We start from the raw sequence: 228558 nt of genomic DNA, 5'->3' as shown, positions 1-228558 counted from the left end.
CCCATGCCGGCCGCTGATGCCAGCCAGGAAAGCGATGTCGGCGACGTAAGCGTTGCCGACGTTCTGGCCGCGCAGGCCCGCCTGCGCCGCTTCCTGCCGCCCACCCCGCTGCACCATGCCGAGCGCTTCGGCACCTGGCTGAAGCTGGAGAACCTGCAGCGCACCGGTTCCTACAAGGTGCGCGGCGCATTGAATGCGCTGCTGGCCGGCCGCGAACGCGGCGACACCCGTCCGGTGATCTGCGCCTCGGCCGGCAACCACGCCCAAGGCGTGGCCTGGGCCGCCTACCGTCTGGACGTACCGGCCATCACGGTGATGCCGCATGGCGCGCCGGCGACCAAGATCGCCGGCGTCGCCCATTGGGGCGCCACCGTGCGCCAGCACGGCAACAGCTACGACGAGGCCTACGCCTTCGCGGTCGAACTGGCGCGGCGCCACGGCTACCGCTTCCTGTCCGCGTTCGATGATGCCGACGTGATCGCCGGCCAGGGCACGGTCGGCATCGAACTGGCCGCGCATGCCCCTGACGTGGTGATCGTGCCGATCGGCGGCGGTGGACTGGCCTCCGGCGTGGCCCTGGCGCTGAAATCACAGGGCGTGCGCGTGGTTGGTGCACAGGTAGAAGGCGTTGACTCGATGGCGCGCGCGATCCGTGGCGATGTCCGTGAGATTGCCCCCGTCGCCTCGCTGGCCGATGGCGTGCGGGTGAAGATCCCCGGCTTCCTGACCCGCCGCCTGTGCACATCGCTGCTGGACGACGTGGTGATCGTGCGCGAAGCCGAGCTGCGCGAAACCCTGGTGCGGCTGGCGCTGGAAGAACACATCATCGCCGAGGGCGCCGGCGCGCTGGCGCTGGCTGCCGGCCGCCGCGTCGCCGGCCGCCGCAAGTGCGCGGTGGTGTCCGGCGGCAACATCGATGCCGGCGTACTGGCCGGCCTGCTCACCGACATCCGGCCGCGCCCGCCACGCAAGCCGCGGCGACGGCGCAGCGAAACACCCCGCTCGCCCGCCAGGGCCAGCGCGCCGTCCTCCCCCACCTCCCCCACCTCTCCCCCTTCCCACCTGCAAGCCGCAACGCCCGCTGTCGAGGAGATTTCCCTGTGACCACCATCGAACGAATTACCACCCCGCGCATCCGCATCTTCGACACCACCCTGCGTGACGGTGAGCAGTCCCCCGGCTGCAGCATGAGCCCGCCGCAGAAGTTGGTGATGGCGCGTGCGCTGGACGAACTGGGCGTGGACATCATCGAGACCGGCTTCCCGGCCAGCTCGCAGTCCGACCGCGAGGCAATGGCGCTGATCGGCCGCGAACTGCGCCGCCCGAGCCTGAGCCTGGCGGTGCTGTCGCGCTGCCTGCAGGCCGACATCGAAACTTCCGCACGGGCCCTGGAAGCGGCCGCCAATCCGCGCCTGCACGTGTTCCTGTCGACCAGCCCGCTGCATCGCGAGCACAAGCTGCGGATGACCCGCGAGCAGGTCCTGGAGTCGGTACGCAAGCACGTAGCGCTGGCGCGTTCCTACATCGACGATGTCGAATTCTCGGCCGAGGATGCCACCCGTACCGAGCTGGATTACCTGATCGAGGTCTCGCGCGTAGCGATTGCCGCCGGCGCCACCACCATCAACCTGCCCGACACCGTCGGCTTCACTACGCCGGAAGAAATCCGCGCGATGTTCCAGCAGGTCATCGCCGGCGTCGCCGATGTACCGAACGCTGCCAATGTGATCTTCAGCGCGCACTGCCACAATGATCTGGGCCTGGCCGTGGCCAACTCGCTGGCCGCCATCGAAGGCGGCGCGCGCCAGGTCGAGTGCACCGTCAACGGCATCGGCGAGCGCGCCGGCAACTGTTCGCTGGAAGAGATCGCGATGGTGCTGAAGGTACGCCAGGCCTTCTACGAGCAGGACAGTTCGATCAACACCCCGCGCATCGTCGGCACCTCGCAGTTGCTGCAGCGCCTGGTCGGCATGCCGGTACAGCGCAACAAGGCCATCGTCGGCGCCAACGCGTTCGCCCACGAATCGGGCATCCACCAGCACGGCATGCTGCGCCATCGCGGTACCTACGAAATCATGCGCCCGGAAGACGTGGGTTGGGAGGACTCGCAGATGGTGCTGGGCCGCCACAGTGGCCGCGCCGCTGTTGAAGCGCGCCTGCGTGCGCTGGGCTTCTGGCTGGACGAAGACGAACTGAAACTGGTGTTCGAGCAGTTCAAGGGCCTGTGCGAACAGCAGCGCGTGGTCACCGATGCCGACCTGCAGACGTTGATGCAGGGCGGCTCCAACGCGCAGGGCTACCGCCTGGCCTCGATGACCATCAGCGATGTCGGCAGCCGCGCCAACGCGCTGGTCGAACTGTCCGACCCGGACGGCAACCGCGTGGCCGAGACCGCGCAGGGCGATGGCCCGGTCGATGCGCTGTTCGGCGCGCTGTCGGCCGCCACCGGCGTGCAGCTGATGCTGGACAGCTACCACGTGCACAGCGTCGGCATCGGCGCCGATGCGCGCGGTGAGGCCAACCTGAGCGTGCGCCACGAAGGCGTGGAGTACGACGGCACCGGCACCAGCAAGGACATCATCGAAGCCTCCGCGCTGGCCTGGCTGGATGTGGCCAACCGCCTGCTGCGCCAGCGCCAGGCCACCGCCCACAACAGCACCGACGTTCCCACCCCTGCCACCGCCTGAGGAACCCGCCATGAGCGCCTTCGACACCTTCACCCCGGCCAGCGCCGCTGGCCAGCAGTGGAACGCCCAGGACTATGCGATCGACGCCGGCTTCGTCCCGCTGCTCGGCGGCGCGGTCTCGCGCCTGCTCGACCCGCGCGCCGGTGAGCGCATCCTCGACCTGGGCTGTGGCGATGGCGTGCTCAGCACCGAACTGGCCCTGAGCGGCGCACGCATCCACGGCGTGGATGCCTCGCCGGAACTGGTGATCGCCGCCCGCGCGCGCGGTGTCGATGCCCAGGTGATGGACGGCCACGCACTGTCGTTCGACAGCGAGTTCGATGCAGTGTTCAGCAACGCGGCACTGCATTGGATGGGCACCCCGGACCGCGTGCTGGAAGGCGTACGCCGCGCGCTGCGCCCCGGTGGCCGCTTCGTCGCCGAGTTCGGCGGCCATGGCAACGTGGCCACGATCATCGCGGCCGTGCAGGCCGCACGCGTGGCGCACGGCCATGGCGCCAGCGCCTTCCAGTGGTACTTCCCGACGGCCGATGCCTACGCCGACCGCCTGCGCCAGCATGGCTTCCAGGTGCAGCTGATCGAGTGCACGCCGCGCCCAACGGCATTGCCGACCGGCGTGGCCGGCTGGCTGCGCGTCTTCGCCGCGCCGCTGCTGGACGACCTGCCAGACGAGGCACGCGCTACGGTGCGCGAGGCCGCCACCGCGCTGCTGGCCGAGCTGCCGCGCAATGCCGCCGGCCAGCCGCTGGCGGACTACGTGCGGCTGCGCGTGCTCGCCCGCCGTCGCTGACTTGACCGTTCCGCTTTCTTTACTGATGTTCGCTATTTCGTACTTCTGCCAGGCATACGCATGACTTCCGCACCCCGCACCCTGTACGACAAACTGTGGGACGCCCACGTGGTGGTTCCCGAATCCGACAGCGCGCCCGCCGTGCTGTACATCGACCTGCACCTGATCCACGAGGTGACCTCGCCGCAGGCGTTCACCGAGCTGCGCGAGCGCGGCTTGTCGCCGCGCCGCCCGGACCGCACCAAGGCGACGATGGACCACTCCACGCCGACCCTGCCGGCCGCCGCTGACGGCACGCTGCCCTATGCCAGCGCCGCCTCCGAGGCACAGGTCGCCACGCTGGCGCGCAACTGCGCCGAGCATGGCATCGAGCTGTTCGACATGGCCTCGGACAACCGCGGCATCGTCCACGTGATCGCGCCGGAACAGGGCTTCACCCAGCCGGGCATGACCATCGTCTGCGGCGACAGTCACACCTCCACCCATGGTGCGTTCGGTTCGCTGGCCTTCGGCATCGGCACCAGCGAAGTCGGCCACGTGCTGGCCACGCAGTGCCTGCTGCAGCGCAAGGCCAAGACCTTCGCCATCACCGTTGATGGCCCATTGGCGCCAGGCGTCGGTGCCAAGGACGTGGTGCTGCACATCATCGGCGTGATCGGCGTCAACGGTGGCACCGGCCACGTCATCGAGTTCCGTGGCAGCACCATCGAAGCGATGGACATGGAACAGCGCATGACCCTGTGCAACATGTCGATCGAAGCCGGCGCGCGTGCCGGCATGGTGGCGCCGGACCAGGTCACCTTCGACTTCGTCGCCCGCACGCCGCGCGGCCCCAAGGGCGCCGACTTCGACGCTGCCGTGGCGCGCTGGCAGCAGCTGCGCGGCGATGACGGCGCACGCTTCGACAGCGAAGTGCACATCCACGCCGCCGACATCCGCCCGACCCTGACCTGGGGCACCCATCCGGGCACGGCCATCGCAGTGGACGCGCCGATTCCGGCGGCCAACGATGCCGCCGCACAGAAGGGCCTGGACTACATGCACTTCCAGGCGGGCAAGGCGCTGGCCGGTACGCCGGTGGACGTGGTGTTTGTCGGTTCGTGCACCAATGGCCGCCTGAGCGACATGCGCGAAGTCGCGCAGGTCCTGCGCGGCCGCCGCGTCGCTGACCGCGTGCGCATGCTGGTGGTGCCAGGCTCGGAGATCGTCAAGCGCGAGGCGGAGGCCGAAGGCATCCACGAAATCGTGCGCGCGGCCGGTGCCGAGTGGCGCGAGCCGGGCTGCTCGATGTGCATCGCCATGAACGGCGATCTGGTCGCACCCGGCCAGCTGGCCGTAAGCACCAGCAACCGCAATTTCGAAGGCCGCCAGGGCCCCGGTTCGCGCACGCTGCTGGCGTCGCCGATGAGCGCGGCGTGGGCCGCTGTGAACGGGCACGTTGCCGATACCCGCGAACTGTTCGCACAGGAGGTGGCGTGATGGCCGGTTTCCGTACCCTGATCTCGGCCAGTGTGGTGCTGCGCCAGACCAACATCGACACCGACCAGATCATCCCGGCGCGGTTCCTGTCCACCACCGAACGTGCCGGCCTGGGCCGCAACGCCTTCAATGACTGGCGCTGGCAGGCCGACGGTTCGCCGGTGGCTGACTTCGCCTTCAACCAGCCGCACAACGCCGGCCGCAGCATCCTGCTGGCGGGCCGCAACTTCGGCTGCGGTTCCTCGCGCGAGCATGCGCCGTGGGCACTGACCGACCTGGGCCTGCGTGCCATCGTCAGCAGCGAGATCGCAGATATTTTCCGCGGCAACTCGCTGAAGAACGGCCTGCTGCCGATCGTGCTGGACGAGGCCGACGTGCAGGCGCTGATGCAGCGCCCGGACGATGAGCTGACCATCGACGTGGCTGCGCGCGAACTGCACACGCCCGGTGGCCGCGTCTATTCCTTCCCGCTGGATGGCTTCTCGCAGACCTGCCTGCTGGAAGGCGTCGACCAGTTGGGGTATCTGTTGGGCCGTGTCCCTGAAATCGAACGTTACGAGAGTGAGCATGCACGCTGAGATTGTTGTCCTGCCCGGTGATGGCATCGGCCCGGAAGTGGCCGCCGCGGCAGTGGCCGTCCTGAAGGCCGTCGCCGGACGCTTCAACCACACCTTCACCTTCAGCGAGCACGACATCGGTGGCATCGCCATCGACCGTCATGGCGAACCGCTGCCCGCCTCCACGTTGACTGCCTGCCAGGCCGCCAACGCCGTGCTGCTGGGCGCGGTTGGCGGCCCGAAGTGGTCCGACCCGAACGCCAAGGTGCGCCCCGAACAGGGCCTGCTGGCGATCCGCAAGGCGCTGGGCCTGTACGCCAACCTGCGCCCGGTGCGCACCCACGAAGCCGCGCTGCATGCCTCGCCGATCAAGGCCGAGCTGCTGCAGGGCGTGGACTTCGTGGTGGTGCGCGAGCTGACCGGTGGCATCTACTTCGGCGACAAGACCCGCGACGCCGACAGCGCCAGCGACCTGTGCCGCTACACCGTGGCCGAGATCGAACGCGTGCTGCGCAGTGCCTTCCGCCTGGCGCAGCAGCGTCGCGGCAAGGTCACCTCGGTGGACAAGGCCAACGTGCTGGAAACCTCGCGCCTGTGGCGTGACGTGGCCGCGCGCATCGGCCGCGAGGAGTTCCCGGACGTTGCCCTGGAGCACCAGCTGGTCGATTCGATGGCCATGCACCTGCTGGCCAAGCCGCGCGAGTACGACGTGATCGTGACCGAGAACATGTTCGGCGACATCCTCACCGATGAAGCCTCGATGCTGGCCGGCTCGCTGGGCCTGCTGCCGTCGGCCTCGCTGGGTGAGCCGGGCGCGGTGGGCATCTACGAGCCCATCCACGGTTCGGCCCCGGACATCGCCGGCAAGGGCATCGCCAATCCGTACGCAACGATCTTCAGCGCGGCGATGCTGCTGCGCCATTCGCTGGGCCTGGAAGCCGAAGCCGCCGCGGTGGAAGCGGCCGTGCATGCGGTGCTGGACGATGGGGTGTTCACTGCCGACCTGGCCGCCAAGGGCCAGGCCGTGAGTACCGCCGCCGCCACGGATGCGGTGCTGGCCAAGCTGCGCTGACCCATCGGGCAACGCCTGTAGAGCCGAGCCATGCCCGGCTCATTCAACAGCCGTCGAGCATGGCTCGACGCTACAGGTAGCGGGCAGCCACGCCATGCGTGGCTGCCTTACTTGGTGGTGTACCCACCATTGACCAGAATCGTCTGCCCGGTCATCCACCAGCCATCGGTGACCAGGAAGCGGATCCACGGCACGATATCGGTGATATCGGTCAGGCCGGTGCGGGTGAATGCGGACAGCGCCGCCGCGGTCTTGTGATACGCCTGCGCATCGGCGCTCTCGGCCGGGTAGAAGAACGGCGTGTCCATCGGACCAGGGCCGATCGCGGTCACCGAAATGCCGCGCTCACCGAACTCCTTCGACGCCGCGCGGGTGAAGTGCTCGACTGGCGCCTTGGTACCGGCGTAGCTGGAATAGAACGGCGTGTAGGCACCCAGCAATGAGGTGACCAGGGTGCAGATGCGACCACCGTCGTTGACGTGGCGGCCGGCTTCCTTGAGGAAGAAGAACGCCGCCTTGGCGTTGACCGCGCTCATCTCGTCGTACTCCGCTTCGCTGATGTCCAGCAGCGGTTTCTTCAATACCTTGCCGACCGTATTGATGGCGATGTCGGGACGGCCGACTGCGGCCACGGCATCGGCGAACAAGCGCTCCATCACTGCCGCCGAGGTCAGGTCCCCCTGCAGGGCCACCGCCTTGCTGCCGGCGGCCTGCACGGCGGCGACGGTCGCCTCTGCATCGGCCTGGGTGGCGGCGCTGTTGTAGTGGATGACGATGGCTTTGGCGCCCTGTGCAGCGAAGTCGCGGGCGATCAGGCCGCCCAGGTTCTTGGCGCCACCAGCGATCAGCACGGTCTTGCCCTTGAGGGAATGGTCGGTCATGGCTTCGGTCTCGGGGAGGAGGCTGCCCGGGGTGGCAACCCTGCCCTGACGACGATATCGTGCAGAAAAAGCGGATAAAGCCCGCCACATTGACTTAACTTTCCAGAGCCAGCGAACAATGGACCGGATCGATCGCTTCCGCATCTTCACCCGGGTGGTGGAGTGCGCCAGCTTCACCCGCGCCGCCGACCAGCTCGGCCTACCCCGCTCCACCGTCTCGGCAGCCATTGCGGAGCTGGAGCAGCGGCTCGGCACCCGCCTGCTGCAGCGCTCGACCCGCCGGGTGTCCACCACCCATGATGGCGACGTGTTCCATGCCCGCTGCCTGCGCCTGATCGCCGAAGTCGAAGACGCTGAATCGCTGTTCCGGCAGGACGACGCGCAACCGGTCGGTTTGCTGAAGATCGACGTGCCCAGTCGCATCGGCCGTCGCATCATCGCTCCGGCGCTGCCCGGGTTCTTCGCGCAGTATCCGCAGGTGGAAGTCGACCTGGGCATGACCGACCGCGCGGTGAACCTGATCGAAGACGGTTGCGATGCGGTGCTGCGGGTCGGTCAGCTGGGTGACTCCAGCCTGGTGGCGCGCACACTGGGACAACTCGACTTCGTCAACGTTGCCGCGCCGGCCTACCTGCGCGAGCATGGTGTACCGCAGCATCCTGCCGACCTGCAGCAGCACCGCGCGGTGAACTATGCGTCGCCGACCACGGCACGGGTGGAACCGTGGGAGTGGCAGGACGGCGGCCAGCTGCGCACGCTGCCGATGCCCGGCTGGGTGCGGGTGAACAGCGCCGAGGCGTCGATCGCGTGCTGCGTAGCCGGGCTTGGCTTGCTGCAGATTCCGCGCTACGACGTGCAGGCGGAACTGCAATCCGGCGAACTGGTGGAAGTGATGCCGCAGTATGTGGCGCAGCCGTTGCCGGTGACTCTGTTGCAACCGCATCGGCACCACCGTGCGCTGCGCGTACAGGTGTTTATCGAATGGCTGCTGCCGGTGCTGCGGAGCGGCCTGCAGCTGCAGTAGCTCCACGCCATGCGTGGATGCATGCATCCGTGCCAACCAAGGTTGGCACCTACCAGAGGCGGTGGCCGTAGAACCCGGGGCGTTATGCCCCGGATTCGTCCGGCTTCACCCGGAACCACGCCGCGTACAGCGCCGGCAGGAATACCAGGGTCAGCACCGTGCCCACGATCAGGCCACCCATGATCGAAATCGCCATCGAGCCATAGAACGCACTGCGCGACAGCGGAATCATCGCCAGCACCGCCGCCAGCGCGGTCAGCACGATCGGGCGGAAACGGCGCACCGTGGCATCGATGATCGAATGCCAGCGATCATGCCCGGCATCGATATCCTGCTGGATCTGGTCGATCAGGATCACCGAGTTGCGCATGATCATCCCCGCCAGTGCAATCGTGCCCAGCAGCGCCACGAAGCCGAACGGCGCGCGGAACAGCAGCAGGAACAACGTCGCACCGATGATGCCCAGCGGCGCGGTTACCAGCACCATCGCCGCACGCGAGAAGCTGCGCAGCTGCAGCATCAGCAGCGTGGCCACCACCACCAGGAACAGCGGCATGCCGGCCTTGATCGAGTTCTGGCCACGGGCCGAATCCTCCACCGTACCGCCGGTCTCCAGCAGGTAGCCACTGGGCAGTTCAGCGCGGATCCCGTCCAGCGTCGGCAGGATCTGGTGCACCACGTCCAGCGGCTGCATGCCGTCGCTGATGTCGGCACGCACGGTCACCGTCGGCAACCGGTTGCGGTGCCAGATGATGCCGTCCTCAAAGCCATACTCCATCGTCGCCACCTGCGACAGCGTGATGCTGCCGCCGTTGGCGGTCGGCATCGACAGGCTGGACAGCAGCTCCAGCTGGTTGCGCTCATCGGCCGGGCCACGCAGCAGCATCTCGATCTGGCGGTTGCCTTCGCGGTACACGCTCACCGACTGCCCAGCCAGCGAACTGGACAGGAACTGGCTGACCTGGGCACTGCTCACGCCCAGCGCGCGGGCGCGCTCCTGGTCGATCACCAGCCGCACTACCTTGCTCGGCTCGCTCCAGTCCAGGTTCACGTTCATCACGTGTGGGTTCTCACGCACCTTGGCTTCGACCTGGCGCGCGATCGCCTGCACCTTCTCGATGTGCTCGCCGGAAATACGCATCTGCACCGGATAGCCGACCGGCGGGCCGTTCTCCAGGCGGGTCACGCGCATCTGCACGTCCGGGAACTTCGGAATCACTTCGTGCAGCAGCCAGTCACGGGTGCTTTCGCGCGATTTGATGTCCTTGGCCAGCACCACGAACTGGGCGAAGTTGGTGGCCGGCAACTGCTGGTCCAGCGGCAGGTAGAAGCGCGGCGAACCGGTGCCCACGTAGGAGACGTAGTTGGCAATGCCCTCGCGGCTGGACAGCAGCTTCTCCAGCTTCTCGGCCTGGGCCTGGGTCGAGCGCAGCGACGCGCCCTCGGCCAGCTCGATGTCCACCATCAATTCCGGCCGGGTCGAATCCGGGAAGAACTGCTGCGGCACGAAGCGGAACATCATCAGCGAGAACACGAACAGCGCGATGGTCGCGGCGATCACCCACCAGCGGTGACGCAGGCAGCCATCGAGGAAGCGACGGAAACTGCGGTAGAACCGGCGCTGGTACGGATCATGGTCATGCCCGTGCTGCGGCGGCGCGATCAGGTTGGCCAGCGCCGGGTAGCGGTCGGCCCACTGCTGGCGCCTGGCCAGCCAGCGCGCGGACAGGCTGCCCGGCTTCGGCGGCTGCGGATTGAACAGGTCCGGCAGCATCTTGTCGCCCAGGTACGGGATGAACAGCACCGCCGCGATCCACGACACCACCAGCGCGATGGTCACCACCTGGAACAGCGAGCGGGTGTACTCACCGGTGCTCGATGCCGCGGTAGCGATCGGCAGGAAGCCGGCCGCCGTGATCAGCGTACCGGTCAGCATCGGGAACGCAGTTGATTCCCAGGCAAAACTGGCCGCGCGCAGGCGGTCGTAACCCTGTTCCATCTTGGTGGCCATCATCTCCACCGCGATAATCGCATCGTCCACCAGCAGGCCCAGCGCCAGCACCAGCGCGCCCAGCGAGATCTTGTGCAGGCCGATGTCGAAGTAGTGCATGACGAAGAACGTCATCGCCAGCACCAGCGGGATGGTCACGCCCACCACCAGACCGGTGCGCAGGCCCAGCGAGAAGAAGCTGACCAGCAGCACGATCACCACCGCCTCGGTCAGTACCTGCACGAACTCGCCGACCGACTCTTCCACCGACTGCGGCTGGTCGGACACCTTGCGCAGCTGCATGCCGGCCGGCAGGGTCTTCTGCAGGCGTTCGAACTCGGCATCGAGGTTGGCGCCGAGCTTGAGGATGTCACCGCCATCCTTCATCGCCACCGCCAGCCCAATCGCCTCTTCACCCATGAAGCGCATCTTCGGCGACGCGGGATCGGCGAAGCCACGCTTGACCTCGGCGATGTCGCCCAGGTGCACGGTGCGGTCACCGGCGCGGATCGGGAACTGGCGGATCGCTTCGATGTCGTTGAACTGGCCGGTCACGCGCAGCTGCACGCGATCGGTGGCGGTCTCGAAGAAGCTGGTGCCGGTCACCGCATTCTGGTCGGCCAGTGCCTGCTGCACCTGCTGCATCGACACGCCCAGCGTGGCCAGCCGGGTATTGGACAGCTCGATCCACACCTTCTCGTCCTGCAGGCCGACCAGGTCGATCTTGCCGACGTCGGGCACGCGCTGCAGTTCCAGCTGGATGCGGTCGGCGTAGTCACGCATCACCGCGTAGTCGAAGCCCTTGCCGGTCAACGCATAGATGTTGCCGTAGGTATCGCCGAACTCATCGTTGAAGAACGGGCCGACGATCTCGCGCGGCAGCGTCGGGCGGATGTCACCCACGCGCTTGCGCACCTGGTACCAGAGGTCCGGAATCTGCCTGGAACGCAGGCTGTCGCGGGCCATGAAGATGACCTGCGATTCGCCCGGGCGCGAGTACGAGCGGATGAACTCGTACTCGCCGGTGTTCATCAACGCCTTCTCGATCGGCTCGGTCACCTGCCGCGAGACCTGCTCGGCGGTGGCGCCCGGCCATAGCGTGCGCACCACCATCGCCTTGAAGGTGAACGGCGGGTCTTCGGACTGGCCCAGATGCTTGTACGACCATGCGCCGATGAGGGCGAAGGCGAGCATCGCAAACAACACCAGCGGACGATTGGCCAGCGCCCACTCGGAAAGATTGAAGCGGCGCACCGGCTTACTCCTTGGCCTTGGCGGCAGCCGCCGGCGTAGCCGGCTTCAGCACCGGGCGGTTCTGACGATCCACCGCGATCACCGGCTGGCCGGCGCGCAGCAGGTGTCCGCCGGCAGCAACCACCCAGTCACCCGCGTTCACGCCGGACAGTACCGGCACCGTCTCGCTGCCAAACGCCCCAGTGGTGACCGCTGCGGCCTTCAGCGTACTGTTGGCCGGATCGACCACCCACACGCTGGCGGCACCGTTGGCACCGCGCTGCAGTGCGCCCAGCGGTAGCTGCAGGGTGCCGTGGCGGCCGGCGCTGCTGTAGACGCGCGCGCTCTGGCCCAGCTCGACATCGGCCAGCGCATCGGCGGCCAGGCTGACCCGCGTCGCGTAGGTGCGCGCCTGCGGATCGGCGGCGGCGGCAATCTCGCGGATCGTGCCCGGCAGGCGCTGCCCCGGGCGGTTCCACAACTCCACCTCGACCGGCTGACCCACCGCATAGTCGCGGATGGTGGCCTCGGGCAGGTCGATCAGCACTTCGCGGCCACCATCGGCGGCCAGGTTGAAGATGGTCTGTCCGGCGGACACCACCTGCCCAGCCTCGGCCTCGCGGCTGGCGATCACGCCGTCAGCCGGTGCGCGCAGCTGCGCGTAGTCGGCCTGGTTGCGCAGCACATCGAGGTTGGCGCGGGCAGCGTTGGCCTGGCCCTGCGCCGCTTTGAAGGCGGCGGACTGCTGGTCCAGCTGCGAACGGCTGACCAGTTGCTGGTCGGCCAGCACCTGGTAGCGCTTGAGGTCGTCGCGGGCACGCACCAGGTCGGCTTCAGCTGCGGCCAGCTGCGCCTGCGAAGCGCGGGCCTGCAATGCGAAATCGGCTGCATCCAGCTCGGCCAGCACGTCGCCCTTCTTTACCCGCTGCCCGGCATCGACATGGCGCTTGACCAGGTTGCCGCCGACGCGGAACGACAGCGGGCTTTCCTGGCGGGCACGCACCGTACCCGGGAACGCCGCCGGCGCCTGTCCGGCCTGTTCGCCGGGGTGAACCACCAGTACCGGCACGGCCGCCTGCGGCGCCTGTTCCTGTCCCGAACAGGCTGCCAGCGCAGCCACCCACACCATACCGCCCATCCAGCGCACGATCTTCATCGGTCAACGTCCTGAAAACGCAGGGTTGCAACAAGGGGGAGCCGCGACTGCCGGCCCAATTTAATAAACCGGCCGGTATAGTATAAATATCGAACCGCTTGGTCTAGTATTGTTGCGATGAGTTCTTCCACTTCCCGCAAGCCGTCGGCCAAGCCTGCTGCCAAGGCCGCCGGACCCGGGCGCCCCAAGGATCTGGGCAAGCGCGCGGCGATCCTTGAAGCAGCCAAGGTACTGTTCATCGAACAGGGCTATACCGGCGTGAGCATGGACGCCATTGCCGCCCAGGCCGGCGTCTCGAAGCTGACCGTGTACAGCCACTTCGGCGACAAGGAAACCCTGTTTTCCGAGGCCGTGCAGTCCAAGTGCATTGAAATGCTGCCCGATGCCCTGTTCGTGGCCGACGCGGATGGCCCGCTGCGCGACCAGTTGATCGGCATCGGCCTGGCCTTCTTCGAGCTGATCACCTCCGATGCGGCGATCTCGATCCAGCGCATGATGATGGCGCCGGAGACCGATGAACGCCTGCGCGAGCTGTTCTGGAAGGCAGGCCCGGAGCGCACCTGCGAGGCCCTGGCTGACTTCCTGCGGGCACGCGCCGAGCGCGGCGAACTGGACATCACCGACTATTCGCTGGCTGGCGAGCAGTTCCTGACCCTGGTCAAGGGCGAAGTGCACATGCATATGATGTGCGGCATGCCACTGTCACCGGTGGAGTGCGACCCTCTTGCCCATGTGACCGCCAGCATCGACTTCTTCCTGCGCGCTTATGCGCCGCGAGGGGCCGGGACGGCTGAATAACCAAAACTGAACGAACCGGAGGTCGCGATGACTTCCGGCACTGCGACCCCGGCCACCCGGCAGCTGATGCTCTGGGCGCGCCGCCGGCCTCCGGCACCGGTAAAATGGCCGGCCCACTGCGCTGGATTTGAACCTCATGACGATTGATTACGCCCACGCCCGCGAACTGATGGTGGAACAGCAGATCCGTCCCTGGGACGTGCTGGACATCAAGGTGCTCGACGTCCTGGCCCGCCTGCCGCGCGAGGCCTTTGTCGCCGATGCACACCGGGCGCTGGCCTACGCCGATGTCGAACTGCCGATCGGCCATGGCCAGAAGATGATGAAGCCGGTCATCGAGGGCCGTACCCTGCAGGCACTGGATCTGCAGCCGGGTGACGAAGTGCTGGAAATCGGCACCGGCAGCGGCTTCCTGGCAGCCTGCATCGGCGCGCTGGCGCGCGACGTGCTGAGCCTGGAGATCGACCCGGAACTGGCCGCCGCCGCGCGTGCCCGCCTGGATGCTTCCGGCCTCGGCACCAACGTCCGCGTGGAAGTGGCTGACGCCCTGTCCTGGCAGACCGAACGCCGCTTTGACGTGATCTGTGTCACTGGTGCGGTCGACGTGGTGCCGTCACAGTTCGCCTCGTGGCTGCGTCCGGGTGGTCGCCTGTTCGTGATCCACGGCCGCTCGCCGGCGATGGAGGCCCTGCTGGTCAAGGCCGACGGCAGCACCGAGTCCCTGTTCGAGACCGATATCGATTACCTGCGCGGTGCCGCCCCGGCACCCCAGTTCCACCTCTGAGTCCAAGGAAGCCGCAATGATCCGCCGATCCCTCGCTGTTGCGCTGGCCACTGCCCTGCTGCCGTTGTCCGCCCATGCCGCCGACCTGCTGCAGGTCTACGAAATGGCGCGCAACGGCGATCCGCAGCTGTCCGCCGCCGAATCGACCCGGCTGGTCGACAAGGAAGGCGCCGTGCAGGCGCGCGCCGCCCTGCTGCCGCAGATCAACGGCCAGGCCACGCTGAACCGCACGCGCAGCGAGCCGAACGCCGACATCAACTCCGGCTCGTTCACCAACAAGCGCCGCAATTACACGATCGATGGCAGCCAGACGCTGTTCAACTGGACCCAGATCAACAACCTGCGTTCGCAGCGTGAGCTGAGCAAGGCGGCGGACTTCACCCTCGATTCGGCCAACGACAGCCTGATCGTGCGCACCTCGGCGGCCTACTTCAACGTGCTGGTGGCGATCGAATCGCTGAACGCCGCACAGACCAACGAAGCGGCCGCGAAGAAGCAGTTCGACTTCGCCGACAAGCGCCTGGAAGTGGGCCTGGCGCCGATCACCGACGTGCACGAAGCCCGCGCCCAGTACGACCAGGCGCGCGCCAACACCATCGTTGCGCAGAACACCCTGGCCGATAACTACCAGGCCCTGACCGAACTGACCGGCCAGCCGGTGGTCAACCTGCGTGGCCTGCCGGCGGACTTCCGCCCGGAAGTGCCGGCCAACCGCGGCAACATCGACGAGCTGGTGCACCAGGCCACCACCCAGAATCCGGCGCTGAAGGCGCAGGAACTGAAGGTCAGCGCCGCCGAAGCCGGCGTGCAGGCCGCCCGTGGTGGCCACTACCCGACCCTGTCGCTGGGCGGCAGCTGGGGCAAGACCGCGACCTGGGGTGACAGCACCGGCGCCGGCTCGCTGTCGCCGGACGCGCGCACCAACAGCATCGGCCTGACCCTGAGCGTGCCGATCTTCGCTGGCGGAGCCACCCAGTCCAACGTGCGCCAGGCGCTGGCCCAGCGTGACATCGCCCAGGATGGCTACGAGCAGCAGAAGCGTGCCCTGGACCGCAACACCCGCAATGCCTACCAGACCCTGGTGCAGGGCATCAGCGAAGTGGAGGCCCGCCGCCTTGCGGTAGTCTCGGCGCAGAGTGCATACGACGCGTCGCAGGTTGGCCTGGAAGTCGGTACCCGTACCGTGCTGGACGTGATCCAGAACCAGCGCATCCTGTTCTCGGCGCAGCTGGACTACGCCCAGGCCCGCTACACCTTCCTGCAGAACCGTCTGCTGCTGAGCCAGTCGCTGGGTGCGCTGGACGTGGCCGAGCTGCAGGACGTGAACCGCCTGCTGACCCAGGACGCCGGCAACCCGGCAACGACCACGCACTGAGTCGTCGCCCTGCCGGCAACCAAGAAGCCACCCGCGAGGGTGGCTTTTTTGTGGGCGGCGCGTACGGCCCGACCCACGCATGGCGCAGATCTGCCGGCCGTCAGCCCGGCCACGCGCCTGCCCGTTCCACTGCGGCCAGCACGCACAACGCCGTGGCCAGGGGCGCAAGCACCATTGCAGCACCCGGCATCGGCGCACGGACACGCAGTGTTGCCGGGCACAAGGCCGCCATCACCAGCAGGGTTGCTGGACCCGGCAGCACCGGCAATGCGCCGACCGGCGCTCCCAAGGCCAGCAGCGCCGCCGCCAGCACCACGGTGACCGGTATCAGCCGCGTCCGCAACCCGGGCGCTTCATCACCGGCCACAGGCCGGAGCTGCGCTGCCAGGTGTGCGGCCAGCGACAACAGCACCAGCAGCAGTGCTGCCAGCCCGGCCATGCCCGCCAGCGGCAGCAACGGCAGCAGCCACTGCAACTGCGGATGGCCCTGCAATGCCACCGACAACGGCCGCGTACTGGCCAATACCGGGAACTCGACCAGGCCGGCCTGCAACGCGGCCAGCATGATCAGCAGCAGCATCGCCAGCAGCAGCGCGGCCGCCAGCAGCCAGGGGGATCGCGTACGCGCCTGCCGGCCACGTCCAGGAAATCCCAGTGCCAGCCCCACACTGGCAAACACCCCCAGCAAGGGCACGCTTGCCGCCAGCACCCCGCCGGGGCCGAATCGATAGGGCGCGGTGGCATCCGGCAGCCACGGAATCCAGTTGGCGTAGTGCACGTGGCGAACCGCCAGCGCCAACAGCAACAGCCCGACACCGATCTTCACCGTCAACAACACGCAGACCGTCAGCGCGATGCGACGCGGGGGCAGCAGCACGAACGCACCCAACACCAGCAGACTGGTGACGGCCATCACCGGATCCGGCAGCGCGCTGCCGGTTTCAATACCGCGACTGGCAAACACGGCACGCGCGTGGCCGGCCATGGACTGCGCCACGCCAGCGCTGGTCATCACCAGTTCCAGCAGCAGTGCAGCACCCAGCAGGCGCGCGGCTGCCGTGCCCCAAGCGGCCCGCAGCAGGCCGTGCAGGCCATCGGCTGCGGGCCGCTGCTGGTTCAGCACGTGCAGGCAATACAGCATCGGCGCCGTGCCCAATGCGGCCAGCAGCAGACTCAGTACGATGGCCGGCCCCGCCTGGGCGGCGGTGTACTGGCCAACCAGCGCGACCACGCTGCCACCCAGCAGCAGGGTCAACGCCACCATCGCGAAGTGATCCATTCCCAGCAGCGCGTGCCGGCCACGGCGGTTATCGCTGTCCATCGCAAGCCCTCTTGAATCCGCACAAGCGCGGTCGACAGGAGGCTGGCAGCGTGCGCCAAGTGGCGGTATCAGAATCCGTACTGTGCGCACCGCGATGTGACCACAAACACGTTCGCAGCCACGCATCCGGTCCTGCTGCGACAGGAATCCGGCTGCTAAGCAGAATTGATGCAGTCGATCACGTCAGTCGGTCCGCGTAGCATCCGCCCTGGCGGTGTTGCTGCCCGGCTCAGCTGCGCGGCGGCGGCAGATGTGGCGCGACCAGCGCCAGCGTGCGCTGCAGGGCACCGCGGCCATTGCTGACCAGCGTGCAACCGGCACGGGCCATGTCCTCGCGCGCCTGGGCGTCGTCCAGCAGGTGCTGCAGCAGGTCACCTACCGCCTGCACGTCCTCGCCGATCAGCAAGGCACCGGCCTCTCGCATGCGCCGTGATATCTCGGCGAAGTTGTGCAGGTGCGGACCGGTCACAGCGGCAGTGCCCATCGCCGCCGGTTCCAGCAGATTGTGGCCACCGATCGGCTGCAGGCTGCCGCCGACGAAGGCGACCTGTGCACAGGCATAGAACGGCATCAGCTCACCCAGGGTGTCGATGACGAAAACATCCGTGCCGGCCTCCGGCCATTGCTTCGCGCGACGGGTCGCCACGTTCCAGCCCTGCTCGCGCGCCAGCGCCTCCACCTTCGGGAAGCGCTCGGGGTGCCGCGGTGCCCACAGCAACAACAGGTCGGGGTGCTGCTGGCGCAGGCGCCGATGCAGGTCGATCACCGCCTGCTCCTCACCATCGTGGGTACTGGCCGCGATCCACACCGGGCGCCCGGCGGGCACGCAGGCATGGAACTGCTCGACGAAGCCCTGCACATCCGGCGTGGCGATATCGAACTTGAGGTTGCCCAGCGCCTGCACCTGTTCCCGCGCAGCCCCCAGCTGCACGAAGCGCTCGGCGTCGTCCTGCGACTGCGCGGCCACGCAGGTAACCGTGCGCAGCGCACGGCGGATCAGCGCCGCCAGCACCCGGTAACCGCGCAGCGAGCGCGCTGACAGGCGGGCGTTGAGGATGTAGACCGGAATGCGGCGGTCGCGGCAGCCGAACAGCATGTTCGGCCACAGCTCGGTTTCCAGGATCAGCGCCAGGCTGGGCTGGAAGTGGCCGAGGAAGCGGTTGACGCTGCCCGGTACGTCGTACGGCAGATAGACGTGGTCCAGCGCGTCTCCCCACAGCGCGCGCACGCGCTCCGAACCGGTCGGGGTGATGGTGGTGATGACCCAGCGGATGTCCGGACGCTGCTGGCGCAGGGCATTGACCAGTGGCGCGGCGGCGTTGACCTCGCCCACCGAGACCGCGTGCAGCCAGACCCGCGGCTGGCCGGTCGGCTGCGGATACGAGGCATAGCGCTCGTCCCAGCGCCGGAAGTATTCACGGACCCGGAAACCGCGCCAGACCAGGTGGTACACGGTGATCGGCAGCAGGATGTAGAGCACGGCCGAATACAGGCCGCGCAGGATCCATTCGACAGGGTCTTTACGCATGCGGCAAGGATACGGGAGCCCCCCGGGAAAGACACGCAGCCGGGTTGGTAGAATGGCGCCATGTCCGATGCCACCACCGCCATCCGCCCGTCGCTGCGCGATCCCCGCAACTGGCCGATGTTCACCGCCATGCTCGGCGCCTTCGCCATTGCCCGCCTGCCGTGGATGCTGCAGCGTGCGCTCGGCCGTGGCGTCGGCTGGATCAGCTGGCGCCTGCTCGGCAGCCGCCGTCGCGCCGCCGAGGTCAACCTGAAGTTGTGCTTCCCGGAGAAGGACGAAGCCTGGCGCCAGCGCCTGGTGCGCGACAGCTTCGACGCGCTGGGCGTGGGCGTGCTCGAGTGCATCCGCGCCTGGTGGGGCAGCATCGACCGCATCCGCCCACAGGTGAAGATCGAAGGCCTCGAGCATCTGCGGCAGATGCAGGCCGAAGGCCGCGGCGTGCTGCTGGTGTCCGGCCACTTCATGACCCTGGAGATGTGCGGCCGCCTGCTGTGCGACTACGTCGATCTTTCAGGCATGTACCGCAAGCACAAGAACCCGGTGTACGAGTGGGCGGTGAAGTTCGGCCGCCTGCGCTATGCCAAGGCGATGTTCGCCAATGAAGACATCCGCGCGACCGTGCGCCACCTGAAGAAGGGCGGCTTCCTCTGGTACGCGCCGGATCAGGACATGCGCGGCAAGGACACCGTGTTCGTGCCCTTCTTCGGCCATACCGCATCCACCATTACCGCCACCCACCAGCTGGCGCGGATGACCGGTTGTGCGGTGATTCCTTACTTCCACCGCCGCGAGGGCGGGAAGTACTTCCTGAAGATCGGCGCGCCGCTGGAGAACTTTCCCAGCGAGGATGTGGAAGCCGATACCACGCGGGTCAACCAGGCCATCGAGGAGATGGTGCGCGAGGCCCCCGACCAGTACCTGTGGATCCACCGCCGTTTCAAGCGCCAGCCGGGCGGGCGGAGCGATTTCTACAAATAACGGGATGCGGTGGAAGGGCCGGCGTGCTCATGGTAGTCGCCAACCTTGGCTGGCGCCGATGAACCGAGGCCGGTCCCGAGGCGCCAACCAAGGTTGGCAACTACTGCATCGGCGGAGATTCATCCGATTCGTGGGCCAACAGGCTGCCGGCGAACAACGCCGCCAGCAGCACGGTCAGGCCACCCCAGAACGCGGAATAGAACGCCAGATGCGTGTTGAGCGGGAACACGGTGACCGCCAGCGCCAGCATCGCCGGGCGGGCCCGCTCACGCGCGGCCATCGGTGCATAGCGCCAGGCCCGCCAGGCCTGGGCCACGGCTGCCAACCACAGCAGCAGGCCGAGCACGCCGGTTTCCGCCAGGATTTCCAGCACGATCTGATGGGCATGCAACGCCGGGGCATCGCCCCACACCGCCGGTTCGTCGCCAGACACGCAAGCCGGATAGGCATCGCGGAAGCCGCGTGCACCGACGCCATTGAGCGGATGTTCCTCGATCATGCAGGCCGCGGCGTCCCAGATCCGCGCACGCCCTGACAGTGCCTCGTCGACACCGCGCTCGCTTCCATCCCAGGCCAACGCCGTTCGCGCGAAGCGTTCGCGCAGCTGCGGCACGCTGGCGGTCAGCGCGCCCGCACCGAGGACAGCGACCAGCGCCAGCAGCACCAACCGTTTCCAGCCGAACTGGCGCACGCCGCTGTAGGCAAGCACCAGCGCGAAGGTGATCCACGATGCGCGCGAGCCGGCCAGCAGCAGCACGCAGCCCAGCGCCGCCGCGGCCAGTACCCAACCCGGATTGCCAAAGCGACGCGCCAGCGGCAACAACAGGAACGGTGAGAGACTGGCCAGGACCTGGCCGAACTTCAGGTTGCACGGCCCGAGTGCCCCACTGAGGCGATCGACCACGGCCGCCTCAGTGGCCGGGCACAACGCGTGACCACTCACCGCAAGCTTCAGCTGCTCAAGCGACCAGAACCACGGGCTGGTTCCGGCCACCGCCTGCACCAGCGCATCCAGGGTCCATGCGCCGGTGATCAGCGCCAAGCCACCGAAGGTCAGCCGCCTCCGTTCGGGCGTGGCCACCGCGATCGCCACCAGCCACATGAAGGGCAGGTAGCGCAGGCCGGCGGCCGCCTTCGTCCACGACGCTGCCGGATCGATCGCATCAAACGCCGAGAACGCCTGCGGCAGCCAATAGCCGAGGAACAGGATCGAGGTCAGCGCCCACGCTGCCGTGCTCAACAGGTGCGGACGACGCTGCAGTCGGCGCATGACCATGCGCGCGGCGGCGTAGACCGCGCCAAGACCGAGAATGGTTTCGGCGATGCCCGGCAACGGCCACATCGCCACGTACGCCAGCACCCACCAGGGCGCCCAGCGTCCGGCGCGGTCGTCGCGCACGGTGACGGCGGGGTCAGCCGGCGAGGTCGGCATAGAGGCGGAGGGTATCGCGCTGCATGGCCTGCAGGGTAAACGGGATGCGGGTCGGCAAGGACGGCGGCTGCGCCAGCAGGGCCAGCGCACGTTCACCCAGCGCGCGTGCATCGCCCAGCGGCACCGCGCCAGCGGGCTGCAGCTGCCGCAGCAGTTCGCCGACGCCACCATGATCCCAGCCCAGCACCGGGCGGCCCACCGACAGCGCCTCGACCACAGTACGGCCGAATGCTTCGGGCTTGTCCGACAGCTGCAGCACCAGATCGCTGGCCGCATAGGCCTGGGCGATGCGCGCGGTCGGTGTGCTGATCTGCACGGCATCCATCACGCCCAAAGCAGCGGCCTGCCGGCGCAGGTCGGCCACGTAGGCTTCGCGGCCCGGTTCATCGGTGCCCAGCATCCACAGCTGTGCCGGTACACCGGCCGCGCGCACATCCGCCAGCAACTGCAGCGCATGAGCATGTCCCTTCAGCCGAGTGCCCCGCCCCGGCAACAGCAGCAGCGGGCCCTCAACCTGCGTCAGCCACGGGTAGTCGGCTGCCAGCGCCAGTCGTGGCCGGCGGTCGGCGCGGGCCACGCGCGGAAACTGTGCGACATCGACGCCGCGCGGAATCACCTGCAGCTTCGCTTCGGGAACTGTCGGATAGTGCCGCTGCACGTAGTCGCGCACGCTGTTGGACACGCAGATCACGCGTTCACCGCTGGTCATCACCGCGCTGTAGCGACTGGGCGAATTCAATCCATGCACGGTGGTCACCCAGTGCGGGCGCTGTGCGGCGGGCATGGCATGGATCGCGTACAGGCCCAGCCAGGCCGGCAGCCGCGAGCGGGCATGCACGACGTCCGCGCCAACCTCGGCGAACAGTCGGCGCAGGGTCGGCAGGTGGCGCAGGGTCAGCAGCGACTTGCGGCCGATGTCGAGGGTGAGGTGCTCGGCACCGCTATCGAGCAGCGGCTGCACCAGGCGGCCGCCAGCCGACACTACCAACGCGCGATGGCCGGCGGCGACCAGGGCCGCAGCGATTTCCAGGGTCGAACGCTCGACGCCGCCGGAGTGCAGCGCCGGCAGCAACTGCACCACGGTCAATCGGCGCATCGAAGGGGCGGCCGCTTAGTCGGCCAGCACGAACACGGAACCGCAGTACGGGCACTGCGCTTCGCCGTTGGGCTCGTCTTCGATCGGCAGGTACACGCGCGGATGCGAGTTCCACAGCGCCATTTCCGGGGTCGGGCAGCTCAGCGGCAGATCGCTGCGGTGCACGGTGTAGCGCTTCTCGGCGTTGGCGGGCGCAGTGGCGGTATGGCTCATGGCGGATGTCGATGAACGGGTTGCGAGGCCTGTGATTCTAGCATCTGGGCCGCCCCGACATTGCGCCGCAACGGGTCTTTACGCGTACCGGGCCGATTCCCTGCGACCTTGCATGCCACCTCGGGATGGGGTGCCGGTGGAAATTCCCGACCGAACCAGCAGAATCACGCCGGGAAACCGCCGACAACGATATTTCCCGCATTTGGATCGAACTAAATGGCACTTGTCAGGTTGCCACGGCTGTTGCAGGATCGGGCCAGGTCGTGAACCGGCCTGCCCCAATCCGACCCGATCGCATGGCCCGCCCCCACCGGACCGGCATCGCTTCTTCCACTGCCATCCCGGCGGGCGGAGCGATGCTGTCCGTGGTGTCCGCCGATGCGGGTTCTGCCCGCCGCCTGCCCTTCCGGGAGACCCTTGCATGACCCTGTCCGATCCACGCCGCGCCCTGCTTCCGCTCGCCCTGGCCCTGGCCTGTGCGACTACCGCGATGCCGGTGCTGGCACAGGGACTGCAGACCTCGTTCGAGCCCGGCGAACCTGCCCCGTCGCAGGCCGCGGGTGCACTGCAGGTCACGATCGGCAACGGCCCTGCGGCGCCTTACGCCGCCAAGCGCAATGCGGGCTACAGCGGCCTGCATGCACTGCGCTACAGCAGCGAAGGCGGCAGCGCGCGGCGCGAGCTGTTCAAGGTGGACATGGCCATCGAGGCCGATACCACCCTGTCGTGGCTGGTGCTGCCGGAGATCGTCGGCAAGGACACCGTGGCCTCGACCTATGTGTCACTGGGCCTGCTGCTGGACGATGGCAGCCGCGTTTCGGCCGGCGCGGCACGCGACCAGCACGGTATAGCCCTTGGCGCACACGCGCAGGGCGTGTCGAAGACGCTGTATCCGCAGCAGTGGGCGCGCAAGGCGGTGCGGCTGGGCGACGTGCCCGCGCTGAACGGTCGCCGCGTGGTGGCGATCGAACTGGAGGTGGCGAGTGCCGACGGTGCACCGGTCGCCGGCTGGATCGACGACGTGCGCCTGGATGCTCAGCCGCGACAACAGCCGCAACGCGTCTCCGACTGGGTGCTGACCACCCGTGGCACCCAGGCCAACGGCACCTTCTCGCGCGGCAACAATTTCCCGGCCACGGCGGTACCCCACGGCTTCAACTTCTGGACTCCGGTGACCGATGCCGGCGCACTGAACTGGCTGTACCGCTGGAACGAACAGAACGACGCACAGAACCGCCCGCAACTGCAGGCGCTTGCGCTGAGCCATCAGCCCAGCCCGTGGATGGGCGACCGCCAGACCTTCCAGGTGATGCCCTCGGCCAGCCGTGGCGTGCCGGAGGCCGACCGCCGCAAGCGCGCGCTGTCGTTCGATCGCAGCCACGAGAGCGCCCGCCCTTACCGCTACGACGTGCGCTTCGACAACGGCATCGCCGCCGCCATCGCGCCGACCGATCATGCGGCGCTGTTCCGCTTCGATTTCCCCGAGGGCGGCGACGCCAACCTGCTGTTCGACAATGTCGATGCACGCGGTGGCCTGACTCTGGACGCCGCCACGCAGACGCTGTCCGGCTATACCGACACGCGCAGTGGCCTGTCCAACGGCGCCAGCCGCATGTACGTGGTGGCCCGCTTCGACAAGCCCTGGCGCAGCAGTGGGCGCCTCGACACCGGCCGCCCGACCGGTTACATCAAGTTCGATGCGGGCAGCGACCGGCGGGTGACCATGCGCATCGCCACCTCGTTGATCTCGGTGGAGCAGGCGCGGCACAACCTGGCACTGGAAATCGCTGCGGCCGACACGCTGGAAAGCGTGTCCGGCCGTGCGCAGGATGCATGGGACGCACGCCTGGCCCGCTTCGACATCGGCGATGCCAGCGACGACCAAAAGACCACGCTGTATTCCAGCCTGTACCGGCTGTTCCTGTACCCGAATTCCGGCCATGAGAACGTGGGCAGCGCCGCCGCACCGGAGTGGCGCTACGCCAACCAGGCCAGCGCCAGCGATGACAACACCGAGGGCAGCGCGACCCGCAGCTACGCCGCCGTGCGCGACGGCAAGGTATTCGTCAACAACGGCTTCTGGGACACCTTCCGCACCACCTGGCCGGCCTATGCGCTGTTCACGCCCGACGATGCCGGCCAGCTGGTGCAGGGCTTCATCGAGCAGTACCGCGCCGGCGGCTGGATCGCGCGCTGGTCGTCGCCGGGTTACGCCGACCTGATGGTCGGTACCAGCTCGGACGTGGCATTTGCAGACGCGTGGCTGAAAGGCGTCGGCGGCTTCGATCCGGCAGAGGCCTACGCGGCCGCGCTGAAGAACGCGACCGTGGTCCCGCCTGACCGCCACGTCGGCCGCAAGGGCATGGACCGCTCGACCTTCCGTGGCTATGCCAGCGCCGACGTGCACGAAGGCATGTCGTGGACGATGGAAGGTGCACTCAATGACTTCGGCATCGCCAACATGGCCGACGCCCTGGCCAAGCGCGCGACCTCGCCCGCCGCACGCGAACGCTACAGCACCGAGGCCGACTACTTCCGCCACCGCGCCGCCAGCTACGCGACGATGTTCGACCCGGACGCAGGCTTCTTCCAGGGCCGCAAGGCCGATGGGCGCTGGCGCGTGGACGCCAAGGCCTACGACCCGCGCGTGTGGGGTCACGACTACACCGAATCCAACGGCTGGACGTTCGCGTTCACCGCCGCGCACGACGGCGAGGGCCTGGCGGCGCTGTACGGAGGCCGCGAAAAGCTGGCGGCGAAGCTGGATACCTTCTTCGCCACACCGGAAACCGCGGACCCGGCACTGGCCGGTTCCTACGGCGGCACCATCCACGAGATGACCGAAGCGCGCGACGTGCGCATGGGCATGTATGCGCACAGCAACCAGCCGGCACACCACATCCCGTGGATGTACCTGTACGCCGGGCAGCCGTGGAAGACCCAGCAGCATGTGCGCGAGATCCTGTCGCGGCTGTACGTCGGCAGCGAGATCGGCCAGGGCTACCCGGGCGATGAGGACAATGGCGAGACCTCGGCGTGGTACGTGCTGGCCTCGCTGGGCCTGTACCCGCTGCGCATGGGCGCCCCGGAGTACGTGATCGGTTCGCCGGCATTCCGTCACGCGCGGGTGGAACTGCAGGGTGGCGCGGTGCTGACCGTGAACGCGGCCAACAACTCGCGTGAGAACGTCTACGTGCAGTCGCTGAAGATCAACGGTACGCCGTGGACGAAGACCTGGGTGCCGCACGACCTGATCGCCAAGGGCGCGACCCTCGACTTCGTGATGGGCCCCCGTCCCTCGCGCTGGGGCAGTGGCGTGGACGATGTGCCGCGCTCGTTGACCCCGCGCGGCCAGCGCCCCCAGCTGCTGCACGACCTGCTCGGCAGCGGCACCAAGGCGACGCTGGCCGATGGCCGTGCCCTGCCCGCGCTGCTCGATGACGATGCCGGCACGACGGTGGGCCTGGGTAGCGGCGCAACCATCGCGCTGACCGGCCTGGCCGAGGGCACCCCGACGATGTACACGCTGACCAGCGGCGACGGCCGCATCCAGGGCGGTGAGTGGACGCTGGAAGCGCGCAACGGCAGCGGCAGCTGGGCCGTGCTCGACCAGCGCAGCGGCGAAGACTTCGAATCCGCCCGCCAGACCCGTCCATTCCGGATCGCCAAACCCGGTCGTTACAGCGAGTACCGCCTGCGCCTGGCGGCACCGGCACGGCTGCCGCTGGCGGAGATCGAACTGCTGGCGGCCGGCACCGTACAATGAGCGGCATGCGCTTCCGTCTTCTGCCCTTGGCCCTTGTTGCCCTGTCCTTCTCCAGTTTCGGCCAGACCCAGGCGTTCGATACGCAGCTGACCCGCGACGGCGTGACGCTGAACTACCAGGACGCCCGTGGCGCGCTGGCCGCGCCGCAGCGCAAGCGGGTGATCGATACGTTCTTCTTCGCCTATCTGCGCGAACGTGCGGACTTCCATCCGGCGGCGCCGTCGATGGTGCGCATCGTGATCGATCCGGCCTACACCGGCATCGCCTTCGTCGGCGACAAGGACCACGCAGCGACGATCACCATCAACCCGGGGTGGCTGGCGCAACACCCGAACGACATCGACCTGGTCACCCATGAGGCCATGCACATCGTGCAGGGCTATCCGGGCTACGGCGACGCGCGGGTGCCGGGCTGGCTGGTGGAAGGCATCGCCGACTACGCACGCGACCGCTATGGCATGGACAATGCCGCCGCGGGCTGGGCACTGCCGGGCAAGGTCGAGAAGGGACAGAACTTCGACAGTGGCTACCGGGTGACCGGTGCGTTCCTGAAGTGGGCCGACGCCGAACACCCGGGACTGGTGCTCGCACTGGACAAGGCCCTGCGCGACGGCCGCTATGCACCGACGGTGTGGCAGAAGCACACCGGCAAGGCACTGCCAGCGCTGTGGGCGCAGTACGCCAAGCCGCGTTCGGATGCACCGCCGCCAGCCCCTGCACGCCGCGGCAAGCGGCACTGAGCCCCCACGCACTTTGCGTTCGCCGGGCAGTGCCCGGCGCTACCGCATCGCGGCCTCAGCGCGACTGCACGAAGCCGGCGTACAGCGCGAACAACTGCTGGAAGTACCGCCGCGTCACTCGATTGCGCATGACACCCTCGCCCATGGAAAGTTGGTCGGGCCCAGGGTGGGAAGGCCGGTCCGGTCCCTTCCCACGGCCAGGCCGCGTGGGCGTATTGGGCCGCAGCGGCGTTGCAGGGAAATGACCGCCGGACTGCAATTCATCGGGTAGCGCCGGGCCATGCCCGGCGGAATGCGAGAAGCGCCGCGCTGCGCGCTCGCCGGGCACGGCCCGGCGCTACCCGATCCGGTTTCCGCTGGGCGGAAACGAAACGCGCCCCGAAGGGCGCGTTTCTGCAGATCGCAGCGGAACGAAGGCTTACGCCTTCTTTTCCGCTTCGATCTGCTTGCGGATCTGCGCATCGACCGCCGCAATGGCGGTCATGTTCAGGATCCGGCGCGAGGTCGCGCTGGTGGTCAGGATGTGCACCGGCTTGTTGACGCCCATCAGGATCGGACCGATCGCCACGCCGTCGGTGAACACGCGTACCAGGTTGTAGGCGATGTTGGCCGCTTCCAGGTTCGGCAGCACGAACAGGTTGGCGCGGCCCTGCAGGGTCGAGCCCGGCAGCAGCTTCTGCCGCAGCGCTTCATCCCATGCGGTGTCGCCCTGCATTTCGCCGTCCACGTTCAGACGCGGGTTGCGCTTGAGCAGCAGCTCGCGCACCTGGCGCATCTTCAGCGCATCCTTCGAATCATGGCTGCCGAAGTTGGAGTGCGACAGCAGCGCCACCTTCGGCTCGATGCCGAACAGCTTCATGCGGTAGGCCGCCTGCAGGGTCGCTTCGCACAGCTGCTCGGCGGTCGGGTCTTCCTGCACGTGGGTGTCCACGAAGAAGAACACGCCCTGCTGGTTGATCACGCCGGTCATCGCCGAGGTCGAGGTGACCTTCGGCTCCAGCGGCAGCACGCTGCGCACGTAGCCCAGCTTCTTGTGGAAGCGGCCGACGATGCCGGTCAGCATCGCATCGGCTTCGCCACGGGCCACCATCACCGCCGCGATCAGGGTCGGGCGCGAACGCATCAGGTTCTTCGCCGCGGCCACAGTCACGCCACGGCGGCCGGTCAGGCCGTGGTAGTACTGCCAGTATTCGTTGAAGCGCGGGTCGTCGTTGATGTTGGTGACTTCAACGTTCTCGCCGATCTTCAGGCGCAGGCCGAGGCGCTCGATGCGCGATTCGATCACTTCCGGGCGGCCGATCAGGATCGGGTGCGCCAGGCCGTCATCGACCACGTTCTGCACCGCCTGCAGCACCACTTCCTCTTCGCCCTCGGCATACACCACGCGCTGCTTGTCGCTGCGCGCGCGGTCGTAGACCGGCTTCATCATCAGGCTGGTGCGGTAGACGAACTGGGCCAGCTTGTCGCGGTAGGCGCCCATGTCGGCGATCGGGCGCGAGGCCACGCCCGAATCCATCGCGGCCTGGGCCACGGCGGCCGACAGCTCCACCAGCAGGCGGCGGTCGAACGGGCGCGGGATCAGGTATTCACGGCCGAAGCTCGGCGTCTCGCCACCATAGGCCGAACCCATGTCGGTGGCCGCACGGCGCGCCAGCGCAGCGATGGCGCGCACGCAGGCGATCTTCATTTCTTCGTTGATCGCGGTCGCGCCCACGTCCAGCGCACCACGGAACAGGTACGGGAAGCACAGCACGTTGTTGACCTGGTTCGGGTAGTCCGAACGGCCGGTGCCGATGATCGCGTCCGGACGCGCGGCGCGCGCCAGTTCCGGCATGATTTCCGGGGTCGGGTTGGCCAGCGCGAAGATCACCGGATCCGGCGCCATGGTCTTGACCATGTCGGCGGTCAGGATGCCCGGTGCCGACAGGCCCAGGAAGATGTCCGCGCCGTCGACGATCTCTGCCAGGGTGCGCTTGTCGGTGTCGCGCGCATAGCGCTGCTTTTCCGGGTCCAGGTCGGTACGGCCGGTATGGATCACGCCCTCGCGGTCGAAGGCCAGGATGTTCTCCGGCTTCAGGCCCAGCTGCACCAGCATGTTCACGCAGGAAATGCCGGCTGCGCCCATGCCCGTGGTCGCCAGCTTCACTTCCTCGATCTTCTTGCCGGTGATCGCCATGGCGTTGAGCACGGCCGCGCCGACGATGATCGCCGTGCCGTGCTGGTCGTCATGGAACACCGGAATCTTCATGCGCTCGCGGAGCTTGCGCTCGACCACGAAGCATTCCGGCGCCTTGATGTCTTCCAGGTTGATGCCACCGAAGGTCGGCTCCAGCGAGGCGATGATGTCGACCAGCTTGTCCGGGTCGGTTTCATCCACTTCGATGTCGAACACATCGATGCCGGCGAACTTCTGGAACAGCACGCCCTTGCCTTCCATCACCGGCTTGCCGGCCAGCGCGCCGATGTTGCCCAGGCCCAGCACCGCGGTGCCGTTGGAGATCACCGCCACCAGGTTGCCGCGGGCGGTCAGCTCGCTGGCCTGCTGCGGGTCGGCCTTGATCGCTTCACAGGCGTACGCCACGCCCGGCGAATACGCCAGCGACAGGTCTCGCTGGGTCAGCATGGGCTTGGTAGCGGAAACCTTGATCTTTCCCGGCGGGGACATCCGGTGGTAATCGAGGGCGGCCTGTTTGAAATCTTCGTTGGACATCGATGTGGGTTACATGAATGGGCAGAAGGGACAGGGGATGATACCCCCGTTGGAGCGTCTGGACCTGTCGCTATCCTGTCGCAGGCATGCTGCGACCGCACAATTCCGTGCCGTATGCGACGGTACCGGGATACCAGCTTCGGCGTCTGCCATGACAGCCATGGGACGCCCTGAAACGCCGCGGGGCCGTACCACTGTCGTGATCGGCCCCGCGGTACCACACACCTGGATCAGCCCCTGGCCGGCAGCGCCTCGGGCACGGCATCGATCAGCGGCGGCAGTTCGCTTTCGCGGCCATCCAGCGCCAGCTGCAGGCGGTTGCGGTCCAGCGCACCCTCCCAGCGCGAGACCACTACCGTGGCCACGGCGTTGCCGATGAAGTTGGTCAGCGAGCGGCATTCGCTCATGAAGCGGTCCACGCCCAGGATCAGCGCCATGCCAGCCACCGGCACTTCCGGCACCACCGCCAGGGTCGCGGCCAGGGTGATGAAGCCGGCGCCGGTAACGCCAGCGGCACCCTTGGAGCTGAGCATGGCGACCAGCAGCAGGGCGATCTGGTGGCCCAGGGTCAGTTCGGTGTTGGTGGCCTGGGCGATGAACAGCGCGGCCAGGGTCATGTAGATGTTGGTTCCGTCCAGGTTGAACGAATAGCCGGTCGGGACCACCAGGCCCACCACCGACTTGCTGCACCCGGCGCGTTCCATCTTTTCCATCAGCGACGGCAGCGCCGACTCCGACGAGGAGGTACCCAGCACCAGCAGCAGTTCGGCCTTCAGGTAACGCGCAAGCTTGAACACCGAGAAGCCACACAGGCGGCAGACCAGGCCCAGGATCACCGCCACGAACAGGAACGCGGTGAGGTAGAACGAGCCCACCAGCCAGGCCAGGTTGATCAGCGAGCCGACGCCGTACTTGCCGATGGTGAAGGCGATTGCGCCGAAGGCACCGATCGGGGCGGCCTTCATCAGGATGTGCACCAGCTTGAACACCGGGGCGACCAGCGCCTCCAGGAAGTTCACGATCGGCTTGCCCTTCTCGCCCACCGATGCCAGCGCGATGCCGAACAGCACGGCCACGAACAGCACCTGCAGGATGTTGCCATCGACGAACGCGCTGAGCAGCGTCTTCGGGATGATGTCCATCAGGAAGCCGACCAGGGTCAGGTCATGCGACTTCTCGACGTAGCTGTGCACCGCGGTCTGATCCAGCTCGGCCGGGTTGATGTTCATGCCGGCGCCGGGCTGCACCACGTGCGCCACGATCATGCCGACGATCAGTGCCAGCGTGGAGAAGAACAGGAAGTACGCCATCGCCTTGGCGAACACGCGGCCCACCGTGCGCAGGTGGGTCATGCCGGCGATGCCGGTGACGATGGTCAGGAAGATCACCGGCGCGATGATCATCTTCACCAGGTTGATGAAGGCATCGCCTAGCGGTTTCATCTTCTCGCCGATCAACGGCTCGTAGTGGCCGAGGATGGCGCCCAGGACGATCGCCACGATCACCTGGAAGTACAGCTGGCGATAGATCGGCAACGGCTTTGCAGGCACCGGTGCTGCGGTCGGGATGTGCATGGCGGACTCCGGAAGGGGCGTTTTCAGGCACGTACGGCCCCGGGACTGCACGGGAACCGTAACCGTGGAAACTGATCGCAGGCCCTGTGCTGCACGCGCAGGGGGTGCGACCAATGGACGCCTTTGTACGCGCCGGGCACGCTGGCGCAGATAACCTATTGGTACTAGCCCCCCGGTTCAGGTGGCCGCGATGCCTACACTGGCGCCGCACCGCCCGATCACGGGGAGGCCGGTGGCCCGGGCTGAACGGCCGGGCGCGTCATTGCGAAAGTTCCGGCCCTTGCGGCCGTTGTTGTCCTGTCCACACGCAATCTGAGAGAGCCGCACCTAATGCGCCCGATTCCCACCTTGCTGGCCCTGTCGCTGGCCGCGCTTCCCGCCTTCGCTTCGGCTGCCGATTTCGACAACTGGCCGACCAGGTACGCCTTCGGCGACGGCACCGAATTGGCCGCGACCGCCAACATCGCCTACGACTACAACGATTTTTCCTCGGGCAGCGGCCTTGAGGACGATGACGCCGTGCGCCGCAAGGAATTCGGTGCGACGCTGAAGAAGAAAGGCGTCTATGACGCGATGGTCTACTACGACTTCCAGTCCGACACCTGGCTGGACGTGTTCGTGCGCTTCGAAAGCAAGGCCTTCTTCGGCCGCGACATCGGCCGCTTCCGCTTCGGCTACATGAAGACCCCGGTTGGCCTGGACGCGAACACGTCTTCGCGCGCCGGCAGCTTCCTGGAAACCGCACTGCCCGTGCAGGCCTTCTACGCCGGCCGCCGCACGGGTGTGGAATGGGTGCTGGAGCGCCCGCAGTACCTGCTGCAGGCTGGCGCCTATGGCGGCAAAGACCTGCAGGGTGACAACCCCGGCACCACCCAGGCCGTGCGTGCGGTGTGGACCCCGGTGAAGGCGCCGGGTGATGTAATCCACCTGGGCCTGGCCTACTCGCAGGAAAATCCGCGTGGCTACAGCGATGGCCGCGACGTGCACCACGAGGCCAGCGCGCGCCTGCGCGCACGCCCGGAGGCCGGCCTGACCGACATCCGCTATGTCGATTCCGGCGCGCTGGTCACCGCCGACCAGATCCGCCGCACCGGCCTGGAAGGCATCTGGATCCGCGGCCCGTTCTCGCTGCAGGCCGAAGCCCTGCGCGCCACGGTCACCCGCCATGATGGCAAGCCCGACTACACCGGCAGCGGCCAGTACGCGATGGCCAGCTGGGTGTTGACCGGCGAATCGCGCCCGTACAACGCAGGTGCCGTGGCCAACATCAAGCCGGCGCACGACTACGGCGCGGTGGAACTGGTGGCCCGCTACAGCCGCATGGACCTCGACGATGACAGCATCCTCGGCGGACGCCAGCACGACCTGACCCTGGGTGCGAACTGGTACCTGACCAGCCACTTCAAGTTCCAGGCCAACTACGTCAAGGTCGACGCCAGCCGTCGTGGCGTGCACAGCACGCCGGAGATCTTCGAACTGCGCGCGCAGATGCACTTCTGACCCCTTCCACGTCAGATCCCGGCGGGCGTGCACGCCACGCCCGCCGGCCCTGCGTAGACTGCCGCCATGTACTGGCTCAGCCGCCACCGCATGCTGTTGCTGACCATCCTGGTGATGGTCGGTGGCACCGTGCTGTGCGCCGTCGCCGCCGGCCACTACGCCTGGCGGCGCGCCCTCGGCGAGGAAAGCAGCCAGGTGCAACGCCAGCTGCAGCTGTATGGACAGGGCCTGCAGCAGCGCATCGACCGCTTCGGCACGTTGCCGCAGGTGCTGGCACTGGATCCGGATCTCCTGCACGCCCTGCGCGTACCGCCCTCGCCTGCCGAACGGCAGCGGCTGAACCTCAAGCTGCAACGCGCCAATGAAGTTACCCGCGCCTCGACCCTGACCCTGGTGGGCCACGACGGCGTGGCAGTGGCAGCCAGCAACTGGGACCAGCCGACCACCAATGTCGGCGAGAACTACAGCTACCGCCCTTACTACCGCCAGGCACTGGCGCAGGGCCGCGGCCGCTTCTACGGCATCGGCATGACCACCGGCGTGCCCGGTTACTACCTGTCGCAGGCCATCGAGGAAGACGGCCAGCGGCTGGGCGTGGTGGTGATCAAGGTCGAGCTGTCGGCGCTGGAACAGGAATGGTTGAGCAGCCCCGATGTGGTGCTGGCCAGCGACGACCACGACGTGGTGTTCCTGGCCAACCGTGACAGCTGGCGCTACCGGCTGCTGCGCCCGCTGGGCGCCGACGAGCGCCGCGAGATGCTCGATGCCCGCCAGTACGCCGACCGCGCATTGCAACCACTGCGTGCGCGTACCGAAGACGTGCTGGCCGATGGCGGCCGCATGGTGCGCCTGCTGGATCCGGCGCTGCCGCAGCCGATGCTGTGGCAGAGCCTGCCACTGCCCGCCGAAGGCTGGAACCTGCACCTGCTGCACGATGCCAGTGCCGCCACCGGCGCCGGCCGCGCCGCGGCACTCACCGGTGGCGCTGCATGGCTGGCGCTGGGCTTCCTGGTGCTGTTCGTGCAGCAGCGCCGGCGCCTGGCCAAACACCGCCTGCGCAGCCGCCGCGAACTCGAAACCCTGCTCAAGCAGCATGCACAGGAACTGCGCACCGCACAGGATGGCCTGCTGCAGGCCGCAACTGACGCTGACAGCGGCCTCAGCCGCAGCCTGGCGCATCTGCCGCAGGGCGTGGTGGTGATCGACCGCGAGCTGCGGCTGGTGGCATGGAATGCGCGCTATCTGGAACTGTTCCGGTTCCCGGCAGACCTGGTTCGCGTCGGCCGGCCGATCGAGGAACTGTTCCGTTTCAATGCACGCCGTGGCCTGCTCGGTCCCGGCCCGGTGGACGAGGCCATCGAGCGTCGCCTGAACCACCTGCGCAGCGGTCGCCCGCACATGCGCGAAAGCGAGAAGGACGACGGCACGGTGCTGGAGATCCGCGGCAATCCGCTGCCCGACGGCGGTTTCGTCACCAGCTATGCCGACATCACCAGCTACAAGAACGCCGCGCGCGAACTGCGTTCGCTGGCCGATGCGCTGGAGCACCGCATCGCCGAGCGCACCCGTGACCTGGACGAAGCACGCCGCGAAGCCGAACAGGCCAACCGCTACAAGACCCGCTTCGTCGCCTCGGCCGTGCACGACCTGCTGCAGCCACTCAACGCTGCACGCATGTTCGTCTCGGTGCTGCGCGGCAAACTGAGTGATCCGGCGCAGCAGCAGACCAGCGACCACATTGATGCCGCGCTGGCCGCGCAGGACGCGATTCTCAACAGCCTGCTGGATATCGCGCGACTGGAATCGGGCAGCCTGCCCACGCGTGTGCAGGCGTTCCGGCTCGGGCCGCTGCTGCAGACGCTGGCGCGCGAGTTCGGCATCGCCGCACAGTCACGCGGGCTGGTGGTCGACTGGGTCGATACCGATGCGGTGGTGGTCAGCGATGAAGCCCTGCTGCGCCGCATCCTGCAGAACTTCCTGTCCAACGCGCTGCGCTACAGCGAACGCGGCCGCGTGCTGCTGGGTTGCCGCCGCCGCGAAGGCCTGCTGTGGATCGAAGTGCACGACCAGGGCCCGGGTATTCCGGATGCGCTGCAGGACGAGATCTTCGAGGAGTTCCGCCGCCTTCACGACGGCCAGCAGCGCGGCGCTGGCCTTGGCCTGGCGATCGTCGATCGCATCGGTCGTCTGCTCGGCCATCCGATCCGCCTGCGCTCGCAGCTGGGCCAGGGCAGCGTGTTCGCGGTGGGCGTACCGTTCGGCGACGCCAGTGCGATTCCTGCTACGGCACCTGCGCCGGTGCTGGTGCAGGAACCGGCCGCGGACAATCCGCTGCGCGGGCGCCGGGTGTGGGTGATCGATGATGATCCGCACGTCTGCGCCGCCAGCCGCGCGCTGCTGGAACGCTGGGGCTGCGAGGTGATGCTGGCCGATGGCCCGCAGGCCGCGTTGCAGCTGGCAGCGACAGGCGCGGTACCGGAGCTGGTGCTGCTGGATGTGCGCATGGGCGATCACCACGGACCGGTGCTGTACGAGACGCTGGCGGAACTGTGGCAGGCTCGCCCTCCGGTGGTGCTGGTCACTGCCGAGCGCGATGCGGGATTGCGTGAGATGGCCGCCGAGCGAGGCTGGGGGATGATGGCCAAGCCGGTGAAGCCGCCGGCGCTGCGGGCGCTGATGAGTCAGTTGCTGATCCGGCATCGCGGGTAGTTTCCAGCCAACGGCGCAGCCCCTCGTGGGTGGTCGCGCAAAGCAGTTCATCGGTGGGGCCGGGTAGATGGGCTGCACAGGGGGCGCTGCAAGTACGTCCCTGTAAGCTCGGTCGCCGCATCCATGCGGCTCACGCCCCTGTGCAGCCCATCTACCCGGCCACGGACCCGTTCCGTGCGCGTCCACCCTCGGAGAAGAAAAAAGATCAAAAGCGGGTCGCCCGCTGCGCTTGCTCGTGTAGAGCCGAGCCCATGCTCGGCTGCTTTCCGGCCGGTCCGCGAAGCCGAGCGTGGGCTCGGCTCTACAAAAGGCGGCCTGACAGCCTGCTTTTGCTTCTGATCTTTTTTCTTCTCCGTGGGTGGCAGGCCACCGAAATCTGTCAGAGGCCGGTCGCAGCGTCTGCTTTCAGCAACCAACCCAAACCCACCCACGAGGGGCTGCGCCGTTGGCCGGAAACTACAACCCGATGCCGGCGTCGCCCTCGGGCTCCAGTGCCTTCACCAGCACCGCTGCCTGCGTTCGGCTATGGCACTCGAGTTTCTTCAGGATCGCGGTGACATGCACCTTCACCGTGTTCTCGGCCAGGCCCAACGTATAGGCGATCTGCTTGTTCAGCAGGCCATCGGCCAGGCACAGCAGCACGCGGAACTGCTGCGGGGTCAGCTGCGCCAGGCGGCTGGCCAGCAGTGCATCGGCCTCCGAACGCTCGGCGGCCATCGCCGGGAACCACAGGCCACCATCGAGCACCGCCTGCACGGCCTCGCCGATGGTCTCGGCCGGGGCCGACTTCGGGATGAACCCGGCCGCGCCGAACTGCTGGGCACGGCGGATCACCCGCGGATGGTCGTTGGACGAGAGGATCACCACCGGGATGTCCGGATGCGAGCCACGCACGTGCAGCAGCGCGGAAAAACCGTGCGCGCCTGGCATGGTCAGGTCGAGCAGCACCAGGTCCACATCCGGATGTGCGTCGAGTGCTTCGGCCAATGCCTCGGCGCTGGCGACCTCGCGCACCTGCGCCAGCGGCAGGCTCTGCCGCAATGACTGCACCACCGCCGAACGCAGCAGCGGGTGGTCATCGGCGATCAGGATGGTGTATTCGCTCATGCGGCCATTGTACGGGCAGGCCGGAGCCTCAGCGCCCTGCCGACTCCACGCTGCTGCGCCAGGCATCGAGGAACTGGCGGCGCTTGAGCGCGTCCAGATACACCAGCAGGCCCGGACCCAGCTGGATCGGGCGGCGGCTGCGGCCCGGCGCATCATCGCCGCGCGCGTTGCCGGTCACGATCGGCATCAGCCGTGCCTCGCGCGACAGCACCTGCTGGCCGCGTGGCGACAGCAGGTAGTCGAGGAAGCGCCGGGCTTCTTCCGGGTGCGGGCCGGTGCGCGGAATCACTGCGGTGCGCAGCACCACCAGCGTGTAGTCCTCGGGCTCCACAATGCCCAGCGGCGCGCCGGCATCAACGCGCGCCTGCGCGTAGGAGCCGAGCACGTTGTAGACCAGCGACAGCTGTCCGCTGGCCACCTTGTCCAGCAGCACGCCGGTGCGCTCCTCGCGCACCACGTCGTTGTCGCCCAGCGCGCCCAGCAACGCACCGGCGATGCTGCCACGCTGCGCATCCTGGGTAGACAGCAGGTAGCCGACGCTGCTGCGCTCGATGTCATAGGTGCCGACCCTGCCGCGCAGCGGAGCTCCCTCGGCGCGCAGCCGGTCCAGCAGCTGCCGACGCGTGTGCGGCACCTTCGCGGCCGGCAGCATGCGGGTGTTGTAGACCATCACCACCGGCTCGTAGCTGATGCCGAAGGCCTCGTTGCGCCACTGTGCCCAGGCCGGCAGTGCAGCGGTCTGCGCCGAACGGTGTGGCAGCGCGTGGCCATCGTTGACCAGCTTGGTCTGCAGATCCATGCCGCTGGAGATCAGCAGGTCCGGCGATGCCGGCCCGCCGCGGTCGTGCAGGTAACGCGCGTACAGGTCCTGGGTGATGATGTCCTCGTACACCACCTCGGTGCCGGGATGCAGGCGCTGGTAATCGGCGATCACCACCGCGAACACTTCGATGTCGGTGGTGCCGTGAATGCGCAGCTGCGCAGTGGCCTTTGCCTGGGCCGGGAAACGGCGTACGTCGCCGGGCGCGGCCAGTACCGGCAGGGCCAGCAGCAAGGCAACGGCAGCAGCGAACAGGCGGATCATGGACTGCTCCGTGGCAGGCGGATGGTGGCGACCAGCCCGCCCTGCGGGCGGTTGCTGAGGTCGATGCGGCCGCCATGGCTGTCGACCACGCGCTTGACGATGGCCAGGCCCAGCCCGGCGCCGCCGGACGGCGCGCCTTCGCCACGGGCGAAGCGCTCGAACACGCGTTCGGCATCAGCGGGGGCGATGCCTGCGCCATGGTCGGCAATGGTCAGCACCGCCTGACCGCCTTCCACGGTCAGCGCGATCTGCAACGGGCCCTCGCCGCCGTACTTCAGTGCGTTGTCGACCAGGTTCTTGATCGCCTCGCGCAGCAGCAGCGCGTCGCCGTGCACCTGCACCGGCTCGGCGGTCATCGCAAGTTGCACGCGCGGTGCCGGGCCGGCCTGCGGCAGGGCTTCATGCAGGGCCTGGTGCACGGTCTCGGCCAGGTCCACCGCCGCAAAGCGCTGCAGGTGCGAGCGATGGATCACGCTGGCATCGCTGAGCAGCTGGTTCAGCAACCGGCTCATGTGGGTGGCATTGCGCTCGATCGCCTGCAGGCTGCGCCGCATGTCTTCGGGGTCGTCGTCGTCCAGCGCAAGCTGTGCCTGCGCGCGCAGGGCAGCCAACGGCGTGCGCATCTGGTGCGCGGCCTCGGCCATGAATGCGCGCAGTGTCTCGTTGCTGCTGGACAGGCGTTCCATGAAGCGGTTCAACGCCGCCACCATCTGGTCCATCTCGCGCGGCACGCGCGCGTCGAGGGGCTTCAGGTCGGACGGTTCGCGGCGCGACAGCTCGCGTTCCACCCGCACCAGTGGGCGGAACGCGCGGTGCACGCCAAACGCCACCAGCGCCAGCAGCAGGCCGGACAGCACGCCGATCGCCAGCAGTGCGCGATTGACCATGTCCTGCGCGACGGCTTCGCGCGCACGCCGGGTCTGGCCCACCTGCACCTGCACCTCGCCCTGCGCCGAGGCCGCGGCGAAACTGCGGCTGACCACTACGAAGCGTACGGTCTCGCCGCTGTACGCCGCATCAAACAGCTGCGGCTGCGTGCCCGGACGGCGCGGCGGCGACGGCAGATCGCCATAACCTGTGATCAGGTTGCCGCGGCTGTCGGCCACCCGATAGAACACGCGGTCTTCCGGGGCCATCGCCAGCAGGTCCAGCGCCGCATAGGGAAGATCGACCTGCCACTGGCCATCGACCAGCGCCACCGAATCGGCGATGGACAGCGCCGAAGACACCAGCAGGTGATCGTAGGAACGGTTCGCCGCGCGCTGGCCATAGTCGCGCGCGGCGAACAGCAGCGCCACCGCGAACACCGCCAGCAGCGCGCCGAGGTAGAGCAGCAGCGTTCGCCGCAGCGAACCTGGCGCCGCGTTCGCAGCGCGTGCGTCAGCCATCGGCGTCGGCGCTGCCATCGCTGGCTTCCAGCAGGTAGCCGACACCGCGCACCGTGGTGATGCGCAGCGGTGCGCCGGCCAGCTTTCTCCGCAGGCGACCGACGTACAGCTCGATCGCATTCGGGCCGGCTTCGTCGTCGAAGCCGAACAGGCCGTTGCCGATCTCGTCCTTGCCGACCACCTGACCGAGGCGGCCGACCAGAATCTCCAGCAGCCGGTACTCGCGGTTGGGTAGCTCGATAGGCTCGCCGTCGAGACTGACCCGATGCGCGGCATTATCGAACTGGAAGCCGCCGATCTGCACCACTTCGCTGGCCTGGCCTCGTGCACGACGCAGCAGCACGCGGCAGCGCGCTTCGAATTCGCGGAAATCGAACGGCTTGCCCAGGTAGTCGTCGGCGCCGACATCCAGCGCCTGCACGCGGTCTTCGATGCCATCGCGTGCGGTCAGCATCAGCACCGGCGTGCTGTCGCCACGCTCGCGCATGCCGGCCAGCACGCGCAGGCCATCGAGCTTGGGCAGGCCGATGTCCAGCACCACCAGGTCGAAGCTCTGGTAGCGCAGCACGCTGGCGGCGGCCAGGCCATCGGCCTGCCAGTCCACGGCGTGCCCACTGCGGCGCATGCGGCGGATGATCGCATCGGCCAGATCCGGGTTGTCTTCGACCAGCAGCAGGCGCATGGGCAGGAGGGTGGGAGGGGAAACGAATGCTACCGCATGCCGCTGCCGCGCTCGCCGGGCCCTGCCAGGAAGCAGCGAGCCGCTTTACGCTGCACCGCACAATCCGTTGACAGGACCATGACAGCTTGCCCGACCCAGACTGCGGCCGCGCACCGTCCGGTGCCCACGATTGCCGCGCGCCTGGCGCGCACCTGGGAGGGTTTGTGGAATTCACGTTTGCCTGGCGGCGTCCTGCCGCCATGATGGCGCTGGCTGTCCTGTCGGCGCCGGGCTTCGCTGCCGAAGACGACCGTCCGGTCACCGCCACCCTGGGTGGCCGCCTGCATCTGGACTTCGCCACCTTCGACAACGACAACCGCGGCACCCCGAACAAGGACGACACCGAAATCCGCCGCGCGTGGGTTGACGTATCCGGCAAGTTCTTCGTGGTCGACTACAAGCTGGAGGCCGATTTCTCCGGCGACCGCGTCGAGGCCAAGGACGTGTACCTGGCGCGCAGCTTCGGCAAGGCCGGCAAGCTGACCGTCGGCCAGTTCAAGCAGTACTTCTCGCTGGATGACCGCACCAGTTCCAACTACGGCAGCTTCCTGGAGCGCGGCAACGCCGGCACCACGCTGGCGCCGCTGTACCGGCTGGGCGCGTCGTGGCAGGCCAATCCGGGTGACTTCACCTGGGCCGCCAGCATCTACAGCCTGGAAAGCATCGACGCCTGGCAGGTGAAGGGGCGTGCTGCCGGTGGCCGTGTCACCTGGGCGCCCTCGCCCGCCGATGGCGACGTGCTGCACCTGGGCCTGTCGCTGGCCCGCGAGGCCTATGACAACCCCGGCGCGAACGGCGTTCCGGGCCTGAAGATCCGACCACGCCCGGCCGGCCACCTGTCCGATGAAAGCCGCCTGACCCTGGTCGACTTCTCCGCCGGCCGCGATACCGACGTCAACAAGTGGTCGCTGGAATACGCGCAGGTGCGCGGCCCGCTGTCGTGGCAGGGCGAGTTCAGTGGCGCTACCTTCGATGACGGTGCGCAGCGTGGCGACGTGATGGCCGCCTACGGCATGGTCAGCTGGTTCATTACCGGCGAAAGCCGCGCCTACGACCGCAAGACCGGCCGCTTTGCGCGGGTGAAGGACATCCGCCACAAGGCCGGTGCCTTCGAAGTAGCGCTGCGCTACGACCAGATGTGGGGTGCGCAGCATCTCGATGGTGCGCCGGACCTGCGCCGTGGCAGCACCGAAGCCTGGACGCTGGGTGGCAACTGGTACCTGCGCGACAACCTGCGCTTCATGCTCAACGTGATCGAAAGCCGCAACCGCGACCGCTTGGCCGGGGTGACGGTGGACCGCACGCGCGCGGTCACCGGACGCCTGCAGTACGACTTCTAAGCCCGAATTCCCGGGTATGCCGCCCGGGCCCCTTCCACTCCCCCACGTCCTGTATTCGCAAGGAGTCCGCAGATGATGCTGAGCATCCTCGGCTTTGGCATGGTCATTACGTTCATGTACTTGATCATGAGCAAACGCCTATCGCCGCTCGTCGCCCTGATCACCATTCCCATCCTGTTCGCGCTGATCGGCGGCTTCGGCGCCGGCATCGACGAGATGATGCTGGAAGGCATCAAGAAGATCGCACCGACCGGCGTGATGCTGATGTTCGCGATCCTCTACTTCGGGGTGATGATCGATGCCGGCCTGTTCGACCCGCTGGTGCGGGTGATCCTGCGCTTCGTCAAGGGCGATCCGATGAAGATCGTGCTCGGCACCGCGGTGCTGGCGATGCTGATCTCGCTTGATGGCGATGGCTCGACCACCTACATGATCACCGTCTCGGCGATGCTGCCGCTGTACCAGCGTCTCGGCATGAACGCGCTGAACATGACCTGCGTGACCATCCTGGCCGGCGGCGTGATGAACCTGACCCCGTGGGGCGGCCCGACCGCACGCGCGGCCACCGCGCTGCACGTGGACCCGGCCGATGTGTTCGTGCCGCTGATCCCGTCGATGGTGATCGCCTGCGCCGGCGTGCTGCTGCTGGCCTGGTACCTGGGCCTGAAGGAACGCCGTCGCCTGGGTGTTGTGACCCTGCCCAAGAGCGGCAGCTGGATGGACAACAGCGTGTCCGACGACAGCAACGCGCTGCCGACCGTGGAAGATGCCGAAGACATCAAGCGGCCGAAGCTGCTGTGGGTGAACCTGGCACTGACCGTGGCGCTGATGACCGCGCTGATCATCGGCGTGCTGCCGATGCCGGTGCTGTTCATGGTCGGCTTCGCCATCGCCCTGGTGATCAACTACCCGAACCTGGCCGAGCAGCGCCGCCGTGTGGTCAACCACGCCGGCAACGTGCTGTCGGTGGTGTCGCTGATCTTCGCCGCGGGCATCTTCACCGGCATCCTCAACAACACCGGCATGGTCGAAGCGATGTCGCACAGCTTCCTGGCGGTGATTCCGGAGTCGTGGGGCCCGTACCTGGCGGTGATCACGGCGGTGGCGTCGATGCCGTTCACCTTCTTCATGTCCAACGACGCGTTCTACTTCGGCGTGCTGCCGATCCTGTCCGAGGCGGCCAGCAACTACGGCATCACCCCGGTGGAAATGGCGCGCGCCTCGCTGGCCGGCCAGCCGGTGCACCTGCTCAGCCCGCTGGTGCCCTCCACCTACCTGCTGGTGGGCCTGGCCAAGGTCGAGTTCGCCGACCACCAGAAGTTCACCCTGAAGTGGGCCATCGCCATCTCGATGCTGCTGATGATCGGCAGCCTGCTGTTCGGCCTGTATCCCCTCGCCGCCTGACCCTTTGCCAAGGAGCCTTCTGCAATGACGCTTCGAATCGCTTACGTCACCAGTGGAATGGGCAGTGTCGGCACTGCCATCTGCCAGAGCCTGGCCCGCAGTGGCCACACCGTGGTCGCCGGTTGCGCGCCGAACTCGCCGCGCAAGGCCAACTGGCTGCGCGAGCAGCGCGAACAGGGCTTCGATTTCATCGCCTCGGAAGGCAACGCCACCGACTGGGCTTCGACCAGCGCCGCGTTCGCCAAGGTGCGAGCGGAAGTGGGCGAGGTCGATGTGCTGGTCAACAACTCCGGCGGCAGCCGTGATCTGCTGTTCCGGCAGATGACGGTGGAAGACTGGAACGCGGTGATCGCCTCCAACCTCAATGCGCTGTTCAACCTCACCAAGCAGGTGGTGGACGGCATGGCCACGCGTGGCTGGGGCCGCATCATCAACATCGGTTCGGTCAGCGCCCACAAGGGCCAGATCGGGCAGGTGAACTACGCCACCGCCAAGGCCGCGATGCACGGTTTCAGCCGTGCACTGGCTGCCGAAGTGGCCTCGCGCGGCGTCACCGTCAACACGCTGTCGCCGGGCTACATCGCCAGCCAGGCGATCAGCAGCTTCCCGCCGGATGTGCTGGACCGGCTGGCGGCGTCGGTACCGGTGCGTCGCCTGGGCCGCCCCGAGGAAGTGGCCGGCCTGTGCGCCTGGCTGGCCTCGGATGAAGCCTCGTATGTGACCGGTGCCGACTATCCGGTCAACGGCGGTCTGTACATGGGTTGAGCCCGTCTCCACGCAAGGCGTGGACCGCCTCCCCCACGGAGTGCGCGGGGCCGGTGAACCTTCGCTTGCGAGGGGGATCCGGCCCCTTTTTGTTTCTGCATTTTCGGGACGTATTGCCCGATACATCGGCAGAACCGGTGCTATACCTGCCAACGCTCGCCGAGCCCGATGGATGAACGGCCGGAATCGCGGATCAAGGAGGTTGGCATGCGTGCATTGCTGATTGCGCTTCTCGTGGTCGCCACCCCGCCACTGGCGGCCACCCCACCTGCTGCCACTGCGGATGAGGCGGATGCAACCTGGCGGCTCGTGGAGCGCTGGTCCTTGCAGCTGTCACGCTCTGACCTTGTCGCGCAGCTATCACCCCTGGCTCCGGCCGGCTCGCGTTCGGAAGCAAGAATGGGCCGGGGCGACAGCGCCACCATCGATCTGGCGCCATTCGTGGTCGCTGGGAGGATCAAGGGGCCCTCTGGCCAGATCTACACCGACGCGTCGGGGCGAATCATCAAAGGCATTACGCTGCGGCTGAGCGGCGCCTGCATCTCGCGAAAGCAGATGGGTCGTCGCTACCCCGACTTCAATGTCCTTTCCGTGCCGTCAGGGCATAGCCTGGACGAGTCGACGGTGTTCGGCACAGTAGTGAACGGCATCCAGATCGGGTTCTCATTCTCCGAACATGACCGTGACTGCATGGACCAGCTCAAATTGAGCTGGCCTGGGGAGCGCTTCTGATTCCCACCGGCCTACCACCATGACGAACATGTTGCAGGACACGCACCACTGCCCTGCATCGTTCGTTGGTTTTTCGTAAAGAAGGTTTCATGTTCCGTTCGCATAGTGGCCATGCACCGGCACGCGTGCCGGTGACCACCCCCAATGCAACGGACCACCATGCAGACCCGACACCTGACGATCGCCGTGGCGATCGCGCTCTCCGCCGCCGCCAGCGCCCATGCCGCCACCGCCGCCGATACCGGCGCCAGCACCGATGCCGCGCTGAGCGCGCAGACGCTGGATACCGTCTCCGTGATCGGCCAGGGCGAGACCCGCCAGGTGCAGCGCATCACCACCGTCGACAAGCAGGTGCTGCCGCCGGGCACCAGCGGCCAGAAGATCCTCGACCGCCTGCCGGGCGTGTCGGTGCAGTCCAACGACGCCTTCGGTGCCAACGAAGAATCGCAGACCATCAGCCTGCGCGGCTTCGACAAGAGCCGCCTCGGCTATACGCTGGACGGCATCCCGCTGGGTGACAACAGCTACGGCAACTACAACGGCCTGAGCATTGCCCGCGCGATCATCGCCGAGAACCTGGCCGGCGCAGAGTTGTCGCAGGGCATCGGCTCGCTGGGCGTGGCGTCGACGAGCAACCTGGGCGGCACCATCCAGTACTTCTCGATGGACCCGTCCACCGAATTCGGTGGACGCGCCAGCGTCACCGTAGGTGACAACAACCAGCGTCGCGGCTACCTGCGCGTGGATACAGGCGACATCAATGGTTTCTCGGCCTACGTGTCCGGCGTGCACCAGGACCAGGACATGTGGGCCGCGCCGTACCAGAACCAGACCACCCGCCAGTTCAACGCCAAGGCCGTGTGGAATGTCGGCGACCACCGCTTCGGTGCGTTCGTGGCGACCTCGCGCGCCAGCCAGGCCAACTACGCCTACCTGTCCAAGGACATGCTGGCACGTGGCCTGGGCTACGACTGGAACATCTATGCGCCGGACTGGGATCGCGCTGTCGCTGCCGCGTACTGCGCACCGGGCACCTACAACAAGGCACGCTGCAAGTTCAGCGGCGGCGTCAACAGCATCGACGATGCCTACTACCAGAGCCGCGCGCTGCGCGACGACAACCTCTATTCGGTCGATGCCGACCTGCGCCTGGGCGAGCAGGGCCGCCTGAAGCTGCTGGCCTACCACCACGACAACCGTGGCCAGGGCCACTGGTGGGCGCCGGGCCAGCCGTCCTACCCGGGTACCGACAAGATGCTGCCGATCTCGATCCGCAGCACCAACTACACGATCAACCGCGATGGCCTGACCGCCGCGCTGTCGTGGACGGTGGGCATCCACGAACTGGAAGCCGGCCTGTGGTACGAGCAGAACGACCATAACGTGTCGCGCAACTTCTACTACATCAGCGGCCCGTTCCTGGACGACCTGTACCTGAAGAACCCGGACCGCCTGCTGTTCAACCAGGACTTCGACATCCGCACGCGCCAGTTCTACGTGCAGGACCGCATGCGCTTCCTGGACCAGCGCCTGACCGTGGATGTCGGTATCAAGAGCCCGAACACCCGCATGCGCGCCACCGCCCAGCCGGGCGTGGAAACCCGCATCGCCTCGGGCACGCTGACCGCCAAGAAGTCGGTGCTGCCGCAGGTGGGCCTGGGCTTCAAGCTCAACGACAACAACGAGCTGTTCGCTTCGTACGCAGAGAACATCGCCGCCTTCGTCGGTGGCGGCAGCGGTGGCCCGTTGCAGGTGTCGCCGGAATCGTTCGCGGCCAGCGCCGGCCTGGAGCCGGAGAAGTCCAAGAGCCTTGAAGCCGGCTTCCGTACCTTCGGCGAGAAGTACCAGGCCTCGATCGCCGCCTACAACGTGAAGTTCGACAACCGCCTGCTGTCGCTGAACCCGTGCTCGAGCATCGAAGTCGGCACGCGTCCGGAGTGCGTGACGCGCTTCATCAACGTCGGTTCGGTGAAGAGCCACGGTGCGGAGCTGACCTTCATCCTCAAGCCGATCGACGGCCTGCAGTGGTACAACGCGCTGTCCTGGAACAAGACCACCTACGAGGATGACTACACCTCGGGCGGCGCGATCGTGCCGGTGGCCGGCAAGATCACGGTGGATACGCCGCAGCGCATGGCCTCCAGCGAGATCAGCTGGAACCGCGATGGCTTCTTCGCCAGCCTGCGTGCCAAGTACACCGGCAAGCGCTACTACACCTACACCAACGACCAGTCGGTGCCGGGCGTGACCACCTTCGACGCCGGTGCGGGCTACGACTTCGGCCCGGGCCTTGGCCTGCGCAACGTGCGGGTGTCGTTGAACGCGACCAACCTGACCAACAAGCGCTATGCCGGCCAGCTGAGTTCGTTCGCGCCGACCGATCCGAAGGGCACGCGGTATGCGATCCATGCGAGCGCGCCGCGGCAGCTGTTCATGACGGTGGCGGCGGAGTTCTAAATCGAAAGCGGGCGCTGCGGCGCGTTGATTGTTCCTGCATGGCGTGGGTAGGCAGGCCCATGCAGGACACGCCGTAAACCCGTCCTTGGGGGCTCGATCGGCGCATCCATGCGCCTCACGGTCCTGCATGGGCCTGCCTACCCCCGCTGGACAGTTCCCCGCGCCCGCGCGGAGGCAATGGAAAGCAAGAGCAAAAAGCGAAGAGCCGGGCATTGCCCGGCTCTTCGCTTTTCAAGATTTTCAAGCGCAATCCCTTCGGCGCGGTGATGTGCTGCCGCCCGCGCGGGAAACTGTCTGGCGGCGGTGGCGCACCCTGGCCAGGACCGTGAGGCGCATGGATGCGCCGATCGAGCCCCCATGGATGGGTTTACGGCGTGTCCTGGCCAGGGTGCGCCACCGCCGCCCAGCGATATCAATCGAGGCGCCAGCGCATCATCCCGCCAACGCCTTTCATTCCGGCGCCAGCTGGTCCATCCGTATACGGTTGGCGAACAGCGAGAACGCCAGCATGCCGGCCAGGCCGTTCGCCCGGCTCACCCAGTGCGGCAGCCAGCGCGGCGGCTTCAGCACACCCGCTTCGAACAGCGGCGCGAACGCGATCGCATCGGCCAGGCTCATCTTGCCGGCGAACAACCAGCGGCAGACCTGCAGGCGGTCCTCGGCCAGCATGTGGCGGAAGAAGGTATGCACCGACACCAGGCCGCGCAGGTACACCGTGTCCTTGGTGAAGGCCAGGCCGCCACTCGGCGGCACCCCACGGAACACGCGCTGTGCCGACGCAAAGCTCTCTTCGGCGTTCTGCCCGGCATCGCAGAAGTAGCGGAACACTTCGATGAAGTCGGCGCCTTCGCGGGCCATCGCGATCGCTTCGGTGCGCAGACTGATGCGCTTCAGGCGCTCGATGTCGATGCTGCCGGTGATCTGTTCGGCGAAGGTAGCCAGCCCTTCCTGGGTGGCCGTCACCCGCGGCGAGGACAACGCCAGGCTGGGCAGCACCGGTTGTTCGCGGCCATTCAAGGCCGTCAGCGAATGCACCAGCGCTTCGTGGTGGAACAGCTGCGCGCGGTCGTAGGCACTGAAGCGCGCACTGGTGCGCAGGCGGATGCGGGTCGGTCCGGCAGCGGCCTTGGACACCAGCTCTGGATCGAGCTGCACCTGGATGATGCGCGATTCGAAGAACGCATCCAGGTCATTCTGCAGCTGCAGCTGCAGGGCAATGGCCGAGACCGGCACCTGCTCTTCCGGCGCCAGCAGTTCGTGATCGAGTTCGGCAGCAATCTGGATGAAGTGACGCGCCGCTTCGCGCGTGCTCGGGCCATTGCCTGGCAACGGCTGCTCGGGCGCGCCGAACAACTGCACCGAACAGGTATCGACCGCCGCCGTGCCCAACCCTTCCAGCAGCTGCGCGGCCAGGTCCCAGCTCTGCGCCGACTGGCGCACGTAGTGGCCCAGCGGATGAGTATCATCGCAGTCGGCGGCGATCGCAGCCAGTGCGCGGCGCTCCTCGCTGAAATCCAGCCTCGGGTAATCCACCTTCGGCAGCACCGGCTGTCCACGTGCCACGCTGTCCAGGAACGGTGCCTGCAGCGTGGCCGGCCAGCTGGTCAGCCCCAGCAGGCGGATGCCCCCCACGGCCTCGACCAGGCGCGCATCGAGCGCTGCATGGTGGGCCACGTCACTGTCCAGCGTCGCAGTCGGTTCCATGGGCGGACTATAGCGCCCTGCTGTGTCCGGCGCTGCGCGCCGCCGCCCGAGCATCGGCTCGGGCGCTACAGGAAATGACTCCGCCGCGGACCCACTGTAAAGCCAAGCCCACGCCCGGCTGCTGTGCTACCGCCGGCGGTTCTTGCTCGCCGGGCGGAACTGCTGGCCCTTGCCCTTCCTGCCACCACGCTCCTGCGCGGTCTCGGCCTGGCGAACCGCCAGCTTGGCGGCGGCGGCGGCCACTTCTTCCTTCAACTTGAAGTAGTTCAGCAGGCGGCTCTCTTCGATCTCGCCGGCCTCGATCGCGGCACGTACCGCACAGCCCGGTTCCTGCTGGTGCTTGCAGTCATTGAAACGGCACTGTGCGGCCAGCGCTTCGATATCGGCGAAGCCGCCTTCCGACAGCGTCTCTTCACCGGTCGGCTTCAGCTCGCGCATGCCGGGGGTGTCGATCAGGCAGGCGCCCGTCGGCAGCGGCATCAGCGCGCGATGGGTGGTGGTGTGTCGTCCGCGCGAATCGTTGGCACGCACCGCGTTGGTCTTCATCCGCTGCTCGCCGAGCAGCGTGTTGGTCAACGTGGACTTGCCGGCACCGGACGAGCCCACCAGCACCACGGTGCGGCCCGGGCCCAGCCACGGTTGCAGCACGGCAACGCTGTCGGCATCCAGGCCATTGATCGCATGCAGCGCGATGCCCTGCATCTCCAGCTCTTCCAGCACCGCCAGCGCATCCTCGCTGTATTCGGTCTGGTCGGCCTTGGTCAGCACCACCACCGGTTCGGCACCGCCACCGCCGACCAGCAGCAGGTAGCGCTCGATGCGGCGCGGATTGAAGTCAGCGTCCAGGCCACAGACGATGAACACCGTATCGATGTTGGCCGCGATCACCTGCTGGTGGTAGTGCTCACCTGCGGCACCACGCTTGATCGCGGTGCGCCGTGGCAGCAGGGCGACGATGCGGATGCCATCGAGCAGCACCCAGTCGCCCACCGCCGGCCGCTCATGGCTGGGGAAGCGCGGGCGCTGCCATTCGGGCAGCGACTCGGCCTTGATCGATGCATCCGGGCCATCGGCCACCACGTAGTGGGTGCGGTGCTGTTCGATCACCCGTGCCGGGCGGGCCTGCGGGTGCGCGGCCATCGCGGCCTGCCAGTCGGCCTGCTGTGGCGGGCCCGGCCAGGGCCAGCCGATGGTCTGCAGGGCGATGAAATCGGGGGTCTGGGTCATCGCCGCCATTCTACCTGTGCCAGCGCCCTGCCAGCCCAGCAGTGACGGGCCCGGAGCCCTTGCCATGCAGTGCAGCAATTCCGGTAGGATGGAAGCCCCATGCCTTTTGACGGCCCAGCTCCCATGTCCACCACCTCGCCCAAGCCCCTGGCCATCCGCGAGCGCCTTTCCGAAGTGCGCTACGAAATCCGCGGAGAACTGGCGCGGCGAGCCCGGGAGCTGGAGGCGCAGGGCCGCAAGCTGATCAAGCTCAACATCGGCAACCCGGGCGCTTTCGGCTTCCGCGCGCCGGAGCACCTGCAACGCGCGATTGCCGACGACATGGGCCGCACCGACCCATACACCCACCAGCAGGGCCTGCCGGTGGCGCGCGAAGCCATCGCCAGCTACTACGCCCGCCGTGGCGCGCCCGATGCGCACCCGGACCGCGTCTTCCTCGGCAACGGCGTCAGCGAGCTGATCGACCTGTCACTGCGTGCGCTGCTCAACCCGGGCGACGAAGTGCTGGTGCCCTCGCCCGACTACCCGCTGTGGTCGGCTTCGACCATCCTCAACGATGGCCGGCCGGTGTACTACCGCTGCGCGCCGGAGAACGGATTCCAGCCGGACCCGAGCGAGATCGAGACGCTGGTCTCTTCGCGCACCCGCGCCATCGTGCTGATCAATCCGAACAATCCCAGCGGCGCCAGCTACCCGCGCGAACTGCTGGAGCGCGTGGTGGAAATCGCGCGCCGCCACAACCTGCTGCTGCTGGTCGATGAGATCTACGACCAGATCCTGTACGACGACGCGGTGTTCCAGCCGGTCGCGCCGCTGGCCGGTGATCATCCATGCCTGACCTTCAGTGGCCTGAGCAAGGTGCACCGCGCCTGCGGCTGGCGTGTGGGCTGGGCCCACCTCAGCGGTGACGATGCCCGCCTGGGCGACTTCCGCGCCGCGCTGGACCTGTTGGGCGCACTGCGCCTGTGCGCCAACGTGCCGGGCCAGTACGCCATCGAGGCGGCGGTGAACGGTCCGGACACCATCTCCGAGCTGTGCACGCCGGGCGGCCGCCTGTATGAAACCCGCCGCGCGGTGATCGAGGCCTGCGAAGCCAGCGAGCACCTGTCACTGGTCGCGCCGGCCGGCGCGCTGTATGCGTTCCCGGCCGTGGTCGGTGCCGCTGCGAAGGGCTTCGACGACCACGATTTCGCGCTGGACCTGATGAACAACGAAGGCGTGCTGGTGGTGCCGGGCTCAAGCTTCAACGTGCCCTACCGCCATCATTTCCGCGTGACCCTGATGCCGGAAGCTTCGGTGATGCGCGATGTGTTCGCCCGCATCGACCGCGTGCTGGCGCGCCGCGCCGAGGATGCGACCAAGGTCGTGCCGCTGAAGCCTCGCCGCTCGGTGGCCTGAGCCGTGGCGCTGTCCTACCTGGCGCTGGGCGATTCGTACACCATCGGTGAAGCGGTTGCAGTCGAAGGCCGTTGGCCACACCAGCTGGCCGCCGCGCTGCGCGCGCAGGACGTGGCGCTGGCCGACCCGCAGACCATTGCGACCACCGGCTGGACGACCGACGAGCTCGATGCGGGTATCGACGCGGCTGCACCGCAGGGCCCGTTCGATTTCGTCAGCCTGCTGATCGGCGTCAACAACCAGTACCGCGGGCGTCCGCTGGACGAGTACCGCAGCCAGTTCCAGGCCCTGCTGCAGCGGGCGATCGGCTTCGCCGGCGGTGATGCCGGCCGCGTGCTGGTGCTGTCCTTCCCCGATTGGGGCGCCACCCCGTTCGGTGTCGGCAGTGGCCGCGACCTGGCCGCGATCGAGATCGAGACCGACGAATTCAATGCCGCCGCCGAGGTGATCAGTACCCGGCACGGCGTAGCCTTCGTCGACATCACCGACATCAGCCGCGCGCAGGGCGAAGACCCGACGATGATCGCCGAGGACGGCCTGCATCCTTCAGCGCGGATGTACGCGCTGTGGAGCGCGCGCGCGCTGCCGGTTGCCGCGCATCTGCTTGGCGGCACGGACTGAGGCGATGGACGGCACGCCACGGAACGGCCCGCCCCTGCCCTGTACTCCCCTGACGGCCCCGCAGGCCCGCTTGATCGCCGAAGCGTTCCGCCCGGCGCAGGCCTGGGGCAGCCGCCGCGACTACTACTACACCCGCGGCAAGCTCGGCAGCGATCCGCTGTACGACGGCGTGCTGCAGCATCTGCCTGACGACGGACAGCCGGTGCTGGACCTCGGCTGCGGGCTGGGCCTGTTCGCCCATGTACTGCGCCAGCGCGGCGGCACCCAGCGCTACCTGGGCGTGGACGTGGATGCGGGCAAGATCGCCCGCGCGCAACGTGCCGCCGTCGAGCTGCATGACGTGCGCTTCGACTGCGTGGACGTGCAGGCGCCACTGCCGGCACAGGCCGGGCACGTCCTGCTGCTGGACGTGCTGCAGTACCTGGACGCGGACCCACAGCAGGCACTGCTGCGCGCGGCCAGTGCACGGGTGGCCCCCGGCGGCTGCCTGCTGCTGCGCACGCCGCTGGCCACCGGCGATGGCCGCGACCGCACCACGCGGGTGGCGGACCGGCTGGCCTGGCTGGTCGGCTGGATGGGCACACGCCCGCGCCACTATCCCGATCCACGGGTACTGCAGACAACGCTTGCCGAAGCGGGATTGCAGGTGGCCGCCCCCCGGCCACTGCATGGGCGTACGCCGTTCAACAGCTGGCTGCTGGTAGCGCGGCGGAACCGGTAGCGCCGGGCCATGCCCGGCGAGCGCAGCGGCGCCCGTGGAACCCACCGGGCATCGCCCGGCGCTACTGCATCCGTGTCAGCTGACCGGCAGCCGCGCCTTCAGGCCGCGCTCGTCCAGCGCCTGCAGCACGCGCGCGATGATCACCAGGTTGTGGCCGTGGGCGGCGCCTTCATGCAGCAGCACGATGGCGCCCGGACGCAGGTCCGGCAGCAGCCGGTCGAGCACGCCCTGCGCCGTGCAGCCGATACCGTCGAAGCCGCGCGCGCTCCAGCCGACCCGGACCAGGCCCAGCCGCTTCAACACCGGCGCCACGAACGGGTTGGTCATGCCCACCACCGAGCGATACCAGCGCACCGGATGCCCGCTCAGCGCCTGCAGCGCATGCTGGCAGCCTTCGATCTCGGCCCGCATCGCCGCTGGGCCCAGGCGCCAGAAGCGGGCCTGCGGGTGGCTGAGACTGTGATTGCCGAGATCGTGGCCACGGCGCAGGATCTCGGCCACCAGTTCCGGCTGCGCCAGCGCACGGTCCCCCACCAGGAAGAAGGTCGCACGCGCCTGGTGGCGGTCCAGGAGGTCGAGCACGGCACGGGTTTCCGGGCCGGGGCCGTCATCGATCGTCAGCCAGACACTGTTGCCAGCGTCCGGCACCCGGCTCAATACCGGCGCGTAGAAACGGCTGTTGGGCAGGAATATCGGCACCATGAACAGCGCGTGGCTGGCCACCATCAGCGGCAGGGCCCAGTGCCAGCCTGCCAGTACCCATACCAGGATCACGGCCAACTGCGACGCCACCAGCCAGGGCAGCCAGCGCCAGGGCCGGGTCGGGATGCGATGCAATGTTCCTGCGTTGCTCATCCCCCATGATGCCATGGGGGGTAGAATTGATGATTCGAATTCCCGGAACCCCGACGTCCATGTCCCTCGATCCCGCCCTGCGTTCGCGCATCGAATCCATCCTCAACGCCAACCGCGTCGTGCTGTTCATGAAGGGCCAGCCGTCGATGCCGCAGTGTGGTTTCTCGGCCAAGGCCGTGGGCGCCCTGCAGGACCTCGGTGTCGAGTTCGCCCACGTCAACGTGCTGGCCGACCAGGAAATCCGTGAAGGCATCAAGGCCTACGGCGACTGGCCGACCATCCCGCAGCTGTACATCGACGGCGAACTGGTCGGCGGCAGCGACATCGTGCTGCAGATGGCTGCCAGCGGTGAGCTGAGCAGCGTGCTGGGCCTGGCCGCACCGGACCGCACCCCGCCGAGCATCACCGTCACCCCGGCCGCCGTGGAAATGCTCAAGGGCGCGCTGGCCGACGCTCCGGGCGCTGCCCTGCAGCTGACCATCGACGCCGGCTTCCAGCCGAACTTCCAGCTGGCCCCGCATGACGAAGGCGCGATCGCTGCCGAATCCAACGGCCTGCGCGTGCAGTTCGACCTGTCCAGCGCCCGTCGCGCCAACGGCATCACCATCGACTGGGTGGACGACATCCGCGGCAAGGGCCTGGCCATCGACAACCCGAACGCGCCGAAGCCGGTACAGGAAATCAGCGTGCGTGATGCCGACGACCTGGTGCGCGCCGGCAACATCACCCTGGTGGACGTGCGCCCGGCCGACGAGCGCGCCATCGCAGCCGTCGGCGTGCCGTTCAGGAGCTTCGACGGCAACGGCCGTGCGGAGCTGGAAGCCCTGCCGAAGGACACCGCTCTGGCCTTCATGTGCCACCACGGCGGCCGCAGCGCACAGGCTGCCGAGCAGTTCCGTGCACTGGGCTTCACCAAGGTGTTCAACGTCACCGGCGGCATCAATGCCTGGTCCGAAGACGTGGACAACGGCGTGCCGAAGTACTGATCGGCCCCGGCATGGGGTCGACTTGGGGTCGGATCCCTTTCCGCAGGAAAGGGCTCTGGCCCCAGCACAGAAAACGCCGGCATTCGCCGGCGTTTTCTGCATCCACGCATGGCGTGGACCTACCCGGCGAAGCCGCCTTCGGCCAGGTAATCCAGCTCTTCCGCCGTGGGCAAGCGACCGAGCACGGCATTGCGATGCGGGAAGCGCCCGAAGCGGCGGATGATGTCGCGGTGCAGTTCGGCGTACTGCAGGTATTCCTTGTCACCCAGCACGTCGAACATCGCCACCGAGCGGTCCTGGTCCAGCGGATCCTCGGAGTGCTCGAACGGCAGGTAGATGAAGGCGCGCAGCTTCGGCACCAGCTGCAGGTCCAGGCCTTCCTCGATGGCGCGCATGGCGTAATGCCGGGCCAGGCCATCGGTGGCGTAGGAGTGGGCGGTACCGCGGAAGCAGTTGCGCGGGAACTGGTCCAGCAGCAGCATCAGGGCCAGCGCCCCTTCGGCACTGCCCAGCCAATGCTCGCGCGCGCGCGAAGCGGCGGCGAAATGCTCATCCAGGAACAACTGGCGGAACTGCGCGTCGAACGCATCATCGCGGGCGAACCACTTTGCAGGGCCCGCCTCGTTCCAGAATTCCACCACTTGCGCGGCAACGTCCATTACCTACTCCCAGGCCCGGACGCCCCGCGCCCGGCCTTCATCATCATTCGTCGAAGCGCAGGTGGCGTACCGACTTGCCGTTGCGCCGGATAAGCTTAAGCGCCTCGATACCGATCTGGATATGGTTTTCCACGAACTGGGAGCTGACCTTGGCATCGGAGGCCTCGGTCTTGACCCCATCGGGGATCATCGGCTGGTCCGAGACCAGCAGCAGCGCGCCACTGGGGATGTGGTTGGCGAAGCCGGCGGCGAACACCGTGGCTGTTTCCATGTCGATGGCCATGCAGCGCATCGCCCGCAGCCGCTCCTTGAAGGCCTCGTCGTGCTCCCAGACCCGGCGATTGGTGGTGTAGACCGTGCCGGTCCAGTAGTCGTGGCCGAGGTCGCGGATCATGGTCGAAACCGCACGCTGCAGGGCAAAGGCCGGCAGGGCCGGGACTTCCGGCGGCAGGTAATCGCCCGAGGTACCCTCGCCACGGATCGCGGCGATCGGCAGCACCAGGTCACCCAGCTGGTTCTTGCGCTTGAGGCCACCGCACTTACCGAGGAACAGCACCGCCTTGGGCATCACCGCCGACAGCAGGTCCATGATGATCGCGGCATTGGGGCTGCCCATGCCGAAGTTGATCATGGTGATGCCATCGATGGTGGCACTGGCCATCGGCCGGTCCAGGCCGATGACCGGCGCGCCGGTCAGCTCGGAGAACGTATGCAGGTAGCCCCCGAAGTTGGTCAGCAGGATGTGCTGGCCGAACTGGTCCAAGGGCACACCGGTATACCGGGGCAGCCAGTTGTCGACGATTTCCTGCTTGCTCTTCATGGGCGGTCCGGTACGGCGGGGGACCGGGTATTTTCAGCCACCCGGCCGGTGCCGTCGAGCTACCGTCGGCAGGCCTGTGAAGAAGGTCACTTGGCAAGCCCGCCGCCTCCGGGCTAGCGTCGACGGTTGGACCAGGCTGCAAGGGGAACTGCATGGCATCGACGTTGTTGCGCGCTGGGGTAGCCCTGGCACTGCTTTCATTGAGCACGGCTCCGGCGGTGGGCGCCTCGCGCTTCGTCGCCGATCCCTACCCCAGCACCTACCAGGCCCATCCTGATGCGCCGGTACTGATCCAGAACGCCACGGTGCTGACCGGTACCGGCCAGCGCCTGGACAACGCCGACGTGCTGCTGCGCGACGGCCGCATCGCCGCCGTCGGTCGCCAACTGCAGGCCGATGCCGGTGTCACCCGCATCGATGCGCAGGGCAAGTGGGTCACCCCCGGGCTGATCGACGTGCATTCGCATCTGGGTGTATACCCCAGCCCCGGCGTCGGCGCGCACAGCGACGGCAACGAGATGACCGCACCGGTCACCGCCAACGTCTGGGCCGAACACTCGGTGTGGCCTCAGGACCCAGGCTTCGCCACGGCACTGGCCGGCGGCGTGACCAGCATGCAGGTGCTGCCCGGCTCGGCCAACCTGGTGGGTGGCCGCGGCGTGACCCTGAAGAACGTCCCGGCCATCACCTACCAGGCGATGAAGTTCCCCGGCGCTCCATGGGGCCTGAAGATGGCCTGCGGCGAGAACCCCAAGCGGGTCTATGGCGAAGGCAAGGGCGTGACCCCGGCCACGCGCATGGGCAACGTGGCCGGCTACCGTGCCGCCTTCATCGACGCCGCCGACTACATCGCCAAGAACAAACCCAAGCCGGCCAAGCGCAAGGGATGGTTCGGCAGCGACAAGGGCGACAGCGCCGGGGATGCAGGCGGCAAGCGCGATCTCAAGCTGGACACGCTGGCCGGCGCCATCGAAGGCGACATCCGCGTGCACATCCACTGCTACCGCGCCGACGAGATGGCCACCATGCTCGACCTGGCCAAGGAATTCGGCTTCAAGGTGGCCGCTTTCCACCACGGTGTGGAGGCCTACAAGCTGGCCGACCGGCTGGCCGCCGACGGCGTCTGCGGCGCACTCTGGGCCGACTGGTGGGGCTTCAAGATGGAAGCCTTCGACGGCATTCCCGAGAACATCGCGCTGGTCGACCGGCCGAAGAACAGCTGCGCCATCGTCCATTCCGATTCACCCGAGGGCATCCAGCGCCTGAACCAGGAAGCGGCCAAGGTGATGGCGTCCGCGCGCCGCGCGCGCATGCCGGAGATCACGCCCGAGCACGCCATCACCTGGATGACCGCCAACGCCGCCAAGGCGCTGGGCATCGAGGGCCAGACCGGCACCCTGGAAGCCGGCAAGATGGCCGATGTGGTGGTGTGGAACGGCAACCCCTTCAGTTCGTACGCACTGGCTGAGCAGGTCTTCATCGACGGCCGGCGGCTGTATGACCGCGGCGCGCCAGCGAGCACGCCGCGTTCTGATTTCCAGCTCGGCCAGGAGGTGCGCTGATGGTGGTGCTCAAGCAGTTGGCGCAGTCTGCCGCGAAGGGCAGCCGGGCATGGCTCGGTTCTACTGTCATGGTGCTGGCCTGCATTTCCGCATCCGCATCGGCACAGGACCTGCTGGTGCGCAACGCGACGGTGCATACCGCCAGCGCGCGCGGCAGCCTGCAGAACGCCGATGTGCTGGTGCAGGGCGGCATCATCCGTGCGGTGGGCAACGGCCTGTCAGCGCCTGCCGGCGCCACCGTGATCGAGGCCAATGGCCGCCCCCTGACGCCGGCGCTGTTCGGCGGTATCACCGAAACCGGCATCGAAGAGGTCTCGGGTGAATCGAGCACGGTGGACAGTTCGTTGAAGCTCGGCGAGCAACCACTGCGTCCGGAATTCGACGTCACCCTCGCCTACAACCCGGCCTCGGTGCTGATTCCGGTCACGCGCCTGGAAGGCATCGGCTTCACTGCGTTGGGCGCTGCCACCGGCGGTGGTTTCGTGGCTGGCCAGGGCGGCGTGATGCGGTTGGACGGCAGCGCCGACCCGATCGGCCCGCGCGCCCTGTTCCTGCGCATTGGCGCAGCCGCATCCGAGCTGACCGGGCATTCGCGCGCCGCGCAATGGATGCTGCTGCAGCAGATGGTCGACGAAGCACGCGGACAGGTGGCTGCGGACTCGCCGCATGCGCTGCTGACCCCGGCCGGGCGCCGCACGCTCAGCCGCTATCTGGCCGGCCAGGCCCGCATCGTGGTGGAGGTCGATCGTGCCTCGGACATCCGCCAGCTGCTGCGCTGGGCCGCGCGCGAGAAGGTGAAGATCGCCATCGCCGGTGCCAGCGAAGCGTGGCAGGTCGCGCCGGAGCTGGCCGCCGCACAGGTGCCGGTGTTCGTCGACGTGCTGGCCAACCTGCCGGCCAGCTTCGACCAGATCGGCGCCACCCTGGAAAATGCCGCACGCCTGCAACGCGCCGGCGTGCCGGTGTCGTTCGTGCAGCGCGGCGACGCCACCCACAACGCGCGCAAGATGCGCCAGCTGGCCGGCAACGCGGTGGCCAACGGTTTGCCGTGGGCCGATGGCCTGGCTGGGCTGACCCGGGTGCCGGCGCAGGCGTTCGGGGTGGCCGACCAGATCGGCAGCATCGAGCCGGGCAAGCGCGCCGACCTGGTGCTGTGGGAAGGCGACCCGCTGGACGTGGCGCACTATGCCGAGCAGGTCTGGCTGGGCGGCCGTGCGATGCCGATGCGCTCGCGCCAGACCGACCTGCGCGACCGCTACCTTCAGCGCAACGCGCAGCCCTGACCGCACACGAGGACACACCGATGGCGACACTGCGCTGGTACTTCGACTTCGTTTCGCCCTACTCCTACCTGCACTGGCAGAAGCTGAAGCAGCTGCCGCAGTTCGCGCAGATCCAGACCGTGCCGATCGCCTTCGGTGCGGTGCTGCATCACCTGGGCAACCTCGGGCCGGCCGAGATTCCGGCCAAGCGCCGCTTCATCTACCGCCAGCTGCTGTGGACCGCACAGGCCGAGGGCACACCACTGCGGTTCCCGCCCGGCCATCCGTTCAACCCGCTGTCCGCCCTGCGCCTGTGCCTGGCCGCCGGCGCCAGCGTGCAGGCCGTGGACGTGCTGTTCGACTGGATCTGGCGCGACGGCAACGCGGCCGACAGCGCCGAAGCCCTGCGCGAACCCGGCGCACGGCTGGGCATCGAGGATGTCGCATCCGCCATCGCCGACCCGGCGGTGAAGGAGCAGCTGCGGCGCAACACGGAGGCCGCGATCGCGGCCGGCGTGTTCGGGGTACCCACCCTGGCCATCGGCGACGAGCTGTTCTGGGGCAACGACGCGCACCCGCTGATGGCCGCGGTGCTGGCCGATCCGGGCCTGCTGCGGCAGCCCGAATGGCAGCGCTTGGCCAACCTGCCGGTGGCGGTGCAGCGCAGTCGCTGAACAGGGCGTGGCGCGTTTCCCTCGCGCGCCGCGCTGGAATTTGAGATAGATTTCACGTTTCCGAACCTACAACCGCCCTGGAGGGGGAGCCGCGGATGCGCATCGGAATCGTCGTCGACTCGGCCTGCGACCTGCCGCCGGACTTCATCGCCACACACAACATCGTGCTGCTGCCGATCACCGTACGGATCGGCGAAGCCGTGCTGGCCGATCATCGCGATGAGCAGGCCACCCTGAGTTTCCTGCACGCGCATGTGGCCGAACATGGCGCCGAGGCGGAGACCATCCCCTTCAGCGTCAACCAGATCCGCGACCTGTTCCTGCAGCAGCTGGTGATCGATTACGACCACGTGTTCTGCATGACCATCACCAAGACCCGCAGCCCGATCCACGACAACGCGCTGCAGGCCAGCTTCGCCATCCTCAACGACTACAAACCGGTGCGTCAGGCAGCGGGCTACAACTCGCCGTTCGCGCTGCGCGTGCTCGACACCCAGAACCTGTTCGCTGCCCAGGCGGTAACGGCGGTGGAAGCGGTGCGCCTGCGCGACAGCAACGCCAGCGTGCAGCAGATCCGCGAACGATTGGAGGAACTGGCGGGCAACGTGCATGGCTACATGGTTACCCGCGACCTGTACTACATGCGCGCACGTGCGCGGCACAAGGGTGACCGCAGTGTCGGCCTGCTCAGTGCAGCGCTGGGCAGCGCACTGGACATCAAGCCGGTGCTGCATGGCTACCGCGGCGAGACCGGGCCGGTGGCCAAGATCAAGGGCTTCGACAACGCCGTGCAGAAGCTTTTCGCGGTGGTCGGCCAACGTGTGCGTGCCGGGCTGATGACACCGACGGTGTGCGTCAGCTACGGCGGCGAACTGGACGAGCTGCGCACCCTGCCCGGCTATGCACAGATGAAGGAGGTCTGCGCCGGCCACGGCGTGACCGTGTACGAATCGGTGATGAGCCTGACCGGCATGGTCAACGTCGGCAAGGGCGCGGTCACCGTGGGCTTCGCCGATGGGCCACATCGGTTTGAATGAAGGCCAGCCGTGGCTGGAATCTGCACATCGATTCCACCACGACTGTGCCAGCCTTGCCGCACTTCAAGGAGAACTCCATGCCTGCGCAGTACCACATCAGCCTGCCCGACCCGTCCAAGGCCCGCGGCAACGATCCTGACCTGTCCTTCCATTCGCAGGGCGCCGCCGGTTTCGCCGAGGAGCTGCAGGACGCGCTGCGCAGCGGCGCGCTGTTCGAGCGCTGGAAGGCCAAGCAACCCGACCCGGATGCGGTGGAACCGCAATGGGGCGTGACCGATCCGGATGCCACCGTGACCGGCGAACAGAAGGATCTGCGCATCAACCTGGTCGCCACCACCCGCATCGACAGCGACGTGTTCAAGCAGCGCCTGCGCCTGCTGGCCGGCAGCCACTGGGAACTGCGCGACGTGCGTTGAGGCACCCGCCCGCCGGGCATGGCCCGGCGTTTCCATTTCCCTACCAGCCACCGCCCAGCGCGCGATACAGCTCCACCCGCGCGATTGCCGCCGTAGCCTGGCTGTTGGCCAGTGCGGCCTGGTTGTCCAGTGCGATGCGCTGGGTGGTCAGCACGTCCAGCATGTCGACCACGCCGGCCTGGTACTGCCGGCGCGCCGCACCGAGCGCGGTCTCGCTTTCATCCACCGCCACGTGCAGCTGCACGGTGCGCTGCTGTTCGGCGGCGTAGCCATCGATGGCGTCGTCCACTTCATGCCAGGCCTGCAGCACCGTGCGCTGGAACTGCAGCGACGACTGTTGCTGCTGCAGCTTGCTCAACGCAAGGTTGGCCTTGAGCCTGCCGCCCTGGAAGATCGGCAGGCTGATCGACGGCCCGATGCTGAAACGGTGTGCGTTCCAGCCATCCAGATCATCCAGCTGCTTGGCCTGGAAGCCAGCGTCGCCATTCAAGGTGATACGCGGCAGGAAACTGGCCTTGGCCACGCCGATGCCGGCCGTTGCGGCATGCAATGCCGCTTCGGCACGACGGATGTCCGGGCGACGCTCAGCCAGTTCACTCGGCAACCCCACCGCTACGGCCGGCAACGCCGGCCAGTCACGGCGTGCATCCTGCAGCTGCGCGTCCAGCGCCTGCGGCGGCTGCGCCAGCAGGAACGCCAGCGCATTGCGCAGCTGCGATTCGCGATGCCGCAACGGCGCGATGCGTGCCTGCAGCGATGCTACCTGCGCTGACGCGCTGGACACCTGCAGCGTGCTGGCCACGCCCTGGCGTTGGCGTGCTTCGGTCAGGCGCTTGATGTCGTGGGCAATGCTGAGGTTGTCTTCAGTGATCGCCAACAACTGCCGCGTTGCACGCAATTGCAGGTAATCACGCGCGGTTTCCGCCAGCAGCGCGATGCGCACTGCGTGTGCATCCTCCTCGGCCATCTGCACGCGTGCATCGGCGGCTTCCACCTGGCGGCGCACCCGTCCCCACAGATCCAGTTCCCAGCTCAGGCCGATGCCGGCCTGGAACAGCCCATAGTCATCACGACCGCCGTTGCCGGACGGATCGTTCAAGCCCACCTCGCTGTTGCGTGCGCGTGCGCCGCTGGCGGTTGCGCTGACGCTGGGCAGACGGTCGGCGGCGCTGATGCCACGCGCGGCGCGGCTCTGCTGCACGCGGTTGGCCGCCAGCTGCAGGTCCAGGTTGGCCTCCAGCACCTGGCTGGCCAGCTGTCCCAGCAGCGGGTCGTCGAAGCCGGCCCACCAGGCGGCGTCCTGATCGATCGCGTTGCCCGCGACGGCCTCGCCCTGCCAGTGACTGGGCAGTTCCGCCTGAGGACGTACGAAGTCCGGACCCATCGTGCAGGCAGCCAGGGCCGTGCACAGGCTGGCCGCAACCAAGGTGCTGCGGAACAAGGCAACTGCGCTCATGCGCCCTCCCCGGCCGAATGGCCCGGACTGTGCTTCACGCTCTGCGCGCGCGCGCGGCTGCCCAGGTCGACACTGGCTTCCACCGACATGCCGGCACGTAGCTGGTCCAGCAGCGGCTGGCCCGGCTCCAGCACGATCTTCACCGGAATACGCTGCACCACCTTGGTGAAGTTGCCGGTGGCATTCTCCGGTGCGACAGCGGCGAAGGTGACGCCGGTGGCCGGCGCGATGCTGTCGATGTGCCCGCGCAGCGGCTTGCCCGGGAACACGTCCACCTTCAGTTCGACCTGCTGGCCGGCCTGCATGCGGGTCATCTGTGTTTCCTGGAAGTTGGCGACCACGAAGGCACGCTTCAGCGGCACCACCGCGGCCACCGGTGTACCCGGGGTCAGGTAGGCACCTACGCGCACTGCACGACGACCGACCATGCCGTCGATCGGTGCACGCAGCACGGTGTGCGACAGATCCAGTTCTGCGCGGGCCTGCGCCGCTTCCGCGCGTTGCACCGCGGCCTGCGCAGCCTGCACACCGGCGGTCAGGATGTCGGTGCGCTGGCGCGCGGTCGACAGCGCCGCCTGGCCCTGCTGCAGGTGGGCACTGGCCACGGCCTGCTTCGACTGCGCCTGCTGCGCGTTCTGCACGGTTCCGGCGCCGTCACGGGCCAGTTCGCGGTAGCGCTGCTGGTCGGCACTGGCCAGGGTCAGTTCGGAACGGCTGACATCGACACTGGCCTTGGCCTGCGCGATCAGCGAGTCCTGCTGGGCCAGTGCCGCCTGCGCATTGGCCAGCTGTGCACGGGCATTGGCGAGGTCGGCACGGGCCGCCTGCAGGGCGACCTGGTAGTCACGGTCGTCGATGCGGGCAAGCACGTCGCCGGCCTTCACCGACTGGTTGTCCTCCACCTCCACGGCACTGACGAAGCCGGGAATTTTCGGAGCCACCAGAGTGTAGTCGGCCACCACGTACGCATTGTTGGTGCTCTGGTGGCCAGAGTCGCGCAGCAGCAGCCAGGCGCCGATGGCCAGGGCCAGTACGCCCAGGCCCAGGCCGGTGTTGAGAGTGGTTCGATTGATCGTCATGAGGGGTTCCTGCGAAAGGTTCAGGCCACGGCACGTGGCGGGTGGATCCGGGTAGGCATCCAGGCAATGAGGGGAATGAAGGCCAGCGCCACCAGTGCGACCACCCAGTACAGGTCGGCCGAGGTCAGCGCCTGCACCTGTGCATGCAGGCGCGCGCCGAGCTGCGGGCCATCGGCCAGCCACGGTTGCTCGCCCAGGCGGTCGACCAGCACGGTGGAATGGAAATGACGGCGGCCCTGGGCGACGGCATCCAGTACGCCGCTGGCAAGCACCGCGGCGAAACCCTTGACCGTGTTGAACCACGCCGAGGCAAATGGGCCGTCCTGCGGCGCCAGGCCGCCGGTGGCCAGCATCAGCAGCGGCAGCACCGCCATCGGTTGTGCGAACACCTGCAGCAGCTGCACCCACAGGAAGTTGTCGCGGATCCAGGCCACGTCCAGGTGCGAGCCCAGCCAGCAGGCCAGGGCCAGTATCGCCAGGCCGGTGGCCTGCACCCAGCGGCAATCCACCGCGCGGATGTTCAGCAGCGCCGCCACCAGCGGCAGCGCGATCACCTGCGGCAACGCCACCCACAGCAGCATCGGTGCGGTCTGCAACGGCCGGTAGCCCTGCACGCTGGCCAGGAAACCGGACGGGATCGAGATCACCGCCAGCAACACGAACAGCACGCCGCCCAGCGTCACCAGTGAGTAGCTGAGATTGCGGTTGGCCAGCAGTTGCAGCTTGAAGAACGGCAAGGGGTGGAACCATTCATTGATCATGAACAGCACCATCAGGCCGGCGCCCCCCCCGATCATCAGCGTGATCATCGACGAGTCGAACCAGTTCAGGCGCGGGCCCTGCACCAGGCCCAGTACCAGCAGCACCAGCGCTGGCAGGCCGAGCAGCAGGCCGACCGTATCGAACTGGGCGAAGCGTTCCAGCCGCAGCGGGTCCTGCGGCAGGCCCCAGCCGACCATCGCCATTGCCGCCAGGCAATACGGCACGATCTGCCAGAACGCCCAGTGCCAGCCCACCTGCTCGACCCAGAACGCGGCCAACGGCGTGCCCATGCTCGGGCCGAACGTTGCCGTCAGCGCGTAGCCGGCCAGGCCGTACAGCTTGATGCCCGGGGGCAGGAAGCGCAGCGCCACGCTCATCAGCAGCGGCGGCAGCGCGCCACCGCACAGGCCATGCAGCGCGCGCAGCAGCAGGAACACCTGCAGGTTCGGGGCCAGCGGGCAGAGCACGCCCAGCACCATGAAGCCACCGATCATCGCCAGTGCGAAGCGGCGCAGCGAGAAGGTGGCGGCGCACCACGGCGCGAAGGCCATCGCGCTGACCGACATCGCGCTGTAGAGGGCGACGATCCAGCTGCCGTCATCGACGCTGAAACCCATCGCGCCGCGGATGTCGGCCAAGGCGACCTTGGTGACGTTCTCGTTGAAGCCCGACACCAGCACCGCCAGCAACACACCGCACAGGCCGACCAGCACGCGGCGGTCGAGCCCGGGGGCGGCGGCGGGACGGGGCGCTGCGGCGGCCGGGACAGCGGCGGCCGGCGTACTCATCGCCGGGCGCCGATCCGTGCAGTGCACGGCATGTTGAGGGTCATTGGAATGCGCTCAGTGAAACTCCGGGGAGCGCAGTCTAGGGAGCCGGTACCTTGCGAAAAATGGCGTCACCGGCATCCCAGGTGTGCGCCGGGCGCACGCCTGCGGGCGTCAGCGGTGGGCGTCCTCGACGCGCTCGCACATGGTCTTGATCGCGCGCCGCAGCCACTGGTGCGCGGCATCGTTGTCCAGCCGCGGGTGCCAGGCCTGCACGATGGCCGCGGTACGCACCGGGATCGGCAGCGGGAACAAGCGCAACGGCAGGCGCATGCTGACGATCCGCTCCAGCATCACGCTCGGCATCTGCGGCAGGATCAGGTCCGACTCGGCCGCCGCGAAGATCGCGCCGTGGAAGGTCGGGCTGATCAGCGCCACGCGGCGCTGCAGGCCGAGCGTGGCCAGGTCATCATCGATCGGCCCACGCGGCAGGCCACGGCGCGACACTGCGATGTGGTCGCACGCGGCAAAGCGCTCGGCGCTGATTTCCTCGTCGAACAGGGGATGGTCCTCGCGCGCGGCGCCCATGAACGAGGTGCTGAACAGGTTCTGCACCTTGGTGTCGGGCGCGTGCTTGCCGGCGGTGCTGATGTACAGGTCGATCCGACCCTGCGCCATCGCATCGTCGTCGGTATCCCCCTCGGGCACGAAGCGCAGCACTGCGCGCGGCGCCTGCTGGCGGAACAGTTCACGCAGGCGTCCGCCGAATCCACCGATGAACACATCATTGGCACGCACGCTGAAGGTTCGCTCGAGTACGCGCATGTCTACTTCGCGACCGGCGTTGAAGACGCGGTGGGCCTGCTCGATCACATCGCGGACCTGCTCGCGCAGCTGCAGGGCGCGGGGTGTGGGCGCCAGACCGCGGCCTGCACGCACCAGCACCGGGTCGCCCAGCGCAGTGCGGATCCGGCCCAGGGTGCGGCTCATTGCCGGCGCGCTCAGGTTCATCCGGCGCGCAGCGGCGGCCACGCTGCATTCGTCAATCAGCACGTCCAGTGCCAGCAACAGGTTCAGGTCCGGCAGGGGCATGACAGTCTCCGGTAAATCAGATGACTCTACGGCACCTGTAACCACCATGGATTGCGTTCTACGCATTCATTGACTGCCGCGCACGGCATGGGTGCGCGCGATGACATCGGCGACCATCCCCGGCCTGCCAAGGAGACATCCATGTTCAATACCCTGCTGGTCGCCCTGGACGGTGGCCCCCAGCACGCGCGCGTGCTGGACCTGGCCGCGGCCATTGCCGGCCCCCGCAGCCGCCTGCACCTGCTGTGCGTGCTCGACCCCGAATTCGCGCTGGCGGCCGATGCCAGCGAAGCCGACCGTATCGAGTACCCGGAAGCCGCCCGCCAGCGCTCCCGCGCCGAGGCGGTGCTGGCCGAAGCCCTGGCCGAGCTGCGCGAGCGCGGCGTCGATGCCATCGCGCAGATCCCCTCCGGCGACCCCGGCGAAGTCATCAGCGACCAGGCCAGGCGCCTGAAGTGCGACCTGATCGTGATCGGCCACCGCCACCTGTCCCGGCTGGAGCGCCTGTTCGAACCCTCGATCGGGCAATGGACCATCGATCACGCCCCCTGCCCCGTGCTGGTGGAAACCCGCGACCCACAACCCTAGCTGCCATGGCCTCCCGTTCCCCCTTGTTTCCCACCCGGGTCAGCTACCGTGCCTTCGGCCGCCAGTTCGGCCGTGGCGAGCAGGCGCTGCTGGCGGCGATACGCCAGCTGCGTGACCCCGATCTCGTAGCCGATGGACTCGCACAGCTGAGCGGCCTCGGCGTTGATCCTGAAGGCTGCGACGCGTTCATCAACCTGCTGCCACTGCTGGCCGCGCCGACGGCACCGATCGACCTGTTGCCCGCCGGCTCTCCGTTCATTGCCGCCAGCGAACTGGACCTGCTGGTCTGCCTGCTGCGCATCGCACAATGGCGGCATGCGTGCCCGCGCGAAGACGACACGCTGGCACCGTTGCGCCAGCAGCTGGCGCGCTGTGCGATAGCCGTGCAGGCGGCAAAACTGCCGTTGCGACAGCGCTCGTTGTCACCAGTCGGGCTGAGGCTGCTCGATCCCACCGGCTGGCTGCGGCAGCGATGACCCGGCCGCGCCGACCGTACGCAATCGCGCACAGGGAGCGGCTACCTGGCGCGCTCAGCAATCCATCCTGCCGTGCGCACTGCCTTCGTCGTCGAGCACGTGCGCATGCAGGATCACCTGGTTGCGACCGGCGCGCTTGGCGGCATACAGGCCGGCATCGGCGTCCGCCAGCAACTGATCGGCACTGGCCAGGGCCGGCGGATGCAGGTAGCCCACTCCGATGCTGATACTGACCGACCCTTCCGGCAGCGGCAGCGCTGCCACCGCCTCGCGCAGGCGCTCGGCCAGCGCCAGCACGCCCGAGAGCGGGCTTCCCGGCACGATCACGGCGAATTCCTCGCCGCCATAGCGAGCAACGCTGTCACCACCGCGACCGGCTATGGCCTTCAGCACCCCGGCCACCGCCTGCAGGCAACGATCACCAGCCGGATGGCCGTGCTGGTCGTTGAAGGCCTTGAAGTGGTCGATATCCACCAGCAGCAGGCCCAGCTCGGTGCCGCTGCGCCGTGCGCGATTCCACTCGGACATCAGCCGTGCGTCGAATTCGCGACGGTTGGCCACGCCGGTCAGGCCATCCTGCCGCGCAAGTTGATCCAGTGCTGCCTGGCGTTCCAGAAGATCCGCCTGGAGCAACACGCTGCGCAGGCCGAAACCAAGGGTAGCTACGACGAAGCCCGCGACCGCCAACGGCCGCGCATGATCGACCACCAACGTGCCGACCACCAGCAGCAGCAATGGCAGGATGATCGGACCGGCGGCCTGCACCGTCCGCGCCAGCCTCGGGTGTGCCGTGGTGCCTGTGTCCGGCGCCGTGTCCAGCGCCAGGCAGGCAATCAGCAGGAACGGTACGTCGATCAGCAGATCGTTGAACGCACCGAATGCATCATCGGATGTGTAATGGTTGATGTAGTAGGCCACCAGCAGATAGGCCAGAGCGTACAGCGCCAGTGCGCGGAAGAATCTACGCCGTTCGGGCACGTCGCCGGCCAGCCATCGCACCACGGCGAACCCGGCGATACACAGATTCTGGATGTCGAACATGCGCTGCATGTTGGACATCGCATGGGCGTCGACCTCGACACGGGCGGCAAACGATGCGGTGTGCACGAAGAACAGCACCCCCAGCAACGCCGCCATCGCCGCGTCGATCAGGCTGATGCTCAAGCGCTCGCGGCGTGCCCGGGCCAGGATGAACACCAGCGGCACGCCATACAGCACGTACAACAACAGGCTGACGCGCGGGGTGAAGTCAGCCCGGCCGGCGCCCAGCGCATCCACCATGTTGAACGTCATGCCGCCGGCCCACAGCAGCAGTGCCATCGCGGTAGCACGCCAGCCCAGAGCGGCGCGGTCACGTTGCGCCCGCACCAGGCACGCGGCAGCGGCCAGCAGCGGCGCACCGGTCAGGAATACGAAAGAGCCTACGCCCGCCGGGCTCGGCCAGAACGCCACGACCAGCCCATGGCAAAGCACGTACAGCATCGCCAGCACTACCGGCATGCATCCCCCCCGATCCGCAAGGCCGTATGGCCGCACCATAGCGCGCCTGCACGCCACAGCGGCGTGATCCACTGCGGCAAAACGACACTCCGCGTGCACCACCAGGGTAGTGCCGGCTGCTGCCGGCAATCCCAGGGAATCACAGGGCGGCAGGTAGCCGGCCAGCAGCCGGCACCACCGGAACGCCCTCAGCCGTGCAGGGCGCGGGCGTGGTGGGCGATGTGCTCCCCGATGAAACTGGCGATGAAGTAGTAGCTGTGGTCGTAGCCGGGCTGCAGGCGAAGGGTCAGCGGATGGCCGGCGGCATCGCAGGCCTGCTGCAGGCGCTGCGGCTGCAGCTGGGTCTGCAGGAACTCGTCCGCCTCGCCCTGGTCGACCAGCAACGGCAGGCGCTCACGGGCCACGGCGACCAGCTCGCTGGCGTCCCATTGCGCCCAGTCCGCCGGGTTGTCGCCCAGGTAGGCGTGGAAGGCCTTCTGCCCCCACGGCACGTGGCTGGGTGCAACGATCGGCGAGAACGCCGACACGCTGCGGTAGCGCCCCGGGTTGCGCAGCGCGATCACCAGCGCACCGTGACCGCCCATCGAGTGGCCGCTGATGCCACGCGCATCGGTGACCGGGAAATTCGCCTCGATCAGTGCCGGCAGTTCCTGTGCCACGTAGTCGTGCATGCGGTAGTGCTTCGCCCACGGCGCACGGGTGGCATTGAGGTAGAACCCCGCCCCCTTGCCCAGGTCATAGCCTTCGGCATCGGCCACGTCATCGCCGCGCGGGCTGGTATCAGGCGCAACGATGATCACACCGTGCTCGGCCGCATAGCGCTGCGCGCCGGCCTTGGTGATGACGTTCTGCTCGGTGCAGGTCAGGCCGCTCAACCAGTACAGCACCGGCAGCGCCTGCGCTTCCGCCTGCGGCGGCAGGTACACGGCGAACTGCATGTCGCAGCCCAGCGTGGTGGAATGATGGCGGTAGACGTCCTGCCAGCCGCCGAAACAGGCGCGGTGTTCAATGCGTTCCATGGTGCTCTCCTGCGCGGCGCGCCAGCGCACGCGTACTTCTGGTAGATGCCGACCTTGGTCGGCTTATCCACGCGCGGCGTGGATGCCTTTGTTGATCAGCTCATCCAGCTGCGCCAGCAGGCGCAGCAATGGTTCGACGCCAGGCTGGCCATCAAGATTGCGAGAGGCCGCCACCGCCACATCGCTGCGCGGTGGCCACTGCCCGGCCGCGCGCGCCTCGTAGAGGCGCGGCAGGAATACCTGCGCAAGCCATTGCTCGAATGGCATGCCATCGTCGCTGCCGAAGGCCGAGGTCACCGTACGCGCTGGCCCCACCTCGCCCACTACCCAGCCCAGCGCACGCAACGCCTGCTCGATCGGGGCCACCAGCGCCGCGCGCGGGTCTTCCGCACGCGGCCGGCGCAGGGCATCCAGCCAGCCCATGACGCGGCTCAGTAGTGGACCACCGAACGGATCGACTTGCCTTCGTGCATCAGGTCGAAGGCTTCGTTGATCTTGTCCAGGTCCATGGTGTGGGTGACGAACGGTGCCAGTTCGATATCGCCCTTCATCGCGTCCTCGACCATGCCGGGCAGCTGGCTGCGGCCCTTCACGCCGCCGAAGGCCGTGCCCATCCACTTGCGGCCGGTCACCAGCTGGAACGGACGGGTGGAGATCTCCTGGCCCGAACCGGCCACGCCGATCACCACGCTCTGGCCCCAGCCACGGTGCGCGCATTCCAGCGCCGCACGCATCACGTTGACGTTGCCGATGCACTCGAAGCTGTGGTCCACGCCCCAGGTGGTCATTTCAACGATGACCTGCTGGATCGGCTTGTCGAAGTCCTTCGGGTTGATGCAGTCAGTGGCACCGAATTCGCGCGCCAGTTCGAACTTGGACGGGTTGGTGTCCACCGCGATGATGCGGCCGGCCTTGGCCTGGCGCGCGCCCTGGATCACCGCCAGGCCGATGCCACCGAGGCCGAACACGGCCACGCTGTCGCCTTCCTGCACCTTGGCGGTGTTGTGCACCGCGCCGATGCCGGTGGTGACACCGCAGCCGAGCAGGCAGACGTGTTCCGGGTTCGCTTCCGGGTTGATCTTCGCCAGCGACACCTCGGCCACCACGGTGTACTCGCTGAAGGTCGAGCAGCCCATGTAGTGGTACAGCGGCTCGCCGTTGTAGCTGAAGCGGCTGGTGCCGTCGGGCATCACGCCCTTGCCCTGGGTGGCGCGCACCGACACGCACAGGTTGGTCTTGCCGCTCTTGCAGAACAGGCATTCGCCGCACTCGGCGGTGTACAGCGGAATCACGTGGTCGCCGGGCTTGACGCTGGTCACGCCCTCGCCCACGTCCACCACGATGCCGGCGCCTTCATGGCCCAGCACCACCGGGAACAGGCCTTCCGGGTCATCGCCGGACAGGGTGAACGCATCGGTGTGGCAGACACCGGTGTGGGTGATCTTGACCAGCACTTCGCCCTTCTTCGGCGGGGCGACGTCGATCTCGACGATCTGCAGCGGCTGGCCGGGACCAAAGGCGACGGCGGCACGGGACTTCATGGTGGCTTCTCCAGGATCAGGCGGGAATGGAATGGCAGGACGATCGACGCGATGTGGCGCCGATGCTTATTTCAGGTACGAGCGGATCAACGCGCTCATGTCGCGCACGCGTTCGGCGCGTTGTTCGTCGGAGGCTGCGGGTTGCCCGAACTCCTCGCGCAGATGGGCCTCCATCACTTCGGACATCAGGCCGTTGACCGCGCCACGGATGGCCGCGATCTGCTGCAGCACCGGCCCGCAGTCGGCACCGGCTTCCAGCGCGCGGTCCAGCGCATCGCACTGGCCGCGGATGCGGCGCACGCGGGCCAGGACCTTCTTCTTCTCCTCGGGGGAGTGCGGCATGACGGGGCCACCTCGGAACTATACTGGGGGATAGTATACATGCGCGGACGGATGAAGCCACATCATGCATGCCGGGGCATGCGCTACGGACAGATCAGCCTGCAAATATGAATGAATAGTAAATAGATTCAATTGTTACTTTTTCATGGCCTAGGGTGTCGCATTCGCCCTTGCGTTTATCCCTGAGTCACATTGGCGTGACCAGGGAGAGATCATGTACCGACCGTTGTTCGCCCGCAGTCGCTTGTCTGTCGCGTTGGGTTCGGCATTGGTGCTGGTGGCCGCCGCACCGGCCATGGCGCAGCAGGCCGCCACGCAGGAACAGGAGGCCGAGCCCGCCAGCAGCAAGACCCCCGTGCAGCTGGACCGGATGACCGTCACCGGCTCACGCATCTACCGCGCCGGCTTCGACACGCTGGAACCCGCTGCGGTGGTCAGCCGTGAATCGATCGAGAACTATGGCGACACCAACCTCATCGACGCGGTGACCCGGATTCCCGGGGTCAGTGCCGGCGTCAGTTCGCGCGGCGACCAGGCCGGTTTCGGTGCGGGCGTCAACTTCGCCAGCAAGTTCGGCCTGGGCAGCAATCGCCTGCTGACCCTGGTCAATGGACGCCGCTTCGTGACCTCTACCCCGCCCACCATCTTCGGTGCCGGCGGCGGCTCGGGTATCCAGGTGGACATGAACGCCATTCCCAGCGTCATGGTGCAACGCATTGAAAGTCTGAGCGTTGGCGGTGCCCCCACCTATGGCTCGGATGCGATCTCCGGCGTCAACAACATCATCCTGCGCGACAAGTTCGATGGCGCCGAAGTCGAACTGGGCTATGGCAGAACCAGCAAGAACGACAACGAGCGCTACTCCTGGTCGGCCATCTTCGGTACCGGATTCGCCGATGGGCGGGGCCACATCGTGGTGGCGGCGGAACTGGACAATGCCGACGGCGTGAACGCGCTGCAACGTGATTTCTACCGCCAGGGCTACAGCCTGCAGGCCAACCCCACTGCAGCCAACGCTGGCAACTTCCAGCCCCTGCGCCGGCCAACCAATGATGGCCGCATCGACGGCAGCATTCCCTTCAATACCGGACCGGCCGACGGCATCCCCGACCAGGTCTGGATCCGCAACCGGCGCATCGCCAGCATGACCTTCGGTGGCCTGGTGATGCCGGCGACCGGCAGCTACACGCGCAACGGCCTGGGCGACATCCTTGGCTTCGGTCCGAACAAAGACAAACTGTGGCAGTTCAACAACGAGGGCAAGCTGGTCGAGTTCAATCCCGGTACCAGCTATGCGGGCGGCAACGCCTCCGGCGGTGACGGCCTGAACCTGTTCGAGACGGTGCCGCTGATCGCCGACCTTGAACGACGCTCGGTGTTCTCCACCGGCAGCTTCGACTTCACCGACAACGTGCGCGGCTTCTTCGAGCTATCGCGATACGAAGCGACCGCCCGCGAAACCCTGGACCAGAACGTCTACAACGCCGTGTCCTTCGGCAATGCACGCCTGGATGGCGGCGGTACCGCCAGCGGTGCGCTGACCTTCAGCGCCAGCAATCCGTTCCTGAGTGCGGAAACCCGCAGGATCCTCGCCGACAACGGCATCACCTCGTTCCGCCTGTCGCGCTCTTCGCGCGACCTGTCGATGAACAACGCCAGCACCGAAACCCGCCTGACCCGCGCGGTGCTTGGGCTGAACGGCTTCTTCGAGGTTGGAAAGCGCAGCTTCAACTGGGAAGCCAGCGTCACCCATGGCCGCGGTGACTTCGACTACCTCGGCACCGGCCTGATCCAGCAGAACTTCATCAATGCGATCAACGTCACCACCGACGCCAGCGGGCGCATCATCTGTGATGCCACCCGCCCGGGCACCACGGCCGATGCGAACTGCCGCCCGCTGAATCTGTTCGGCGAGAACCAGGCGTCGCGCGAAGCCCTGGACTACGTCTCCACCCGGACCGTGGCCAAGGCGCAGACCCGCCAGACCGTCATCAACGCGTCGGTATCCGGCGGCCTGTTCGATCTTCCCGGCGGCGAGCTGTCCGCCGCGGCCGGCTTCGAACACCGCCGCGAAGAAGGCTCCTTCACCCCCAGCGAGTACCAGCGCCTGGGCCAGGGTCGTTCGGTGCCGACCCAGGCGGCGGAAGGCAAATACCACACCAATGAAGTGTTCGCCGAAGTGCTGGCACCGCTGTTCAATCCCGACTGGGACATCCCGGGCCTGCATCGCCTGGACCTGACCGCCAAGTTCCGCCGCGTCGACAATTCCGTCGCCGGCGCGTTCAATGCGTTCACCTACGGCATCCAGTACGAACCGATCGCCGGCCTGCAGCTGCGCGGCAACAAGACCCAGTCACTGCGTGCGCCCTCCATCGCCGAGCTCTACACCACCCAGCAGCCGGCCTACTACAACATCCCGGAAGTGTGCTCGCTGGACAACATCAGCGGCGGCTCCAATCCGGCGGTGCGTCGCCGCAACTGCCAAGCGTTCTTCGCCGCCTACCCGGGCGCCGATCCGAACACCTTCCGCCAGCAGCCGACCAATACGCTGGGCTCGACCAACGGCAGCACCCGCCTGCAGAACGAGACGGCGAAGTCGTGGACGGCCGGCATCGTGTTCGCGCCGGAGTGGATCCCGGGCCTGCGCGTCGCCGCCGACTGGTATGACATCAAGATCAACAACGTGATCACGTCGCTGAGCGCCAACGACATCATCACCGGTTGCTTCGACACTGCCGACTTCAACGCCGCCAACGTGCCCAACGCCAACCGCTTCTGCGGCCTGGTGACGCGTGATCCGAACACCGGCGTGGCTACCAGCATCAAAACCGAGTATGGCAACGGCCCGGTGCTGATGTTCCGCGGCTGGACCGCCGAAGTCGGCTACCGTTGGGACCTGTCGCGCTTGGGCGTGCTGGACCTGGACTTCTACGGCTACATGCCGAAGAACCGTGGCCAGGCCGCGAACCGGGACGTGCCGTTCGTCGAACAGGCGGGCAGCTTCAACGAGCCCAAGCGCCAGTTCCGCTGGACCGCCCAGCATCGCATCGGCAACTGGAACTACGGTGTGGCCTCCAACTACACCAGCCGCGCCCAGTACACGATGACCGACACCCCGGAAAGCCGTCAGTACTTCTACCGCGACAGCTGGACCACCTGGGACGCCAACGTCACCTACCGCATCACCGATGCCGCACGCGTGACGCTGTCGGTGATCAACGTGGGCGACGACATCGGTCCGTTCCCTTATGTATTGGATGCACTGGGCCGTCGCTACATGGCCAGCCTGCGCTACAACTTCAAGTAGGCCAGCCACAGCGGTTTCACAGGCGGGGCCCGCTATACGGGCCCCGCTCAATCAAACAGACCTTGTTCCGCCAACCGGGTCAGCTCGTCCACCACATAGCGTACCTTGGGCCGCAGGTGGCGCGTCGGTGGCCACAGCGCATGGATGTCGATGTGCCGCTGCATGTGCGCGTCAAGCACCAGTTGCAACGCGCCGGAATCCAGATGGCGGCGCACCAGTGAAATGGGCATCTGGCAGATGCCGAGGCCAGCGATGGCCGCTTCGATCACCGCATCGCCATCATTGAGTTGATAGGGCGCGCCGGGAATGAATGTTCCCTCGTCCTGCTCGCTGCCGATCCGCCACCAGACCGGCTGGCCATGACGGAAGCCGACGATGCTGCGGTGCTGCGCCAGTTCCTCCACCGTGCGCGGCACGCCGTATGCCTGCAGGTATTCCGGCGATGCGCAGGTGACCAGCCGCTGGCGCCCCAGCCGCCGCGCCACCAGATGCTCGGCCTGGTGCAGCCCACCGAAACGGATCAGCAGGTCGATGCCTTCCTCGACCGGATCGACGAAGTGATCGGTGAAGGTCATCGTCAACTGCAGGTCCGGGTACTGCCGGCACAGTCGCAACAGCACCGGCAGCACCACCAGCCGCCCGAACGAGGACGGCATGTCGATGCGCAGCCGCCCGCTGGGCAGGCCGGCCGACCCCAGGCAGGCCTCGGCCGCGGAGATCTCTTCCAGCGCCGCCGCACAGGAGGCGTAGTACGCCTCGCCATCGGTGGTCAGCGCGATGCGCCGCGTGGTGCGGTGGAACAGGCGCACCCCCAGCCGTGTTTCCAGCCGGGCGATGGCCTTGCCCACCGCCGAACGCGAGATGCCCAGCGCGTCGGCGGCTTCGGTGAAGCTGCCCGAGCGGGCCGTGGTGACGAAGGTCACCAGGCCATTCAACGATTCCAGCGGCAGCATCCTCTACTCCACATTGGGGACAAATAGTCCCGCACACAGGGAGATCGAAGCGCTTTATGTGCCCGCATGTCAACTCCATCCTGTGTGCATCGCGCCGCTGGCGCCCCTCCCCCGCACTGAGATGACCGACATGACCGCCGCCCTGTTCCACCCCTTCGACCTGGCAGGCACCGCCCTGCGCAACCGCATCGCGATGGCCCCGATGACCCGCGCCCGCAACCCCGGCGCGGTCGCCAACGCACTCACCGCGCAGTACTACCGGCAGCGGGCCAGCGCCGGCCTGATCATCAGTGAAGGCACGCCGGTCTCGCCGCAGGGCCAGGGCTACATCGACGTGCCGGGTATCTGGTCGGCCGAACAGGTGGCGGGCTGGAAGCAGGTGACTGACGCCGTGCACGCCGAACAGGGCACGATCTTCGCCCAGCTCTGGCACGTCGGCCGCATGTCGCATTCCTCGCTGCAGCCCGATGGTGGGCAACCGGTCAGCGCCGGCACGCGCCCGGTGGCCAGCGCACCGAAGAACACCTCGTTCGTGTATCTGGCCGATGGTAGCCGCGGCCATGCCGATCCCACCCCGGCACGTGCACTGGAGACCGCCGAGATCCCCGGCATCATTGCCGACTTCGCACGGGGCGCCGACAACGCTATCAGCGCCGGCTTCGATGGCATCGAGCTGCATGCGGCCAACGGCTACCTGTTCGAGCAGTTCCTCAACCCGCTCATCAACCAGCGCGAAGACCACTACGGCGGCTCGCTGCCCAACCGTGCGCGCTTGATCCTGGACACCGTCGATGCGATGGCCCAGCGCATCGGCGCGCACCGCATCGGCGTACGCCTGGCGCCGAACAATCTCACCTTCGACATGCCGTTCTACCCCGACAACGAAGCCACCTATCTGTATCTGGCCGAGGAACTGGGCACGCGCGGGCTGGCCTATGTGCACCTCAACGACAACCTGCAGGCGGGCCAGTCGGTGCTGGGCGAGGCCTTCCTGCAGCAGTTCAAGCAGGCCTACGGTGGCACCGTGATCCTGGCCGGCGGCATGACCCGCGAACGCGCCCTGCAGCTGGTCGAGGCCGGCACCATCGACCTGGCCGCGTTCGGCCAGCCGTTCATCGCCAACCCGGATCTGGTCGAACGCCTGCAGCGCAACATCGCGTTGGCCACGCCCGACCGCAGCACCTATTACGGTGGCGGCGAAGCAGGCTACCTCGACTACCCGCGCGCACAATAGAGCCACGCCATGCGTGGATGCGGGCGTACACTGCCCGCCCGCATCCACCGGATCTGCCCATGGATACGCCCACCGCGTCATTCATCGTCAATCTCGATGTCCCCGATCTCGCCGCTGCCGAAGACTTCTACATCCGGGCCTTCGGCCTGCGCATCGGCCGCCGTCTCGGCCCGGGCGCGGTGGAGCTGCTCGGTGGGCCAGCGCCGCTCTACCTGCTGCACAACGACGCCGGCAGCGCCGCCACCGAAGACGGCGACGTGCGCGACTACGAGCGCCATTGGACGCCGCTGCACCTGGATTGGGTGGTGGATGACATCGACGCCGCGCTGGCGCGTGCGGTTGCAGCCGGGGCGACACTCGAGCAGTCCGTGCGCGAGCGTCGCTGGGGCCGCATCGCCGTGCTGGCCGACCCGTTCGGCCACGGCTTCTGCCTGATCCAGTTCAGTGCTGAAGGCTACGACGCGCTGGTCGAATGACCGGCGCGCGGTTCACCACGGCAACGGTACCGCCTCGCCATTCGCGCGTTCGCCGTAGTACAGCGACGGCAGCAGCCGCGAGAGGAAACTGAACTCCGTGTAGCAGTGCTTGAGCAGGCCCAGGCCGACCGCATCGCCGGCATCGCGGTGCGGATCAGCGCTGTCCAGGCCCAGCACGAAGCGGCTGCGCAGCACACAGCCGAACGGCGTATCGCGTGCCACGTGCAGCATCTGCCCGTCGCAGGGATCACCGTTTGCATCCAGGCGGACGTGGTCGCCGAAGCCGATGCGCGCGGCGATCACCGCCGATACATCGCCGGCATCCTGTGCCGCCTGCAGGCGCTCTGGCACCAACAACGTACGCGGATCATGGAACTTCAGGCGCGCCGCCACCGGCGGAATGTCGGCCAGCGATTCCACCGCATGGATGCTGGCACCGTGGTAGCTGCGCCCGCGCTGCCACGCCGCGTCCCAGCCGCGATGCTCGACATGATCAACCGGATGCCACCAGCGGATGTGCTGGGTGGTCTCGAAGAAGGTGAACCACCAGTCCAGCATGCGGCCCTTGCAGCCGTGCAGATCGGTACGCACCGCGACAAGCAGGGTGCCGTCTTCGCGGCGCTGGATGCCGGTCTCCAGGTGCATCGGCGCCGGGTCGAGCAGATCGTGGTGGTCCAGCCAGGCGCGTGCGTTCACAGCGGTATCCATCGGGGTCTCCTGCGGTGTTGGGAGACCCGACAATACGGAAACGTTATTCGTTTCTCAATTAGCCGGATGCGGTAAGATGGGGGCAATGAACAGCCCCCCCCTGCCCGAGCCCACAACACCGAGCCGCCGCCGCGGCCGCCCCGCTCGACCGGAAGCCGAGGTCCGCCACGCCGTGCTGCAGGCCACGCTGGAGCTGCTGCTGGCACAGGGTTACGAGGCGACCACGATCGAAGCGGTGGCGACCCATGCCGGGGTGGCGAAGAAGACCGTGTACCGCCACGCCAGCAACCGCGAGGAACTGGTCGGGTTGGCGGTGCGCGAATGGACCGACGGCTTCGCGCCGCAGCTGCAGCGCGATGCGCACGGTGCCGACGAGGTGCTGCCGTTGCTGCAGGACATCCTGCAGGCGGTGTGCACGCAGGCACTGTCGGCGCAGGCGGTGCAGGTGTTCCGGCTGCTGGCTACCGATTTCCCTGGCAAGGATGCGCTGCTGCAGGCCTATCTGGACAACGGCATCGAACGCGGCCGTGCGCTGCTGGCTGACTGGCTGGAACGGCAGCAGCAGCGTGGGCTGCTGCGTGAGGGGGATTCCGCACGCACGGCGCGACTGATCCTGGCAATGGCCGTGGCCGAGCCGCTGCGCGAACGCGTGATCGGCGTGGTGGCCGAGGATGCGCCGGTGGAGGTGCACCTGCGTGAGTGCCTGGCGTTGTTGGCGCCGGTGTTGCGGGTGCCGTAGGGTTGCCCCATCCGCGCATGGACGACAGTGGGTGGTGGGTGCCGTCCGTTGGTCGGCACCACATCATCCATCGCAACTCATTCGCGCAGCATATCCACGAACGCGCGCAGCGCACCGGGCATCTGCCGCTGCTTCGGGTAGTACAGCGCGAAGCCGGCGAACGGTTCGCTCCAGTCTTCCAGCACCGCCACCATCTGCCCCGAATCAATGTAGGGCCTTGCCGTGTCTTCCAGTACGTAGGCCAGGCCGATGCCATCAAGCACTGCACCCACGACGGTGCCCTGCTCACTCAACGTGAGCCGGCCCGGCACATCGATCTCCAGCGCTTGCCCGCTACGCTCGAACTGCCACTTGTAGAGATGCCCGCTGGCGAAGCGGAAGCGGATGCATTCGTGTGCCGCCAGGTCCCGCGGATGCTGTGGTGCCGGGTGTCGCCGCAGGTAGTCCGGCGAGCCGACAATCAGCCCGCGCAGCGGTGGCCCCATCGGCACCGCCACCATGTCCTCGGGCACGAACTCGTGCAGGCGCACGCCGGCGTCGTAGCCCTCGGCGACGATGTCGACCAGGCCATCGTTCTCGGTCAGCTCCACCCGCACGTCGGGGTGAGCGTGCAGGAAGCGCGCCAGTCGCGGCCCCAACTGGGTCGGTACCGCCGCGCGGGTGGCGTTGATGCGCAGCAGGCCGGCCGGGGCGGCACGGAACTGGTTCATCTCTTCCAGCGCGTCATGCACCTGGCCCAGCGCCGGCTGCAGGCGCTCCAGCAGGCGCTGCCCGGCCTCAGTCAGGGCCACGCTGCGGGTGGTGCGATGGAACAGGCCCACCCCCAACCGCTCTTCCAGCGCGCGGATCGCATAGCTCACCGCCGAGGTCGACAGCGCCAGCTCGGCACCGGCGCGGCGGAAGCTGCGGTGGCGGGCGACCGCGGCAAACGCGGCCAGGTGGGTGAGGTTGTCAGTGGCCATGATTGTGCAGTTCCACTTGATGAATCATGCCGATATCCGCGATTCCTGCCGCTGGGAACGGGGCGTATTGTAAAACGCCTTTCGATAAACCCTGCCAAGGATTCCCCATGTCCCTCGCCCGTGGTTACGCCGCCCATTCACATACCGACCCGCTGATTCCGTACGAGTTCGAACGCCGCGCGGTCGGCCCGGACGATGTGCGCATCGAGATCCTCTACAGCGGCATCTGCCACTCCGACCTGCACCAGGCCCGCGACGACTGGGGTGGCTCGATCTACCCGATGGTGCCGGGCCACGAGATCATCGGCCGCGTGACCGAGGTCGGCAGCAACGTCACCTGCTTCAAGGTCGGCGACCACGCCGGCGTGGGCTGCATGGTCGACTCGTGCCGCCACTGCGACGCCTGCGAGCACGACCTGGAGCAGTACTGCGCCGAAGGCGCGACCTGGACCTACAACGGCCGTGAACGCGAAAGCGGCGCACCGACCTACGGCGGCTATTCCGACCACGTGGTGGTCGAGCAGCGCTTCGTGGTGAAGGTATCCGACACCCTCGACCTGAAGGCGGCCGCCCCGCTGCTGTGCGCCGGCATCACCACCTGGTCGCCGCTGCGCCACTGGAAGGTCGGCCCGGGCCAGAAGGTTGGCGTGATCGGTCTGGGTGGCCTCGGCCACATGGGCGTGAAGTTCGCCAAGGCGCTCGGCGCGCACGTGGTGATGATCACCACCACCCCGGAAAAGGGTGCCGACGCCAAGCGCCTGGGCGCCGACGAAGTGCTGGTCTCGCGCGATGCCGCACAGATGAAGGCGCACGCCGGCAGCTTCGACTTCCTGCTCAACACCATCCCGGTTGGCCATGACACCAACCCGTACATGGGCCTGCTCAAGCGCGAGGCCACCATGTGCCTGGTGGGCGTGCTGACCGAACTGGACCCGCCGCTGACCGGCGGCAGTGTGATCTTCGGCCGCAAGCACCTGACCGGCTCGGCGATCGGCGGCATGGCCGAGACCCAGGAAATGATGGACTTCTGTGCCGAGCACGGCATCGTCAGCGATGTGGAGATGATCGACATCAAGAACGTCAACGAAGCCTGGGAACGCATGGCGAAGAACGATGTGCGCTACCGCTTCGTGATCGACATGGCGACGATGAAGAACGCGGCCTGATCCAAGGCAGGTGTGAAAAAGAAAAACCCCGGCAGTGCCGGGGTTTTTTCATCGCGTGCCGACCAAGGTCGGCACCCACCCAACATCATCAATACGCGAACTCGCGGAACACCGGATCGACGTCACCGTGCCAGCGGCCATGGAACAGCGCCAGCTTGCGCTCGGCCGGGGTCAGGCCGGATTCGACGATCTCCTGCAGCACGTCCAGGAACTTGCTCTCGTCCTGGCCGTCGGCATTGCGCGCCGCGCGGCGCTTGAGGCCTTCGACGGAAATCTTCACCGCTTCGCGGGCCAGGTCGCGCACGCTGCCACTGCGGAACGGCAGGTTCATTGCATGCTTCGGCACGCCGTCGCGCAGTGCATGGCGCTCGGCCAGGGTGAAGTCACGCACCAGGTCCCAGGCCGCATCCAGTGCGGTGTCGTCGTACAGCAGGCCGACCCAGAACGCCGGCAGCGCGCACAGGCGGCTCCACGGGCCACCGTCGGCGCCGCGCATTTCCAGGTACTTCTTCAGGCGCACTTCCGGGAACGCGGTGGTCATGTGATCCGACCAGTCGCGCAGGGTCGGCAGCGCACCCGGCAGCACCGGCAGCCTACCCTGCATGAAGTCGCGGAAGCTCTGTCCGCTGGCGTCGTGATAGATGCCATCGCGGTAGGAGAAGTACATCGGCACGTCGAGCAGGTAATCGACATAGCGCTCGTAACCGAAGCCATCCTCGAACACGAAGTCGAGCATGCCGGTACGGTCGGCGTCGGTGTCGGTCCAGATGTGCGAGCGGTAGCTCAGGTAGCCATTCGGCTTGCCTTCGGTGAACGGCGAATCGGCGAACAGCGCGGTGGCGATCGGCTGCAGCGCCAGCGACACGCGGAACTTCTTCACCATGTCCGCTTCGGTGGCGTAGTCCAGGTTCACCTGCACCGTGCAGGTGCGGGTCATCATGTCCAGGCCGAGCGAGCCGACCTTGGGCATATACGAGCGCATGATCTTGTAGCGGCCCTTCGGCATCCACGGCATCTCATCGCGCTTCCACTTCGGCTGGAAGCCCATGCCGAGGAAACCCAGCTGCAGTTCGCCGGCCACCTGCGCCACTTCATTGAGGTGGGTGCCGGTTTCCACGCAGGTCTGGTGGATGGTCTCCAGCGCCGCTCCGGACAGTTCCAACTGACCGGCCGGTTCCAGCGTCACCGAGGCACCATCGCGCAGCAGGGCGATCGTGTTGCCGTTTTCCTGCACCGGCTCCCAGCCGAAGCGGACCAGGCCGTTGAGCAGGGCTTCGATGCCGCGCTCGCCCTCGAACGTCGGTGGGCGCAGGTCATCCAGGCGGAACCCGAACTTCTCGTGCTCGGTGCCAATGCGCCACTGCGCGCGGGGCTTCTCGCCGGAGGCGATCACCTCCACCAGCTGCGAGCGGTCGGTAATGGGTGTATCGGCGACGTGGCTGGGGCTCGACAAGGGGAAGGCTCGCTGGACGGTGGCGGGGGATGTGGGGCTCGGAGCCTTCCATCGCAAGGGCGCACTATAGCGTGGCGACCCGTTGCGTCATGCGACGGAGACGGTTTTCAGCATCCTACCGACGCCCTCTTGACCCTCGTACACTCGGGGGCATGAGCCGCCATTCACGACACCCCGAACTGCACCGCTCCGAGCGCGTCGGCTGGCTGCGTGCCGCCGTGCTGGGGGCCAACGATGGCATCGTCTCGGTGGCCGGCCTGGTGGTCGGCGTAGCCGCCAGCGGCGCCTCCGCTGCGACCATCCTGGCCACCGGCGTGGCCGGCACCGTGGCCGGCGCGATGTCGATGGCGGCCGGCGAGTATGTCTCGGTGCAGACCCAGGCCGACACCGAAGACGCCGACCTGGCGATGGAAAAACGCGAACTGCACGAAGATCCGCACAGCGAGCTGGAAGAGCTGGCCGCGATCTACCGCCACCGTGGCCTGGAGCCGGCGCTGGCACGGCAGGTGGCCGAACAGCTCACCGCCCACGACGCACTGGGCGCCCACGCCCGCGACGAGCTGGGCATTACCGATACCCTGCGCGCCCGCCCGCTGCAGGCAGCGCTGGCCTCGGCCGGCGCCTTCACCTGCGGTGCGGCACTGCCGGTGCTGACCGCGCTGCTGGCGCCGGTCGACAAGGTCGCGATGATGACCACCGCCAGCACCCTGCTCGGCCTGTGCCTGACCGGCGCAATGGCAGCCCAGGCCGGCGGCGCACCGCCGGTACGCGGCGCGATCCGGGTGATGTTCTGGGGCGCGCTGGCGATGGCCGCAGCCGCCGGCGTCGGTCGCCTGCTCGGCGCACACGTGACATGACCGCCATGCTGCCCGCGGCCACCGCACTGCTGGCTGAGATGGCCAGTCTGGCCGGCTGCGAGCGCGCCGACGGCTATGCCTGCATCACCGCACGTCGCGAGCATGGCGCCAGCTCGGTGGAGATTCCGCAACCGCAGTTCGCGATCCTGCTGGAAGGCCGCAAGCAGGTGCGTACCGCTCATCAGTCTCTGGCGTTCGTTCCCAGCGACATCCTGCTGCTGACCCAGCGCTGCCGCATCGATGTGGTCAACACCCCCGACCCGCGCAGTGGCCGTTACCTCAGCGCCATCGTGCCGCTGTGTGCCGAAGTGCTGGCGGCCGCTCGCACGCTGTGGATCGAGGGGCTTCCCGCGCCTGGCCAGGCGATGGCGCGGTTGCCGTTGATCGAACATGGCGCGGTACTGCGCCAATGGCGGCAATCGCTGCAGGACGGGCGTTACAGCGAAGCACGATTGGCCCTGGCCTCGCTGGTACTGACCCTGTGCCGGCAGGGCCATGGCAACCTGCTGCTGCCGCAGGCGCCGAGCCTGGGTGAACAGATCCGCGACCGCATCGCCGCCGAACCGGCACGCGACTGGCAGTCGCGCGATGTGGAAGAACAGTTCGCGCTGAGCGGCGCGACCCTGCGCCGCCGGCTCGCTGCCGAGGACACCAGCCTGCGCCAGCTGCTCACCGAGGCACGGCTGGCGCATGGCATGCAGCTGCTCTACACCACGGACCTGCCGTTGAAGACCGTGGCCGCACGCGCGGGCTATCGGTCTGCGGCGAGTTTCAGCAAGCGCTTCGCCGAGCAGTACGGGCTGGCTCCCACAGACATTTGAGGGGGTTCGGCAGGGCTGCGCCCTGCACCCGCAGAGGCAACGGCAACAGCCGTAGCAACAGCAACAGCATGCATTCCGTGGGATGGCGGGGCACTGTAGGTTTGCGGGGACGCCGTAAACCCCCAGACCGGCCCAGCCGCTGGCGGCTGTGCGTTCGGGCGCTTGCGAAGCAGTGCTTCGCAAGCAAAGCGCCCTCACCCATGGGGGCTTGGTCGCCGCATCCATGCGGCTCACACCCCGCAAACCCACAGTGCCCCGCCTTCGACAGATTCCGGCGGCTGTAGGTAGGTGTCGACCTTGGTCGACACATCTGTCAGATATCGAATGAGTCATCCACGCATGGCGTGGATCTACTGTGTCGACCAAGGTCGACACCCACCAAGGCAATACGTCGTTCCGACAGATCGCGGCCAACTGTCGAAGGCGGGGTGGGTCCGGTTGCGGGAGTGTCCGCGGCATGGATGCCGCGGCCAAGCCCCCATGGAAGGGTTCACGGCGTCTCCCGCAACCGGACCCACCCCGCCATCCCACAGGAAACCAGCTTTTGCTTCGGCCGTTGCCGTTGCCGTTGCCTCTGCGGGTGCAGGGCGCAGCCCTGCAGCCCCCCCTTCCCTGAGCATTCCACGTAGTGGTTTGAGCGCCGCGCACACGCCAGCCACGGCACGCTAGGCCAACGGAACCACCCGTCATCCACCGAGAACCACCATGACCCTGCGCCACCTGCCCCTGCGCTCCGCCCTGCTGCTGGTCCTGTCGTCCCTGCCGCTGGCCGCGCTGGCCGAGGCTACTTCACCCGCCCCCACCCAGCAGGTGCCTGGCGTCTATCACCAGCGCGTCGGCGCACTGCAGGTCACCGCCCTGTTCGACGGCGTGGTCGCGCTGGGCCGGCAGGAAGTGGTGGACGTGCCGCCGACGCTGGTCAGCCGCCTGCTGGAAGGCCGCTACGTACCTGAGGACAAGAAAGGCCTGCAGACAGCGATCAACGCGTTCCTGATCCGCCAAGGCAACCACCTGACCCTGGTCGATACCGGCACCGCGCAGTGCTTTGGCCCCGGCCTGGGCCAGGTGCTGGGCAATCTGCGCGCCTCCGGCGTGGACCCGGCCGAGGTGGACGAGGTGCTGCTGACCCACGCCCATCCGGACCATCTGTGCGGGGTGCTCGACGCGCAGGGCAAGCCGGCCTATCCCAATGCCACGGTGTGGCTGTCCAAGGCCGATGCCGATTACTGGCTCAACCCGGCCAGCGAGGCCACCGCACCGAAGGGCGTGCGCTTCGCCTTCCCGTTGGCGCGCAACGCGGTGGCGCCGTACCAGGCCAGCGGCCACCTGCGCACCTTCAGCCCCGGCGATGCCCTGCCCGGTGGCGCGGTGGCGATGGACACCCATGGCCATACGCCCGGCCATGTCTCCTACCGGTTCGACAGCAAGGGCGAGTCACTGCTGGTATGGGGCGATGTGCTGCACTTCCATGCGGTGCAGTTCGCGCACCCGGAGGCGGCATTCGAGGCCGATTCGGACCGCAAGGCGGCCATCGCCAGCCGTCGCGGGCTGCTGCAGCAGGCCACCGTCAACGGTTGGTGGGTGGCCGGTGCGCACCTGCCGTTCCCCGGCCTGGGCCATGTGCGTGGCGAGGGCAAGGCCTATGCGTGGGTGCCGGCGGAGTATTCGCCGTTGAAATGAGCCGATGAGCCCTTGTAGAGCCGAGCCCATGCTCGGCAACCTGGGCCTGGCCGCGCTGCGCGCGGCAGCCGAGCGTAGGCTCGGCTCTACAGGAAAACCGGAAGCCTTACTCCAGCCCCAACCAGCCGCCGATCACGCCGCGGGCTTCGTCCACACCGGTACGGTCTTCGCCGGAGAACACCTGCACGCTCACGCTGTCGCCATAGGCCGATTGCAGCTCCTTGCGCACCTTCTGCAGGGACTGCATCTGCTGGCTGCGGCTGAGCTTGTCGGCCTTGGTCAGCAGCGCGTGCGCCGGCAGGCCACGCTGCACGGCATAGGACAGCATCTGCCGGTCGTAGTCCTTCAGCGGATGGCGGATATCCATCACCACCACCAGGCCCTTCAAGGCTTCGCGGGTACGGAAATACCTGTCGATGAAGGCCTGCCAGTGCGCCTGCAGGTCCAGCGGCACCTTGGCGTAGCCGTAACCGGGCAGGTCGACCAGATGCGCTTCAGGCGTGACCTGGAAGAACACCAGCTGCTGGGTGCGGCCGGGGGTCTTGGAGACACGGGCCAGGGCGTTCTGGCGGGTCAGCGCGTTGAGCGCACTGGACTTGCCGGCGTTGGAGCGGCCGGCGAAGGCCACTTCGGCCCCTTCGTCGGGGGGCAGCTGCCGCACGTTGTGGGCCGAAAGGTGGTAACGGGCGCGTTCGATGAGCAATGACATGTGCCTAGGATCGCATGTTGCGGCGCCGCGCGCCCGTGCCGGCGGCCGTTGCGGGCATTTTGCTGCACTGCTGCGTTGACCGTGCGCGGAAACGGCGTTGATAATCCGGGCGATGCCGGCGGCCACCGCCCGGCCCGGTCCATACGGAGCTTCAGCATGCGCCACGCTCGCGTTCTTGCCGTATCCGCCCTTGCCACTGCTGTAGTCGTTGCCGCTGCTGCGTTCGCGCAGACCACGTTGACCCCGCTGCCCGACAACGGGCCGATCCGCACCGCCTCGCTGGAAGTGGATTTCAGCAAGACCACCTGGGGCGACGCCAAGGCCGGCCAGACCAAGGCCTCGGCCTGCGCGGCCTGCCACGGCGCCGACGGCAATTCCACAGTGGAGATGTACCCGTCCATCGCCGGCCAGAGCGAACGCTACGTCGCCCAGCAGATGGCCCTGATCGCCAACGGCCAGCGCAGCTCCGGTGCGGCGGTGGCGATGGTGCCGTTCGTGCAGAACCTCACCCCGCAGGACATGCGCGACATCGGCGCGTTCTTCGCCACCCAGAAGGCCACCGCCGGCATCGCCGATGACACGGCGGTCACCGACGGCCCCTACAAGGGCATGAAGTTCTACGAGATCGGCCAGCAGCTGTACCGCGGCGGCGACGCCAAGCGCGGCCTGCCGGCCTGCATGGCCTGCCACGGCCCCAGCGGCGCCGGTAATCCCGGCCCGGCCTATCCGCACATTGGTGGCCAGCACGCCAGCTATGTCGCGCGCCGCCTGCAGGAATACCAGGCCGGCCAGACCAACGAAACCGACAAGGCGCACTTCCAGATCATGGCCACGGTCGCGCAGAAGCTGAGCGAGCAGGAGGTGCAGGCACTGTCGAGCTACCTGCAGGGTCTGCACAACAAGGCCGACGACGTGGCCGTTGCCACCACGCCGGCACAACCGGCTGCCGCCCCCTGACCACCATTGGTCGGCCGGGGCCGCCACCGCGGCCCTCGCCTGCGGTATGTTTCCTTCACGCCGGCGACCGCGCCGGCGTTGCTTTTTTCAACGGAGATGCGTGTCGATGAGGTTGATTTCCCGCCTGCTGTTGTCTGTGCTGGTGCTGCTGCCGCTGGTGGCCTGCGCCGCAACCCCTGCCAATGCCCCGCTGGTCGAGGGCAAAGACTACGAGCGCATCGCCCAGCCGGGCCCGTTCCAGCCGCTGGCCGGCAAGATCGAGGTGGTCGAAGTCTTCGGCTACACCTGCCCGCACTGCGCCCGTTTCGAGCCGCAGCTGGAAGCCTGGGCAGCCAAGCTGCCGGCCGACGTACGCTTCACCCCGGTTCCGGCGGCCTTCGGCGGCGCCTGGGACGCCTGGGCCCTGGCCTACTACGCCGCCGACGAAGTCGGCGTGGCCAAGCGCAGCCACGGCGCCGTGTTCAAGGCCCTGCACCATGATGGCTCGCTGCCGATGCAGAACGTTTCGGCCGATGAGCTCGCCACCTTCTACAAGGCCTACGGCGTGACCCCGGACCGTTACCTGCAGGCCCTGCGCGGCGATGCCGTACAGAAGAAGGTCGATGCCGCCCGCGCGTTCGCCCAGCGCACCAGGATCCCGGGGACCCCGGCGCTGATCATCAACGGCCAGTACCTGGTGCGTGGCGACAGCTTCGACGACCAGCTGCGCATCGCCTCGGCGCTGATCGCTCAGGTCCGCGCCGCCCGCGGCCGCTGAACCAACACCCACCACCGACACGGCGCTGTCGCCGCCGCGTGTCATCATTTCCCCTTGGCCGGCGCATGACGCCGGCCCCACCTTTCCAGATGCTGGAGACGTTTCCATGAAGATCCGTTACGCCCTCGCCCTCGCAGCGCTGCTGCCAATCCTGGCTGCCTGCAAGGCCGACGACGGCAGCACCAACACCACCGCGGCCCCGGCCGAACCGGCTGCAGCTCCGGCGACCACCGAACCGGCTGCGCCGGCCGCGGGTACCGAAGGCGCCGCACCGGCCGCTGCCGAAGGCGAGAAGGCCGCGGCTGAAGCCGCCCCGGCCGCTGCACCAGCCCCGAACACCGCCGCGCTGACCGGCCCGGCCCCGGTGGAAGGCGCCGACTACCAGGTGATCCCGAACGGCCAGCCGTTCCAGCCGGCCGCCGGCAAGATCGAAGTGACCGAGATCTTCGGCTACGTCTGCCCGGCCTGCGCCGCGTTCCAGCCGCTGGTCGGCCCGTGGAAGGCCGGCCTGCCGAGCGATGTGAACTTCGTCTACGTGCCGGCCATGTTCGGCGGCACCTGGGACAACTACGCCCGTGCCTTCTACGCCGCGCAGACCCTGGGTGTGCAGGAGAAGACCCACGAAGCCCTGTACGCTGCCATCCATTCGCAGAAGACCCTGAAGGGTGAGCGCGGCACCGATTCGGTTGACGACATCGCCAAGTTCTACGGTGCCTACGGCGTGGATCCGAAGCAGTTCGCCGCCACCATGGGCAGCTTCGCAGTGAATGCCAAGACCAACTCGGCCAAGCAGTTCGCCCAGCGCAGCCAGATCAGCGGCACCCCGTCGATCATCGTCAACGGCAAGTACCTGGTGAAGGGCAAGAGCTTCCCGGACATGCTGCGCATTGCCGACCACCTGATCGCCCGCGAACGCGGTGCGGCCCAGGCTCACTGATCCAAGAGAAGCGTTTCCCGGCCGTGAATTCCCCCCGTACACGGACCCTGCGCTTGCTGACGGCCAACATCCAGGCCGGCTCAAGTACCCGCCGCTACAGCGACTATGTGACCCGCAGCTGGTCACATGCGCTGCCGGCGGGTCGCAAGCGCAGCAGCCTGGACGCGATCGCCACCCTGGCGCGCGAACATGACATCGTCGGCCTGCAGGAGGCCGACCCGGGCAGCCTGCGCTCGGGCTTCACCAACCAGACCCACTACCTGGCCCAGCGTGCCGGCTTCAACTACTGGAGCCACCAGCCGAACCGGCGCATGGGTGGGGTCGCCTCCAGCGCAAACGGCCTGCTGAGCAAGCTGGAACCGGTGGAAGTGCAGGACCACGCCCTGCCCGGCCGTATCGGCGGGCGCGGCGTGCTGCTGGCCAAGTTCGGCGATGGCGCCGACGGCCTGGCGGTGGCGGTGGCCCATCTGTCGCTGGGTGCAGGCTCGCGGATGTCACAGCTGGGCTTCATCGCCGAGCTGTTGTCCGACCACCCGAACGCCGTGTTGATGGGTGACTTCAACTGCCTGGCCGAGCGCCCGGAAATGCAGGTGCTGTACCAGAAGACCCGGCTGCAGCCCCCGGGCTGCATCGTGCCGACCTTCCCCAGCTGGCGCCCCGACCGCGCCATCGACCACATCCTGGTCAGCAGTGGCCTGCAGACCCGCACCGTGGAAGCCGTACCGGCCGCGTTCTCCGATCACCTCGCCCTGGCGATGGCAATCGACGTCCCGGCTGACGCCCTGCGCTGAACGCTCCTGGCAGGTGCCAACCTTGGTTGGCACGCCGCTCTGGTGGGTGCGGACCGTTGGTCCGCACGCTCTCTGCCGCTACCCGGCCTGCACCACCGGCACCTTCAACCGCCGCGCGGTCATCGTGCTGCCCACCGAGGCCAGCACCGTGCAGCCGATCGCCAGCCACTGCAATCCATGCAGGTGCTCGTGCAGCAGCAGCATCGCCCACAACGCGGCCACCGCCGGTTCCATGCTGATCAGGATGCCGAACGTTTCCTTCGGCAGGCGCTTGAGCGCCATCATCTCAAGCGACATCGGAATCGCGCTGGAGACCAGCGCCACCAGCAGGCCGGCCGCCAGGATCTTCGGCTCGAGCAGCGCGGCGCCGGCATGCACCACGCCCACCGGCACCACCACCAGCGACGCGGCCAGCAGCCCCAGCGAGACCGAGTGCCCAGCGTGCAGATGACCGGCACGCTTGCCGAACACAATGTACAGGCCCCAGCACGCCGCTGCGCCCATCGCATACAGCACGCCAGCCGGATCCAGCGCCGGGCCACCGCCCAGCGGCAGCAGCAGCAACAAACCCACCACCGCGCAGCCCACCCAGACGAAGTCGATGGGGCGTCGTGACGACAGCATCGCCACCGTCAGCGGCCCGGTGAACTCGATGGCCACCGCGATGCCGAAGGGAATCGTGCGCAGGGCCATGTAGAACAGCAGGTTCATCAGGCCCAGGGTGAGCCCGTAGCGCAGGATGGTGATCGCGTCCACGCGGCTGGTCTTCCAGCGCCATGGCCGCCAGAACATCAGCAGCAACAGGGCCGAGAAGCCCACACGCAGCGCGCTGGTGCCCTGGGCGCCGATCAGCGGGAACAGGTGTTTTGCGTAGGAGGTGCCGATGGCCAGCGAGGTGACCGAGCCGAGCACCGCCAGCGCCGGCAACATCGGCGCGAGTCGTGAGGTCTGCATGCGCAAAGTCTATTGCGCCGGCGCCGAGCACTTGGCTCAATTGACAGCCTGTTCGTGCAACTTCTGCTCGCCATGGCCACCGCCCCCGTGCTCGACAGCTTCGACCGCGCCATCCTCGACCTCCTGCAGCGGAATAACACCCTGCCGCAGCGCGAAATCGCCGAGGCCGTGCACCTGTCCACCCCGGCCGTGCAACGCCGCATCAAGCGCCTGCAGGACAGTGGCGTGATCGCCGCCAACGTGGCGGTGGTCGCCGCAGCCAAGGTCGGGCGACCGCTGACCATCATCGTCGAGGTGCGCGTGGTCAGCGAGCAGCGCGAACGCGTGGCGCCGTTCAAGCGCCGCGTGCAGGACGACCCGGCCGTGCAGCAGTGCTACTCGATCACCGGCGATGGCGATTTCCTGCTGCTGCTTTCGGCGGCGTCGATGGAGGAGTACGAAGCGATCACCGAGCGCCTGTTCGGTGGCGATGACAACATCGAGCGCTTCCGCACCTCGGTAGCACTGGGCACGCTGAAGCGGAGTTTCGAGGTTCCGCTGCTGCCGGTCCTGTAGCGTCGAGCCATGCTCGACTGCCTTTTGACCGCAAAACTGCAGCAGTCGAGCATGGCTCGACTCTACACTCCGAAACCATGAGCACATCGCCCTCCCACGCCCACCGCCTGCGCCGCTGGTTGCTGCGCGGCCTGTGGCTGGCCATTGCCGTCGTTGCGATGATGGCGTTGTGGAACAGTCCCTGGGCCGCCGCACCGAAGATGCTGTGGACACTCGCGCGGATGCCGCCGGCCACGCAACTGCCGGTGCCAGTGGACGGCGTGCGGCCACGCCAGATTGCCGATACCTTCGGTGCGCCGCGAGGCCGTGACCGCTCGCACGCCGGCATCGACATCTTCGCCAGCCGTGGAACGCCAGTGCGCAGCGCCACGGCCGGTGTCATCGCGGATGTCAGCGAACGTGGGCTCGGCGGGCGCCAGGTGTGGGTGATCGGGCCCGGACGCGAGCGCTACTACTACGCGCACCTGGAAAGCTGGGCCGAGGACCTGGCGCGTGGCCAGGTGGTCCAGCCCGGCGACCTGCTCGGCCATGTGGGCGACAGCGGCAACGCCAAGGGCACGCCCCCGCACCTGCACTGGGGCATCTACGGCGCAGACGGCGCCCGCGACCCGCTGCCACTGCTGCGCTGACCTCCATTGCGCACCCGCGCATCGATCTGTTCATGATTTGTAAATAGGAATAGTTCGTATTACCATTTCTTTCGTTTCCGGTAGTGCCAGGACGGCCTGCCCGTCCTCTCCCTACCCGTAGCGCCTCGCCTCCTGGATGCCGGCCGATCGCGCGTGCTCGCCCAGGACCCCCATGAACCGTTCCGCCTTCCGTACCCCGCCGCCGCAGCGGCTGTCCGTTGCCGTGTTTGCCGTTCTCTGCGCCGTGGCCCCGGCCGCCTTCGCCGACACCGCCGCCGACCCGACCACGCTGGACAAGGTCGTCGTCAAGGGCGAACGCGCCGAAGGCTACTCGGTGCGCCGCACCTCGGCCGGCACCCGCTTCGACCTGGCGCCGCGCGAGATCCCGCAGTCGGTCAGCATCATCAGCCACCAGCGCATCGAAGATCAGAAGCTGGACGACATCATCGACGTACTGGCCAACACCACCGGCGTCACCAGCACCCAGTCCGACAGCGAGCGCACCGAGTTCTACGCGCGCGGCTTCTACATCGATGCCTACCAGTTCGATGGCCTGCCGACGCAGATGGTGCAGAACTGGAGCTACGGCGATTCCGGCCTGGACCTGGCGCTGTATGACCGCGTGGAAGTGGTGCGCGGTGCCACCGGCCTGCTCAGCGGCGCCGGCAATCCGTCGGCGTCGGTGAACCTGATCCGCAAGCATGCCGACAGCGCCGAACTGACCGGCAGCGTCTCGGTGAACGTCGGCAGCTGGGGCCGCACCCGCACCACCGTGGACGTGGGCAGCGCGCTCAACGCCAGTGGCACGGTGCGCGGCCGCGTAATCGGCAGCTACCTGGACACCGACGGCCAGATGGACCGCTACAACCAGCGCAAGACGCTGGGCTACGCCGTCATCGACGCCGACCTGACTCCGGACACGCAGCTGAGCGTGGGCTACGACTACCAGCAGAAGCGCGCCAATGGCGCGACCTGGGGCGGCTTCCCGATGTGGTACGCCGATGGCAGCCCGACGAACTATCCGACCTCGTTCAATCCGTCGCCGGACTGGACCTACTGGGACACCACCAGCAAGCGTGCGTTCGCCACCCTGCAGCACGCCTTCAGCAATGGCTGGAAGTTCAAGATCGGCGCCACCCACGACCGCACCAAGGCCGACGACAAGCTGTTCTATCCGGCCTATACCGCATTCAACAAGACCACGGGCGCCGGCATCACGCCGATGGCCGGCTTCTACAACACCGAGCGCAAGGTCGACGGCATTGATGGCTACATCGACGGTCCGTTCCAGCTGTTCGGCCGCGAACACCAGTTCATGGCCGGCCTGAGCTACAACAAGCGCGAATTCGCCAACTACGGTGACTTCCAGATGGGCGGTCCCGGCACCGGCTGGAATCCCTTCAGCTCCTATCTCGACTGGACCGGCAACATCGCCCAGCCGAACTGGAACCCGCTGGCGCTGGCCAGCCAGGGCACCATCACCCAGAAGGCCGGCTATGCCGCCGCGCGCCTGTCGCTGGCTGATCCGCTGAAGCTGATCCTCGGTGCGCGCTACACCCACTGGAAGAGCGAAGGCGAGAACGACGACCGCGAACACAAGGTGACCACCCCGTACGCCGGCCTGGTGTATGACATCAACGACACCTACTCCGCGTACGCCAGCTACACCGAAATCTTCCAGCCGCAGACCGCGCGCGACCGCAACGACCGTTATCTCGATCCGGTAGACGGCAAGAGCTACGAGGTGGGCGTCAAGGGCGCCTGGTTCGACAACCGTCTGAACGCCTCGCTGGCGGTGTTCCGCATCGAGCAGGACAACGTCGCCCAGGTCACCAGCGAACCGATCATCGGCCGCCCGGGCGAGTTCGCCTCGATCGCTGCGCGCGGCACCGTGAGCCGTGGATTCGAGTTCGAAGTGAACGGCGAACTGGCCCCGGGCTGGAATGCGACCTTCGGTGCTTCGCGCTATGTGGCCAAGGACATCAACGGTGCCGACATCAACACCAACCTGCCGCAGACCGCGCTGAAGCTGTTCACCAGCTACACCCCGCAATCGCTGCAGGAATTGACCGTCGGCGGCGGTGCCAACTGGCAGAACCGCATCTACTACGCCGCACCGGTGGTGGGCCGCTTCGAACAGGAAGGGTATGCGCTGGTCAGTGCCTTCGTGCGCTACCGCATCTCGCCGGAGTTCAGCGTGCAGGCCAACCTCAACAACCTGCTGGACAAGAAGTACTACTCGCAGATCACCGGCTACGGTGCGTACGGCGATGGCCGGAATGGCTCGCTGACGTTCACCTGGGCGTTCTGATCAGGCGCGGGGCACGATCGCCCCGCACCTGTAGAGCCGAGCCCACGCTCGGCTGATTCTCTGAGCCGAGCGTGGGCTCGGCTCTACACCAGCAAGGCAGCGCCGGAACTGACCGGCACTGCCACCGTTACATCAGAAGCGCAGGTCCGCGCGCAGGTACCAGTAGCGGCCACGCGGGATGTCATAGGTCGAAGCGTCGTAACCGTTCAACGAGCACGACAGGCAGATCGGCGGATCCTTGTCGAACACGTTGTTCAGGCCGGCCGTCAGCTGCAGCCCCTTCATCCAGTCGATCTTGTAGCCCACCTGCATGTCATGGAAGGTGGTGGCCGACAGCGTATTGGTGCCCGCAGCCTGGTTGCTGCAGACCGGGAACACGGAAGCGTCACCGCAGTTCTCGGTCAGTTCGGAGATATGCCGCACGGTCCAGTTGGCGCTCCAGCGATCCAGCGTCCAGCCGATGCTGGCATTGCTGGTCCATTCCGGAATCGAGCTGTCGGCCACTTCCACGCCCGGCTTCTGCGGCTGCTTCTGGCCCGCCGCACCGGTGGCTTCGTAGCGACCCACGAAGGTGTTCTTCCAGCCCAGCTTGAACTGACCGATCGAGCTCTGCGGCAACGTCCAGAACAGATCCACATCCCAGCCATCGGTCTTGATCGAACCTAGATTGGTCAGCCGGTTGTTGAAGCTGCTGACCGCGCCGGTACTGGCACGGGTGATGCCGTTGCAGTAGATCGGGTCCAGCGTGTCCACGCACAGGTCCAGCTGGGTCTGCGCGTTGATTGCCTGGATCGCGCCGTCGATGGCATGGCGGTAGAAGGTCACTTCCACATCGAAGCGCTCCGACCACGAACTGTTGCTGCCAAACCATGGGCTCCACACGAAGCCTGCGCTGAAGCTGCGCGAGCGTTCCGGATCCAGCTCGCGGTTGCCGCCAGTGGTCACCGAGATCTGCGAGTTGGCCTGCTGGAACCCGGCCGGTACGCCCAGCGCAGCACAGTTGGCCGCGCTGCCACGCGGCGGCGTACCGCCCAGGCCCACCGAGCACGGATCGAACAGCTGCAGGTCGGCACGCGCGGCCGAGCCGTACAGCTCACCGATCGATGGTGCACGGAAGCCTTCGGCATAGGTCGTGCGCAGCACGAAGTCATCGGTCACCTGCCAGCGCAGGCCGTACTTGGGCGTGAATTCACCACCGAAGGTGGAGTAGTCCGAGTAGCGCCCGGCCAGGCTCAGGTCCAGCTTCTTGCCGAAGGTCGAATCGGCGAAGATCGGCACGCTCAACTCCAGATACGCCTCGTTGACGTCATAGGAGCCCGAGGTCGGCTGCGACGGCACGCCGTTGTAGTGGCCGGCCACCGTCAGCGGATCGGGCTGGTACGAACCCTCGTACTTGCGATACTCGAAGCCGGTAGCGAACGACACCGGGCCGGCCGGCAGCGTGAACAGGTCGCTGGACAGGTTGGCGGTGAACAGGCTCAGTTCGTTCTGGCTGCGGTCACGCACCACCGGCTGGATCCACTTCAGCATGTCCGGGGTGATCGAACCGACACCGCCGAAAATGTTCAGCGGCACGCAGCCCGGCGTCGCCGCACAGACCGACGGATCGCCCAGCGCCATGTTGACGTTGTAGATGTTGTAGCTGCCGTAGTTGGTCTGTTCGGCCTTGTTCTTGCTGTACATGCCGTTGACGTCCCAGTACCAGCTGCGGTCAGCCGCCTGGAAGTTGCCGACGAAGCCGGTGGCGAAATACGTGGTGTCCACTTCCTGCTTGAACACGCGCGCGCCGCCTTCCACCGGGCGGCGGCCGATCAGGCTCAGGTTGTCACCCGAGACCAGGTCGAAGCCGAACGGGTTGTACGGATTGAGCGCGGACACGGTGATGTTGTCGGCCAGCGGATTGCCGGTGGCGCCATCGGGGCCGAAGAACAGCGGCTCCGGGCCGGCCTGGTTGGTCGACTCACGACGGTTGCCCAGTGCCTTGACGTACCACTGCACGTTGTCGGTGATGTCGAAGCGGAACTGACCGAACAGGCCCTTGCGCTCCGAGGGCGTCAGCACCATGTTGTACTCGGCGAAATTGAACCGGTCGGCGCTGGTGAAGCAGTGATAGTCATCGGTGCGCGCGCAGCCGGCGCTGCCGTCGTAGCGCGGGTTGCTCACGCCGGTATTGGGCACGATGTTCTGCACCGCGCCGGTGTTCGGGTCGGTGAACATGAAACGACCCTGCGGAATGCCACCGCTGCCGAACGCCAGCCCGGTGCCGGGAATCGGGAAGCGCGACTGCTCGCGGTCCTTGGCAAACACCGGATCCTGCTTGGTCCAGCTGGCGCCCAGGAACAGGCTGAAGCGGTCGCCGCTCTTGCCCCAGGCCAGGTCCACGCCCTTCTGCGTGCCATCGCCCTTGCTGTACTCGCCATAGTTCAGGGTCACCTGGCCGCCATCGAAGTCACGGCGGGTGATGATGTTGACCACGCCGGCAATGGCGTCGGAACCGTACAGCGACGACGCGCCATCTTCCAGCACTTCGATGCGCTCGACGATGGCCAGCGGAATGGTATTGAGATCGGTGGCCGAGCCGACGCCGGATGCGGATGACTCATTGACCCAGCGGATGCCGTCGACCAGCACCAGCACGCGCTTGGCGCCCAGGTGGCGCAGGTCCACCTGCGCCGAACCGGCACCTACACCACTGCCATCGGGCGGGAAGCCGAAGTTGCCGGACGAGTTGAACTTGGCGTTGAGCGCCGAACCGGAACCGGTGAGCTGCTGCAGCACTTCGCCGATCGAGGTCAGGCCGGTGCGTTCGATATCGCCGCGCGTCAGCGTCTGGATCGGCACCTGGCCCTCCACCTCAGCGCGCTTGATGCGGGTACCGGTGACTTCCACCGCATCCAGGTTGGTGGTGGATTGTGCAGCGGCACCCAACGGTGCCAGAGTCATCACGCACAGCGCGACGGCAACCGCCAAAGGGCGGTGGTGCAGGTGATTCATTCGCTCTCTCTCCAAAGGAATGTCGGGACATGGGCCGCCGCACTCCCTCCCTGCATGGCGGCGCCGTCTCCTTTGTAAACAAGTGGTAAAAATCGCGGCGTGATGATCGACACTCTTTCACGCGGAATTGACGTAATTGCAGGCCGATTGCGTCAGATAGCTGCAGGTTATGACCGGACGATACTGTTCACCGTAGGCAGCCTTGATGCAGGCTGCGACAGCGCGCGCCGGTAGCTTCCGCATTCACGGAAAAGGCCTTTGCCGGACCGTTTCAGGAATGGTTTGAAAATTCCTTCATTCAGGAGGCCCCACCAGTCGACCCAGCGCAGACTCGCACCTCCAGCCATTCACGGGAGGGCCGAACATGAAAGCAGTGACTGCCGTGCCGGGCGTCACGATGGTGATGACGCTGCTTCTTTCCCTGGCAGGTGAATCGAGAGCAGGCGGCGTGATCGAGTGCAACAACTGTCCCTCCCCCAGCGATGCGGCCTTGGCCTCGGGAGAGGGACTGACGGTTGTGGTGGATTTCGAGAGAGCCGAGTTGACTGCTTTCCACGTTGAACATGACCCTGAGCGCAGAAAGTGGCGAGCACATCCGACCCAGGTTCCAGTGCAGATTGAAATGGCTTTTCTGCGGATCTTGGATGCGACGCTGTCAGCAGGGCAAGCGCCGCTCATGCAGCAATCACCGCATGAGCAGCAGTGAGACAACGCTCTATCGCACGAAGGCAATGCGCTCCATGCCAGTGGCTTCGGCCGCAGCCAATATCCGCGCCATGCCTTCGTACTCGGCCGCCGGATCGGTGGCGATGCGCAGCTCCGGCAGGTTGCCGGCATGTTCGCCCGCCTGTGCCTGCAGGCGCGCCTGCAGTTCGCCGATCGCCATCGGCTGGCCATTCCAGCTGAGCTGGTTGGCAGCGTCCAGGCGCAGCTCGATCGGCGGTGGCGGTTCGGGACGGTCGACCACCCGATCGGTGGCCTGCGGCAATTGCACGGCAATCGGCCGGGCCACGATCGGCGCGGTCACGATGAAGATGATCAACAGCACCAGCATCACATCCACCAGTGGCGTGACATTGATGTCCGCCAGCGGGCCGCTTCTTCCTGCGCTACTGAACGCCATGTGCCGCTCCCTGCAGCCGGGCCGTTCGCCCAAGGCCGACGTTACGACGCCTCCCATCCGCTGCGGCAGTGGCCTGCGCGGGTCATTCAGCTGTCGTTGCCGACGCTCGGCGTGCACGCAATGCGAAACTGAATTCAGCCATCGCCCGCTATGCTGGTCGCCATGACCCGACGCACTTCAACTGCCCTGTCCCTGCTGCCCTTGGCCACCACGCTGCTGATCGGCTGCGCCAACGCCCAGTCCCTCGACGCCCAGAACGCGCAGCTGAAGGCTGCGATCGCTGCCGCCGAACGCGGCCAGTTCGATCCCGGCCAGGCCGCTGCACTCAGCCGCCATCCGGCTTACGGATGGCTGGAGTACGCCAACCTGCGCCGCAACATCGACACCGTCGATACCGCGCAGGCACAGGCCTTCCTCAAGCGCTATGACGGCCAGGCCGTGGCCAACACGTTCCGCAGCGTGTGGCTGCCCTCGGTCGCACGCCGCCAGGACTGGCCCACCCTGCTCGCCAACTGGGTGCCCACCGACAACGCCGGCCTGCGCTGTGCGCAGCTGACCGCGCGCCAGGTGACGGGCAAGGTCGATCCGCAGTGGATCAGCGAGGCGCAGGACCTGTGGCGCAAGAACGGCAAGTCGCTGCCGGACGGCTGTGATGCCGTTTTCGCCGTGCTGCAGGCGCAGGGTGGCCTGAGCGACGCCCTGCGCTGGGAACGCATCGATGCCGCCGCCGACGCCCAGCAGCCGGCCGTGATGCGCAGCGCCGCACGTGGCCTGCCTGCCACCGACCTGGCGCTGGCGAACAATTACGCTGCCTTTGTCGACAAGCCCAATGCCAGCGCGTTGAACTGGCCGCGCAACGAACGCAGCCGACGCATTGCCACCGATGGCCTGGCCAAGCTGGCCAAGGCCGACCCGGCCGCCACCGAACAGCAGCTGCCGCAGTATGCCCAGGCGCTGGGCCTGAGTGCCGAGCAGCAGGGCCAGGTGCTGTACCAGATCGCATTGTGGACGGTGGCGTCCTATCTTCCGGATTCGGCGCGCCGCCTCAATGCGGTACCCGAATCGGCCTATGACGAACGCCTGCACGAATGGCGCGTGCGCGAAGCGATGTCGCGCGGCGATTGGCCAGCGGCACTGACAGCGATCCGCAAGATGGCCAGCAAGCAGCGCAGCGACCCGCGCTGGCGCTACTTCGAAGGCCGCATGCTGGAGAAGACCGGCCAGGCCCAGCAGGCGCAGCCGTTGTTCCGCGAGGCCGCACGCGCACCGACCTTCCACGGTTTCCTGGCCGCCGACAAGCTGCAGCAGGGCTACACGCTGTGCCCGTGGAAGCCGAATGACAGCGCGCAGGCACAGGCAGTAGTCGCGCGCGATCCGGCCATCCAGCGCGCGATGGCGCTGTACCAGATCGACCGTGCCGGCTGGGCCGTGGCCGAATGGAACAGCGCGCTGTCGCGCTTCGATGACACCCAGCGCCGCCTGGCGGTACGCGTGGCGCAGGACAACGGCTGGTTCGACCGCGCCGTGTTCGCGCTCGGCAAGCAGCCGCAGGAACAGCGCCTGTACGACCTGCGTTTCCCGCTGCACCACGACGCCACCATCCGCCGCGAGTCGGCACGCAATGCCATCGACCCGGCCTGGGTGGCTGCGGAGATCCGAGCCGAAAGCACCTTCACTCCGCGTGCGCGCTCGCCTGCCAACGCCATGGGCCTGATGCAGGTGCTGCCGGCCACCGGTGCCGGTGTGGCCAAGTCGATCGGCCTGACCGGCTACGGCGGCGCCGACAGCCTGTACGACCCGGACACCAACATTGCCATCGGCACCGCCTACCTGCGCCAGCTGATGAACAAGTACGACGGCCTGCCGTACGTGACCATCGCCGCCTACAACGCCGGCCCGACCCCGACCGCACGATGGCAGGGCCAGCGCCCGGGCTTTGATCCGGACCTGTGGATCGAGACCATCAGCTACAAGGAAACCCGCGAGTACGTGGCCCGCGTGCTGGCCTTCAGCGTGATCTACGACTGGCGCCTCAATGGTGATGCGCTGCCGCTGAGCGACCGCCTGATGGGCCGCCTGGTGGACAAGCGCAAGAGCTTCAGCTGCGCGGCCAACGCCGAGCAGGGCGGCGACTGATCGCACTGCGGTCGTGCCGGCTTCTGGCTGGCACGACCTGGTAGCCATTTCCCGGGGAGGGGAACGCAATGAGCCTGTTGGCCTGGATCGGGATGTTCGCCGCCTGGAGCCTGTTCGCCACCTGGGTACTGCGCTGGGGTGGCGCGGCCTGGATGGAGGGCTGGAAGTCGCTGGCCTTCGTCGACAGCTGGGGCAGCCTGTGGGACGAAGCCCAGATCAAGCTGTACGTCCTCTGCCTGTGGATCGTCTACAGCCTATGGTTCCTGGCCGGCCTGTTCGTGCCGGAGTGGCGCGGCCTGCCGTGAGGCCTCAGCATCGGTCGTGCCGGAACATCTGCGCCGGCCATGCGATCATCCCCCCATGAAGATCTATCTTGTCGGCGGCGCCGTGCGCGACCGCCTGCTGCAGCGCTCTGCCGGCGACCGCGACTGGGTGGTGGTCGGCGCCACGCCTGCGCAGATGGAAGCGCAGGGCTACACCGCAGTCGGCCGCGATTTCCCGGTGTTCCTGCATCCGAAGACCGGTGAGGAATACGCGCTGGCGCGCACCGAGCGCAAATCCGGCCGCGGCTATCGCGGCTTCGTGGTCGATGCCGATCCGGCGGTGACGCTGGAAGAAGACCTGCAGCGCCGCGACTTCACCATCAATGCGATTGCCTGCGACGAAGACACCGGCACGCTGGTCGATCCCTATGGCGGTGTCCGCGACCTGGAACAGCGCGTGCTGCGCCATGTCGGGCCGGCCTTCGTCGAGGATCCGCTGCGCGTGCTGCGCGCGGCGCGCTTCATGGCCCGTTTTGCACCACTGGGCTTCAGCGTCGCCGAAGAGACCATGGCACTGATGCGCGAGGTCGCCGCCAGCGGTGAACTGGACGCGCTGGTGCCGGAACGCGTCTGGCAGGAACTGCGCAAGGCGCTGGTCAGTGAACGGCCCTCCGCCTTCCTGCGCACGCTGCACGATGCGCAGGCACTGGGCCCGATCCTGCCCGAACTGGAAGCACTGTACGGCGTACCGCAGCGTGCTGAATTCCACCCGGAAGTCGACACCGGCATCCACCAGGAAATGGTCAGCGACATGGCCGCGAAGCTCGCCCCCGGCGATGACCTGGTCGGCTTCGCTGCCCTCACCCACGATCTCGGCAAGGGCCTGACCCCGCCGGAGGAATGGCCGCGCCACATCATGCACGAGCAGCGCGGCATCAAGCCGTTGAAGGCACTGTGTGCGCGGTTGAAGATTCCCACCGAACACCAGCAGCTGGCCGAAGCGGTGTGCCGCGAGCACTTGAACGTGCACCGCATCGACGAACTGCGCGATGCCACCGTGCTGGAACTACTGGGCCGCTGTGATGCGTTGCGTCGGCCGGAGCGCGTGGCCCGCATCGCACTGTGCTGCGAGGCCGACAAGCGCGGCCGGCTCGGCTTCGAGGACGCCGACTACCCGCAGGGCGAAACACTCAAGCGCCTGCACCAGGCGGCGCTGTCAGTGCAGGCACGGGATCTGGATACGACACACCTGAAGGGGCCGGCCATCGGCGAAGCGCTGGCCAAGGCGCGGGTGAAAGCCATCGCCGCCGCCCGCTGAAGCACCTGGTGATGCCGGCTGCTGGCCGGCACCGATCGCCCGTCTATCGACGACGCTTACGCGAGAAGTGGTCGACAGCATGAGCACCCAACAAGATGGGTTGCATCAAGAGGAACAGCCATCCACCCAGCCGGAGTGTCTCCACCGGATTGAACCGGGTGATGAACGCAGCTACCAGTGCCAAACCCGCAACAAGGCCGACCTCATAGACCCACAGCGATCGGTTAGAACGCCTGCCCACGATGCTCCTCTCCATTGAACAGGACGCACTTGCAAGCCATCGCCGCCGTCCGGCACCACGGGTAGTGCCGGCCGCTGGCCGGCAACCAGACACTCGCGGGATCAGTGCGCCATCCCACGGGTGATCGCCGCAGCCCGCTGCTTCAGCTGCGCCACCGCATCGGGAATCATCTCCATGCCCACGTCCAGGCCCGGGTTCAGCACCAGGCCGACGCCGTCGCCGATACCGGCCAGCAGCGCGTGCACCGCGATCGGCATGGCATGCGCAAACTGCGGCAGCTGCTCGTGCCACAGGCCGGCGCGCTCGGGCGCAGTGAACACCGCGAACATCGGTTCGCCGCTTTCGCTGGTCAGCACCAGCGGCGAGATGCTCTCGTCCCAGGCGCCATCTTCGCCAATGGCCTTGTCCAGCAGCACGAACGCCGTCGAGGTCAGCAGGCCGTCGAGGAACTGCGACGCAGTCAGCGTGCCGTCCTGTGCCTGCAACAGGCGCACCTCGAGGTCGTTGAGGGGGTCGAACGGGGTGTCGTGGTCCATGGTCGGTTCCGGTACGTGATTGCAGGGCAGACTTTAACAGGCCCGGTCCTCAACCGAGGAATCCGTGCCGCCACAGCCAGCCCAACGCCGCCAGACCGGCCACCACCACCAGCATCAGTGGCAGGCCGAAGCGGTGCCGCCACGGGATCGGCACCCCACCCAGCTGCTGGTCCATGGTGTCGGTGTCCAGCACCCAGCCGTGCCCGCACCGGGTGCAGGCCAGCTCATAACGGCGGTGGTAGGTGAACCCGAACAGCAGGTCGATACGCGCCATTTTGTAACGCAACTGCGGTGCGAACTCGGTTTCCGTCTGGCAGCGCAGGCAGTGATGGGCTTCGGTCGGGCCGACGATCAGCACCCGTTCCTGCTGGCCGATCAGCAGCATGGGTCAGCTGCCCTGGCAGGCGGGTTGGGCCAGCAGCCAGGCTTGGGCGGCGGCAAGGGTGGCCGGTCCGCTGGCGGTGGCCTCGTCCGGCTGCAACCTGGTACCGTCGCCCTGCCCGTTGCGGTCGGCCATCACGTTGTGGGTCAACAGCAGGGTGGTGCCGTCCACCAGCTTGACGGGCCGATTGCCAGTTGAGAAACCTGCGCTGGGTTGGCCGAAACTGCGGCTGCCCGCCTGCCCGCGGAATGCCAACGCGACGGCTTCACCCGAACTCGCGGTGCGCGCACCCATCAGCACCGCGACCGGTGCGCTACCCGCACGCAAGTGATAGGCGGCCTGTCGTGAGCGCAGCCCCTGCGTGCCGTCCTGCCTGACCTCTCCTTCTCCTTGCCGCCACCACTGCAGACCATCGGCACTGCGGAAGGCGCCGATCAGCGCCCCCTGTGGATCCGGCGTGCCGTGCAGCAAGGGCAAGAGCCCAAGCAGCATCGGCCACATGTTGCCGCCGCCATTACTGCTCACGTCGACCACCCAGGCACAGCGCGTGCCGTCATCCAGGTCTACGACGCGTTGCTGCAGGGCCAGCGCGTAGGCCTTGCGCGCCTCATAGCGTTCCTGTTCACTGCGCTGCAGATCCTCCACGAAGGGGCCGACCTTCAGCACGCCAATGCGGGCATCGACCTTCGGGGATTCTGCCAACGCAGCGCCCTGCCCAGCATTCACACGCTGGGCGCGACCGGAGCGATCGCGCTGCTGGCTGGGCGATATCCATCGGCCATGCTCACCACTGCTACGCGCGGCCGCCTCATCCAGCACGCGGCGCTGCTCTGCACGATCATCGCCTGCGGCGGCCAGCCGCGCGCGGGCATCACTCCAGTCGACGCGATCGCGGTACAGCGATTGGGTCTCCAGCAGATGCAGCATCTGTTCAAGTGCTTCGGCAGATGGCAGTTCCACGGCCGCAGCGGGTGCTGCCAATGCCGGGCCGCCAAAGGCCAGCAGCAATGCTGCGCCCAGGATCGCGCGTGCGGGAAGTCGAGAGTTCATTGACGCATCCTTGTCAGTGTCCAGCGCCGCAGCATAGCGGCGAACGGCATCAGTGCCCAGCGCACGCCGGCTGGGCCAGCAGCCATGCCTGTGCGGCAGCAAGGGTGGCTGCATCGCCGTCCGTTCGCTGGTCGGGCGATATCTTCAGCCCGTCGCCGCGGCCGGTGCGGTCCCGCATCACGCTGGTGGTCAGCAGCAGCGCGCTGCCATCAGCCAGCGGCCGCATCACGTTGGCGGTGGACAGCCCCGAGGTGGGCTGGCCGAAACTGCGCGTCTGCGGCCGACCGCGGAAGGAAAGTACAGTGGCCTCTCCGGAGCTGGCAGTGCGCGGCCCGGCCAGCACGGCGACGGGCGCGCCCGGATGTTTGAGCAGATAGCCGGGCCCACCAAGATCGATCCGCACGCGATCGCCAAGACGCACACTGGACGAGGTCAGCTGCCAGAGCGACGGACCCTCTGCGGCAGCGAAGGAACCCACGTTCTCGTCGGCGCTGGGCGTGACGCGCAACAGCGGGGCCACGCCCAGCAGCATCGGCCACATGTTGCCACCGGTGTTGCCGCGCAGATCGACAATCCAGCCGCAGCGGCTGCCGTTGTCCTGGTCATCGATGATCGCCTGCCAGCGCTTGGCACGCTCCTTCATCTGCTGGTGCGCCGTGAGGCCCTGCATGACACTGTAGCCCTCGATCTCCACCCGGCCGATGCGCGGGTCCAGTGCTTCGGCCGGGGCCGTCGTTTCTTTCTGGGCCACTGTCGCTGTGCCATTGGCGCGCGCCAGGCGTTCTGCCTTCGCCTGCAGCTGCTTTGCGCTGATCCAAGCCCCGTGCCCGCCGGAACTGCGGCCGATGGCCTGCCGGAGCACCGCGCGGGCCTCAGCCGGGTCGTTCTGCGCCGCCTTCAGGCGCGTGCGGATGGCCCGCCAATCCACGCGGTCGCGGTACAGCGATTCCTTCTCCAGCATGTCCAGCAACTGGGCCTGTGCCTGTGCTGTCGGCAGGTCGATGGCGTCTGGTGCCACGGCCTGTGCGGTGGTGCAGAACAGGGCGCCGAGTGCAGTGGCCATCACGCGGAGATCAATAGACATTCGACGTTCCTTCGTCGTGAGCAGGTACCGCAGCATACGCGCTTGCCGCCGCCGTTGTGTGTCGGCTTTGGCACTCCCCATGCGGGGCATGATTTACAACTTTGCTCATGTCGTTGCTCGAGTGAAAGCGCGAAGGTGGCTGCGCCAACGTACTTTGCGCTGGCCGGGATTGGCGTCCTGAATCAAATATCGAAGCGATCGATTTGCCGCATCAACGGCAATCGCGACAATGCACCGGCTTGCCCATGGCGGGCGGTGCGTGGGGATCCTCGTGATCCGTCGGCTTTTTTCGCTTTGATTTTGACCGGCACGCCAACCCGCACCGCCCGCCACCTTGCGCTTCGCAGGTGGCCTTGCCTCGTGAGGTTGCCGCCATGAACACGCCCTACCCCGCCTATCCACGCCTGCAGGCGCTGCTCGGCGCTGCACTGCCCGGCCTGCAGCTGTCCAACACCGCAGCCGAAGCGTTGGAGGATGCGCTCACCGAAGTCCACGAACAGGCGCCGCCCTCCGCATTCTTCGCGCGGTTGCACGGCGTCGCTCACAGCCACGGAGCCGACGGCCAGGCGTGGCGCGAGCGGCAACTCAGCGAGGCGCGCGGTCGGGAACTGGCCGAGGCGACGCGCTGTCTTGCCGCATTGTCCGCCTGCGGCGGTGTGTTGCTGGCCGCACAATCGGCGCGCGAGATGGAGGACGCGGCGGCACAGTGTCCGCCGCAGATGGAGGAAGGCCTGCTGCATGCAGTGGTGGTGTTGGCCGATCATGCCGGGGCGTTGGTCGCGCCCGAGCTGCTGCCGATACGAGCCAACGAATGCTGCTAGATGTTGCAATCCTGCTGGAGAAATCGACCCATGAGAAAGCCATCAGATCAAGCCATGGACGACAAGAGATATGAATTACTTCGGAGATTCGTGCAGGCGATATCAGATCGGGATAGCACCACACTGCAGGAAGACTTTGGCCTGACCTCAGTCATGATTCTGGAAATCTACGAACTTCTGCCGGTTTACTTCCTAGAAGGTGCCGCCATTTCCATCCCTCCACCTGCGCACGACGCAGCAGACGACTTGATACCGTTGATGACCACATATGACCGTGGAGATGGTGACAGTGCAGTTGAGTGCTATCTCCTCGAGGACGGCGAGCCCAGCGAAGCCGTTCTTCATGTCCATTTCGAGAAAGGTAATCTCATCTACGGATTCATCAATTCATAGCAATTCCCGATCGCCCAAAGCGAACGACATTTCAGGACGTGTCGACCAAGGTCGACACCCACCAGAACGAGTCATGACATCCGTACCGCGCGCTACCAGTCCGCGCGCAGGCCGATGTTGCCTTCGATGATGCGGCGCTTCTCGTTGCGGTCACCGCCCAGCTCGCGCGTGTAGTCGGCCACCGCGTACGCGCTGATGGTGCGATTGAAGCGCCCTACCACGCCGACACCGGCCTCCAGCGCGCGCGAGCGCTGCGAATTGACGATCACGTCGTCGTCGAAGCGGATGCGGTCTTCACCGGAGCGGCCATGCCAGTAATTGAGCTTGAAATACGGCTGCCAGCCGTTGTCGGCCAGCTGGTAATCGCCGGCCAGGCGCAGGCCGATGCGGCCAGTCCAGGCGTTGTCGTTGTCGAAACGCACGCTCGACACCTCATCGCGGCGGTCGTCCAGCGACGTGCGTTGCCAGATCACCTGTAGCTGCGGTTCCAGCCACCATGCGGACTGACCGAAGTGCAGCAGCGGTTTGCCGGCCTCCACCGACACGCTGGTGCCATCGCCGCTGATTCCGAAGCCGAGCCCACGCGAAGAACGCACGCGGCCGTCGTAGCGGCTCTGCATCGCTACGGCGTCGATATAGCCACCACTGCTGTCGGTGAGCGTCCAGTACAGGCCCACGTGCTTGTCGTCCAGGCGGTTCTGTCCCACCTGTACGTTCTCCCAGCCCAGTGCCAGGCCGGTGGTCTTGCCCTGCGCGCGGGTGCGGCCGACGAACACGCCGATCTGGTTGCGGTGGTTGTCGGAGGCAGCGGCCCATACGTCGAGACCGGCCTGCAGGCCCATCACATCGCCATCGAAGCCCGGCTGCGCATCACCCTTCCAATGGATCTCGCTGCTCTGACCCACCAAGCGGCCCCAGGCGGTGCGGAATGCGCCCTGGTTGTACAGCAGGCGCTGCTCGCCCTGCCGCTCGTGGAAGGTGCCGAGGCTGGCCAGCGAGGTCTCGCGCAGGAGCGGCGGCACCACGGCATAGGTGGCAGTCTCCACGCGGTACAGCGGCACCACTGCGCCCTCGGCGGGGCGTGCACCCGGCGTCGGCGGGGCACCGGTTCCGGGCAGCGCACCGCCGGCCACTGGCACGTCCGGCACGGCCGGATCGCTGGGTGGCGCCACTGGCGCGGGTTCCGGTGGCGGTGGTGGCGGCGCGGTCTCGCCCGCGGTCAGGTCCGGATCGGTGGCGCCTTCGGGCGGCGGCGGCGGTGCCGGGGTGATCGGCGGCGGTGGGGCCACTGGAGGCGTCAGCGGTGGCGGTGTCGCGCTGCCGCCACCGTTGGGTGCTGGCGTCGGCCCGGTCACCAGCGTCGAACGCAGGTACCAGTTCTCGGCGGTACCGGCACTGACACCGCCCTTGAACAGGTAGTACTCGTAGGCACCGGCCGCAACCGGTGCGAACAGCGAAAACGCACCCGGCGCGGTGCGGCCGCCATTCAAGGCCTGCACCACCAGGATGCCATCGGCCAGCGTGGCGGCGCCGCTGCCGCCGGCATTGAGCACGCCGATGCCGGTGGTCCCGGTGGCAGTACCGCCGTCGATCACCAGACGGTCGCTGGTGGAGTTGTCCGCGCCCAGCACGGTACGCAGGTACAGGCCACCACCGTCTCCGCGGTAGTTGCCACGCACGGTGAACACGTCGCCAGCGCCGGTACCTGTCAGGTCGATGCGCCCGGCATTGACCATCTCCACCAGTGCACCACTGTTGAATGGGCGGATGGCATGCCCCCCACTGCCCGCGTAGACGGTACTGGTGTCATCCACCATGAGCGTACCCGTGCCGGTTGCGCTGTCACCCAGCACCAGGTCGCCATCGAAGCTCAGCTCGGTGCTGTTGGCCAGGCTGATCGCTTCCCAGTTCTGGAAGCGGCCCACGCCCGCAGTCTTGACGTTGCTCAGGTTGAGCTGGTCGATGCCACTGCCACCGTCGAACAGCGGCACCGCACCGAGGTTGCCCTGGTTGAGGTTGCTGAGGTTGGCCACGTCGTTGTCCGGGCCCATGTCGATCGCGCCGTAGACGATGCCACCGCCATTCCAGTTGAAGGTGTCATTGCCGGTACTGAGCAGCACCTGCCCGCGCACGGTGCCGTCGGTGATGGTCACGCTGTCGTTGCCGCCGCTGACGCTGATGTTGCCGCCGATGTAGGCGGTACCCGAAATGATGATGGTATCGGTGTCGAAACCGGTCACCACATTGCCATCCACGGTGCCGCCGGACTGGTCCCACAGGTTCTTGTCCAGCTTCATGTTGACGCGGCCGATGCGGCCACCGGTCATCCAGGCCTGGTCGCCATCCTCGAACGCGCCGATGATGCGGCCACCGCTCATGCGGAAGGTATCGATGTTGTCGCCCTGCTGCAGCGCGCCGACCGTGCCGCCACTCATGACGAAATCATCGCGGCCGCTGCCCTGCGCTACCAGGCCGGTGACGGTGCCGCCGGTGACGGTCATCTGGTCATCGCCACTGCCCTGGTCGACGCTGTCGATCGTGCCATTGCTCAGCAGCAGCACGTCGTTGCCATCCCCTTGCAGGACACCGCCGCTGATGCTGCCGGCCTGCATTTCCAGGCGGTCGTTGCCTGCATCGAACTGTACGCCGGTACGCCCGCTGATCGTTCCGCGGTTGACCAGCACGCTGTCGCCCGCACCGACGAACTGCAGCGCGGTGTTGTTGCCGGTGCTGATGCTGCCCGCATTTTCGACGCGGCTGCCGCCACCGAGCTGGACCGCCACACCCCCCACCGAACTGATCGTGCCCAGGTTGGACAACAAGTGCCCACCAGCACCAACAAGCGAAATCGCGCTGCTGCCACCGCTCTGCTGCAGTTGTGCCGTGTTGGCCACATTGACGGTGATGCCGGCCGCGCCATTGGCGGTGATGGGAACGGCCTGCGGGTTCGGCGCGTTGGCATCGCAGGTGACCGTCTGGCCGGCGACGGGGGCGGTGCTGTCACAGCCGGCCCAGGCAACGCTGGCGGTCAACAGCATGACGGAAGGAACAGCCAGGGCGTGCAGTACGGAAACGGAGAGGCGGCGCATACGCAGTGCGCGCGGGACAGCAAGGGACATACAGCACTCCTGGAAAGGGATCAGGAACTGCGGACATGCGGTACTGCGAGCGCAGTCTGCGCCATGGTGAACGGTTTCGACAGGTGAATTTGCGTGCCGATCATCACAGCTCAGATGCGAACTTGATCGGGCATCACCCCACCTCTACGTGGCTGAAATCGTTCATCTTTGCGGCGGTCACAGGCCACGCTGAGAGCATCCACCCATGGCGTGGATCTACTGCCCCACCTGGTAGATCCACGCCATGCATGGATTGAGCCGCCGATACACCCGGTAGATCCACGCCATGCGTGGATGAGGTGCCCTCCAGGGAAAGGTCAGATCTTCAGATAGATCTTCCGCCGGTCCAGCCACCATGCCACGCCCCACCACAGCGCGACAAACACCAGCGCCTGCAGCATGGACGCCAGCTCCAGCGCCTGCGGCATTGCGGTGGCCAGCTGCTGCCAGACCCACCCCCAAACCCCGGTAGCCATCAGCACCACCGACATCACCGATGCGCCCAGATACGCCGTGATCGCATTGACGCCGAAGCGCCGGCCCAGCGCCGGCCAGCCCTTCTGGTCGATAAACAGGTGGCCCAGCCACAGCGCCAGCGCCGCCAGGCCACCGGTCCACAGCACGTAGCTGGGCGTCCACAGCTGTTTGTTCAACGGCAGCACTACCGCCAGCAGCAGGCCCAATACCGCAGTCGCCACACCCAGCCCGGCCAGCGCCGCGGCACGTCCGCTGCGCAGCAGGCCTCCGGCCAACAGCCCGAGCACGGTACTGGCCAGCGCGCCCAGCGTGCTCAGCAATCCTTCCGGGTCATGGCCCAGCCCGGCATCGGCGTGCCATTGATAGATCCACGGCGCGAACAACGCGGTATCCAGGCGGCTGGCCGGGTTGGTCCATGGCGCCAGGTCACCGATGCCCAGCAGCAACACGGTGTACCCCACCAGCAGCGCGACCAGAGCGCCCACCTGCACGCGCGGCCGCGCGTAGACCGCCAGCACGCCCACCAACGCCGCACACACCGCGATGCGTTGCAGCACGCCCCAGATGCGGAAGTGATGGGTATCCAACGCCCACCAGATCAGCAGGTGCAGCAGCGCACCTGCCAGCAGGATGCGCAGCGCGCGCTCCAGCACGCCGCGCGCCAGTGCAGGTCGTGCCGACACGTCCAGCGCGCGCGGCGCTACGCTGAACGCCATCGACACGCCCACCAGGAACAGGAAGAACGGGAACACCAGATCGGTGGGCGTGCAGCCATGCCATTCCGAATGGCGCAGAGGTGCGAACACCGCACTCCAGTCGCCCGGGTTGTTGACCAGCAGCATCGCCGCCACGGTCATGCCACGCAGGGCGTCGATCGAGCCCAGCCGGCGTGGCGGCGTCGCGTTCATCAGGCGGCCTCGTACTGTCCGGCAATCCAGGTGCCACGCACCTGCAGGGCATCATCCAGCAGCACCAGGTCGGCCTGGTAGCCCTCGGCGATGTGCCCCAGGCGGTCGTCGACGTTGAGGAACTGTGCCGGATAAGTCGAGGCCATGCGCGCGGCTTCGGCCAACGGCTGGCCGAGCAGCTGCACGGTGTTGCGCACGGCGGTGGCCATGTCCAGCGCCGAGCCGGCCAGCGAACCGGCGGCATTGCGCACCACGCCGTCGAGGGCGGTGATGGTTTCGCCATACAGCACGTAACTGGGATCGTCGGCGCCAACCGGCGGCATCGCATCGGTCACCAGCAGCAGGCGGCCGCGCGGCTTGGCCGCCAGCGCCACGCGCAGGCTGGCCGGATGCACATGCACGCCATCGACAATGATGCCGATCCAGCTGTCGCGGTCTTCCAGCGCAGCGCCCACCGCACCGGGCTCGCGGCCCTGCAGCGGCGACATCGCGTTGTACAGATGGGTGAAGCCACGCACCCCAGCATCCAGTCCGGCACGAATCTCTTCGTACGTGCCAGCAGTGTGGCCAGCAGCAACGATCACGCCACGTTCGACCAGCGCACGGATGGTCTCCAGCGGCACGCGTTCCGGCGCCAGTGTCAGCAGGGTCACGCCGTTGTCCAGCGAGGCGGCCAGCGCGATCTCTTCTTCGTCCGGCACGCGGAACTTGCTGGCATCGTGGGTGCCCTTGCGCGCCGGCGCGATGTACGGGCCTTCCAGGTGGATGCCGATCACGCCGGGCACGCCCTGAGCGATTGCTTCGCGCATCGCAGCGATTGCTTCGCGCATCACGTCCACATCGTCGCTGATCAGCGTCGGCAGCATCGCGGTGGTGCCGAAGCGCCGGTGCGCCCGCGCGATGGTGCGCAGCGAGGCGACATCGGGCGTGTTGTTGAACAGCGCGCCGCCGCCGCCATTGACCTGCACATCGATGAAGCCGGGCAGCAGCCAGCCGCCGTCCAGATCGATCTGCTCGGCCGCCTGGGCCAGCTGTGGTGCAGCGTCAGGCAGCAGCGCGCTGATGCGGCCGTCCTCGATCACCACGGCCAGATCGTCGCGGAACTCCTCGCCTGCCAGGATGCGGGCGTTGCGCAGGACCGTGGCCATCACACCGTCTCCGTAACCTTGTTCAGATGCGGCGGCAGATCCGGGTTGAAACCACGGCGCAGCGCCAGCGCGTTGATCGCGCGATAGAAGCTCTGCACGGTCAGCAGCGGGGCACACAGCGGATGCGGTGCGGCCGCCACCGGCAGGTTGCCACCGGCACCGGCCATCCACACCTGTGCACCGCGCGCGGTGAATTCTTCGACGACAGCACGGGTACCGGCGCCGGTCTCGTCGGGTTGGGCAAAGGCCAGCACCGGGAAACCACGGTCAACCAGCGCCATCGGGCCATGCTTCACTTCAGCCGAGCTGTAGGCTTCGGCATGCAGGCTGCAGGTTTCCTTGAACTTCAGTGCAGCCTCCTGGGCCGCGCCCAGGCCCAGGCCACGGCCGAGCACGAACAGGTTGGTCGCCTCGACCAGGCCTTCGGTCACCGCACTCCAGTCGCACTGCCAGGCCTCGCGCATCGCGTCCGGCAGCAGGTCCAGTGCGGCGCGAAGGCTGCTGTCCTGCTTCCAGTACGCAGCCAGCTGCAGCAGTGCGGCCAGCGACGCCAGGTAGCTCTTGGTCGCCGCCACGCTCTTTTCGGCACCGGCATGCAGCGGAATGACCGTATCGGCCAGCAGCGCCAGCGGCGAATCCTCGACGTTGACCAGCGCGATCACGCGCGCACCGGCGGCCTTGGCGGCCTCGGCGTTGCGCAGCAGGTCCGGGCTCTTGCCCGACTGCGAGATGACGATGAACAGTGCGCCGCGCAGCTGCAGGGGTGCGGCATAGACCGACCCCACCGACGGCGAGGCCGATGCGACCACCAGGCCCAGCTGGGTTTCCAGCAGGTACTTGCCATAGGTGGCGGCATGATCGGAACTGCCGCGTGCGCAGGTGACCACGAACGGGGGCGGCGCAGCACGCAGGCTGGCGGCCAGGGATTCCAGGGTGGCGTGGTTGCGCGAGAACTGGCGGGCAACCACGTCAGCCGCTTCAGCGGCCTCGGCGAACATCAGGGTGGACGTGGGGTCTGACAGCGACATGGCAGGCTCAGGCAGGATCGGAAGGAAGGGGGCGTGCGCCGGCCGGGCGCATCGGCGCGGTCGAACCGCGCACCACCAGCTGCGGCACGAAGCCCTGGTTGTGCAGCGGTGCCGGCGCATCGTCGTAGGCGTCGCTGCGCAGCTGCGCGATCAGCAGGCGCGCGGCATGGCGGGCGATGTCCTCGGTGGCCTGCTTGGCGGTGGTCAGCGGCGGCCACGACTGGCGCGAGAACGGGCTGTCCTCGAAGCCGGCAATGGACAGGTCGTAGGGCACGTTCATGCCGGCCGACTTGGCGGCGGCCAGCACGCCGGCAGCGATTTCGTCGTTGGAACCGAAGATGGCGGTGGGCGGCTCGCGCAGCGCCAGCAGGCGGCGCGCGCCGCGGAAACCATCGTCGAAGGTGTAGTCGCCCTGCACCACCAGATGCTTGTCCACGGTCATGCCGTAGTCCTTCAGCGCGGCTTCGTAACCGGCATAGCGTTCGCCCGAGGAGCGGTGCGAGATGCCGCCCCAGAGGAAGCCGATGCGCTGGTGGCCCAGCTGGATCAGGTGCTCGGTGATTTCGTAGGCCGCCTCGCGGTCGTCGACGAACACGCAGGCACCGTCGGCGGGGTCTTCGGTGGCGGCGATGATCCGCACCAGCTTGATGCCGCGCGCAGTCAGCGCCTGGATCAGGTCGCGGCGCTCGGACATCGGCGCGGTCAGCACCAGCCCGGCCAGCCGCGAACGCTGCACCCAGTCGGCCAGCTCATCGGCCAATAGCGGCGAGCTGGAATCGCAGGGGTGGATCTGGAGGCCGAAACCGGTCTCGCGGCAGGCGGCCAGCACGCCGTTCTGCACGCCGATGATGTGGTACGGGTTCGGGTTGTCGTAGACCAGCCCGATCACGAAGGTGGTGCCGCTGCGCAGGTTGCGCGCCGACGGATCGGGCTCGTAATCGAGTTCAGCAATGGCACGCAGCACCCGCGCACGGGTGGCCTGCATCACCGAAGGCTCGTTGTTGATCACCCGCGAGACCGTTTTCAGCGAGACCTTGGCCTTCTCCGCAACGTCCTTGATGGTCGCTCTGCGCATGGGTTTTCCCTGGGGTTGGCTGCCGTCCATCATCGCCGATCAGGCCTTGTCCTGCGGCAGGCCGGCACGATGGCCGATCACCGAGTAGAACAGGATGTACAGGTAGCACGGCACCATCAGCAGCACGAACACCAGCTGGAAGTCGATGTGCTGCTTGAGCACGGCGAACAGCTGCGGAATGATCGCGCCGCCGGCGATGCCCATCACCAGCAGGGCCGAGCCGGTCTCGGTGAAGCGGCCCAGGCCGCGGATCGCCAGCGGGAAGATGGCCGGCCACATCATGGCGTTGGCAAAGCCCAGCAGCGCCACGAAGGCCACCGAGACGTAGCCGTGCGTAGCCCAGGCGCCCAGGCAGAACACCACGCCCATCACTGCCGAAATGGTCAGGTAGCGCGACTGCGAGACCAGGCCAGGGATCGCCAGCAGGCCGACCACGTAGCCGGCCAACATCGCACCCAGCGTCAGCGAGGTGAACATCTTGGTCTGGTCCAGCGGCAAGCCGAAACCGTGGCCGTAGGTGCCGATCGCATCACCGGCCATGACTTCCACGCCTACGTACACGAACAGGCACAGCACGCCCAGCCACAGATGCGGGAACTGGAAGATGCTGCGGCGCTCGGCCGTTCCCGGTGCCCCTGACGGCGTTGCATTGGCTACGGAGGACTTGATCTCCGGCAGCGGCGAGAACAGCACGGCCACCGCCAGCACCACCAGCAGCGCGGCCATCGCCAGGTACGGCGCATGGATCTTGGCGGCGAATTCGTTGAGCAGCGCGACCTTGGTGACCGCGTCGGCGGCCTGCACCTGCTTGTCCAGGTCGCCGATGCCATGCAGCACCAGGGTGCCGATCAGCACCGGTGCGAGCATGCCGGCGATCTTGTTGCAGATGCCCATCAGCGCGATGCGGCGTGCCGCAGTTTCAATCGGGCCGAGGATGGAGATGTAGGGGTTGATCGCGGTCTGCAGCAGCGCCAGGCCGCTGCCGATCACGAACAGGCCGCCGAGCGCGCCCGGGTACCAGCGCTGGGTGGCGAATTCACCGAAGAGTGCCGCGCCGCCGGCCATCACCAGCAGGCTCAGGCTGAGGCCCTTCTTCATGCCGGTGCGGCGCAGGATCCAGGACGCTGGCAGGGCCAGGAAGAAATAGGACAGGTAGAACACCATCAGCACCAGGAAGGCGCCGACCTCGCTGAGTTCGAAGGCCAACTTGACGAAGGTGATCAGCGGGCCGTTGAGCCAGGTAAAGAAGCCGATCAGGAAGAACAACACGCCAACGATGGCGATGGAGGTGGCCACGTTCGGGCGCGCGCTTGCAGCGGGGACGGCGGACATCAGGAGGGCTCCTGCGGCGACGGCCGCAGAACGCGGCGTCGGAGAGTGGCTGGGAACAACGTTGTCACATTCTTTCGATGGACAGCTGCGGTTTGTCAACTTCCACACGCAGCCCTGTGAACCTCGTGCTGCACTGCGCAACCTGATCGCAACGCATCGTGCTGAATGCGCCGGAGACCTTGGCCCATGTGCGGCAACGGTTCCAACGTGAAACCCGCACTCACGCCATGTAAACGTTTACTGCATGTCGCATTCGTTGCGATGCAGCAACGAAAGTGTCACGAACTCGTTGACATCGTTGTCAGCGGGGTTACAGACTCCGCCCCAATCGCCGCCCCCGATCCCGGGGCCGGCCCCACCTGCAGCAGGAGCCCGCGTGACCGCCAGCCACCCCGCCCCGGCCCATGTCCTGTCCCGAGTCGCGCCCTCGTTCCTGGCCGCCGACGTCGGTGGCACCCATGTGCGCGTGGCCCGGGTCCAGGCCAGCGGTGACGCCGCCCACCCGGTGCAGGTGTTGGAGTACCGCAAGTACCGCAATGCCGACCATGCCGGCCTCAGCGCGATCCTGTCCGACTTCCTCGGCGAAGGCCCGCGGCCCACGCACTGCGTGGTCGCCAGCGCCGGCTATGCCCGCGAGGACGGCACGGTGATCACCGCCAACCTGCCGTGGCCGCTGTCGGCGCGCCAGGTGGAGGCCGACGTCGGCCTGCAGCGCGTCTACATCGTCAACGACTTCGAAGCGGTGGCCTATGCCGCCGCGCAGGTGGACGCCAGCGGCGTGCTGCACCTGTGCGGGCCGGACACCGCCACGCGCGGTCCGACCCTGGTGGTCGGCCCCGGTACCGGCCTCGGTGCAGCACTGTGGATTCCCACCGCGCACGGCCCGGTGGTGCTTCCCACCGAAGCCGGCCAGCCGACCCTGGCCGCCAGCACCGAACTGGAAATGGCCATCGTCCGCCACATGCAGCGCGACCGCGCCCATGTATCGATCGAACATGCGATCTCCGGCCCGGGCCTGATGAACCTGTACCGCGCGGTGTGTGCGCTGCAGGGGCAGGCACCGACGCTGGCCAGCCCCGATGCGGTCACCGCCGCCGCCATGGCCGATACCGATGCACGCGCGCGCCAGGCGCTGGATGTGTTCTGCGGCCTGCTCGGCAGCACCATCGGCGACATGGCCCTGTTCTACGGCGCCCACGGTGGCGTCTACCTGGCCGGCGGCATCCTGCCGCAGATCCGCGAATACCTGCACGCCAGCACCTTCGTCGAACGCTACCTGCAGAAGGGGCCGATGGGCGAAGCACTGGCACGCATCCCGGTGAAGGTCGTCGAACACGGCCAGCTGGGCGTGGTCGGCGCTGCAAGCTGGTACCTGCAGCAGCAGTCGGCCGCCTGACACCGCAACAGGCTTCAACGCAATCGCAGCACGCAGTACGTGGCACGCCAACGCACGGGACTTCGCCGCCGCCCCGCGCATGTCATCGCAACCGTAACCGAACACCGCCGCCGGCATCCAATCGAGTGATGAGGAGAGACATCATGAACACCCGCAAGACCCTGCTTTCGGCCGCCATCGTCAGCTGCATCGCCTTCAGTGCGCACGCGCAGCAGGCCGCCCAGACCGCCACCGACCTGGATACCGTGCAGGTCACCGGCATCCGTGGTTCGATGGAAAAGTCGCTGGATACCAAGCGCGAAGCCAATGCCCGCGTGGAAGTGGTCACCGCCGAAGACGTGGGCAAGCTGCCCGCGCACAACGTCGCCGATACGCTGCAGCGCCTGCCGGGCGTGAACATCAGCTCGTCCAGCGCCGACGAAGGCGGCTTCGACGAAGCCGACCGTGTCAGCCTGCGCGGTACCAGCCCGAGCCTGACCCAGACCCTGATCAACGGCCACACCGTCGGCACCGCCGACTGGTTCGTGCTCAGCCAGGGCAACAACGTCGGCCGCAGCGTCAGCTACTCGTTGCTGCCGTCGGAACTGGTGCGCTCGGTGGAAGTGAACAAGTCCTCGCAGGCCAAGCTGCAGGACGGCGGCACCACCGGTACCGTCAACATCCTCACCCGCAAGCCGCTGGAATTCTCCAAGCAGCTCACTGCGGAAGGCTCCATCGGCATGGTGCGTTCGGACCAGGCCAAGTCCAACGACCCGCAGCTGTCGGCACTGTTCAACTACAAGAACGACGAAGGCAACTTCGGCGTGATGGTGCAGGCCTTCAGCCAGAAGCGCGAGCTGCGCCGCGAAGCGCAGGAAATCCCGGGCGGCTTCTTCCAGATCGATCCGAATGGCACCGTGGCCAAGTCCAACCCGGACCTGGCCGGCGTGTACGCGCCGGGCCTGCTCGGCTCGACCCTGTTTGAACAGACCCGCGAGCGCAAGGGCGGCCTGGTGTCGCTGCAGTTCAAGCCGATGGACAACCTGACCCTCGGCCTGGAAGGCTTCAGCTCGGAACTGAAGGCGAACAACTACAACCGCAACTTCATGCTGTGGGGCGGCCGCATCCTCAACGACCGTACCGTTGAAGATGCCAATGGCAACAAGATCCTGATTCCGGGCCAGGCCCCGAATCCGGGTTACGTCGTCAAGGATGGCGTGCTGTCCAACGCCACCTTCGCCGGCCAGGCCGACCGCGACTACGCGGTGTACGACATGATCTACCGCGAGTCGAAGGCCAAGACCAACTACATCACCTTCGATGCCGACTGGCAGATCAGCGACAACCTGGGCATGAAGTTCCAGGCTGGCAGCACCAAGGGCACCGGCGAAACGCCGCGCCAGTACATCGCCGAAGTCAACCTGGCCCGTGGTGGCGGCGCCACCTGGGCAACCCACGGCAACGGCTCGCCGATCGACTGGAACGTCGGTGGCAACATCGGCCCGAGCGGCGTGACCGACTTCGGCACCTGGGGCAACCAGCAGGTCACCGCGATCGACAAGGAAAAGTGGGCCACGCTCGATTTCAACCAGTACTTCGCCGACGCTGGCGTACTGAACTCGATCGATTTCGGCGCCCGCTTCGGCGACCACAAGCGCGAGGCCAAGTCGCCGGAAGGCGCAACCCCGGGCGCGATCTGGAATGCGCTGAAGAACGGCGCTACCGCCAACTTCCCCGGCGGCTTTGCCAACGGCATCGGTGGCAGCTTCCCGCGTGACCTGTGGTACTTCACCCCGGGTGCGCTGAAGGAAGCGGTGACCAACAACTCCACTTGGCTGTCCGGCAATGACGGCCCGACCGGCCGCCACAACTACGGCGCCGAGTGGAAGGTGTCCGAGAAGAACTTCGCCGCGTACGTACAGGGCAACTTCAGCGGCGACCGCTGGAGCGGCAACGTCGGCCTGCGCTACGTCAACATCAAGCAGGATATCGATACCTACGCCGCCGCCACCGGCTCGACCGTGCCGGACGTGAGCAGCCTGTTCGGCGCGTGGACCCGCGAAGCTTTCGAGAACAAGCACAACCGCGTGCTGCCGAGCGCCAACTTCAAGTACGACCTGCGCGACGACCTGGTGCTGCGCGTGGCCGCCTCGCAGACCCAGACCCTGCCGGACTTCTCGGCACTGGGTGCCTCGTCCTACGGTTCGGACCTGAACCGGACTGGCGGTGGCGGCAATCCGAAGCTGAAGCCGGTGGTGTCGACCAACTTCGATGCCAACCTGGAGTGGTACTTCATGCCGCGCGGCATGTTGTCGATCGGTGCCTACTCGATGCGCCTGAAGGACTACGTGGCCTTCAGCACCGAAAAGGAGATGCTGTTCAGCGAGCTGACCAACCGTCTCGAGGAATACAACATCTCCCGCCCGCGCAATGCCGACGGCAAGGTCCGCGGTATCGAAGTGGCCTATGAGCAGCCGATCGGCGAGTACTTCGGTGTCAATGCCAACTACACCTACGCCGATGGCAGCACCGACCACACCTGGGCCGACGGCAGCGACAACCTGCTGGGCACTTCGAAGAACACCTACAACGTCGGTGCCTACTTCGAGAACGATACCTTCGGTGCACGCGTCAGCTACACCCGCCGTTCGTCGTTCCTGATCGGCCTGTCCGGCGCCAACCCGTACTACCAGGATGACTTCGGCACCCTGTCGGCGTCGCTGAGCTACAAGGCCACCGACTGGCTGAGCATCAGCTTCGATGCGCTCAACCTCAACAACCCGACCTACAAGTACTACCAGACCGCGGCGATCCCGACCTCGTTCTACAGCAACGGTCGCCAGTACTACCTCAACTTCCGCTTCAAGTACTGATCCAGCGGCAGCAACATCGCCGAGTCGTGCACGCACGCCGGGCCTGGGTCATTCCGGGCCCGGCGTTTTTCATGTATAGCGTTCATCGCACCGTTCCAAGGAGTCGTACCGATGGTCAAGCCTTCCCGCGCCCGGATGCGCAGCGCAGTGCTGCTGGGCAGCCTGCTCGCCCTGTTGCCGGCGCTGCCGGCACTTGCCGCCGACCCCACGCCTGCCGCTGAAGCACCCGGCCCGCAGCTGCGCGCCGGCAGCCTGATGCTGATTCCCGCCCCGGCCACCGTGCAGCGCGGCCAGGGCAGCGGCATCACCGTGCGCGCCGATACCGTGCTGCAGGCCGAAGGCGAAGCCGCGCAGCGCGTCGCCAACCAGTTCGCCGACCTGCTGGCCCGCAGCGGTGGCCCGCGCCTGGCACTGGCCAAGGGCAAAGCCAGCGCCAAGGCCGGCAGCATCCGCTTCCAGATCGTGCCCACCTTCCGCGACAGCGGCGAGGGCTACACGCTGGAAAGCACCGCACAGGGCGTGCTGGTGCAGGCTGGCAACGAAACCGGCCTGTTCTACGGCGCGACCACCCTCGCCCAGCTCGCCACCGGCGGCAGCAACCGCGTGCTGCCCGCAGTGCAGATCCAGGACGCGCCGCGCTTCAGCTGGCGCGGCTTCATGCTCGACTCCGCCCGTCACTTCCAGAGCCTGGACGAGATCAAGCACGTGCTCGACGCGATGGCCGCGCACAAGCTCAACACCTTCCACTGGCACCTGACCGACGACCAGGGCTGGCGCATGGAGATCAAGCGCTACCCGAAGCTGACCGACGTGGGCAGCTGCCGCCTGCCGGCCGGTGACGGCGGCATCGATCCGGTCAGCGGCCAGGAGCATCCGTACTGCGGCTTCTACACCCAGGAGCAGATCCGCGAAGTGATCGCCTATGCCGCGAAGCTGCATATCCAGGTGATTCCGGAAATCGATGTACCGGGCCACGCGACTGCTGCGATTGCCGCGTATCCGGAGCTGGGCACCATCGATACGCCGCTGAAGCCGATCAGCGAATGGGGCGTGTTCCCGAACCTGTTCAACGTGGAGGACAGCACCGTCACCTTCCTCGAGAACGTGCTGGAAGAAGTGATCGCGCTGTTCCCGGCCAGGTACGTGCACGTCGGTGGCGACGAGGCGGTGAAGGACCAGTGGGAAGCATCCAAGCGGGTGCAGCAGCGCATGCGTGCGCTGGGCATCAAGAATGAAATGGCCATGCAGAGCCACATCATCAAGCGCCTGGAAACCTTCCTGGAGGAACACGACCGGCGCCTGATCGGCTGGGACGAAATCCTCGAAGGCGGATTGCCGCCGCAGGCCACAGTGATGTCGTGGCAGGGCACCGAAGGCGGCCTGGCTGCGGCCAGCGCCGGCCATGACGTGATCATGTCGCCGGTCGGCTACCTGTACCTGGATTACCTGCAGACGGCCTCGCCAAATGAACCGCCGGGCCGTCCGACCCAGGTCAACCTCGGCAAGCTCTACAACTTCGAGCCGGTGCCGGCCGAGCTGGCCGCCGACAAGCGTGGGCACATCCTGGGCCTGCAGGCCAACATGTTCACCGAGCACACGCGCAGCTATGCACGCCTGCAGCACAACCTGTTCCCGCGCCTGGCCGCGGTGGCCGAGACCGGCTGGAGCACGCCGGAGCATCGCGACTTCCGCGATTTCCTCGCGCGCCTGCCCTCCCAACTGCAGCGCTACCGTGCCTGGGGCCTGGCCTATGCGCAGACCCCGTTCGAAGTGGGCGTGGACTACACCGACAACCGCGCGGCCGGCACAGTGACCGTGTCGCTGGCCAATCCGCTGGGTTATGAAGTGCGCTACAGCACCGATGGCCAACCGGTGACCGCGCAGTCGCCGCTGTACCAGCGGCCGCTGACCGGGAAACTGCCGACCACCGTGCAGGCGGCGGCGTTCTACCAGGGGCAGATGCTGGCCGCGAAGCCGACCATCGCCGCATTCACCGTGCAGTCGCTGCTCAGCCGCCGCAGCGATGAGCTGCTCAGCTGCGTGGGCACGAAGGGCCTGGTATTGCGCCTGGAAGACGATGGCCCGCGTGAGGGAACGCGTGCGGTGTTCAACGTGGACATCTTCCAGCCGTGCTGGCGCTGGCCGCAGGCGCAGCTGGACGGCATCGGCAACGTGGAAGTGCGTGCGGGGCGTATTCCGTACTACTTCCAGCTGGCCCACGACGAGCCGAAGCGCCGCTTCGAAAAGGCCCGGAGCGCACACGGTGAAATGCTGATCCGCCGCGGTGATTGCACGGGCAAGGTGCTGGCTCAGGTGCCGCTGCCGGCGCAGACCGATGCCGACGGCTTCGTGACCCTGCGCGCGGCGCTGCCGAAGGGCACCGCTGGCAACGGCGATCTGTGCATCAACTTCACCGGCGACACGCGCCCGGCGATGTGGGTGCTGGATGAGGTCACGCTCAGGTAGGTGCCAACCTTGGTTGCGCTTTGCGGCCGGATCCACGCATCGCGTGGATCTACTGTAGAGCCGGGCCCATGCTCGGCTGCTTTTCAACCGGAAAGCCGAGCATGGGCTCGGCTCTACAGGAACCTCACCCGCGCCAGCGCAGCAGCAGGTCGCGCAGCGGGGTCAGTGCGGTGGCCATGCCGGCGAGCACACCGATCGTGTTGGCGATGGCATCCATCGGGTCGGCCATGCGGTTGCTGGTCAGCGCGCCCTGCGCGAACTCGATGCCGATGCCCATCAGCACCAGGCCCACGCCCACCCACAGCAGCGGGCGGCCCCGACGGAACAGCTGCACCGCGCTGCCTGCCAGGATGAAATAGGCGAGGAAGTGTTCGCCCTTGTCGCTGTTTTCCGGCAACGGAATCGGCGGTGGCGGGATCAGGCAGACCACAATCACCAGCAGCACGGCCAAACCCCACAGCACGGCCCACAACCGCGGCCGCCGCAGTGGCTTGATCACCGGCAACACCTCGCTCACAGGCGCCAGCTCAGGTCACCCAGTTCGAAGGCCGGTTCGAAATCGACGCCACGCTGCAGGCCGATGGCCTGGAAGCGCTCGCCCATCTCGGTCGGCAGGGTCAGCTTCTTCACCTGGTCGCGCAACTGGATGCGGCCGACCTCGTCGGTGCGTTCCTCGGCCAGCAGCAGCACCTGGTCCAGGCCATTACCGAGCAGGAAGCTGGCCTGGCTGCAGTAGCCGGCCAGCTCGAAACCGCCGTGCATGCCGGCCTCGGCCATCGCGGTGAAATCCACCGACGCCGTAATGTCCTGCAGGCCCGGCCAGCGGTGCACGTCGTTGTGCACGTGGTGGCGGTAGAACGCGCGCACGGTGCCATCGTCGCGGTCGGGCTGGTAGAACTCGCCGCGGTTGTAACCGTAGTCGACGAACAGCATCGCGCCACGCTGCAGGCCGCCGGCCACCGCCTGCAGCCAGTACGGCAGCTGCGGCAGCACCTCGGAGCGGTAGCCTTCGGCGAAGGGCTTTTCCAGGTAGCGCTCGATGTGGCGCACCGCACCGTTGAGCAGAATATCGGCCGGCTGCGCACCACGGATGAAGTTGCCTTCGGCATCCAGCTCGACGGTTTCCTCATAGACCTCGCCATCGCGGATCAGGAAGCGCGGCGTCGGCAGCGCGTCGATCACCTCGTTGGCGAACACCACGCCTTCCCAGTCCTCTTCGAACGGGCGGTCGACCCAGTCCACGCGCGCGGCCAGCTCGGCCGGCAGGTTCTGCTGCAGGCGCTGCTGCTGTCGCTCGCGCAGGTCGGCGCTGGGTTCGAGGATGGCATAGCGCGACGGCAGCGCGTCCAGTTCGGCCAGGCGCAGCAGCACGGCCTCGGCAAAGGCGCCGGTACCGCCGCCCAGTTCCAGCATCCGCGCCTGTGCACCCAGCTGCGCGAACACCGGCGCCAGCGCATTGGCCACGCTGCCGGCGAACAGGCTGCCAAGCTCGGGCGCGGTGGTGAAGTCACCACTGCCACCGAACTTGCTGGCGCCGGCACTGTAGTAACCCCAGCCAGGGGTATACAGGCACAGTTCCATGAAGCGCGAGAAGGGCATCGCCCCGCCCTGGGCAAGGATCTCGGCGCGCAGGGCGGCGGCCAGCTGGTCGCTGTGGGCCAGGGCATCGGCTTCGGGCAGGGGGAAGGTGGGCTGCATGGCGTCTTCGAATGCGGTGACAATGGTGCACAGGATAGCCGAGCCTTGGAGGACCCTCGATGAGCGACACCCACCCCGTGGTCCTGATCACCGGCAGCGCGCGCCGGATCGGTGCGGCCATCGCCCGCCAGTTCCACGCCTGTGGCTGGTCGGTGGTGCTGCACGCCAACACCTCCAGCGCCGAGCTGCAGCAGGCCGCGTTCGATTTCGACAACGTGCGCCCAGGCAGCGTGCTGGCCCTGCAGGCCGACCTGCGTGACGCCGACGCCCTGCCCGACCTGGTGGAACAGGCCGTCACCCACTTCGGCCGCCTGGACGCGCTGGTCAACAATGCCTCCAACTTCTTCCCCACCCCGCTCGGTCAGGTCACCGCCGAGGCAATGGACGAGCTGTATGCGGTCAACGCGCGCGCGCCGCTGCTGCTGTCACAGGCGGCGGCGCCCTACCTGCGCCGCCAGCAGGGCTGCATCGTCAACCTGACCGACCTGCACGGCACCGACCCGATGCGGGACCACATCGCCTACACGATGGCCAAGGCCGCGCTGGAGATGGCCACCCGCTCGCTGGCGCTGGAGCTGGCGCCGAAGGTGCGGGTCAATGCGGTGGCGCCCGGCGCGATCCTGTGGCCGGAACAGGGCAAGGACGATTTCGCCCGCGAGGCGCTGCTGGCGCGCACGCCGCTGGCGCGGATCGGCACGGTCGAGGAGATTGCCGAAGCGGTGTACTGGCTGGTGGCCGAAGCCAGCTTCGTCACCGGCCACACCCTGCGCGTGGATGGCGGGCGCACGGTCAGTTGAAGCGTTGCCGGCCAGCGACCGGCACTACCGGTAGTGCCGGCCGCTGGCCGGCGACCTCCCTCATTCCAGGTCGACCACCTCGAACGCTTCGCCAAACTGCGTGTGCGCACGCCACAGCGTGGCCAGGTCCAATCCGCTGACCGGGTCGATGAAGTCCGGGGCGATGTCGGCCAGCGGCTTCAGCACGAAGGCATGCTTCAGCTCCGGGCGCGGGATGCGCAGGTGGCCGGGGCCTTCCACCACCAGGTCACCGTAGAACACCACGTCGATGTCCAGGGTCCGGTCGGAGAAGCGCGGCCCGCTGCGGTCGCGGCCGTGCGCGTCTTCCAGCGCGTGCAGCCAGTCGTCCAGTTCCTGGAGGGGCAGGTCGGTGTCGATCGCCACGGCGTTGTTGAGGAAGGCCGGGCCGTCGAAGCCGACCGCGGCAGTACGGTAGGCCGGCGACACCCGCAGCGCGCCGAAGCGCTCGCGCAGGGCCGTCACCGCGGCGTGGAGGTAGCGGCGGGGCTGGACGTTGCTGCCCAAGCTCAGGAGCACGGTGGTCATGCGGTTCAGGTGACGGCACTTGGGGGGCGTGGACATGCCGTCGTCACGGCGGCCTGCCTACAATCCGGGACGCACATGATAGGGCACCGACATGACCTATTGCGTTGGAATCGAGGTGGACGAGGGCCTGGTCTTCGCTGCCGACACCCGGACCAATGCCTCGCTGGACGATGTGCGCGTGCACCGCAAGCTGCACGTGTTCGAGTACCCCGGCCAGGCAGCCTACGTGCTGATGGCGGCTGGCAACCTGGCCACCACCCAGCTGCTGGTGTCGCGCCTGGGGCGCGACGCCAGTGAACGACGCACGCCCAACCTGCACGACATGACCCACCTGTTCGAGGCTGCCGAGTACGTCGGCCAGCTGCTGGTGGACAGCCAGGTGCACAGCAGCCACAGCGAACATGGCCACGATGGGGTCAACACCCAGGCCACGCTGATCTTCGGCGGCCAGATCGCTGGCGAGCGGCCCGGTCTGTACATGATCTACCCGCTCGGCAACGCCATCGCCGCCTCGCCGGAGACGCCCTACCTGCAGATCGGTGAGTCCAAGTATGGCAAGCCGATCCTCGACCGCATTCTCAGCCCGGCCACCCGCCTGGAAGACGCGGCGCGCACGGCGATCGTCTCGCTGGACTCCACCATCCGTTCCAACCTGTCGGTGGGCCTGCCGATCGATCTTGCGCTGCTGCGCGACGGCGAGCTGCGCATCGGCCAGCAGCTGCGGCTGGGCGCGGATTCGGCGTTGTATGCCGACATCCATCAGAACTGGTCGCGGCGGCTGGAACAGGCGGTGGACGCCCTGCCGCGGTTCCCCTGGGAAACCATCCTGTAGAGCCGGGCCCATGCTCGGCTGTCGAGGTCAATACGAACAGCAGCCGAGCATAGGCTCGGCTCTACAGAACTCCAGCGGCATCAACCCAGCGCTTCGGCCACCGCGCGGAAGACCTGCTGCATCTGCAGCGGCTTGCGCAGCACATGCACCTCCACACCGGCCGGGAATGCATCGGCCGAGACCGGCACCGCAGGGTCCTCCAGCACCAGCGCCGGGCCGCGATAGCCCAGTGCCGCCATCTCGCCCAGCAGCTGGCTGGCCGGCAGCAGCTTGGAGCCGGCGTCGGCGATCACCAGTGCCGGCAACGCCTCCTGCTGCATCCAGCGCAGCGCAGCCGGGCCGTCGGACGCCAGCTGCAGCTGGTAGCCCTGGCTGGACAGCGCATTGCCCAGCAGCGACAGGCGCGTGGCTTCGCCATCGACCACCAGGATCGACTGGCCACTGCCCAGTGCCACCAGCTGTTCGATCGGCTCACTGCCATCAATGGCGTCGTGCATCGGCAGGCGCAGCTCGAAGCAGGTGCCCTGCCCCGGCTGGCTGCTGACGTGGATGCTGCCGCCGGCGCCTTCAACAATGCGTTTGCAGGAGATCAGGCCCAGGCCGGTGCCATCGGCCTTGGTGGTGAAGAATGGATTGAACAGATGCGACAGTGTGTCCGCATCCATGCCGATCCCTTCGTCAGCCACCCGGATGTGCATCCAGTCCACGCCATCGCGCTGGCCGGCATGGCTGGCGGTCAGGCTCAGGCGACCGCCGTTGGGCATCGCCTGGATCGCGTTGAGCGCCAGGTTCAGCATCACCTGCTGCAGTTCGGTGTAGTTGGCGTCGACCACCAGGCCTTCGTCCTGCACCTGCAGTTCCAGGCGCACCGCATCGGGCACGTTGCTGCGCAACAGCAGCGCCACCGCATCGAACAGGCCATCGATCTCGATGCGTTCGCTCGGCTTGCGCGAACCGCGCACGAACGACAGCATCGATTCGGCCATCTCATGGCCACGGCGGCCGCACTCGGCGATGACATCGGCCAGATGGTGCAGCTGCGGATCGTCGGTTCGCGCCTTCAGCAGGTCCGGCATGATCAGCAGCGGCTGCAGGATGTTGCGCAGGTCGTGACTGAGGCCGGCGGCGAGCAGCGACAGGCTTTCCAGGCGCTGTGCGCGCATCAGTTCGGTTTCCACCCGAGCACGCTCGATCGCGCTGCGTGCATCGCGGATCGCACGCGCCACTGCCGACGGCAGGCGCGCCGGCAGGTGCTTGATAATGTAGTCATTGGCGCCCTTCTGCAGCGCCGCCACCGCGTTCTCCTCACCCATGGTGCCGGAGACGAAGATGAAGGGCACTTCCGGTGAGGTTTCGCGCACGATGCGCAGCGCGTCGTCACCGGAGAATCCCGGCATGCTCAGGTCGGACAGCACGATGTCCGGCTGGAACGCGACCAGTGCCTGGCGCAGTTCAGCCTCGCTCTCGACACGCTCGAAACGGGCCTCCAGGCCCGCATCAAGCATCTGTTCGGACATCAGCTCGGCATCTTCCGGTGAGTCCTCCACCAGCAGGATGCGCAGCGCCCCCAGGGCGGGACCGGTCAGGGGCATGGGCTCACTCGAGTTCCGGTGCCTGGTTGATCAACGCCCAGAACTTTCCCAGGGTCTGCACCGCGCCGAAGAACTGGTCCACGTCCACCGGCTTGACCACATAGGCGTTCACGCCCATGTCCCAGCTGCGGGCCAGGTCACTTTCCTCGCGCGAGGACGACAGGATCACCACCGGCAGGCGCTTGAGCTCTTCGTGCTCGCGGATCTGCCGCAGCACTTCCAGGCCATCCATGCGCGGCATCTTGATGTCCAGCAGCAGCACCGCGGGCACGCCTTCCTCACGGTTGGCAAAGGCACCACGGCGCAACAGGTAGTCCATCACTTCCACGCCATCCTCGACGTGCACGATGGGGTTGGCCAGACGCGCCTCTTCCAGGGCGTCGATCGCCATTTCGGCATCAGCCGGGCTGTCTTCGGCGAGAAGAATGGTGCGCAGAGTGGTCATGCAGAAGGCCCTTGTTTGTCCGCATCGATCGCGGGAGGCAGGTAGAAGTGGAAGGTGGCGCCGACGTCCGGTTCAGCCTCGGCCCAGATACGGCCACCATGACGGGTGAGCACGCGGCGCACGCTGGCCAGGCCGATGCCGGTACCCGGGTAGTCGCTGGCCTTGTGCAGGCGCTGGAAGACACCAAACAGCTTGCCGGCGTAGGCCATGTCAAAGCCTGCACCATTGTCGCTGACCGTGAACTGATGACCGCCGTCAGGCTGCGGCTGGTAGTCCACGCGGATCTTCGCCGGTTCGCGGTTGCCCGAATACTTCACCGCGTTGCCGAGCAGGTTCAGCCAGACCTGGCGGATCATGTTCTCATCGCCCACCACGATCGGCAGCGGTGCGATGCTCCACTCCACGTGGTGCGCGTGGCCGCTGTTCTCGGCCTCGGCCTGCAGGTTGGAATCGAGCATGGCGCGGGTATCGGCCACCAGCGACTGCATGTCCACCGCCTGCTGGCGCATTGCCGCGCGGCCCAGCCGCGAATACACCAGCAGGTCGTCGATCAGTGCCGCCATGCGCCGCGCCGAACTGGAGATCACCTCCAGGTAATGGCGGCTCTTGTCATCGGCGGCGTCGCCCAGATGGCGCGACAGCTTGTCGGAGAATCCGGCCACGTGGCGCAGCGGCGCGCGCAGATCGTGCGAGACCGAATAGCTGAAGGCTTCCAGTTCCCTGTTGACCTCGGACACCTGCGCAACCTTGCCTTCCAGCTGGCGGTTCAGTTCCTCCACCCGCAACTGCACGGCACGCTGCACGGTGACGTCACTGATCGTGAGCAACACCACTTCGTCATCGGTGTCCGGCAGCGGCATGCGCCGCGCGTTGAGCAGCATGTAGCGCACCATGCCATCGGCGGCGCGCTGTTCATGCTCGAAGTCCCACAGTTCGCGGCCGCGCAACAGCACATCGGACAGTCGCTGGCGCATCACGGGATCCTTCCACGCGCCGTCGCCGACAGTGTCCAGCAACAGGCCATCGGCGCGTTCATCCTGCAGCCCGTACAACTCGGCGAAGGCAGGGTTGTGCAGCTGCACGCGCAGGTCGCGGTCGAGCAGCACGATCGGTTCACGCACGGTCTGCAGCACCGAGGCTGCACGTGCGGCCGAGCGCAGCGACTGCCGTTCGGCATACAGGCGGCGACCAATCTGCCGCTGCAGCAGCCACAGCACCAGGCCGAGCAGCGACAGCTGGATCACCAGCGAACTCCACGACACCAGCTCGGTCTGCTTGCGCTGGCGGGCAGCCTGCTCGGCACGCTGTGTCAGCAGTTTCTGCTCGCTGGCCTGCAGTTCCTCCACCAGGCCACGGATCGGATAACGCGTGCTCAGATCCTGCACCAGCTCGCGCTGATCACTGTTGGGCTCGGACTTTGCCAGTTCGCGGGCAAGCGCCATGCGCCCTTCCAGCATCGACTCGATGCGGCCGATGCGGATCAGCTGATCAGGATTGTCGCGGGTCATCCGCCCCAGTTCAGCCAGGCGCCCGGGAAGGTCATTGGCTTTGGCCATGCGCTCGCGCAGGCCAGGTGCGTCCACGCCCTTGGACAGGGTCAGCGCGGCCGATTCGACATCGCGTACATCGGCCTGCAGCTGTTGCAGCGCCACACCGACAGCCTGGGTATGGTTGACCCAGGCCATCGCATCTTCGCTGTCCTGCTGCAGTTTGCGCAGGGTCAACCACGGCACCACGATGATCGCGGCAGCGGCCAGCGCCAGGGCCGGCAACCGCCAGCGGTCCCAGATGTCATCACTGAAAACCAGCGCCATAGTTCCTCGTCAGCACAGCCGCAAAGCGTCTGCCGTTACCGGCCCCACTGCGGCGGAACCGGCAATATAGCGCAGGCGGTCACGACTCTGGAATTTCCAGCGCGGTTGGCTGAACGGGTTCGGAATTCGATGCTGTAGAGCCGAGCCCACGCTCGGCTGCCTTGGAGTTCCAGCCGAGCATGGCTCGGCTCTACAGGTCAGTGGGCGCCCCGCATGGGGCGCCCACCGGGGTCAGCGCTTGGCAGCAGCACTGACCTTCAATGCAGCGGCATCGACGCGGGTCACGCCCTTGATGCCCTTGGCGGTGGTGACCGCCTTGTCCTTCTCGGCCTGGGTCGCCACGGCGCCACTGAGGCTGACCACGCCGTTCACCGTTTCCACCTTGATCTCCGTGCCCGGAACGTTGCTGCTGGCCAGCAGATCAGCCTTCACCTTGGTGGTGATCCAGCTGTCGGTCACCGGCTCGTTGGAATCATGGCGGTCGGCGTGGGTCATTGCCGAATGATCGGTCTTGGGGGGACTCTTCGCGGCCGGATCCTTGGCGAATGCGGCCGAGGAGGACAGCGCCAGGGCCAGCGTAAGGGCCGAGGCAATCAGCGTGCGGGTCGTATTGCTCATCGTGTCGTACTCCTGCGGAATGTGCTGCCAGTCTGGACAAGTAGGCGTAGAGCACGCGTGGCGCTGCGGTCACGCTGCCGTGAATCGACCCGCATTCAACGGCAACGGTTCAGTTTGGGGTTGCCGTCGCGGGTCGTTTACCCTGCCCTTCCCACTGCCGGAGCTCTGCCATGCGCCCCGACCTGCATCTGGCCCTGATCGGCTACGGCCTTGCCGGCCGCGTCTTCCATGCGCCCCTGATCCAGCACACGCCGGGCCTGGTGCTGCACAGCATCGTGAGCTCGCAGCGCGACACGCTGCTGCGCGCGTTCAGCGACGTGCACGTGCGTTCCACGCCGCAGGAGGTGTTCGACGATCCAGGCGTGGATGCCGTAGTGATCGCCACGCCGAATGAACAGCATGCGCCGCTGGCAACCGCGGCACTGGCTGCGGGCAAGCATGTGCTGGTCGACAAGCCGTTCGCGCTGGACGTGGCCCAAGCGGAAACGGTATTGGCTGCGGCACGCGATGCCGGACGCATCGCCACCGTGTTCCAGAACCGGCGCTTCGATGCCGACTTCCTCACGCTGCAGGCGCTGCTTGCGGACGGGACGCTCGGCGACATTGCCGAGTGCCATGCGCACTTCGATCGCTACCGTCCACAGGTACGCGACCGCTGGCGCGAACAGGATGGCCCCGGCAGTGGCCTGTGGTACGACCTGGGCCCGCACCTGCTGGACCAGATGCTGGTGCTGTTCGGCTGGCCCGAGGCGGTCGATGCCGATCTGGCCGTGCAGCGCGAAGGTGGCAGCGGCATCGATTACTTCCACGCGGTGCTGCACTACCCGCGGCATCGCGCGATCATCCATTCCGGTTCGCTGGTGGCGGCGCAGACGCCACACTTCAGCGTGCATGGCAGCAAGGCCAGCTGGATCAAGCACGGCCTAGACGTGCAGGAGGCGCAGCTGCGCCGCGGTGTGGCACCCGGTGCGCCAGGCTGGGGTATCGATCCGCGGCATGGTGAGCTGGTGCGCTGCGATGCCGAAGACAACGTGCAGCGCACGACAGTCGACAACCTGCCCGGTGACTACCGGCGGCTGTATGCACAGTTCGCGGCGGCGATGCATGGCGACGGAGAAGCCACGGTCAGCCCGGTGCAGGCATTGCAGTTGATGCGGCTGCTGCAGGCCGGCATGGACAGTGCGCGCGAAGGGCGGCGAATCGCGTTGGGGTGATCGGCAGGGCTGCGCCCTGCACCTGCCGAATCAACGGCAGCAGCAACGTCAAAAGCGGGCATTCCCTGGGATGGCGGGGTGGATCCGGTTGCGGGGGACGGCGCAAGTACATCCATGTAGCCTCGGTCGCGCCATCCATGGCGCTCACGCCCCCGCAACCGGACCCACCCCACCTTCGACAGATATCCGCGATCTGCCGAAATGGCATGATCGGCTCCTGGTGGGTGTCGACCTTGGTCGACACGTAGATCCACGCCATGCGTGGATCTACGCCAATCGGTGCTTACGACTTCTTGATCGCGTGGCCGCCGAATTCATTGCGCATCGCCGACAGCAGGCGGTCGGTGAACGAATTGGATTCACGCGAGCGCAGGCGTTCCAGCAGCGACAAGGTGATCACCGGTGCCGGCACATCCAGTGCGATCGCTTCGGCCACGGTCCAGCGGCCTTCACCAGAATCCTCCACGTACGGCGCGATGCCATCCAGCGACGGATTGCGCTTGAGGGCTTCGGTGCTCAGGTCCAGCAGCCACGAGCGCACCACGCTGCCGTGGCGCCACACCTCGGCCACCTGGGCCAGGTCCAGCTCCATCTCCTGCTTGCGCTCCATCAACGCGAAGCCTTCGGCGTAGGCCTGCATCATTCCGTATTCGATGCCGTTGTGGACCATCTTGGTGAAGTGGCCGGCGCCAGACGGACCGACACGTGCCCAGCCGCGATCTTCAGCCGGTGCCAACGTGCGCAGCAGCGGTGCGATCTGCTCCACCACCGGCGCTTCGCCACCGACCATCAGGCTGTAGCCCTCCTGCAGGCCCCACACGCCACCGCTGGTGCCGCAGTCGACGTAGCCCAGATCGTCCTCGGCGAGCGCCTTGGCGCGGCGGATCGAGTCCTGGTAGTTGGAGTTGCCGCCGTCGATGACGATGTCACCCTCGGCCAGGTGCGGGGTCAGCTGGCCCAGGGTCTGGTCGACGGTTTCGCCAGCCGGCACCATCAGCCACACCACGCGCGGCACCGGCAGTGCGGCTACGGCCGCAGCCAGAGAATCAACCACCTCCAGGCCGGCCTCGGCGGCGCGCTGGCGGGCGCCTTCGCCCGGGTCGTAGCCGACCACGCGGTGGCCGCCGCGATGCAGGCGCTGGGCCATGTTGGCGCCCATGCGGCCGAGGCCGATCATTGCAATATCCATTGTTTCACCTTCAGTTGGGGTCTAGGGTCAGGCTGCCTGGCCTGCCGGTAGCCGCGCAGTGGCGCAGCTGCGCCTCGCGCCAACGCCGGTAGAGCGTGGTATGCAGATTGTGCACCGCCAGGTCGATCGAGAACGGCGTTCGTGGGTTGCGATCAAGCAGGCGGGCGATGTGGTAGCCGATGGGACGTATACCGCGTGGATGCACATAGATCACGAACTGCTGGTAGAACGGATCGTCCAGCAGCTGGTCCATGCGTGCCAGCGTGGCGTGGTAGCGCGGTTCCAGCCGTGCACGAAGGTCCGGGTCGCGCTCGAACAGCAGGCGCTCGAAGTAGCGTTGGCCGATCCGCGGGATGTCCTGCGCGAGTTTCCATAGTTCGACATTGCGCTGGTCGTACCAGGCCAGGCCGCCGTGGGTGGCCAGGGCCTGCGCAGCGTCCGCGCCCACCTCAACCACCACGAAGTTCTCGGCCTGGTTGCTCAGGTCGTCCAGCGTGCCCTTGTCGTACACATGTTCGATGAAACCGGGCACGCCCACGAACGCCTGCCGCCCCATCGCCGAGGTGCGCACCGCCTTGCCATCGGCGAAGAAATCGCCGGAATGAGCGCCGAGCAGAATGCTGTCGGTACCGTGCAGGGCGAGGAACGTGCCGATCGACAGCTCCTCTGCGGCAAATTCGGCGTCGAATGCAGCATCACCATACAGTTCGCGCTGGGTGGCCAGCTGCGCGACCTGGCGGCCGACTCCGCATTCGGCGCGCACATTGCCGCTGTAGAACGCCTGCAGCGCCTGGCTGTTGCTCGCAGTGGGCACGAAACCACGGCCGAAACTTCGCGTGCGCTGCCAGCTTTGCGCCTGTGCGCCGTGCAGGCCGAAGCCAATCCAACCGAGCTGCAGGCCAGAGAAGCGGAATCCTGGATTGCCCTGCAATGCAGTAGCGGCACGTTGCGTGGCTGCACCCAGCTCGAACGCATAGGCGCAGACCGTGGCCGGATCGTCCAGCAGCTGCTGCAGCAACGCCTGGCGCGCTGCAGCAGACATGTCTGCCGGCCAGCGCACGTGCAGGTCGCCGGCAGCCTGCGACTCGGCCAGCGACGCGCGCGTACACACTGCGCCGCCGTGGACCTGCGGCGTACTGAGCGCGGCTTCATCGAAACGCCAGCCCAGCCGCTGCAGCAGCCCCTGCGTACAGTCGGCGGCTGTGGCCGCCATGCCCAGCACGGGCGCCAGCAGCAGGGCCGCGCCCATCAACCCGCCGTGCACGTTCAGCTCTGGTCCGTGCGGGCGGGTGCGGGCTCAGGAACTGCAGAGGGCGGCGGCAACGGTGATGGCGTGCCCGCAGCCGGCGGCAGGTACTGCTGCAGGCGCTGGAAGAAGCGGCGATAGAAATCGGCATCGGTGACCGTGCTGCTCGCCACTTTCACCAACGAATCGTCGTTGCTGCCGAACGGCAGCGATACCGAGCCCAGCGCACCGACACCGACACTGGCTGAGGTCGGGCTCTTCTTCAGCGCATAGCGGTCCTGCACCGCACTGACGAACACCAGCGTCTGGTTGCCGCGCGGCGCGCAGGAGATGCGCAGCACCAGCTGCTCATGGTCGTCTTCGCGCGGCTGGAAGTTCTTGTTGCCTTCCACCTGTGCGTCATCGGCACGGGCGATGGCATAGCCCTGGCTGAGCAGGGTGCGTCGCGCAGCTTCACAGGCTTCGCCCGGGCGGCCATCGACGGTACGCGAGAACGTGTCGCCGGAGTCGAAGGATTCGCGCAGCAACGTGCTGTCGGCGGTGCGGCCACCACAGGCCGACAGGATCAGGGCGCTGCCAAGCGCCACAACAGCACTGGAAAGACGGGAGGCCCGCATGGGTACTCCTGCGAGGACGGTACCGCCAAGGGTAGTCCTGCGGCCGTGTGCGGCGGGTCGAAACCGGCATGACCGCCCCACCCCGTTGCTGCCTGTTCATGCACAAAAAAGGGACGGAGGGGATTAAGTCGTTTGTGGCATGTGGCACAAGCGACTTGATCCCCTCCGTCCCCATTTCAAGCAGAAGGGCCGGCAATGCCGGCCCCTCGGGCATCTCACATGCCGCCTCCGGCTCAGTCCGCCCAGCGACCGGCGCCGGTGGACTGCGGCAGCACCTGCGCCGACAGCGGGCGGTCGCTGGCCAGCAGGTTCACCGCATCGGCCAGGATCGAGGCCGACTCGCGCAGCAGCGGGTCAGGACGCTTCTCGGCAGCCTTCTCGCGTGCGGCATCCTTGACGATGTCGCGCTCGTTGCCCGTCAGGCCGTCGTCGTTGCTGTCATCGGCCAGCGGGTCCAGGGCCAGGCCCAGTTCCTTGCGCATCGCCTGGCGCTCCTTGCGCTGGGTGTCCTGGCGCTCACGCTCGGCGCGGCGGGTGGCCTCGTTGAGCGAGATGTACTTCTTCGCGGCCTCGGTGCGGAACTGCTGCACGTCCTCGTTCCACCACTGGAATTCCTTGTCGGCGGCAATGCGCGCGTCATGGCGGGTTTCCAGCTTCGGCAGCAGCGGCGCGAAGTTGCCGTACTGGGTGTGCGGCACGGCAGCGATGCGGGTCCACGGCAGCGCGTTGTCGTAGGTGCTCTCGCCGAACTCGGTGGCATCGACGCTGGCCGGGAAGGCCAGGTCCGGCACCACACCCTTGTGCTGGGTGCTGCTGCCGCTGATGCGGAAGAACTGGGCGATGGTCAGCTTGACCTGACCGAAGCGCTGGGTCTCACCACTCGGCCAACGGTCGAGGTCGACGATGTTCTGCACCGTGCCCTTGCCGAAGCTGGTCTCACCGATCACAAGGCCACGGCCGTAATCCTGGATGGCACCGGCGAAGATCTCCGAGGCCGAGGCCGAACCGCGGTTGATCAGCACCGCCAGCGGGCCATCCCATGCCACGCCCTGGTTGCGGTCGCTGTTGACGGTGACGCGGCCACCGGACTCGCGCACCTGCACCACCGGGCCCTGCTCGATGAACAGGCCGGTCAGTTCAATGGCTTCGTCCAGCGAACCACCGCCGTTGTTGCGCAGATCCAGCACCACGCCATCCAGCTTGTCGTTCTTGAAGCCGGCCAGCAGCTTGGCCACGTCGCGGGTGGCCGAAGCGTAATCGGCCGCATTGCGGCGACGGCCTTCGAAGTCCTGGTAGAAGGTCGGCAGCTTGATCACGCCGACCTTGCGTGCCGGCTCGCCGTTGGCGGCCGGAATGGTCATGGTCTCGCCCTTGGCAGCCTGTTCGGCCAGGCGCACCTTCTGGCGGGTCAGCACCAGGGTATGGTGCTTGCCGTCGGCACCTTCAGCGGCCGGAATGAATTCCAGCTTGACCTGGGTGTCCTTGGCGCCACGGATCTTGGCCACGACATCGTCGATGCGCCAGCCGATCACGTCCTCGACCAGGCCGGACTTGCCCTGGCCGACGCCGACGATACGGTCACCCGGCTTCAGCGTGCCGTCCACCGCAGCCGGACCACCGGCGATGATCTCGCGGATTACCACTACGTCGTCCTGGCGCTGCAGCTGCGCACCGATGCCTTCCAGCGACAGCGACATCGCCTGGTTGAAGTTCTCGGCGGTGCGCGGGGTGAAGTAATCGGTGTGCGGATCGACCGCGCTGGTGTACGAATTCATGAAGAACTGGAAGACGTCTTCGCCCTTCAGTTCATTGACCGACTTCTCCAGCGTCGCGTAGCGCTTGTCCAGCGTCTTGCGGATGTCGTCCGGCTTCTTGCCGGCCAGCTTCAGGCGCAGCCAGTCGTTCTTCACCGACTTGCGCCACAGCTCATCCAGTTCGGCGCTGCTGGCCGCCCACGGCACCTTCTTGCGGTCGTATTCGAAGCGCTCGTCGGTGGTGAAGTCCGGTTCCTGCTTGAGCAGCTTGCGCGCATAGGCCACACGTTCGCCGACGCGCTGCTTGTAGACCGCGAACACCTGGAACGCCGGCTCCAGCTCGCCGCCACGGATGGCCGAGGAGATGTTGGCTTCGAACGGCGCGAAGCGCGCCACGTCGGCCTGGGTGAAGTACTGCTTGCCGCCGTCCAGCGTCTCCAGGTAGCGCTTGAACACGTCCTTGGAGGTGGCCTCGTCCAGCGCGCGCGGGCGGTAGGCGTAACGGCTGTCGGACAACAGGCCGTACACCAGCTTGGAGGTGGTCACCTGATCGGCGGTTGCCGCGGCGGGCAATGCCGGCGAGTCGGCCTTGGCCGCCAGCGCCAGCGGCGCAACCAGCGCCAGGGCCATCAGGAATGCGGGGGCTTTGAATTTCATTGACGTGCTCGAAGGCGCCTTGCCAAGGGGGAGACTGCGTGGTGTTCAGACACCACGACAGTGCCGAAAGTTGCCGGGTTTGTCACCCGGCCGCGCTCGGTGGAAAACCAGCCTAGCGGGGCCGGTGTAGCAAATTGTGAATGCATGTAGAGCCGAGCCCATGCTCGGCTGGCCGGCAGCAAGCAGCCGAGCATGGGCTCGGCTCTACGGCAGGCAGAGGTGTGCGGACCAACGGTCCGCACCCACAGGAGGAGCAGCTCCCACCCACCGGGAGGGTGTCAGGAAACCCCTGCGCCCTTGGCCTGGACGTCGGCGTGGTACGACGAGCGCACCATCGGGCCGGAGGCCACGTGGCTGAAGCCCAGCTCGTAGCCGTAGACTTCTAGCGCCTTGTAGTCCTCGGGCGTCCAGTACTTCAGCACGGGGTGGTGGTGCGCGGTCGGCTGCAGGTACTGGCCGATGGTGATCATGTCCACGTCGTGCGCGCGCAGGTCACGCATGGTGGCCTTGATCTGTTCGAAGTCTTCGCCCAGGCCCAGCATGATGCCGCTCTTGGTCGGCACGTCCGGGTGCTGCGCCTTGAAGTTCTTCAGCAGGTTCAGCGACCACTGGTAGTCCGCACCCGGGCGCACGTTGCGGTACAGGTCAGGTACGGTCTCGATGTTGTGGTTGAACACATCCGGCGGGTTCTGCGCCAGGATCTCCAGCGCACGTTCCATGCGGCCCTTGCCGCGGAAGTCCGGGGTCAGCACTTCGATGCGGGTACCCGGCGACTTTTCGCGGATGGCGGTGATGCAGTCGACGAAGTGCTGGGCACCGCCGTCACGCAGGTCATCACGGTCGACGCTGGTCACCACCACGTACTTCAGGCCCATGTCAGCCACGGTCTGGCCGAGGCTGGCCGGCTCGTTGGCATCCGGCGGCTTCGGGCGGCCGTGGGCCACGTCGCAGAACGAGCAGCGGCGCGTGCAGACTTCACCAAGGATCATGAAGGTGGCGGTGCCGTGGCCGAAGCACTCGTGGATGTTCGGGCAGCTGGCTTCCTCGCACACCGTCACCAGGCGGTTCTCGCGCAGCTTGGCCTTCAGGTTCTGCACGGCATTGCCCGAAGGAATGCGCACGCGGATCCAGGACGGCTTGCGCAGCACCGGCGCGTCGGCGAACTGCACCGGCGAGCGGTTGATCTTGTCACCGCCCAGCTGCTTGACCCCGGCCTGCAACGGCGCGGCGGACGGAGAGTCGCCCTGCACGATCTGCAGGGGAATGGAACGGGCGGTGGTTTCAGTCATGGCAGTTCCGGGGGGCGGTCAGGCGGCCGCAGAAAGATCAGGCAGTTCGGGCGTGGGCTGCAGCAGCAGGCCGAACTGGCGGGCCAGGTGGTCCAGCAGCACCGGCTTGACGGCCTCCATCCCGGAGGGCCCGCCCAAGTCTACTACCGAGGTCACCTGCAACCCCTGATAGCCACAGGGGTTGATACGGTGGAAAGGTTCCAGGTCCATGGCCACGTTGAAGGCCAGGCCATGGAAGGTACAGCCGCGGCGCACGCGGATGCCGAGCGCGGCGATCTTGGCGCCACCGACGTAGACGCCCGGGGCGCCCTCGCGGCGTTCGGCACCGATGTTCCACTCGGCCAGGGTATCGATGATGGCCTGCTCGATGCGGCATACGTAGTCGCGCACACCGATGCCCAGCCGTGGCAGGCGCAGCAGCGGATAGACCACCAGCTGGCCGGGGCCGTGATAGGTCACCTGGCCACCGCGGTCCACGTGCAGCACCGGAATCTCGCCCGGCGCCAGCACGTGCTCGTCCTTGCCGGCCTGGCCCAAGGTGAATACCGGGTCGTGCTCGACCACCCACAGCTCATCGGCGTCGGCCTCGCTGCGCTGGTCGGTGAAGCGCTGCATGGCGCGCCACACCGGCTCGTACGCCTGGCGGCCGAGGTCGCGGACCAGCGCCGGACGCGGCGCGCGGTCTTCCGGGGCGGCTTCGGCCGGGCAGCTGTCGGCTACAGCGTCCACTTCACTTCCGGGTGGTCGCGCAGCGCCTGGTGCGCCAGGTCGTACTGTTCGCGGCTCTCGGCCTTGAACACGATGCGGACGGACACGTACTTGCCGTTGGAGGAATGCTTCCAGCTGATGCGTTCATTGACGACATCGATGCCGGCAGCCAGCAGCAGGCGGGGGAGCTCATGTTCCAGGCCGCGGTTGGCCGGGCCCATGGCACTGAGCTCGAACTGGCCGGGGAACTGGAAGCCGTGGTCGGGGTTGTCGGACTTGATTTCCATGCCCCCCATTATCGGGCCGCAGGGCAACAAACCCAAGAGTATTCATCAACGTCAAACAGTGCACCGGTGAGTCGCTGCGTTGCAGCTGAACGGCCGTTCAGCATTGCCCCGGGCCCCGTGGCGCACCGCAGGACAGGGCAGGATTGTCTTCACGAGACAATGTCGTTTTCGGAACAGACAAGTGATCCGAACGCGCTCGTTCCATCACGTTCGCGCGAGTACCGTGTCGCAGCATATAACGACAGACAGAAACAACTTCTCACATGAGCCCCCCTTCCCAACGCCGCCTTGCAGCCCTCGGGCTGTCAGGCCTGCTGGCTGCTGCCCTCCCCCTTGCCGCCCAGGCGGCCGAACAATGTGGTCCGGACGCAATGCGCGACCACCCGCCGCAGGTCAATTTCCGCGTCGACAATGACCTGTTCGGCGGCCGCCACCAGGACCAGGGCTACACCAACGGTGCACTGTTGACCCTGGTCTCGCCCAATCTGGTCGATTACACCGACGACCCCTGCCTGCCGCGCATGGCGCGCTGGGTGAACCAGTACCTGGAAGGGCTGCACCCGGGCAAGTTCGAACAGCAGAACATGATCTTCAGCATCGGCCAGGGTATCTTCACCCCGACCGATTTCAGCCGCAGGGACCTGATCGAGGACGACCGCCCTTACGCTGGCGTACTGATCGCAAACTTCGGTTTCAATGCGCGCAGCGGCGACCGCCTGCAGACCACCCAGCTGACGCTGGGCGTGGTCGGCCCGTGGGCACAGGGCAAGCAGGTGCAGAACGCCGTGCACGACGTGCTGGGCGACGAGAAATTCAAGGGCTGGGACAACCAGTTGCACAACGAGCCGCTGTTCATGCTGACCCACGAGCGCATGCGTCGCTGGCCGGGCGATGCCAGCGTCAATGCCGACGGCTGGGGTTGGGACGCCATCAGCCACTACGGTGGATCGATCGGCAACCTGGAAACCAAGGCCAACCTCGGCGGTGAAGTGCGCTTCGGCTGGAAGCTGCCGGACGACTTCGGCAGCACGCCGTTGCGCCCGGCCGGCGAGAACACGGCGCCGACCCGCGGTGGCCGTCCCAATGGCTGGTCCTGGCACCTGTTCGCGACCTCGGACGCTGCCTGGGTGATCCGCGACATCACGCTGGACGGCAACACGTTCCGCAACAGTCACAGCGTGGACAAGCGCCATGTGGTGGCTTACGGCGGCTACGGCGTGGCCGTGATGTACGGACGCTGGAAGTTCGCTGCGGCGCGTTACCACAGCACGCGCGAGTTCAACGGCCAGCGCGAAGCACCGGTGTTCGGCAGCTTCACCATCAGCCGGTCGCTGTAGGTAGGTGCCGACCGTTGGTCGGCACGCCGGTTGATGGCAACGACAGTCGAGCATGGCCCGACTCTACAGAACGAAAAGGCCGGCATTCGCCGGCCTTTTCCTTCACCACGCCGGGGCGTGGATCATTCCGATTCCCACCACATCCAGAAGCTGTCCCACAGGCGCTTGAAGAAGCCGGCCTGTTCAACAGCAGCCACCGCCACCAGCGGCGCTTCAGCCACCAGCTTGCCATCCAGCATCACCTTCACGGTGCCGATCTGCTGGCCGGCGGTGAACGGTGCTTCCAGGGTCTTGGGCACATCGATGCTCGGCTTCAGGTCGTTGTAGCGGCCGCGCGGCACGCTCACCAGCATCGGCTGCGCCACGCCCAGCTGCACCTTGTCGGTGGTGCCCTTCCAGACCTTGTGCTCGGCTACGGCCTTGCCCGGTTCGTACAGGCGGTGGGTCTCGAAGAAGCGGAAGCCCCAGTTCAACAGCGCCAGGCTGTCATCGGCACGCTGCTTTTCCGACTGGCCGCCCAGCACCACGGCCACCAGACGCTGGTCACCACGCTGGGCCGAGCTCATCAGGCAGTAACCGGCTTCCGAGGTGTGACCGGTCTTGATGCCGTCCACGCTGCCATCGCGCCACAGCAGCAGGTTGCGGTTCGGCTGCTTGATGTTGCCGACCTGGAATTCCTTGATCTTGTTGTACGCGTAGGTTTCCGGGTAATCGCGCACCATCGCGCGGCCCAGCAGTGCCAGATCGTAGGCGCTGCTATGGTGGCCCGGAGCGGTCAGGCCATGGGCGTTCACGAAGTGCGAATTCTTCATGCCGATCTTGGCGGCATAGCTGTTCATCAGCGAAGCAAAGGCTTCCTCGCTGCCAGCCACGTGTTCGGCCAGGGCGATCGCGGCGTCGTTGCCGGACTGGATCGCCATGCCTTTCTCCATGTCTTCCAGGCGCGCGGTCTGGTTGACCGGGAAGCCGCTGTAGCTGCCATCGGTACCGGCGCCACCTTCGCGCCAGGCGCGCTCGCTCATCATCACCTGGTCATCCGCACGGACCTTGCCGTTCTTCACCTCGGCGGCGATCACGTAGGACGTCATCACCTTGGTGATGCTGGCCGGAGCCAGCTGTTCGTGGATGTTTTCACCGGCCAGCACCTGGCCGGTGGCGTAATCCATCAGCACCCAGGCCTTGGACACGCTGGGCGCGGGCGCCGGCGGAGTGGCAACAGTGGCCGGGGCGGCAGCGGCGGCAGGCGTCGGCGTGGCCGGGGTCGGCAGCGGCGTCTGGGCGGAAGCCAGGCCCACCACCAGGGTGGCGGCCAGGGCGGTGGCGGCGGAACGGAAATTCATTGGACAGCAGGCTCCAGGGGACGGCCGGGAATGGAGGGTGGAACGTAACGGCCATTGTAAGGCCGGGGGAGCATGGGCCGGCAGCACCGGCCCGGGCGGATCAATCCTTGACGATCTGCGGCGAACCCAGGCCCAGACCGGCGATGCGGCCGGCAAGTTCCGCAGCACTGGCATGGTCGCTGGCGGGAACGCGCAGGCGGAACAGGGTGCGGCCACCGGCAGCGATGTCACTGATGGTCGCGCCGACGATGCCGGCGGCGTTGAGCTGGCCCATCGCGCGGTTGGCATTGTCGCGGCTGGAGAAGCTGGCGACCTGCACCATCACCGCGCCCACCACCTGCTGCGACAGGCTGGGTGCGGCCGGCGTGGTCGATGCACTGCGCACCGGTGCCGGTGCCACCGCGCGCGGAGTCGTGCTGGCCACGACAGCCGGAGCGGGCACCGTGCTGCGCACCGGCGGCGCGCTCGGCGGCAGGCTGCTGACCGCCACATCCGGCACGGTGCTGGCCACGCCCTGGGTGGTGGCCGGCTGGCCACGCGCAGGCATGCTGTCGCCCGGCAGGCGCTTGACCAGGCGATCGATGTCGCTGTCGGCTGTGGCGCGTGCAGCCGGCGTCGGGCGCGCGCTGGCCACGGCGGTGGTTGCGGCCGCTTCGGCAGCACGACGTTCGCGGCGCGAGGGCTTTTGCGCCAGCAGGTTGCCCTCGCCCGGCTGCAGCGCGCGCACCTCGACATTTCCGGTGCCGCGCTGGGTGATGCCCAGGCGCACCGCGGCGGCATAACTGAGATCGACCACGCGCCCATCGTGGAACGGGCCACGATCGTTGACGCGCACGATCACCGACTCGCCGTTGTCGAGGTTGGTCACGCGGGCGAAGCTGGGCAGCGGCAGCGTCTTGTGCGCGGCGGTGAACTGGTACATGTCGTAGACCTCGCGGTTGGAGGTCAGGCGGCCATGGAACTTGGCACCGTAGTACGACGCGGTGCCGCGCTCGACATAGTCATGGGTATCGTCGAGCACCTTGTACGACTTGCCCAGCACCACGTACGGCGACTTGTTGCCGATCGCCGAGCGCTCCTCGGCGGTCACTTCCGGCTCGGGAATGCAGGCCACGTTGGGAATGTAATCCGGCGTGCTGTCGCGCACGCCCGGCTTGTACAGGCCACCGGCGGTGTAGTTGCCGCGGGTGCTCAGGTCTTCCTTGGCCGCCGCGTAGGGCGAGCCTTCCGGGCAGTGTGCCGGGCGCGAGCCACGCCCCTGCACCAGGGTGCCGCCGGACTTGCCACCATGGCCGGCCGTGGCCGGCTTCTTCGGCGCGCTGCTGCAGGCAGCCAGCGCGAGGACGATCAAGCCTGGGACCAGCCATCTGATGTTCATGCCGGGGGCAGCTCCTGTCCGGCAATGGCCTGGGACAACTGGAACACGGCCATCGCGTACATCTTCGAGAGGTTGTAGCGGGTGATCGCGTAGTAGTTCTGGAAGCCCAGCCAGTACTGCTTGCCGGTGCTGCCTTCAAGCGTGATCGGGGTGGCGGTGGCGCCCGGCTGTACCGGCGCGCTCGGCTGGTAGCCGCGCTGCGCCAGGTCGGCCATCGACCAGGTCGGCATCCATTCGGTCGGATTGAACTCCTCGCGGCCCGGCGCCAGCGTGGCCGGCACGGCCACCTGGCCACCCCGCACCCAGCCGCCCTTCTTCACGAAGTAGTTGGCGATGGACGAGAACACGTCGTCGTAGCTGGTGAACAGGTCGCGACGGCCGTCGCCGTTGCCGTCCACTGCGTAATCCAGATAGCTGGACGGCATGAACTGGCCCATGCCCATCGCACCGGCATAGCTGCCCTTGAGCGTGGTGATGTCCAGGTTTTCTTCGCGGCCCAGCTCGAACAGCTTGGCCAGCTCATCGCGGAAGAACAGCTCGCGGCGTACTTCGCGTTCCAGCTTGGCCGGGTCGCCGCTGCGCGGGTAATAGAACGCCAGCGTGTACAGTGCATCGAGCACGCGATGGCTGCCGGCATTCTTGCCGTAGCTGGTTTCCACGCCGATGATCGCCACGATCACTTCAGCGGGCACACCGGTGCGCTGCTGCACGCGATCCAGCTCGGCGCGATGCTGGGCCAGGAACGCGCGGCCGCCATCGATGCGGGCCTTGCTGATGAACATCGGCCGGTATTCGTTCCACGGCTTGACCCGTTCGGCCGGGCGCGACATCGCGGCGATGATCGGCTGGCGCACCTGCGCCTGGTCGAGCACGCTGCTGATCTGCTCCGGCTTCAGACCATAGCGATTGGCGGTATCGGCAATGAAGCGGGCCCGTGCGACCTCGAACGGCACCGGGGTGAGATCGACCGGCGGCGCGGTGGCAGCGGTGGCTTCGGGCGCGGCCTCGGCCGGGCCATGGGCCTTGGCGGCGGGTTGGCGCGGCGTGCTGCTGGCCTGGGGCGAAGACGGTGGGGACTTCGGCTGGGTCGCGCAGGCGACCAGGCCGAGGGTGAGCATGCAGGCCAGAGTGCGTCGAATCATCGTCGCAGGTTAGCAGGTCATGGATGAATTAAAACCCCTAACACCATGAATCACAACGATTTGCCCGCGTTCAGCGGGAAATGTGAAGGCGTCGTGATCGCGCTTCCCCATTCAGATAGAGGTGGCCGGTTGCGTCCCCATCCCCGCAGACGCAACCGGCAACCGGATCCGGTCGATACCCGCGCGGCTGCCGCTCCCCAGTGGCAGTACCCCGCGCTCCCTGTATCCGTTGGATCAGTACTGCTCCCGCCCGACGCCCCCTCGCGCTGCAACGATTGACGGCGCGCCGTGCCGAACGGGCCGCCATTGTGCAGGCCGATTACGACAAGTCCATTGATCAGGATCAACGCGCTGTAAAAGTGTGAACCATCTAACGTTTTTTCCGGACTTTGGTCAGCGGGTGTGCTGCCGTGCATCGTTGTGAGAACGCTTCCACAACGGGCGTTGCGCAGAGTCAGGAAGTTTCCAGCCAACGGCGCAGCCCCTCGTGGGTGGTGTCTGGGTGGTCGCGGAAAGGAGAAGCCGCGGGTGGGCCGGTCGGGTTGGGTACGCGGGGGACGCCGTGAATCCGTCCCTGGAGCAACTGTGTTGATGGAGGAGCTTGGCCCCTCCATGAGACGGGCACGGTAGTGCCGGCCGCTGGCCGGCAGCCTTTGGTCTTGCGCCCTGCCTGGCCTTAGGCTGGGACCAACCCGTTTTCAGCGTCGCGCACCCGGGCGTTGAGGATCACCAGCATCTTCCGCATCACCGCCACGATGGCTACTTTTCCTTCTTTGCCTCGGGCTCGCAGCGACTGGTAGAAATCGCGCAGTTGAGGTTCATGCCGCATGGCCGACATGCTGGCCATGTAGAGCACCTGGCGGATCTCGGCTCTGCCGCCATGGATGCTGCGTTTCCCTCGCATGGTTCCGCTGTCGTGGGACATCGGAGCCACACCGACGAGGCTGGCGATGACCTTGCCGCTGATCTTTCCCAACTCGGGAAGATAGCTTGCCAATACCGCCTGCAGGCCAGGGCCAACGCCCTTCATCGACTTCAGGACAGCCAGTTGAGGCTGCTGGGTAACCTGCTCGGCAATTTGCTTTCCCAGACGTTCAACCAGCGTCTGCAAGCGGGTGATGTTGGCCTGCAGTAGCCGGCGCAATTCACGATCACCGACCATTTCCAGCTGCTGCCGCGCGATGGTCAGCGCGTGCATCGCCTGTCGACGTGCCCGCACGAATTCCCGCATTTTCTGCTGCCAAGGCTCCAGCGGTTGGTAGGCCGGAAGTTTCACCAAGGCCGCCATCTGCGCCAATGCATAGGCATCCAACCGGTCGGTCTTGGCCATCTGCCCCATCCCCTGAGCCAGCCTGCGGGCCCGCAGGGCATTGGCGCGGACCACCGGATGGCCCACTGCGTGCAGAAAATCCAGCACCGGTCGTTCGTAGCCGCCGGTGGCTTCCAGCACGATCTGGCTGACCGGACGCTTCTTCAGCCAAACATCCAATTCAGAAAAGCCGGAGCGGTTATTGCAGACCTGCAGGGTCTCTCCGTCCGTCGTGCCGACATCCAGTTGGCGCTTGCTGACATCAATCCCGATCCCGTTCATCACCGGACTCCGTATAGTCTGGAAGGGTCGAGAGCTCCCCCGCTTGCCCAGTCTTATCACTGCGAGTGTCAGCTCCAGCAACTGTTCGGGCGGATCAAGGGAGATTCCGGCGTGGGCGCCAAGCTCCAAGGCGATCGTCGAGATCCAGGCTTACACGGCGGCCCACGCCGGCTCTCGGCACCTACGCTGCCAGATTTCCATCAGATAAGGCTTGGCAGCCGCATCCATGCGGCTGACACCCCCGCGTACCCAACCCGACCGGCCTCTGACAGATTTCGGAGGTGTGCCACCCACGGAGAAGAAAAAGGAGATCAAAAGCGGATCGCGACGCTGCGCTTGCTCGTGAGCCGAGCATGGCTATGCCGGTCGTCCTGACCGGCACCCTTCGGACCGTCGCCATGGGCGACGTTGGCAGTGGCTCCTGCCGCTGCCTTCGGCTCTACACAAGGCAATGAAGCGACCCGCCAGGCCGCCTTTGCTTTTGATCTTCTTTTTCTTTTCCGTGGGAGACGCGCACGGAACCTGTCCGTGGCCGGGTAGATGGGCTGCGCAGGGGCGTGAGCCGCATGGATGCGGCGACCGAGCTACATGGATGTACTTGCAGCGTCCCCTGCGCGGCCCATCTACCCGGCCCCACCCATGAACTGCTTTGCGCGGTCATCCACGAGGGGCTGCGCCGTTGGCTGGAAACCCTATCCCCCGTGCACGGGCCGGTGCCCACGCACCGCCATCACCAGTCCGATGCCGGCCAGCAACGAGACCGCCGATGTCCCGCCATAGCTGATCAACGGCATGGGGATGCCCACCACCGGCAGCAGGCCGGAAATCATTCCACCATTGACCAGTACATAGACGAAGAACGCCAACCCCAGGCTGCCGGCCAGCAACCTTGCATGCGTGTCGCGTGCGTGCACTGCGATCCACAGGCAGCGTCCGACCACGAACAGGTACAGCGCGAACAGCGTCGCCACACCGATCCAGCCGAATTCCTCGGCCAGCACCGAGAACGCGAAGTCGGTGGTGTACTCGGGCAGGAAATCCAGCGTGGCCTGCGTGCCCTGCCCCCAGCCACGCCCCTGCCAGCCACCGGAACCGATCGCGATGCGTGACTGCAGGATGTTCCAGCCGGTGCCGAGCGGATCTGCCGCCGGGTCGAGGAAGGTCAGTACGCGATCCTTCTGGTACTGCCGCAACAGCCCGAACCACGCCAGCGGTGCGGCCACCGCCAGCCCCGCCGCGCCCGTTGCCACCCAGCCCCAGTGCAGGCCGGCCAGCAGCAACGCGAACACCCCGCTGGCAGTGACCAAGGTGGCGGTGCCGAGGTTCGGCTGCATCAGGATCAGCACGGCAGGAACGCCGATCAACACTGCGGCCGTCAGCACCGTGCGTGGCGAGGGCGGCAACGGCTGCCGGTGCAGGTACCAGGCCATCATCAACGGCAGGCTGAGCTTGAGCAGCTCCGACGGCTGCAGGTAGAAGACGCCCAGGTTGAGCCAGCGCTGCCCGTACTTGCCGGTGCCGATCACATACACCGCCATCAGCGGCAGCATCGACAGCGCATACAACGCCGGTGTCCACGCGCGCAGGCGCAGCAGCGAAACACGCGACAGCAGCCACATCGCCACCAGGCCACCGGCAAAGCGCGCCGCCTGCCCGGTCACTGGCCCGGACACGCTGTGCAGCACCGCCAGGCCCGCGCCCATCAGGATCAACAACGCGACCAGCAACGGCAGGTCGATCGTGCGCACCGCCTCACGGCAGCCGCCAAGCAGTCGTTTCCATTCCACGCGCGCCACGGTAGCAACGGGCGCTTGCGTGAAGCTGTCATGGTGGTCCTGCGCAGCCGGTGTTACCCGTAGCCGCCGTGCACCGGGTTGTGACTGCGCACGGCCATCACCAACCCGAAGCCGGCCAGCAGTGACACCGCCGAGGTACCGCCGTAGCTGATCAGCGGCATCGGCACGCCCACCACCGGCAGCAGGCCGGAAATCATCCCGCCGTTCACCAGTACATAGACGAAGAACGCCAGGCCGGTAGCGCCGGCCAGCAGGCGCGAGTACGAATCGCGCGACTGGCTGGCAATCCACAGGCAACGCCCGATCACCACAAGGTACAGCGCCAGCACGGTGGCCACGCCGATCCAGCCGAATTCCTCACTCAACACCGAGAACGCGAAGTCGGTGGTCTGCTCGGGAATGAAGTTCAAGTGCGACTGCGAGCCTTCGCCCCAGCCCTTGCCATCGAAGCCGCCGGAACCGATCGCGATCTTCGACTGGATGATGTTCCAGCCGGCCCCCAGCGCATCCATCTCCGGGTCCAGGAACATCATGATGCGGTCCTTCTGGTACGGCCGCAGCAGCCAGAACCAGGCCACCGGCGCAACCGCGGCCACGCCGCCCACACCCAGGCCGACCCACCACCACGGCAGGCCTGCCAGCAGCAGCACGAACACGCCGCTGGCGGCGATCAGCACACCGGTGCCGAAGTCCGGCTGCAGCATCACCAGGCCGGTTGGTACGCCGATGATGACCAGGGCCACGAGCACGGTGTTGAAGCGCGGTGGCAACGGCATCTTGTGCAGGTACCAGGCCACCATCATCGGCAGGCTGACCTTCAGCAGCTCGGCCGGCTGCAGGTAGAAGAATTTCAGGTCCAGCCACTGCCGGCCGTATTTGCCGGTACCCAGCACAAACACCGCCAGCAGCGGGATCATCGAGATTGCGTAGATCATCGGCGTGGCCGAGCGGATCCGCAGGATCGGGACCCGCGAGATGCCCCACAACGCGGCCATGCCCACTGCGAAGCGCGCGCCCTGTGCCATCACCAGGCCGTCGCCACCGGCACTCTTCAGCGTGGCCAGACCGATCACCATCAGCGCGCCCAGGGCCAGGCACAACACCCAGTCCAGCGTGCTGAAGAAGCGACGCAGCATGTCGCCGGCCCATCGCAGAAACACTCTCATCGTGCGGGCTCCACGGTGGTCGGGCGTGGCGTGGCCGGCAGCGCGGCCGCAGCCGGCGCCCCCGGCTGCGGCGGTGCGGGTGCCGGTTCCGGCGCGGGCACGCCGACCAGCACCGGGTGCTCGTCCAGCTGTGCCGCAGCAAGGTCACCGGCCTGGCGCGCGCCCACATCTTCGTTGTCGAACGCGGTGGCACCGATGGCGGTGGTGCCGCGCTCGCTGTCCAGCGGCTGCATGCCTTCAGGCATCTTGCCCAGCAGATAGGCGTCGAACACCTTGCGTGCGATCGGCGCAGCCGCCGCACCGCCGTAGCCGCCGCCCTCCACCGCGATCGCCAGCGCGATCACCGGCTGGTCGACCGGCGCGAAACCGACGAACAGCGCGCGGTGGCGCAGGTGCATCGGCAGGCTCTTCGGATTCACCGCGGCCGTTCCCTTGCGGCTGACGACCTGCGCGGTACCGGTCTTGCCGGCCATCGTATACGGCGCGCCGGCGGCCATGCGGGCTGCGCTGCCGCCAGGCAGCATGGTGGCCATCATGCCTTCGCGCACCGCCTGCAGATTGTTCGGGTTCGGGCTGACCGGTTTGCTTTCGCCCGGGTCGGTCGCCATCCAGTCATGGTCGAACCCCGCACGCTGCTGGATCACCAGATGGGGCGTGCGCAGCTGCCCGTTGGCCAGCCCACTGACACCCCGCGCCAGCTGCAGCGGGGTGACCTTCCAGTCACCCTGGCCGATGCTGATGTTGACTGTATCGCCCGGATACCAGGCCTCCTTGCGGCTCTTCCGCTTGTAGGCCGGCGACGGCAGGATGCCGCCGATCTCGCCGGTCAGGTCGATACCGGTCGGCTGGCCGAAGCCGTAGTACTCCATGTAATGGTCGAAGCGCTCGATGCCCAGGTCCAGCGCCAGCTTGTAGTAGTAGGTGTTGACCGACTGCGCGATGGATTTGCGCAGGTCGGTCCAGCCGTGGCCACCGCGGTGCGAGTCACCCCAGCCACGCGAGGTGCCGGGCAGATAGAACATGCCGGTGGACAACACCTTGTCTTCCGGGCGGCGTACCCCCGAATCCAGGCCGGCCAGGCCGATCAGCGGCTTGAGCGTGGAACCGGGCGCGACGCCACCGAGCACCAGGCGGTTGAACTGCGGCCGCGACGGGTTGTCGTTCAGCGCCTTGAAATCGGCATGCGAGATACCGTTGACGAACAGGTTGGGGTCGTACGACGGCAGGCTGACCATCGCCAGCACTTCGCCGGTACGCGGGTCCATCGCCACGGCCGAGCCTTCCTGGTCGCCGAACGCGGCCACCATGGCGCGCTGCAGGTCGGCGTCGATCGACAGCCGCAGGTCGGCGCCGGACTGCGCGGCAACGCGGCCGATGGTGCGGATGGCACGGCCCTGCACGTTGGTCTCGACCTGCTCGTAGCCGACCTTGCCGCGCAGCTGCTGCTCGTAATAGCGCTCCAGGCCGGACTTGCCGATGTGGGTCAGCGCGGCATTGCCTTCGCCGAGGATCTCCAGATCCTTGTCGTCGACACGGCCGACGTAGCCGATGATGTGCGCGAACAGGTCGCCATACGGGTAGCGCCGGGTCAGGTAGGGCTCCAGCTCGACGCCGGGGAAGCGCCAGCGGTCGACGGCGAAGCGCGCCATCTCCTCGTCGCTCATGCGCAGCTTCAGCGTGACCGGCAGGAACTTGCGGCGCGCCTTGCGCGACTTGTTGAACGCTTCCAGCTCTTCCGGGCTGATGCTGATGATCTTCGCCAGCCCTTCCAGGGTGGCGTCCATGTCCTTGACCTTGTCCGGGGTCACGTCCAGGCGGAACGCCGGCACGTTCTCGGCCAGCAGGCGACCGTTGCGGTCGTAGATCATGCCGCGCCCGGGCACTACCGGCCGCGGCTTGATGCGGTTGGCTTCCGAGCGCGTGGCGTAGACGTCGTGGTCCAGCACCTGCAGCTTGAAGTACCAGCCGCCCAGTCCCAGCAGGCAGACCAGCACGCCCAGGAAACCCAGCGCCGCGCGGCGGCGGAACTGTTCGGCTTCGGCGTGCGGATTCTTGACCTGGCGGCGCGGGATCATGGCTCAGCGCCCGCGCTTGCCGAAGCGCACCGCATCCAGCAGCACGAACACCAGCGGCCACAGGCCCATGCCCAGCAGCGGCGCCCACCAGTACGACCACGGCAGGGTGGGTTCACCCACCAGGATGTGCACCAGGGCGCTGACGATGCGATCGTTGAACAGCAGGCCGCCGATGGCCAGCATCTGCTGCGACATCGGGAAGAAACGGATGCGGGCGCGGAAACGCTGCAGGATGAAGGCCAGCATCACCAGCCGCAGCGCCTGTTCGCCGAGCACGCCGCCGTACAGCAGGTCGGCGATGACGCCGCTGGCGAAAGCGATGCCCAGGCCGACCCGCTCGGGTGTCTCGATCACCCAATACGCCAGCACCAGCGCCAGCCAGTACGGGCGCAGCGGCTGCAGCAGCGCCGGCAACGGCAGCAGGCCCAGCAGCAACGCCACCACCAGGCTGGCCGGCAGCACCCACGGGTTGTCGCGCAGGCGGCTCATCGCTGGGCCTCCGGCGTGGTCGGTTGCCGGCCAGCGGCCGGCACTCCCGTGGATCCAGCTGGGGGAGAGCCCCCCTCTTGTTGAGGGGGGCGCGCCGAAGGCGCGGGGGTAAGGGAGGATGCGCGGGCAGGCGGCCTCGTCGATGACGAGGACGGTTGCCGGCCAGCGGCCGGCACTACCGGGCTGGGCTGCGTCGCTGCAGGCGCGGTGCCCGTCGGCAGCGCTGTGGCATCGGCCGGACCACCGGGAGCGCCCTGCTCCATCTGCAGGCGCAGGTTCGGCGGAATACGGATCGCCGCGCCGGGGCGCAGCAGAAGCACGTCGCGGCCGCGGTCCAGCTGCGCGGCCGGCTTCAGTTCGCCCACCAGGAAGGCATGGGTGTCGTCCGGGCGCAGGCCGGTGATGGTGCCGACCGGGAAGCCGGCCGGGAAACGACCGCCGAGGCCGGAGGTAACGATCTCATCGCCCACTTCCACGCCGGCGCTGAGCGGGATGTCGCGCAGTTCCAGCTTGTCGCCGCGGCCGTAGACGATCAGGCGCACGCCGTTGCGGGCCACGGTCACCGGCACGGCATGGTCGGGGTCGGTCAGCAGCAGCACGGTGGAGGTACCGCCGGTGACGCTGATCACCTGGCCCATCAGGCCGCCGGCATCGATCACCGCCTGGCCGACGTGCACGCCTTCGCGGCTGCCGGCGTCGAGCACCAGGCGCTGCTTCACCGGGTCCAGGTCGATATCCAGGATCGGCGCCAGCTGCACGTCCAGGCCACTGCGCTCGGCCACGTTCAGCAGTTCGCGCAGCTGGGCGTTGTCCAGCGCGGCGGTCTGCAGGCGGGTCAGACGCGCGTTGGCCAGCAACAGCTGGTTGCGCAGTTCACGGTTCTCGTTGACCAGCTGGCCATGGCTGGCCGCCGAGTCCTTGACCTGGTTGCCGAGCTTGCCCGGCAGGCCAGCCAGTGCCCATACCGGCTGCACCAGGCTGTTGGCCTGCCCGCGCAGGTGCGCGAGCCAGCCGGCCTGGTCGTCAAGCACGATCAGAGTGATGGCCAGTGCCAGATAAGCCAGCAGACGCAGCGGGCTGGCGGCATCACCGGATCGGGAAGCAACGGGAGGTCCGGCGTAGGGCGGCACGGCAACGATTCAATTGGCAGAAGGCGGAAGGGGAACACGCGGGCGCCCCGCCGGTGCCGGCCCACCCTCGTGGTGGGCCGCACCCCGGAGGGGCGCTGCGGGCGCAGGCAGCCGGGACGGCTTATTCCGGCGCAAAGAACTCGTTGCCGTGCATGTCGACCAGCTCCAGCGCACGGCCACCGCCGCGGGCCACGCAGGTCAGCGGATCGTCCGCCACCTGCACGTGCAGGCCAGTTTCCTCGGAAATCAGGCGGTCCAGGTCACGCAGCAGGGCGCCGCCACCGGTCAGCACGATGCCGCGCTCGGCAACGTCGGCACACAGTTCCGGCGGGGTCTGTTCCAGCGCCAGCTTGACCGCGCTGACGATGCCCGACAGCGGCTCGTGCAGGGCTTCAAGCACCTCGTTGGAGCTGATCTTGATCATCTTCGGCACGCCCTCGGCGAGGTTGCGGCCGGAGATTTCCATCTCGATCACTTCCGCCTGCGGGTAGGCACAGCCCAGCTCGACCTTGATGCGCTCAGCGGTGGCTTCACCGATCAGCATGCCGTGGTTGCGGCGCACGTAGTTGGTGATCGACTCGTCGAAGCGGTCGCCACCGATGCGGACCGACGCCGAGTAGACGATGCCGTTGAGCGAGATCACCGCCACTTCGGTGGTGCCGCCGCCGATGTCGATGACCATCGAGCCACGCGCTTCAGTGACCGGCATGCCGGCGCCGATCGCGGCCGCCATCGGTTCTTCGATCAGGAACACGTCACGGGCACCGGCTTCCTCGGCCGATTCCTTGATCGCGCGGCGCTCGACCTGGGTCGAGCCGGCCGGCACGCAGACCAGCACGCGCGGGCTCGGGCGCAGCACGCGCGATTTGTGCACCTTCTTGATGAAGTGCTTGAGCATCGCCTCGGTATAGGTGAAGTCGGCGATGACGCCGTCCTTCATTGGGCGGATGGTGGTGATGTGGCCCGGGGTACGGCCCAGCATCTGCTTGGCTTCGGCGCCTACGGCTGCCACCGAGCGGGTGCCACCGATGGCACGGTCCTGACGCACGGCCACGACCGATGGCTCGTTCAGCACGATCCCCTGCCCGCGCACGTAGATGAGGGTGTTGGCCGTGCCCAGGTCGATGGACAGGTCGTTGGAGAACATGCCACGGAGTTTCTTGAACATCTGAGGAAGGAGTCCTGAGGGGTGTCGTGCCCGCCGCGGGATGGCGAAAAAATGGGCAGAAATCGAGGCCGACAAGCCTAGCAACCCGCCTGCCGCCGAGCAAGGAAAAAACTAGCTGAACCCGCGTCTTCACAGGCTTTCGGCCTGATCGGGTCTCACCCGGTTCTGGCCCTGAGCGGCACCAGCGGGTAACCTTTGCGCCGTCGGGCGCCCAAGGGCGCCGTTTGCTTGCCCGCCGAACCGGGCCGGCCCACCCCAAAATTCACCGCATAGGCTTACATCGATGTCCGCTCTGATCTGTGGTTCTCTTGCCTTCGACACCATCATGGTGTTCCCGGACCAGTTCAAGAATCACATCCTGCCGGACAAGGTGCACATCCTGAACGTGTCCTTCCTGGTGCCGCGCATGCGCCGCGAGTTCGGCGGCTGCGCAGGCAACATCGCCTACAACCTGCACCTGCTGGGCGGCCAGCCGATCCCGATGGGCACCGTGGGCTCGGACTTCGGCCCGTACCGCGAATACTTCGAAGGCCTGGGCATCGACCTGTCGCGCGTGCGCGTGATCGATGAGCTGTTCACCCCGCAGGCATTCATCACCACCGACCACGACAACAACCAGATCACCGCCTTCCACCCGGGCGCGATGATGCGTTCCTACGAAAACCACGTGCGTGGCGTACCGGGCGTGACCCTGGGCCTGGTCGGCCCGGACGGCCGCGAAGGCATGATCCAGAACGCGCAGGAATTCCACGAAGACGGCATCCCGTTCATCTTCGACCCGGGCCAGGCCATGCCGCTGTTCAACGGCCCGGAACTGCGCGAGTTCATCGAGCAGGCCGACTACGTGGTGGTCAACGACTACGAGTCGAACCTGCTGCAGGAACGCACTGGCTGGGACGAGAAAGAGATCGTCAGCCGGGTCAAGGCCTACATCACCACCCGCGGCCCGAAGGGCGCGGTCATCCACACCCCGGAAAAGAGCTACGACATTCCGCCGGCGCATGAGCGCCGCGTGGTCGACCCGACCGGCTGTGGCGACGCCTTCCGCGCCGGCCTGATCTACGGCATCCAGAAGGGCTACGACTGGCTGACCATCGGCCGCATGGGCAACCTGATGGGCGCGCTGAAGGTCGAGCACCCGGGCACGCAGAACCAGCGCTTCACCTTCGATGAGTTCAACGAGCAGTTCAAGCAGCAGTTCGGTTACGCGCTGAGCGCGTAACCGAACTGCCCGCACATCTGATCGGTGGGTGTCGACCTTGGTCGACACTGCCGGCCAGCGGCCGGCACTACCGGAACCTCCGACCGACACGTGGCCTGCTCTCTGTAGAGCCGAGCCATGCTCGGCTTGCGCGCGCCAGCGCGATCCGACCGGAGGAGAGCAGCCGAGCGTGGGCTCGGCTCTACATCAGCAAGCGCCCTGCCAGGCAGCCAGCAAGGCGCGGCAATCAGCGAAATGCCAGTCGGCACGGCCCGGCCATGGGTTTTCCGGCAGGTTGACCAGCACGGTATGGGCGCCGGCCGCACGGCCGCACTCCAGGTCGTAGGCGTGGTCACCGACCATCACCGCCTCCGCAGCCCCGATCCCCCAACGCCGCAGATGCTGCTGCAGGCCATCCGGTGAGGGTTTGGGCACCGCTTCATCGCGGCCGATGATGTCGGCATCGTCGAACAACGCCCCGACCCCGATCGCGTCCAACGTCAGCTTCGCCAGCGCATGATCATTGCGGGTCAGGATGCCGAGCCGGCAGCCTGCCGCCGACAACGCGCGCAGCAGCTTCAGCGCACCCGGTGCCGGCAGTGCGTCCTCGGCCAGCGCGCGCTCATGATCCAGCAGCCACTCGCGCTTGGCCTGCGCCGGTGCGTCCGGCAACGCCGCAATATGGTCAAGGATGTCTTCCTCGGCCGCGATCTCCAGCGCGCGGCGGATCGCGGCGAAATCATGCACGGCGACGGTCAGCGTGCCATCCATGTCGAACACCCAGTGCCGGATCGCGGACAACGCGTGCACTGCGCTGCCCGCCGCAACCATCACTGCCACCACTGCGGCATGCGGCTGGCGTCGACGCCACCGGTTTCGAACACAGCGGTGCGGGTGCCACCGGCCTTGACCGGGAACTCGATGCTGATCGACTTGCCCTTGCGCGCCAGCTTCCACAGCGCCTTCTGGTCGGTGATGAACAGGGCAATGGCTTCATCGGTCTTCGGACGCCACGCCGCCATGGAAATCGGCTTGCCGTCGTCCACGGTTACTTTCACCGTGCACTGCGGGCAACGGAAATCGCCGGCCTGCAGCACCAGATACGCATGCCGCTTCCACTCCGGATGATCGCGGAACACCAGCTGCACCGGCTTGGCGCCGCTGCCATCCACGTCCACCCGTTCCTTGCTGTAGATCTGCGCCGAAACCTGGTTGCCCTTGTTGCCCACCGGGATCTGGTTGTACTGCCACAGCGCCTGCATGCGGCGCAGGTCGCGCGCGGCATCGCCCTTGGCCTTGACCTCGTCGAAGCCTGCGGCAATGCGCTCGGCGGCCGCGGTGTCCTTGTACTGGTCCAGCAGCGAGGCGCCATGCAGGCGCGCACGCTCCCAGTCCTGCGCGGCCACGGCCATGTCGTACTGCTTGGCCACGTCTTCGGCCTTGGCCTCCTTCTGCGCCTGCACGGCGGCTGCGGCGACTTCCTGCGCCTTGCGTTCTTCCTCGGGGTTGCTGCAGGCGGCCAGCGCCAGGGTGCAGGCGGTGAGCAGGATCAGTCGTTTCATGGCGGAGGTCCTTTGCGGGTGCATCCCGATTCTATCGGCAGCGAAAAGCGGATACACCAACGGCGGGTTTCCCCGCCGTTGGTGGTGAAGCAGTGACCGGTTGCCGGCCAGCGGCCGGCACTACCGCTTACTTGGCTTCAGCCTTGGCCAGCATGTCCTGGACCGAGGCGGTGGTGATCGGGTGGTAGCCCGGCTTGGCCTTTTCGAAGGCCTGCTTGGCCAGCTCCAGCCCCTTCGGGGTCTTCACCAGTTCGGCGTAGATCGGCAGGATCAGCTTGCGACGGCCGACGCGCTCGATGAATGCCGCCGCGCCTTCATTGGCCTGCTCGTAGCCGCTGCGGATCGCCAGCGGGTACCAGCGCATGGCGATCTCGCCATTCGGGGTGCCAGTGAAGTGGAAGGCCTTGTCCAGCGTGGCCAGCTTGTCCAGCGGCTGGGTCGCACCCAGGCCGTCGATGAAGCGCACCCATTCCTGCGTGCTCCAGTCGGCGATGACCTGGCTGCTCGGCACGGTGCCGGCGCTGGCGAAGGCGATGCGCGCGGTATCGACGCTGCTGAAGTTGCGCGACTGCGCCTTGGCAGCGAACGCCGGAATGCCCGGCTCGTCCAGCCACGCCTTCAGTTCGGCCTCGGTCACGGCCGAGGGATTCTTCGGCAGCAGGTTCTTCTTCATGTACTCGACGAACTGGTCGGTGTTCGCGCTCTGGAAGGCGTGGTCATCGAACCAGCCGCGCAGGAACGGATCGAAGGTCTCGCGGCCGAAGCGCTGCTCCAGGAATTCCAGGAACCACGCACCCTTGACGTAGGCGACCTGGCTGAGCGCTTCGTCGGGATCACGCTCGTTCAGCGGCGGCAGCGCCAGTGCCTGGTCAGCCGGGCTCATGTCCTTCACTTCGGCCAGCAGGTCGGTCTGGTCGATCTGCTTCTCCATCTCGGCCATTTCCTTGCCGTACAGGGCTTCGGTGATGCGGCCCTGGACGTAGGTGGTGAAGCCTTCATTGAGCCAGATGTCCTTCCAGCTGGCGTTGGTCACCAGGTTGCCCGACCAGCTGTGCGCCAGTTCGTGGGCGACCAGCGAGACCAACGACTTGTCGCCGACGATTACGGTCGGGGTGGCGAAGGTCAGGCGCGGGTTTTCCATGCCGCCGAACGGGAACGACGGCGGCAGCACCAGCATGTCGTAGCGGCCCCAGCGGTATTCGCCGTACAGCTTCTCGGCGGCACCGATCATCTTCTCGGTGTCTTCGAATTCCTTGGCGGCCTTGTTGACCATGGTCGGCTCGGCCCAGACGCCGGAGCGGCCGGAGATCGGCTCGAACACCAGGTCGCCGGCGGCGATGGCCAGCAGGTAGGACGGAATCGGCTGCGGCATCTTGAAGGTGTAGTCACCGTCACGCGCGGCCTTCGGATCGTTGTCGGCGCTCATCAGCACCATCACGTCCGGGCGCGAGACCACGTGCGCGCTGTAGGTGAAGCGAACGCTCGGGGTGTCCTGCAACGGCACCCAGGAACGGGCGTGGATCGCCTGCGACTGGCTGAACATGAAGGGCAGCTTCTTGCCCTCGGTCATCGACGGTGCCAGCCACTGCAGGCCCGAGGCGGTCGGCGCGGTGTGATAGGTCACTTCCACCTTGGCCGGCTGTTCCGGAGCCTCGATGGTCAGCTTGCTGCCGAACACCTTGTCAGCGGCGGCCAGCTCGAACTTCAGCGGGCTGCGCGCGCCATCGGCGGCAACGGCCTCAACCTTGGACACGGTCAGCTCGCGGGTGTCGAGCACCAGCTGCTTGGCGTCCTTCTGCTTCCATTCCAGGGTGTAGGTGGCGGTGCCGCCGATCTGCTTCTGGTCGAAGTCCAGCTTCAGATCCAGCGCGATGTCCTTGATGACGACCTTGTCCGGCTCGGCGTACGAGCTTTCGTCGTGGCTGCGGTTCTCGGCGTTCACGGGGGCGGCGGGGGCCTTTGCGGCAGTCGGGGCGGCGGCGGGCGCGGCCGCCTCCTGGGAGCAGCCGGCGGCCAGGGCCACGGCCAGCGGAAGGAGCATCAGCGGATTACGCATGAATCGGGACCGTTACGGGGATCAAACCCCAATGGTACCTCCCTCCGGCCCGGCAGGCGTTGCGCGGTGCGGGGTAATGCGGCCAAGGCCGATCCTGCGGCGGCGCCCCGGGTAGGTGCCAACTTTGGTTGGCACGGATCTTTCATCGCATGTGGCAGGCCCGTGCCGACCAAGGTCGGCACCTACCAGAGCGGATGACCGCAGCGGCCGAGTGCCAACCAGGGTTGGCACCCACCAGGGCAAGGCCTACAGCTTGTAGCCGGAGTGGATCGAAACGATGCCGCCGGTCAGGTTCTTGTAGTGGCAGCGCTCGAAACCGGCCTGCCCCATCATCGCCTTCAGTTCATCCTGCGGCGGGTGCTTGCGGATGCTCTCAGCCAGGTACTGGTAGCTGTCCGAATCATTGGCGAACAACTTGCCCAGCTTGGGCAGGATCTTGAACGAGTGGAAGTCGTAGATCGGCTTGAACCAGTCCGCGGTGACTTCGGAGAACTCCAGCACGCGGGCCTGGCCGCCCACCTTCAGCACGCGGTACATCTCGCGCAGGCCGGCGTCCTTGTCGGTGACGTTGCGCAGGCCGAAGGCGATGGTGACCAGGTCGAAGCTGTTGTCCGGGAACGGCAGGGCTTCGGCGTTGCACTGCACGTAGTCCAGGCCGAGCACCAGGCCGCGGTTGGTCAGGCGGTCGCGGCCGACCGACAGCATGCCGGCGTTGATGTCGCCCAGCACCACCGAGCCCTCGGCGCCGACGCGCTCCTTCAGCAGGGCGGCGATGTCGCCGGTGCCGCCCGCCAGGTCGAGCACGCGGTCGCCCGGCTTCACCTGCGCGGTCGCCACGTAGTAGCGCTTCCACGCCCGGTGCACGCCCAGGCTCATCAGGTCGTTCATCAGGTCGTAGTTGCGCGCGACCGAGGTGAACACCTGGCCGACCAGCTTCTGCTTGTCCTTGGCGGCGACGTCGCGGAACCCGAAATGGGTGGTACCGGCTTTGTAGGGGGATTCGCTCATGGCCCCGATTATCGCACCGCCGGGGGCCAGCGGCACCCCCTGCCCGTATCATGGCGGGCCACGACTTACCGGAGCCCCGCATGATCACCACGCCCGACTACCAGGCCCTGCTGCAGACCGCCATCGCCGAAGCCCGCCAGGGCCTGGCCGAAGGCGGCGTGCCGATCGGCGCGGCGCTGTACCACAACGACGGCCGCCTGCTCGGCTGCGGCCATAACCGCCGCGTGCAGGAGGGCGACCCGTCGGTGCACGGCGAAACCGATGCGTTCCGCAAGGCCGGCCGCCAGCGCCGTTACCAGGACACGATCATGGTCACCACCCTGGCACCGTGCTGGTACTGCTCGGGCCTGGTGCGCCAGTTCAACATCGGCACCGTGGTGGTGGGCGAATCGCGCACCTTCCAGGGCGGCATCGACTGGTTGCGGGAGAATGGCGTCAACGTGATCGACCTGGACAGCCAGGAATGCGTGGACCTGCTGGGCGGCTTCATTGCGCAGCACCCGGAGATCTGGAACGAAGACATCGGTGAATGATCACCACGCAGTGTCCTGTTGAACCCGTTTAATGAACGCTTCAGTGCCGGCACGCCCTAGTGCCGGCAGCGTTTGCGGCCATTGCCGTGAACCCGTGCACAGTCAGCTGCGCAACGTGCACACGCAGCGATAACACCCCGCCCGGCTGCCGCGCCTAGGGTGGGGTTACCGGGACTTCTTTCCCCGGCGGAGCCAGCCATGTGCGCGCACGCCGTACGACCTACGCCTGACCCGATCCTCGACGCCATCCGCAAGCGCCTGCAGCAGCAGTACGCACTGCACCAGCGTGGCGCACTGTTCTGGACTGCCTACCAGGGCCTGCAGCTGGAGCTGGTGCGCGGCCACCCGCTCGACCATGAGCGCCTGTGCAATGCGATGGCCGACATCGCCGAAGATCTCGGTGCCGTCGAGCGTGCGCAGTTGATCGGACATGCCAACGCCAGCTCCACATCGCGCTGACGCGGCATGCACCGCCACATACGCCACACTCCGATGAACCCCCACTCCCTTTCCACTCAACCGAACTGGATTGTCATGCACGCTGAAGTCCCCACCATCCCTCCGGTCATCAACGTTGACGCCGAGCTGGATCACTGGCGCCGCCAACATGCCGAAGGCGCACTGCCGCACAACTCGTTCGGCTCATACGTGCCGTGGATCAAGTTTGCCTGCGATTCGCTGATCACCCAGCCGCGCGCCAGCGAGGCCGAACGTGACGAGATGTTCCAGACCCAGTACGCCCTGCAGATCATGCCGCGACTGAGCGAAGCACAGGCCCGCGAGTTCGTCGACCGTTGCTGGCAGCACGTCTACCAGAGCAGTCCGGTGCGCAGCCTGCAGGCACCGCGCCTGCAGCGCATGCGCGCCTGACCGCCGCTGCACGGCGCCTGCACGGGCCACTGCCGATCATCCTCGTCACCTGAGTGGGACGACGACGATGAAAGCACGCAACCTGTTCAATACGATCGCCAAGAAGGCCGCGGCCGCCACCGGCTCGCCGTGGACCTTCCTGGCCGCAGTAGCGATCGTGGTGATCTGGGGCATCAGTGGCCCGGTGTTCGGTTTCAACGACACCTGGCAGCTGGTGATCAACACCGGCACCACCATCATCACCTTCCTGATGGTGTTCCTGATCCAGCACACGCAGAACGCGGATACCGCCGCGATGCAGATCAAGCTGGACGAGCTGATCCGGGCGACAGCCGAAGCCAACAACGAACTGTTGGATCTGGAAGAACTGGACGAAGCGCGGCTGGAAGAGATCCGTCGCGAGTACGAGCAGATGGCGCGCGAAGCCGGCGACGCGCTGGCGCGGGTGCGCGCCTGCCATGCAGCGCGGCGCGACGATGAAGCGGTGTAGCAGGTCCGGAAATGACAATCCCGGCCAGCGACCGGCACTACCTTCGACCATCAAGGCAGGTGCCAACCTTGGTGGGCACAGGGCCAGCCACCAGCGCTGACGCATCCGTGCCAACCAAGGTTGGCACCTACCGGAAGCGCGGACTACCCGCGCTCGTGCCAGCCGCCACCCAGCACCTTGTACAGGGTGATGCGGTTGGCCTGTTGCGCCAGCTGGGCCTGCAGCTGGGTCTGCTGCGCGTTGTAGGCGGTACGCCGCGCATCAAGCAGGGTGACGAAGCTGTCCAGCCCCGCGTCGTAGCGGGCCTGCGACAGGCGGTTGGCCTGTTCGGCCGCGTCCACCAGGCGCTGCTGTGAACTCACCTGCTCGTCCAGGCTGACATTCAATGCCAGCGCATCGGCGGTTTCGCGGAAGCCCACCTGGATCGACTTCTCGTACTGCGCCAGAGCGATATCACGATCTGCGTTGGCGATGGCCAGGTTGGCGCGCAGCTTGCCGCCCTGGAAGATCGGCAGGGTGATCTTCGGCAGGAAACTCCATACACGGGTGCCACTGTCGAACAGGTTGGACAGTTCGTTCGAACCACTGCCGATGCTGCCGGTCAGCGAGATGCTCGGGAAGAACGCCGCGCGTGCCGCACCGATGTTGGCGTTTGCGGCCAGCAGCTGGTGTTCGGCGGCCATGATGTCCGGGCGCTGCAGCAGCACGTCGCTGGGCAGGCCGGCCGGCGGCGGGGCCAGTGCAAGCAGCTGCGGTTCGATGCTGTCCGGCAGCAGTGCCGGATCCAGCTGGCCACCGGCCAGCAGCGCCAGCGCATTGCGGTCCTGGGCCAGCTGGCCACGCAGGCGTGCAGCATCCGTACGTGCGGTCTCGACCAGGGTACGGGTCTGGGTCAGCTCCAGCGCCGAACTGCCACCACGTTCGTGGCGGGCCTCGGCCAGGCGCAGCGAATCCTCGTAGGTCTTCAGCGTGGCCTCGGCGATCTTCAGCTGCTGTGCATCGGCACCATAGGTCAGCCACGCAGTCGCGGTCTCGGCCACCAGGCTCAGCTGCGCGTTGCGGCGGTTGGCGGCCACGGCGAAGTACTGCTGCAACGCCGCTTCACTGAGATTGCGCACGCGGCCGAACAGATCCAGCTCGAACTCGGCCACGCCGACACCGGCGGTGAACTGCTCGGTGACGCCGGCGTCGGTGCCTCGGCGCTCCATCTGGCCGGTGACAGCCACGCCGGGCACGCGGTCGGCGCGTTGTACGCGGTACTGGCCGCGCGCGCGCTCTACATTGAGCACGGCCACGCGCAGGTCGCGGTTGTTCTGCAGCGACTGCTCGATCACCTGCTGCAGGCGTGGATCGGTGAAGAAGTCGCGCCAGCCGACGGCGGCGACATCGGCCACCTGGCCCTGCGCGGCTTCGGCCGGCCACTGCGCCGGAATCGCCGGAGCGACAGCGGTGTTCTTCGGCACCAGAGTGGAGCAGCCGGCCAGCGCGAGCACGCCGGCCAGGGATACAGCAAGAGAAGAGAATTTCATGGCGACACCTTGGGGGTCACGGTGGTAGCGCCGGGCCATGCCCGGCGGCTACGCGGTGAGGCATCCGCCGGGCATGGCCCGGCGCTACCGGATTTCATCACTCGGCGGTCTTGCGCTTGAACACGCGCTGCACCACCACGAAGAACAGCGGCACGAAGAACACACCGAGCACGGTGCCGACGATCATGCCGCCGAGCACGCCGGTACCGATCGCCTGCTTGGCGCCGGAACCGGCACCGGTGGAGACCGCCAGCGGTACCACGCCCATGCCGAAGGCCAGCGAGGTCATCACGATCGGACGCAAGCGGTCGCGCACGGCGTGCATGATCGACTCGATCAGGCTGGCGCCCTTCTCCAGGTTCTCCTTGGCGAACTCGACGATCAGGATCGCGTTCTTGCTGGTCAGGCCCACCGTGGTCAGCATCGCCACCTGGAAGTAGATGTCGCGTTCCAGGCCCTTGAAGGTATTGGCCAGCACGGCGCCGAGGATACCCAGCGGGGCCGCCAGCAGCACCGCGGTCGGCACGCTCCAGCTTTCGTACATCGCGGCCAGGCACAGGAACACGATCATCAGCGACAGCGTGTACAGCAGCGGCGTCTGCGAGCCGGCCTGGCGTTCCTGGTAGGACATCGCCGTCCACTCGATGCCGAAGCCCGCCGGCAGCTGCTTGGCCAACTGTTCGATCTCGGCCATGGCGTCACCGGAGGCCACACCCGGGGCCGGTTCGCCTTGGATTTCCATTGCCGACACGCCGTTGTAGCGCTCCAGGCGCGGCGAGCCGTAGTCCCAGTGCTTGGTGGCGAACGCGCTGAACGGCACCATCTCGCCCTTGTCGTTCTTCACGGACCAGAGATCGAAGTCCTCCGGCACCATGCGGAACGGCTGGTCAGCCTGCACGAACACGCGCTTGACGCGGCCGCGATCGACGAAGTCATCGATGTACGAACTGCCCCACGCGGCGGCCAGGGTGCCGTTGATCTGGTCGATCGACAGCCCCAGCGAGGTCGCCTTGGCCGCATCGATGTCGATGCGGAACTGCGGCGTGTCTTCCTGGCCGTTCGGGCGCACGTTGGCCAGTTTCTTGCTGCCGGCGGCGAGGCCGAGCAGCTGGTTGCGCGCGGCCACCAGTGCCTCGTGGCCCTGGCCGCTGTTGTCCTTCAGGAAGAAGGTGTAGCCCGAAGCGGTACCCAGCTCCGGGATGGCCGGCGGCGGGAAGGCGAAGATGAAGGCATCCTTGATCTGGCCCAGGGCCGCCATCGCGCGACCGGTGATCGGCATCACGCCATTGTTGGCGTCACGCTCGCTCCAGTCCTTCAGCTTGACGAATGCCATGCCCGCGTTCTGGCCCATGCCGGCGAAGCTGAAGCCCTGCACCGAGAACACCGAGTCCACCGCATCCTTCTCGTTCTGCAGGAAGTGGTTTTCCAGTGCCGCGATCGATTCCAGCGTACGTTCCTGGGTGGCACCCACCGGCGCCTGCACCAGCGCCATCAGCACGCCCTGGTCTTCGTTGGGCAGGAACGAACTGGGCAGGCGCACGAACAGCACGCCCATCAGCACGAACAGCGCCGCAACGATGCCCATGAAGCGCCACGGACGATGGATGATGCCGCGCACGCCACGCTGGTAGCTTTCGCTGGTGCGGTCGAAACCGCGGTTGAAGCCGTTGAAGAAACGACCGGCCAGGCCGCGATGGGCAACATGGTGCTCGCCCTTCTTCAGCGGCTTGAGCATGGTCGCGCACAACGCCGGGGTCAGCACGATCGCGACCAGCACCGACAATGCCATCGCCGAGACGATCGTGGCCGAGAACTGGCGGTAGATCACGCCGGTGGAACCGCTCATGAAGGCCATCGGCACGAACACTGCCGACAGCACCAGGCCGATGCCGACCAGCGCGCCGGTGATCTGGCCCATCGACTTGCGGGTGGCCTCGAGCGGCGACAGTCCCTCTTCGGACATGATGCGCTCGACGTTTTCCACCACCACGATGGCATCGTCCACCAGCAGGCCGATCGCCAGCACCATCGCGAACATGGTCAGCATGTTCACCGAGAAGCCCAGCATCGCCAGCACGCCGAAGGTACCCAGCAGCACCACCGGCACGGCGATGGTCGGGATCAGGGTGGCGCGGAAGTTCTGCAGGAACAGGTACATCACCACGAACACCAGCACGATCGCTTCGATCAGGGTCTGCACGACGCCCTTGATCGACACACGCACGAACGGCGTGGTGTCGTACGGGATCTCGGCTTTCAGCCCGGCCGGGAAGAAGCTCTTCATGTCCTCCAGCGCGGCATCCACGCCGGCGGCGGTATCCAGCGCGTTGGCGCCGGTGGCCAGGGTGACCGCCAGGCCGCTGGCCGGCTGGCCGTTGTAGCGGGTGACGAAGTCGTACGATTCCGCACCCAGCTCGACGCGGGCGACATCACCCAGGCGCAGCTCGGCACCGTCCTGCGCACCGCGCACGATGATGTTGCGGAACTGTTCCGGGGTCTGCAGGCGCGACTGCGCGTTGATGGTGGCGTTGAGCTGCTGGCCCTTGATCGACGGCGCACCGCCGAGCTGGCCGATGGCGACCTGGGCGTTCTGTGCCTTGATCGCTGCGGTCACTTCGGCGACCGACAGGCCATAGGTATGCAGCTTGTTCGGGTCCAGCCAGATGCGCATGGCGTACTTGCCACCGAACACCTGGATGTTGCCCACGCCCGGCACGCGGCTCAGGCGGTCGACGACATTGGAACCGACGTAGTCGGCGATGTCGTTGGCGTCCATGCTGCCGTCCTCGGACACGAACGCGATGACGTTCAGGAAGCCCGAGCTGGACTTGGCCACGTTGATGCCCTGCCGCTGCACTTCCTGCGGCAGCAGCGGCATGGCCAGCTGCAGCTTGTTCTGCACCTGCACCTGGGCGATGTCCGGGTTGGTGCCGCTCTCGAAGGTCAGGGTGATGGTGGCCTGGCCGTTGGACGAGCTGTTGGAGGAAAAGTAGATCAGGCCATCAAGGCCCTTCATGTTCTGCTCGATGATCTGCGTCACCGAGTCCTCGACCACCTTGGCCGATGCACCCGGGTAGGTGGCGCTGATTTCCACCGCCGGCGGTGCGACGTTGGGGTACATCGAGACCGGCAGCTTGAACAGGGCCAGGCCGCCGGCGAGCATGATGATGATGGCGATCACCCATGCAAAGATGGGTCGATCGATGAAAAAGCGTGCCATGGGGTTCTCCGCTTACTTCGCGTCGCCGGCCGGAGCGGCAGGCTGGGCGGCCGCTGCCGGCTTGGCCGGAGCAGCGCCCTTCTCGGTGGCCTTGACCGGCATGCCGGGGCCGATCTTCTGCAGGCCTTCGACGATGACCTTGTCGCCGGCCTTCAGACCGTCCTCGACCAGCCACTTGTCGCCAACCGTGCGGCTGACCTTGACCGGGCGCACTTCGACCTTGTTGTCCTTGTCGACCACCATCGCGGAGGTGTCACCCTTCGGATCGCGGGCGATGCCGGCCATCGGTACCAGCACCGCATCGCTGCGCACGCCGCCGCCGATCACTGCGCGCACGTACATGCCCGGCATCAGCAGGCCGTCCGGGTTGTCCACCTTCACGCGCAGGCCGAAGCTGCCGGTGGCCGGATCGACGCTGACTTCGGAGAACTCCAGCGTGCCCTTGTGCTCGAAGGTGCTGCCGTCTTCCATCAGGATGCTGACCGGCAGCGTCTGGTTGTCCTGCAGGCGGCCGGCGGCCAGTTCGCGGCGCAGCTGCAGCAGCTCGGCCGAGGACTGGGTCAGGTCGACATAGATCGGATCCAGCTGCTGCACGGTGGCCAGCGCATTGGCCTGGCCGGCGTTGACCAGCGCACCCTGGGTGACGCTGGACTTGCCGATGCGGCCGCTGATCGGCGCGGTGATACGGGCGTAGCCGAGGGTGACGTTGGCCGCATCCAGCGATGCCTTGGCGGCGCCGACGTCGGCCTCGGCCTGCTTCTGCGCGGCCACGGCGTTTTCCAGATCCTGCTGGCTGACCGCGTCGACCTTGGCCAGCTCGGTGATGCGCTTGGCGCTCAGGCGGGCGGCATTGGCGGTGGCTTCTGCGCGGGCCAGCTGGGCACGGGCATTGTTGGCCTGGGCGCGGTAGCTGGCGTCGTCGAGCTGGTACAGCGGCTCGCCGGCCTTGACCATGCCACCTTCCGTGAACAGGCGCTTGGCGACGATGCCATTGACCTGCGGGCGCACTTCGGCGACCAGGAAGGCATTGGTACGGCCCGGCAGTTCGCGGGTCAGGCCCACGGTCTCGGACTTCAGCGTGACCACGGTGACGTCACCGGGGCCCTGTTCGGGGGCCTGGGGTTGGCCGCCGCAGGCAGCCACGGTCGCGGCGATGGCCAGCGACAGCGCGATGGGTCGGATTCGGCTCAGCAACATGACGGAAAGGCTCTCAGGGGAAGGAATCTCAAAACGCGCTGATACAGGCCGAAAGCGCCAGCAGGCAACGCTCACCGGCGGGGAGAAGCAGCCGGCAACGGCCTGCCACGCACACGGCGGGAATGATGGGACGGAAATATACATACATGCGTGTTTGTTTGTAAACAGGTACAATTCAGCCACGTTTCACCCGCACTCGTACCCATCCATGGCCCGCAAGACCAAAGAGGACACCCAGGCAACCCGGGAAGGCATCCTTGACGCCGCCGAAGCCTGTTTCCATGAACACGGCGTGGCCCGTACCACGCTGGAGATGATCGGCGCCCGCGCCGGCTATACCCGTGGCGCGGTGTACTGGCACTTCAAGAACAAGAGCGAGGTGCTGGCCGCGATCGTTGAACGGGTGCACCTGCCCTTCATGCAGGAACTGGAACGCACCTCCACCGAGCAGCGCGACACGCCGGTACACGACCTGCGCGCGGTGATGATCCACTCGTTCATCGAGCTGTCCGAGGACGAGCGCCTGCGCAAGACCATGGAGATCATGCTGCGCAGCGATGCCTCGGCCGACACCAAGGTGCTGACCGAAATGCAGCAGGCCGGATTCCGCGATGCGCTGGACCGGATGGAGCGTGCGCTTCGCCGGGCCCGGGACCTGGGCCAGCTGCGCGAAGGAGCGGACCCGAAGATCGCCGCGCGCATGCTGCACGCCACCGTACTGGGCGTGCTGCACGGCGCGATGGTCGAACCGGAACTGATGGACCTCAAGCGCGACGGCATGCTCGCGCTGGACATGACTCTGGCCGCCTACGTGAAGGATGGCGTGTTCGTGCCCGGAACGGTGCCCGAGCCGTTGCCGGACGCGTGAGCGGCGCTGCTGCCACCACCGCCGTACCCATCTGAGGACAGACCCATGATCCTGGACAATGTGGTGTGGGGCTTCATCGGCTGCGGCAGTGTCACCGAGAAGAAGAGCGGCCCGGCCCTGGCCAGCACACCCGGATCACGGGTTGCAGCGGTCATGCGCCGCAATGCGGCGTTGGCCGAGGATTACGCGAGGCGCCATGCCATTCCCCGTTGGTACGCGGACGCTGATGCGCTCATCGCCGATCCGGAAGTGAACGCGGTGTACGTCGCAACGCCTCCCTCGACGCACATGCAGTACGCGCTGCAGGCGATCGCCGCGGGCAAGCCGGTCTACATCGAAAAGCCGATGGCCATGGATCACGCCGAATGCGAACGCGTACTGGAGGCCAGCGCACGCCGCGGCGTGCCGGTGTTCGTGGCCTATTACCGCCGCGCCCTGCCCCGCTTCGCACAGGTGAAACAGCTGCTGGACAGCGGCGCGATCGGTACGCCGCGCAGCGTGCGCGCCACCCTGCACCGGCCGCATTCGGCGAATGCCGCCTCGCCGGACTTCTGGCGGACCCATCCGGCGATCGCCGGCGGCGGGCTGTTCGTCGATCTGGGCTCGCATACCCTGGACCTGCTCGACCATCTCCTGGGGCCGCTGAGCGATGTGCGTGGTCTGGCCAGTTCGTTGACCGGCGCCTACGCCGCCGAGGACAGCGTCTCGATGTGCTTCCGCACCGGAATGGGCGCGCATGGCATCGCGCAGTGGAGCTTCTGCGCCTTCCGCCGCCAGGATGAGATCGAGATCACCGGCGACCGCGGGCAGCTGCGCTTTGCCACCTTCGAGGACGTTCCGGTGGTTCTGGAGACCGAAGCGGGCGTGCAGGCGTTCGATATCCCGAACCCGCCAGCGGTCCAGCAGCCGTTGATCGCCTCCCTCGTGGACGAACTGCGTGGCAACGGCTGTTCACCGTCGACCGGCATCAGCGCTGCGCGCACCAGTGCGGTGATCGACCAGGTACTGCAGGCCTACCGCGCCCGGCACCCGCACTGACCGCCAACAAAAAGGCCGCCTTTCGGCGGCCCCATAGCTTTGCGGAGCCGGGCATTACAGGATGTAGCGGCTCAGGTCCGGATCCTGCACCAGCTCGCCCAGGTGTGCATCGACATAAGCACGGTCGATGGCCAGGGTTTCGCCGTCGCGGTCCGGTGCCTCGTAGCTGAGCGAATCCAGCAGGCGCTCCAGCACGGTATGCAGGCGGCGGGCACCGATGTTCTCCTGGCGCTCGTTCACCTGGAAGGCGATCTCGGCCAGACGATCAATGGCGTCGGCAGTGAAGCTGACCTTGACGCCCTCGGTGGCCAGCAGCGCTTCGTACTGCTTGGTCAGCGCGGCCTTCGGCTCGGTCAGGATGCGCACGAAATCGTTCTTGCTCAGCGCCCCCAGTTCAACGCGGATCGGGAAGCGACCCTGCAGCTCCGGAATCAGATCGCTGGGCTTGGCCAGGTGGAACGCACCGGAGGCGATGAACAGGATGTGGTCGGTTTTGATGGTGCCGTACTTGGTGGACACGTTGGAGCCTTCCACCAGCGGCAGCAGGTCGCGCTGCACACCTTCGCGGGACACGTCGCCACCGCCCACGTTGTCACCACGCTTGGCGACCTTGTCGATCTCGTCGATGAAGACGATGCCGTGCTGCTCACAGGCCTCGATCGCCGCCGTGCGGATATCGTCTTCGTTGACCAGCTTGCCGGCCTCTTCTTCCACCAGCAACGGACGCGCGGCCTTGATGGTCAGCGTGCGCTTATGCGCCTTGGCGCCGCCGCCGAGGTTGGCGAACATCGACTTCAGCTGCTGGCCCATTTCCTCCATGCCCGGTGGGGTCATGATGTCCATGCTGACATTGGCGGCCAGGTCGAGTTCGATCTCGCGCTCGTCCAGCTCACCGTTGCGAAGCATCTTGCGGAACTTGATGCGGGTCTCGTTGTCCTGCGCCGACGGTTCGTTGCGGGCGACTTCCGGATCGAAGCCGATGCCACCGCTGCGGCGCGGCAGCAGCGCATCGAGGATGCGGTCCTCTGCGCGTTCTTCGGCCTGGGTACGCACGCGCACCTTGGCCTGTTCGCGGTACAGCTTCACTGCGGTATCGGCCAGGTCACGGATGATCTGCTCGACATCCTTGCCGACGTAGCCGACTTCGGTGAAGCGGGTCGCTTCGACCTTCACGAACGGCGCGTTGGCCAGCGTGGCCAGGCGGCGCGCGATTTCGGTCTTGCCGACGCCGGTCGGGCCGATCATCAGGATGTTCTTCGGCATCACTTCATTGCGCAGCTCCGGCACCAGCTGCATGCGGCGCCAGCGGTTGCGCAGGGCGATGGCCACGGCGCGCTTGGCGTCGTGCTGGCCCACGATATGCCGGTCCAGTTCCTGCACGATCTCGCGCGGGGTCATGGTGGCGGAGGAAACTTCGATCTTCGACATGGATGTGCTCACGGATTCGTTGTCGGTAGCGCCGGGCCATGCCCGGCGGATCGGGAGGCGTTACAGCTCCTCGACCACCACGTTGCGGTTGGTGTAGATGCAGATGTCGCCGGCAATGCCAATGGCTTCGCTGGCGATGGTGCGCGCATCCAGTTCGGTGTGCGCCATCAGCGCGCGCGCGGCCGACAGCGCATAGGAACCGCCGGAACCGATGGCGATGATGCCGTCCTCCGGTTCGATCACATCGCCGGTGCCGCTGATGATCAGCGAGGTTTCCTTGTCGGCCACTGCCAGCAGGGCCTCGAGCTTGCCCAGGCGGCGCTCGGTGCGCCAATCCTTGGCCAGTTCGACCGCAGCGCGCTGCAGCTGGCCGTGCTTTTCCAGCTTGGCCTCGAACAGCTCGAACAGGGTGAAGGCATCGGCGGCGGCACCGGCGAAGCCGGCCAGCACCTGGCCGTCACGACCGAGGCGGCGCACCTTGCGCGCATTGCCCTTCATCACGGTGTGGCCCAGCGTGACCTGGCCGTCGCCGGCAATGGCCACGTGCTCGCCGCGACGGACGCAGACGATGGTGGTGGCGTGGAAAACGTTGGGATTCTGACTGGGGTCCATGCGGCCTCCGATAGCTGTTCCCGGGACATGGGGACAGCGCCGGGTGCGATCAAGCCTGTGCGGATGGCTGCCGTTCAGCGCTTGGCTTGCGAAGGCCGATCCGGATTGGGCTCGATGCCCCAGGCGATATACCAGTCTTCGCCCTGCGTCTCGATCGGATGCTGGGTGCGGCCGGAACCATTGCCGCAGGCCAGTGCGTCAGCTGCGCAGTAGCGGTCGCAGCCCCAGCAGATGCGCTCGGGATGCCTGGGATGCAGCGGAATGGGCTTCGCCATGGTGGCGGGTTCTTCGTGGCCTGCGGCCACGATGCGCCGGTAGCGCCCGCCCTGCCCTGATCCAGATCAAGGGCGGGCTATTCAGCCGTGTCGCCCTTGTTGCGGCGCTTGGCGCGCGGATGCGCGGCGTCGTAGACCTTGGCCAGATGCTGGAAGTCGAGGTGGGTGTAGATCTGGGTGGTAGCGATGTCGGCATGGCCGAGCAGCTCCTGCACGCCACGCAGGTCACCGGATGATTCCAGGATATGGCTGGCGAAGCTGTGCCGCAGCATGTGCGGGTGCACGTGCTTGAACAGGCCCTGGCGCTGCGCCAGCTGGCGGATGCGGATCTGCACCGCGCGTTGGCTGATCGGCCCGTTGCGGCCGGGAAATACCGGCGAGGCCGGTCCACCGCCACTTTCCGCGCGCCACGCCTGCAGTGCTTCGCGCGCAGGCCTGCCGAACGGCACCCGCCGCTGGCGATTGCCCTTGCCCAGCACGCTGACCAGGCCGCTGTCGAAATCCAGATCGCGCCAGGTCAGCGCGCAGACTTCGCTCAGGCGCAGGCCGGAGGAATAGAACAGTTCCAGCAGCGCGCGATCACGGCGGCCCAGCTCGCCTTCCGGTTCCAGCTCGACCAGCTGCACGGCTTCGTCGGCGTCAAGCACCTGCGGCAACCGACGCGGCGCACGCGGCGCCTTCAGCGTCGCCGCCGGACTGACCTCGATGCGCCCGTGCTTGAGCAGCCAGGCATAGAAGCTGCGGCAGGCGGACAAGCGGCGCTGCAGGCTCTTGGCCGACAGGCCGCGGCGATGCTCGTCGGCGACGAACTGGCGCACCGCGTCAGCATCAAGCGCCTCCACCGCTACACCACGTGGCTCGGCCCAGACCGACAGCGCATCCAGGTCGCGGCGGTAGGCATCAAGCGTATGCGCCGACATCCGCCGTTCCACCTGCAGGTGCTGCAGGAAGGCCTGTACCGCGCTCATCGTCGTGTCCTGCTCAGCCCGGGAAGCGCTTCAGGCCGGTGACCAGCGCATCGCCCATCATGCGCAGGAACAGCGTGCCCATGCCCGGATAGAAGCGGTTCGGGTCGTGGCTTCCGACCGCAATCAGGCCCACGCCCGGTAGCGGCAGCAGTGCGGTGGTCTGCACTTCCTCGCTGCGCACGCCATACAGCACGGCATTCTTTTCCGGCTGCAGGCGGCCGCAGATCGGCTCGCCATCCTTCAGGCAGTCGCGGAACGGGCCCAGCTGCGGATCATCGGCGGCAATCACCTGCAGCCAGTCGGCCTGCTCCAGCCCGGCCACCGGCCTGTGCACCACCAGCCGTACCAGGTCGCCGGCGAAATCTTCCTGCAGCGAGGCAGCCATAGCACGCAGGGTATCGGCGGCGTTGTCCTGCTTCATCAGCGCCAGGGTCAGCTGATGCGTGCGCACTGCCAGGCGTTCATTGATCTGGGCGGTTGCGCCCAGATCGGCCAACCGTCGTGCCAGCTCGCGGTTCTTCTCGCGCAGCACTTCCAGCTGGTAGCTGGCCAGCGACGCGGTCGGACCGTCATCACGCGGCACCACCAGGGTCAGGGCCAGGTCCGGGAACTGCTTGAGGAAGCCCGGATGACGCCGCAACCAGGCAGCGACTTCATGGGCCCCGAGCTTGTCGACGGTTTCGGTCATGCGATCCACTCCCCTTCGAAGACGAATGCGGTCGGGCCGGCCATCACCACCGGCTGGCCATCGCCTGGCCACTGGATGCGCAGGTCGCCACCGGGCAGGCTGATGCGCGCGTCACGCTGCAGGCGGCCACGCTGCATCAGGGTCACCGCAGCGGCACAGGCACCGCTGCCACAGGCCAGGGTTTCACCGACGCCGCGCTCATTCACACGCAGACGCGCATGCGCCGGGCCCATCACCTGTACGAAGCCCACGTTCACCGAGCGCGGGAACGACGCATGCTGCTGCAGCAGCGAACCGACGCGCTCGACCGGTGCGGCATCGATCAGGCCCACTTCAATCACCGCATGCGGATTGCCCATCGATACCGCAGCAAAGCGGACGCTCTCGCCCTGCAGCGGCAGCAGGTATTCCTCGCGCGCGTGGGCGAAGCCCATCAGCGGCACGTTGGCCGGCTCGAACGCAGGCACCCCCATGGTCACCGCGAACTGGCCCTCGCCCAGCATCTTCACTTCGTGGCTGGCCAACGGGCTGTCGATGACGAATGCATCGCCCTGCGCACTGCCCTCGCGCACCAGCCAGGCCGCGATGCAGCGCGCGCCGTTGCCGCACTGCTCGGAGTTGGAACCGTCGGCATTCCAGATGCGGTAGGACGCCACCGAGCCTTCCGCGCGCGGTGCTTCGATGGTCAGGATCTGATCGCAGCCGACGCCGGTGTGGCGGTCGGCCAGGCGCGCGGCCAGTTCAGGCGTGGGCGGCGCAGTGCCGTCACGCAGGTCGATCACTACGAAATCATTGCCCGCGCCATGCATCTTGCTGAAGCGCAGCGCCTTGGAACCGGCCTTACTCATTCCCGCCGCCCACCTTCTTCGCAGGCGCAGGCGCCGGTTGGGTGGTCGGTGCAGCCGGGTCCACGGTCGTGGCCGGCGTGCCGCTGCCCTGGGTCTCGGTCGGGGTCGCTTCGGTCGCGGGCTCGGCAACCGGTTCGACGGTTTCTTCCACCGGCACCGGCTTCTGCGGCAGTACCAGCGGGCCCTTGTTGCCACAGGCGGCGAGGAACAGCAGCGAAGCCGCTGCCAGCGGAATCAGGATGGCGTTTCGATGGGGGGTCTTCATGCCCCGAGTATAGCCACTGGCGGCTGAGCGGTTGGTGCAGGGGATCGGGTTGCCGGCCAGCGGCCGGCACCACCGCAGGGGTTCAATCCGCGGGCGGCGGCAGCGGCCGGGTCCACAGCCAGATCGCCACCACGGTCATGCTGCCGATCGAGAACCCCTTCACCCAGGCGATCGGCACGCACCACAACATGATGCCGGCGCATACCGCCATGGTGACCGTGGCCATCCACTTGCCGTAACGGCTGACTGCACCATGCGCCTGCCAGTTGGCGATGGCCGGGCCAAAACGTGGATGCTGCAGCAGCCAGCTGTGCAGGCGCTCGGAGCCGCGCGAGGCGGCCCACGCCGAGATCAGGATGAATACGGTGGTCGGCAGGCCCGGCACGAAGATCCCGACGATGCCGGTACCGAGGCTGACGTACGCCAGCAGCCACCACGCCCAGCGGAAACGCACCACGCGCGGTGGCGTGGTGGCGTCGCGAGGGGGGGAAGGATCTGGCGCGCTCATGGCCGCAAGGATACCGGTTCAGGGTGCCAGGCAGTGCCCGGCACCCTGTCGCGATCACGGCTGGGCGATGCCCAGCTGCTGCAGCACGAACGCATACGACTCGGACAGCTCGCGGTAACGCTGGAAGCGCCCCGACTTGCCGCCGTGGCCGGCTTCCATGTTGGTGCGGAACAGGATCGGGTAGGGGCCGGTGTTGTCGTCACGCAGCTTGGCTACCCACTTGGCCGGTTCCCAGTACTGCACCTGCGAATCCCACAGGCCGGTGCCCACGAACAGCGCTGGATAGGCCTGCTGCTTCACGTTGTCATAGGGCGAGTAGGACAGCATGTAGTCGTAGTACGGCTTCTGTTCCGGGTTGCCCCACTCGTCGTACTCGTTGGTGGTCAGCGGAATGGTCGGGTCGAGCATGGTGGTGACCACATCGACGAACGGCACCTGCGCCACCATCACCCGGTAATCCTGCGGGGCCTGGTTGGCCACCGCGCCCATCAGCAGGCCACCGGCACTGCCGCCGGATGCGGCGACGCGATCCTTCGCCGCCCAGCCCTGTGCCACCAGCCCTCGGGTGACGTCGATGAAGTCGTTGAAGGTGTTCTGCTTGTGCAGCAGCTTGCCGTTCTCGTACCAGTCGCGGCCCATTTCCTGGCCACCGCGGATGTGGGCGATGGCATACACCACGCCGCGGTCGAGCAGGCTCACCGCGGTCTGGTTGAAGTACGGGTCCATCGACATGCCGTAGCTGCCATAGGCGTACTGGAACAGCGCGCCCTTGCCATCCTTCTGGTAGCCCTTGCGGTAGACCAGCGACACCGGCACCTTCACGCCATCGCGCGCGGTGATCCAGACGCGATCGGTTTCGTACTTCGAGGCGTCATAGCCGATCACCGGCTGCACCTTCAGCTGGCGGCGCTCGCCGGTGGCGGTGTTCAGTTCGAACACCGTGGTCGGGGTGGTCATCGAGGTGTAGATGTAACGCAGCCACGGCGTATCGGCCTCGGTGTTGTCGCCCAGGCCCATCGAGTACGCCGGCTCGTCGGCCTTCACGTAGTCGCTGCGACCGTCCTCGAACAGCAGGCGGATGCGTTCCAGGCCTTCGGAACGTTCGGCGATGGCGGTGTAGCCGTCGAACAGTTCGAAGCCTTCGATGAACACCGCATCGTCATGCGCGATCCAGTCCTTCCACTGCACGCGCGAGGTCGCATCGGTCGGTGCGGTGACCAGCTTGAAGTTCTTCGCACCATCGTTGGTACGGATCACCCAGCGGCCGTCGTAGTGATCGGCGTCGTACTCGACATCGCGCTGGCGCGGGGCCAGTACGGTGAAGGTGGTCGGGTCGCTGGCGGGTGCATAGCGCTCTTCCGAGGACACGGTGCTGTGCACGCCGATGGTGATGAAGCGATCGTCGCGGGTGCGGCCGATGCCCATGTAGAAGCTGTCGTCCTTCTCTTCGTAGACGACGGTGTCGGCGCTGGCCGGGGTACCCAGCACGTGCTTCTTCACGCGCACGGTCAGCAGTGTTTCCGGATCGTTCTCGACATACAGCACGGTGCGGTTGTCGTCGGCCCAGACCAGGTCGCCGGAGCTGCCGGTGATCACATCGGGCAACACCTTGCCGGTGGCCAGGTCCTTGAAGCGGATCGTGTACTGGCGGCGGCCCACATCATCATCGGCCCAGGCCAGCAGCTGGTTGTCCTGGCTGACCTCCATCGAGCCGACGCTGAAGTAGCCCTTGCCAGCGGCCATCGTGTTGACGTCCAGCAGGATCTCTTCGGCCGCGTCCATGCTGCCCTTGCGGCGCGCGTGGATGGGGTAGTCCTGGCCGGTCTCGAAACGGCTGTAGTACCAGTAGCCGCGCTCGCGCGCCGGCACGCTGGAATCGTCCTGCTTGATGCGGCCGACGATCTCCTTGTACAGGGTGTCTTCCAGCGGCTTCAGCGGTGCCAGCAGCTGGTCAGCGTAGGCATTCTCGGCCTGCAGGTAGGCCAGCATGTCCTTGTTCTCGCGCTTGTCGTCGCGCAGCCAGTAATAGTCATCGTTGCGGGTCGCGCCGAACGGCGCCTTGACCACATGCGGGTGCTTGGCGGCATCCGGCGGAACGGGCGGCGTGGCGGCGGTAGCGGTCGTGGTCATCAGGCTCGCAAGCAACAGGCAGAGAGTGGATTTCATGAGATAAGGCTCCAGGCGCATCAATGCAATGGTCTTCGGCGGGGTCAGATCCCTTTTCCCGAAAAGGGATCTGACCCCAATCCCTGCAATGCGGCAACCCTGCGGATCGTCATGGGTCATGCCGACCGGCGTACCATGGGCAGATGAGTACCCTGCCCCACACGCCGGGCTACAGCCGGCGCAGCCATGAAATCGCTCCGTTCCACGTGATGTCGCTGCTGGCCCGCGCACAGGCGCTGGAACAGGCCGGCCACGATGTGATCCACCTGGAAATCGGCGAACCGGACTTCACCACGGCCGAACCGGTCGTGCGTGCCGGCCAGGCCGCATTGGCCGCCGGCCATACCCGCTACACCGCCGCACGTGGCCTGCCGGCCCTGCGCCAGGCCATCAGTGGTTTCTATCGCAGCCACTACGGGCTGGACATCGATCCCGAACGCATCCTGGTCACCCCCGGCGGCTCCGGTGCGCTGCTGCTGGCCAGCAGCCTGCTGGTCGATCCTGGTCGCCACTGGCTGCTGGCCGACCCAGGTTATCCGTGCAACCGCCACTTCCTGCGCCTGGTGGAAGGCGGTGCGCAGCTGGTGCCGGTCGGGCCGGAAACCGCCTACCAGCTGACTCCATCGCTGGTGGAACAACACTGGAACGCCGACAGCGTCGGCGCGCTGGTCGCCTCGCCGGCCAACCCGACCGGCACCGTGCTTTCCGCCGACGAACTGTCAGCCCTGTCGCAGACCCTGCACGCGCGGGGCGGCCACCTGGTGGTGGACGAGATCTATCACGGCCTGACCTACGGCCTGGATGCGCCCAGCGTGCTGCAGGTGGATGACAGCGCGTTCGTGCTGAACAGTTTTTCCAAGTACTTCGGCATGACCGGCTGGCGGCTGGGCTGGCTGGTGGCACCGCCGGCGGCCGTGCCCGATCTGGAAAAGCTGGCACAGAACCTGTACATCAGCGCGTCGAGCATCGCTCAGCATGCCGCCCTCGCCTGTTTCAGCGAGGAATCGATGGCGATCTTCGAGCAACGCCGCGAGGCGTTCCGCCAGCGCCGCGATTTCCTGCTGCCTGCACTGCGCGAACTGGGCTTCCGCATCGAAGTCGAGCCGCAGGGTGCGTTCTACCTGTACGCCGATGTGAGCGCATTCACCGACGACGCGCAGGCGTTCTGCGCGCACTTCCTGGAAACCGAGCACGTGGCATTCACCCCCGGGCTGGATTTCGGCTTCCATCGCGCCAACCAGCATGTGCGCCTGGCCTATACGCAGGAAGTGCCGCGGTTGCAGGAGGCGGTGGCGCGGATCGCGCGTGGGCTGAAGAGCTGGGGCACCTGATCGCCCTGCGCGAACAGCATCCACGCATGGCGTGGATCTACTGGCTCCACGCCACGTGGATACGCGGACCCAACGAAAAACGCCGCCCGAAGGCGGCGTTTTTCATTCCGTCACTTACCGCCGAGGCGTTCCCACAGGAAGCTGTAGGCCAGCGCCGACATGTGTGCGGCCTGCGCGTTGTTGGCTGCACCGCCGTGGCCACCTTCGATGTTCTCGTAGTAGGTCACGTCCTTGCCGGCGTCGATCATCTTCGCCGCCATCTTGCGGGCGTGGCCCGGATGCACGCGATCATCGCGGGTGGAGGTGGTGAACAGCACCGGCGGGTAGTTCTTCTTCGCGTTGAACAGGTGATACGGCGAGAAGGTCTTGATGAACTCCCAGTCGCTGGTATCCGGGTTGCCGTACTCGGCCATCCACGAGGCACCGGCCAGCAGATGGCTGTAGCGCTTCATGTCCAGCAGCGGCACCTGCACCACCACCGCACCGAACAGTTCCGGGTACTGGGTCAGCATGTTGCCGGTCAGCAGGCCACCGTTGCTGCCGCCCTGCACGCCCAGGTGCTTGGCGCTGGTGATCTTGCGCTTGACCAGATCGCGCGCCACCGCGGCCATGTCTTCATAGGCCTTGTGACGGTTCTGCTTCAGCGCTGCCTGGTGCCAGCGCGGGCCGTACTCGCCACCACCACGGATGTTGGCGACCACGTAAACGCCGCCCTTCTCCAGCCAGGCGCGGCCCATGCCACCGGAGTAGTTCGGGGTCAGCGAGATCTCGAAACCACCGTAGCCGTACAGCAGGGTCGGGTTGGAGCCATCCAGCTTCATCGCCTTGTCGTGCACCACGAAGTACGGCACGCGGGTGCCGTCCTTGCTGGTGGCGAAGTGCTGCTCGATCACCTTGCCCTTGGCATCGAAGAAGGCCGGCATGGTCTTCAGCGTTTCCGGCGCCTGGCCGATCTCGGCCAGTGCCAGCGTGGTCGGGGTCAGGTAGTCGGTAGCGGTCAGCCACACCGCGTCGCTGTCGTTGCTGTCCACCGCGGCCACGCCCAGCGTGCCAAAGGCCGGCGCACCGACGAAGCGGCTGGTCTGCCAACCATCGGCGCCCGGGGTCAGCACCGACAGGCGGTTCTTGACGTCATCCAGCACGTTCAGCACCAGATGGCTCTTGGTCCAGGTGGCGCTGGCCAGCGAGGTGGTCGCGGTCGGGGTGAACAGCACCTCGAAGTCGCGCTTGCCCGCCAGGAAGTCATCCAGCTTGGTGGCCAGCAGCGAACCGGAGGCATAGGTCTTGCCGCCCACGGTCCACGGGTCGCGCAGCTCCAGGGTCAGCCACTGCTTGTGCAGGCCCTTCTCGGCCGAGTTCGGCGCATCAATCTTGGTCAGCGTGCCGTCGTCGCCGCGCAGGTAGATCTCGTTGTTGTAGAAGGCCAGGGTGCGGCTGACCAGGTTGCGCTCGAAGCCCGGGGTGTCATCGTGCATCGCCGCGATGTACATGTCTTCCGGCTTGCCTTCGTACACGGCCGTGGCCGAGGCCATCGGCGTGCCGCGCTTCCACAGCTTGGCCACGCGCGGGTAGCCGGAGGTGGTCATCGAACCGGCACCGAAGTCGGTGTAGACGAACACCGTATCGCGATCGATCCAGCTGAGGCCGCCCTTCGACTCCGGACGGAAGAAGCCGTCCTTGATCCAGCTCTTGTTGGACAGGTCGAATTCGCGGGTGACATCGGCGTCGGCGCCACCGCGTGACAGCGCGATCAGGCAGCGGCTGTAGTCCGGACGCAGGCAGTCAGCACCGTGCCAGACCCAGTTCTCGCCTTCGGCCTTGTTCAACGCATCCAGGTCAAGCACGGTTTCCCACTGCGGCGAGGCCTTGCGGTACTCGGCCAGGGTGGTGCGGCGCCACAGGCCACGCTCGTGCTGCTGGTCCTTCCAGAAGTTGTAGTAGTAGTCGCCGATCTTCTGCACGCCGGGAATCTTGGCATCGGAGTCGAGCACCTCGCGGATGCTGGTCTCCATCTGCTTGAAGGCCGGGGTCTGCGCCAGGCGCGCCTCGGACTTGGCGTTCTGTTCCTTGACCCAGGTCAGCGGCTTGTCGCCGGTGACGTCTTCGAGCCAGGCGTAACGGTCGGTGTCTTCAGCGGCCACGGCGGTCCCCACCGAGGCAGCGGTCATCATGCCGGCCAGCAGGCAGGCGGAAGCGAGTCGTGACATTGCAGCTCCAGGCAGTCATAAGCCTTGGAACGCTAGCACGGAATGTCGCGGTCTCCCCCGTGTCGAAGGTCAGGCCGTGGCCACGGGGCTGCGCCGGCCACGGGTCGTGCCGCCGGTCCGGCGACGGGCCTGTCCACCGGTACGCCGGGCCAGCCGCAGCCACGACAGTCCAGGCAGCGGGAAGCGCAGCAACGCCCACCAGGCCACCAGCGGCATGCCCACCAGCCACATCGGCAGCCAGCCCAGCCAGGCGTTGCTGCCGCGCGCGGCTGGCCAGACCAGCACCAGTGCCAGGCCGGCCAGCGCCACCTGCTGCACGCTGCGCAGCAGGCGTGGATCGGCGCGTTCAATGATGACGCGTTCAGTTGCAGGGCGGCGAACGGAACGTGCGTTCATGGGGCTTCTCCGGTGGACAATGCAACACAGTTTGGGCAAGGCCCTTCTCACAGGTTGCGACACCATTGACGGATCGCGTGCACACAGTCGACCATGCGCGTGCAAGCCCACTGGAGCCCGCTCCCGCATGACTTCGATCCGCCCGCTCTGCGCCGCGCTGCTGGCCCTTTCCTTGGCCGGCCCCGCCGTGGCCGCCAGTGAGCCGCCGTCGCCCCGTACCAGTGCCTCTGGTGCAGCTGCCCTGGACGCACCGATCGACCTGAAGCGCTTCATGGGCACCTGGTATGTGATCGGCCGCGTGCCGAACTTCATCGAACGTGGCCATGTCGCCAGCGTCAACGAGTACGAGCTGCGCGACGCGCACAAGGTCGGCATCACCTACCGCTACCGTGATGGCTTCGGCGAACCGCTGCAGGAAGTGCGTGCCCGCGCCAGCGTCGACCCGGACAGCGGCAACCACGGCTGGCGCACCTGGTTCTACCGCGTCGTGCCGACCCATTCGCGGGTGCTGGAAGTGGCGCCGGATTACTCGTGGGCGCTGATCGGCTACCCCGGCCGTGAGATGGCCTGGATCTTCTCGCGCACGCCGGACATGGACAAGGCGCTGTACAAGGAGCTGGCCGAGCGCCTGCGTGACGAGTACGGCGTGAACACCGACAAGCTCAAGCGCGTGCCGCAGCACCCGGAACAGGTCGGGAAGCTGGGCTACGAAGTGCCGAACGTGCGTTGATCGCACGTGGGATTGCCGGCCAGCGGCCGGCACTACCCGAACGAGATGCCGGGCGCCGCCCGGCATTCTGTTATCTGCGGCTGTAGTGCGCGACCAGGCGGTCGCCGAGCATCTGCAGCAGCTGCACCAGGATCAGCAGCAGGACCACGGTGACCAGGGCCACATCGGTGTGCGAGCGCTGGTAGCCGTCGCGGAAGGCCAGGTCGCCAAGGCCACCGGAGCCGATCGCACCGCCCATCGCGGTGAAACCAATCAGCGCTACCGTGGTGACCGTCGCACCGGCAATCAGGCCGGGGCGCGCTTCGGGCAGCAGCACGCGGGTGACCAGCTGCCAGGTGGTGGCACCCATCGCCTGGGTCGCCTCGATCACGCCCCGGTCGACTTCACGCAGCGCGGTCTCGACCAGGCGCGCATAGAACGGTGCAGCACCGATCACCAGTGGCACGATCGCACCGCGTACACCCAGCGACGTCCCCATCAGGAACAGCGTGACCGGAATCAGCACGATCATCAGGATGATGAAAGGCACCGAGCGCAGCAGGTTCACCACCAGCGCCAGCACGCCATAGGCGAACGGCCGGCGCTTCATCTGCGGCGCGCCGAACAGATACAGCAGCACGCCCAGGGGCAGGCCGATGGCCAGGGTCAGCGGCAGCGAACCGAGCAGCATCAGCAGGGTGTCGATGGTGGCCTGGCCGATGTCGGCCCACTTGCCCGCATCCAGGTGACGGAAGAAGCCGCCGGCAGTAGCGATGATCATCGACGCAGCTCCTCAACATGCACGCCGGCGGCCACGAACGCGGCCTGCGCGGCGGACTGGTCGCCGCCCACCAGGGCGACCACCAGCTGGCCATACGGGGTGTCCTTGATCCGGTCGATACGGCCGGACAGGATGTTGTAGTCGACCCCGGTCTGGCGCGCGACGCTGCCAAGCAGGGGTTCGTAGGTGTCGCCGCCGAGGAAGGTCAGGCGCACGATGCGGCCGCCCACCACGTCGAAATCGCGGTGCAGCGCGCCCTCGTCCACATGCTCCGATTCGCTGACGAAACGGCGCGTGGTCGGGTGCTGCGGGTGCAGGAACACGCGGGTGACCGGCCCGGTCTCGACCATCTGGCCGGCGTCGAGCACGGCCACGCGGTCGCACACACGGCGGATCACATCCATCTCGTGGGTGATCAGCACGATGGTCAGGCCCAGCTCGCGATTGATCTTCGACAGCAGCGACAGCACCGAGGCCGTGGTCTGCGGGTCGAGCGCACTGGTCGCCTCATCGCACAGCAGGATCTGCGGGCGGGTCGCCAGCGCGCGGGCGATGCCGACGCGCTGCTTCTGGCCACCGGACAGCTGCGCCGGGTACTTCTGCGCGTGCGCCTCCAGGCCCACGGTCTGCAGCAACTCGGCCACGCGCGCGTCGATCTCCGCCTTCGGTGTGCCGGCCAGCTCCAGCGGGAAGGCGACATTGCCGGCCACCGTGCGCGAGGACAGCAGGTTGAAGTGCTGGAAGATCATGCCGATGCGCCGGCGCAGTGCGCGCAGGCCGTCCGCATCCAGTGCGGTGACATCCTCGCCACCGATCAGCAGGCGACCACCGCTGGGCTCTTCCAGGCGGTTGATCATGCGGATCAGGGTCGACTTGCCGGCGCCGGAATGGCCGATGATGCCGAAGACCTCACCGGCCTCGATGGTCAGGTCCAGCGGTTGCAGCGCGCTGACTTCGCGGCCGGCAACGGCATAGGATTTGTGCAGGCGCTGGAACTCGATCACGGGCGTGGCTCACCGGCTGGGTGACGGAAGGGGGCGTGCAGCCTACCAGCGCAGGCGGTCGCGCGCCCGCGCCATGGGCCAGAATGTTATTCCTTTTGGTTCTAAGTCGCCCGCGCCGACGCATTGGCTGGGGTTAGGGCCCCTGTGGGGACCCGACCCCGGGGTCGGATCCTGGCCCACCCGGCTCAGGGGTGATCCAGCGGCTTCGGCGGCTCCTGCCGGTTCACCCGCTCGCGGTGCAGCAGGTACAGCCCCGAAGCCACGATGATCGCCGCGCCCACCCAGGTATAGCCATCAGGCAGCTGGCCCCAGAAGGCCAGGTCCCAGCCAATCACCCAGACCAGCCCGCTGTACTCCAGCGGCGCGATCATCGAGGCCTCGCCCAGCTGGAAGGCCTTGGTCAGGGCGATCTGGCCCAGTGCCCCGGCCAGTCCCATGCCGGCGATCAGCGGGGCATGTGCCAGCTGCAGCGGCACCCAACCGGGAATGGACAGCAGCCCGGCACCGATGGCCATGATCACCAGGAACCAGACCACCATCGACTGCGAGGTATCGGTGCGGGTCAGCAGGCTGACCGTGATCGCTGCCACGGCATAGGCGGTGGCCGCAGCAAGCACCATCAGCCCCGGTACCGAGATGAAGCCATCCACGCCCGGCCGCAGCACCACCAGCACGCCCACCAGGCCGATGCCGATGGCAACCCAGCGCCGCGGCCCGACCCGTTCACCGAGCAGCGGCACCGAGAGTGCAGCGATCAACAACGGGGCGACGAAATAGATGGTGTAGGCGGTGGACAGCGGCAGGTCGCGCAGGGCGAACACGAAGCAGCCGATCATCGCCATGCCCAGCCCGCCACGCAGCAGGTGCAGGCCCCAGCGGCGCGGGATCAGCGAGCGCGGGCCGGCGCTGACCAGCACCCACACCAGCACGAACGGCAACGAGGCCGCACCACGCAGGAAAGTCACTTCCAGCGTGGGATAGCTGGCCGACAGCTGCTTCATGCCAGCGTCCATCAGCGAGAAACAGGCGACCGCCGCGACCATCCAGGCCACCGCGCGCGAAGGGGAGCGTTGCACGTTCATGGCCCATTATCGCCGACCGCGCGCCCCGCCGGGCGCCGGGCATGGGCGCCGCGATAGAATGGCAGCCACTGAATTCCGCGGAGCCCGCCCATGCCTTCCTTCGACGTCGTGTCCGAAGTCGACACCCACGAGCTGACCAACGCCATCGACCAGGCCAACCGCGAACTGGCCACCCGCTTCGACTTCAAGGGCGTGGACGCCAAGTTCGAGCGCGATGGCGATGTCATCAACCAGACTGCGCCGACCGAGTTCCAGCTCAAGCAGATGAACGACATCCTGCGTGCCCGCCTGGCCGCGCGCGGCATCGATGTGCTCAGCCTGGAGTTCGGCGACATCGAGACCAACCTGGCCCAGGCCCGGCAGAAGATCACCGTCAAGCAGGGCATCGAGCAGAAGATCGCCAAGAAGATCGCTGCCGCGCTGAAGGAAGCCAAGCTGAAGGTCGAAAGCCAGATCAACGGCGACAAGCTGCGCGTGCAGGGCAAGAAGCGCGACGACCTGCAGGACGCCATTGCCGTACTCAAGGCAGGCAAGTTCGAGCTGCCGCTGCAGTTCAACAATTTCCGCGATTGATCTGCCCGCCGGGCATGGCCCGGCGGACTGCAACGTCAACCGCGCAGCAGCTTGTACAGCGTAGTGCGCGAGATGCCCAGCTGGCGAGCGGCCAGGCTCAGATTGCCGTCCGCCGCCTGCGCCGCACGGCGCGCCGCTTCACGCTGCTGATCACGCAGCAGCGGTGTATTCATCGTCGCCGCTGGAGGGCTTTGCGCGCTGCGGCCAGCGACCTTGCGCGGCGCCTGCAGGTGCTGCAGGTAAACCGCACTGCCCTCGCCTACCCGCACCCGATGCGGCGCCCCGGGTTGCAGCAGGCGCCGCCGCTGCGCGGCACTGGCGCCGGCAAACACGCTTTCCAGGTTCAACAACGGCAATGGCCCCCGACGCGGCAGGCCCAGCAGGCGCCGCGCAACACGGTTGGCCGCGCGCAGCTGGCCATCCTCCTGCACCGCCAGCAGCCCCTGCAATGGCGACGCCAGCCAGCGCGGATCATGCTGCAGCGCCAGCAGGTGCACGTCGGCAAGCGCGTGGAACAACCGGTTCTCGCTGGCCAGCGCGGCCTGCCGGAAGTAGCCCTGCAGCAACGAGGGATCGCGCTCACCCAGGCCGGTGATATCGATCACCCCGCATACCTGCCCCTCAAGATCATGCAGCGGCTCGCTGAGGCAGAACACCGGCGCAAAGCGCTGCAGGTAGTGCTCGTTGCCGCGTACCAGCGCCTGCACATCGTCAGCCAGGCTCACCGCCGGGGCGGTAGTACCGATCTCCGTCTCCCCCAGTCGCCGACCGACCTGGATCGGTCGCAGCAGGGGCGCATCTTCCAGGCCATGGGCCTGTTGCGCGATCACCACGCCTTCGCGATTGGCGCAGAACATCGTCCATCCACGCCCACCAAAGGCGGCCCACAACTGTTCCAGCTCCGGCCGCACGCAGCGCGCCAGCCGGCGGTCGCCGGGATCGGAAAGATGCCGGCCATCACCCAGCAACGGACGGTAGTCCGGCTCCTGCCCGGGCAGCAGGCCCGCCGCGCGCGAACGCAGCCATGACTGCTGCAGCGGCAGCGGCAACACGCCCAATGAGCGCGCATCGCCCTCGGCGAAAGCGGCACGTGCCGCCACCAGTTGTTGCTGCCCGACTGTCGTGGCCATCATGGACGCAGCCTACACCCGTCGGCGGCAACGCCACGTTACGTTCCGACAACGGAATGTTTCCGCCAACGGTTCAAACACGGGGTCAGAGGCGTTTTCCTTTGGAAAACGGATCCGACCCCGTGCCGACCAACAGCGGCGGGAACCTGTCGAAGGCGGGGTGGGTCCGGTTGCGGGGGTGTCAGCCGCATGGATGCGGCTGCCAAGCCCCCAGGGAAGGGTTTACGGCGTCCCCCGCAACCGGGCCCACCCCGCCATCCCACGGAATGCCCGCTTTTGCCGTTGCCGTGGACGTTGCTTCGGCGGGTGCAGGGCGCAGCCCTGCAAACCCTCCCCACCCTTACGCTGCGATGCGCAGGATCGGCTTGAGCGTGATTCCCTTCGTACTGTCCTCCGCCGCCTGGTTGATCTGTTCCAGCGGGTAGAACTTCACCAGCTTGTCGAACGGGAAGCGGCCCTGCAGGAACAGCGTGACCAGCTGCGGAATGAACACCTGCGGCACGCTGTCGCCTTCCACGATGCCGCGGATGCTGCGACCACCGAGCAGCAGGTTGTTCACATCGAAACTGGCGGTGGTGCCCAGCTTCGGTGCGCCGACCACGCCCATCATGCCCAAGCCGCCCAGCGCCTCGATACCCGCCGACAGCACCTCGGGGCGACCGGTCGATTCCAGCGCGAAGTCCGCACCACCGCCGGTGATCGCGCGTACGGCCTCGATCACGTCGGTCTCGCGGCTGTTCACCACGTGGGTGGCGCCCAGTTCCAGCGCCAGCTCCAGCCGCGAGGGCACTACGTCGATGGCGATGATGGTGGTGGCACCGGCCACCTTCGCCGCCATCACCGCGCTCAGGCCCACCGCGCCGGCACCATAGCTGGCGAAACTGCTGCCCGAGCGCACCTGCAGCGAATTGAGCACCGCACCGGCACCGGTCTGGATGCCGCAGCCGAGCGGGCCCAGCAGTTCCAGCGGCGCATCGTCGGGTACCTTGATCGCGTTGATCTCGCGCGCGATGGCGAAGGTGGCAAACGAAGACTGCGCGAAGAAATGGTCGTGCAGCGGCTGACCCTGCGCATCGGTGATCGCGGTATGGCCGTGGCCATCGTCGCCACCAAAGTTCAGCGCAAAGAAGTCCTTGCAGTAGGCACCGTGGCCGCCCCGGCAGGGATTGCAGTGACCGCAGGCGCCATAGGTCAGCACCACATGGTCGCCCACCTTGAGGTCGCGCACGTTCGGGCCCACCGCCTCAACGATGCCAGCCCCCTCATGGCCGAGCACTGCCGGCAGCGGCACCGGGTAGTACTGGTCGCGCACGATCAGGTCGGTATGGCACAGGCCCGTCGCCACCACCTTCACCAATACCTCGTCGTCCTGCGGGCCACGCAGCCGGGCCTGCTCGATGACGAAGGGCTGTTCTTTGCCGCGGACCACGGCGGCGGTGATCTCGTGGGTTGTGGTCTTGTCGTTCATCGTGATGGCTCCTTCGATCAGATCGGGTAAGCGGGCGCTTCGCCCTTGACGGTCAACCACTGCCACTGGGTGAACTCTTCCCCGTTGGCGGGGCCACCGATGCTGGTGCCGTTGCCGGACGCACCGACGCCGCCGAAGGGATTGATCACCTCGTCATTCACGGTCTGGTCGTTGATGTGCAGCAGGCCGGTACGCAGGCGCTCGCCGATCTTCAGCGCGCGGCCGACGTTGCTGGACACGATCGCCATCGACAGCCCGTACTCGCTGTCGTTGGCCAGGCGCACGGCATCGTCGTCATCGTCGAACGGCACGACCACCGCCACTGGCGCGAAGATCTCTTCGTTGAAGGCTGGATTGTCGGCAGAGACGTTGCCAAGCACGGTCGGCGCGAAGAACAGATCGCGGTGCGTACCGCCTGCCTCCAGCGAAGCACCGGCCTGCAGCGCCTGCTCGACCACGCGCGCGGCGTGGTCACGCTGGCCGGCATTGATCAGCGGGCCGATGGCCACCTCTTCGCGTGCCGGATCCCCCACCTTCAGCGAATTGGCCTTGGCCACCAGCTTCTGCAGGAATGCGTCATGGATCTTCCGCTGCACCAGCACGCGGCCGGTCGCCATGCAGATCTGGCCCTGGTGCAGGTAGACGCCCCACGCGGTGTTGGCCACCGCCAGGTCGAGGTCGGCATCGTCGAGAATGATCAGCGAGTTCTTGCCGCCCAGCTCCAGCGAGACCTTCTTCAGGTGCTTGCCCGCCGCTTCGCCGACCTTGCGTCCAGCGGCGGTGGAACCGGTGAACTGGATCATCGCCACGTGCGGATCGCTGGTCAGCGCTGCACCGGCCGCGCCATCGCCGGGCAGCATGTGCAGCACGCCGGCCGGCAGACCGGCCTGTTCGAACAGGCGTGCGATCACCGCGCCGCCGCACACCGCCGTGCGCGGGTCCGGCTTGAGCACCACTGCATTGCCCAGCGCGATGGCCGGCGCCACCGCGCGCATGGCCAGGTACAGCGGGAAGTTGAAGGGCGAGATGACGCCGACCACGCCCAGCGGCCGGCGTCGCGCCAGGTTCAGCCGACCCGGCTCGGAGGGCAGGATCTCGCCGGTGCTGCGCGACGGTAGCGCCGCAGCTTCGTGCAGCGCCTTGATCGTCACCTTCGCTTCGAAGCGGGCCTTGAGCCGTGTCGAGCCGCTTTCGCGCACCAGCCACTCCACCAGGGTGTCGATGTGTTCCTCGGCCAGGCGTGCCGCGTTGCGCAGCACCTCCGCGCGCTGCTCGTAAGGCGCTGACGCCCACGCCTGTTGCGCCTGTGCAGCGGCCGCCGCCGAACGCGCTACCTGCGCCGGGTCGGCCAGGCCGATTTCGCCGAGGGTGTTGCCGGTGGCCGGCTCGATCACCGGCTGCCGTTGCTCGGCCGCCTGCCAATGACCATCGAAGAAGGCGCCGGCCCAAAGGGCATCCGGCAGCCACGGGGAAGATGCAGTCATGGGTGTCCTCCTGTGTCGTGCGTCCATTCCACGCCCGCCGTCCGCGACAGGCAATCGGCCATCCAGCGGTCGCCCGCAAGGGCTTGAATCGGCGGGAATTTCCAGCATGGCGACTGTCCAGTTCCTGCACAGTGAACAGCGCGGCAGCGGCACACTGCCTACAATGTCCGCCCCGCCAGCCGACGTGCCCGCCATGACCGACACCCACCTGCCCACCGATGACCCGATCGCCGCCACCCGCCTGTGGCTGGAGCGCATCGTCATCGGCCTGAACCTGTGCCCGTTCGCCAAGGCGGTGTACGTGAAGGACCAGGTCCGTTTCGTGCTCAGTGATGCGACCACGCCCGAAGCGCTGGTCGAACAGCTGGCCGAGGAGCTGGTGCTGCTGCGCGATACGCCGGCCGAGCAGATCGACACGACGCTGATCGTGCATCCGCAGGTGCTGACCGACTTCCTCGACTACAACGATTTCCTCGACAACGCCGACGCGGCAATCGAAGCGCTGGACCTGCAGGGCATCCTGCAGGTGGCGAGCTTCCATCCGGACTACCAGTTCGAAGGCGTGGCCGCCAACGACGCCAGCAACTACACCAACCGTGCGCCCTTCCCCACCCTGCACCTGCTGCGCGAGGACAGCGTGGCACGCGCGGTGGACGTCTATCCGGACCCGGACGTGATCGTCGAGCGCAACATCCAGACCCTGGACCGCATCGGCGTGGACGGCTGGCATCGCCGCCTGCGTGGCGAAGACCTGACGTGAGCACGGTGCCGCCGATTGCCGCATGGCCGGCCGCGCCGCTGTCGGGCAAGGTGGCGCTGATCACCGGGGGCGCCAACGGTATCGGTCGCGGTATTGCCCAGGCCGTGCTCGGTGCCGGGGGCCGCGTGCTGATCGGCGACCTGGACGTGGAGGCCGGCGAGGCGTGCCTGGCGGAATGGCAGCGCGGTGATGACGCCGCGTTCCAGCGCCTGGACATCACCGACGAAGCCAGCGTGCGCGACTTCATCGCCGTGGCGCTGCAGCGTTTCGGCCGCATCGACGGACTGGTCAACAACGCGGGCATCGCCGGCCCGCACGGCACGCGGCTGCAGGACATGGCGTGGGATGAGTGGCAGCGCCGGCTGTCCTCGCTGCACGGCGCGTTCCTGTGCAGCAAGCATGCATTGCCCGCGCTGACCGCCAGCGCTGCCGGTGCGATCATCAACACCGCCTCCACCCGCGCCTGGCAATCCGAAGCACATAGCGAAGCCTATGCCGCGGCCAAGGGCGGACTGGTGGCCTTTACCCATGCGCTGGCGATCAGCAGCGGCCCGGCGGTGCGGGTGAACAGCATCAGCCCTGGCTGGATCGGCACCACTGCGTGGCAGGCACCCTCACGGCGCCATGAGCCTGAGTACTCGGCCATCGACCATGCGCAGCACCCGGTCGGCCGGGTCGGCCAGCCCGAGGACATCGGCGCGCTGGCGGTGTACCTGCTGTCGTCACTGTCCGGCTTCACCACCGGCCAGGACTTCGTCGTCGACGGCGGCATGACCCGGAAGATGATCTACGCCGAATAAGCACCGCTTTCCGGTGGGTGCGGACCTTGGTCCGCACCATTGCCAGGAAGTGCCAACCAAGGTTGGCACCTACCAGAGCGGTTTACGCCATGCCCGAATGGCGCAGCAGCGCGTCGATCTGCGGTGCGCGGCCGCGGAAGGCCTTGAAGTTCTCCGCCGCCGGGCGGCTGCCACCCCGCGACAGGATCTCATCGCGGAAGCGTGCACCGGTTTCCGCGAGCGCCTGCGGCGCCTCCTCGAACGCGGCGTAGGCATCGGCGCTCAGCACCTCGGCCCACTTGTAGCTGTAGTAGCCGGCCGCATAGCCCCCCGCGAAGATGTGGCTGAACTGGTGCGGGAAGCGGTTCCAGGCCGGCGGATGGTTCACCGCCACCTCCGCGCGCACCCGATCAAGCAGCGCCAGCACGCTGTCCTGCGCCGGTTCGAACTGGCTGTGCAGCAGCATGTCGAACAGGCCGAACTCCAGCTGGCGCACGGTCGCCATGCCGCTATGGAAGTTGCGTGCAGCCAGCATGCGTTCGTACAGCGCGCGTGGCAGCGGCTCGCCACTGTCCACATGCGCGGTCATCGCCTGCAGGTGCTCCCATTCCCAGCAGAAGTTCTCCATGAACTGGCTCGGCAGCTCGACCGCGTCCCACTCCACGCCGTTGATGCCGGCCACGCCCAGCTCGCCGATGCGGGTCAGCAGCTGGTGCAGGCCATGGCCCATCTCATGGAACAGCGTGGTCACTTCGTTGTGGCTGAAGGTAGCCGGCTTGCCATTGGCACCGCGACCGAAGTTGCACACCAGGTAGACCAGCGGCGTCTGCACACTGCCGTCCGCGCGCACGCGGCGGTTGCGGCAATCATCCATCCACGCGCCACCGCGCTTGCCTTCGCGCGCGTACAGGTCCAGGTAGAACTGGCCAACCAGTGCGCCCTGCGCATCGACCAGACGGAAGAAGCGCACATCCTCGTGCCACACTGGCGCGCTGTCCTCCTGCACACGCAGGCCGTACAGCTGTTCGATCACCGAGAACAGGCCGCCCAGCACCTTCGGCTCGGTGAAATACTGCTTCACTTCCTGCTCGGAATAGCTGTAACGCGCCTGCTTCAGGCGATCGGCGGCGAACGCCAGGTCCCAGGCCTGCAGCTGCTCGATACCCAGTTGCTCGCGCGCGAACTGCTCCAGCTCGGCACGGTCCTTGGCCGCGAACGGTTTGGCGCGCGCGGCGAGGTCACGCAGGAAACCGAGCACTTCGGCCGGGTCCTGCGCCATCTTGGTCGCCACCGAATAATCACCATACGAACCGAAGCCGAGCAGCGCGGCCAGTTCCGCGCGCAGGGCCAGGATGCGGTCGATGTTGCCGCTGTTGTCCAGCGCGTCGTCGCCGAATTCGGACGCACGCTGCGCACTGGCGCGGTACAGGATCTCGCGCAGGTCGCGGTCCTCGCCCCAGGTCTGCACCGGCAGGTAGCACGGCATCTGCAGGGTCAGTTTCCAGCCGGCCTTGCCATCCTTCTGTGCTGCGGCATGCGCGGCCGCCTTCACATCTTCCGGCAGGCCCTTCAGTCGCGCTTCGTCCTCGATGATCAGCGACCACGCATCGGTAGCGTCCAGCACGTTCTGCGAGAACTTCGCCGACAGTGCCGACAGCTCCTCCTTGATCGCCGCGAAGCGCTGCTGCGCCTCCGGCGCCAGCTCGGCACCACCGAGGCGGAAATCGCGCAGGGTGTTGTCCAGCACCTTGCGCTGGGATTCGTCAAAGCCTGCGGCTTCCGGGCTGTCGGCCAGTGTCTGGTACTGCCGGTACAACGCCAGGTTCTGGCCCAGCGCGCTGGCGAAGCGGGTCACCCGTGGCAGGTTGCTGTTGTAGGCCTCACGCAGTTCCGGGGTGTTGACCACGCCCTGCAGGTGGCCGACCAGGCCCCAGGCACGCCACAGCCGCTCGGTGGCATCGTCCAGCGGGGCAACGAAGGTCTGCCAGGTGACCGGCTGCACCTGCTCGGCCGCGCTGACGGCGGCTTCGGCCGCGGCCAGCAGCACGTCCAGCGCCGGCGCCACGTGCTCGGGGCGGATGGCCTCGAAGCGCGGCAGGCCGGAAAAATCGAGCAGGGGGTTGGCAACGGTCACGGCAGATCTCCAGGGTACGGGCCCGGCAGGCGGGCAGCCCAGTAGATATGGCGCTGGCAGGCGGGGCTGACAAGGGGGCGCGGCCCGGTATTCACGTCGGCCTTACGGTCGCGGTTCGAAGCTCTGGCTGCGGGGGAGTCCGCAGCGGTACGCACCGAACGAGGCCCTACATGGAAGGTCTGGCTGCAGTTGCATCCGCCTCACCGGCCCGGTCACTGGCATTGTCCGCCAGCCCGGCCGAACTGACCTGGATCGCCGCATTGTGCGATGCCGACGACGACGCCCCGCGTCACCTGCAGCAATTGCAGGCTGTGCTGCAGCAGGGCGGCACGTTCAGCGATGCCCAGGAGTGGTACCCGTTCGAAGTGATCGAACGCGGCGCCAGCCAGCTGCGGCTGGGCCATGAGCGCGAGTTCGTGATCTGCGTGCTGCTGTGGCTGCAGGCGCTGGCCCAAGGCCGCGCCAGCATGCTGGACCCGAGCCTGCACCTGGATGATCGCGCGATGGACATCGAGGCCTTGCCCGATGCGCTGCGTGATGCGGTGCTGGATGCGTTCACCGCGGCGGGGTATTGAGACGCCCTCGTGATCGCCGGGCGTGGCCCGGCGACAACGTCAACCGACCTACAGCGCCTCCAGGCTGCACCACGGCAGTTCCGGCAACCCCTGCCCGGCCACTGCGGCGGCCAGCTGTGCATCGGCGCCCTCAACATCAATGCCCTGCCGCGCGTACCATGCCGGGTCGTAGTAACTCTGCGCGTAACGCTCGCCGCTGTCGCACAGAATGCTGACGATGCTGCCCTGATGGCCCGCCTCGCGCATCCACTGCGCGGCCTGCAGCACACCAATGAAGTTGGTGCCGGTGGAGCCACCGACGCGGCGGCCGAGCTGGCGGCTGACATGGCGCATCGCGGCCAGGCTCAGCGCGTCGGGCACCTTCACCATCGCATCCACACTGGTCGGGATGAAGCTCGGCTCCACCCGCGGCCGGCCGATGCCTTCCACGCGCGAACCGCCGCTGCAGGTCAGGCCACGCCAGTCCTGCTCACCGGCCACGGCGGACTGGTATCCGTCGAAGAACACCGATACTTCCGGGTCTGCACAGAGGATGCGGGTGTCATGCCGGCGGTAGCTGACATAGCGGCCCAGCGTCGCTGCGGTACCGCCGGTGCCGGGGCTGCACACGATCCATTCCGGAACCGGGCTCGGCTCTTCCGCCATCTGCTTGAAGATGGACTCGGCGATGTTGTTGTTGGCCCGCCAGTCGGTGGCGCGCTCGGCATAGGTGAACTGGTCCATGAAGTGGCCGCCGGTTTCACGGGCCAGTTTTTCCGATTCACCGTTGAGGTCGCAGGCACGCTCGACCAGATGGCAGCGACCGCCATGGAATTCGATCGCCGCGATCTTCTCCGGCGAGGTCGTGGCCGGGATCACCGCAATGAACGGCAAACCGAGCAGTCGCGCGAAATAGGCTTCGGAGACAGCGGTCGAGCCGCTGGACGCCTCGATCACCGGCCGCCCTTCGCGCAACCAGCCATTGGCCAGCGCATACAGGAACAGCGAGCGCGCCAGCCGGTGCTTGAGGCTGCCGGTGGGATGGCTCGATTCATCCTTCAGGTACAGGTCGATGCCCTCGAACCCGGGCAGCGCCAACGGGATCAGGTGGGTATCGGCGGAACGGTTGAAATCGGCTTCGATCTTGCGGATGGCAGCGGCCACCCATTCACGCTGCGACATGGCGGGCAATGCTCAGAACAGAACGGTGCGATCCACCCATTGTACGTCGCGGTGCCATCAGGTGACGGCCGGTAGAATGACCCCATCCGGCCTGCAACGGCCCTGTCTGAAGGACCTCCCCCATGACCATTCCCGCCCTGCGCGATGTCCCCGGCGTCGCCGCCCAGGCCCCGGCCGAAACCACCGGCTTCGTGTTCAACCACACCATGCTGCGGGTCAAGGACATCACCGCCTCGCTGGACTTCTACACCCGCGTGCTCGGCTACCAGCTGATCGACAAGCGCGACTTCCCGGACGCCCAGTTCAGCCTGTACTTCCTTGCCTACGTACCGGCCGGTACGGTGGTGCCGGAAGACGATGCCCAGCGCCGCCTGTGGATGGCCGGCCTGCCGGGCGTGCTGGAGCTGACCCACAACCACGGCACCGAGACCCAGGACGGTGCGGTCTACCACGACGGCAACAGCGACCCGCGCGGCTTCGGCCACATCTGCGTGTCGGTGCCGGACATCGAGGCCGCCTGCCAGCGCTTCGAGGACCTGGGCGTGACCTTCCAGAAGCGCCTGACCGACGGCCGCATGAAGAACCTGGCCTTCATCAAGGACCCGGACGGCTACTGGGTCGAGATCATCGCCAACGTCTGACCCGGAAAGGGGCACAATTCCGGTAGCGCCGGGCCATGCCCGGCGGCCTTGAGCAGGCCGCGCTGCGCGCTCGCCGGGCACGGCCCGGCGCTACCGACTCCGTCCCCTTTTTTACGAGGTTCGTATGGAAACGATGGAACTGCACCGTGGGCGATTGATCGACCACATCCAGCTGGTGGTGCGTGACCTGGCCGCCAGCCGCCGCTTCTATCAGGCGGTGTTCGATACGATCGGCATTCCAATCGCCGGCGAAGGCGATGATTACTTCTGGGCCGATGAGCTGTTCATTTCCAGCGCCAGCAGCGAGGCTGCCGCCGGCCAGCTGACCGGCCGCCACCACCTGGCGTTCCAAGCGCGCGACAGCGCCACCGTTGATGCCTTCCACACTGCAGCCATCGCCGCCGGCGGCACCGACAACGGTGCACCGGGCGAACGCCCCTACCATCCGGGCTACTACGGCGCGTTCGTGCTCGATCCCGATGGCAACAACATTGAAGTGGTCTACCACGGCCCAGCCAAGTACAGCGCCGACTCGGTGAAGGTCACTTTCTGATTTCACCGATGCCGTGAACGAAGAAGCCGGGCAATGCCCGGCTTCTCTGCGTCCAAGGATCCAGTCCTCAGTGCGCCGCCATGTAGATGTCCTGCAGCACGGCCTTTTCCAGTTCCAGCTCGCCCAACAGGTTCTTCACGATGTCGCCCAGGCTGAGGATGCCGACCAGTCGGGTGCCTTCAGTGACCATCAGATGACGGCGCCGCGAGTACGTCATCAACGACATGGCCTGCTTCAGGGTGGCCTCCGGCGCAATGCCTTCCAGACCGGTGGACGGCAGGCTGGAGATCACCCGGCGGCCGGCCTGCGGGCCGTCGTCGGCCAGGGTACGCACGATGTCCTTTTCGGAAATGATGCCGACCGGGGCATCGTCCTTCATCACCACCAGCGCAGCGATCCTGTTCGCGCTCATCTTGTGGGCGGCGGCACCGATGGTGTCTTCGGCGTCGATGGTGATGACAGCTTCTTTCTTGGATTGCAGGAGTTCGCGGACGTTCATTCTTGTTTCCTGGTGCAGGTCACTAAGTCAAAAAGTGTGCTCTTCCGATACGCCCCCTCCCCGGGAACAGACCTTTCAGCGCACGTCTGGCGCACCCGGCTGCCGCTTGGAATGGATCGGCAGACGACGTGCTGCAACGCGAACGAGGTGGGCTCAACGGCGCAACCCGGCCCTCGGTCAAAGTGATTCTACGACTGCGACCATCGGTCACTACCGGCATCGATGGGACAGTTCGTCGTGGGAACCAACTGACGATCCAGAGAATGGCACCGCGGCTGAAACCGCCGCTGAATACTGGCGGTGCCACGCGTTAAAGATTGAGTGCGCCCTGCCGAAGGCGGACAAAGCGCGCGGCGGCTGTCCCACTTTCCACGGCTACCGACGCAAACGAAAGGGGCCACGCAGGCCCCTTTCGCATACAGCATCCAACAGCGCCGGGAGTGCTTTACTCCACCGTCACGCTCTTGGCCAGGTTGCGCGGCTTGTCCACGTCGGTGCCACGTGCCAGCGCCGTGTGGTACGCCAGCAGCTGCACCGGAATGGTGTGCACGATCGGGCTGAGCACGCCGGCATGTCGCGGCGTACGGATCACGTGCACGCCTTCGGATGCGTTGAAGTTGCTGTCCTGGTCAGCGAACACGAACAGCTCGCCACCACGGGCGCGCACTTCCTGCATGTTCGACTTCACCTTCTCCAGCAGGCTGTCGTTGGGGGCGATCACCACCACCGGCATGTCCTCATCCACCAGCGCCAGCGGGCCGTGCTTCAGCTCACCCGCCGGGTAGGCCTCGGCGTGGATGTAGGAGATCTCCTTGAGTTTGAGCGCGCCTTCCAGTGCGATCGGGTAATGCAGGCCACGGCCGAGGAACAGCGCGCTGCTCTTGCGCGCGAAACGCTCGGCCCAGGCAGCGATCTGCGGTTCCATGTTCAGCGCGTGCTGCACGCTGCCCGGCAGGAAGCGCAGCTGCTCCAGGTAATCCGCTTCCTGCGCCGCGTCGATGCGGCCATGCAGCTTGCCCAGCACCACGGTCAGCTGGAACAGCGCGGCCAGCTGGGTGGTGAAGGCCTTGGTCGAGGCCACGCCGATCTCGGCGCCGGCGCGGGTGTAGCAGACCAGTTCGCTGGCGCGCGGAATCGCACTTTCCGGCACGTTGCAGATCGACAGCGTGTGCTTATGGCCCAGCGACTTGGCGTACTTCAGCGCTTCCATCGTATCCAGCGTTTCGCCGGACTGCGAGATGGTCACGATCAGATGCTTGGGGTTCGCATAGGCCGCGCGATAGCGGTACTCGCTGGCGATTTCCACGCTGCACGGCAGGCCGGCGATGGCCTCGATCCAGTAGCGCGCGGTCAGGCCGGAGTAATAGCTGGTACCGCAGGCGATGATCTGCACGCCTTCAATGCCCGACAGCACGGCTTCGGCGTTCTTGCCGAACAGCTCGGCCGGGAAACCACCGGCGTCGATCGCCGCTTCGATGGTGTCGCCCAGCGCGCGCGGCTGCTCGTGGATTTCCTTCTGCATGAAGTGGCGGTACGGGCCCAGCTCCAGCGAAGCCAACGACACATCGGACAGATGCACGTCGCGCTCGATGGGCTGGTCATGCTCATCGAAGATGCGCACGCCGTCACGGCGGATTTCGGCGGTGTCGCCTTCCTCCAGGAAGATCACCTTGCGCGTGGCCGAGATCACCGCCGAGACGTCGGAGGCGACGAAGTTCTCACCCTCGCCCAGACCGACCAGCAGCGGGCAGCCCATGCGCGCACAGACGAAGCGCTCCGGCTCGGCACGGCTGACCACGGCCAGCGCGTAGGCGCCGGTCAGTTCCTTCACCGTGTGCTGCAGCGCCACCAGCAGGTCGTCGCCGTCCTTCAGATGATGGTGGATCAGGTGCGCGATGACTTCGGTGTCGGTCTGCGACTCGAAGGTGTAGCCCAGCGCGCGCAGTTTCTCGCGCTGCTCTTCGTGGTTCTCGATGATGCCGTTGTGCACCAGCGCCACGCCGTGGCTGATGTGCGGATGCGCGTTGGCCTCGGTGACACCGCCATGGGTGGCCCAGCGGGTGTGGCCGATGCCCAGCACCGCGTTGAAGCCCTCGGCCTCGGCCGCAGTGGCCATTTCCGACACACGACCGGTACGACGCACACGACGCACATCGCGGCGCTCACCCTGGTCGATCACCGCGATGCCCGAGGAATCGTAACCACGGTACTCAAGGCGCTTCAGACCCTCGATCAGCACCGGCACTACGTCGCGATCAGCGATCGCACCCACGATTCCACACATGTCACGCGTTTCCTTGAAGACGATCGGCGCATTCTAGCCTGCGGGCCCGCGCTCCCCCTCCTGTCCGCTTAATGAAAGTGTCCGGAAAGGTGTCCGCGGACACCCGGACACTTCAGCACGCCGCCCAACTCATTGACCTGAAAGGAAATAAACTTGGCACGCTACGTGCTTGGTACTGGCTACCACCGTCAGGCACGCACCCGATGATCCGCGACACTTCCGCACAGGACCAGATCGTTTCCTCCGCCCCGGCCGGCACCACCCGCGCCAACTGGCAGCGCTACCGCTGGCCGGCACTGGGCGCCATCGTGCTGCTCGCCGGCATCGGCTGGGCCGTGCACGCCTGGTCCAACGCCAGCCGCTCCTTCGACAGCAGCCGCGTGCGCATCGCCGAAGTGAAGCGCGGCGACCTGGTCCGCGACATCGCCGCCGACGGCCGCGTGATCGCCGCCAACAGCCCGATCCTGTACGCCATCTCGGCCGGTACCGTGGACCTGAAGGTGGTCGCCGGCGATGTGGTGAAGAAGGGCCAGGAGCTGGCCATCATCGACAGCCCGGAACTGCGCAGCAAGCTGGCCCAGGAACAGGCCACCCTGGCCGGCCTGGAAGCCGAGGCCAGCCGCGCCGCGCTGGACGCCACCCTGGCCCGCGCCAAGTCGCGCAAGGAAACCGACCAGGCCACCATCGAGCGGCAGGCCGCCGACCGCGACCTGCAGCGCTACCAGCGCGGTTACGACGGCGGTGCGGTGCCGCAGATCGATCTGGCCAAAGCCAAGGACTCGCTGAAGAAGGCCGACATCACCCTGGCCAACGCCACCACCGACGCACGCCTGCAGAGCCAGGGCGCCGACCTGGATGCCCGCAACAAGCGCCTGCTGGCCGACCGCCAGAAGGCCGTGGTGGCTGAAGTGCAGCGCCAGGTCGATGCGCTGACTCTGCGTGCACCGTTCGATGGCCAGGTCGGCCAGGTGCAGGCCGTCCAGTCCACCAACCTGGCCGCCAATGCGCCGGTGCTGGGCGTGGTCGATCTGTCCAAGTTCGAGGTCGAGATCAAGGTGCCGGAAAGCTTCGCCCGCGACCTGGCGATCGGCATGCCGGCACAGCTGACCGGCGGCAATGGCCAGCCGTTCCCGGGTGAGATCAGCGCGGTGTCGCCGGAAGTGGTCAATGGCGAGGTCAATGCCCGCGTGCGCTTCGCCAGCGCGCAGCCGGAAGGCCTGCGCCAGAGCCAGCGGATGTCGGTGCGCGTGCTGCTCGATACCCGCAAGAACGTGCTGAAGGTCGAGCGCGGTCCGTTCGTCGAACAGGGCAACGGCGTGGCCTACGTGATGGATGGCCGCACCGCCGTGCGCCGTCCGGTCGAACTGGGCGTCAGCAGCCTGGGTGAAGTGGAAATCAAGTCGGGTGTGCAACCGGGCGACCGCATCGTGGTCTCCGGCAGCGACCTGTTCAAGGACGCCGAACGCGTCTCCGTCAACTGATACCTGAATCCTGAATCCTGGAGAGAGGACACCCCATGTACATGCTCGAAATGCGCTCGGTCGCCAAGGTCTTCCGCACCGAACAGGTGGAAACCCACGCGTTGCGCTCACTGGAACTGCAGGTCAAGGAAGGTGAGTTCGTCGCGGTCACCGGCCCGTCAGGCTCCGGCAAGACCACCTTCCTCAACATCGCCGGCCTGCTGGAAACCTTCACCAGTGGCACCTACATGCTGGACGGCCAGGACGTGAGCACGCTGGGCGATGATGCGCGCAGCCGCCTGCGCAACCAGAAGATCGGCTTCATCTTCCAGGGCTTCAACCTGATCCCCGACCTGAACCTGTTCGACAACGTCGACGTGCCGCTGCGCTATCGCAAGATGAGCGCCAACGAGCGCCGCGAACGCATCGAGAAGGCGCTGACCCAGGTCGGCCTCGGCTCGCGCATGAAGCACTACCCGAACGAGCTGTCCGGCGGCCAGCAGCAGCGCGCGGCGATCGCACGTGCCCTGGCAGGCAGCCCGCGCCTGCTGCTGGCCGACGAACCGACCGGCAACCTGGACACGCAGATGGCCCGCGGCGTGATGGAGCTGCTGGAGGAGATCAACGCTGCCGGCACCACCATCGTGATGGTCACCCACGATCCGGAACTGGCCGCGCGCGCGCAGCGCAACGTGCACATCGTTGATGGCCAGGTCACCGACCTGGTGCGCGAGCCGGTGCTGGCCACGCCGCCGCGCCACATCGTCGCCGTCAACGAGTGAGGGCCCTACCATGTTCGCCTACTACGCCCGACTGGCGGTGCGCAGCTTCCGCCGCAACAAGGTCCTGACCGCGCTGATGGTGGTTGCCATCGCGCTCGGCATCGGCGCCTCGATGACTACCCTGACCGTGTTCCACGTGCTGTCCGGTGACCCGATTCCCGGCAAGAGCGACCGCCTGTTCTACGTCCAGCTCGACGCCGCGACCGGCGCCTACGTCGCCGGCGAGGAACCGGAAACCCAGCTGACCCGCTTCGACGGTGAAGCCCTGCTGCGCGAAGCCAAGGGCGAGCGCCAGGCGCTGATGAGCGGCGGCGGCGGCACCATCGAACCGGACAACAGCACCCTCAAGCCCTTCAGCATCGACACCCGCTGGACCTCGGCCGACTTCTTCCCGATGTTCGAGGTGCCCATGCAGTACGGCCGCCCCTGGACGCGCGAGGACGATGAAGGCCGTGCGCGCGTGGTGGTCATCTCCAAGGCGCTCAATGACAAGCTGTACCAGGGCGCCAACAGCGTGGGCCGCGACCTGCGCATGGAAGGCCAGAGCTACCGCATCGTCGGCGTGATGAAGGAATGGAGCCCGGAGCCGCACTTCTACGACCTGACCACTGGCAGCTACGGCAAGAACGAAGACCTGCTGCTGCCGATCTCCACCTCCTTCGACCTGAAGCTGGGCAACAACGGCAACATGAACTGCTTCGGCGAGAATCCGGACGGCAACAGCTACTCGCTCAACGCACCGTGCGCGTGGCTGCAGTACTGGGTGGAGATGGACCCGGCCAAGGCCGACGACTACCGCCGCTACCTGGAGAACTATTCGACCCAGCAGCGCGAGGCCGGCCGCTTCAAACACCCGCCGAACGTGCGCCTGCGCACCGTGATGGAGTGGCTGGACTTCAATGGCGCAGTGCCCAGCGACGTGCGCCTGCAGCTGTGGCTGGCACTGGGCTTCCTCGGTGTCTGCCTGGTCAACACGGTGGGCCTGCTGCTGGCCAAGTTCCTGCGTCGCAGCGGCGAGATCGGCGTGCGCCGCGCGCTCGGCGCCAGCCGCGGACAGATCTTCCTGCAATGCCTGGTGGAAGCAGGTGCGGTCGGCGTGGTCGGTGGCGTGCTGGGTATCGGCCTGGCCCTGCTCGGCCTGTTCGCGGTGCGCCAGCAACCGGTGGAATACGCCAAGCTGGCCCACCTGGACGGCAACATGCTGCTGCTCGCACTGGGCCTGACCCTGCTCGCCAGCCTTGCTGCCGGTTTCCTGCCCGCCTGGCGCGCCATGCAGGTCACCCCGGCCATCCAGCTCAAGTCGCAGTAAGCACCCGAACGAGGACTCCCATGGACATCCGCCCCATCCTCAGCACGCTGCGCCGGCACAAGACTGCCGCTGCCCTGATCGTGCTGGAAGTCGCACTGACCTGCGCCATCGTCTGCAACGCGCTGTTCCTGGTCAGCCAGCGCGTGGAGAAGATCAGCATGCCCAGCGGCATCGCCGAGAGCGAACTGGTGATGCTGCGCGTCAGTGGCATCGGCAAGCAGACCGACGCCATGGCCCGCACCCGCGAGGACCTGGCATCGCTGCGCGCGATTCCCGGCGTCAGCAACGTCACCATCATCAACCAGGTTCCCTTCCGCAACGGCTCCTCCAGCAGCAGCATCTCGCGCGAGGTCGACCAGGAACGGCCGACCACCAACGCCTCGATGTACACCCTGTCCGAGAACGGGCTGGCCACGATGGGCATCAACCTGATCGCAGGCCGCGATTTCCTGCCCGACGAATACCAGAACTTCGAAGACGCCAGCAAGGGCGGTGCCAAGGAAAAGGCGATTCCGGTGATCTTCACCCAGGCCACCGCCGCCAAGATGGAACCCAACGGCAGTGCGCTGGGCAAGACCTACTACATGGGCAAGCAGCCGCTGCATGTGGTCGGCATCGTCGACACGCTCAGCACGCCCAATGGCTGGAATGACAACTGGACCAACTCGATGCTGCTGCCCATGCGGCGCACCTTCGATGAAGGTGGCACCTATGTGCTGCGCACTTCGCCAGAGCGCCGCCAGGAGGTCCTCGATGCCGGTGCCGCCGCGCTGGAACGCAACGATCCCAACCGGCTGATGCGCGACAAGCTGACCTATGAAGACCAGCGCAAGGACTTCTTCAAGAACGACCGCGCGATGGTCGGCCTGCTGATCACCGTCAGCATCTCGCTGCTGGTGGTCACTGCGCTGGGCATCATCGGCCTGGCCAGCTTCTGGGTGCAGCAGCGCAGCAAGCAGATCGGCATCCGCCGTGCGCTGGGCGCGACCCGCGGGCAGATCCTGCGCTACTTCCAGACCGAGAACTTCCTGCTGGCCTCGCTGGGCATCGTGCTGGGCATGCTGGCGGCCTACGCGATCAACCTGGCGCTGATGAACCTGTACGAGCTGCCGCGCATGCCGCTGTACTACCTGCCGCTGGGTGCGCTGCTGCTGTGGGTGCTGGGCCAGATCGCGGTGTTCGGTCCGGCACGGCGTGCGGCGGCGGTACCGCCTGCGGTCGCCACGCGGGGCGCCTGAGATGCGTGCCTGCGCGATGTGCCTGATGCTGCTCCTGCCGCTGCCGGCGCTGGCCGGCGGTGGCAACGCGCAGACACTGGAATGGCGCCAGGATGCCGCGCGGCTGTCACTGCGCTCGACCGAGGGCCAGGTGCGCGTGGAGGCTGCCAGCCCGGAAGCACGCTTCGGCGTGCGCAGCGGTGATCGCATCCTCCGCGTGGACGACACGGCGGTGCGCCGGGTCGAACATCTGGCCGAGGCACTGCGCCATTCCCACGCCGCCACCGCCTATCTGTTGCTGCGCCGCGACAGACGCGAACTGACGGTGGCGGTCGACGCCGCAGCCTGGCGCCAGGCACTGGAAGTGCCGCCGCCACCTGCGCCGCCAGCGCCCCCGGCGCCTCCCCGGCGCTGAGCAGGGGCCGCTCCTGCACAGCCACGGGTTTGGCTATGCTTGATGGGTGGCGCCGGGCTCTCCCGGTGCGTGGACACGAACGGCTCCAACGGCGCCGCCCATCCCTTTCTGCAGAACCGTTTGATGCCTGCGATCCTGATCATCGACGACAACGCCAGCGTGGGTACCGCGCTGGACGTACTGTTCTCCCTGCACGACATCGACACCCTGCAGGCGCAGACGCCCGCCGACGGGCTGGCGCTGCTCGAATCTCAGCCGGTCGACCTGGTCATCCAGGACATGAACTTCAGCGAGGACACCACCTCCGGCGAGGAAGGCGAGGCCCTGTTCGCGCAGATCCGCGCGCGCCATCCGGACCTGCCGGTGATCCTGCTCACGGCGTGGACCCATCTGAGCAGCGCCGTGGACCTGGTCAAGGCCGGCGCCGCCGACTACCTGGCCAAGCCCTGGGACGACCGCAAGCTGATGACCACGGTCAACAACCTGCTGGAACTGTCCGAGGCGCGCCGCGAACTGGACCGGCGCCGCAGCCGTGAACTGCACCAGCGCAACGCGCTGGAAGAGAAGTACGACCTGTGCGGTGCGGTCTTCGCCGACCCCGCCAGCGAGCGCGTGATCGCGCTGGCCTGCCAGGTCGCACGCTCGGAACTGCCGGTATTGATCACCGGCGCGAACGGTGCCGGCAAGGAAAAGATCGCGCAGATCATCCAGGCCAATTCCCTGGTGGCCAAGGGGCCGTTCGTGGCGGTCAACTGCGGCGCGCTGCCCTCGGAACTGATCGAAGCCGAACTGTTCGGTGCCGAAGCCGGTGCGTATACCGGCGCCAACAAGGCCCGCGAAGGCAAGTTCGAGGCCGCCGATGGCGGCACCCTGTTCCTGGATGAGATCGGCAACCTGTCACTGGGCGGGCAGATGAAGCTGCTGCGCGTGCTGGAAACCGGCCGCTTCGAGCGCCTGGGCTCCAACCGCGAGCGCCAGGTCAAGGTCCGCGTGGTCAGCGCGACCAATGCCGACCTGCCGGCGATGATCCGCGACGGTACCTTCCGCGAAGACCTCTATTACCGCCTCAACACGGTGGAACTGGTGCTGCCGCCGCTGGCCGAACGACCGGGCGACATCGTGCCGCTGGCCGAGCGCTTCCTGACCGCTGGCAAGCCGTTGTCCACTGCGGCCACCGCGGCCTTGCAGCGGCACCCCTGGCCGGGCAACGTGCGCGAGCTGCGCAACGTGATCCAGCGCGCCGAGCTGCTGGCCACCGGCAACCGCATCGAAGTGGCCGATCTCAACCTGCCGCGCGCAGCCGCCACACCGCGCCCGGCCCCCAGTGCGGGCAATGATCCCGACCGTGCACGCATCGAGGATGTGCTGGCGCGCAACCATGGCGTCATCGCCCAGGCCGCCGCAGAACTCGGCCTGAGCCGCCAGGCGCTGTACCGGCGCATGGACCGCCACGGTATTCCCCGCGAATGAAACGGCGCTCGTTCACTTTCCGCCTGTTCCTGCGCCTGCTGCCGGTATTGGCACTGGCGGCGGCACTGCCGTGGCTGCTGGCCTACTGGATGGACCATGGCTGGGTGGTGACCACGGTGTCGGCGTTGATCCTGCTGTCATTGATGTGGTGGACCCTGCGCCGGGCGACCGCCCCGGTGCGATCTCTGATGCGGGCCCTGGCGGGTACCACCAGCAGCTATCGCGACGGCGAGTACAACTTCGGCGTGCACTGGCCGGGGAACGACGAGCTGGGCGACCTGGTGCAGGCCCACCGCGAACTGGGCGATGTACTGCGTGAGCAGCGGCAGGGCCTGGTGCAGCGTGAACTGCTGCTGGACACAATGGTGCAGAACACGCCGGTGGCGATGCTGCTGATCGCCTCGGGCGGTGATGGCATCGCCCGGGTGGTGTTCTCCAATCTGGCGGCACGCAAGCTGCTGCATGGCGGCTGGAAGCTGGAAGGCCAGCGCCTGGAGGACGTGCTGGAACAGGTGCCGGTGGAACTGCGCGATGCCATCGCCCGTGGCGGTGACAGCCTGTTCGCGGTGCATGCCGAGGGCGAGGACGGCGACGAGGATGACGAGCAGGTCTACCACCTCTCGCGCCGCGCGTTCCAGCTCAACGGCCGCCCGCACGACCTGCTGCTCGTGCGGCTGCTGACCGCCGAACTGCGCCGCCAGGAAGTGCAGACCTGGAAGAAGGTGATCCGGGTGATCAGCCACGAGCTCAACAACTCGCTGGCGCCGATCGCTTCGCTCGCCCATTCCGGCGGCGTGCTGGTGCAGCGTGAGCGCTTTGACCGGCTGCCCGAGATCTTCACCACCATCGAGGACCGGGCGCGTCACCTGGAAGGCTTCATCCGTGGCTACGCACGCTTTGCCAAGTTGCCGCAGCCGCAACTGCAGACCGTGCACTGGGCCCCCTTCCTGTCCAGCCTGCGCCAGCAGATCCCGTTTACCATGGAGCGCGAGCCGGACGAAGAACTGAGCAGCCGCATCGACATCGCGCAGTTCGGGCAGGCGCTGCTGAACCTGTTGAAGAACGCGCACGAAGCCTGCGCCGAAGCAGAGCCCCCAAACGATGACGTACAGGTGCAGCTGACGCGGCTGCCGCAGTGGCTGCGGCTGGACGTGCTGGATCGTGGCAAGGGCATGAACGAGCAGGTGCTGCAGAACGCACTGATGCCGTTCTATTCGACCAAGCGCAATGGCACCGGGCTGGGGCTGGCCCTGACCCGCGAGATCGTGGAGGCCCACGGTGGTCGGGTGTCGTTGCAGAACCGCGGCGATGGCGGGCTGTGCGTGTCGATTCTGTTGCCGGTGGGCTGAGCGGGCAGATCCACGCCATGCGTGGACGTGCCGACCAAGGTCGGCACCTACCAGACCTGCCGCATCGCCACCCGCAGGTGCATCGGGAACCCAAGCGCGGCTTCTTCGGCCATCACCGCACGCAGGCCATCGTTCCACTGCGCCTCGGGCACTACCTCGAACCCTTCACTGGCATAGAAGGCCGCATTCCACGGCACGTCGGACAACGTGGTCAGCACCGCTGCCGCGTAGCCGCCAGCCCTGGCCTGTGCCAACGCATGGCGCAACAACACGCGACCATGACCGCGGCGCGCGTGCGCGGGATCCACGTCCATCTGCAGCACATGGAAGTCACCGCACAGCTCACCGGCCAGCAGGTAGCCCGCGATGCCACCGTCAGCCGCATCCAGCACCCACAACTGGCCACGTTGAAGGCCATCCTGCAGCGTCGGCAGGTCCAGGCCATGCCCGGCAAATACCGGGTAGGCCTGGTGCCCCTTCAGCAGTTCACCGGCACGTTGCTCAATTGCCGGCAGCATGCCGAGTTCGTCGGCGTGCGGGATGCGTGGCTCAGGACTTCTTGAGCGGGCGCTTCCAGCCATCGATGGTTTCCTGTCGTGCACGTGCCAGCGTCAGCTTGCCATCCGGGGCGTTGCGGGTGATGACCGAACCGGCAGCGATGGTGGCGCCCTCACCGATCAGCACCGGTGCCACCAATGCGCTGTTGGAACCGATGAAGGCGTTGTCGCCGATGGTGGTGGTCGACTTGTTCACGCCGTCGTAGTTGCAGGTGATGGTGCCGGCACCGATGTTCACCTTGCTGCCGATCACCGCGTCGCCCAGGTAGGTCAGGTGATTGGCCTTGCTGCCAACACCGAGGGTGACCTTCTTGGTCTCGACGAAATTGCCGACATGCACGCCATCGGCGAGCACTGTACCCGGGCGCAGCCGTGCGAACGGCCCCACCAATGCAGCACCTTCGGTGACCACGCCTTCCAGGTCGCAATGCGCGCGCACTTCGGTGCCCGGGCCAAGATTGACGTCCTTCAGCCGGTTGAACGGGCCCACGGTGACGCCGTCGCCGAGCACGATATTGCCTTCCAGAACGACGTCGACATCGATCAGCACGTCGCTGCCCACGGTGACGGTGCCACGGATATCCAGGCGTGCCGGGTCACGCACGCGCGCGCCCTGCGCGCACAGGGCCCGAACCGCACGGCGCTGCCAGGCACGCTCCAGCTGCGAAAGCTGCCAGGGATCATTTGCCCCTTCGGCTTCCTGCGCGTCGGCCACCAGCGCCATCTCGGCCGGGGTGTACTCGTGCGCGGCAAAGGCGAACACGTCGGTCAGGTAGTACTCGCCCTGCGCGTTGCTGTTGGACAGCTGCGACAGCCAGCGCCGCAGCGCGGTCGACTCGGCGGCAATGATGCCGGTGTTGATCGTGCGCACACGCAGCTGGTCGTCGGTGGCGTCCTTCTGTTCGACAATCGAGCCGACCTTGCCTTCGGCATCGCGCAGCACGCGGCCGTAACCGGTCGGGTCATCGACATCGGCGACCAGCACCGCCAGTCGACCCGGCTGTGCCAGCAGGTCGCGCAGGGTCTGCGCGCGGATCAGCGGCACGTCGCCGTACAGCACCAGCACCTGCGCGGCGTCGGGCACCTGCGGCATCGCCTGCGCGACGGCGTGCCCGGTACCGAGTTGCTGTGCCTGCTCGGCCCATTGTAGATCGGGCCGGTCGGCAAAGTGCTGGCGCACCGCTTCACCACCATGGCCGTAGACCACGTGGATCGCGGCCGGCTGCAGCTCGCGGGCGGCATCGATCACATGCGCCAGCATCGGCTGCCCAGCGATCGGCTGCAGCACCTTCGGCAGCACCGACTTCATGCGCTTGCCCGCGCCAGCGGCGAGGATGATGACGTGCAGGGCTTGGGTCATGGGAGCAGCAGTCCGTAGTTCGTTGCCGGTGATTCTAGAGCGTGGGCCGTTAACATGGGGATCTGCCCGCCCACACTCCGACCATGAGCCTGCTCCGCCAGGGAAGCGCCTACCTCATCATCGGCGTGCTGCAACTGCTGCTCGACTGGGCGGTGTTCGTGCTGGTCACGGCCGCCGGCCTGCCCGTGGTGCAGGGCAACCTGGCCGGGCGCGTGGCCGGCATGCTGCTGGGGTTCTGGTTGAACGGGCGAATCACCTTCGCCACTGCCGACGGCGAGCAACGGCTGGGCTGGCGACGCTTCGCACGCTTCCTGCCGCTGTGGTTGCTGCTCACCACCGCCAGCACGCTGCTGGTCTCGAGCGCCGACCATGCATTGGGCCTGCAGTACGCCTGGTTGGCCAAGCCACTGGTGGAGGGCGGCCTGGCCGTGATTTCCTTCCTGCTGCTGCGGCACGTGGTGTACCGCTGATACGACGTCAGGATCGGGATCGGTAGCGTCGACGGTCAATCGACTGCCCTTCCATCAGACCGCGGAAATCCCACGCTGCGCGCGACAGTCGACTCGACCCGCCGCCCAAACAAAAACGCCGGCACAGGGCCGGCGTTCTCGTGGGTGCAGCGCGAACCTCAGTGCTTGAGGTTCTTGCGCAGGCGCTCCAGCGCCTGCAGCTGGACAACGGCTTCAGCCAGCTTCTGCTGGGCCTCAGCCACTTCCATCGCCTCGCCGCGGTTGGCCAGGATGCGCTCGGCTTCTTCCTTGGCCTTGCGGACCGAGGCTTCGTCGATGTCCTGCGCGCGGATCGCGGTGTCGGCCAGCACGGTCACCACCTGCGGCTGCACTTCCAGGATGCCGCCGGAAATGGCGAAATCCAGCTGCTCGCCGTTCGGCGTGGTCACCACCACCTTGCCCGGCTTCAGGCGGGTGATCAGCGGCGCGTGCTTGGGCGCGATGCCCAGTTCGCCCAGCTCACCGGTGGCCACGACCAGGGTCGCTTCGCCACGGAAGATTTCCTGCTCGGCGCTGACGATGTCGCAACGGATCGTGCTCATGCAAATCTCTTCGCTGTTCGCGGCGGCGCAATGCCACCGTGGGGGTCCACCGGCGCGGGCGGTTGCCCGGCGCCGGCGTCAGGTCGGGCAGGATCGCTCCCGCCCGTCCCGGATCAGGCCTTCTCGGCCATCTTCTTGGCCTTCTCGACCGCTTCTTCGATGCCGCCGACCATGTAGAACGCCTGCTCCGGCAGGTGGTCGTACTCGCCATCAACGATGGCCTTGAAGCCACGGATGGTGTCCTTCAGCGGCACGTACTTGCCCGGCGAACCGGTGAACACTTCGGCCACGTGGAACGGCTGGCTGAAGAAGCGCTCGATCTTACGGGCGCGCGACACGGCCTGCTTGTCCTCTTCGGACAGCTCGTCCATGCCCAGGATCGCGATGATGTCCTTCAGTTCCTTGTACTTCTGCAGGGTCTGCTGGACGCGCTGGGCGGTGTCGTAATGCTCGTGGCCGATGACCAGCGGGTCCATCTGGCGGCTGGTGGAGTCCAGCGGATCGACGGCCGGGTAGATACCCAGCGAGGCGATCGAACGCGACAGGGTGACAGTCGAGTCCAGGTGGGCGAAGGTGGTCGCCGGCGACGGGTCGGTCAGGTCGTCCGCGGGAACGTAGACGGCCTGGATCGAAGTGATCGAACCGTTCTTGGTCGAGGTGATGCGCTCCTGCAGGACGCCCATTTCCTCGGCCAGGGTCGGCTGGTAACCCACGGCCGACGGCATACGGCCCAGCAGTGCCGACACTTCGGTACCAGCCAGGGTGTAGCGGTAGATGTTGTCGACGAACAGCAGGACGTCCTTACCCTTGCCGTTCTCGTCCTTCTCGTCGCGGAAGTACTCGGCCATGGTCAGGCCGGTCAGGGCGACGCGCAGACGGTTGCCCGGCGGCTCGTTCATCTGGCCGTACACCATCGCCACCTTGTCCAGGACGTTGGAGTCCTTCATTTCGTGGTAGAAGTCGTTGCCCTCACGGGTACGCTCACCCACGCCGGCGAACACGGACAGACCGCTGTGCGCCTTGGCGATGTTGTTGATCAGTTCCATCATGTTGACGGTCTTGCCGACGCCGGCGCCGCCGAACAGGCCGACCTTGCCGCCCTTGGCGAACGGGCACATCAGGTCGATGACCTTGATGCCGGTTTCCAGCAGTTCGGTGGCCGGGGACTGGTCTTCGTACGACGGGGCCGCACGGTGGATTTCCCAGCTGTCGCTGGCGTCCACCGGGCCGGCTTCGTCAATCGGACGGCCGAGCACGTCCATGATGCGGCCCAGGGTGCCGGCGCCGACCGGCACGGAGATGCCGCGGTTGGTATTGGTGGCAACCAGGTTGCGCTTCAGGCCGTCGGTGGAACCGAGGGCGATGGTACGCACCACGCCGTCACCCAGCTGCTGCTGGACTTCGAGGGTGATTTCGGTGTTGTCGACCTTCAGTGCGTCGTACACCTTCGGCACCGACTCACGCGGGAATTCGACGTCGACGACCGCGCCGATGATCTGAACGATCTTGCCCTGACTCATTGCTGCATCCTCTAAATGTGTGCTTTGAACGAACGCGGTCAGACTGCTGCCGCGCCGCCGACGATTTCGGAGATTTCCTGGGTGATCGCTGCCTGGCGCGCCTTGTTGTAGACGAGCTGGAGGGTGCCGATCAGCTTGTTGGCGTTGTCGCTCGCCGCCTTCATCGCAACCATGCGTGCGGCATGCTCGGAGGCGACGTTTTCCAGCAGTGCCTGGTACACCAGCGACTCGATGTAACGCGTCATCACGTGCTCCAGCACGGTCGCGGCATCGGGTTCGTACAGGTAATCCCAGTCGTGGTGAGCGACCTGCTTCTCAGCCGGCGGCAGCGGCAGCAGCTGATCGAAGCTGGCCTTCTGCACCATGGTATTCACGAAGCGGTTGTAGACCAGGTACACGCGGTCGACCTTGCCTTCGGTGAAGGCGTCGAGCATGACCTTGATCACACCGATCAGCGATTCCAGCTTCGGCACGTCGCCGATGTGGGTCACGCTGCCGACCATGTTGACCTTCACGCGGCGGAAGAAGGTCGATGCCTTCTGGCCGATGGTCACCAGGTCCACTTCCGCACCCTTGTCCTGCCATGCCTTGGCTTCGCCCAGCATCTTGCGGAACAGGTTGTTGTTCAGGCCGCCGGCCAGGCCGCGATCGGAGGAGATCACGATGAACCCGACCCGCTTGACCTGCTCGCGCTCGACCAGGAACGGATGCTGGTAGTCGGTGCTGGCCTGGGCCAGGTGGCCGATCACCTGCTTCATCGCCTGCGCGTACGGACGCGAGGTCTTCATCCGATCCTGCGCCTTGCGGATCTTGGAGGCCGAGACCATTTCCAGGGCGCGCGTCACCTTGCGGGTGTTCTGCACGCTCTTGATCTTGGTTTTGATTTCGCGTCCGCTTGCCATCTCTTGTTTCCCGTGGCGCGGGGCTGATGCCCCGCGTTGTTCAACCGTTTGAGCGGGGCGAGCCCCGCTCTACGAGCGCTGGATTACCAGCTGCCGGTGGTCTTGAACTCGGCGATGCCCTTCTTGAAGGCACCTTCGATGTCGTTGTCCCAACCGCCGGTGGCGTTGACCTTGCTGACCAGTTCGCCCTGGGTGTTGGCGAAGTGGGCGTGCAGGCCTTCTTCGAACGCCAGCAGCTTGTTGACCGGCACGTCGTCGAGGTAACCCTCGTTGACGGCGTAGATCGACAGCGCCTGGTTGGCGATCGACATCGGCGCGTACTGCTTCTGCTTCATCAGCTCGGTGACGCGCTGGCCACGCTCCAGCTGCTTGCGGGTCGCCTCGTCCAGATCCGAGGCGAACTGCGCGAACGCAGCCAGCTCGCGGTACTGGGCCAGCGAGATACGGATGCCGCCCGACAGCTTCTTGATGATCTTGGTCTGGGCCGAGCCACCGACGCGCGACACCGAGATACCGGCGTTCACGGCCGGGCGGATGCCGGCGTTGAACAGGTCGGTTTCCAGGAAGATCTGGCCGTCGGTGATCGAGATCACGTTGGTCGGAACGAAGGCGGACACGTCGCCGGCCTGGGTTTCGATGATCGGCAGCGCGGTCAGCGAACCGGTCTTGCCGGTGACCTTGCCTTCGGTGAACTTCTCGACGTATTCCTCGGACACGCGGGCAGCGCGCTCGAGCAGGCGGGAGTGCAGGTAGAACACGTCACCCGGGTAGGCTTCACGGCCCGGCGGGCGCTTCAGCAGCAGCGAGATCTGGCGGTAGGCAACGGCCTGCTTGGACAGATCGTCGTACACGATCAGCGCGTCTTCGCCGCGGTCCATGAAGTACTCACCCATGGTGCAGCCCGAGTAGGCGCTGATGTACTGCATGGCAGCCGATTCGGAAGCGGTCGCGGCCACCACGATGGTGTGGGCCAGCGCGCCGTTCTCTTCCAGCTTGCGCACGATGTTGGCGATGGTCGAAGCCTTCTGGCCGATCGCAACGTACACGCACTTGATGCCGGTGCCCTTCTGGTTGATCACCGCATCGATCGCCATCGCGGTCTTGCCGGTCTGGCGGTCACCGATGATCAGCTCGCGCTGGCCACGGCCGATCGGGATCATCGAGTCGACCGACTTGTAACCGGTCTGCACCGGCTGGTCGACCGACTTGCGCCAGATCACGCCCGGAGCAACACGCTCCACCGGAGCGGTCAGGTCGGTGCCCAGCGGGCCCTTGCCGTCGATCGGTTCGCCCAGCGCGTTCACGACGCGGCCCAGCAGCTCCGGACCAACCGGCACTTCCAGGATGCGGCCGGTGGTCTTGGCGACGTCGCCTTCGCGCAGGTGCTCGTAGTCACCCAGCACCACGGCGCCGACCGAGTCGCGCTCCAGGTTCAGGGCCAGGGCGAAGGTGTTGTTCGGCAGTTCGATCATTTCGCCCTGCATCACGTCGGCCAGACCGAAGATGCGCACGATGCCGTCGGACACGCTGGTCACGGTGCCTTCGTTGCGCGATTCCGCGGCCAGCTTGACCTTCTCGATGCGGTTCTTGATCAGTTCGCTGATTTCGGAGGGGTTGAGCGTGGTTGCCATCGTCAAGTCCTAGTGCCGGCAGCGGGGCCGGACGTTAAATGAATTCAGTTAGCGAGCGCGGTCTGCAGACGGGCCAGCTTGCCCTTCAGCGAACCATCGATGACCACGTCGCCGGCGTCGATCACGGCGCCGCCGATCAGCGAGGCATCGACCGCGGTGGTCACATCGACCTCGCGGTTGAAGCGCTTGCGCAGCGCGACCTTGATCGCGTCCAGCTCACTGGCCGACAGTTCGGCGGCCGAGGTGACGGTGGCCTTGACCACGTGCTCGGCTTCGGCGCGCAGGGCGTCGAACATGCCGGAGATTTCCGGCAGCAGCGGCAGACGATGCGATTCGGCCAGGATGGCCAGGAAGCGCGAGTAGGTCTCGCCGTGCGACACCGGCGCCAGCAGGGCGACGGCGTCGTCACGACCCAGCTCCGGGTTGGCGAGCAGGGCCGCCACGCGCGGGTCGGCGGCGACGTGGGCGGAGAACGCCAGGGCGTCCGACCACGGCGCGAACGCGCCTTCGTCGCGCGCGGTCGCGAACGCGGCGCGGGCGTACGGGCGGGCAAGCGTGAGGGCCTGGCTCATCCTTAGATCTCCGAGGCCAGCTCGTCGAGCAGCGCCTTGTGGGCGTTGGCGTCGATTTCGCGCTTGAGCAGCTTTTCAGCACCGGTCACGGCCAGCGCGGACACCTGCTTGCGCAGATCTTCACGGGCACGGTTGGCGGCGGCGTCGATTTCAGCCTGGGCCAGTTCCTTCTGACGGGTGGCTTCGGTGATCGCTTCGTTACGGGCAGCATCAACGATCTGGTTGGCACGTGCGTGGGCCTGATCGATGATCTCGTTGGCCTTGGTGCGTGCTTCCTTCAGCGCTTCGTTGACCTTCTCCTGCGCCTGGGCCAGATCTTTCTGGCTGCGGTCGGCAGCAGCGAGGCCTTCAGCAATCTTCTGCTGGCGCTCTTCGATCGCGTTCATCAGCGGCGGCCAGATCTTGGTCGCGATGATCCAGATCAGACCAGCGAAGGCCAGCGCCTGCGCAAGAAGGGTGAAATTGATATTCATGGTTAGCTCGATCGCTGGTTTCGGGGTGGACGCGCCGCCGTAGCGGCGCATCCGGCCTTCATCCGAAACCGGGTGCATCAGCACCCGGTCGTCTCAAACCGCTGTATCAGCCGGCCAGAGCCTTGGTGACGGCGCCAGCGAAGGCAGCCGACAGCGGGTTGGCGAAGGCCAGCAGCAGGCCGACGGCGACCGAGATGATGAACGCGGCGTCGATCAGGCCGGCGGTGATGAACATACGGACCTGCAGGACCGGGATCAGTTCCGGCTGGCGGGCGGCCGACTCCAGGAACTTACCAGCCATGATGGCCAGACCCAGACCGGCGCCCAGCGCGGCCAGGCCGATCATGATGCCGACGGCAAGGGCGGTGGAGCTCTGAATCTGCGCGAAGTTGGTCAGGACGGCGAAGTACATGGTTATCTCCAGGAACTTAAGTTGCTAAGGGTGATGAAACGGATGAAGGTTGAAACGCGTTGAAGCTTGAAACTCAGTGAGCGTCTTCCGACAGGCTCAGGTACACGATCGACAGCATCATGAAGATGAAGGCCTGCAGCGGGATCACCAGCAGGTGGAACAGCATCCAGCCGAGGCCGAACACACCACCGGCAATGGCACCGAAGAAACCGGCACCACCCAGCACCCAGATCAGCAGGAACACGATTTCGCCGCCGAACATGTTGCCGAACAGTCGCATCGCCAGCGAGATCGGCTTGCTCAGCCACTCGACGATGTTGAGGATCAGGTTGAACGGCATCATCCACTTGCCGAACGGCGCCGTCAGGAATTCCTTGATGAAGCCGCCCAGGCCCTTCGACTTCAGTGCGAAGAACAGCATCAGGAAGAACACGCTGATGGCCATGCCCAGGGTGGCATTGACGTCAGCGGTCGGGACCGGCTTCCAGTAGTGTACGCCCACCCATTCCAGCGGCTTGGCGATGAAATCGGCCGGGATCATCTTCAGCAGATTCATCAGCAGAATCCAGAAGAAGATGGTGATGGCGATCGGCGTGACCAGCTTGCTCTTGCCGTGGTAGGTGTCCTTGGCCTGGCGGTCGACGAACTCCAGGCAGATCTCGACGAAGGCCTGCCACTTGCCCGGCACGCCGGCGGTGGCCTTGCGGGTCCCCAGCCAGAACGCGACAACGATCACCAGGCCCATCAGGACCGCAGTGAGGAAGGTATCGACGTGGATATGCCAGAACATACCCTCACCCTTGCCGACCGGTGCGGTCAGGTTGTGCAGGTGATGCTGGATGTAGCTGGTAGGGGTTAGAGCCTCGCCCGCCATGTGTCCGGAACCTTCAGTTAATTGAATTCTGTCAACGCCTGGCCATGGCCAGGACCTGGAACATCAAGCCGACGGCGATACCGGCCAACAGCGCCAATGCAGGCAGCTTGAAGACCAGGAACCCCACCAGCAGGACGCCGAAAACCACCACCCACTTGGCCACGATCGCAATGATCAGGCGAGCCATCGCCGATCCTGCGGCCAGTGCCCCACCACCCAGTGCCATCCGTGCCGCCACCCAGCCACCGGCCGAAATGGCCACACCGGACGCCAGCGCGCCGAGGGCATATTTCGGACCTACCAGCAGGAAGGCCAGGGCCAGGACAGCCACTGCGGCCAGCGGGTAGACCGCGGCGCGCAGCATCAGTCGCCGACCCGCATCAACGGAGTTCAGCACAGGACGTCCCGCGTGGTTGCAAGTGGAGGGCTGAGGCGGCTACAGCAGGGGGGCCTCATCGAGCCGCCAAATTATAGCAATGGGACAATTTGCGAGACAACCGCTGCCTGTTCATCCCGGGAAGCCGCAAGTTGCGGTAACGGTTACATTTTTGCGTGCCACCCGGGGGACAATGACGTCTGTATGATGCTGCGGCGCAATATTGAACTTTGGTCGCATCCGGCGGAACTTTCGCCGAATGCGCCGGTCCGATCTTTCGACCTGCCTGCAGCAACCTCGTCGACGCTCCGCCCCGCAGGTCCCACGATGGCCCCGAAGCCCGGCTCCGGGGCCATCTTTTTGCATCGTCGCGACAGCGCTGAACCGTGCACACGCCGTGGACCATACGTTCACGGATGGTGGACGGGCCTGTCCGGCACAGTGGTCTTCATTCTGATGAACCACTGCAAGGACTCTTCGATGCGCCCTGTACCCACCCTGCTCGCCCTCTCCCTGCTCGCCGCCGGCGCCTCGTTCGCCACTGCCGCCCACGCCGCTGAAGGCGACGACCGCTTCGCCCTGCGCCTGGGTGCGATGAACATCGACTCGGACAATACCCTCCGCGGCAAGACCAACGTGGCCGGCCAGGACATCGGTTTCTCCGAGGACTTCAAGCTGGGTGGCAAGGAGTGGGAACCACGCATCGACGGCATGTTCCGCATCAGCAACCGCCAGCGCCTGCTGTTCAACTACTTCAAGTACGACAAGGACCGCCGCGAGACCCTCGGCCAGGACATTTCCTTCGGTGACGTCAACGTGCCGTCGGGCAGTTTCGTCAAGGGCGAGCTGAAGTACCAGGTCGCCAGCCTGGTCTATGACTACTCGGTGGTGGACACCGACACCTTCGACCTCGGCCTGCAGCTGGGTGCCGAGTACGCCAAGGTGAGCACCAAGGCCTACGCCGATCTGGGCACCGTCTACGAAGGCCAGTTCCTCAACGAGAAGACCGACGGCGTGGCGCCGGTGGTCGGTGCGCGGCTGAGTTTCACCCCGTCCGAGAAGTGGATGATCACGCTGCAGGGCCAGTACCTCAACACGCGCTGGGGCAGCTTTGATGACTACAAGGGCGACCTGAGCCGCGCCAACGCCATCGTCGATTACCGCTTCACGAAGAACTTCGGCGTGTTCGCCGGCTATGACTGGTTCAAGCTGGACGCGGACAAGAAGGGCAGCGACGGCACCATCGGCCTGAAGCAGGAATTCAAGGGCCCGGTGGCCGGCGTCAGCTTCGTGTTCTGATCCCCCGCTCCTTCCACACGCTCTCTCTCCTGGCGCGGCCTCCGGAACATCGGGGCCGCGCTTTTTTGTGCTGTTTTTCCCTGCGTGCAGGAGCAAGAGCAGCTGGGTCGAGCGCTTGAGTGAGAGGGGGCTGGGTGCGAATGTCCCCCGGCGCCGGCCTGCGGCCGTCACCTCCTCCTTTACTTCGCACCCAGCCCCCTCTCACTCCGCGTATCAGGCATCCAGGCGGCCCAGGCAGTGGCTCTCGACTGTCCGCAAGCCGAGCCGCTGCGTGGGTGGCAGTTCCCGTAGACGCAGGCTGGTCGAGCGCTGAGGGAAGAGGGGCTTGCGTGCGAATGTCCCCCGGCGCCGGCCTACGGCCGTCACCTCCTCCTTTACTTCGCACACAAGCCCCTCTTCCCCCGCGTGTCAGGCATCCAGGCGGGCCAGGCTGTGGCTCTCGACTATCCGCAAGCCGAGCCGCTGCGCGGGTGGCAGGCGTTTGGACAAAGTAAAGGAGGAGGCGACCGCCGCAGGCGGGCGACGGGGGACATTTGTCGAAATGCCTGCCACCCGCGCAGTGGCCCGGACCCTCGCGATGACAACAGCCGAAGATATTCCTGCAGCCAACAAAAAACCCCGGCAGAAACCGGGGCTTTTCGTGTGGAGCGGCGCTGACGCCTTACTTCTTCTTCGGCATGTACAGATCGGTGATCGTGCCGTCGTAGATTTCCGAGGCCATCGCCACCGACTCGCTCAGCGTCGGGTGCGCGTGGATGGTGTGGCCGATATCTTCGGCTTCCGCACCCATCTCGATGGCCAGGCCGATCTCGGCCAGCAGGTCACCGGCATGCACGCCAACGATCGCACCACCGATGATGCGGTGGGTCTCTTCGTCGAAGATCAGCTTGGTGAAGCCCTCGGTACGGCCGATGCCGATCGCGCGGCCACTGGCGGCCCACGGGAACTTGGCCACGCCCACCTTCAGGCCCTTGGCCTTGGCTTCGGTCTCGGTCACGCCGACCCAGGCGATTTCAGGGTTGGTGTAGGCCACCGACGGAATCACGCGGGCCACCCACTCCTTCTTGTGGCCGGCAGCCACTTCGGCGGCCAGCTTGCCTTCGTGCGTGGCCTTGTGGGCCAGCATCGGGTTGCCGACGATGTCGCCGATGGCAAAGATGTGCGGCACGTTGGTGCGCATCTGGCGGTCGACCGGAATGAAGCCGCGGTCGGTGACCTGCACGCCGGCCTTTTCCGCATCGATCTTCCTGCCGTTCGGCGAGCGGCCCACGGCCACCAGCACGCGGTCGAAGGTGCCCTGCGCCAGCGCAGGCGCCTGGCCTTCCTCGGCAGCTTCGAAGGTCACGGTGATGCCCTTGGCATCGGCGGTGACGCCCGAGGCCTTGGTCTTCAGGTGCACTTCGATGCCCTGCTTCTTCAAGCGGTCGGCCAGCGGCTTGACCAGGTCCTTGTCGGCGCCCGGCATCAGCTGGTCCATGAACTCGACCACGGTGACCTTGCTGCCCAGCGCACCGTACACGGTGGCCATTTCCAGGCCGATGATGCCGCCGCCGACGACCAGCAGCGAAGCCGGCACTTCAGCCAGCTCCAGCGCGTCGGTGGAATCCATCACGCGCTTGTCGTCCCACGGGAAGTTCGGCAGCTTCACCGCCTGCGAACCGGCGGCGATGATGCACTTCTGGAAGCGCAGCAGCTGGGTGCTGCCGTCAGCTGCGGTGATTTCCAGTTCGTTGGCGGAAACGAACTTGCCGACGCCCTGCACGTTGCGGACCTTGCGCTGCTTGGCCATGCCGGCCAGGCCCTTGGTCAGCTGGTTGACGACCTTTTCCTTGTACTGGCGCAGCTTGTCCAGGGTGATGGTCGGCTTGCCGAACTCGACGCCGAAATCACCGGCGTGGGCCACTTCGTCGATCACCGCAGCAGCATGCAGCAGCGCCTTGGACGGAATGCAGCCCACGTTGAGGCAGACGCCGCCGAGGCTGGCGTAGCGCTCGACCAGCACCGTATCCAGGCCGACGTCTGCGGCGCGGAACGCCGCCGTGTAGCCGCCCGGACCGGAGCCCAGCACAACCATCTCGCATTCGATGTCGGCCGGCTTGCCGCTGGACAACGCCGGCTTCGGTGCGGCCGGTTCGGCCGGGGCGCGGTGCGACGGGGTCACCGGCGGCTTGCTGGCCGGAGCAGCTGCTGCCGGAGCCGGCGCAGCGGCCTTGGCCGGGGCTTCGGCGACGCCTTCAGCGTCCAGCACCACGACCACGGCACCCTCGGACAGGGTGTCGCCCAGCTTGACCTTGATTTCCTTGACCACGCCAGCAGCCGAGGACGGCACTTCCAGAGTGGCCTTGTCCGATTCCAGGGTCACCAGACCCTGATCCTTCTTCACCGTGTCGCCAACGGCGACCAATACTTCGATCACCGGCACATCGCTGTAATCGCCGATGTCGGGAACCTTGACTTCAATCGTGGCCATGGTGGTTTTCCTCGTGCCCGCCCGGCATGGCCGGCGGGCTGTCACTGCATCTGTTCACGCGGCCGCGCCAGGGGCTGCGGCCGCACGGTGGGGGCGAAGCGATGCCTTACAGCAGCACGCGGCGCATGTCGGCCAGTACCTGCGACAGGTACGTGGTGAAGCGTGCGGCCAGGGCGCCGTCGATGACGCGGTGGTCGTAGCTCAGCGACAGCGGCAGCATCAGCTTCGGTGCGAATTCCTTGCCGTTCCAGACCGGCTGGATGGACGACTTGGACACGCCCAGGATGGCCACTTCCGGTGCATTGACGATCGGGGTGAACGCGGTGCCACCGATGCCACCCAGCGAGCTGATCGAGAAGCAGCCGCCGCTCATGTCGGCCGGGCCTAGCTTGCCGTCGCGCGCCTTCTTGGCCAGTTCGCCGGTTTCCTGCGCGATCTGCACCACGCCCTTCTTGTCCACGTCGCGGATGACCGGCACGACCAGGCCGTTCGGCGTATCGGCGGCAAAGCCGATGTGGAAGTACTTCTTCAGGGTCAGGTTTTCACCGCTGGCATCGAGCGAGGCGTTGAACTCCGGGAACTTCTTCAGCGCCGCGGCGCTGGCCTTGATCAGGAAGGCGAGCATGGTCAGCTTGATGCCGGCCTTCTCGTTTTCCTTGTTCAGCGCCACGCGCAGGCCTTCCAGATCGGTGATGTCAGCCTGCTCGAACTGGGTGACGTGCGGGATCATGGCCCAGTTGCGGGCCAGGTTCGCACCCGAGATCTTCTTGATGCGCGACAGCGGCTGGACTTCGGTCTCGCCGAACTTGCTGAAGTCGACCTTCGGCCACGGCAGCAGGTTCAGGCCACCACCGGCAGCGACAGCAGCACCGCCGGCAGCCGGCACGCCACCGCTGAGTGCGGCCTTGACGAACTTCTGCACGTCACCCTTGGTGATGCGGCCACCCTTCTCGGTGCCGTTGATCTGCAGCAGGTCCACGCCCAGTTCGCGGGCGAACACACGCACCGCCGGGGTGGCATACGGCACCTTGGCCGGCAGCACGCCATCGGCGTTGAACTGCACCGGCGGGCTGGACGGGGTACCGGCCGAGGCGATCTCGCGGGCCGCCAGCTTGTCCGGCTGCGCCGGCACAGCGACCGGCTCGACCTTGGTGGCGGTCTCGGCGGCAGCCGGAGCGGCGGCTGCGGCAGCCTTGGTCGGCGCCGGTGCGCCAGCGCCCTCGGCTTCGATGATGGCGACCACATTGCCCTGCGACAGATTGTCGCCAACCTTGACCTTGATCTCCTTGACCACACCGGCCACCGACGACGGCACTTCCATGGTGGCCTTGTCGCTTTCCAGCGTGACCAGGCCCTGGTCCTTCTTGACCGTGTCGCCGACGGCGACAAGCACTTCGATGACCGGGATGCCGGAGTAATCGCCGATATCCGGCACCAGCGCCTCCACCGCGCCACCGCTGGCGGCCGGGGCAGCCGGGGCAGCCGGGGCAGCAGCGGCCGGAGCCGGCGCGCCCTGGGTAGCGGCGGCCGGGGCAGCGGCCTTGGCCGGTGCCGGAGCAGCAGCGGCCGGCTTGGCGGCTTCGCCTTCGGCCACTTCGATCAGCGCCACGACCTTGCCTTCGGACAGGCTGTCGCCGACCTTGACCTTCAGTTCCTTGACCACGCCAGCCACCGACGACGGCACTTCCATGGTCGCCTTGTCACTTTCCAGCGTCACCAGGCCCTGGTCCTTCTTGACCGTGTCGCCGACGGCGACAAGCACCTCGATTACCGGGATATCGCTGTAGTCACCGATATCGGGGACAAGTGCTTCCTTGATTTCGGCCATGGGGATAACTCCGGCAATCTGGTGTAGGGAAACGTCTATTGTGCGGCCAGCGGGGGCCAGCGCCAACCGTTACAGGTGTTTTCAGTACTCACGCAGCCGGGACACGCTGTTGCTCATGGGTTGCGGCCGCGACCAGTCGGTAGCGTATTGTCCGGACGATGTCCGCTTCATGTCGCCAGTGCGTCGGCTACCGGCTGCCAGGCCTGGCGCAGCCGCGGCAGCGACCAGGCCGCGTTGGCCGGGCTGGTGGACGGCAGTGCCAGCAGCCTTGGCGGAGTCTCCAGGCAGGGCAGCACCCAACGCTGGAATGCCTTCAGCGAAGCGGCACCGTTGCAGCCGATCAGCTCCAGCTCAGGAAGCGAAGCGATCAATGCCGGCAGCGCATTGGGCACTTCCGTGCCACGCACGATGTCGGCATCCAGGCTGCCACGCCGCTCGCACTGGCCGATCACATCCCACAGGCCGATACCTGCCGCCTGTAGTGCCTGCAGTCGCTGCGCATAGGGCAGACCCGCATCGAAGCCACAGATATCGGCCAGCACAGGCCAGAAGCGATTGCGCGGATGCGCGTAGTAGCGCTGCTCCTGCAATGACGCAACGCCGGGCATCGAACCCAGCAGCAGCACCCGGCACTTCATGTTCACCTGCGCTTGCAGGCCGACGCACACCGTTGCTTCGCTCACATCTTCTCCAACTGCATGAATGTCGCCGAAGGCCGAAAAGCCCATGAAAACAGGCTTTTCGCTCCGGTCGCTGAACAAGGAAAACTATTTTTTAACGTGCGTCGGATTTGATTCATGTTGGGGCGACTACGGTGTGCTCGCCCCGCAACCGGGGGCCCAAAACAAGAAACATTAGGAGATACCCCCATGCGCTCCATCCGTATCCTGAGTCTCGCCCTGCTGACCTCCGCCGCCTTCGCGCCGGCCGCTTTCGCCCAGGACAGCAGCAGCACCGACACCGCTTCGGGCAAGCATTTTGCCGTTGTCGGCGGCATCTCGCTGCTGGAACCGAAGAACGACCCGATCACCGGCGTGAAGAAGACCGATGGTGGCCCGGCGCCGACCGTCAGCTTCAGCTACTACATCAACGACAACTGGGCCGTTGAGCTGTGGGGCGCTGCCGACAAGTTCGACAACAAGTTCAAGGGCCCGGACAACGCCCGCCTGGGCTCGGTCGAGCAGCAGCCGATCGCGCTGAGCGGCCAGTACCACTTCGGCCAGGCTGACAACGTGTTCCGCCCGTTCGTGGGCGTGGGCTACTACCAGTCGAGCTTCAGCAACGAGAAGCTGGGCAACGGCGCTGACACCGACATCCGCTTCAAGGATGCCAAGGGCGTGATCGGCACCGTCGGTGTGGACATGAACATCAACTCCACCTGGTTCGCCCGTGCTGACGCCCGCTACATGCGTTCGCGCCCGGACGTGAAGGTGGGCGGCGAGAAGATCGGCGAAGCCAAGATGGATCCGTGGACCGTCGGCTTCGGCATCGGCGCCCGCTTCTGATCCAGGCTGCACCTGCTTCACTGATGTAACGCGACGGGCCCTTCGGGGCCCGTCGTCGTTTCTGTCACCCGCGTTCCACCTGTAGAGCCGAGCCCATGCTCGGCTGCTTTTATGTAGAGTCGAGCCAAGCCCCTATCCCGAGTCGAGCGGCGGGCTCCGCACGCATTGCGATGCGTTACGTTCAATGGCGCCCACGGTCAATGGTGGCGCGGCTCGGCTCTACATAAACAGGATGCGGAGGCACGATGCACGACGTCGACCTGCTGGTGATCGGTGGCGGCATCAACGGCGCCGGCATCGCCCGTGATGCCAGCGGCCGCGGCCTGCGCGTGCTGCTGTGCGAACAGCACGACCTGGCCGCGCATACCTCCAGTGCCAGCAGCAAACTGGTCCACGGCGGCCTGCGTTACCTGGAACAGGGCGAGCTGGGCCTGGTGCGCAAGGCGCTGGGCGAACGCGAGGTGGTACGCCGGCAGGCGCCCCATCTGGTCCATCCATTGCGCTTCGTACTGCCGTGGGAACCCCACCTGCGCCCACGCTGGATGCTGCGCATGGGACTGTGGCTGTACGACCACCTGGGCCGGCGCAGCCCGGCATTTCCCGCCTCGCACGTCCTGGACCTTCAGCGTGATCCGCTCGGCCCTTGGCTCTCTCCGGACCTGCGGCAGGCCTTCAGCTACGCCGACGCGCAGGTGGATGACGCGCGCCTGGTGCTGCTCAACGCCCTGGACGCTGCCCAACGTGGCGCGCAGGTACATGTGCGCAGCCGCTGCATCGAGCTGCGCCCTGTACAGGGCCATTGGCAGGCCATGCTGGAATCCGCCGATGGACAGCATCATGTGACCGCGCGCGCCGTCGCCAATGCGGCCGGTCCATGGGCCGGCGGCCTGCTGGAGCAGATGGAGGCACGCAGCGGCGGCCCGTCACTGCGGCTGGTACAAGGCAGCCACATCGTGCTGCGCCGTCCCTGGCCCGGTGACAGTGCCTGCCTGCTGCAGCAGCCCGATGGCCGCGTGGTGTTCCTGCTGCCGTTCGCCCACGATCATCTGCTGGTCGGCACCACCGACACCGACTACCGCGGTGACCCGGCGCGCTGCGGCGTACTGCCCTCCGAGGTGAGCTACCTGTGCGCGGCCGCCAACCGTTATCTGCGCGAGCCGATCACTGCGCAAGACGTGGTCTGGCAGTTCGCCGGTGTGCGCCCACTACTGGCCGACCCGGACCCGCGTGCGGCAAAGCTGAGCCGAGACTACCGCCTTCAGCTGCAGTCCGACCCGGCGCCGGCGCTGCATGTGCTGGGCGGCAAGCTGACCACCTACCGGGTGCTGGCCGAAGAAGCGCTGAACCTGCTGCAGCCAGCTCTGCCACAGATGGGACCGGCCTGGACGGCAGGTGGAGACCCGCTGCCGGGCAGCGACTGGGGTGACGCCGCACAGGCGCGCTCCCGCCTGCAGGCGCTGGCACCGTGGTTGCCCGAGGAAATCGCACGCCGCTGGGCCGGCGCCTACGGCAGCCGCAGCGCGGAGCTGCTGCATGGCCTGCAGGGTGTGAACGATCTTGGCGAGGACTTTGGCGGCGGCCTGCATGCGCGGGAAGTCGCCTTCCTGCGTGAGCACGAATGGGCCCTGGATGCCGAGGACGTGCTGTGGCGGCGGAGCAAGCTGGGGTTGCGGCTGGATGCGGCGCAGGTGGCGCGGCTGCAGGCGTGGATGGGGGGGCGGATCCCTTTCCCACGGAACGGGCTCTGACCCCCCGTGTTGCCACGTGTGCCAACCAGGGTTGGCAGCTACCAGGGCGGCCGCGCGCGACGCGATCGATGCATTAGGATCTCCCCATCGCTACCGGAGACGCTGCATGACGCCCCGCTACGTGCTGGCCATCGACCAGGGCACCACCAGTTCGCGCGCGATCCTGTTCGACCGTGCCGGCGACATCGTCGGCAGTGCGCAGCGCGAGTTCGCGCAGATCTTCCCGCAGCCCGGCTGGGTCGAGCATGACCCGCGCGAGATCCTCACGAGCGTCTATGCCACGCTGACCGAACTGCTCAGCCGCGGGCAGATCGACCCGCGCCATATCGCCGCACTGGGCATCACCAACCAGCGCGAAACCACCGTGGTCTGGGACCGTGCCACCGGCCAGCCGATCCACAATGCCATCGTCTGGCAGTCGCGGCAGAGCCACGCCATCTGCGAGCGGCTGAAGTCCGACGGGCATGAAGCGCTGATCCGCGAGCGTACCGGTCTACTGATCGACGCCTATTTCTCCGCCACCAAGGTGCGTTGGATACTTGACCATGTGGAGGGCGCGCAGCAGCGCGCCGAACGCGGCGAGCTGCTGTTCGGCACCATCGACAGCTGGCTGGTGTGGAACCTCAGTGGCGGCCAGGCGCACGTGACCGATTACAGCAATGCGGCGCGCACCCTGCTGTTCAACATCCACACGCTGGACTGGGATGACGATCTGCTGGCGCTGCTGGACATCCCGCGCGCGATGCTGCCTCAGGTGCGCGATTCCAGTTCGGTGTATGCGCATACCCGGCCGCAGTTCTTCTTCGACCACCCGATCCCGATCGCCGGCATCGCCGGTGACCAGCAGGCGGCGTTGTTCGGCCAGGCCTGCTTCCAGCCGGGTATGGTCAAGAACACCTATGGCACCGGCTGCTTCATGCTGATGCACACCGGCACGCAGGCGGTGCGTTCGCGCAACGGCCTGCTGACCACCATCGCCTGGGGCCTGGATGGCCGCGTGGAATATGCGCTGGAAGGTTCGATCTTCATCGCCGGCTCGGTGGTGCAGTGGCTGCGCGACGGCCTGCGGATGATCGAGCGCGCCAGTGACAGCCAGGCGCTGGCCGCGCAGGTGCCCGACAGCAGCGGCGTCTATCTGGTTCCCGCCTTCGTCGGCCTGGGGGCGCCGTACTGGCGCAGTGATGTGCGCGGTGCGATGTTCGGCCTGACCCGTGGCACCCGCAAGGCGCACTTCGTGCGCGCGGCGCTGGAAGCGATGGCCTACCAGACCCGCGACGTGCTCGATGCGATGCAGTCCGATGCCGGTATCGCGCTGACCGAACTGCGCGCCGATGGCGGCGCGATCGGCAACGACTTCCTGGCCGGCTTCCAGGCCGACATCCTCGGCGTGCCACTGCTGCGGCCGCGGTTGACCGAGACCACCGCGCTGGGCGCGGCCTACCTGGCCGGTCTGGCAGTGGGGTTCTGGTCCAGCCGCGAACAGATCGCCGCGCAATGGGGCCTGGACCGGCGCTTCGAGCCACAGATGGACGTGGCCCGGCGTGAAAAACTGTATGCAGGATGGCAGCAGGCCGTTGCCGCCACCCTCGCCTTCCACGTCGACTGACTTTGTAGAGCCGAGCCATGCTCGGCTGCCGTTGGTGGGGTGCCGCAAAAAAGCAGAGCCGAGCATGGGCTCGGCTCTACAGGGACATTGGCGCCGGCAATCAGAACGCCGGCAGCACCGCGCCCTTGTACTTGGTCTCGATGAAGGCCTTCACCTGCGGGCTGGTCAGGGCCTTTGCCAGCTTCTGCACGCGGGCGTCGTCCTTGTTGTCCGGGCGCGCGACCAGGAAGTTCACGTACGGCGAGTCCTTGCTCTCGATCGCCAGTGCATCCTTGGTCGGGTTGAGGCCGGCGTCCAGCGCGTAGTTGGTGTTGATCAGGGCCAGGTCGACCTGGTCCAGCACGCGCGGCAGCATCGCCGAGTCCAGCTCGCGGAACTTCAGGTTCTTCGGATTGGCGGTGATGTCACGCAGGGTCGACAGCGCGTTGGTCGGATCCTTCAGCTCGATCACGCCGGCCTTGTGCAGCAGGATCAGCGCACGGCTGTTGTTGCTCGGGTCGTTCGGGATCACCACGTCGGCGCCTTCGCGCAGCTCGGCCAGCGACTTGATCTTGCGCGAGTACGCACCAAACGGCTCGATGTGCACGCCGATCACCTTCACCAGATCGGTCTTGCGGTCGCGGTTGTAGGCGTCCAGGTAAGGCTCGGTCTGGAAGTAGTTGGCGTCCACCTGCTTCTGCACCAGCTGGTCGTTGGGCTGCACGTAGTCGTTGAATACGCGCACGTCCAGATCCACGCCTTCCTGCTTGAGGATCGGCTTGACCACTTCAAGGATCTCGGCATGCGGCACGGCCGTGGCGGCCACCACCAGCTTCTGCGAGGGCTCGCCGGACGTGCCGCAGGCGGTCAGGGCCAGCGCAGCGGCGAGCAGGGGCAGCAACAGGGTCTTCTTCATGGGCGGGAGGGTTCTCGGGGGGAGTGTCAGGAGTTGTCGTAGTTGCTCAGGGCGAGCTCAAGCAGCGCCTTGGCCTGCTCGCGCAGCATCACCGGTTCGACGATCTCGGCATCCGAGCCGTAGTGCAGCACGTCCATCAGCAGCTCGCGCGAGACACTGTACGGCACCTTCAGTTCATAGCGGCCGTCGGCCAGGAAGCGGCCCTGCTGCTTGGAATGCCAGTGCTCGTCGGCCACCCAGCGCGCGGCCTTGGCGCTGAACAGGATGGTCGCCCAGCCCTTCGGCGCGCCGGAGAAGATGCCGTAGCTGGCCCCCAGCTGCTCGTCCAGTTCGCTGTCGGCCACGTCGCGGGCGGTGCTGTCGATCACCCGCGCCTTGTGGATGCGATCCACGGCAAAGCTGCGCAGCGCCTCGCGGTCATGGTCCCAGGCATCCAGGTACCAGTTGTCGCGGTAGTGGGTCAGGCGCTGCGGCGAAACGGTGCGCTTGGTCGGCTCGTCGGTGGAGCGGGCGCGGTACTCGAACGCCAGCTGGCGGCGCTCCAGCACCGCCGAAGCCACGCTGCGGAAGCTGCCTTCATCGAACTTGCGGCCACGGTGCGGAATTACCCGCACGCGGTCCACCGGCC

Annotated in this window: 200 protein-coding genes (1 of these 200 only partly in view); 86 read left to right on the top strand and 114 right to left on the bottom strand. The window is 66.9% G+C overall.

Annotated features, from left to right (window positions below; translation table 11 throughout):
* Positions 1 to 3: 3 nt before the first annotated feature.
* Genes RI032_RS12465 through leuB form a run of 6 tightly spaced genes read left to right on the top strand, consistent with a single transcriptional unit; the run spans position 4 to position 6585 of the window.
* Positions 4 to 1104 (top strand): threonine dehydratase, encoded by a 1101-nt coding sequence (locus tag RI032_RS12465; protein ID WP_322547078.1) that lies wholly within the window; start codon positions 4 to 6, stop codon positions 1102 to 1104.
* Positions 1101 to 2687 carry a 2-isopropylmalate synthase gene (locus RI032_RS12460; RefSeq protein WP_019338809.1) on the top strand — a complete coding sequence of 529 codons (1587 nt, stop codon included), beginning with the start codon at positions 1101 to 1103 and terminating at the stop codon, positions 2685 to 2687. The genes RI032_RS12465 and RI032_RS12460 overlap by 4 nt, the downstream gene beginning before the upstream one ends.
* A 10-nt stretch (positions 2688 to 2697) precedes the next feature.
* A complete protein-coding gene (locus tag RI032_RS12455) occupies positions 2698 to 3477 on the top strand; it encodes a class I SAM-dependent methyltransferase (RefSeq protein ID WP_100446692.1) in 780 nt (259 codons plus the stop codon).
* Between the two features lie 60 nt (positions 3478 to 3537).
* Positions 3538 to 4956: a 3-isopropylmalate dehydratase large subunit gene (gene leuC, locus RI032_RS12450; protein WP_322547077.1), complete on the top strand. Its 1419-nt coding sequence runs from the start codon at positions 3538 to 3540 to the stop codon at positions 4954 to 4956.
* The gene (gene leuD / locus RI032_RS12445) at positions 4956 to 5534 is read left to right on the top strand and encodes a 3-isopropylmalate dehydratase small subunit (RefSeq protein ID WP_322547076.1); all 579 of its coding nucleotides are present in this window, start codon (positions 4956 to 4958) and stop codon (positions 5532 to 5534) included. The genes leuC and leuD overlap by 1 nt, the downstream gene beginning before the upstream one ends.
* Positions 5524 to 6585 carry a 3-isopropylmalate dehydrogenase gene (gene leuB, locus RI032_RS12440; RefSeq protein WP_248853945.1) on the top strand — a complete coding sequence of 354 codons (1062 nt, stop codon included), beginning with the start codon at positions 5524 to 5526 and terminating at the stop codon, positions 6583 to 6585. Before leuD ends, leuB begins: the two co-directional genes overlap by 11 nt.
* Positions 6586 to 6692: 107 nt before the next feature.
* Here the strand turns inward: leuB and RI032_RS12435 are convergent, their stop codons facing one another.
* Positions 6693 to 7466, bottom strand: coding sequence for an SDR family oxidoreductase (locus RI032_RS12435; RefSeq protein ID WP_057503967.1), 774 nt, complete (start codon positions 7464 to 7466; stop codon positions 6693 to 6695).
* A 118-nt stretch (positions 7467 to 7584) separates the two neighbouring features.
* Between RI032_RS12435 and RI032_RS12430 the strand changes: the two genes are divergently transcribed.
* A complete protein-coding gene (locus RI032_RS12430) occupies positions 7585 to 8490 on the top strand; it encodes a LysR family transcriptional regulator (protein ID WP_043400179.1) in 906 nt (301 codons plus the stop codon).
* An 82-nt stretch (positions 8491 to 8572) separates the two neighbouring features.
* Here RI032_RS12430 and RI032_RS12425 read toward each other — a convergent pair whose 3' ends face one another.
* Together RI032_RS12425 and RI032_RS12420 are read right to left on the bottom strand one after the other, a co-directional pair.
* Positions 8573 to 11734, bottom strand: coding sequence for an efflux RND transporter permease subunit (locus RI032_RS12425; protein ID WP_322547075.1), 3162 nt, complete (start codon positions 11732 to 11734; stop codon positions 8573 to 8575).
* A 4-nt stretch (positions 11735 to 11738) separates the two neighbouring features.
* Positions 11739 to 12869 (bottom strand): efflux RND transporter periplasmic adaptor subunit, encoded by a 1131-nt coding sequence (locus RI032_RS12420; RefSeq protein WP_010480785.1) that lies wholly within the window; start codon positions 12867 to 12869, stop codon positions 11739 to 11741.
* Positions 12870 to 12986: 117 nt separating this feature from the next.
* On the opposite strand from RI032_RS12420, the gene RI032_RS12415 reads away from it, so the two are divergent.
* The 3 genes from RI032_RS12415 to RI032_RS12405 all read left to right on the top strand — a co-directional run bounded on the left by RI032_RS12415 (position 12987) and on the right by RI032_RS12405 (position 15826).
* Positions 12987 to 13667 carry a TetR/AcrR family transcriptional regulator gene (locus RI032_RS12415; RefSeq protein WP_019338820.1) on the top strand — a complete coding sequence of 227 codons (681 nt, stop codon included), beginning with the start codon at positions 12987 to 12989 and terminating at the stop codon, positions 13665 to 13667.
* Between the two features lie 136 nt (positions 13668 to 13803).
* Positions 13804 to 14451: a protein-L-isoaspartate O-methyltransferase family protein gene (locus RI032_RS12410; protein ID WP_049398378.1), complete on the top strand. Its 648-nt coding sequence runs from the start codon at positions 13804 to 13806 to the stop codon at positions 14449 to 14451.
* Between the two features lie 16 nt (positions 14452 to 14467).
* The gene (locus RI032_RS12405; protein WP_010480790.1) at positions 14468 to 15826 is read left to right on the top strand and encodes a TolC family outer membrane protein; all 1359 of its coding nucleotides are present in this window, start codon (positions 14468 to 14470) and stop codon (positions 15824 to 15826) included.
* Between the two features lie 100 nt (positions 15827 to 15926).
* Here the strand turns inward: RI032_RS12405 and RI032_RS12400 are convergent, their stop codons facing one another.
* Positions 15927 to 17147: an APC family permease gene (locus RI032_RS12400; RefSeq protein ID WP_322547074.1), complete on the bottom strand. Its 1221-nt coding sequence runs from the start codon at positions 17145 to 17147 to the stop codon at positions 15927 to 15929.
* Between the two features lie 229 nt (positions 17148 to 17376).
* The gene (gene waaA / locus RI032_RS12395) at positions 17377 to 18675 is read right to left on the bottom strand and encodes a lipid IV(A) 3-deoxy-D-manno-octulosonic acid transferase (RefSeq protein ID WP_049413335.1); all 1299 of its coding nucleotides are present in this window, start codon (positions 18673 to 18675) and stop codon (positions 17377 to 17379) included.
* Positions 18676 to 18735: 60 nt separating this feature from the next.
* Here waaA and RI032_RS12390 point away from each other — a divergent pair, with 60 nt between their 5' ends.
* Positions 18736 to 19653 carry an LpxL/LpxP family Kdo(2)-lipid IV(A) lauroyl/palmitoleoyl acyltransferase gene (locus RI032_RS12390; protein WP_010480797.1) on the top strand — a complete coding sequence of 306 codons (918 nt, stop codon included), beginning with the start codon at positions 18736 to 18738 and terminating at the stop codon, positions 19651 to 19653.
* A gap of 100 nt (positions 19654 to 19753) precedes the next feature.
* Here RI032_RS12390 and RI032_RS12385 read toward each other — a convergent pair whose 3' ends face one another.
* The 3 genes from RI032_RS12385 to RI032_RS12375 are packed head-to-tail and all read right to left on the bottom strand — an operon-like array spanning position 19754 to position 22394.
* Complete coding sequence (locus RI032_RS12385; protein ID WP_322547073.1) at positions 19754 to 21085, bottom strand: O-antigen ligase family protein; 1332 nt, start codon at positions 21083 to 21085, stop codon at positions 19754 to 19756.
* Positions 21066 to 22181 (bottom strand): glycosyltransferase, encoded by a 1116-nt coding sequence (locus tag RI032_RS12380; protein WP_322547072.1) that lies wholly within the window; start codon positions 22179 to 22181, stop codon positions 21066 to 21068. Before RI032_RS12380 ends, RI032_RS12385 begins: the two co-directional genes overlap by 20 nt.
* Positions 22182 to 22196: 15 nt before the next feature.
* Positions 22197 to 22394 (bottom strand): zinc-finger domain-containing protein, encoded by a 198-nt coding sequence (locus RI032_RS12375; RefSeq protein WP_005410967.1) that lies wholly within the window; start codon positions 22392 to 22394, stop codon positions 22197 to 22199.
* A 421-nt stretch (positions 22395 to 22815) separates the two neighbouring features.
* On the opposite strand from RI032_RS12375, the gene RI032_RS12370 reads away from it, so the two are divergent.
* Together RI032_RS12370 and RI032_RS12365 are read left to right on the top strand one after the other, a co-directional pair.
* Positions 22816 to 26160 carry a GH92 family glycosyl hydrolase gene (locus RI032_RS12370; RefSeq protein WP_322547071.1) on the top strand — a complete coding sequence of 1115 codons (3345 nt, stop codon included), beginning with the start codon at positions 22816 to 22818 and terminating at the stop codon, positions 26158 to 26160.
* On the top strand, positions 26157 to 26900 hold the full coding sequence (locus RI032_RS12365) for a basic secretory protein-like protein (protein WP_322547070.1): 744 nt from the start codon (positions 26157 to 26159) through the stop codon (positions 26898 to 26900). The genes RI032_RS12370 and RI032_RS12365 overlap by 4 nt, the downstream gene beginning before the upstream one ends.
* Positions 26901 to 27318: 418 nt before the next feature.
* On the opposite strand, the gene RI032_RS12360 is transcribed toward RI032_RS12365, so the two are convergent.
* Positions 27319 to 29610, bottom strand: coding sequence for an NADP-dependent malic enzyme (locus RI032_RS12360; RefSeq protein WP_043400158.1), 2292 nt, complete (start codon positions 29608 to 29610; stop codon positions 27319 to 27321).
* A 230-nt stretch (positions 29611 to 29840) separates the two neighbouring features.
* On the bottom strand, positions 29841 to 31184 hold the full coding sequence (locus tag RI032_RS12355; protein WP_010480813.1) for a dicarboxylate/amino acid:cation symporter: 1344 nt from the start codon (positions 31182 to 31184) through the stop codon (positions 29841 to 29843).
* A gap of 330 nt (positions 31185 to 31514) precedes the next feature.
* Between RI032_RS12355 and RI032_RS12350 the strand changes: the two genes are divergently transcribed.
* Together RI032_RS12350 and RI032_RS12345 are read left to right on the top strand one after the other, a co-directional pair.
* Positions 31515 to 32684, top strand: a complete 1170-nt coding sequence (locus RI032_RS12350) for an OprO/OprP family phosphate-selective porin (RefSeq protein WP_322547069.1) — start codon at positions 31515 to 31517, stop codon at positions 32682 to 32684.
* Between the two features lie 66 nt (positions 32685 to 32750).
* Positions 32751 to 35393 carry a hybrid sensor histidine kinase/response regulator gene (locus tag RI032_RS12345; protein ID WP_322547068.1) on the top strand — a complete coding sequence of 881 codons (2643 nt, stop codon included), beginning with the start codon at positions 32751 to 32753 and terminating at the stop codon, positions 35391 to 35393.
* A gap of 456 nt (positions 35394 to 35849) precedes the next feature.
* Here RI032_RS12345 and RI032_RS12340 read toward each other — a convergent pair whose 3' ends face one another.
* The 4 genes from RI032_RS12340 to RI032_RS12325 are packed head-to-tail and all read right to left on the bottom strand — an operon-like array spanning position 35850 to position 39654.
* Complete coding sequence (locus RI032_RS12340) at positions 35850 to 36500, bottom strand: response regulator (protein ID WP_005414428.1); 651 nt, start codon at positions 36498 to 36500, stop codon at positions 35850 to 35852.
* Between the two features lie 28 nt (positions 36501 to 36528).
* Positions 36529 to 37584, bottom strand: coding sequence for an ABC transporter substrate-binding protein (locus RI032_RS12335; protein ID WP_322547067.1), 1056 nt, complete (start codon positions 37582 to 37584; stop codon positions 36529 to 36531).
* Positions 37581 to 38972, bottom strand: a complete 1392-nt coding sequence (locus RI032_RS12330) for a sensor histidine kinase (protein ID WP_322548270.1) — start codon at positions 38970 to 38972, stop codon at positions 37581 to 37583. The genes RI032_RS12335 and RI032_RS12330 overlap by 4 nt, the downstream gene beginning before the upstream one ends.
* Positions 38965 to 39654, bottom strand: a complete 690-nt coding sequence (locus RI032_RS12325) for a response regulator transcription factor (protein ID WP_019337115.1) — start codon at positions 39652 to 39654, stop codon at positions 38965 to 38967. Before RI032_RS12325 ends, RI032_RS12330 begins: the two co-directional genes overlap by 8 nt.
* Positions 39655 to 39893: 239 nt before the next feature.
* On the opposite strand from RI032_RS12325, the gene RI032_RS12320 reads away from it, so the two are divergent.
* The 5 genes from RI032_RS12320 (at position 39894) to RI032_RS12300 (ending at position 46391) form a co-directional block, all read left to right on the top strand.
* Complete coding sequence (locus RI032_RS12320; protein ID WP_322548269.1) at positions 39894 to 41033, top strand: OprO/OprP family phosphate-selective porin; 1140 nt, start codon at positions 39894 to 39896, stop codon at positions 41031 to 41033.
* 75 nt (positions 41034 to 41108) lie between these two features.
* Entirely contained in the window at positions 41109 to 42437 is a 1329-nt protein-coding gene (locus RI032_RS12315) for a CitMHS family transporter (RefSeq protein WP_010480829.1), read from the top strand.
* Between the two features lie 24 nt (positions 42438 to 42461).
* Positions 42462 to 43202: an acetoacetyl-CoA reductase gene (phbB, locus tag RI032_RS12310; protein ID WP_005419193.1), complete on the top strand. Its 741-nt coding sequence runs from the start codon at positions 42462 to 42464 to the stop codon at positions 43200 to 43202.
* Positions 43203 to 43409: 207 nt separating this feature from the next.
* The gene (locus RI032_RS12305; RefSeq protein ID WP_010480836.1) at positions 43410 to 43934 is read left to right on the top strand and encodes a hypothetical protein; all 525 of its coding nucleotides are present in this window, start codon (positions 43410 to 43412) and stop codon (positions 43932 to 43934) included.
* 159 nt (positions 43935 to 44093) lie between these two features.
* Entirely contained in the window at positions 44094 to 46391 is a 2298-nt protein-coding gene (locus tag RI032_RS12300; protein WP_057503953.1) for a TonB-dependent receptor, read from the top strand.
* Between the two features lie 450 nt (positions 46392 to 46841).
* Here the strand turns inward: RI032_RS12300 and RI032_RS12295 are convergent, their stop codons facing one another.
* Both RI032_RS12295 and rsgA read right to left on the bottom strand, forming a co-directional pair.
* On the bottom strand, positions 46842 to 48095 hold the full coding sequence (locus tag RI032_RS12295) for a flavohemoglobin expression-modulating QEGLA motif protein (protein WP_322547066.1): 1254 nt from the start codon (positions 48093 to 48095) through the stop codon (positions 46842 to 46844).
* Between the two features lie 126 nt (positions 48096 to 48221).
* Positions 48222 to 49331, bottom strand: coding sequence for a ribosome small subunit-dependent GTPase A (gene rsgA / locus RI032_RS12290; RefSeq protein WP_053443496.1), 1110 nt, complete (start codon positions 49329 to 49331; stop codon positions 48222 to 48224).
* 114 nt (positions 49332 to 49445) lie between these two features.
* Between rsgA and RI032_RS12285 the strand changes: the two genes are divergently transcribed.
* From RI032_RS12285 to RI032_RS12275, 3 genes are read left to right on the top strand one after another with little or no spacing between them, the layout of a single operon-like run.
* Positions 49446 to 50720: a pyridoxal phosphate-dependent aminotransferase gene (locus RI032_RS12285; protein ID WP_010480840.1), complete on the top strand. Its 1275-nt coding sequence runs from the start codon at positions 49446 to 49448 to the stop codon at positions 50718 to 50720.
* Positions 50721 to 50723: 3 nt separating this feature from the next.
* A complete protein-coding gene (locus tag RI032_RS12280; protein WP_109814465.1) occupies positions 50724 to 51341 on the top strand; it encodes an SGNH/GDSL hydrolase family protein in 618 nt (205 codons plus the stop codon).
* A gap of 4 nt (positions 51342 to 51345) precedes the next feature.
* On the top strand, positions 51346 to 52062 hold the full coding sequence (locus RI032_RS12275; protein WP_322547065.1) for a class I SAM-dependent methyltransferase: 717 nt from the start codon (positions 51346 to 51348) through the stop codon (positions 52060 to 52062).
* Positions 52063 to 52137: 75 nt separating this feature from the next.
* Here RI032_RS12275 and RI032_RS12270 read toward each other — a convergent pair whose 3' ends face one another.
* Entirely contained in the window at positions 52138 to 52917 is a 780-nt protein-coding gene (locus RI032_RS12270) for a polysaccharide deacetylase family protein (RefSeq protein ID WP_322547064.1), read from the bottom strand.
* A 59-nt stretch (positions 52918 to 52976) separates the two neighbouring features.
* Here RI032_RS12270 and grxD point away from each other — a divergent pair, with 59 nt between their 5' ends.
* Entirely contained in the window at positions 52977 to 53903 is a 927-nt protein-coding gene (gene grxD / locus RI032_RS12265) for a Grx4 family monothiol glutaredoxin (protein WP_024956044.1), read from the top strand.
* Between the two features lie 119 nt (positions 53904 to 54022).
* On the opposite strand, the gene RI032_RS12260 is transcribed toward grxD, so the two are convergent.
* Entirely contained in the window at positions 54023 to 54562 is a 540-nt protein-coding gene (locus tag RI032_RS12260; RefSeq protein WP_322547063.1) for a DUF924 family protein, read from the bottom strand.
* 43 nt (positions 54563 to 54605) lie between these two features.
* Positions 54606 to 55382 (bottom strand): AMP nucleosidase, encoded by a 777-nt coding sequence (locus tag RI032_RS12255; protein ID WP_005414446.1) that lies wholly within the window; start codon positions 55380 to 55382, stop codon positions 54606 to 54608.
* Between the two features lie 152 nt (positions 55383 to 55534).
* Here RI032_RS12255 and RI032_RS12250 point away from each other — a divergent pair, with 152 nt between their 5' ends.
* The 5 genes from RI032_RS12250 to RI032_RS12230 all read left to right on the top strand — a co-directional run bounded on the left by RI032_RS12250 (position 55535) and on the right by RI032_RS12230 (position 60333).
* Positions 55535 to 56944, top strand: a complete 1410-nt coding sequence (locus RI032_RS12250) for an amidohydrolase family protein (RefSeq protein WP_043400114.1) — start codon at positions 55535 to 55537, stop codon at positions 56942 to 56944.
* On the top strand, positions 56944 to 58227 hold the full coding sequence (locus RI032_RS12245) for an amidohydrolase family protein (protein WP_322547062.1): 1284 nt from the start codon (positions 56944 to 56946) through the stop codon (positions 58225 to 58227). Before RI032_RS12250 ends, RI032_RS12245 begins: the two co-directional genes overlap by 1 nt.
* A gap of 20 nt (positions 58228 to 58247) precedes the next feature.
* Complete coding sequence (locus RI032_RS12240; protein ID WP_099560025.1) at positions 58248 to 58880, top strand: DsbA family protein; 633 nt, start codon at positions 58248 to 58250, stop codon at positions 58878 to 58880.
* Between the two features lie 95 nt (positions 58881 to 58975).
* Positions 58976 to 59917, top strand: a complete 942-nt coding sequence (locus RI032_RS12235) for a DegV family protein (protein WP_312720563.1) — start codon at positions 58976 to 58978, stop codon at positions 59915 to 59917.
* A 77-nt stretch (positions 59918 to 59994) separates the two neighbouring features.
* The gene (locus RI032_RS12230) at positions 59995 to 60333 is read left to right on the top strand and encodes a hypothetical protein (protein WP_109814503.1); all 339 of its coding nucleotides are present in this window, start codon (positions 59995 to 59997) and stop codon (positions 60331 to 60333) included.
* 40 nt (positions 60334 to 60373) lie between these two features.
* Here the strand turns inward: RI032_RS12230 and RI032_RS12225 are convergent, their stop codons facing one another.
* The 4 genes from RI032_RS12225 to RI032_RS12210 all read right to left on the bottom strand — a co-directional run bounded on the left by RI032_RS12225 (position 60374) and on the right by RI032_RS12210 (position 65489).
* Entirely contained in the window at positions 60374 to 61789 is a 1416-nt protein-coding gene (locus tag RI032_RS12225) for an efflux transporter outer membrane subunit (protein WP_322547061.1), read from the bottom strand.
* Positions 61786 to 62868: an HlyD family secretion protein gene (locus RI032_RS12220; protein ID WP_312250499.1), complete on the bottom strand. Its 1083-nt coding sequence runs from the start codon at positions 62866 to 62868 to the stop codon at positions 61786 to 61788. The genes RI032_RS12225 and RI032_RS12220 overlap by 4 nt, the downstream gene beginning before the upstream one ends.
* A gap of 20 nt (positions 62869 to 62888) precedes the next feature.
* Positions 62889 to 64418, bottom strand: a complete 1530-nt coding sequence (locus RI032_RS12215; protein WP_322547060.1) for an MFS transporter — start codon at positions 64416 to 64418, stop codon at positions 62889 to 62891.
* A 153-nt stretch (positions 64419 to 64571) separates the two neighbouring features.
* On the bottom strand, positions 64572 to 65489 hold the full coding sequence (locus tag RI032_RS12210) for a LysR family transcriptional regulator (protein WP_322547059.1): 918 nt from the start codon (positions 65487 to 65489) through the stop codon (positions 64572 to 64574).
* A gap of 141 nt (positions 65490 to 65630) precedes the next feature.
* On the opposite strand from RI032_RS12210, the gene RI032_RS12205 reads away from it, so the two are divergent.
* Both RI032_RS12205 and RI032_RS12200 read left to right on the top strand, forming a co-directional pair.
* Positions 65631 to 66077 (top strand): universal stress protein, encoded by a 447-nt coding sequence (locus tag RI032_RS12205; RefSeq protein WP_043400104.1) that lies wholly within the window; start codon positions 65631 to 65633, stop codon positions 66075 to 66077.
* A 5-nt stretch (positions 66078 to 66082) separates the two neighbouring features.
* The gene (locus RI032_RS12200; RefSeq protein WP_155030107.1) at positions 66083 to 66553 is read left to right on the top strand and encodes a hypothetical protein; all 471 of its coding nucleotides are present in this window, start codon (positions 66083 to 66085) and stop codon (positions 66551 to 66553) included.
* A gap of 54 nt (positions 66554 to 66607) precedes the next feature.
* On the opposite strand, the gene RI032_RS12195 is transcribed toward RI032_RS12200, so the two are convergent.
* The 5 genes from RI032_RS12195 to frmR all read right to left on the bottom strand — a co-directional run bounded on the left by RI032_RS12195 (position 66608) and on the right by frmR (position 70955).
* Entirely contained in the window at positions 66608 to 68053 is a 1446-nt protein-coding gene (locus RI032_RS12195; protein ID WP_010480871.1) for a GGDEF domain-containing protein, read from the bottom strand.
* A 188-nt stretch (positions 68054 to 68241) separates the two neighbouring features.
* Positions 68242 to 69072: an S-formylglutathione hydrolase gene (gene fghA / locus RI032_RS12190; protein ID WP_257471313.1), complete on the bottom strand. Its 831-nt coding sequence runs from the start codon at positions 69070 to 69072 to the stop codon at positions 68242 to 68244.
* A gap of 63 nt (positions 69073 to 69135) precedes the next feature.
* Complete coding sequence (locus RI032_RS12185) at positions 69136 to 69495, bottom strand: YqcC family protein (RefSeq protein WP_043400095.1); 360 nt, start codon at positions 69493 to 69495, stop codon at positions 69136 to 69138.
* Between the two features lie 8 nt (positions 69496 to 69503).
* Positions 69504 to 70613 carry an S-(hydroxymethyl)glutathione dehydrogenase/class III alcohol dehydrogenase gene (locus RI032_RS12180; RefSeq protein WP_313412821.1) on the bottom strand — a complete coding sequence of 370 codons (1110 nt, stop codon included), beginning with the start codon at positions 70611 to 70613 and terminating at the stop codon, positions 69504 to 69506.
* 66 nt (positions 70614 to 70679) lie between these two features.
* Positions 70680 to 70955, bottom strand: a complete 276-nt coding sequence (gene frmR / locus RI032_RS12175) for a formaldehyde-responsive transcriptional repressor FrmR (protein WP_005411009.1) — start codon at positions 70953 to 70955, stop codon at positions 70680 to 70682.
* A gap of 214 nt (positions 70956 to 71169) precedes the next feature.
* Between frmR and RI032_RS12170 the strand changes: the two genes are divergently transcribed.
* The gene (locus tag RI032_RS12170; protein WP_134958687.1) at positions 71170 to 74262 is read left to right on the top strand and encodes a TonB-dependent receptor domain-containing protein; all 3093 of its coding nucleotides are present in this window, start codon (positions 71170 to 71172) and stop codon (positions 74260 to 74262) included.
* 47 nt (positions 74263 to 74309) lie between these two features.
* Here RI032_RS12170 and RI032_RS12165 read toward each other — a convergent pair whose 3' ends face one another.
* Positions 74310 to 75215, bottom strand: coding sequence for a LysR family transcriptional regulator (locus RI032_RS12165; RefSeq protein WP_049411716.1), 906 nt, complete (start codon positions 75213 to 75215; stop codon positions 74310 to 74312).
* Positions 75216 to 75345: 130 nt separating this feature from the next.
* Between RI032_RS12165 and RI032_RS12160 the strand changes: the two genes are divergently transcribed.
* On the top strand, positions 75346 to 76449 hold the full coding sequence (locus RI032_RS12160; RefSeq protein WP_322547058.1) for an alkene reductase: 1104 nt from the start codon (positions 75346 to 75348) through the stop codon (positions 76447 to 76449).
* Between the two features lie 59 nt (positions 76450 to 76508).
* A complete protein-coding gene (locus RI032_RS12155) occupies positions 76509 to 76925 on the top strand; it encodes a VOC family protein (RefSeq protein ID WP_043400085.1) in 417 nt (138 codons plus the stop codon).
* A 12-nt stretch (positions 76926 to 76937) separates the two neighbouring features.
* Here RI032_RS12155 and RI032_RS12150 read toward each other — a convergent pair whose 3' ends face one another.
* Entirely contained in the window at positions 76938 to 77633 is a 696-nt protein-coding gene (locus tag RI032_RS12150; RefSeq protein ID WP_049411723.1) for a DAPG hydrolase family protein, read from the bottom strand.
* Between the two features lie 76 nt (positions 77634 to 77709).
* Here RI032_RS12150 and RI032_RS12145 point away from each other — a divergent pair, with 76 nt between their 5' ends.
* Entirely contained in the window at positions 77710 to 78372 is a 663-nt protein-coding gene (locus RI032_RS12145; protein WP_322547057.1) for a TetR/AcrR family transcriptional regulator, read from the top strand.
* Between the two features lie 77 nt (positions 78373 to 78449).
* On the opposite strand, the gene RI032_RS12140 is transcribed toward RI032_RS12145, so the two are convergent.
* Positions 78450 to 79334 (bottom strand): LysR family transcriptional regulator, encoded by an 885-nt coding sequence (locus tag RI032_RS12140; protein WP_049411730.1) that lies wholly within the window; start codon positions 79332 to 79334, stop codon positions 78450 to 78452.
* A gap of 107 nt (positions 79335 to 79441) precedes the next feature.
* Here RI032_RS12140 and RI032_RS12135 point away from each other — a divergent pair, with 107 nt between their 5' ends.
* Positions 79442 to 80500 carry an NAD(P)-dependent alcohol dehydrogenase gene (locus RI032_RS12135; protein WP_322547056.1) on the top strand — a complete coding sequence of 353 codons (1059 nt, stop codon included), beginning with the start codon at positions 79442 to 79444 and terminating at the stop codon, positions 80498 to 80500.
* Positions 80501 to 80588: 88 nt separating this feature from the next.
* On the opposite strand, the gene RI032_RS12130 is transcribed toward RI032_RS12135, so the two are convergent.
* Positions 80589 to 81953 (bottom strand): glutamate--cysteine ligase, encoded by a 1365-nt coding sequence (locus RI032_RS12130; RefSeq protein ID WP_322547055.1) that lies wholly within the window; start codon positions 81951 to 81953, stop codon positions 80589 to 80591.
* Positions 81954 to 82105: 152 nt separating this feature from the next.
* On the opposite strand from RI032_RS12130, the gene RI032_RS12125 reads away from it, so the two are divergent.
* The 3 genes from RI032_RS12125 (at position 82106) to RI032_RS12115 (ending at position 85311) form a co-directional block, all read left to right on the top strand.
* Entirely contained in the window at positions 82106 to 82810 is a 705-nt protein-coding gene (locus RI032_RS12125; protein ID WP_032129894.1) for a VIT1/CCC1 transporter family protein, read from the top strand.
* Positions 82807 to 83631: a helix-turn-helix transcriptional regulator gene (locus RI032_RS12120; RefSeq protein ID WP_322547054.1), complete on the top strand. Its 825-nt coding sequence runs from the start codon at positions 82807 to 82809 to the stop codon at positions 83629 to 83631. Before RI032_RS12125 ends, RI032_RS12120 begins: the two co-directional genes overlap by 4 nt.
* 705 nt (positions 83632 to 84336) lie before the next feature.
* A complete protein-coding gene (locus RI032_RS12115) occupies positions 84337 to 85311 on the top strand; it encodes an MBL fold metallo-hydrolase (RefSeq protein WP_322547053.1) in 975 nt (324 codons plus the stop codon).
* A gap of 106 nt (positions 85312 to 85417) precedes the next feature.
* Here the strand turns inward: RI032_RS12115 and yihA are convergent, their stop codons facing one another.
* Complete coding sequence (gene yihA / locus RI032_RS12110; protein WP_014038472.1) at positions 85418 to 86020, bottom strand: ribosome biogenesis GTP-binding protein YihA/YsxC; 603 nt, start codon at positions 86018 to 86020, stop codon at positions 85418 to 85420.
* Positions 86021 to 86176: 156 nt separating this feature from the next.
* On the opposite strand from yihA, the gene RI032_RS12105 reads away from it, so the two are divergent.
* The 4 genes from RI032_RS12105 (at position 86177) to RI032_RS12090 (ending at position 89462) form a co-directional block, all read left to right on the top strand.
* Complete coding sequence (locus RI032_RS12105) at positions 86177 to 86977, top strand: c-type cytochrome (RefSeq protein WP_010480905.1); 801 nt, start codon at positions 86177 to 86179, stop codon at positions 86975 to 86977.
* A gap of 106 nt (positions 86978 to 87083) precedes the next feature.
* Positions 87084 to 87734 carry a thiol:disulfide interchange protein DsbA/DsbL gene (locus RI032_RS12100; RefSeq protein ID WP_322547052.1) on the top strand — a complete coding sequence of 217 codons (651 nt, stop codon included), beginning with the start codon at positions 87084 to 87086 and terminating at the stop codon, positions 87732 to 87734.
* Positions 87735 to 87840: 106 nt separating this feature from the next.
* Positions 87841 to 88671, top strand: coding sequence for a thiol:disulfide interchange protein DsbA/DsbL (locus RI032_RS12095; protein ID WP_322547051.1), 831 nt, complete (start codon positions 87841 to 87843; stop codon positions 88669 to 88671).
* Between the two features lie 53 nt (positions 88672 to 88724).
* Entirely contained in the window at positions 88725 to 89462 is a 738-nt protein-coding gene (locus RI032_RS12090) for an endonuclease/exonuclease/phosphatase family protein (protein ID WP_008267450.1), read from the top strand.
* Between the two features lie 78 nt (positions 89463 to 89540).
* Here RI032_RS12090 and RI032_RS12085 read toward each other — a convergent pair whose 3' ends face one another.
* Positions 89541 to 90416, bottom strand: coding sequence for an EamA family transporter (locus tag RI032_RS12085; protein WP_029379718.1), 876 nt, complete (start codon positions 90414 to 90416; stop codon positions 89541 to 89543).
* A 72-nt stretch (positions 90417 to 90488) separates the two neighbouring features.
* Between RI032_RS12085 and RI032_RS12080 the strand changes: the two genes are divergently transcribed.
* The 3 genes from RI032_RS12080 to fhuE all read left to right on the top strand — a co-directional run bounded on the left by RI032_RS12080 (position 90489) and on the right by fhuE (position 93911).
* Positions 90489 to 90971, top strand: coding sequence for an Lrp/AsnC family transcriptional regulator (locus tag RI032_RS12080; protein WP_134959079.1), 483 nt, complete (start codon positions 90489 to 90491; stop codon positions 90969 to 90971).
* Positions 90972 to 91048: 77 nt separating this feature from the next.
* A complete protein-coding gene (locus RI032_RS12075; protein WP_322547050.1) occupies positions 91049 to 91600 on the top strand; it encodes a M23 family metallopeptidase in 552 nt (183 codons plus the stop codon).
* A gap of 172 nt (positions 91601 to 91772) precedes the next feature.
* Complete coding sequence (fhuE, locus tag RI032_RS12070; protein ID WP_134959080.1) at positions 91773 to 93911, top strand: ferric-rhodotorulic acid/ferric-coprogen receptor FhuE; 2139 nt, start codon at positions 91773 to 91775, stop codon at positions 93909 to 93911.
* Positions 93912 to 94043: 132 nt separating this feature from the next.
* Here fhuE and RI032_RS12065 read toward each other — a convergent pair whose 3' ends face one another.
* Positions 94044 to 96905 carry a TonB-dependent receptor gene (locus RI032_RS12065; RefSeq protein WP_010480916.1) on the bottom strand — a complete coding sequence of 954 codons (2862 nt, stop codon included), beginning with the start codon at positions 96903 to 96905 and terminating at the stop codon, positions 94044 to 94046.
* A 364-nt stretch (positions 96906 to 97269) separates the two neighbouring features.
* Between RI032_RS12065 and RI032_RS12060 the strand changes: the two genes are divergently transcribed.
* Complete coding sequence (locus RI032_RS12060) at positions 97270 to 97611, top strand: hypothetical protein (RefSeq protein WP_139727656.1); 342 nt, start codon at positions 97270 to 97272, stop codon at positions 97609 to 97611.
* 9 nt (positions 97612 to 97620) lie between these two features.
* Here the strand turns inward: RI032_RS12060 and RI032_RS12055 are convergent, their stop codons facing one another.
* A complete protein-coding gene (locus RI032_RS12055) occupies positions 97621 to 98028 on the bottom strand; it encodes an ExbD/TolR family protein (RefSeq protein ID WP_019338425.1) in 408 nt (135 codons plus the stop codon).
* A gap of 150 nt (positions 98029 to 98178) precedes the next feature.
* On the opposite strand from RI032_RS12055, the gene RI032_RS12050 reads away from it, so the two are divergent.
* The 3 genes from RI032_RS12050 (at position 98179) to RI032_RS12040 (ending at position 101745) form a co-directional block, all read left to right on the top strand.
* The gene (locus tag RI032_RS12050; protein ID WP_053443512.1) at positions 98179 to 100164 is read left to right on the top strand and encodes a transglycosylase SLT domain-containing protein; all 1986 of its coding nucleotides are present in this window, start codon (positions 98179 to 98181) and stop codon (positions 100162 to 100164) included.
* A 68-nt stretch (positions 100165 to 100232) separates the two neighbouring features.
* On the top strand, positions 100233 to 100469 hold the full coding sequence (locus tag RI032_RS12045) for a hypothetical protein (protein WP_322547049.1): 237 nt from the start codon (positions 100233 to 100235) through the stop codon (positions 100467 to 100469).
* 55 nt (positions 100470 to 100524) lie between these two features.
* Entirely contained in the window at positions 100525 to 101745 is a 1221-nt protein-coding gene (locus RI032_RS12040; RefSeq protein WP_043401688.1) for a multifunctional CCA addition/repair protein, read from the top strand.
* Positions 101746 to 102087: 342 nt separating this feature from the next.
* On the opposite strand, the gene RI032_RS12035 is transcribed toward RI032_RS12040, so the two are convergent.
* The 4 genes from RI032_RS12035 to RI032_RS12020 are packed head-to-tail and all read right to left on the bottom strand — an operon-like array spanning position 102088 to position 105038.
* On the bottom strand, positions 102088 to 102522 hold the full coding sequence (locus RI032_RS12035; RefSeq protein WP_049429399.1) for an SseB family protein: 435 nt from the start codon (positions 102520 to 102522) through the stop codon (positions 102088 to 102090).
* A gap of 49 nt (positions 102523 to 102571) precedes the next feature.
* Positions 102572 to 102907 (bottom strand): hypothetical protein, encoded by a 336-nt coding sequence (locus tag RI032_RS12030; protein WP_057502890.1) that lies wholly within the window; start codon positions 102905 to 102907, stop codon positions 102572 to 102574.
* 3 nt (positions 102908 to 102910) lie between these two features.
* Complete coding sequence (locus RI032_RS12025) at positions 102911 to 103954, bottom strand: S41 family peptidase (protein ID WP_322547048.1); 1044 nt, start codon at positions 103952 to 103954, stop codon at positions 102911 to 102913.
* A 49-nt stretch (positions 103955 to 104003) separates the two neighbouring features.
* Entirely contained in the window at positions 104004 to 105038 is a 1035-nt protein-coding gene (locus tag RI032_RS12020; protein ID WP_057502888.1) for a S41 family peptidase, read from the bottom strand.
* A gap of 374 nt (positions 105039 to 105412) precedes the next feature.
* Here RI032_RS12020 and RI032_RS12015 point away from each other — a divergent pair, with 374 nt between their 5' ends.
* The gene (locus RI032_RS12015; protein ID WP_057502887.1) at positions 105413 to 105859 is read left to right on the top strand and encodes a hypothetical protein; all 447 of its coding nucleotides are present in this window, start codon (positions 105413 to 105415) and stop codon (positions 105857 to 105859) included.
* Positions 105860 to 105889: 30 nt separating this feature from the next.
* A complete protein-coding gene (locus tag RI032_RS12010; protein WP_322547047.1) occupies positions 105890 to 106252 on the top strand; it encodes a hypothetical protein in 363 nt (120 codons plus the stop codon).
* Between the two features lie 92 nt (positions 106253 to 106344).
* Here RI032_RS12010 and RI032_RS12005 read toward each other — a convergent pair whose 3' ends face one another.
* The 6 genes from RI032_RS12005 to RI032_RS11980 form a co-directional block, all read right to left on the bottom strand.
* A complete protein-coding gene (locus tag RI032_RS12005; RefSeq protein ID WP_322547046.1) occupies positions 106345 to 109371 on the bottom strand; it encodes an autotransporter family protein in 3027 nt (1008 codons plus the stop codon).
* 317 nt (positions 109372 to 109688) lie between these two features.
* Complete coding sequence (locus RI032_RS12000) at positions 109689 to 110756, bottom strand: acyltransferase family protein (RefSeq protein ID WP_322547045.1); 1068 nt, start codon at positions 110754 to 110756, stop codon at positions 109689 to 109691.
* The gene (gene nagA, locus RI032_RS11995) at positions 110756 to 111904 is read right to left on the bottom strand and encodes an N-acetylglucosamine-6-phosphate deacetylase (protein WP_322547044.1); all 1149 of its coding nucleotides are present in this window, start codon (positions 111902 to 111904) and stop codon (positions 110756 to 110758) included. Before nagA ends, RI032_RS12000 begins: the two co-directional genes overlap by 1 nt.
* Positions 111904 to 112932 (bottom strand): SIS domain-containing protein, encoded by a 1029-nt coding sequence (locus tag RI032_RS11990; RefSeq protein WP_019338836.1) that lies wholly within the window; start codon positions 112930 to 112932, stop codon positions 111904 to 111906. Before RI032_RS11990 ends, nagA begins: the two co-directional genes overlap by 1 nt.
* A 7-nt stretch (positions 112933 to 112939) precedes the next feature.
* Positions 112940 to 114007, bottom strand: coding sequence for a LacI family DNA-binding transcriptional regulator (locus tag RI032_RS11985; protein WP_006391719.1), 1068 nt, complete (start codon positions 114005 to 114007; stop codon positions 112940 to 112942).
* 39 nt (positions 114008 to 114046) lie between these two features.
* Entirely contained in the window at positions 114047 to 115339 is a 1293-nt protein-coding gene (locus tag RI032_RS11980; protein ID WP_322547043.1) for a sugar MFS transporter, read from the bottom strand.
* Positions 115340 to 115715: 376 nt separating this feature from the next.
* On the opposite strand from RI032_RS11980, the gene RI032_RS11975 reads away from it, so the two are divergent.
* From RI032_RS11975 to RI032_RS11965, 3 genes are all read left to right on the top strand, one after another.
* Positions 115716 to 116735 (top strand): glucokinase family protein, encoded by a 1020-nt coding sequence (locus RI032_RS11975; RefSeq protein ID WP_010480946.1) that lies wholly within the window; start codon positions 115716 to 115718, stop codon positions 116733 to 116735.
* Between the two features lie 143 nt (positions 116736 to 116878).
* Entirely contained in the window at positions 116879 to 119587 is a 2709-nt protein-coding gene (locus tag RI032_RS11970; protein WP_010480947.1) for a TonB-dependent receptor, read from the top strand.
* Positions 119588 to 119698: 111 nt separating this feature from the next.
* Complete coding sequence (locus tag RI032_RS11965; RefSeq protein ID WP_322547042.1) at positions 119699 to 122053, top strand: beta-N-acetylhexosaminidase; 2355 nt, start codon at positions 119699 to 119701, stop codon at positions 122051 to 122053.
* Between the two features lie 124 nt (positions 122054 to 122177).
* On the opposite strand, the gene RI032_RS11960 is transcribed toward RI032_RS11965, so the two are convergent.
* Both RI032_RS11960 and RI032_RS11955 read right to left on the bottom strand, forming a co-directional pair.
* Entirely contained in the window at positions 122178 to 122570 is a 393-nt protein-coding gene (locus RI032_RS11960; RefSeq protein WP_010480949.1) for a VanZ family protein, read from the bottom strand.
* On the bottom strand, positions 122567 to 123751 hold the full coding sequence (locus RI032_RS11955; RefSeq protein ID WP_053443522.1) for a class I SAM-dependent methyltransferase: 1185 nt from the start codon (positions 123749 to 123751) through the stop codon (positions 122567 to 122569). The genes RI032_RS11960 and RI032_RS11955 overlap by 4 nt, the downstream gene beginning before the upstream one ends.
* 59 nt (positions 123752 to 123810) lie before the next feature.
* Here RI032_RS11955 and RI032_RS11950 point away from each other — a divergent pair, with 59 nt between their 5' ends.
* A complete protein-coding gene (locus RI032_RS11950; RefSeq protein ID WP_008265570.1) occupies positions 123811 to 124548 on the top strand; it encodes a pteridine reductase in 738 nt (245 codons plus the stop codon).
* Positions 124549 to 124608: 60 nt separating this feature from the next.
* Here the strand turns inward: RI032_RS11950 and folK are convergent, their stop codons facing one another.
* Positions 124609 to 125094 (bottom strand): 2-amino-4-hydroxy-6-hydroxymethyldihydropteridine diphosphokinase, encoded by a 486-nt coding sequence (folK, locus tag RI032_RS11945; RefSeq protein WP_010480956.1) that lies wholly within the window; start codon positions 125092 to 125094, stop codon positions 124609 to 124611.
* Positions 125095 to 125185: 91 nt separating this feature from the next.
* On the opposite strand from folK, the gene RI032_RS11940 reads away from it, so the two are divergent.
* On the top strand, positions 125186 to 125926 hold the full coding sequence (locus RI032_RS11940; RefSeq protein WP_010480959.1) for a proteasome-type protease: 741 nt from the start codon (positions 125186 to 125188) through the stop codon (positions 125924 to 125926).
* 80 nt (positions 125927 to 126006) lie between these two features.
* Here RI032_RS11940 and RI032_RS11935 read toward each other — a convergent pair whose 3' ends face one another.
* The 4 genes from RI032_RS11935 to RI032_RS11920 all read right to left on the bottom strand — a co-directional run bounded on the left by RI032_RS11935 (position 126007) and on the right by RI032_RS11920 (position 130395).
* Positions 126007 to 127518 (bottom strand): hybrid sensor histidine kinase/response regulator, encoded by a 1512-nt coding sequence (locus tag RI032_RS11935; protein WP_010480961.1) that lies wholly within the window; start codon positions 127516 to 127518, stop codon positions 126007 to 126009.
* 4 nt (positions 127519 to 127522) lie between these two features.
* A complete protein-coding gene (locus tag RI032_RS11930) occupies positions 127523 to 127963 on the bottom strand; it encodes a response regulator (RefSeq protein WP_322547041.1) in 441 nt (146 codons plus the stop codon).
* The gene (locus tag RI032_RS11925; RefSeq protein ID WP_043401644.1) at positions 127960 to 129777 is read right to left on the bottom strand and encodes a sensor histidine kinase; all 1818 of its coding nucleotides are present in this window, start codon (positions 129775 to 129777) and stop codon (positions 127960 to 127962) included. Before RI032_RS11925 ends, RI032_RS11930 begins: the two co-directional genes overlap by 4 nt.
* A gap of 231 nt (positions 129778 to 130008) precedes the next feature.
* Complete coding sequence (locus tag RI032_RS11920) at positions 130009 to 130395, bottom strand: BON domain-containing protein (RefSeq protein WP_010480966.1); 387 nt, start codon at positions 130393 to 130395, stop codon at positions 130009 to 130011.
* 170 nt (positions 130396 to 130565) lie between these two features.
* Here RI032_RS11920 and RI032_RS11915 point away from each other — a divergent pair, with 170 nt between their 5' ends.
* Entirely contained in the window at positions 130566 to 131609 is a 1044-nt protein-coding gene (locus RI032_RS11915; protein ID WP_322547039.1) for an oxidoreductase, read from the top strand.
* Between the two features lie 283 nt (positions 131610 to 131892).
* Here RI032_RS11915 and gnd read toward each other — a convergent pair whose 3' ends face one another.
* The 7 genes from gnd to RI032_RS11880 all read right to left on the bottom strand — a co-directional run bounded on the left by gnd (position 131893) and on the right by RI032_RS11880 (position 139356).
* On the bottom strand, positions 131893 to 132798 hold the full coding sequence (gnd, locus tag RI032_RS11910) for a phosphogluconate dehydrogenase (NAD(+)-dependent, decarboxylating) (protein WP_043401640.1): 906 nt from the start codon (positions 132796 to 132798) through the stop codon (positions 131893 to 131895).
* A gap of 10 nt (positions 132799 to 132808) precedes the next feature.
* Positions 132809 to 134047, bottom strand: a complete 1239-nt coding sequence (locus RI032_RS11905; protein ID WP_322547038.1) for a hypothetical protein — start codon at positions 134045 to 134047, stop codon at positions 132809 to 132811.
* Positions 134048 to 134064: 17 nt separating this feature from the next.
* Positions 134065 to 134661 carry a DUF2242 domain-containing protein gene (locus RI032_RS11900; RefSeq protein WP_322547037.1) on the bottom strand — a complete coding sequence of 199 codons (597 nt, stop codon included), beginning with the start codon at positions 134659 to 134661 and terminating at the stop codon, positions 134065 to 134067.
* 233 nt (positions 134662 to 134894) lie between these two features.
* A complete protein-coding gene (locus RI032_RS11895) occupies positions 134895 to 137072 on the bottom strand; it encodes a carboxy terminal-processing peptidase (RefSeq protein ID WP_010480977.1) in 2178 nt (725 codons plus the stop codon).
* Between the two features lie 278 nt (positions 137073 to 137350).
* Positions 137351 to 138361, bottom strand: a complete 1011-nt coding sequence (lipA, locus tag RI032_RS11890) for a lipoyl synthase (protein ID WP_057504306.1) — start codon at positions 138359 to 138361, stop codon at positions 137351 to 137353.
* 18 nt (positions 138362 to 138379) lie between these two features.
* Positions 138380 to 139090, bottom strand: a complete 711-nt coding sequence (lipB, locus tag RI032_RS11885; protein ID WP_032130311.1) for a lipoyl(octanoyl) transferase LipB — start codon at positions 139088 to 139090, stop codon at positions 138380 to 138382.
* A complete protein-coding gene (locus tag RI032_RS11880) occupies positions 139078 to 139356 on the bottom strand; it encodes a YbeD family protein (protein WP_005411067.1) in 279 nt (92 codons plus the stop codon). Before RI032_RS11880 ends, lipB begins: the two co-directional genes overlap by 13 nt.
* Before the next feature lie 263 nt (positions 139357 to 139619).
* Here RI032_RS11880 and RI032_RS11875 point away from each other — a divergent pair, with 263 nt between their 5' ends.
* Positions 139620 to 140693 (top strand): lipid A deacylase LpxR family protein, encoded by a 1074-nt coding sequence (locus RI032_RS11875; protein ID WP_029379720.1) that lies wholly within the window; start codon positions 139620 to 139622, stop codon positions 140691 to 140693.
* A 122-nt stretch (positions 140694 to 140815) separates the two neighbouring features.
* On the opposite strand, the gene RI032_RS11870 is transcribed toward RI032_RS11875, so the two are convergent.
* The 10 genes from RI032_RS11870 to RI032_RS11825 form a co-directional block, all read right to left on the bottom strand.
* On the bottom strand, positions 140816 to 142033 hold the full coding sequence (locus RI032_RS11870) for a D-alanyl-D-alanine carboxypeptidase family protein (RefSeq protein WP_010480982.1): 1218 nt from the start codon (positions 142031 to 142033) through the stop codon (positions 140816 to 140818).
* A 100-nt stretch (positions 142034 to 142133) separates the two neighbouring features.
* Entirely contained in the window at positions 142134 to 143411 is a 1278-nt protein-coding gene (locus RI032_RS11865; protein WP_197618184.1) for a septal ring lytic transglycosylase RlpA family protein, read from the bottom strand.
* Positions 143408 to 144553: a lytic murein transglycosylase B gene (gene mltB / locus RI032_RS11860; protein WP_322547036.1), complete on the bottom strand. Its 1146-nt coding sequence runs from the start codon at positions 144551 to 144553 to the stop codon at positions 143408 to 143410. Before mltB ends, RI032_RS11865 begins: the two co-directional genes overlap by 4 nt.
* Positions 144554 to 145229: 676 nt before the next feature.
* Entirely contained in the window at positions 145230 to 146144 is a 915-nt protein-coding gene (locus RI032_RS11855) for an IS110 family RNA-guided transposase (protein WP_053443532.1), read from the bottom strand.
* Between the two features lie 692 nt (positions 146145 to 146836).
* The gene (gene rodA / locus RI032_RS11850; RefSeq protein ID WP_425603860.1) at positions 146837 to 147847 is read right to left on the bottom strand and encodes a rod shape-determining protein RodA; all 1011 of its coding nucleotides are present in this window, start codon (positions 147845 to 147847) and stop codon (positions 146837 to 146839) included.
* A 146-nt stretch (positions 147848 to 147993) separates the two neighbouring features.
* Complete coding sequence (gene rodA, locus RI032_RS11845) at positions 147994 to 149106, bottom strand: rod shape-determining protein RodA (protein ID WP_010481418.1); 1113 nt, start codon at positions 149104 to 149106, stop codon at positions 147994 to 147996.
* Positions 149103 to 151181 (bottom strand): penicillin-binding protein 2, encoded by a 2079-nt coding sequence (mrdA, locus tag RI032_RS11840; protein ID WP_322547035.1) that lies wholly within the window; start codon positions 151179 to 151181, stop codon positions 149103 to 149105. The genes rodA (RI032_RS11845) and mrdA overlap by 4 nt, the downstream gene beginning before the upstream one ends.
* Before the next feature lie 3 nt (positions 151182 to 151184).
* Positions 151185 to 151670 carry a rod shape-determining protein MreD gene (gene mreD / locus RI032_RS11835; protein ID WP_010481414.1) on the bottom strand — a complete coding sequence of 162 codons (486 nt, stop codon included), beginning with the start codon at positions 151668 to 151670 and terminating at the stop codon, positions 151185 to 151187.
* Entirely contained in the window at positions 151667 to 152800 is a 1134-nt protein-coding gene (gene mreC, locus RI032_RS11830; RefSeq protein WP_322547034.1) for a rod shape-determining protein MreC, read from the bottom strand. The genes mreD and mreC overlap by 4 nt, the downstream gene beginning before the upstream one ends.
* A 121-nt stretch (positions 152801 to 152921) precedes the next feature.
* Positions 152922 to 153968: a rod shape-determining protein gene (locus RI032_RS11825; RefSeq protein WP_005419402.1), complete on the bottom strand. Its 1047-nt coding sequence runs from the start codon at positions 153966 to 153968 to the stop codon at positions 152922 to 152924.
* A 283-nt stretch (positions 153969 to 154251) separates the two neighbouring features.
* Between RI032_RS11825 and RI032_RS11820 the strand changes: the two genes are divergently transcribed.
* Entirely contained in the window at positions 154252 to 155190 is a 939-nt protein-coding gene (locus RI032_RS11820; RefSeq protein ID WP_010481412.1) for a carbohydrate kinase family protein, read from the top strand.
* Between the two features lie 186 nt (positions 155191 to 155376).
* Here RI032_RS11820 and RI032_RS11815 read toward each other — a convergent pair whose 3' ends face one another.
* The 4 genes from RI032_RS11815 to ubiE all read right to left on the bottom strand — a co-directional run bounded on the left by RI032_RS11815 (position 155377) and on the right by ubiE (position 159795).
* Positions 155377 to 156000 (bottom strand): HAD family hydrolase, encoded by a 624-nt coding sequence (locus RI032_RS11815; RefSeq protein ID WP_010481411.1) that lies wholly within the window; start codon positions 155998 to 156000, stop codon positions 155377 to 155379.
* Positions 156000 to 156731: an outer membrane protein assembly factor BamD gene (locus RI032_RS11810; protein ID WP_099590203.1), complete on the bottom strand. Its 732-nt coding sequence runs from the start codon at positions 156729 to 156731 to the stop codon at positions 156000 to 156002. Before RI032_RS11810 ends, RI032_RS11815 begins: the two co-directional genes overlap by 1 nt.
* 127 nt (positions 156732 to 156858) lie before the next feature.
* Positions 156859 to 158787 carry a M1 family metallopeptidase gene (locus tag RI032_RS11805; protein WP_322547033.1) on the bottom strand — a complete coding sequence of 643 codons (1929 nt, stop codon included), beginning with the start codon at positions 158785 to 158787 and terminating at the stop codon, positions 156859 to 156861.
* 246 nt (positions 158788 to 159033) lie between these two features.
* Positions 159034 to 159795: a bifunctional demethylmenaquinone methyltransferase/2-methoxy-6-polyprenyl-1,4-benzoquinol methylase UbiE gene (gene ubiE, locus RI032_RS11800; protein ID WP_005411082.1), complete on the bottom strand. Its 762-nt coding sequence runs from the start codon at positions 159793 to 159795 to the stop codon at positions 159034 to 159036.
* An 80-nt stretch (positions 159796 to 159875) separates the two neighbouring features.
* Between ubiE and RI032_RS11795 the strand changes: the two genes are divergently transcribed.
* The 4 genes from RI032_RS11795 (at position 159876) to RI032_RS11780 (ending at position 161688) form a co-directional block, all read left to right on the top strand.
* Positions 159876 to 160328: a nucleoside deaminase gene (locus tag RI032_RS11795; protein ID WP_005411083.1), complete on the top strand. Its 453-nt coding sequence runs from the start codon at positions 159876 to 159878 to the stop codon at positions 160326 to 160328.
* Between the two features lie 198 nt (positions 160329 to 160526).
* Entirely contained in the window at positions 160527 to 160787 is a 261-nt protein-coding gene (locus RI032_RS11790; protein WP_010481405.1) for a hypothetical protein, read from the top strand.
* A 75-nt stretch (positions 160788 to 160862) separates the two neighbouring features.
* A complete protein-coding gene (locus RI032_RS11785) occupies positions 160863 to 161198 on the top strand; it encodes a hypothetical protein (RefSeq protein WP_005411085.1) in 336 nt (111 codons plus the stop codon).
* Positions 161199 to 161265: 67 nt separating this feature from the next.
* Entirely contained in the window at positions 161266 to 161688 is a 423-nt protein-coding gene (locus tag RI032_RS11780; protein ID WP_228354801.1) for a low affinity iron permease family protein, read from the top strand.
* Positions 161689 to 161831: 143 nt separating this feature from the next.
* On the opposite strand, the gene smeF is transcribed toward RI032_RS11780, so the two are convergent.
* The 3 genes from smeF to smeD all read right to left on the bottom strand — a co-directional run bounded on the left by smeF (position 161832) and on the right by smeD (position 167634).
* Positions 161832 to 163217, bottom strand: a complete 1386-nt coding sequence (gene smeF, locus RI032_RS11775) for a multidrug efflux RND transporter outer membrane subunit SmeF (protein ID WP_257472325.1) — start codon at positions 163215 to 163217, stop codon at positions 161832 to 161834.
* 97 nt (positions 163218 to 163314) lie between these two features.
* Positions 163315 to 166437, bottom strand: coding sequence for a multidrug efflux RND transporter permease subunit SmeE (gene smeE, locus RI032_RS11770; protein ID WP_010481397.1), 3123 nt, complete (start codon positions 166435 to 166437; stop codon positions 163315 to 163317).
* A 12-nt stretch (positions 166438 to 166449) separates the two neighbouring features.
* On the bottom strand, positions 166450 to 167634 hold the full coding sequence (gene smeD / locus RI032_RS11765; RefSeq protein WP_049413310.1) for a multidrug efflux RND transporter periplasmic adaptor subunit SmeD: 1185 nt from the start codon (positions 167632 to 167634) through the stop codon (positions 166450 to 166452).
* 208 nt (positions 167635 to 167842) lie between these two features.
* On the opposite strand from smeD, the gene smeT reads away from it, so the two are divergent.
* Together smeT and RI032_RS11755 are read left to right on the top strand one after the other, a co-directional pair.
* Entirely contained in the window at positions 167843 to 168502 is a 660-nt protein-coding gene (gene smeT, locus RI032_RS11760) for an efflux transporter SmeDEF transcriptional repressor SmeT (RefSeq protein ID WP_019337673.1), read from the top strand.
* Between the two features lie 45 nt (positions 168503 to 168547).
* Positions 168548 to 169540, top strand: coding sequence for a Gfo/Idh/MocA family protein (locus tag RI032_RS11755; RefSeq protein WP_043401018.1), 993 nt, complete (start codon positions 168548 to 168550; stop codon positions 169538 to 169540).
* A gap of 54 nt (positions 169541 to 169594) precedes the next feature.
* Here the strand turns inward: RI032_RS11755 and hslU are convergent, their stop codons facing one another.
* The 9 genes from hslU to RI032_RS11710 all read right to left on the bottom strand — a co-directional run bounded on the left by hslU (position 169595) and on the right by RI032_RS11710 (position 177298).
* Positions 169595 to 170968 carry an ATP-dependent protease ATPase subunit HslU gene (hslU, locus tag RI032_RS11750; RefSeq protein ID WP_010481393.1) on the bottom strand — a complete coding sequence of 458 codons (1374 nt, stop codon included), beginning with the start codon at positions 170966 to 170968 and terminating at the stop codon, positions 169595 to 169597.
* Positions 170969 to 171028: 60 nt separating this feature from the next.
* Positions 171029 to 171580 carry an ATP-dependent protease subunit HslV gene (gene hslV / locus RI032_RS11745; protein WP_005411093.1) on the bottom strand — a complete coding sequence of 184 codons (552 nt, stop codon included), beginning with the start codon at positions 171578 to 171580 and terminating at the stop codon, positions 171029 to 171031.
* Between the two features lie 74 nt (positions 171581 to 171654).
* Complete coding sequence (locus tag RI032_RS11740; protein ID WP_010481389.1) at positions 171655 to 171855, bottom strand: DUF3079 domain-containing protein; 201 nt, start codon at positions 171853 to 171855, stop codon at positions 171655 to 171657.
* A gap of 77 nt (positions 171856 to 171932) precedes the next feature.
* Positions 171933 to 172823 (bottom strand): tyrosine recombinase XerC, encoded by an 891-nt coding sequence (xerC, locus tag RI032_RS11735; protein WP_049435918.1) that lies wholly within the window; start codon positions 172821 to 172823, stop codon positions 171933 to 171935.
* Between the two features lie 13 nt (positions 172824 to 172836).
* Positions 172837 to 173511: a DUF484 family protein gene (locus tag RI032_RS11730; RefSeq protein ID WP_010481384.1), complete on the bottom strand. Its 675-nt coding sequence runs from the start codon at positions 173509 to 173511 to the stop codon at positions 172837 to 172839.
* Positions 173508 to 174359, bottom strand: a complete 852-nt coding sequence (gene dapF / locus RI032_RS11725) for a diaminopimelate epimerase (RefSeq protein ID WP_125437729.1) — start codon at positions 174357 to 174359, stop codon at positions 173508 to 173510. The genes RI032_RS11730 and dapF overlap by 4 nt, the downstream gene beginning before the upstream one ends.
* Positions 174352 to 174624: an LPS translocon maturation chaperone LptM gene (lptM, locus tag RI032_RS11720; RefSeq protein WP_019337667.1), complete on the bottom strand. Its 273-nt coding sequence runs from the start codon at positions 174622 to 174624 to the stop codon at positions 174352 to 174354. The genes dapF and lptM overlap by 8 nt, the downstream gene beginning before the upstream one ends.
* 82 nt (positions 174625 to 174706) lie before the next feature.
* Positions 174707 to 175132, bottom strand: coding sequence for a YbaN family protein (locus RI032_RS11715; RefSeq protein ID WP_197656871.1), 426 nt, complete (start codon positions 175130 to 175132; stop codon positions 174707 to 174709).
* A gap of 54 nt (positions 175133 to 175186) precedes the next feature.
* The gene (locus tag RI032_RS11710) at positions 175187 to 177298 is read right to left on the bottom strand and encodes a S9 family peptidase (RefSeq protein ID WP_322547032.1); all 2112 of its coding nucleotides are present in this window, start codon (positions 177296 to 177298) and stop codon (positions 175187 to 175189) included.
* A 143-nt stretch (positions 177299 to 177441) separates the two neighbouring features.
* Between RI032_RS11710 and RI032_RS11705 the strand changes: the two genes are divergently transcribed.
* Complete coding sequence (locus tag RI032_RS11705; protein ID WP_057504335.1) at positions 177442 to 178629, top strand: pyridoxal phosphate-dependent aminotransferase; 1188 nt, start codon at positions 177442 to 177444, stop codon at positions 178627 to 178629.
* Between the two features lie 110 nt (positions 178630 to 178739).
* Here RI032_RS11705 and RI032_RS11700 read toward each other — a convergent pair whose 3' ends face one another.
* Entirely contained in the window at positions 178740 to 180836 is a 2097-nt protein-coding gene (locus tag RI032_RS11700; RefSeq protein ID WP_010481373.1) for a prolyl oligopeptidase family serine peptidase, read from the bottom strand.
* 69 nt (positions 180837 to 180905) lie between these two features.
* Entirely contained in the window at positions 180906 to 181232 is a 327-nt protein-coding gene (locus tag RI032_RS11695) for a hypothetical protein (RefSeq protein WP_197656869.1), read from the bottom strand.
* 127 nt (positions 181233 to 181359) lie between these two features.
* On the opposite strand from RI032_RS11695, the gene RI032_RS11690 reads away from it, so the two are divergent.
* Positions 181360 to 181962, top strand: a complete 603-nt coding sequence (locus tag RI032_RS11690) for a lipocalin family protein (protein WP_010481371.1) — start codon at positions 181360 to 181362, stop codon at positions 181960 to 181962.
* A gap of 70 nt (positions 181963 to 182032) precedes the next feature.
* On the opposite strand, the gene RI032_RS11685 is transcribed toward RI032_RS11690, so the two are convergent.
* From RI032_RS11685 to RI032_RS11675, 3 genes are all read right to left on the bottom strand, one after another.
* Entirely contained in the window at positions 182033 to 182722 is a 690-nt protein-coding gene (locus RI032_RS11685) for a methionine ABC transporter permease (protein WP_005411104.1), read from the bottom strand.
* Positions 182719 to 183726, bottom strand: coding sequence for a methionine ABC transporter ATP-binding protein (locus RI032_RS11680; RefSeq protein WP_010481369.1), 1008 nt, complete (start codon positions 183724 to 183726; stop codon positions 182719 to 182721). The genes RI032_RS11685 and RI032_RS11680 overlap by 4 nt, the downstream gene beginning before the upstream one ends.
* A gap of 185 nt (positions 183727 to 183911) precedes the next feature.
* Positions 183912 to 184808 carry a DMT family transporter gene (locus tag RI032_RS11675; protein WP_010481368.1) on the bottom strand — a complete coding sequence of 299 codons (897 nt, stop codon included), beginning with the start codon at positions 184806 to 184808 and terminating at the stop codon, positions 183912 to 183914.
* Positions 184809 to 184898: 90 nt separating this feature from the next.
* Here RI032_RS11675 and RI032_RS11670 point away from each other — a divergent pair, with 90 nt between their 5' ends.
* Positions 184899 to 185381, top strand: coding sequence for a YajQ family cyclic di-GMP-binding protein (locus RI032_RS11670; RefSeq protein WP_010481366.1), 483 nt, complete (start codon positions 184899 to 184901; stop codon positions 185379 to 185381).
* Between the two features lie 35 nt (positions 185382 to 185416).
* Here RI032_RS11670 and RI032_RS11665 read toward each other — a convergent pair whose 3' ends face one another.
* From RI032_RS11665 to RI032_RS11655, 3 genes are all read right to left on the bottom strand, one after another.
* On the bottom strand, positions 185417 to 186514 hold the full coding sequence (locus RI032_RS11665) for a helix-turn-helix domain-containing protein (RefSeq protein ID WP_322547031.1): 1098 nt from the start codon (positions 186512 to 186514) through the stop codon (positions 185417 to 185419).
* A 337-nt stretch (positions 186515 to 186851) separates the two neighbouring features.
* Positions 186852 to 187979, bottom strand: a complete 1128-nt coding sequence (locus RI032_RS11660) for an NAD(P)-dependent alcohol dehydrogenase (RefSeq protein WP_043401040.1) — start codon at positions 187977 to 187979, stop codon at positions 186852 to 186854.
* A gap of 17 nt (positions 187980 to 187996) precedes the next feature.
* Complete coding sequence (locus tag RI032_RS11655) at positions 187997 to 189463, bottom strand: aldehyde dehydrogenase family protein (protein WP_197656868.1); 1467 nt, start codon at positions 189461 to 189463, stop codon at positions 187997 to 187999.
* A gap of 193 nt (positions 189464 to 189656) precedes the next feature.
* Between RI032_RS11655 and RI032_RS11650 the strand changes: the two genes are divergently transcribed.
* Together RI032_RS11650 and RI032_RS11645 are read left to right on the top strand one after the other, a co-directional pair.
* Positions 189657 to 190223, top strand: coding sequence for a DUF1415 domain-containing protein (locus tag RI032_RS11650; RefSeq protein ID WP_029550892.1), 567 nt, complete (start codon positions 189657 to 189659; stop codon positions 190221 to 190223).
* On the top strand, positions 190220 to 191023 hold the full coding sequence (locus tag RI032_RS11645) for an SDR family oxidoreductase (RefSeq protein WP_322547030.1): 804 nt from the start codon (positions 190220 to 190222) through the stop codon (positions 191021 to 191023). Before RI032_RS11650 ends, RI032_RS11645 begins: the two co-directional genes overlap by 4 nt.
* Positions 191024 to 191105: 82 nt before the next feature.
* Here the strand turns inward: RI032_RS11645 and RI032_RS11640 are convergent, their stop codons facing one another.
* Entirely contained in the window at positions 191106 to 193136 is a 2031-nt protein-coding gene (locus RI032_RS11640; RefSeq protein WP_197656866.1) for a M3 family metallopeptidase, read from the bottom strand.
* Between the two features lie 170 nt (positions 193137 to 193306).
* On the opposite strand from RI032_RS11640, the gene RI032_RS11635 reads away from it, so the two are divergent.
* The gene (locus RI032_RS11635; protein WP_010481352.1) at positions 193307 to 193711 is read left to right on the top strand and encodes a hypothetical protein; all 405 of its coding nucleotides are present in this window, start codon (positions 193307 to 193309) and stop codon (positions 193709 to 193711) included.
* A gap of 48 nt (positions 193712 to 193759) precedes the next feature.
* On the opposite strand, the gene RI032_RS11630 is transcribed toward RI032_RS11635, so the two are convergent.
* Positions 193760 to 194872 (bottom strand): PLP-dependent cysteine synthase family protein, encoded by a 1113-nt coding sequence (locus RI032_RS11630; RefSeq protein WP_010481349.1) that lies wholly within the window; start codon positions 194870 to 194872, stop codon positions 193760 to 193762.
* A gap of 122 nt (positions 194873 to 194994) precedes the next feature.
* Between RI032_RS11630 and gloA the strand changes: the two genes are divergently transcribed.
* Positions 194995 to 195513 (top strand): lactoylglutathione lyase, encoded by a 519-nt coding sequence (gene gloA / locus RI032_RS11625; RefSeq protein ID WP_057503091.1) that lies wholly within the window; start codon positions 194995 to 194997, stop codon positions 195511 to 195513.
* A gap of 124 nt (positions 195514 to 195637) precedes the next feature.
* The gene (locus tag RI032_RS11620) at positions 195638 to 196066 is read left to right on the top strand and encodes a VOC family protein (RefSeq protein ID WP_019338853.1); all 429 of its coding nucleotides are present in this window, start codon (positions 195638 to 195640) and stop codon (positions 196064 to 196066) included.
* Positions 196067 to 196133: 67 nt separating this feature from the next.
* Here the strand turns inward: RI032_RS11620 and RI032_RS11615 are convergent, their stop codons facing one another.
* Complete coding sequence (locus tag RI032_RS11615) at positions 196134 to 196565, bottom strand: CBS domain-containing protein (RefSeq protein ID WP_005411115.1); 432 nt, start codon at positions 196563 to 196565, stop codon at positions 196134 to 196136.
* A gap of 445 nt (positions 196566 to 197010) precedes the next feature.
* Positions 197011 to 198849, bottom strand: a complete 1839-nt coding sequence (gene glmS, locus RI032_RS11610) for a glutamine--fructose-6-phosphate transaminase (isomerizing) (protein ID WP_010481343.1) — start codon at positions 198847 to 198849, stop codon at positions 197011 to 197013.
* A 203-nt stretch (positions 198850 to 199052) separates the two neighbouring features.
* Between glmS and RI032_RS11605 the strand changes: the two genes are divergently transcribed.
* The 7 genes from RI032_RS11605 (at position 199053) to RI032_RS11575 (ending at position 206851) form a co-directional block, all read left to right on the top strand.
* On the top strand, positions 199053 to 200330 hold the full coding sequence (locus RI032_RS11605) for an efflux RND transporter periplasmic adaptor subunit (RefSeq protein WP_019338855.1): 1278 nt from the start codon (positions 199053 to 199055) through the stop codon (positions 200328 to 200330).
* A 35-nt stretch (positions 200331 to 200365) separates the two neighbouring features.
* On the top strand, positions 200366 to 201091 hold the full coding sequence (locus tag RI032_RS11600; RefSeq protein ID WP_014038558.1) for an ABC transporter ATP-binding protein: 726 nt from the start codon (positions 200366 to 200368) through the stop codon (positions 201089 to 201091).
* 10 nt (positions 201092 to 201101) lie between these two features.
* Entirely contained in the window at positions 201102 to 202400 is a 1299-nt protein-coding gene (locus RI032_RS11595) for an ABC transporter permease (protein WP_010481337.1), read from the top strand.
* 20 nt (positions 202401 to 202420) lie between these two features.
* Positions 202421 to 203638, top strand: a complete 1218-nt coding sequence (locus tag RI032_RS11590) for an ABC transporter permease (RefSeq protein WP_010481336.1) — start codon at positions 202421 to 202423, stop codon at positions 203636 to 203638.
* Positions 203639 to 203654: 16 nt separating this feature from the next.
* Positions 203655 to 204032 carry a PDZ domain-containing protein gene (locus RI032_RS11585; protein WP_019338856.1) on the top strand — a complete coding sequence of 126 codons (378 nt, stop codon included), beginning with the start codon at positions 203655 to 203657 and terminating at the stop codon, positions 204030 to 204032.
* Between the two features lie 123 nt (positions 204033 to 204155).
* Positions 204156 to 205502 carry a sigma-54-dependent transcriptional regulator gene (locus RI032_RS11580; RefSeq protein WP_010481334.1) on the top strand — a complete coding sequence of 449 codons (1347 nt, stop codon included), beginning with the start codon at positions 204156 to 204158 and terminating at the stop codon, positions 205500 to 205502.
* Complete coding sequence (locus tag RI032_RS11575; RefSeq protein ID WP_010481333.1) at positions 205499 to 206851, top strand: sensor histidine kinase; 1353 nt, start codon at positions 205499 to 205501, stop codon at positions 206849 to 206851. Before RI032_RS11580 ends, RI032_RS11575 begins: the two co-directional genes overlap by 4 nt.
* Before the next feature lie 47 nt (positions 206852 to 206898).
* Here RI032_RS11575 and RI032_RS11570 read toward each other — a convergent pair whose 3' ends face one another.
* Positions 206899 to 207432, bottom strand: a complete 534-nt coding sequence (locus tag RI032_RS11570; RefSeq protein WP_053443550.1) for a GNAT family N-acetyltransferase — start codon at positions 207430 to 207432, stop codon at positions 206899 to 206901.
* Positions 207401 to 208768 carry a bifunctional UDP-N-acetylglucosamine diphosphorylase/glucosamine-1-phosphate N-acetyltransferase GlmU gene (gene glmU, locus RI032_RS11565; protein ID WP_322547029.1) on the bottom strand — a complete coding sequence of 456 codons (1368 nt, stop codon included), beginning with the start codon at positions 208766 to 208768 and terminating at the stop codon, positions 207401 to 207403. Before glmU ends, RI032_RS11570 begins: the two co-directional genes overlap by 32 nt.
* Before the next feature lie 83 nt (positions 208769 to 208851).
* On the opposite strand from glmU, the gene RI032_RS11560 reads away from it, so the two are divergent.
* Positions 208852 to 209238, top strand: a complete 387-nt coding sequence (locus tag RI032_RS11560; protein ID WP_010481329.1) for a GtrA family protein — start codon at positions 208852 to 208854, stop codon at positions 209236 to 209238.
* Positions 209239 to 209396: 158 nt separating this feature from the next.
* Here the strand turns inward: RI032_RS11560 and RI032_RS11555 are convergent, their stop codons facing one another.
* The 9 genes from RI032_RS11555 to RI032_RS11515 all read right to left on the bottom strand — a co-directional run bounded on the left by RI032_RS11555 (position 209397) and on the right by RI032_RS11515 (position 216600).
* Positions 209397 to 209819, bottom strand: coding sequence for a F0F1 ATP synthase subunit epsilon (locus RI032_RS11555; RefSeq protein WP_005419509.1), 423 nt, complete (start codon positions 209817 to 209819; stop codon positions 209397 to 209399).
* Positions 209820 to 209932: 113 nt separating this feature from the next.
* The gene (gene atpD / locus RI032_RS11550) at positions 209933 to 211339 is read right to left on the bottom strand and encodes a F0F1 ATP synthase subunit beta (RefSeq protein WP_197656864.1); all 1407 of its coding nucleotides are present in this window, start codon (positions 211337 to 211339) and stop codon (positions 209933 to 209935) included.
* Positions 211340 to 211377: 38 nt separating this feature from the next.
* Positions 211378 to 212241 (bottom strand): F0F1 ATP synthase subunit gamma, encoded by an 864-nt coding sequence (gene atpG / locus RI032_RS11545; protein ID WP_010481324.1) that lies wholly within the window; start codon positions 212239 to 212241, stop codon positions 211378 to 211380.
* A gap of 83 nt (positions 212242 to 212324) precedes the next feature.
* Positions 212325 to 213872 carry a F0F1 ATP synthase subunit alpha gene (gene atpA / locus RI032_RS11540; RefSeq protein WP_005411130.1) on the bottom strand — a complete coding sequence of 516 codons (1548 nt, stop codon included), beginning with the start codon at positions 213870 to 213872 and terminating at the stop codon, positions 212325 to 212327.
* A 44-nt stretch (positions 213873 to 213916) separates the two neighbouring features.
* The gene (locus tag RI032_RS11535; RefSeq protein WP_010481321.1) at positions 213917 to 214444 is read right to left on the bottom strand and encodes a F0F1 ATP synthase subunit delta; all 528 of its coding nucleotides are present in this window, start codon (positions 214442 to 214444) and stop codon (positions 213917 to 213919) included.
* A gap of 2 nt (positions 214445 to 214446) precedes the next feature.
* Entirely contained in the window at positions 214447 to 214917 is a 471-nt protein-coding gene (locus tag RI032_RS11530; RefSeq protein WP_005419512.1) for a F0F1 ATP synthase subunit B, read from the bottom strand.
* 106 nt (positions 214918 to 215023) lie between these two features.
* Positions 215024 to 215329 (bottom strand): F0F1 ATP synthase subunit C, encoded by a 306-nt coding sequence (gene atpE / locus RI032_RS11525; protein WP_005411133.1) that lies wholly within the window; start codon positions 215327 to 215329, stop codon positions 215024 to 215026.
* 73 nt (positions 215330 to 215402) lie between these two features.
* Positions 215403 to 216203, bottom strand: coding sequence for a F0F1 ATP synthase subunit A (gene atpB / locus RI032_RS11520; RefSeq protein ID WP_010481316.1), 801 nt, complete (start codon positions 216201 to 216203; stop codon positions 215403 to 215405).
* Positions 216204 to 216234: 31 nt separating this feature from the next.
* Entirely contained in the window at positions 216235 to 216600 is a 366-nt protein-coding gene (locus RI032_RS11515; RefSeq protein WP_006394654.1) for a hypothetical protein, read from the bottom strand.
* Positions 216601 to 217059: 459 nt separating this feature from the next.
* On the opposite strand from RI032_RS11515, the gene RI032_RS11510 reads away from it, so the two are divergent.
* Positions 217060 to 217878: a hypothetical protein gene (locus RI032_RS11510; protein ID WP_010481314.1), complete on the top strand. Its 819-nt coding sequence runs from the start codon at positions 217060 to 217062 to the stop codon at positions 217876 to 217878.
* Between the two features lie 661 nt (positions 217879 to 218539).
* Here the strand turns inward: RI032_RS11510 and lpdA are convergent.
* The 3 genes from lpdA to RI032_RS11495 all read right to left on the bottom strand — a co-directional run bounded on the left by lpdA (position 218540) and on the right by RI032_RS11495 (position 222859).
* A complete protein-coding gene (lpdA, locus tag RI032_RS11505) occupies positions 218540 to 220348 on the bottom strand; it encodes a dihydrolipoyl dehydrogenase (RefSeq protein ID WP_043401095.1) in 1809 nt (602 codons plus the stop codon).
* A gap of 106 nt (positions 220349 to 220454) precedes the next feature.
* Positions 220455 to 222176, bottom strand: a complete 1722-nt coding sequence (gene aceF, locus RI032_RS11500; RefSeq protein ID WP_197656863.1) for a dihydrolipoyllysine-residue acetyltransferase — start codon at positions 222174 to 222176, stop codon at positions 220455 to 220457.
* A 167-nt stretch (positions 222177 to 222343) separates the two neighbouring features.
* On the bottom strand, positions 222344 to 222859 hold the full coding sequence (locus tag RI032_RS11495) for a DNA-deoxyinosine glycosylase (RefSeq protein WP_134959351.1): 516 nt from the start codon (positions 222857 to 222859) through the stop codon (positions 222344 to 222346).
* Positions 222860 to 223045: 186 nt separating this feature from the next.
* Here RI032_RS11495 and RI032_RS11490 point away from each other — a divergent pair, with 186 nt between their 5' ends.
* The 3 genes from RI032_RS11490 to glpK all read left to right on the top strand — a co-directional run bounded on the left by RI032_RS11490 (position 223046) and on the right by glpK (position 227035).
* Positions 223046 to 223681 (top strand): OmpW/AlkL family protein, encoded by a 636-nt coding sequence (locus RI032_RS11490; protein WP_010481310.1) that lies wholly within the window; start codon positions 223046 to 223048, stop codon positions 223679 to 223681.
* 245 nt (positions 223682 to 223926) lie between these two features.
* Positions 223927 to 225429 (top strand): glycerol-3-phosphate dehydrogenase, encoded by a 1503-nt coding sequence (gene glpD, locus RI032_RS11485; RefSeq protein ID WP_322547028.1) that lies wholly within the window; start codon positions 223927 to 223929, stop codon positions 225427 to 225429.
* Between the two features lie 106 nt (positions 225430 to 225535).
* Complete coding sequence (gene glpK / locus RI032_RS11480; protein ID WP_049411058.1) at positions 225536 to 227035, top strand: glycerol kinase GlpK; 1500 nt, start codon at positions 225536 to 225538, stop codon at positions 227033 to 227035.
* Between the two features lie 100 nt (positions 227036 to 227135).
* On the opposite strand, the gene RI032_RS11475 is transcribed toward glpK, so the two are convergent.
* Positions 227136 to 227930 carry a MetQ/NlpA family ABC transporter substrate-binding protein gene (locus tag RI032_RS11475; RefSeq protein ID WP_010481303.1) on the bottom strand — a complete coding sequence of 265 codons (795 nt, stop codon included), beginning with the start codon at positions 227928 to 227930 and terminating at the stop codon, positions 227136 to 227138.
* A 26-nt stretch (positions 227931 to 227956) separates the two neighbouring features.
* Positions 227957 to 228558: the 3' portion of a helix-turn-helix transcriptional regulator gene (locus tag RI032_RS11470; RefSeq protein ID WP_010481302.1), read on the bottom strand. It continues 370 nt past the right edge of the window; 602 of the gene's 972 nt are visible here — the last part of the coding sequence; its start codon lies off the right edge, out of view; its stop codon occupies positions 227957 to 227959.

The sequence above is a fragment of the Stenotrophomonas geniculata genome (assembly GCF_034508895.1).
Lineage (GTDB): Bacteria > Pseudomonadota > Gammaproteobacteria > Xanthomonadales > Xanthomonadaceae > Stenotrophomonas > Stenotrophomonas geniculata.
This window is presented reverse-complemented; position numbering and strand designations above follow the sequence as displayed.

What these genes read in the sequence shown, in the direction of transcription:
- RI032_RS12465 (WP_322547078.1), top strand. Translation starts at nt 4, where the DNA reads ATGCCGGCCGCTGATGCCAGCCAGGAAAGCGATGTCGGCGACGTAAGC.
- RI032_RS12455 (WP_100446692.1), top strand. Translation starts at nt 2,698, where the DNA reads ATGAGCGCCTTCGACACCTTCACCCCGGCCAGCGCCGCTGGCCAGCAG.
- leuC (WP_322547077.1), top strand. Translation starts at nt 3,538, where the DNA reads ATGACTTCCGCACCCCGCACCCTGTACGACAAACTGTGGGACGCCCAC.
- leuD (WP_322547076.1), top strand. Translation starts at nt 4,956, where the DNA reads ATGGCCGGTTTCCGTACCCTGATCTCGGCCAGTGTGGTGCTGCGCCAG.
- leuB (WP_248853945.1), top strand. Translation starts at nt 5,524, where the DNA reads ATGCACGCTGAGATTGTTGTCCTGCCCGGTGATGGCATCGGCCCGGAA.
- RI032_RS12435 (WP_057503967.1), bottom strand. Translation starts at nt 7,466, where the DNA reads ATGACCGACCATTCCCTCAAGGGCAAGACCGTGCTGATCGCTGGTGGC.
- RI032_RS12430 (WP_043400179.1), top strand. Translation starts at nt 7,585, where the DNA reads ATGGACCGGATCGATCGCTTCCGCATCTTCACCCGGGTGGTGGAGTGC.
- RI032_RS12420 (WP_010480785.1), bottom strand. Translation starts at nt 12,869, where the DNA reads ATGAAGATCGTGCGCTGGATGGGCGGTATGGTGTGGGTGGCTGCGCTG.
- RI032_RS12415 (WP_019338820.1), top strand. Translation starts at nt 12,987, where the DNA reads ATGAGTTCTTCCACTTCCCGCAAGCCGTCGGCCAAGCCTGCTGCCAAG.
- RI032_RS12410 (WP_049398378.1), top strand. Translation starts at nt 13,804, where the DNA reads ATGACGATTGATTACGCCCACGCCCGCGAACTGATGGTGGAACAGCAG.
- RI032_RS12405 (WP_010480790.1), top strand. Translation starts at nt 14,468, where the DNA reads ATGATCCGCCGATCCCTCGCTGTTGCGCTGGCCACTGCCCTGCTGCCG.
- RI032_RS12400 (WP_322547074.1), bottom strand. Translation starts at nt 17,147, where the DNA reads ATGGACAGCGATAACCGCCGTGGCCGGCACGCGCTGCTGGGAATGGAT.
- waaA (WP_049413335.1), bottom strand. Translation starts at nt 18,675, where the DNA reads ATGCGTAAAGACCCTGTCGAATGGATCCTGCGCGGCCTGTATTCGGCC.
- RI032_RS12390 (WP_010480797.1), top strand. Translation starts at nt 18,736, where the DNA reads ATGTCCGATGCCACCACCGCCATCCGCCCGTCGCTGCGCGATCCCCGC.
- RI032_RS12385 (WP_322547073.1), bottom strand. Translation starts at nt 21,085, where the DNA reads ATGCCGACCTCGCCGGCTGACCCCGCCGTCACCGTGCGCGACGACCGC.
- RI032_RS12380 (WP_322547072.1), bottom strand. Translation starts at nt 22,181, where the DNA reads ATGCGCCGATTGACCGTGGTGCAGTTGCTGCCGGCGCTGCACTCCGGC.
- RI032_RS12375 (WP_005410967.1), bottom strand. Translation starts at nt 22,394, where the DNA reads ATGAGCCATACCGCCACTGCGCCCGCCAACGCCGAGAAGCGCTACACC.
- RI032_RS12370 (WP_322547071.1), top strand. Translation starts at nt 22,816, where the DNA reads ATGACCCTGTCCGATCCACGCCGCGCCCTGCTTCCGCTCGCCCTGGCC.
- RI032_RS12365 (WP_322547070.1), top strand. Translation starts at nt 26,157, where the DNA reads ATGAGCGGCATGCGCTTCCGTCTTCTGCCCTTGGCCCTTGTTGCCCTG.
- RI032_RS12360 (WP_043400158.1), bottom strand. Translation starts at nt 29,610, where the DNA reads ATGTCCAACGAAGATTTCAAACAGGCCGCCCTCGATTACCACCGGATG.
- RI032_RS12355 (WP_010480813.1), bottom strand. Translation starts at nt 31,184, where the DNA reads ATGCACATCCCGACCGCAGCACCGGTGCCTGCAAAGCCGTTGCCGATC.
- RI032_RS12350 (WP_322547069.1), top strand. Translation starts at nt 31,515, where the DNA reads ATGCGCCCGATTCCCACCTTGCTGGCCCTGTCGCTGGCCGCGCTTCCC.
- RI032_RS12345 (WP_322547068.1), top strand. Translation starts at nt 32,751, where the DNA reads ATGTACTGGCTCAGCCGCCACCGCATGCTGTTGCTGACCATCCTGGTG.
- RI032_RS12340 (WP_005414428.1), bottom strand. Translation starts at nt 36,500, where the DNA reads ATGAGCGAATACACCATCCTGATCGCCGATGACCACCCGCTGCTGCGT.
- RI032_RS12335 (WP_322547067.1), bottom strand. Translation starts at nt 37,584, where the DNA reads ATGATCCGCCTGTTCGCTGCTGCCGTTGCCTTGCTGCTGGCCCTGCCG.
- RI032_RS12330 (WP_322548270.1), bottom strand. Translation starts at nt 38,972, where the DNA reads ATGGCTGACGCACGCGCTGCGAACGCGGCGCCAGGTTCGCTGCGGCGA.
- RI032_RS12325 (WP_019337115.1), bottom strand. Translation starts at nt 39,654, where the DNA reads ATGCGCCTGCTGCTGGTCGAAGACAACCCGGATCTGGCCGATGCGATC.
- RI032_RS12320 (WP_322548269.1), top strand. Translation starts at nt 39,894, where the DNA reads ATGATGGCGCTGGCTGTCCTGTCGGCGCCGGGCTTCGCTGCCGAAGAC.
- RI032_RS12315 (WP_010480829.1), top strand. Translation starts at nt 41,109, where the DNA reads ATGCTGAGCATCCTCGGCTTTGGCATGGTCATTACGTTCATGTACTTG.
- phbB (WP_005419193.1), top strand. Translation starts at nt 42,462, where the DNA reads ATGACGCTTCGAATCGCTTACGTCACCAGTGGAATGGGCAGTGTCGGC.
- RI032_RS12305 (WP_010480836.1), top strand. Translation starts at nt 43,410, where the DNA reads ATGCGTGCATTGCTGATTGCGCTTCTCGTGGTCGCCACCCCGCCACTG.
- RI032_RS12300 (WP_057503953.1), top strand. Translation starts at nt 44,094, where the DNA reads ATGCAGACCCGACACCTGACGATCGCCGTGGCGATCGCGCTCTCCGCC.
- RI032_RS12295 (WP_322547066.1), bottom strand. Translation starts at nt 48,095, where the DNA reads ATGGAACCGACTGCGACGCTGGACAGTGACGTGGCCCACCATGCAGCG.
- rsgA (WP_053443496.1), bottom strand. Translation starts at nt 49,331, where the DNA reads ATGGCGGCGATGACCCAGACCCCCGATTTCATCGCCCTGCAGACCATC.
- RI032_RS12285 (WP_010480840.1), top strand. Translation starts at nt 49,446, where the DNA reads ATGTCCACCACCTCGCCCAAGCCCCTGGCCATCCGCGAGCGCCTTTCC.
- RI032_RS12275 (WP_322547065.1), top strand. Translation starts at nt 51,346, where the DNA reads ATGGACGGCACGCCACGGAACGGCCCGCCCCTGCCCTGTACTCCCCTG.
- RI032_RS12270 (WP_322547064.1), bottom strand. Translation starts at nt 52,917, where the DNA reads ATGAGCAACGCAGGAACATTGCATCGCATCCCGACCCGGCCCTGGCGC.
- grxD (WP_024956044.1), top strand. Translation starts at nt 52,977, where the DNA reads ATGTCCCTCGATCCCGCCCTGCGTTCGCGCATCGAATCCATCCTCAAC.
- RI032_RS12260 (WP_322547063.1), bottom strand. Translation starts at nt 54,562, where the DNA reads ATGGACGTTGCCGCGCAAGTGGTGGAATTCTGGAACGAGGCGGGCCCT.
- RI032_RS12255 (WP_005414446.1), bottom strand. Translation starts at nt 55,382, where the DNA reads ATGAAGAGCAAGCAGGAAATCGTCGACAACTGGCTGCCCCGGTATACC.
- RI032_RS12250 (WP_043400114.1), top strand. Translation starts at nt 55,535, where the DNA reads ATGGCATCGACGTTGTTGCGCGCTGGGGTAGCCCTGGCACTGCTTTCA.
- RI032_RS12245 (WP_322547062.1), top strand. Translation starts at nt 56,944, where the DNA reads ATGGTGGTGCTCAAGCAGTTGGCGCAGTCTGCCGCGAAGGGCAGCCGG.
- RI032_RS12240 (WP_099560025.1), top strand. Translation starts at nt 58,248, where the DNA reads ATGGCGACACTGCGCTGGTACTTCGACTTCGTTTCGCCCTACTCCTAC.
- RI032_RS12235 (WP_312720563.1), top strand. Translation starts at nt 58,976, where the DNA reads ATGCGCATCGGAATCGTCGTCGACTCGGCCTGCGACCTGCCGCCGGAC.
- RI032_RS12230 (WP_109814503.1), top strand. Translation starts at nt 59,995, where the DNA reads ATGCCTGCGCAGTACCACATCAGCCTGCCCGACCCGTCCAAGGCCCGC.
- RI032_RS12225 (WP_322547061.1), bottom strand. Translation starts at nt 61,789, where the DNA reads ATGAGCGCAGTTGCCTTGTTCCGCAGCACCTTGGTTGCGGCCAGCCTG.
- RI032_RS12220 (WP_312250499.1), bottom strand. Translation starts at nt 62,868, where the DNA reads ATGACGATCAATCGAACCACTCTCAACACCGGCCTGGGCCTGGGCGTA.
- RI032_RS12215 (WP_322547060.1), bottom strand. Translation starts at nt 64,418, where the DNA reads ATGAGTACGCCGGCCGCCGCTGTCCCGGCCGCCGCAGCGCCCCGTCCC.
- RI032_RS12210 (WP_322547059.1), bottom strand. Translation starts at nt 65,489, where the DNA reads ATGCCCCTGCCGGACCTGAACCTGTTGCTGGCACTGGACGTGCTGATT.
- RI032_RS12205 (WP_043400104.1), top strand. Translation starts at nt 65,631, where the DNA reads ATGTTCAATACCCTGCTGGTCGCCCTGGACGGTGGCCCCCAGCACGCG.
- RI032_RS12200 (WP_155030107.1), top strand. Translation starts at nt 66,083, where the DNA reads ATGGCCTCCCGTTCCCCCTTGTTTCCCACCCGGGTCAGCTACCGTGCC.
- RI032_RS12195 (WP_010480871.1), bottom strand. Translation starts at nt 68,053, where the DNA reads ATGCCGGTAGTGCTGGCGATGCTGTACGTGCTTTGCCATGGGCTGGTC.
- fghA (WP_257471313.1), bottom strand. Translation starts at nt 69,072, where the DNA reads ATGGAACGCATTGAACACCGCGCCTGTTTCGGCGGCTGGCAGGACGTC.
- RI032_RS12185 (WP_043400095.1), bottom strand. Translation starts at nt 69,495, where the DNA reads ATGGGCTGGCTGGATGCCCTGCGCCGGCCGCGTGCGGAAGACCCGCGC.
- RI032_RS12180 (WP_313412821.1), bottom strand. Translation starts at nt 70,613, where the DNA reads ATGAAGTCCCGTGCCGCCGTCGCCTTTGGTCCCGGCCAGCCGCTGCAG.
- frmR (WP_005411009.1), bottom strand. Translation starts at nt 70,955, where the DNA reads ATGCCGCACTCCCCCGAGGAGAAGAAGAAGGTCCTGGCCCGCGTGCGC.
- RI032_RS12170 (WP_134958687.1), top strand. Translation starts at nt 71,170, where the DNA reads ATGTACCGACCGTTGTTCGCCCGCAGTCGCTTGTCTGTCGCGTTGGGT.
- RI032_RS12165 (WP_049411716.1), bottom strand. Translation starts at nt 75,215, where the DNA reads ATGCTGCCGCTGGAATCGTTGAATGGCCTGGTGACCTTCGTCACCACG.
- RI032_RS12160 (WP_322547058.1), top strand. Translation starts at nt 75,346, where the DNA reads ATGACCGCCGCCCTGTTCCACCCCTTCGACCTGGCAGGCACCGCCCTG.
- RI032_RS12155 (WP_043400085.1), top strand. Translation starts at nt 76,509, where the DNA reads ATGGATACGCCCACCGCGTCATTCATCGTCAATCTCGATGTCCCCGAT.
- RI032_RS12150 (WP_049411723.1), bottom strand. Translation starts at nt 77,633, where the DNA reads ATGGATACCGCTGTGAACGCACGCGCCTGGCTGGACCACCACGATCTG.
- RI032_RS12145 (WP_322547057.1), top strand. Translation starts at nt 77,710, where the DNA reads ATGGGGGCAATGAACAGCCCCCCCCTGCCCGAGCCCACAACACCGAGC.
- RI032_RS12140 (WP_049411730.1), bottom strand. Translation starts at nt 79,334, where the DNA reads ATGGCCACTGACAACCTCACCCACCTGGCCGCGTTTGCCGCGGTCGCC.
- RI032_RS12135 (WP_322547056.1), top strand. Translation starts at nt 79,442, where the DNA reads ATGTCCCTCGCCCGTGGTTACGCCGCCCATTCACATACCGACCCGCTG.
- RI032_RS12125 (WP_032129894.1), top strand. Translation starts at nt 82,106, where the DNA reads ATGAGCCGCCATTCACGACACCCCGAACTGCACCGCTCCGAGCGCGTC.
- RI032_RS12120 (WP_322547054.1), top strand. Translation starts at nt 82,807, where the DNA reads ATGACCGCCATGCTGCCCGCGGCCACCGCACTGCTGGCTGAGATGGCC.
- RI032_RS12115 (WP_322547053.1), top strand. Translation starts at nt 84,337, where the DNA reads ATGACCCTGCGCCACCTGCCCCTGCGCTCCGCCCTGCTGCTGGTCCTG.
- yihA (WP_014038472.1), bottom strand. Translation starts at nt 86,020, where the DNA reads ATGTCATTGCTCATCGAACGCGCCCGTTACCACCTTTCGGCCCACAAC.
- RI032_RS12105 (WP_010480905.1), top strand. Translation starts at nt 86,177, where the DNA reads ATGCGCCACGCTCGCGTTCTTGCCGTATCCGCCCTTGCCACTGCTGTA.
- RI032_RS12100 (WP_322547052.1), top strand. Translation starts at nt 87,084, where the DNA reads ATGAGGTTGATTTCCCGCCTGCTGTTGTCTGTGCTGGTGCTGCTGCCG.
- RI032_RS12095 (WP_322547051.1), top strand. Translation starts at nt 87,841, where the DNA reads ATGAAGATCCGTTACGCCCTCGCCCTCGCAGCGCTGCTGCCAATCCTG.
- RI032_RS12085 (WP_029379718.1), bottom strand. Translation starts at nt 90,416, where the DNA reads ATGCAGACCTCACGACTCGCGCCGATGTTGCCGGCGCTGGCGGTGCTC.
- RI032_RS12080 (WP_134959079.1), top strand. Translation starts at nt 90,489, where the DNA reads ATGGCCACCGCCCCCGTGCTCGACAGCTTCGACCGCGCCATCCTCGAC.
- RI032_RS12075 (WP_322547050.1), top strand. Translation starts at nt 91,049, where the DNA reads ATGAGCACATCGCCCTCCCACGCCCACCGCCTGCGCCGCTGGTTGCTG.
- fhuE (WP_134959080.1), top strand. Translation starts at nt 91,773, where the DNA reads ATGAACCGTTCCGCCTTCCGTACCCCGCCGCCGCAGCGGCTGTCCGTT.
- RI032_RS12065 (WP_010480916.1), bottom strand. Translation starts at nt 96,905, where the DNA reads ATGAATCACCTGCACCACCGCCCTTTGGCGGTTGCCGTCGCGCTGTGC.
- RI032_RS12060 (WP_139727656.1), top strand. Translation starts at nt 97,270, where the DNA reads ATGAAAGCAGTGACTGCCGTGCCGGGCGTCACGATGGTGATGACGCTG.
- RI032_RS12055 (WP_019338425.1), bottom strand. Translation starts at nt 98,028, where the DNA reads ATGGCGTTCAGTAGCGCAGGAAGAAGCGGCCCGCTGGCGGACATCAAT.
- RI032_RS12050 (WP_053443512.1), top strand. Translation starts at nt 98,179, where the DNA reads ATGCTGGTCGCCATGACCCGACGCACTTCAACTGCCCTGTCCCTGCTG.
- RI032_RS12045 (WP_322547049.1), top strand. Translation starts at nt 100,233, where the DNA reads ATGAGCCTGTTGGCCTGGATCGGGATGTTCGCCGCCTGGAGCCTGTTC.
- RI032_RS12040 (WP_043401688.1), top strand. Translation starts at nt 100,525, where the DNA reads ATGAAGATCTATCTTGTCGGCGGCGCCGTGCGCGACCGCCTGCTGCAG.
- RI032_RS12035 (WP_049429399.1), bottom strand. Translation starts at nt 102,522, where the DNA reads ATGGACCACGACACCCCGTTCGACCCCCTCAACGACCTCGAGGTGCGC.
- RI032_RS12030 (WP_057502890.1), bottom strand. Translation starts at nt 102,907, where the DNA reads ATGCTGCTGATCGGCCAGCAGGAACGGGTGCTGATCGTCGGCCCGACC.
- RI032_RS12025 (WP_322547048.1), bottom strand. Translation starts at nt 103,954, where the DNA reads ATGAACTCTCGACTTCCCGCACGCGCGATCCTGGGCGCAGCATTGCTG.
- RI032_RS12020 (WP_057502888.1), bottom strand. Translation starts at nt 105,038, where the DNA reads ATGTCTATTGATCTCCGCGTGATGGCCACTGCACTCGGCGCCCTGTTC.
- RI032_RS12015 (WP_057502887.1), top strand. Translation starts at nt 105,413, where the DNA reads ATGAACACGCCCTACCCCGCCTATCCACGCCTGCAGGCGCTGCTCGGC.
- RI032_RS12010 (WP_322547047.1), top strand. Translation starts at nt 105,890, where the DNA reads ATGAGAAAGCCATCAGATCAAGCCATGGACGACAAGAGATATGAATTA.
- RI032_RS12005 (WP_322547046.1), bottom strand. Translation starts at nt 109,371, where the DNA reads ATGTCCCTTGCTGTCCCGCGCGCACTGCGTATGCGCCGCCTCTCCGTT.
- RI032_RS12000 (WP_322547045.1), bottom strand. Translation starts at nt 110,756, where the DNA reads ATGAACGCGACGCCGCCACGCCGGCTGGGCTCGATCGACGCCCTGCGT.
- nagA (WP_322547044.1), bottom strand. Translation starts at nt 111,904, where the DNA reads ATGGCCACGGTCCTGCGCAACGCCCGCATCCTGGCAGGCGAGGAGTTC.
- RI032_RS11990 (WP_019338836.1), bottom strand. Translation starts at nt 112,932, where the DNA reads ATGTCGCTGTCAGACCCCACGTCCACCCTGATGTTCGCCGAGGCCGCT.
- RI032_RS11985 (WP_006391719.1), bottom strand. Translation starts at nt 114,007, where the DNA reads ATGCGCAGAGCGACCATCAAGGACGTTGCGGAGAAGGCCAAGGTCTCG.
- RI032_RS11980 (WP_322547043.1), bottom strand. Translation starts at nt 115,339, where the DNA reads ATGTCCGCCGTCCCCGCTGCAAGCGCGCGCCCGAACGTGGCCACCTCC.
- RI032_RS11970 (WP_010480947.1), top strand. Translation starts at nt 116,879, where the DNA reads ATGAACACCCGCAAGACCCTGCTTTCGGCCGCCATCGTCAGCTGCATC.
- RI032_RS11965 (WP_322547042.1), top strand. Translation starts at nt 119,699, where the DNA reads ATGGTCAAGCCTTCCCGCGCCCGGATGCGCAGCGCAGTGCTGCTGGGC.
- RI032_RS11955 (WP_053443522.1), bottom strand. Translation starts at nt 123,751, where the DNA reads ATGCAGCCCACCTTCCCCCTGCCCGAAGCCGATGCCCTGGCCCACAGC.
- RI032_RS11950 (WP_008265570.1), top strand. Translation starts at nt 123,811, where the DNA reads ATGAGCGACACCCACCCCGTGGTCCTGATCACCGGCAGCGCGCGCCGG.
- folK (WP_010480956.1), bottom strand. Translation starts at nt 125,094, where the DNA reads ATGACCACCGTGCTCCTGAGCTTGGGCAGCAACGTCCAGCCCCGCCGC.
- RI032_RS11940 (WP_010480959.1), top strand. Translation starts at nt 125,186, where the DNA reads ATGACCTATTGCGTTGGAATCGAGGTGGACGAGGGCCTGGTCTTCGCT.
- RI032_RS11935 (WP_010480961.1), bottom strand. Translation starts at nt 127,518, where the DNA reads ATGCCCCTGACCGGTCCCGCCCTGGGGGCGCTGCGCATCCTGCTGGTG.
- RI032_RS11930 (WP_322547041.1), bottom strand. Translation starts at nt 127,963, where the DNA reads ATGACCACTCTGCGCACCATTCTTCTCGCCGAAGACAGCCCGGCTGAT.
- RI032_RS11925 (WP_043401644.1), bottom strand. Translation starts at nt 129,777, where the DNA reads ATGGCGCTGGTTTTCAGTGATGACATCTGGGACCGCTGGCGGTTGCCG.
- RI032_RS11920 (WP_010480966.1), bottom strand. Translation starts at nt 130,395, where the DNA reads ATGAGCAATACGACCCGCACGCTGATTGCCTCGGCCCTTACGCTGGCC.
- RI032_RS11915 (WP_322547039.1), top strand. Translation starts at nt 130,566, where the DNA reads ATGCGCCCCGACCTGCATCTGGCCCTGATCGGCTACGGCCTTGCCGGC.
- gnd (WP_043401640.1), bottom strand. Translation starts at nt 132,798, where the DNA reads ATGGATATTGCAATGATCGGCCTCGGCCGCATGGGCGCCAACATGGCC.
- RI032_RS11905 (WP_322547038.1), bottom strand. Translation starts at nt 134,047, where the DNA reads ATGGGCGCGGCCCTGCTGCTGGCGCCCGTGCTGGGCATGGCGGCCACA.
- RI032_RS11900 (WP_322547037.1), bottom strand. Translation starts at nt 134,661, where the DNA reads ATGCGGGCCTCCCGTCTTTCCAGTGCTGTTGTGGCGCTTGGCAGCGCC.
- RI032_RS11895 (WP_010480977.1), bottom strand. Translation starts at nt 137,072, where the DNA reads ATGAAATTCAAAGCCCCCGCATTCCTGATGGCCCTGGCGCTGGTTGCG.
- lipA (WP_057504306.1), bottom strand. Translation starts at nt 138,361, where the DNA reads ATGACTGAAACCACCGCCCGTTCCATTCCCCTGCAGATCGTGCAGGGC.
- RI032_RS11880 (WP_005411067.1), bottom strand. Translation starts at nt 139,356, where the DNA reads ATGGAAATCAAGTCCGACAACCCCGACCACGGCTTCCAGTTCCCCGGC.
- RI032_RS11875 (WP_029379720.1), top strand. Translation starts at nt 139,620, where the DNA reads ATGAGCCCCCCTTCCCAACGCCGCCTTGCAGCCCTCGGGCTGTCAGGC.
- RI032_RS11870 (WP_010480982.1), bottom strand. Translation starts at nt 142,033, where the DNA reads ATGAATTTCCGTTCCGCCGCCACCGCCCTGGCCGCCACCCTGGTGGTG.
- RI032_RS11865 (WP_197618184.1), bottom strand. Translation starts at nt 143,411, where the DNA reads ATGAACATCAGATGGCTGGTCCCAGGCTTGATCGTCCTCGCGCTGGCT.
- mltB (WP_322547036.1), bottom strand. Translation starts at nt 144,553, where the DNA reads ATGATTCGACGCACTCTGGCCTGCATGCTCACCCTCGGCCTGGTCGCC.
- RI032_RS11855 (WP_053443532.1), bottom strand. Translation starts at nt 146,144, where the DNA reads ATGAACGGGATCGGGATTGATGTCAGCAAGCGCCAACTGGATGTCGGC.
- rodA (WP_425603860.1), bottom strand. Translation starts at nt 147,847, where the DNA reads ATGGGCGCGGGCCTGGCGGTGCTGCACAGCGTGTCCGGGCCAGTGACC.
- rodA (WP_010481418.1), bottom strand. Translation starts at nt 149,106, where the DNA reads ATGAGAGTGTTTCTGCGATGGGCCGGCGACATGCTGCGTCGCTTCTTC.
- mrdA (WP_322547035.1), bottom strand. Translation starts at nt 151,181, where the DNA reads ATGATCCCGCGCCGCCAGGTCAAGAATCCGCACGCCGAAGCCGAACAG.
- mreD (WP_010481414.1), bottom strand. Translation starts at nt 151,670, where the DNA reads ATGAGCCGCCTGCGCGACAACCCGTGGGTGCTGCCGGCCAGCCTGGTG.
- RI032_RS11825 (WP_005419402.1), bottom strand. Translation starts at nt 153,968, where the DNA reads ATGTTCAAGAAACTCCGTGGCATGTTCTCCAACGACCTGTCCATCGAC.
- RI032_RS11820 (WP_010481412.1), top strand. Translation starts at nt 154,252, where the DNA reads ATGTCCGCTCTGATCTGTGGTTCTCTTGCCTTCGACACCATCATGGTG.
- RI032_RS11815 (WP_010481411.1), bottom strand. Translation starts at nt 156,000, where the DNA reads ATGGTTGCGGCGGGCAGCGCAGTGCACGCGTTGTCCGCGATCCGGCAC.
- RI032_RS11810 (WP_099590203.1), bottom strand. Translation starts at nt 156,731, where the DNA reads ATGAAACGACTGATCCTGCTCACCGCCTGCACCCTGGCGCTGGCCGCC.
- RI032_RS11805 (WP_322547033.1), bottom strand. Translation starts at nt 158,787, where the DNA reads ATGCGTAATCCGCTGATGCTCCTTCCGCTGGCCGTGGCCCTGGCCGCC.
- ubiE (WP_005411082.1), bottom strand. Translation starts at nt 159,795, where the DNA reads ATGAGCGAATCCCCCTACAAAGCCGGTACCACCCATTTCGGGTTCCGC.
- RI032_RS11795 (WP_005411083.1), top strand. Translation starts at nt 159,876, where the DNA reads ATGATCACCACGCCCGACTACCAGGCCCTGCTGCAGACCGCCATCGCC.
- RI032_RS11790 (WP_010481405.1), top strand. Translation starts at nt 160,527, where the DNA reads ATGTGCGCGCACGCCGTACGACCTACGCCTGACCCGATCCTCGACGCC.
- RI032_RS11785 (WP_005411085.1), top strand. Translation starts at nt 160,863, where the DNA reads ATGCACGCTGAAGTCCCCACCATCCCTCCGGTCATCAACGTTGACGCC.
- RI032_RS11780 (WP_228354801.1), top strand. Translation starts at nt 161,266, where the DNA reads ATGAAAGCACGCAACCTGTTCAATACGATCGCCAAGAAGGCCGCGGCC.
- smeF (WP_257472325.1), bottom strand. Translation starts at nt 163,217, where the DNA reads ATGAAATTCTCTTCTCTTGCTGTATCCCTGGCCGGCGTGCTCGCGCTG.
- smeE (WP_010481397.1), bottom strand. Translation starts at nt 166,437, where the DNA reads ATGGCACGCTTTTTCATCGATCGACCCATCTTTGCATGGGTGATCGCC.
- smeD (WP_049413310.1), bottom strand. Translation starts at nt 167,634, where the DNA reads ATGTTGCTGAGCCGAATCCGACCCATCGCGCTGTCGCTGGCCATCGCC.
- smeT (WP_019337673.1), top strand. Translation starts at nt 167,843, where the DNA reads ATGGCCCGCAAGACCAAAGAGGACACCCAGGCAACCCGGGAAGGCATC.
- RI032_RS11755 (WP_043401018.1), top strand. Translation starts at nt 168,548, where the DNA reads ATGATCCTGGACAATGTGGTGTGGGGCTTCATCGGCTGCGGCAGTGTC.
- hslU (WP_010481393.1), bottom strand. Translation starts at nt 170,968, where the DNA reads ATGTCGAAGATCGAAGTTTCCTCCGCCACCATGACCCCGCGCGAGATC.
- hslV (WP_005411093.1), bottom strand. Translation starts at nt 171,580, where the DNA reads ATGGACCCCAGTCAGAATCCCAACGTTTTCCACGCCACCACCATCGTC.
- RI032_RS11740 (WP_010481389.1), bottom strand. Translation starts at nt 171,855, where the DNA reads ATGGCGAAGCCCATTCCGCTGCATCCCAGGCATCCCGAGCGCATCTGC.
- xerC (WP_049435918.1), bottom strand. Translation starts at nt 172,823, where the DNA reads ATGAGCGCGGTACAGGCCTTCCTGCAGCACCTGCAGGTGGAACGGCGG.
- RI032_RS11730 (WP_010481384.1), bottom strand. Translation starts at nt 173,511, where the DNA reads ATGACCGAAACCGTCGACAAGCTCGGGGCCCATGAAGTCGCTGCCTGG.
- dapF (WP_125437729.1), bottom strand. Translation starts at nt 174,359, where the DNA reads ATGAGTAAGGCCGGTTCCAAGGCGCTGCGCTTCAGCAAGATGCATGGC.
- lptM (WP_019337667.1), bottom strand. Translation starts at nt 174,624, where the DNA reads ATGAAGACCCCCCATCGAAACGCCATCCTGATTCCGCTGGCAGCGGCT.
- RI032_RS11715 (WP_197656871.1), bottom strand. Translation starts at nt 175,132, where the DNA reads ATGAGCGCGCCAGATCCTTCCCCCCCTCGCGACGCCACCACGCCACCG.
- RI032_RS11710 (WP_322547032.1), bottom strand. Translation starts at nt 177,298, where the DNA reads ATGAAATCCACTCTCTGCCTGTTGCTTGCGAGCCTGATGACCACGACC.
- RI032_RS11705 (WP_057504335.1), top strand. Translation starts at nt 177,442, where the DNA reads ATGAGTACCCTGCCCCACACGCCGGGCTACAGCCGGCGCAGCCATGAA.
- RI032_RS11700 (WP_010481373.1), bottom strand. Translation starts at nt 180,836, where the DNA reads ATGTCACGACTCGCTTCCGCCTGCCTGCTGGCCGGCATGATGACCGCT.
- RI032_RS11695 (WP_197656869.1), bottom strand. Translation starts at nt 181,232, where the DNA reads ATGAACGCACGTTCCGTTCGCCGCCCTGCAACTGAACGCGTCATCATT.
- RI032_RS11690 (WP_010481371.1), top strand. Translation starts at nt 181,360, where the DNA reads ATGACTTCGATCCGCCCGCTCTGCGCCGCGCTGCTGGCCCTTTCCTTG.
- RI032_RS11685 (WP_005411104.1), bottom strand. Translation starts at nt 182,722, where the DNA reads ATGATCATCGCTACTGCCGGCGGCTTCTTCCGTCACCTGGATGCGGGC.
- RI032_RS11675 (WP_010481368.1), bottom strand. Translation starts at nt 184,808, where the DNA reads ATGAACGTGCAACGCTCCCCTTCGCGCGCGGTGGCCTGGATGGTCGCG.
- RI032_RS11670 (WP_010481366.1), top strand. Translation starts at nt 184,899, where the DNA reads ATGCCTTCCTTCGACGTCGTGTCCGAAGTCGACACCCACGAGCTGACC.
- RI032_RS11665 (WP_322547031.1), bottom strand. Translation starts at nt 186,514, where the DNA reads ATGATGGCCACGACAGTCGGGCAGCAACAACTGGTGGCGGCACGTGCC.
- RI032_RS11660 (WP_043401040.1), bottom strand. Translation starts at nt 187,979, where the DNA reads ATGAACGACAAGACCACAACCCACGAGATCACCGCCGCCGTGGTCCGC.
- RI032_RS11655 (WP_197656868.1), bottom strand. Translation starts at nt 189,463, where the DNA reads ATGACTGCATCTTCCCCGTGGCTGCCGGATGCCCTTTGGGCCGGCGCC.
- RI032_RS11650 (WP_029550892.1), top strand. Translation starts at nt 189,657, where the DNA reads ATGACCGACACCCACCTGCCCACCGATGACCCGATCGCCGCCACCCGC.
- RI032_RS11635 (WP_010481352.1), top strand. Translation starts at nt 193,307, where the DNA reads ATGGAAGGTCTGGCTGCAGTTGCATCCGCCTCACCGGCCCGGTCACTG.
- RI032_RS11630 (WP_010481349.1), bottom strand. Translation starts at nt 194,872, where the DNA reads ATGTCGCAGCGTGAATGGGTGGCCGCTGCCATCCGCAAGATCGAAGCC.
- gloA (WP_057503091.1), top strand. Translation starts at nt 194,995, where the DNA reads ATGACCATTCCCGCCCTGCGCGATGTCCCCGGCGTCGCCGCCCAGGCC.
- RI032_RS11620 (WP_019338853.1), top strand. Translation starts at nt 195,638, where the DNA reads ATGGAAACGATGGAACTGCACCGTGGGCGATTGATCGACCACATCCAG.
- RI032_RS11615 (WP_005411115.1), bottom strand. Translation starts at nt 196,565, where the DNA reads ATGAACGTCCGCGAACTCCTGCAATCCAAGAAAGAAGCTGTCATCACC.
- glmS (WP_010481343.1), bottom strand. Translation starts at nt 198,849, where the DNA reads ATGTGTGGAATCGTGGGTGCGATCGCTGATCGCGACGTAGTGCCGGTG.
- RI032_RS11605 (WP_019338855.1), top strand. Translation starts at nt 199,053, where the DNA reads ATGATCCGCGACACTTCCGCACAGGACCAGATCGTTTCCTCCGCCCCG.
- RI032_RS11600 (WP_014038558.1), top strand. Translation starts at nt 200,366, where the DNA reads ATGTACATGCTCGAAATGCGCTCGGTCGCCAAGGTCTTCCGCACCGAA.
- RI032_RS11595 (WP_010481337.1), top strand. Translation starts at nt 201,102, where the DNA reads ATGTTCGCCTACTACGCCCGACTGGCGGTGCGCAGCTTCCGCCGCAAC.
- RI032_RS11590 (WP_010481336.1), top strand. Translation starts at nt 202,421, where the DNA reads ATGGACATCCGCCCCATCCTCAGCACGCTGCGCCGGCACAAGACTGCC.
- RI032_RS11585 (WP_019338856.1), top strand. Translation starts at nt 203,655, where the DNA reads ATGTGCCTGATGCTGCTCCTGCCGCTGCCGGCGCTGGCCGGCGGTGGC.
- RI032_RS11580 (WP_010481334.1), top strand. Translation starts at nt 204,156, where the DNA reads ATGCCTGCGATCCTGATCATCGACGACAACGCCAGCGTGGGTACCGCG.
- RI032_RS11575 (WP_010481333.1), top strand. Translation starts at nt 205,499, where the DNA reads ATGAAACGGCGCTCGTTCACTTTCCGCCTGTTCCTGCGCCTGCTGCCG.
- RI032_RS11570 (WP_053443550.1), bottom strand. Translation starts at nt 207,432, where the DNA reads ATGGCTGGAAGCGCCCGCTCAAGAAGTCCTGAGCCACGCATCCCGCAC.
- glmU (WP_322547029.1), bottom strand. Translation starts at nt 208,768, where the DNA reads ATGACCCAAGCCCTGCACGTCATCATCCTCGCCGCTGGCGCGGGCAAG.
- RI032_RS11560 (WP_010481329.1), top strand. Translation starts at nt 208,852, where the DNA reads ATGAGCCTGCTCCGCCAGGGAAGCGCCTACCTCATCATCGGCGTGCTG.
- RI032_RS11555 (WP_005419509.1), bottom strand. Translation starts at nt 209,819, where the DNA reads ATGAGCACGATCCGTTGCGACATCGTCAGCGCCGAGCAGGAAATCTTC.
- atpD (WP_197656864.1), bottom strand. Translation starts at nt 211,339, where the DNA reads ATGAGTCAGGGCAAGATCGTTCAGATCATCGGCGCGGTCGTCGACGTC.
- atpG (WP_010481324.1), bottom strand. Translation starts at nt 212,241, where the DNA reads ATGGCAAGCGGACGCGAAATCAAAACCAAGATCAAGAGCGTGCAGAAC.
- atpA (WP_005411130.1), bottom strand. Translation starts at nt 213,872, where the DNA reads ATGGCAACCACGCTCAACCCCTCCGAAATCAGCGAACTGATCAAGAAC.
- RI032_RS11535 (WP_010481321.1), bottom strand. Translation starts at nt 214,444, where the DNA reads ATGAGCCAGGCCCTCACGCTTGCCCGCCCGTACGCCCGCGCCGCGTTC.
- RI032_RS11530 (WP_005419512.1), bottom strand. Translation starts at nt 214,917, where the DNA reads ATGAATATCAATTTCACCCTTCTTGCGCAGGCGCTGGCCTTCGCTGGT.
- atpE (WP_005411133.1), bottom strand. Translation starts at nt 215,329, where the DNA reads ATGTACTTCGCCGTCCTGACCAACTTCGCGCAGATTCAGAGCTCCACC.
- atpB (WP_010481316.1), bottom strand. Translation starts at nt 216,203, where the DNA reads ATGGCGGGCGAGGCTCTAACCCCTACCAGCTACATCCAGCATCACCTG.
- RI032_RS11510 (WP_010481314.1), top strand. Translation starts at nt 217,060, where the DNA reads ATGCGCCCTGTACCCACCCTGCTCGCCCTCTCCCTGCTCGCCGCCGGC.
- lpdA (WP_043401095.1), bottom strand. Translation starts at nt 220,348, where the DNA reads ATGGCCACGATTGAAGTCAAGGTTCCCGACATCGGCGATTACAGCGAT.
- aceF (WP_197656863.1), bottom strand. Translation starts at nt 222,176, where the DNA reads ATGGCCGAAATCAAGGAAGCACTTGTCCCCGATATCGGTGACTACAGC.
- RI032_RS11490 (WP_010481310.1), top strand. Translation starts at nt 223,046, where the DNA reads ATGCGCTCCATCCGTATCCTGAGTCTCGCCCTGCTGACCTCCGCCGCC.
- glpD (WP_322547028.1), top strand. Translation starts at nt 223,927, where the DNA reads ATGCACGACGTCGACCTGCTGGTGATCGGTGGCGGCATCAACGGCGCC.
- glpK (WP_049411058.1), top strand. Translation starts at nt 225,536, where the DNA reads ATGACGCCCCGCTACGTGCTGGCCATCGACCAGGGCACCACCAGTTCG.
- RI032_RS11475 (WP_010481303.1), bottom strand. Translation starts at nt 227,930, where the DNA reads ATGAAGAAGACCCTGTTGCTGCCCCTGCTCGCCGCTGCGCTGGCCCTG.